This is a genomic window from Niallia sp. M35 (genome assembly GCF_050971705.1).
Taxonomy (GTDB): Bacteria; Bacillota; Bacilli; order Bacillales; family Cytobacillaceae; genus Niallia; species Niallia circulans_A.
Window position 1 is genome coordinate 230686 of the sequence record NZ_JBPCEP010000002.1, and the last position, 165451, is coordinate 396136.

Consider the following 165451-nt stretch of genomic DNA (forward strand, 5'->3'; position numbering starts at 1 on the left):
TGTTACTAGTATCCTCTTGGGGAAGCCGGAAATTTCTATCTGGAGATAAAATTTATGGGACATGTATACAAAAGCCTGTTCTGCCATTAAATGCGGAAATTGAAGCATTATTTGTTCAAGAAGAACAAGAACGTAATGAAAACTTACTTCGTTTGTACAGGCATTGTTATGAGAGTGATTTAATTTTATTTGGTGGTGGCTCTGTTTTTCATTCGACAGATAAAATGACAAGAGATAGCGATTTAATCGATTTAAATAGAGGAAAAGGAGCAGCGGCAATTGGGGTATCCTTTGGACCATTTAGAGATTCGGCTGCTGAAGGTGCATGTAAAAAGCTTATCGAAAAGTTTAATTATATCGGCTGTAGAGATGAGGAAAGCTATGAACTAATTCGTTCTTTTTCCTCCGATGTAAAGGTAGAATTAACATTTGATTTAGCCGTACTTTTACCACTTGTAGCTGGTGAAAATTTTAATGGAATTCACACAAGAAAAGGTTTGGGAATTTCCTTATGTCACTACGAGAGATATATTGGTGGAGATACAAGTATTGAAAAGACGAGACTGAAAAAAATAGTCAATGTTCTAAATGGACTTCACCAGGAGGAAATAGAAGAGTTAGTCTTTATTGATTTTAATGGTCATCCTATTTTTGGAGATCAAGACATACATCGTGAAGTCATCGACCAATTACACACAAAGATTCCTATTAAGCATCTGTCTTATGATAAAGATCCAATGAACACTCTCCGAACTATTGCCTCATTAAAGGGATTGATTGGGATGAGACTGCATAGCTCTGTGTTTGGCTATATTACAAATACACCGACAATCATTCTTTCTTACCATCCTAAATGTGATGGATGGGCCAAGCAAATTCAAGCAGATAAAGAGTATATTATTCCGTCCCATTCCTTTGAAGAGGAGAGCATATGGCATGCTCTTAAACAAATTATAGCTGGACAATATAGGTATCCAAAACTATCGATAAAGGATGCACAATCACTAGCGATGAAAAATTGGGAGGGTGCAAGATGGTCGCTGTCTCAGTAGTTATTCCACTATATAATAAAGTACAATATATTGAACGAACGATTATGTCCATTCTTTCGCAAACATTTCAAGATTTTGAGATTATTATTGTAGATGATGGTTCAACAGATGGCAGTGTTGAAAAAGCGGAAACATGGATAGACGAGCGGATTAAGGTCCTAAAGATGGAACACAAAGGTGCCTCAGCAGCTAGAAACAAGGGAATACTTGCAGCTACAGCTGAATTAATTACATTTATTGATGCAGATGATGAGTGGAAACCAGGTTTTCTTGAGAAAATTATCTATTTAAAAGATAAATATCCTGAATGTGGCGCTTATGCAACAAGCTATGAAATCGTTCTGCCGACGAAAAAGAAAATAATCCCATCCATATATCAAACACCTGAAAAGTGGGAAGGGGTATTTACAAACTATGTTGAAAAAACATTAAAGGATTTACCAATCATTTCTTCTGCAATCGCAGTTCGAAAGCAAGTTTTTGATAAAATAGGTTTATTTAAAGAGGGAGAGCCTCTTGGTGAAGATCAAGATATGTGGTTGCGAATTGGAATGAACTATTCGATTGCTTATATAAATGAAAGCAATGCCATTTATTACCGCGGGTTAGAAAACAGTGTATGCATGGATTTGACCATATTAAATCGCTATCCGATCATTTATTCATTAGAGAATTTGCTTCATAAAGAGGAAATTCCATATATAGATTTGTATTTGTCAAAATTAAAATTAGACTATAGTAAAAGATTACTAGAGGCAAATAAATTAGATTCTGCTTGGCAAGAATTACAGAATACAAAAGCAAGTGTTTATAAATGGCAAAAAATAAAACTTTGGTTATTCTACTATTGGAAAAAAATCAGCAATAAATATAGTTTTACACAAAAAAACATAATAAAAAATGCCCGTAAGCTGTAATCCTAGGAAAGAGTGCCCCATGCTAATACAAGCGGGGGCGAGAAGTTATTTATGGTATTTGCTGAAAAATTGGGAGTTTGGCTGATTTCTCTGAAGTTTTGGCTGATATATTTCAAGCTTGGCTGATTTCCCTGAAGTTTTGGCTGATATATTTCAAGTTTGGCTGATTTCCCTGAAGTTTTGGCTGATATATTTCAAGTTTGGCTGATTTCCCTGAAGTTTTGGCTGATATTATCCAAGTTTGGCTGATTCCACCCTCGCTTTGGCTGAATAAATCCATAGTTTGGCTGAAAAGCCGTTTGCAGAGGCTGAAATCCATCTCGCATTAGCTAATAAATCCAAAGGGGCAGATAAATTCCCCGTTTGACTGATACTATATGATATTTTGGTTTACTTACCGTATTTAATCAACTTGAATTTAAATGTTAGCTTTCTTCACTGCAACTATAACTATCCCAAAATTTTCATTTATGAATAATATAACTTATTTTCTTACTTTCATTTCCCACAAACGAATACATTCCTAAAGAAAAGTAAATGATTAATTTGTAAGAAGGCAACTTTTTTTCTCTAGACCCACTGCTTTCTTTTCTGCTAATATGTTTAAGTTGACTTTTTAAGTGTATTGAAATTTTTGGAAAATAAAAGAGGTTGATGAAATTTGGGATCGAGAGAATTGCTAGCCAAACGAGTAGCTTGGATTAGTGTAATTAGTAATATTATCTTAACAATTGGGAAAATAATAGTGGGTTGGATAGGGAATAGTGATGCGGTTTTTGCCGATGGAATTCACTCAGCTGCAGATGTGTTTGCCTCTGTCCTTGTTTTAGTCGTTATTAAAATTGCGAATAAACCGGCAGATCAGGAACATCCATATGGACATGGGAAGGCAGAAATAATTGTATCTGGTATTGTTGGTATGATTCTTTTATGTGTCTCTATCTACTTGGTATATGAAGTAATAATTGGGTTATTCCATCCCATCACAACACCAAGTATGATTGCAATGTGGGTTGCTGTTATTTCTTATATTTCGAAAGTGCTATTATATCGATATAGTAAAAGGATTGCGAAGGAACAAAGCAGTAAAGCAATTGAAGCAATTGCTTATGATCATAAGGCTGATATTGTGGCATCCATTGCAGCAGCAATAGGCGTTCTGTTCTCTATCCTTGGAGAAAAGTTGAATATACATTTATTTCTTTATGGAGATAAGCTTGCAACGATCATTGTAGCTTATTTGATTTTTAAAATTGCGAAGGAAATGGTAAGTGAAGCTTTTGATATTTTACTGGAGCGGAATATAGATCTGGCAATTTTAGCAGAGTATCATGACATAATTACTTCCTTTGCTGAAGTAAAGCGAATTGACCGACTCCGTGCTAGAGAACATGGTCACTATATATTAGTCGATTTACGTATCTCAATCGATTACGATAAAACCATTAAGGAAGGTCATGATTTATCTAGAAAAATAAAAAAGAAATTAATGGCAAAGCACGATAATATTAATGAAGTGCTAATTCATTTGAATCCATATTTTAAGGACTAGCATTCTTTTGTCCATGCAAAGATACCGCAATTACTTTTTATATAACTAAAAAAGGTCATGAAAAAGTGTTGTTCTTACATGAACGCTTTTTCAATGACCTTTTTCAATAATTCCAGACTTCTTTTAATGAAAATCGAAATAGCTCATTTAATTGTTCGGTTGGATCTTCCGAATTTTTTTGCAACCCTTTTGCGTATGCTTCTAGCTCGTGGATCTCACTTTCTAAGAATGTATTAATGAGATTGATTCGTGGTTCAAGTGATAATTCTTCGCCGGATTTTTTTCTTTCTAATAAAGTACTAATACTTGTAAGAAGGTCACCAGCAGGGATAAGTTCATGTACTAATGTTTCGAACTCCATTGGCGGAACCGTTTGGTATATTTGAGTCCACTTTGCTGCTAAAATTGGTCTTAATACATAAAAATATTTTTTTATTTTAACGGTATCTCCTTGTAGGTATTCTCGAAAATTTCCTTTTGCCATATTTAAATAATGATAGATAATGGAAGCAGGCGAGAATATTTCTTTTTCTAGTTCTTTCATTTGATCGATGGTTGAAAAACGCTGATAATATACCATATTAGAGCGTAACCATTCTAATAACGGAGGATTGGACTTGCGAAAAAGCTTAAGCGTTTTAGTTAGTTCCCAGCCGCTCATATCTAATAAGGGATCAACAGGGATTGATAATGAATCGTGGTTTGGAATCTCGATTACATCTCGGCTGCGATCAATCGATAAGTACCAGTTTGGCTGGTGAATATAAATAAAGCGAACATCATAATCACTATCCTTGGATGGAAAGCCCCATGCCCGACTTCCAGATTCACATGCATAAAGCACCTTTATGTTAAATTCCTTTTCCGTTTGCTCAATCACTTTTCTGATATGGTTTTCCAAAGGCATATACCTCCAATTGATTTTTGCTCATTTTACCAAAAAAATCAGCGATTTACCATATTAATCTGCAAAATGATAACGTTCTCATGTACAATAATAGGGAGTGCTTATTTTGTCTGACTATCCCTTTAGGGAGTAATTGGGGGAAAGAATAACAAGGAGGAGGAAGTAAAATTGAAGAATATACCGATTGCCATCCAAATGTATACGTTAAGAAATGAGTGTGAGGAGGATTTTCGCGGAACCCTCCGTAAAGTGGCGGATCTTGGATTTCAAGGAGTAGAGCTTGCTGGATATGGGGGAATCCCTGTAGCAGAATTAAAGGAATTATTGGATGAACTAAATTTACGAGTAGCAGCATGCCATGTGCCATTAACTGATTTAGAGAGCGATCTTTCCCAGGTTATTCAAGATCAAATAGTATTAGGGAGTAAATTTTTAGTATGTCCCTATCTTTTACCAGACAAAAGAACAGAAGCGGATTATCAATCACTAATTTCTTTCTTGAATATGGCAGGAGCAGAATGTCGAAAAGCAGGGATATCTCTCTGTTATCATAATCATGATTTTGAATTAGATATAATGAGTGATGGAAGAACGGCATTAGCTACGATAATGGAAGATACAGATCCAACATTAGTTTTTGCAGAACCGGATGTATACTGGCTTTCGAAGCGAGACTATGATCCAGCAAAATGGATTGATACATATAAAGACAGAATGAAGCTTATTCATTTAAAGGATATGACAACCGATGAAGAACAATTCTTTGCTGAGGTAGGTACAGGAAGTATTGATTTTCAAGCAATACTTGAAAAAGGAGAGGACATAGATATCCAATGGTGGATCATTGAACAGGATGCAACTAGAAGAACTCCATTGGAAAGCATTGAAATTAGTTTGCGAAATCTAAGGGAAATGTTAGCGGTACGGTAGATATAAACGTAACTAGATAAATCAGTGGGGATTTCCCCACTGATGAAATGTACCTTTTCCTATTCTCTAAGTAAGGGCATGGAACAACAACGAAATGATCCACCAGATTTAATGATTTCGGAAAAATCAACCTCGAGTACTTCATACCCTCTTTTTTGCAATTCTTTATTAACCCCTTCATTCATAGGTAAACTAATTACCTTTTTGTTGCCAATGGATAATACATTTGTACCTAATGTTTCTTGCTCTTTAGCGCTTACGTGAATGAATTCATAACGTTCTCGCAGTAATTTTTCTTTTTCTTTATGAAATTCCCCTGGGAAAATTAATCCCTCTGTAGGAGAAAGAATATTAAAGACACAATCTAGATGGAGATATGTATCCGTAAACGGGACAGCTATGACATCATAAGAAGGCATCAAGGTCTGTAAATGGCGGACCGCTGCTTCATTTGTACGCTGACTGATGCCTACAAAAATTGTTTTCCCATCAATAATCACATCGCCGCCTTCAATAAAATTGCCTTTAATATCTGTATAAGTGATTTCTTTTTTCTTTAAATAATCTATTAAAACTCTTTCTTCTCCATGTCTAGCATCTCGTGCCATTTCTGCCACAAAGATCTGACTTCCTAAAGTGAAGCCGATATCTCTTGTAAAAACCTGTTCATGGTATTTTTCTTCTGATGGAAGAAGCAGTGTTTCCACTCCATTTTTTTGTAGAGTTTCAATAAACATTTCATGCTGCTTTACGGCTAGTTTTTTATCAATATTTTTCTTTGCATGTTTTTTTTGAATATCATTTATAGGGACTTTAATAGCCATATATTCGGGAGAAACTAAGACCACTGTTTTTAATGGATCATATTCATTGGAACAATGTATTTTCATGATAAAACCCTTTCCATTATAGTATAGAAATTAGTTTTTCCTGAATGACTTTTTTTATGAAAGAACTTGTGAAATCATTTTTAGGGGATGAGGTTTATGTGAAGGCAATGAAAGACACAATTGCAAGAATAAGTGGTGGAAGTGGTGTTCATAGAAGGGATATGGGCAAGAAAACCTAGAGGAAGTGGCGTTCATCAGGGAAATGAAAGCGAAGAAAAACCAGTAGAAGTAGCATTCATTCCACTATTATAGTTAAACCAAAGGAAAAAAAGACAGACAAAAGCCAGTGAAGAATGCCTTCACTGGCTTTTGTCATTTAGTCATTAGTTTTCGTCAATATCTTTACGATTTTTCTTAAATAGTTTAGAAAGAATTTCATAAACAATAGGGACGATAACAAGTGTTAACAACGTAGAACTGATTAAACCACCAATAACAGTAATACCAAGGTCTTTAGAGATTAATCCACTACCACCAGAACCAACTGCTAGTGGAATTAATGCACCAATTGTTGCAATAGCTGTCATTAGAATTGGACGAAGACGTGTTGATCCTGCTTCAAGAATCGCTTCACGCATATTCATTCCATCTCGTTCCATATGAATGATTCGGTCTACTAATACAATGGCATTCGTTACTACAATACCAATTAACATTAAGAGCCCCATCATTACCGAAACAGAAATGGTCTGACCTGATAGGTACAATCCGACAAACGAACCGATAACAGCAAATGGTAAACTGAATAGAATCGAAAATGGAGCAACTCCTTCTCGGAATGTAACAACAAGGATAAAGTACACGATCGCAACAGCCGCAATCATAGCAATACCTAATTGTGTGAATGTTTCATTCATATCTGCAGTTACACCCGCAACTCCCATTGTAACGCCTTTTGGTAAGTCGATTTTATCGATTTCTTTATCTACTTCATTTGTTACTTTGGACACATTATCACCAATGATTTTTCCTGATACAGTTGCATAGTACTCGCCTTCACTACGAGAAAGCGTATTTTGGGTAGTTCCTTTTTTTACATCCACAAGTTTTGAAAGTGGCATATTTTGGCCAGTAGCAGTCGGGATTTCTGTATCTAGCATATCGTCGATTGATTTCGGCTGTGCTGATTTTTCTTGTTGGACAATAACATCAAGCTCCTGCCCGTCTTTTTCAATCGTTGTTAACACATCTTTTGAATTGTTAGGGCTTAGTGTTGCAAGTAGCTGACCAGCTGTTAACCCATATTGTAACAATTCTTGCTGATTTACTTTAAATGTATATTCCACATAAGCGTCTTCAGCTGTTGTAGTAACATCTTCTAAACCATCATTCTTTTTTAACATATCTTCCACTTTTTTCACTGACTCATTCAGCTTATCTAAATCTTCACTGTAGAATGTATAGCTAACTTCATTTGTTGACATTCCGGTTGATGAGAAGTCTTGGGATTTCCATTCGCCAGATTGGTCGAGATTTGTAATATATTCCTCAATTTCATCACGAGCTTCAGGGAAATTTTTCATATCTTCATCAAAGATGAGATACATAAGTGCACCGCCAGCTCCAGTGCCCATCATTGCGCTTTGTGCATCAGCTGTATCATTTATCGATAATTGAACGATATCGATATCTTTGCGGTCAAGCATTTTTTCTTCTACTTCTGTAACGTTCTTTAATGTCTCATCCTTTAGTTCACCCGTTTCTGGAGTGTAGGTGATATACATCGTTTTTTCTTCTTCACTTCCTAGGAAGCTAAAGCCGATTAAAGGAGTGAGGGCAACACTTCCAGCTAATAAAATAACAGCGATAACGGAAGTGATGATTTTATGATTAAGTGCTTTTTCGAGAATACCTTTATACCAAGTTGCCAATTTTCCAGCTTCTTTATGATTACTTTCTGTTTTCTCACTATATAATTTTTTCTTAAATAAGAAATGAGAAAGGGCTGGAACGATTGTAATGGCAACAAGTAATGATGCTCCAAGTGCGAAAGCCATTGTTAAGGCGAAAGGACGGAATAATTCTCCAACCATGCCTCCAACAAACATTAATGGAGCAAATACCGCAACTGTTACTAAAGTAGAAGACAGGATTGGTTTAAACATTTCAATCGTTGCTTCTCTAATAAGCGCGCGGCCAGTTAATTTTTCTTCTTTCAGGTGCAAGCGTCGATAAATATTTTCCACGACAACGATGGAGTCATCGATTACCCTTCCAATTGCCACGGTAATAGCACCTAGCGTCATAATATTTAATGTGATATCCATCCAGTTTAATAGTAGCAATGCCATGAAAATAGATACTGGAATGGAAATAATCGAGATAATCGTTGATTTAAAATCACGTAAGAATAGTAAAATGATTAATACAGCAATTAAACAACCAAATACGGCCTTTTCAACCATTGTAAGCACAGATTTTTCAATCGGATCTCCTTGGTCGAGAGAAACATCAATTACTAAGCCATCAATATTTTTTTGCTCATCTTTAATTAAATCTTTTACACTGTTAACAACATCAACAGTGTTTGCTTGTTGACCTTTGACAATTTGGATGGCGATTGCATCTTTACCATTTGTACGAGAAACTGATTCCACTTTCCCAACTACTTTAATTTTGGCAATATCGCTAAGTTTTACAAATGGGGAAGGATTTTGTTGAGATGGAGTGACAGGAATTTGCATATTCTTTAGTTCTTTTTCTGTCATAAATTTCCCATCAATTGCAACTGCTTGTTCGCCTTCTTCAAACTCGTAAAGTCCTAAAGAAACTGCTAAGTTACTCGCTTGAATCATATCTTTAACAGTATCTTCCGTTAAATCTAATTGCGCCATTTTTTCTTTATCATATGTTAAATCTACTTCTTCAATATGCTGACCTGTGATAGTTGCAGAAGCGACACCATTAATCTTTTCGATTTTTGGGAGAATGATATCTTCCACAGTTGAGGTTAATTCGGTAATGTCTTCTTTTGTACTGCTGACACTTAACGCTACAACTGGCATCATGTTCATACTGATTGCTGTAATTGTAGGTTCCTCTGCATCTTTAGGTAAGGTGACATTATCCAGAGCGGATTGTAAAGCTCGTTTTGCTTCATCCATATCCGTCCCATATTCATATTCTAATTGAACATTTGCCATGTTCGAATAAGAATTCGAATAGACAGCTTTAACATCTTCCAGATTTTCTACTACTTTTTCTATCGGTATGGAAACTTCTTCCATGATTTTCTCCGGCGTAGCTCCCGGGTAAACATCCATTACGGTTAAGTATGGAATAGAGATATTTGGTATGGTTTCCATATTCATTTTTGTACCAGAATAGATACCTGATACAGTAATAATAATGGTTAGTAACCAAACCGCAAGCTTGTTACCTAACACAAAATTTACTAAACCTTTCATAATACACCTTCCCTTTATTGACTAATCTAACTCATTTACTTATAATAAATGACTAAGTAGTCATATGTCAATCAATAGTACATAGGAGAGAATGAGATGACAAAAAAACAGCTGATCATGGAAAAATCAATAGAGTTATTTGCAAAGCAAGGATTTGCGGCTACTTCCGTTCAACAAATAACGGAACATTGTGGGATTTCTAAAGGGGCCTTCTATTTATCCTTTAAGTCAAAGGATGAACTAATTATGGCTTTAGTTGATTATTTTATGGAACAGTTCATCGTGAAACTTGACTATGCAGTCAATCACGTAGATGATATTCTTTATCATTTTTATTATGAAATATTATATACATTTAAGGAAAATTCTAGTTTTGCGATGTTATTTATTAAAGAGCAAGCGCTTTCGTTTAATGAAGAATTTATTCGAAAGTTTACTTATTATGATCATTTATTGGAAAAAACAATCGAGCATATGATTGGAGAAGTATATGATTCATCCAAACAAGCAATCAAGTATGATTTAGTGTTTAGTATTAAAGGGTTTCTTAATACTTATACGCATATTGTATTAAACCATAATAAATATATTGATTTTGATTTACACAGGCTTGCAAAATCTCTTGTAGAGAAAACAGACATCCTAGCTTCATATACAGAATCACCATATTTTACAGAAAGTATCTATCAGTTGCTGCATCAGTCCGTTAAGGAAGAAAGTGCGACAAAAGAGGATTTACTGCAACTTATAAAAGGGAAAAGGGAAGAAGTAGATGATCATTATGTGAACGAATCGCTTTCTTTACTGATAGAGCAGTTGGAAGAGAAAACATTGAACCCGGTTTTACTAAAAGGATTGATTGAAAACATTCGACATCATCGTGACTGTATTTGGTTATCCTATTTATTATTTCAATATTTTCAGCTTCATCCGAGTCATCAACAATAGATATATTTTAAAGATGAATTCTTTACAGGATTCATCTTTTTTTTATTTAAATCCTTTCAAAGCAATCAAGGAATCGTATCAAATAAAATATTCTTGATAAAAGTGAAAATATACACTAAAATTGAAATAAATCATTTGTTATGACGAATAAATGAGAGTTTGTAATGATAAAGGAGAAAAAAATGAAAGTATTTCAAGCAATTATAATGACGGTATTTATTGGATTTATCGGTTTTTTTGCAACAATGTTAACCACTTTATTCACAGCGAGTACATTTTATCTATGGTTTTTACCGATTATTACTGTACTTTATATAATAACTGTTTATCTATTAATTTTTGAATGGTGGAAGAAAAAAGCGGTCAAAAAGGCAAGATTAATGATTTTAGCTATTAGTATCTGCGGGATAGCGGGTTATATAATTTATGAACATTACGATAAAAATTTAGAGGTTGTTAGTAGTCAAGATACGGATTTAACAGAATATATGCCATTTTTAGAGGGAACAAAAGCAGTTTCGCTGAAAGAAGAATCACCATTTAAAATTGAAAAAAATCTTCCGCGGTTAGATGGCTCTACCGCTCTTTATCCTGTATATGCAGGATTTGTTCAAGCAGTGTATCCACAAAAGAAGTATCCGTTAGAGGAAAGTGAGGTAGTTTCAAGTCAAACAAGTGAGGCATATAAACGCTTATTAAATCGTGAGGCAGACATCATATTTATGCCAAAGCCTTCAGAGAAACAATATAAAATGGCTGAGAGCCAGGGGGTGAAATTAAAGCTGACGCCAATTGGGAGAGAGGCATTTATCTTTTTTGTTCATGCAAAAAATCCAGTGGAAACACTCAGCATAGAACAAATACAGGATATTTATTCTGGGAAAATAAGAAACTGGAAGGAAGTCGGTGGAAAACATGAAAAAATTAGAGCATTTCAAAGACCAGAAGAAAGTGGCAGTCAATCTGCCTTGCTAAGGGTCATGGATGGAAAACCGTTAATGGACCCTCCCACAAAGGATATTGTCGATGCAATGGAAGGCATAATAAGTGAAACTGCAGACTATCAGAATAAAAGTAATGCAATTGGATTCTCTTTCCGGCATTTTTCAGAAGATATGGTGCGTAATGGAAAAATAAGAAATATTGCTGTTGATGGAATACCTCCTACAGTAGAAACAATTAAAGATGGAAGTTACCCATTCATTAATGAATTTTATGCTATAACGCTGGAGGATAATAGCTCTCCCCAAATAGATGGATTTTTAAAATGGATGGTGTCAGAGCAAGGCCAACAGATTGTTTCGGAAACTGGTTATGTGGCAGTTGAATAGATACTAATATGTGGAAAATCTTTATTTGGGTAACCGGTAGTATTTATTACTGACCGAGTTACCCATTTATATGGTAAACAGCAATGAAAGAATCTTTATTTTGTATTTATAAGTGAAAACTAACTAATTAGAATGATAGATATCAGTAAATAGGGGGGGAATCAGCCAAAGTAGGAAAATATCAGCCAAAACAGCAGGGGAATCAGCCAAAGTAGGAAAATATCAGCCAAAACAGCAGGGGAATCAGCCAAAGTAAGAAAATATCAGCCAAAGCAGCAAGGGAATCAGCCGAAGTAGGAAAATATCAGCCAAAGCAGCAAGGGAATCAGCCAAAGTAGGAAAATATCAGCCAAAGCAGCAAGGAAATCAGCCAAAGTAAGAAAATATCAGCCAAAACAGCAAGGGAATCAGCCAAAGTAAGAAAATATCAGCCAAAGCAGCAAGGGAATCAGCCAAAGTAGGAAAATATCAGCCAAAACAGCAGGGGAATCAGCCAAAGTAGGAAAATATCAGCCAAAACAGCAAGGGAATCAGCCAAACTAGGAAAATATCAGCCAAAACAGCAGGGGAATCAGCCAAAGTAGGAAAATATCAGCCAAAGTAGGAAAATATCAGGCAAAACAGCAGGGGAATCAGCCAAAGCAGGAAAATATCAGCCAAAACAGCAAGGGAATCAGCCAAAGTAAGAGAATATCAGCCAAAACAGCAAGGAAATCAGCCAAAGCAGCAAGGGAATCAGCCAAAGTAAGAAAATATCAGCCAAAACAGCAAGGAAATCAGCCAAAGTAAGAAAATATCAGCCAAAACAGCAAGGGAATCAGCCAAAGTAAGAGAATATCAGCCAAAACAGCAAGGAAATCAGCCAAAGTAAGAAAATATCAGCCAAAACAGCAGGGGAATCAGCCAAACTAGGAAAATATCAGCCAAACGCGTCCAATCCTCATAAAAATGAAAACCAAAAAGCTTCATTAATTTTTTGTCTATTTTATAAAGCTGGATGCCTGTAACTATCTTGCTTGGAATTCTGTTACCGTGAACAATCAAAAGAAATATTGACACTCATAATCTACTATATTTATAATCTCACATATAAAGAAAGCGTTTACTTTTACATCACTAAAAGAAGTAAACGCTTATTTTTTTACAACTAGTTAGGTTTAGCAAAAGACTTAAGTTGCTTAAAACATTTAAAACAGGAGGAACAGGAATGAATCACTGGTTAAGGAAATTACTCATTATTCTAACGATATTTGTTCTTGTGTTCACGACACGAGGCTTCTCATTCAATCAAATGAACGTAAAAGCAGAGAACACAAGTGGAAAAGACATACCTGAAAACACATTAAGAATTCATTATCAAAATGAGGAGAACAAGTATCAGGATCTAGGGTTATGGCTGTGGGAAGATGTAGAATCGCCAACTGCCAATTGGCCACAAGGTGCTGCAGCGTTTGAAGAAGAGAATCAAGATGAGTATGGTACATATATTGATATCCCTTTGAAAGAAGATGCTAGAAAGGTAAGCTTTCTTGTTGTAAACAGAACCAATGGAGAGAAAGAGAGTGGAGATAAGTCAGTTACGATAAACAATCCATCATTAAATGAAATATGGATTAAAGAAGGTTCAGATAGTGTTCATCTATTTGAGCCGGTAGAGCTGGCTGACAATACAGTTAGAATTCATTATCAAAGAGATGACCAAAACTATGATAAGTTAGGGGTGTGGTTATGGGAAGATGTAGAATCACCTACTGTTAATTGGCCAACTGATGCCGTAGCGTTAGAAAAGAATGATCGCTATGGTGCTTATGTTGATATAAAAGTGAAAGAGAATGCTAAAAAAATTGGCTTTCTTATTGTAAACCGTGAAAATGGTGAAAAGATAGCTGGAGACAAAGGATTTGCATTATTGGAAGAATACGATCATTTGTGGATTAAAAATGAAGATGATCAAGTGTATATTTCACCATACTGGGAATCCCCAACTGATTTAGTATCAGGGGAACTATTGTCTGACACAACCATCCAATTAACTTTTTCCAGTACAAAAGGACTTGTGGAAGAGGAAATAGCGCAAGCATTATCTATTGTAGATAAGGACAAAGAAGTAATAGATTTTCGTGCAGTGAAAATTATTAATGAAACCACAGTGGAAATAACAGGTATTTATGATGCGGAAAAGGGGCCTTTTATAATCTCTTATCAAGGAAGATCTGTTACAGCTAAATCTGGGTGGAAAATGTTAGATGAAAATTACTTTTATGAGGGCAATGATTTAGGGGCCACTTATCATAATAAAGATGCAACATTAAAATTATGGGCACCGAAAGCCTCAAAGGTAACCGCTGTTTTTTATGATAAAAATGATGCAGCAAGGAAAATCGGCAGTTTAGATTTAGTACAAGGGGATCAAGGGGTATGGAGGATTGAAGCGAAAGCGAGTGAGCTCGGCATCAACGACACAAGAGGATATTATTATCAATATGAAGTAACCAATGATGGAAAAGTATCTAAAGTTTTAGATCCTTATGCTAAATCAATGGCAGCATTTACTGTTAACACAGAGGGAAAAGTTGGCAGTGATGGCGATACAGTTGGAAAGGCGGCCATTGTTGATTTAAGTCAAACCAACCCAGCTAACTTTAGTGGTGTTAACATCGATGGTTATGAAAAAAGAGAAGATGCGATTATATGGGAAGCTCATATTCGTGACTTTACTTCTGATCCAACCATTGAGACTGATTTAAATGGTCGCTTTGGAACTTATAAAGCATTTATTGATAAACTGGATTATATAAAATCCTTGGGTGTTACACATGTCCAGCTCCTGCCAGTTAATGCTTGGTATTGGGGAGATGAAACGAGAATGGGAGAAAGGGAATTAGCGTATTCGGCAGCAGGAAATGAATATAATTGGGGGTATGATCCTCATAACTATTTCTCACCAGATGGTGCCTATTCTGAAAATCCAAAAGATCCAGAGCTGCGCATTAAAGAATTAAAGGAGCTAATTAATGCGATTCATGCTGCTGGCATGGGAGTGGTTCTAGATGTTGTATATACACATATGTCCAATGCTAGTCTATTAAATGATATTGTTCCAGACTATTATTTTTTCCAAGACAGTAATGGTAAGTTTGTGGGAGGATTTGGAAATAACTTAGCTACAAATCATAAAATGGCGGAAAAGCTAATGATAGATTCAGTGAAATATTGGTTTCGTGAATTTAAAATCGATGGCATGAGATGGGATATGATGGGGGATGCAACCTATGAAGCTGTTCAAAAAGCTTATGATGTAGCGAAAGGCATCAATCCCAATGCATTATTTATTGGAGAAGGGTGGAGGACGTTCTCTGGTCATTTAGCAGACCCATCTTTGGCAGGAAAAGGTGCAGACCAAGATTGGATGGATAAAACCGATGATGTCGGTGTTTTCTCTGATGAAATAAGAAATGAGTTAAAATCGGGTTTTGGTTCAGAAGGAGAGCCGCGCTTTATCACTGGCGGAGCTCGTAATATTCAGACGATATTTAATAATATAAAAGCACAGCCATCCAATACGCCAGCAGATGATCCAGGAGACATGGTGCAATATATTGAAGCACATGATAATCTGCCGCTCTACGATATTATTGCGAAAGCTTTGAAAAAAGATCCAGCCATTCCAGAAAATGATCTAGAAATTCATAAACGCATTCGCCTTGGAAACTCATTGATTCTGACTTCACAAGGCACGGCATTTTTACATGCAGGACAAGAATATGGAAGAACCAAGCAATGGCTAGGAGAGGGAATTCCAGAACAAAAATATGATGCTTTTACAGATGAAAATGGCAATGTGTTTGGTTACTTTGTTCATGATTCCTATGATTCATCTGATGCCATTAATATGTTTGATTGGTCCAAAGCCACCAATGAGGAAGCATATCCAATAAATAATGAAACGGTGGAATATACAAAAGGATTAATTGAATTAAGAAAATCAAGCAATGCTTTTCGACTAGGTGAAAAGAGTTTAGTCGATTCTAATGTAACCATGATTGATGCACAAGAGATTCAGGAAGAAGATGTTATTATTGCCTATAAAAATGAGTCAACAGACAATACAGGCAGCTATTATGTATTTATGAATGGTGATACAAAAGCTAGGGAGCTGACATTAAGTGAAGATTTAACCGAATTTAAAGTAGTAGTGGATAATGATGAAGCAGGTAAAGATTCTGTTGAAGAGAAAAGTGGCTTCACTTTAACAGCAGAAAAAATAACACTTGAGCCACTTACTACTATTGTCATAAAAAATGAAAAAGAGACAGGCGGAAATCCGGATGATGGCGACAAAGAGCCCAATGATCCAGAAAATCCAGTGGATTCAACAGATCCTGAAGTTCCAGAAAAACCAGATAAAGAAGCCCCAGTTAATGCAGATAAGAATCCCATTGATAATAAGGGAGACAAAGGAGATAACGGTGAGAAGGCTGATAATAACGGAAAATCAAAAAATTCCTTGCCAAATACAGCAACTAATAATGGCACATATCTACTGATTGGGATAGTTATTTTAGCAGCAGGTGTTTGTCTTTCTATCATCGTTCGCAGAAAAAAAGCAGATGCAGAATAAATAAATAGATAGCAGAAGTTAGGAGTATAGCTAACTTCTGCTTTTTGTATTTAAAAAAGGGAAAGAAAGCAAAAAAATAATGGACGAAAGGATAAGAACGAAATTTTGTGCGCACCTTATTATTCAGAAGGAATGGTAAAATGAAGAAAATAATAGCAATGGTTACTTTTTTTTGTTTAATAGCACTCCCTACGATGGTATTTGCTGATACATATATCGTTAAAAATGGAGATTCGATGTAGGAAATTGCGGTGAAATATCAAATTGGCTTAACAGAGATTATTGCTGCGAACCCACAGATTTCAAATCCTAGTTTAATTTATCCAAATCAAAAATTGACTATCCCCAATATTGATTCCATTAAAACAGTAGAACGGGAAGTAATCCGACTTTGCAATATAGAACGTCAAAAAATGGACTTCCTGCTTTAACGGAAAACTGGGAATTATCAAGAGTTGCTAGAGATAAATCGATGGATATGGCTCAAAAAAAGTACTTTAGTTATACAAGTCCAACATACGGATCGCCATTTGATATGATGAAAGCATACGGAATTAGTTATAAAGCAGCTGGAGAAAATATTGCCCAAGGTCAAACAAGCGCATAAACAGTAGTTCAAGCGTGGATGAATTCGAGCGGTCATAGAGCAAACATACTAAGTGAAAACTTTACACAAATCGGTGTAGGATATTACCAAAATGGTAACTATTGGACGAAAATGTTTATATCAAAATAATATTTTAGCAAGGGATTACTACTTAAAATTAAGTGATAATCCCTTTATTTGTTGTGATGAGATAATACTTCTAATTTTGGTAGCTAGCTGGCTATTAATGCTTCCTCTTGAAAATCCACACAGTTCTCAGTGAAGCCTTGCCAACCATTTTCATATAGTTATTCGACAACCGCGATAAAGTGGACAATTGCCAAAACATTTAGTGACAAGACGAATCTTTTTGTGAGAAAATATTTTTAAAAAGGAGGCTATGTCCATGTATAGTTTTAATAATGATTATAGTGAAGGAGCACATCCACGAATTTTACAAGCATTGCTAGAATCCAATTTGCAGCAAGAAATAGGATATGGGCAAGATTCCTTTACACACAAAGCAGTTGAAATATTGAAAGAAAAACTGAATTGTGAGGAGGTAGATGTTCATCTTTTAGTTGGCGGAACGCAAACTAATTTAATTGCCATTTCTGCCTTTTTAAGACCACATGAAGCAGCCATTGCCGCTAAGTCTGGACATATTTTTGTTCATGAAACAGGAGCTATCGAAGCCACTGGTCATAAGGTTCTTACAGTTGATACGGAAAATGGCAAGTTAACACCAAGTCTAATTCAAAAGGTACTTGATGAGCATACAGATGAACATATGGTAAAGCCAAAACTCGTATACATATCCAATTCAACTGAAATTGGAACGATTTATTCCAAAAGCGAGCTTAAACAGTTAAGTGAATTTTGCCAGAAGAATCAATTGCTTTTCTATATGGATGGAGCACGTTTAGGGTCAGCACTTTGTGCCAAAGACAATGATCTTACGTTAAGTGATTTACCTCAACTTCTGGATGCTTTTTATATTGGCGGTACCAAAAATGGAGCATTGATGGGGGAAGCGCTTGTGTTAAAGAAAGATTCCTTAAAGGAGGATTTCCGTTATCATATTAAGCAAAAAGGAGCAATGCTGGCAAAAGGCAGAGTGCTAGGAATCCAATTTTATGAGCTATTTAAGGATAATCTTTTCTTCGAATTGGCTGAACACGCTAATAGGCTGGCAGAAAGACTAACAACAGCATTAGCCGAGAAAGGTTATCGTTTTTTAACCCAATCTTCGACTAATCAGGTTTTTCCGATTGTTTCTAACGATAAGATTATAGAATTACAGAAAAATTATCACTTCAACATATGGGGGAAAATTGATAAGGAACATTCTGCGATTCGGCTTGTCACCTCTTGGGCAACAAAAGAAGAGGAAGTGGAGCGGTTTATTAACCATTTAAAATAAGAATAATTAAAATTATCAATGGCATACAGGAATATTTCGGTATGCCATTATGTATTATTTCCTATGAAAGTTCCGTAGAAAAGAATTTGAAGAATTGCTACAGAAAAGCGCTAATAGTTAGACCACTAAAATTTACTAATTATAAGAAAAACAAGAGTCATTTATAATACCCAGCATTTTTTTCTTTACTTATGTTTGTTTGCTCTCTATAATATTTTATAAACCCCTAGGGGTATAATTTTTATCAGAAAAAATACCCGTATAGGTATATAAGGAGGATCTTATATTATGAGGAAGAAAGTAATTATTATTGGTGGTGTGGCAGGTGGCGCAACAGCTGCTGCACGATTAAGAAGGATAAGTGAAGAAGTAGAAATTATCTTGATTGAAAGAGGAGAGCACATTTCTTTTGCTAATTGTGGGCTGCCTTATTATATTGGAGAAACGATTAAAGACAGAAGTAAGTTGCTCGTACAGACAGTGGAAGGAATGTCAAAAAGGTTTTTATTGGATATTAGAGTACAGAGTGAAGCAATATCGATTGATGCGAATAATAAAAAAGTCACGATTAAAAATTTACAAACAGAAGAGATATACGAAGAAACTTATGATAAGCTGTTGCTTTCACCAGGAGCAAGACCAATTATTCCCCCTATAATAGGTATAGAAAACCATCAATCACTATTTACACTAAGAAATATACCAGATACAGATCGCATAAAAGCCTTTGTAGATCAAAACGCACCAGAAAGTGCTGTAATTATAGGGGGCGGATTTATTGGTGTAGAAATGGCAGAAAACTTAGTTGCCCGTGGAATGAAGGTAACGATTGTGGAGAAGGGGAATCAAGTGTTAGGTCCACTTGATGTGGAAATGGCAGGTCCTGTACAAACACATCTTAAGCAAAACGGGATAACACTTATCTTAGGTAATGGAGTAAAACAATTTAAAGGTAATGGAAATATTATAGTACTGGAAGATGGGACGGAAGTGCAAACAGATATAACCATTCTATCTATTGGAGTGAGACCAGAAAATGAGTTAGCCAAACAAGCAGGACTAGAAATTGGAGAAAAAGGTGGTATTGTTGTAAATCACTTATTACAAACTTCTAATCAAGATATTTATGCTGTTGGGGATGCTATTGAAGTTCGTGACTATATCAATAGAAAGAAAACAATGATACCTCTCGCAGGGCCAGCAAATCGCCAAGGGAGAATTGCTGCTAATAATATGATGGGAAAAAAAGAGAAGTATGAAGGATCATTAGGTACTTCAATTGTCAAAGTATTTGACTTAACAGTAGCTACTACAGGGAATAATGAAAAAACACTCCAAAAATGGGAAATTCCTTATGAAGTAGTCCATATTCACCCTAATTCACATGCTGGCTACTATCCTGAAAGTTCTCCAATTACGTTTAAATTGATATTTGATAAAGAATCAGGACAAATATATGGGGCACAAGCAATTGGAAGAGAAGGTGTCGATAAACGGATTGATGTCATTGCAACTGCAATTAAAGGTAATTTAAGTGTAGAAGATCTAACTAATCTAGAACTGTCATATGCACCACCATATTCATCTGCCAAGGATCCTGTAAATATGGCAGGATATGTGGCGTCGAATATTGTAGATGGAGAATTAGAGCAAATCCAATGGCATGAGGTAGATCAGATTGTGCAAGATGGTGGATATTTACTGGATGTAAGAGAAAGTGTAGAGAGAGAGTTTGGATATATAGAAGGTTCACTTAATATGTCATTAGGTGAACTAAGAGAGAGAATGGATGAGTTATCAAAAGATCAACCGATTTATGTAAGCTGTCAAGTTGGTTTAAGAGGATATTTAGCTAGTAGAATATTAAAAAATAACGGATTTAATGTTAAAAACGTTGATGGTGGCTGGAAAACCTATTCCTCAGCTTTTGCGTATACAAAAAAGGTAGAAAGAACGGAAGAAAGCAATCAAACAAATGAAGAAATAAGAGAAGACGAAGGCTTTCAAATTGAAACTGTACTAGATGTTGCCGGATTAACTTGTCCAATGCCAATTGTGAAATTAAAACAAGGGATGGATCAATTAGAGAGTAAGCAAGTGCTAGAGTTGCAAGCGACAGATAGAGGGGTATTAAGTGATTTGCCAGCATGGACAAAAAAGGTAGGACATCAAATTTTAAAAATGGAACAAGTAGGTTCTACTATTAAATTTTGGATTAAGAAAAAATAAAGAAATAGAGAATTCTCTTTAGTTACAATTGCTATACATTCGCCTCAGCTAGTTTGACAGGCTATAATAATGATCAATAAATCATGTATAATGTAGGATAATAGTGACTAACTGAAAATATAGCAAATGGAAGGGGTATTTTCTTGGAATATAATGATCAATTAAAAAATAGAGTTAAGCGAATGGAAGGACAATTAAGAGGAATTCTGAAAATGATGGAAGAGAATAAAGATTGTAAGGAAGTGATTACACAGTTATCAGCTGTTCGTTCAGCAGTAGATCGAACAATGGGTGTTATTGTGAGCACTAACTTAGTTGACTGTGTGGTAGAAGCCCAGGAAAACGGAGAAAAAATGGATGATGTGATTAAGGAAGCAGTAAATCTGTTAGTCAAAAGCAGATAATGAACAAAGATAAAAAGCTCTAGAACCAGTAGAGCTTATAATTTTAGATGATTATATACCCGTAGGGGTAACGGTAATTAAGAGAGGAGATAATATGGCAACGAAAACGACGATTGTGTTATTCAGTGGTGATTATGATAAAGCGATGGCTGCCTATATAATTGCTAATGGGGCAGCTGCTTACGATCATGAAGTTACTATCTTTCATACTTTTTGGGGATTAAATACTTTAAGAAAAGAAGAAAATATAAAAGTAAATAAGGGATTGTTAGAAAAGCTCTTTGGAAAAATGATGCCAAAAGGAGCAGATAGAATGGGGCTATCCAAAATGAATTTTTTAGGATTTGGTCCTAAGATGATTAAACATGTTATCAAACAGCATCAGGCAATGACACTTCCTCAATTAATAGCAATGGCGCAGGAACAGAAGGTAAATCTTGTCGCATGTACGATGACAATGGATTTACTTGGATTAAAAGAAGAAGAGCTGTTAAAAGGGATTGATTATGCTGGTGTTGCTGCCTATTTGGCTGAAGCAGAGGATGGCAATGTGAATTTATTTATCTAAAATTAGTTTTTCGAGGGAAGGGGTAAATGAAATGAAAGAAATAACAACAACGGAATTAAATAGCAAATTGCAGAGTGGAGAGAAAGTCTCGATTATTGATGTTCGGGAACCAGCGGAAGTGGCGACAGGGAAAATTCCTGAAGCGATAAATATTTCTTTGCGTCTTATTGAATTTAGAATGCATGAATTAGATAAACAAAAAGAATATTTTATGGTATGTCAATCGGGAGGAAGAAGTAGTCAGGCTGCTCAAATATTAAATAAAAATGGATATCGTGTAGTAAATGTCATTGGTGGTATGCAAAGCTGGGAAGGAAAAGTTGAATAAGAAGTATAGTTAAAAACAGGAAGCGTAAAGCCTTCCTGTTTTTAAACATTGTTATTGTATCTTTGGAAATTTCACGGGAGTATTTATAGAAAGCTTGTCCTTGTAAGAACGGTAGGCGATCAATACATGATCTTTTGTACTCGCATCCAATTGTAAGATGAAGTCTCCATTTGTTTCTAAATAATAACGAATACCATTCTCTTGTAAGTGACTGAAGTAATAATAATTGCCTAATAAATATTTGCTTTCTGTTTTTGTTTCTTTATTTTCTTTTATATATTTTGCCAGTTCATTAACGGACAGAGAAGTTTCACCCGTTAAGGTGAAAAAACCTTTTCGAACCGAATCAGCAGCCTGAATAATGGAATCTTTCACTTTAGTGACCATCGTATCCAAATAACTATTCATTTTTTCCTCCATACAATTGCTAATTTTCGTGTTACTATCATTTATCTTTAAAAGACTGATTAAATTTTGTTAATTCAGGATCTTTTTTTAATTGCTTGACATGAAATGCTGTTGTTTCAACTTCTGTATCTCTGCTTATTCCTAACTGATCTCCATCAGCGTCCGCCATTACCCCTTCACGTGGACCATCCATATTTGGATCAACATTTACTTGAACTTGATTTCTAGGCATCTTGACACCTCCTAGTGATAGGATGGATAAAAAGAAAGAAAAAAATCCATGATTTAGTGTTTTTAAAACCTTTAGTCTCTAGTAAAAATTAACAAAGCAATAGTTCTATCATTGTCGATTATTAACAATTTTTAAGCGTATAGTTTCCAGAACGTTCACCATACTAATCCTGTTGTTTAAAATCCATTTACAGGGGGAGATTATATTGTTGCAAAACGGACAGCAAGTACACCAAAATCTACAAACAGGTCAAGTTCCACAAGCGATGAATCATGGCGGACATGAAATGTTTGATGTTCATGAAGTACTAGTTGGAGCAATAAATACAATGAATTTGTATAAATTGTTAGGAAACCATATTCAGGATCCAGAATTACGAGATATTCAAAACAGACAATATCAATTTATTCAAGAAGATTACAATTTAACATTAGAGTGTTTTCAAACTGGACAACCTCCTGCAAAGAGAACTGAACCATATATGATGAAAGAAAATAATGATTTCATCTTTGGAATGACCCAGATGCCTCCTGCAAAGCCAATTCAAAATGTGACGGAAATGAGTGATCAGCAAGCTGCAGTTGCAATGCTTAGTGCATTAAAAGCTTCTGCTTCCATGAAAACAATGGCAGCAGCTGAAACAACTAATCCGGTTGTACGTCGAGTTATTGCAGCTTCTATTCCGAACTGTTTGGAAATGGCTTATGAAGTATCTTTATACCAAAACAAGCATCATTATTATCAAGTTCCTCAGCTAGCTGCTCAAGATATGCAAAATATCTTAAACGGATTTGCACCTGCACAAGGAGCTCCAATGATGCAGCAGCAAATGAATATGAATAATAATATGCATTAATTTAAAGGAAGTTATCTCTCTTTGAGATAACTTTCCTCCATAATACTTTGTTAAAATGAGGTTTGTATGATGGGAAAAACGGTAATGATGTTAATTCTTTTAATTCCCTTTCTACCTTCTATGGTGATTGCACAAACAAAGATTCCTATTTTGGTTTACCATTCCATTGAAGAGTTCCATGGACAAGGTTCAAAAGAATTATATGTGACTCCAGCAAATTTTGAAAAGCAAATGATTTATTTGCGAGATCATGGTTTTACTCCGTTAACTTTTGAAAAATGGCAGGATATAAATAAAGTTAGAAAGCCAATTTTTATTACGTTAGACGATGGTTATAAAAATAATGTAAGAGTGTTGGGAATTTTTCGAAAGATGAAAACAGACGATTTTACCCCAACAGCAACGATGTTTGTTATAGCAGATTTTATCGGAAATGCCAATAGGTTATCTAATCAAGAGTTGAAAGAATTAGCTAGTTCAGGTTTTCTATCAATTCAATCCCATACAGCAACACATCCTGATTTGGTGAAAACAACAGACTATAAACATGAGCTAAAAGATTCGAAAGACAAAATCGAAGCAATTACAGGAAAGAAAGTCATTGCCCTTTCTTATCCTTATGGAAATATTGATTCTAAGACAATGGAGGAAGTCAAGAAGCATTATTCTTTTGGGCTAACCACAACACCAGAATTCTATAGTGCAAAGGGAATAAAGGATGAACTCTATCTGTTACCGCGTAAGTATGTTAAGTACTCTACCACATTAGAGGAGTTTGCTGATATAGTCGAGGGGCAGTGAAGGGTTGATTGCTTTGAAAAGTAATCGACTTTTGGCGCTTTTTGTCATTTTATTTCCCGGAAAATGAAAAGACTGACTCTACTCTAACGTTTAAGCTATAGAAAGTCAGTCTTTTTTCTTCACTTCATACCCGTATTTGCTTTCACAATAACCTCGGCGTATTTCTTTTCATCTCGTTTATTGGAGAGGATGGTCCCAATAATTGCACCGAGAAAACCTGCAGGAATGGAAATGATAGCAGGATTTGTTAACGGGAATATAGCCGTTCCAGTTAAAATAGCAGCACCAGGTACAGGATTAAGTACACTTGGGCTGATGGCAACCAACACTAACGCCGTAAGTAGTCCTGTTACTACGCCTGATATAGCGCCGGCTGTATTAAATCTTTTCCAGTAGATTGTAAAAATGATAACTGGTAAATTAGCACTGGCTGCTACACAGAATGCAAGGGATACGAGAAAGGCTACATTCATTTTTTGAGCAAAAAGTGCAAGGATAATGGATAGCAAGGCTACTGCAACCGAAGCATAACGAGCTGCTTTCATTTGCTGTTTTTCGGTAACCTTTCCTTTTTTGATTATTTGACCATATATATCATGGGCAAAGGCTGAGGCACCTGATAATACAAGTCCTGCAACAACTGCTAGAATGGTCGCAAATGCTACCGCCGAGACAAAACTCATTAAAAAGTCACCGCCAAGAGCGTGAGCAAGCAATGGTGCTGCCATATTGCCCGCAGCATTTGCTTCCACAATGTCGCTAGCCCCTACAAAAGCAGCAGCTCCAAAGCCTAAAAAGATGGTTAAGATGTAGAAAATGCCTATAACCCAAGTTGCTGTTACAACAGAGTTTCTAGCAGTTTTCGCATCTTTTACTGTGAAGAAGCGCATTAGTATATGCGGCAGACCAGCAGTTCCTAGAACGAGTGCTGCCATCATAGAAATAGTATCGAGAGAGTTGGTATACTTCACGCCGGGATTAATATAGTTTTCTCCTAATGGTGTAAGTGTTTTGATTTCGTCGAACATCGTAAGAATATTAAAGTTGAATTTTGCAAGAACAAGAAAGGAGATAACAACTGTTCCAAGCATTAAAAGGACAGCTTTTATAATTTGAACCCAGCTTGTAGCAGTCATACCGCCAAATAATACATAAATAGTCATCATGACGCCAACAATTAAAACCGCAAGCCAATAATCGATTCCCAATAATAGCTGGATAAGGGCGCCAGCTCCAACTAATTGAGCAATCATATAAAAAATTACAATGGTAATCGTGCTTAATGCGGCTACACCACGCACTTTTTTCTGATCAAAGCGGGCATTTATCATATCAGCAATTGTATACTTTCCTAAATTTCTTAGTGGTTCTGCAACAATATAAAGAACGACTAAATAAGCAACTAAATATCCAATCGAATAGAAAAATCCATCAAAACCAGTTAACGCGATGGCACCTGCTATTCCGAGGAAGGAGGCGGCTGATAAATAGTCCCCTGCAATCGCTAAGCCATTTTGCCAGCCTGTTAATCCCCCGCCAGCAGTATAAAATTCACTGGTTGTATTGGTTCTTTTAGCTGCCCAATATGTAATGATAAGAGTGATGAGGACGATAATGACAAACAACATTAATGCGATTGGACTCATTTATTGTTAGCCCCTTCCATCTGGTTTTCTTCCACAATGTCAGCAGCTAATTCATCAAATTTCATTGCTTTTCGAACATAAATCATGGATAACACCCAAGTCATGATAAACTGTGCAAATGCATACACCCACGTCCATGTAATCGATCCGATAGCAGGCTTGTTTAAAATAGTTGTGTAAGAAGTCAAAATTGGTAACATAAAATAAAAGAGTAAAAAGAAGACGGTGAGAGGAATTAGAAATTTTTTCTTTTGGGACATTAATTGCTTGAACTTAGAACTATTGGCAATTTGTACGAAATCGTAAGGCGGAGATTGCTTTTTTGCATCTTTGGCCAAATTACTCATTCACTTTCCCCCTTGAAAATAATATATTTTTCAATATAACAATAGTGTAAAAACTTCATAGAAGAATCGCAATGGTTCTTTTTTCTTAAATGTAAGCGTTTTACTTGAGCGGAAGGGCTTATTTTTGTTGAAAACAACTAAATTTATGCGAATAGAAGCTTAAGGGAAAATGGAATTATTTTGATAGTGTTGTGTAGAAGTATTTACTATATTAAAATTTTTTTCTTTGTTTATTAAGTTTGAAGACGGGGTACATCTTAATCGAACAGCAATATGAAAAGTCAAGGAGGAGATAGCGTCATGTTTCGTCATCAAAAAGAATTACAGTTTGAAGTGAAAGTGGACAGACCAGATCCAATGTTAGCACGTCAAATTCAAGAGGTGCTTGGAGGACAATTCGGTGAAATGACCGTAATGATGCAATATCTTTTCCAAGGTTTTAATTGTCGCGGAGAAGAAAAATATAAGGATATGCTCATGGATATAGGAACGGAAGAGATTGGTCACGTTGAAATGCTTTGCTCTCTAATCAGTCAGCTTCTAGATGGTGCATCACCTGAGGATCAGGCTGAAGCAGCGAAAGATCCAGCAGTTGCAGCCATTATGGGTGGAATTAATCCACAACATCTACTTGTAAGTGGATTGGGTGGCATGCCAACTAATTCTAATGGGGTACCATGGAATGGATCGTATATTGTCGCAAGTGGAAATCTTTTAGCAGATATGCGTTCAAATTTACATGCAGAAAGCCAAGGACGCTTACAGGTAGCAAGATTGTATCATATGACAACTGATGAAGGAGTAAGAGCTACATTTAGAAAAATGTTAGCTCGTGATCGTTACCACCAATATCAATGGCTAGCAGCAATCGAGGAATTAGAAGCTAAAAATGGTGTAGTTGTTCCAGCAACCTTCCCTCCGGAAGCAGAAAAAGAATCTCAGCCAGAAGCGTATGAATTCTGGAATTTATCAGAAGGAGATGCTTCTTCAGAAGGTCTCTGGGCAACAGGTAGTGCCCAAGATGGAACAGGAGATTTTGTGTATGTAAAAGAACCAGTTCCAAAGGGGCAAGTTCCTCTCAATCCCATTCCACCTGAATCATTGCATCATGATTTAAATATTAAAAAGTAAAAAATATAGAGGAAAATAGACACAAACTATTCGGTCCAATAATAGTTTGTGTCTATTTTTTTCCTTTTTATTGGCTAGTAATCTTGTTGGAAATAGTGTAGAATAACTTAAAAAAGTTTAAATAATCACAAGAGTTTAAATTTTTCGTGTTTCCATCGGCTTGTTTTCATGTTACATTTAAACAAGTTATGGATTCTAGCGGTGTGAAAGCCACAAGTTAGATTTTTCTATACATAAAAATATATACATATTTCTGAAAAATCTAATATTAAAGAGAGAGAAGAAATTTTACGGAGGTAGGGATTCAAATGACAAAAACGATTATTAAAGCACCATTTAGAGCAGATCACGTAGGAAGTTTACTGCGTCCTCAATCTATTCATGATGCTAGAAAGAAGTTTGCAGATGGAGTTATTTCAGCAGAAGAACTACGTGCAGTAGAAACAGAAGAAATTAAACGTATTGTGGACAAGCAGATTGAGGTTGGTCTTCAAGCCGTTACGGATGGAGAGTTCCGCCGCAGATTTTGGCATACTGATTTCATGGAGCATTTAACAGGAGTAGAAGGCTATGTACCAGACCATGGTTATAAATTTAATGGGGTTGAAACGGAAGCTTACGATGTGCGAGTAACAGGAAAAGTATCTTTTAATCCTGATCATCCTCATTTAAAAGATTTTAAAGAATTCTATGAGATTGTGGGCGATCGTGCCGTTGCAAAAATGACCATTCCAAGTCCAAACCAATTTTTCAATGCGGGTATCCGTAATGAAGAAATCTATCCGGATATTGAAGATTATGCAAATGATATTATCCAAGCTTATCGTGATGCTGTTCAAGCATTCTATGAGGCAGGCTGCCGTTATCTACAATTTGATGATGTATATATTGCAGGACTTTGTGCTCCAAAGCTGCCATTTGCAAAAAGTGAGTTAGAAAGACAAGAATTAATTGACCTAGCTTTACGTGTGGTGAATGGTGTTCTAGAAGGAAAGCCAGAAGATTTAATCGTAACAACACATCTTTGCCGTGGAAACTATCAATCTACTTGGGCGTTTGAAGGTCCATATGATAAAATCGCTCCTAGCTTCTTTGCAAAAGAAAAAGTAGATGGTTTCTTCTTGGAGTATGATGATGAGCGTTCCGGTGGATTCAGGCCACTTGAATTTGTACCAAATGGAGGTCCACAAGTAGTTTTAGGTGTATTCACATCAAAAACTGGTGAATTAGAAGATAAAGAAGCAATCAAAGCACGTGTAGAAGAAGCTTCTAAATACGTTGCCCTTGAACAGCTTTGTATCAGCCCGCAATGTGGATTTGCTTCAACCCATCACGGAAACATCTTATCAGAAGAAGAACAATGGAATAAATTAAAATATATTGTAGATGTAGCGAAAGAGATTTGGGGATAAGATAGGTTATAGGAGGATAAAAGAGGCACATACTCATATTAAATGTGCCTCTTTTTTTAGCAACTTCTATAAAAAGATATAATAAGGTTATGAAGTTTGTTTTAGAAGAGAGGAATAGCAGATGCAATGGAGTAAGTTAAAGACCAAAATGGAAGGTTTTATTAGTGAAAAATTAAAAGATAGAATGCAAATTCATATTACTGCTTATCGAAAATTCCATGATAGCCCAAGAAGGATTTGGATAACTTTTGATAAGAACGATTAAAGCCAATTCCGTATGAGGCGGATTGGTGGAAAATGTATGAATCAGAGGAGCGACAAGAATTGGTAAGAGCTTCTGAAGAGGCAGAACAAAGTCTCTTAACTGCAAATATAATGGATAGTGGGTATGTCTATCAATCCTTTCTTGATTATTGCTCTCTTTCTATAGATCATGCTTTACATTCTGAGAATGAATTTATTAGAGCTTTTGCTATGGTTGATAGGAGGATTGGAAAAAGGAGATTAAGTAATATAGATAGAAAGACACTGAATCATCCATTAATTAGTAAATTTTATCAAATACGATGTCAGGTAGAAAAAATGGCAAAAAGATAACGGATTAGCTACTGTCTAATTGGTTATCTTTTTGCCATCTTCAAACAAGCTTAGAGCCTCACCATAAAAATACTCCCTTTTCCTTTTTCACTCTCCACATAAATTTTCCCGTTACATAGTTCGACGATTCTCTTTACCAGTGCTAATCCTAAACCATTTCCCGATTGGGAATGAGAGGTATCGCCTTGATAAAATTTATCAAAAAGACGTTTTTTTGTTTGGTCATCCATTCCAGGACCATTATCTTGAATCGAAAAACAAACTTCTTCTTTGAACTTAGTGAGATGTATTGTTATGTTTCCGCCTATTTCGGAAAACTTAATAGCGTTATCTAAAAGATTTAGCCAAATTTGCTGAGTTAAATCTTCATTTCCGTGATAAGTAACTTCATCAAGCTCGACATCTATGACTATATCTTTTGCGGACCATTTTGGTTCCATCAATACAATCGTTTTTCGAATTTGCTCATCTAATCGAAATGGAGTTTTTTCGGTAATAATCTCGAGATTTTCATACTTTGATAGGATGAGTACATTTGTAGAGAGTGCAGCTAAGCGCTCAGACTCGGTAATGATTATATCAAGATATTCTTGTCTTTCCTCTTCCGTTAAGTTATTTTCTTTTAGTAATTTTGCGAAACCGCGTAATGAAACAATAGGTGTTTTGAATTCATGAGAAAAATTATTAACAAAATCACTTCGTAATGTTTCAATTCCAGAAAGCTCTTGGGTCATTTTATTAAAGCTATGAGATAATTCTTCTAATTCGCCTATTCCCTTTATGTTAACTTGTACAGAGAAATCCCCGCTGGCTACTTTATGGGTTGCATCAATTACCGTCCGAATAGGATTTAATGCTTTCTTACTGAGAAAGGCTGTTAGGGAAGTCCCAAGTAAAATGCAAAAACCTAAAAAGGCAATGAGCGGGAATACGGGAAGCTGACTATTGTCTGAAATAATCCCTAAATGCTGTAAAGCAAAAGTTATAACAGCAACAACTAGGACTGTTGCCATCATGACGCCAAAAACAAACATGACTAGTGTAATGGCAAGGCTTAAACGTTTTGTGAAAAATTCTCTCATCCTTTTTTCACTGCCTTATAACCAAGTCCTCTGACTGTTAAAATTTCAAACTCTGGAAAATCACGAAGCTTGTCTCTTAATCGGTTAATGTGGACATTGAGTGTACGATCATCCGTTTCAGATTCCATTCCCCAGATTTCATCCATAAGCTGAATTCGAGTGAAAATCATATTTGGATATGATAATAGTTTAAACAATAAGAAAAACTCTTTAGGTGGTAAGGTAATAACATGATTCTCACGAGAAACGGTAAGGGCATCATAGTCGAGTACAGTTTTCCCGATTGTTAAACGATGCTCATTTACAATCTTCGCTCTCCGCAGCAGAGCCTTAATACGTAAAATCATTTCTTCTTCATCTACTGGTTTGGTCATATAATCATCCGTACCAACAAGAAATCCTTTTCGTTTATCTGCTGCCTCCTGCTTGGCGGTAACCATTAAAATAGGGAGGTTCTCCCACGTCTGCCGCAAATGCTGTGTTAATTCGTACCCGTTCATTTTGGGCATCATTAAATCGAGTACAGCTAAATCAACATGCTCTTTTTCCATTATCTGAAGAGCTTCGATCCCATCTTTAGCTGCATAAGTCTGAAATCCATGGTGCTTTAAGACAGCACACATTAATTTTCTAGTATTTGTATCATCTTCTACCACGAGTATTTTAAACATCTAATACCTCCATTCATTTAAGTTATACCTATTTTATTATAAAAATGTAAACTGAAAATTAATTTAGAGAAGTTTATATTCAGTTTACTTTACCACGGTATACTAAGAAACATAAAGAAGAAACCGGATAATCATTAAGTAGACATTTGGATAGGTAGTAGAGAGGAGATCGTTTTAATGGGTTACACCATTTTATTTAGTTATTATGAAATAGTAGGAGAAGAAGCACATTTGATAGATGAATATAAACTTCCAGTTAAAGAGCGAAAAGAGAGCTTAGAAACCTTATTAATAGAGCAGAACTACAAATTTATTGGAAATGTCGATTTATGGGGATTTCGTACTAGCAAATTTATGAATATTGCCGAGATTATTAAAAATTGAAGCAGATAGCCGGAAAGATACATAAATGTCGTCTTTTAATAAGGTCTGCTCATTTATAAAAAAGTTTGATTAAATTCCTGTGTAGATAGGCAAGATATTTCTGATTCGTAAACATGTCATATTCTTGCATAGAACTTTTAAAATCACTTTAGATAATTATGATAAAATAAGCGGAGGAGTTGGAGCTTAATATTGAAGGTATCGTTGAAGTTAACGAGAACCATTTCCAGTACTCTCAAAAAGGTCAACGTAGGATTTCGGAACGCAAACCTCGTAAACGTGGCGGGAAATCCAACCTTTGAGGCATAAGCCACGAACAAGTTTGTGTTCTTATTGCAAGAGACCGTATCAAAGCAACTGTCTCAAAAGTAGCTTGTATGGGGAATGTCGTTAAAATCATAGTGGAGAGTATATTGGCTCTAAACTGACAACTGATAATCTACTCGTTACAAGATGCTTGGAGAGCCTATAAAACCTATGGAAAGGAAAAAGGATTAAAACATTATCGAATTAAATCAAACGATGGATAGACCGTTTTAAATGTGTAGATACAAAGTATCTCGACAACTATCTCGCGTGGTTTTTGTTTGTAGATAACCGTAGTAAGAAAGCATAAAACACAATATTAAAGAATTTCTGTTAACATCATTTGTATTTGAGATGACCGACACTTATGATAGTTTACGCCTATCAAAGTTTAAAGCTTAGATTTTAGGAGGGAGAATATGGACGAAAAGCAAAAGGTTGTTGCAGTTGTAAATAAAAAACAATTAGCTTCAGTTATGAACAACACGAAATGGGAGCAGTTGCAGAAATTTGTAATTGATACATTGCCGTTCACCCCACCTTATCAAGTTAAGTATGTATTAGAAGATGCTCCTTACCCAGAAACTTTTATAGAAGATGTATGGTATTGGGGTGATTGGGAACAGGGGCTGCGTCCGTTCTATTCCATAGAATGGTTGCGAATCAGACCAAGGTATGTAAAAAGTAGAGGTAGACTTATTGAACCTGAAAGATTTGATATAACTGATGAATTCATAGAATTATTACAAAAGCTAAATATTCCGTTTGTTAAAGAAGATAGCATAATTTGTATTTATGGTTATGTTAAAAGTACAGAAACATTCAATTGTTAAGCCCTAAATGAAAAAGAGCGGGGATCCAAAAAAAGGTTCCCCTACTTACTATCCATATTTGTACATTAAAATTTAACAGAGCCTTTGTTTTTAATAAATAAAACTAGCGAGTAAAGCATAATCAATCGGATGCAATTGTTTTTTTATCGATCAAATACAGTTAAAAGAATATAAGAGAATGGCCCATGTTATAGTAGTTGCCTTTTTGCTATTACTGTTTATAGCTTGTTTAAACTTCAAGCTCTGCTCCCAAAACCAGGAGCAGAAACTATTAGACTCACCAGTTCATGAGACATTATACATGCTGGGAAAATTCTTGAGAATTTATCTTTTTTTTACAATAAAGATAAATTTAATCATCAAGTAACGGAAGGAGTATTCTGATGGTTGTTCCCTTCTCAAGCTCAGTTCTTACTTTAATGGAACCGCCATGGAGTTCAATTAGCTTTTTTGTTATCGTCATACCGAGTCCTGTTCCGTTCATTGAGCTGCTTGTATTTGTTCCTCTGTAATAGCGTTCGAACAATCTGTTTAGTGTTTCATTATCCATGCCCACACCATTATCTTTAATCGTAATTACCAGCAAATGATGGTCAAGCTTTCCGATCGTTATTGTGACAGTCGTTTTTGGTGGATTATACTTAATTGCATTTTCAATTAAGTTTTCCATAATGCGTTGGAACCACTTTGGATCTACTGCTGCAATCAGTTCCTTAGGGGAAGGCTGAAATACAAATTCATATTGCTGTCCTGCAGGCCCGTTCACATAGTGGATGACAGTTCGTCTGATTTGTTCATTTATTTCCACTTTTTCCTTGGCGATAGGAAAGCCCTCACTTCTAAGCTGATACGTTAAGGTCAAATCTTCCAGAAGCTGTTTCATGTAGTGCGCCTTTTCCTTGATTGTGCTAGAAAAAGTCCGAACTTCTTCTTCAGTCCATGAATATTGATCTGATTGTAGCATCTCAGCATATCCTCCTATAGAGGCAAGCGGCGTTTTTAAATCATGGGATAGTCCGCTAATCCACTCATCTCGAGCTTTGTTAGCCTTTCTTCTTAATTGTTTATTTTGTTCCAGCGATGTTGTCAATTGGATAAGTGTGGTAATCAATTCCTTATATATTTTATATTTCCGTTGTAGCTTTCCTTTTTTCGTAAGCATCATAGAGTGCTTGTTATGCCCTTCTTCATAATTTTCCTTCCCCAAATCTCCAATCCATTTCATGATGGTAACAAGTGGAGCACCGAATTTATAACCAAACCAAATATTAAGCATAATTAACAATAAAAGAGCAAGCAAAAATAGGAAAAGAATTTTGTTCCCAGTATCTTGCATTATTTCTGTATCGGATTGCAAGCTGTTTGTTTGGTCTGTACCTGTTAGAAGAACCTGACCTGTCTCTCTATTATAGTAGGTGGATACATCCTTTTGTTCGTTCTTAGTAAGCTGAAATAGTTCTTGGAAAGAGTACCTATCCTTTTGATTGTCTGCTTCATAACTGTCCTGAACTACACCATCTTTACTAACCAGCTGAACCCAACCATGTTTATTGGTAATTGTTTTTCCTTGAGTATCGGTAATATTTAGTTGGTTTTTCTGCCAGTTTACTGCAACTTTAATAGTATTTAAAATGGACTTGCTGCCAACTTCTTTTCCATAAAGGACAATGAGGGGCTCAGCAGTATCTTGTTGAATTGACCACATATAGTAATGGTATGAATCATCTTCACTTTCCGAAAGTAGCAGGGCAAAGTCGATTTTTGAGAATGAGGTACCCTTTGGCAGATTATATGTTTTTATGGGATTTCCGTCCTCCGCCAAGATAGCAAGCCAACCATTCTGTTTCCTGACTAAATCCTTTAAATCATTGGATATAGAAATATGACTATTTTTAACTGATATCCAGTCTTCCATATTAGATGAGTCAGCCTGAGTCAAGTCAGAGTATAGTTCGTTTTTCATGACAGTGAAACCAATAATTGCCCAAAATAATAAAAAAATAATGGATACGAGAAAAAAAACAAACAAAAGCTGAAAAAAGAATTGCAGGATGAATCGTTTGGTCATATTCATTTTATTTGTAACCTTCTACAGATAATTTATAGCCGAGCCCTCTCACTGTCACGATATACTGCGGCTGGCTGGGATCTACTTCAATTTTTTCTCTAAGTTTGCGTATATGAACCATAATCGTGTTATCCTCTCCAAGAAAATTCTCGCCCCACACATTTTCATAAAGTTGAGCTTTACTGAAAAGTTGATTAGGATGCTTGCAGAAATATAGTAGTAACTGATACACCTGTGCAGGCATGGAAACTTTAACTCCTCTTACCATGACTTCTCCAGATGAACTATTTACAAATAAGTCACCATATTGATATGTAGTTGATTCCTTTACTGTATTAGCTGTATATCTTCTCAGATGAGCTTTCACTCTCGCTACTACTTCCAATGGATTAAAGGGTTTGGTGATATAATCATCAGCACCTAATGCAAACCCTGAAAGTTTATCAAGGTCAGTGGACCGCGCTGTTAAGAAGAAGATGGTGGCATTTGTCTTTTCTCTAATGAAAGGACAAATATCAAAACCACTTCGATCTGGAAGCATGACATCTAGAAAAATTAAGCCGTAATCGTTAACTGCACATAGTTGTAATGCTTCCTCCGCTGTTTCGGCAGTATCAATTCGCTCAAATCCTTCCTTCTGCAAAATAATCTTTAACATCTGGTGGATAGCCTGTTCATCATCCACTATTAACAATCTTATCTTTTTCATATAATTCGTCTCCCTAATGTCCAAATATAAAGATATCATATCATTTTTTATCCTCATTATTAGAAATTAAGGAAGAATTAAGGTTCTGATTTTAAAGGGTTAAGGTACGATAGGTATAATTCTTATAGATTAAGGAAATGAGGTGTAAAATGAAAAAAGTATTTAGTGCTATAGCAACCGTAGCGGCCGTAATTATGCTTTCAAGACATATTGGAAATGAGTTTGCAGCTCAGAATTATTCTAGCTTAGCAATAATCCTGATGATTGGATTAATTGGTCAAATTCTCTTCCATTTTCGAGAGAAAAAAGTTAGTGATTAAGCAGCCTTTAAGAGAATCAGGATAAAATTTAGGATGAAAGAGAGAGTTTAATATTATGCTTACTATAGGGAAAAGAGAATTTCTCCAATTATTTAAAGGGTTTAAATCAATTTTATTAATTTTAGTATTTTTAGTCACATCCTATTATTCAGCTAAGTTTGCTGATGGTATAGCTGAGGCAATGGAACTGACAGCGCAAGAGGCAGGTGAAGCTCATTTAGTTGGATTATTGTTTTTAGTTATGTTTTTTGGACATTTATTTGTGGCGAGTCTATCTCATGACAGTATAAATAAAGAAATCCGTGAAAGAACCATGCGGTTTTTAGTAACTAAAACAACTAGATTTTCTATTATAGTTGGTAAGTTTTTGGGTATTTGGATGTTTTGGTTTGTTTGTCTGTTTCTGTCATTCTTAATAATTGCTCTAACAACAGAAAAAATAGATGTTCTAGTTTTTGCTCAGACGATGAGCCTACTTACATTGCAGATATCATTCATTCTCTTAATGTCCGTTCTCATCAATAAGCCAGGAGCAACAATGTTCCTTGGAATTCTTGGAGGGATATTGTTACCAATATTAGGAGGTTGGTTTGTGCTTACTTCTAATCCAGCAATTAGTTGGCTAAAATATGTATCACCTTTTTATTATCTGGACTTAAATGAATATAGCTTCTTAGTTCTTCTTGTAGTTGCAACTATCTTAATTTATCTTACTAATTTATTATTCAAGAGGAGGGAATGCTGATGTCAGCTATTAAAGCAGTAAAGATGACAAAGAAGTATAACGGAGTAACAGTAGTTAACGGAATTGATTTAACAATTGAAGAAGGGGAATTATTTGGATTTTTGGGTAGAAATGGCGCAGGAAAATCAACTTTTATCAATATGCTGACAGGGATTGCGAAACCTACTTCAGGTTCATTTTCTTTGTTAGGAGGAAATATAGATCACATAGAGGTTAAAAGAAAAATTGGTGTGCTGCCTGATTATTCAAGTTTCTACGAATCCACTACAGCACTGGAGCATTTGCGGTTCTTCTCTGCACTATCTGGTGAAACTGCACAAAAAAGTGAGTGTCTTGAAGTATTAGAAGCAGTCGGATTAGCTGATCATGCTAATAAAAAATTAGGAAAGTTCTCGTTTGGAATGAAAAAGAAACTTGGTGTCGCTCAAGCCATTATCCATGATCCAGAGCTCTTATTTTTGGATGAACCAACATCAGGGATGGATGCAGAATCAGCAATTCAAATTCAACAGCTGATAAAAAGACTGCATGGAGAAGGCAAGACGATCTTTTTAACTTCTCATAATTTGGATGAGGTCGAGAAATTATGTACCAGAATTGCTATCATGAAAGAAGGTAGGATTGTAAAAATCGGAACAATGAATGAACTCAGAGCATTTTACCGTTCCAACATTATCGTAAATATTAAACATAGTCCAATACCTGTTTCAGAATTATCAAAGTTTCACCAATGGATTAAAGATAAAGGTACGGAAATTCACACAAAAGAGGAATCACTTACTATCACAGTTGAGGAAGAAAATAGAATTTCTGAAATCACAAGAGCCCTAACGGCATGTAATACAAATGTTTACCGAGTCAATGTTGAGGAACCAACTTTAGAAGAGATATTTTTGGACTGACCCCTTAAATTAGGGGTCTTAGACATTTAGACACTTAATGAAGGAGGCATAAGGATAAAAAATGGAGGTAGATATTAAAGTATGATCAGAAATATAATTGGAACTACGTTAATTCTGATAAGTTATTTAGTAATGGGAATAAATTGGTTTTATTTGCTGCCAAGAGGGTTAGAATCCATGCCATATTGGAGTTAGATTGTTTTTATAGGTGCTTTTTTTGGAGGGATTATTAAATATTATAAACCAAATTCTAAAAATAAAAATAAGGAACATAGGAAACTGAGTAAAATCAGTGAATTTTCGGATGATTTAATAGACGTTATAACAGGTCATATTAATAATGAGGATGAAATGGATAAAAATAAGCAGTCCAAGAAATAGACCGGAAAGAGAGATCGGCTATTTCTATAGGACTTACACATATCAGTCATTTTAGCTGATTTAAGTTTTACACCACAAAATTTAAGTTCACGACAATCAAAATAGCAAACAAAACTGGGTTCACATTAACGTAATGGTCATGGAAATATATAGGGTTAAATGAAAGTTATGTCTACATATTCCCTTTTTTCCCGAGGCTATGTTTGGTCTTTGGTATAAGTGAGCTATTATTTAATCGTATTTTTTTTTATTTGAAATGCAGGTGACGCTGCTAGGATGGAAGTTAATTCGATAAGATCATCAATAACCATATCTGCTTGCTTCATTTCGTCATCTTTAGCAAAATCAAAATTACAACCGACAGATAGAAGGTCATTTTCTTTTGCAGCTTTTATATCAGATAAGCGGTCTCCCACAACAGCTGCTTGAGTAATTCCATGCTTCTTAATAATCCTACAAACGAGGTCAGACTTATTCAATGATTCAATGTCCTGAATACTGCATGTTTCTGTCACCCATTTATCCAATTGATAATATTCAACGATCGCTTGCAAGTATGCTGTTAACCCATTACTAGCGATATAAATAGAAATATCATTTTCCTTTAAATAGGAGAAAACTTCTTTGACATTTGGATATAAGGCCCCTTTGCCTTTTTTTATATTTGTCACTAATCGTTCGAGAAAATAAGCATCTATTTTTTCTCTTAAGCTAAGGGAATGATTAGGCAATAATGTTTCCCACACAATCGGCAATGGAACACCCATAATTTCGCGGTATTTATCAATAGGTGTTTCTCCATCCCATTGATGGATCGAGCGCAAGTAATGAAAAGTATCATCTAAAGATATTTCTAAAATTTTGTCTGTTTGAAAGAGTGTACCATCCATATCAAATATTATTGCTTGAGACAACTCACTTTCCCCCTTTTGAAACTTTATGTATTTATGTACAGTTTAACATAAACCTAATAAACCAAAGATTCTTATCAATTCTAATCTGTTTATTTTTCTTCTAGTTCTATTCTACTAAAAAAATCGGCAAATGGATGGAATTACATGATTTTGTTAAAAATAACTTTTAGTAATGATTTCTCTTTTATTATCCATAGATGGAAAAGGTGTAGGTGAGTATGGACAACTATAATAATGACAATACAGCAAGAAGATATAGAGCACATGTAAGTACGCTTGGTACTACACAAATTCACCTGCGAAATCCTTATATCATTGCATGGTGGAGTGCAGCTTTCCCTGGATTTGGTCATCTTTTATTATCCAAATATCTGCGAGGATTCGTTTTATTTATTTGGGAAGTAGTAGTAAATGTAAACAGCAATTTAAATTTGTCGATGATTTATTCCTTTCAGGGAGAGATTGAAAAGGCTAAAGAAATCTTAGATACAAGGTGGTTACTCATTTATATCCCAGTTTATATATTCGCTATTTGGGATAGTTATCGAACGACGGTAGATTTGAATAAAATCTTTGTGTTGGCAGAAAGAGAGGAGCACCGCTTTAATTCATTTAGTATCGGTATCATGGAAATCAATTATCTTGATAAAAGAAATCCTCTCATGGCTATCATCTGGTCCCTATTTATGCCTGGTTTAGGGCAATTATACATTCATAGAGTAATAACTGCATTCTTTGTTATCATTTGGGGCGTTGTGTTTTTTTATTTATCTCATGGACTAGAAGCTTTGTCCCTATTGTTTTTGGGAGAGATTAAACAAGCGACGGATGTGATTAATCCAGAGTGGCTTTTGTTTTTTCCATCTATTTATGGGTTTGCAATATTTGATTCTTATATAAATACGGTAGAAAACAATAAGCTATATGATAAAGAACAACGTTTCTATTTTAGGGAGAAATATCAATCTTCGTCTTTTCAAGTATTAAAAGGGCAAAAGGTGAATTAAAGATGCAATTATTTTCGACATTTGAACACTCAGTTTTTATAGAAATGGCACTCAGCACATTAGAAAAAAAGGGGATAAAAAAAGAAAATATATTTGTTGTTCCACTTGATAATAGAACCGAGCAACGAAAGATTTTTGATGACTTGCATCGATCAGACGGAACTTCTCTTATTGATATAGGTGTTGCATTAGCAACGGCATTATCTGTTGTGTTTGCAAGTATAGGATTTAAGCTTGCATGGGGGCCGATATACTGGGGACTAATTGGTGCGGCAGCTGGCTTTTTACTAGGATTTGTTATTCGTCTTTTTACAGAAATTATAGTAAAAAAGAAGAGAAGATTACTGAAGGGATTCCAATCTGAAATAATTGTTATTGTTGATTGCGAAGAGTCGCAAGGGGAGATGATAGAGAATGTATTATTTAGCCATTATGCTTTAGGGGTAGCGAAGGTAAAAGCAAAACAGTAGAGGAGAATCTATCTATTCTCCTCTACTGTTTTTAATGTTAATTTTTTAAGAAATCTGGCTGAATGAAGCTAGGGTTCGGGTATTTGTAGAATCCTTCTCCTGTACTTCTGCCTAATTTACCATGATCAATATAGTTTGTTTTTAATAAGTGTGAAAGCTTTATATAAGCAGGGTTACCAGTAGCTTCCGCTTTGCCCTTTACGATATTGTAAGCAGTAGTAATACCAATTACATCTAGCATTGCAAATGGTCCAAGCGGCGCTCCTGTACCAATCATCCATGCTTTATCGATCGTTTCAATTTCTGCGACTTCGTTCACAAGTAACATTTCTGCTGATTCTAATAGAGGAACCAATAAAGAGTTTAATACGTAACCTGGTTGTTCCTTTTGAATCGGTAAAGCCACCATTCCGATACTTTTAGCAAAAGCAATCACTGTCTGAAATACTTGTTCCTCGGTTGTTTGATGCTTCATAATTTCTGCTGTGTTGTTCTTCCAAATTTCATTAGCGAAGTGAAGTGCTAGAAATTTTTCTGGACGACCAGTTGCTTCAGCAAATTGGCTTGGCAGAAGGGTAGAAGAGTTCGTTGCAAAAATAGTATGCTTCGGTGCTACTTTTGCTAATTCCTGATAAAAGTCTCGTTTAATTTGGACTACTTCTGGTATTGCTTCAATGACTAAATCTGCTTTCTCTGTTGCTTTTCCTAAATTGGTAGAGTAGAATAGGCGGTTATATACTTCTTGTAGCTCTTCTGGTGTTGCATCTAAATCTCTTTGATAAAATGCCTCTAATTGTTTCATTCTATTTTTAGACTTTTCTAGTACTTCATCATTAATATCATAAACAGCAACTTGAAATCCTTTATATGCCGCTTGAAAAGCAATTTGACTTCCTAATACGCCACTGCCTGCAACGGTGATCTGTTTAATATCCATGTTGTATGCTCCTTTTTTCAACTAATTTGCCCATATGTACCACTTCTTTCAATTCTTCTTTTAAATCTACGCAATTATTAAAATCTTGTCAACTTGAGTATGGTACAAATATATTATTTATTTCCCATTTATTTCTTATAATTCCCTCTTTTTTACTGTAAAATCCATTTTCTTTTCCGATATAAAGGAAAAGGACTTAGTAGGAGGAAAATCCATGCTTTTTAAAAAAGGTGTCAAAGAGAAAGAAAATAAAATTCAGCAACTCATTGACCAAGAAATAAATAAAGTATCAATAGATATTGAAAAAGGGTCAGATTATGAGATGCAGCTAAATGTTATTGGTTTAGAAAGAGAGGATTTAGCGTTATTAAAAAGCATTCAACCAATCGTGGCAAAGCATCTACCAGCTATTAGAACAGAATCATTTCATTTTTCACATGAAGGTATGTCTAAAATTATTGATACTTCCAGGATTGGAATCTCAACAGAAGACAGCATGAAATATTTCTTATCTTTTTTTAATGGGAAAATTGATCGGGAATACGTGCAAAGAAGAGCAATGTTAGCGCAAATGTATGTGAAAATAGGTGTGGAAATTCGCTGGTTTCTTTCTGTCTATCACTTGTTAATGACAGAAATTATGATAAAGGTCAACCAAGAACTACAGTTAAATGAAAAAGAAGCTACTATTTTATTTATGGCCATTTCCAAAATATTCAACCTAGAAAATCAACTAGTTATCGATTCCATGCATAATGCCCAAAAAAATATGATTGCTAAAAAAGAACAAGAAGCGAAAATAGATATTAAGAATTTTGTCGGAGGATTTGTGGAAAACTTGGCTGCTATGACAGAAGAAACGGGCGCTTCTGTTGAGCAAATTGTAGAACAATCTGGTCATATTGCTACAAGTGCTAAAAAAAGTTTAGCTAGTTCTATCGAAATGGAAGAACGATCAGAAAATGGAAAGCTTCAACTAGATAAAGTAATTAAAAATATGCAAGAGCTGAAGGAAGATATTCAACGAATAATGAAAACGATTGATGAGTTAGAAGATAACTCAAAGAAAATCGGTGGAATTGTCAATGTTATTACAGGGATTGCCGATCAAACGAACTTACTTGCACTAAATGCAGCGATTGAAGCAGCACGAGCAGGAGAGCATGGAAAAGGATTTGCGGTTGTCGCTGATGAAGTAAGAAAATTAGCAGAACAAACAAAGGACTCTTCTTCCAGTATTACAGAACTAGTCCAAGGTACTATTGCACATATCGCTAATGTGATTGAGCAAATTAGTACCATTAACAAAGTAGTTGATACAGGTAACCACGAGATTAAATTGACAACAGATGTTTTTGATAACATTTTAGGAAGCAGCAGAGATAATAATAAAATGATCAAAAGTACAGAAAATGATTTACAATTGCTTATTCAATTACTAGAGGAGATTAATCAAGCGGTAGCGAAAATGGCAGTATCTACAGAGGAACTGAATGAAACTGTGGCAGGATTTTGACCTTGACATAAAGAAAGAACGAAAGCAAGCAAAGATGCTTTCGTTCTTATAATAATTCCTTTTTTAACTGAGCAGCCGCAAAAATGGCATTTTTATCCTTCAAAATATCGCCAGGTTTATTGCCATTTCCTAAAATATACCCTCCAAACTCAATCCCCATAAAATCAAAAATATGTTGAAATTGCTGGATCATTGGTATCCCTTTTATAGTGGGATTATCTCCACCAACAGACAGAACATAAGCTTTTTTTCTCGCCATCTTCGCTTTGAAATCAGGATAGCTTGAATCTCTGAGTGAGTGAGACCAGCGATCAATAAAATTTTTCATTAAACCAGACATGCTGTACCAATATATAGGAGTAGAGAAGATTAATATATCATGAGGAAGTATGCGATCTACTATTGAATTGTAGTCATCCTCTCTTTCTTGAAATCCTTCTAAAGTGTGGCGCATGTCCATTATAGGAAGGATAGTATACTCTCTAAGCAGAATAGTATCTACCGGAATACCTTCGATTACTTTCTCAGTCAGGAGAGCTGTATTCCCATTGGGACGAGTTCCTCCATCAATAACAGCAATTTTTTTCATGGATTTACACCCTTTCCTATTCATTTATATTAATCATATATTGGATGGGACGAATAATAAAGATGAATATTTAGATAGGTGTCATCGAGAAAATTGATAGTAGAATGAAGCGATCAAACAGAGTACAACTATATTTAAACGGTAGTGGAATGAGTACGATATTCAGTTGGTGTTAGTCCGGTTACTTTTTTAAAGGATGCACTAAAATAATATTGATTGGAATAACCTACTTTTTCACTGATCTCCATAATTGGTATACTTGTAAAAGACAAGAGTTCTTTTGCCTTATTTATTCTTAGAAATGTAATATATTTAGATATACTGGTATTTTTAATTTTCTTAAAAATAGATCCAACATAGGATGGACTCATATTAATATGATTACTGATCGTATTTAAGTTCAGCGTTAAATCATTATAATGATTCTCGATATATTGTATGATCTGTTCAGCAATCTGGCTATGTTTAGAATGAATAGATTGTTGAATTTTCTCGCTAGTAAGAAGACAAATTTTTTCTAGATTTTCACAAACTTCTTCTACCGTGTTAAATGTATCCAAGATAGAAAAGGTATGCGTTATTTTCTCCACAATTTCCGTATCTTTAATTTCAACTTCGTAAAGAAAACGCAAAATTTTTGACAGAATGGATGCAATGTATGAAAGAATGCCATTTTTATTATAATATACACTAGACCAGTTGTTTTCTATATAGGCTAGAAATTCTTTAATTCCCTGTTTGTCTTTTTTGGAGATTAAATTAATTAGTAATTCTTCATCCTGTCTTGATAGAAAAAGAGGAGGAGAAGCAGCTTGATGTATTTCTTCCGTCGAATATATATTATTGTCTCCAAAAATAAATTTATATTCTGTTGCTTTTTTTGCATTTCGATAGGAATTCGAAATTTCCCAGATAGATTGTACCGTATGACCGATTCCTATTGTAATCGTCAAAAAATCAAACTGTTTCTTTATCGTCTCGAAAGCTTTCATAACATGGGTACTTAATTTATGGGGATATTGCTTTTGACCAATAATAAAAATGATTCGTCCCCCTTGATTTATAGTATAGACATCTTCAGAGGCGAAGTAGTCTTCTACAGCATGAATCAGTTGAAAAGTATAGAGATGATATCGCTCTACTCCGAGGCTGTTCATGTAGTCTATATGTTTACTTATCTCTAAATAAATACAAATGTATCGCTTCTTTGTAAATTGCAAATTTAGGTAACTAGCTTGATTTTGAAGCATGTATTCTGCATAAGTTGGACCAGCATTAATAAGGTTTAAAAAGAATTTCTCTTTCAATATTGGTTGACTATGTTTTAACTGTTCCATCGTTTCTGTTTCTTGTTGAATATTCCGTAGTACTTTTTGAATGACAGTAGTGAGATAATCATAGTCAATTGGCTTTTCGACATAGTCACAAATATTAAGTCTAATTGCTTCCTGTGCATAAACAAAATCATCATAGGAACTGATAAATATAATTTTTATAAAAGGAAATCTTGTTAATATAGATTTTGCCAATTCGATTCCAGTTATTTCTGGCATTTGAATATCGGAAATAACTAAATCTGGCTGGGTTTTTTCTATTTCTTTCAGTGCTTCTATCCCACTAGCATATATCCCACAAACGGTCGCTCCAATGTCTTCCCACTTTATGTTTTTATAAATACCTTCTAAACAAACGGTGTTGTCGTCAATCATTATAATTTTTTTCATTTTATCCTCCTAATTCTTCAAAAAATAATTCTTCCGATATCATTTGGTGGATAGTGAAGGAAACTAGAGTACCCTGTGGATGTAATCTACTTATTTGTATTGTCGGCTTTTCGGATGAATATAAAGATAATCGATAATTTACATTGCTTAGACCAAAATGATTTGTACGAAAAGCGTTATTGTTTAGAACCTGACATAGTGTTTCTATTTTTTCATCCGTAATTCCTCGCCCATTATCTTGGATCGTAAATTGAATAGCATCATTTTTATAGGTAATAGAAATTTGAATGAATAATGGTGTGTTAACATTATTAATTCCATGGTGGATACAATTTTCCAAAATAGGCTGCAGAACAAATTTTGGAATAAGAAAATTTTCAATTCCTTCCTCTTTCTCTATCTTCCAATGAAATTCCATGCTTTTGTTTAATTTTTCTAACTGGAGATAAACTTGAGCAATTTCTAGTTCATCCTTTATTAGGATAAGTTCATCGCCTTTCTTTAAAATCATCCGGTAGAAATGCGCCAATTGGGATATCATTTTATTTGCATCATCTATTCGACCAAGGGTCTGACAAGTTTTAATAGAATCAAGCATGTTATATAGAAAGTGAGGGTTTATTTTAGATTGCTCTAACTGATATTTCATTTTTTCTTCTTGTATTTTGAAATTTAAAATAGCATTAAAATTGGTATTTATCGATTCTGTCATATTGTTAAATGTTATTGCTAATGAATCAAATTCATCTTTAAATTCCTTTTCTTTATCTATAGGCAACTTAACAGAAATAAGATTATTGTTATCAAGAGAGATTGATTTAATCGTTTTAGCTATTGTTCTTATTTTTTTACTTAATTCCTTGGAGATGAATAAACTGCTGACAATGCTAATGATGATAACTAGTATGACCGCTGAAATTAAGATACTTATAAGGACTATAGTATTTTTAACAATATAGCTTGTTGGAACTTCTGTAACAATATACCAGCCAGTTATTTCGTTACGTTTAAAAATATACTGGTTATTCTTGATTTTAAATGGCTCTTCATTCGTAGCTATTTTGTTAAATATCTTTTTTTTCATTTGCTGGCCGATTAGCTTGCTATTATTATGTGCTAAAATAATCCCGTTTTGATCAATTAAATAGCTATTAATAGAAGAGTCAGTAGAACTTTCATCAAGTAATTGATTTACTTCCTGTGCATCTAAATCAAGAAAAATGGCATAATCTATTGTTTTTGTGTCTTTCTTTTGATAGGTGATAAAACAAGTTAAATACCTTTTCTTTTGATAAGACTGGTTTACCACAAAGGGCTCATTAATATTCTCAGATAGAATCCATTCTAGCTTGTTCGTATTAATAGATAGTTGCTGCTCGTTTATTCCACGTTTATGTAACTCACTTGTAGGAAAGAAGGTAATTCCTTCATCACTGAAAAGAAATTGTGGGTTTATATAAATGGTGATATTATCCAACAAGTAAGCTTCTTTTAAGTAAATAATATTATTCCTAACCGTACTATATGATTCTAATTGGTCCGATAACTTTTGTGGTGGTTGAATTACTAACGGGTATAAATAATTCTGAATTAAACTGGAAGCATTTTTCATCTGCTCAAAACGATTAGAAAGAATCACATTTAATTGATTACTTGAATAAGAGATGGAATCAAATATTTTATTTTTTGCAATATTGTAAGACAGAAAATAAGAGAGAACGCTTAAAGAGATTAATGGGATAATGGAAGTAAGAAGAAAACTCCATAAAATCTTCTTTTGAAAACTAGTAAAGTATCTTTGAAAAAGTTTCTTTAAATAGAAGTATAGACGCATACAATATTTCTCCCCCTCCATTCAGAAACCGCTTACTTTTTATCCATAAGTTTATCTAGAAAAGTTTATTAAAGCAATAGATTTAAAAAATATAATCAATCAACAAATATTATATTTTTTAGATGAGAATTTATATTTAAGTGTTTTTTTTTCTTTTATATAATGAGTTCGAATATGTGAAAGCGTTTTATAAAAAGGGAGGTTAAGGGAATGCAGAAATCAAGAAAGTGGTACAGTATTGTTTTATGCTTAATGATTGTAACAGCAATTTTCCTAACTGGCTGTGTCGGAGTAAATAACACAAGTTCTAATGCTGATCAAGCTTCCGGAGGCGAAGGGAAGGCTGAAGGAGAGACTATTACTTTAATGACAAATGATTCAACAAAGGCAGGATGGTCTGTTTATCAGAAGAAAATAGAAGAGGCTACTGGAGTAAAGTTAAATATTATTGTTACACCTACCAACCCAGATGATATGGTAGCCAAAATGACGACTATTCTTTCTTCAGGTGATAATACAATTGATTTAATGCATGTTAATGATGAATTAATTACAGCCTTTTCGAGAGCAGACTATCTAGAGCCCTTAGAGAAAGAGGTTATGACTCCTGAGATCGTAAAGAATTTTTCTGAGCAATATATAAAGGATATACCGACTTATAATGGGAGCATCTTTTCCGTGCCTAGCTACTTAGAAATCTTAGCATTTTGGGTGAATAATGAATTATTGAAAAAAACAGGCATGGAGGCTCCAAAATCAAAAGAAGAATTTCTTGAATACGCAAAAGCGGCAACAAAAGATGGTGTATATGGTTATGGAGGCTCATGGGAAAAAAGTTATGTTTTTAATGAAATTGGTACTTTTGTTAATCTTTTTGGCGGCGATTATTTTGATTGGACCAATCCAAAAACAAAAGAAGCATTGCAGTTTATGTATGATTTAGCACACAAAGAAAAGGTAACCCCGATATCCCAGCTTGCTGATATCTATGACCCTATGAATCAAAAATTTATTGATGGGAAATATGGAATGCTATTTATGTATACAGGTGCAATTCCTACATTTGAAGAAGCTGGGAAATTTAGTCCTGAACAATTAAATATAGAGCCAATGCCAACTTTTGAGACAAACGATGCCTTTATTGCTTCCTGGCATTATGTATTAAATAAATCTTCTGAGAAGAAAGCTGCATCAAAAAAAGTACTGCAATATATTGCTAGCCCTGATGGACAATTAGCATATAGCGAAATGTCTGGGAGACTTCCAGCACGTCTCGATGTAATTAATGATCCTAATTTTACTGCCAAAGGATTAGAGAGTGTCAAAGAATATATCAGCAATAGTACGTTGAGAGGTAGACCTTTAGTTCCTCAGGCTATGGAGTTTGTTAATGGAATTGGAGCGATATTCCAAAAGTTTATTTCTGATGAAATAAGTTTAGATGAGGCAGTAGAACAAGCTCAAAAGGAAATTGCTCGTTTAGCCAAGTAAGTACAATCTTGAAACAAATGAAGAGGATCAAATTTATATAGAATTTTGGTCCTCTTTATGGAAAGGGGCTATAAAATGAAGACTGTTCTTAATAAATCCTTTCAAAACAAGTTAGTTATTGCTTGGATTTTGATACTACCAGTATTAATTATTAGAGGATTTACGATTATTTATCCCATTATAGTTACCTTTATTAATAGTATGTTTGAAATTAATATGTTTAAAGGCGGAGTTGCAACATTTATAGGATTTCAAAACTTTTTTGCTATTTTTAAAGATGATAAGATTATTACTTCATTAGAATTCACATTGATTTTTACCATCATATCCATGATCTTTCATGTAATCTTAGGTATATTCTTAGCCGTTTTATTAAATCAGAAGTTTAAAGGAAGGAAGTTTTTACGAACAATTGTTTTAATACCATGGGCGATGCCTATGGTTGTAACAGGGTTAGCAGCAAGATGGGCATTTAATGATAGCTATGGTTTAGTGAATGATTTAATACGAAGAATCTTTACTACATTTCACTTCGATTGGTTAATTCACCCAGAATCTACAAGAATTGCGGTCATTTTGGTGGACTTATGGAAAGATGTTCCTTTCTTTGCGATTCTCGTTTTGGCGGGACTTCAGTTTATCCCAGAAGAGATTTATGAATCGGCTAAAATGGATGGTTCAAATGTGGTTAGAACATTTTTCTCTATTACGATTCCCCTAATAATGAAGAATTTGTTGACATTATGTATCTTTTTCACCATGTGGCGAATTGTTAGCTATGATATTGTCTATGCCATGACTACTGGAGGACCTGGTGATTCGACGAGTTTACTAGCATATAGAATTGCAGTAGAAGCTTTCACGAACTTAAATATTGGTTATGCCTCTGCTATAGCAGTACTTTTATTTTTGATGATGATTATTATCAGCAGTATAAGTTTATTAGGGATCAAGAAAAATGACTATTAGGAGGTATGTAAAGAATGAATATAAGGTCGACGAAGAGTTTTTATTTTTTTCTTAGATGGGGATTGACCTTTGTTGTAGCAATTATTATCTTGCTGCCTCTTTACTGGATTTTTATTTCATCTATAACGCCAAAGGGTTCTCTATTCCAAACTCCTATTGATTACTTTCCTAAGACCATTACTTTTCAAAACTATCAAGATTTATTTATTCAATTGGGAATTGGGGAAATGGCGATTAATACATTGTTGATTACTGGTTTATCTTTAGTTGCTTCTATTATATTTGGTACGGCAGCTGCATATGGATTTGCCAGATATGATTATTCAAGAGGGGTTAGCTGGGGATATAAATTGCTGCTGTTTTCAGCACTAATCCCACCAGTTATAACTGCGCGACCGCTATACGATTTTATGAAGTCGGTACAATTGGTCGATACCTATTTAGGGTTAACCATTTTATATACGAGTTCCTTGCTCCCGTTCTCTGTTCTAATTCTATATAATTTCGTGAAACAAATTCCTCCGTCTTTGGAAGAAGCTGCTCAAGTAGATGGAGCAAATTTTTTACAAGTATTATTCAAAGTATATTTTCCGCTGATGAAGCCAGCTATAGCTACTGTTAGTATTATTAACTTTATCCAATGTTTAAATGAGTTTTTTACCCCTTTATTTTTTTCTTACAAAATTAAAGTATTAAGTGTGGGGATTACAACGATTCCAAGAACAAGTAATTTTGAAGTTCCATGGGATTTAATAAGTTCTATGGGCTGGTTCATTACTTTACCTATTATTTTATTTGTGATGATTTTTGAAAAGAACATTATGGAAGGAATTATTGCTGGAGGAGTTAAACAATAAAAAAATTGGAGTGATACGATGTTTAATGGACTATCTACCTTACCTATTTTAAATAATGGAAGAACAAGAGCAATTAATGCGGAAAATCCTACAGGTGAAAAAGGAGGTGGAGGGAAGGCAGCAAGTAATCTTGGGCCTTCGCGAAAAGGGGCTCCGTGCTTAAGAGACATTAAATCAGGCGAAGTAAAAGTATTAGCTGAAATAGATGGACCGGGTGTAATTGAACATATTTGGATAACGGTTCCTGCAAAGATAAATGATAAAAATCCGTTTGTATTAAGAGATATTATTATTAGAATGTATTGGGATGATGAAGAGAATCCATCAGTTGAAAGTCCATTGGGAGATTTCTTTTGCTGTGGATTTGGGCAAGGGTGTTTAGTGAATTCCATGCCTATAGCTGTTAATCCAAATAGAGGAATGAATAGTTATTTTTCTATGCCTTTTCATAAAAAAGCACGCATTACGATCGAAAATCAATGCGAAGAAGCAATTCCTGCCTTTTTTTATCAAGTAGACTATTGCTTATATGATACTTTGCCAAAAGAAATAGCTTATTTTCATGCCCAATGGAGAAGACAGAGTATTACTGAAAAAGGACAGGATTATATTATTTTAGATGGTGTGAAAGGAAAAGGGCAGTATGTTGGTACGTATATGGCATTATCTACATTAGAAAGATATTGGTGGGGAGAAGGGGAGGTAAAGGTTTTTCTAGATGGAGACAAGGATTACCCGACTATTTGCGGAACTGGAACAGAGGATTATTTTGGTGGTGCTTGGAGTTTTGCAACATACGATGAGCATGGCAAAATGGATGAAACAACTTATTCTACACCTTTTTTAGGCTTTCCGTTTTATGCGAAACAGGATAATACCGTTGTTAATCCTTACCATAATGATGATGTACCGCCAATGCGTGGATTTTATCGCTGGCATATTATGGATCCTATTCGCTTTGAAGAGGAAATTAAGATAACAGTACAACAAATTGGTGTTAGCCATCGTGGATTGTTTGAGAGACAGGATGATGTTTCTACTGTTGCTTATTGGTATCAGACATTGCCCCATAAGCCATTCCCTGTTTTCCCTTTAAGAGAAGAACGATGGCCACGATAAATATATCATCCCTAAATTAGAATTAATTTGCTCTCCAAGAATGTAAATCCTCTAAACGGTTAAAATAACAAGAACAACTTTTAGGAGGGTTAATAATGGAAGACACAGGTAAATTCGTGGAAAAACTTAAGGATGATCAAAAGAAACAGGAAAAAAATAAAAAGCATGGTAAAGGACATCCAGAGGCTAAATTACCAAATAAGCAGCACTAAAAATACATGCTAAAGAACTGCACCTCATCTTGTTGACAAAAGGAATTTAGGAAATGCAAATGGAATTATTATGCATTGATTGGAGTGGAAGGGGTGAGACTCCTGTGGGATCTGCGAGACAGTCTGAGACCCTGCAGGCCTTTAGGTCGAAGCGGCTCAGCGCGAGCCCCACGGAAAGCGAACCCCTGCAACGGAAATCAATTCTTATTTAAAAGAATGTATATGTATAAACTAAGACAAACTCCTAATTACTGAATTAGGAGTTTGTCGATTTTCTGACTGCATCTTTATTTAGGTTGCAGTTTTTTAGGGTACTATTCTCTTTCTTTTTCAAAAAAATCCTTATTGCTATCACGAATTGATAGCAATTTGCATACTTTAACAAAGGATATAGAGGAGAAAGGAAGAGATGGAATGAAAATTGAAAAAGTCATGACATATTACGGATATGATTTGATGATTAATGAAATTTTACATAAGAAGTGTCTGAAGTGTAAACAGTGGTATAAATTTGATGGGGAGTTAGGTTATTGTAATTCATGTATAAGGGAGCTAGATAAAAAAAGACAGCGTTCTTTTAAACAATAGATTTGTTGGCTTTTACTATTCCGTTCGTAATCAAGTTTCTATTCCGAGCTTCAAAAACATGTCCTATTAAACATCCCACTGCATATAATGGTAGTAAATTTTGCTATTGGTGGGAGGAGTATATGTTATCGTTCATTGAAAAAGCAGTTCTCGGAATGGTTATCCTAAGATTATTATCAGGAAGCATAGAAATTACTGCAGCACTTTTGATGCTGAAGGCAAATGAAATAGAAAAAGCACTTATAATCAATAGCTCATTAGCAATAGTTGGTCCTCTTGTACTTATAGCAACTACCTTTATTGGCTTATGGGGTTTAACAGATAAAATATCCTTTGTTAAAATGATGTGGATTTTATTAGGAGTTGGGCTGATTATATATGGGGTGAAAAGCGAATAATGAATATAAATTGCCTTTTTTCTCCTTGTCAGGTGGTCAAAAGGCAATTTATTTTGCTTTTGTTTTGGAAGAATATCGCAAAAAAACATTAGGACATAATAACTTCCTTCGAAAGAACATTTTCGATTTTCCTAAATAATTTTTGGATTTCCTCGCCTTTAGAAATATTGACATTTATTTCACTCAGGCAATGCTCTTTAATTAAATCTATCTTTTTCTTTTTGTTCTCAGCCCCATCCTCTTCGCTTTCTTTGCCGTTAACATTTTTTAATAGCTGTTCATTTCCATGGTGATTTAATATCCAAAAGGTATAAGTTAAATTTGGTTTTTTTTCCGGATAACTGAAAAATAGGACAAAGTGAATAAAAAAGTCTTTATCAAAATACTGTAATGTGCCTCTAAGATAATTCTCTTCATTCTTACTAGAGGAAAGAGAAGTGCGAAATCCTTTTTTTAATCCAATTTGTTCTATTTCATCCAAGATGTATTCGATAAATAATTTCAATTTTTTTCCTCCGTTGTTCAAGTTTTATAACACTTAGCTAATGTATTTTCTCCCTCGTCAAGTGTTTGTATTCTAGAAATAAACATATTTTGTAAGACGGAATAACTTTTCCATGTACGGATAATCTAACTAAAGATCCCTAAAAATCATAAAATTTAATGGAATACGGATGTATAGTAACGGAGGTATTGTTTGTGGAGAAAAAAAATACAAAAATGACTGCAGTAGCGATTGGTTCTATCCCGCTCATTATGACACTAGGAAATTCCATGTTAATACCAATACTGCCAAAAATGCAAACGGAAATTAATCTTTCTGCTTTTCAAGCTAGTATGACGATAACAGTTTTTTCTGTAGTTGCCGCTTTTTTTATTCCCATTTTAGGTTATTTATCGGACCGCTTTACACGAAAATCTGTTATTATTCCTGCTTTGTTTTTATATGGAGTTGGAGGAATATTAGCTGGATTTGCTGCAGCGAAATTTTCTCATGCTTATACATGGATTTTAGTAGGACGGTCTTTACAAGGGATAGGTGCTGCTGGAACAGCGCCGATAGCAATGGCATTAACGGCCGATTTATATAAAGGAGCGAAAGAAAGTAGGATTTTGGGACTTGTGGAAGCATCCAATGGATTTGGGAAAGTACTTTCTCCTATACTTGGTTCTGCCATTGCCTTAATTGTTTGGTATGGCGTATTTTTTGCTTTTCCAATGGTTGTATTAATTTCTATTATCTTGTCATGGATTTTCATTAGAGAGAAAGAACATAGTAAAAAGCCTCCATCTCCAAGCAAATATATAAAAGGGTTAGTAAGTGTTTTTAAACATGAAGGAAAATGGTTATTTACGGCATACTTAGCAGGGGCAACCTGTTTATTTACTCTCTTCGGTATTCTTTTCTATTTATCAGATACTTTAGAGAATACGCATAAAATTGATGGAATTATCAAGGGGTTAATATTAGCAATTCCCTTATTAATAATGTGTACAACATCCTATATTACAGGAAGTAAAATAGGAAAAAATCAAAAATTAATGAAAAAGTTAATCGTTCTTGGTTTTATTTTTGTCACTGCATCTTATGCGACCTTAAGTTTATTTAAGAGTCTTGTTCCTTTTATAGCAGTCCTTGCAGTCAGCAGTGTTGGAACTGGTTTAATTTTGCCATGTATTAATAGTTTTATTACAGGTGCTGTTGGCCAAGAAAGAAGGGGATTCGTTACCTCCTTATATGGTTCTGTGCGGTTCTTGGGAGTTGCAATCGGACCGCCAATTTTCGGAAGGTTGATGGATTGGTCTCGGATAGGTATGTTTTTATCAATAGCTGGATTTACTTGTCTCGTTGGTCTTCTAGCTTTGTTATTAATTAAAGTAGAGGATAAAAAACAATCGCAGGGAGAAAAAGGGAAGAAAGACAAAAAAGAAGCGGATGCAAAAGAAGTTATTCCTTTTTTAGAGCCTATTGAAGGAAGATAATAAGGATGTTGGGGATTATCCCGACATCCTTATTTTTTCCGCCAGGCAAAGGCAGGGCCAGGTATAGGTAGTCGGATTCTTAAATTATAGAGATAGGCAACAATCTGTGTGGATAACCATTGACAGATGAGGGCTTGTATCACAATTTGCCAATCGATAATATAAGCAGTGATAACAAATATTACCCCATTTATCCAAAATAATGGTCTACCTGGATTAATATTTCTATATTTGGAGATGATTAAAGCAATAACTCCGATTCCGCCATTCGATACACCTTGCCTTAAAAGTATGCCAATTCCCGTACCGAGTACCAAGGATCCCATAAGCATATCTATCCACACATTGGAAAAGGGTGTACTGAAATAGGCTTGGGAAAGATTAACGGCTATTGAAGTGATCGTAATTCCAAATAATGTTCCAACTGCACTGCTGCCGCCTAAGAAATGGAGGGCAAAAAGGAGCATAGAAGAATTGATTATCCAAAGAATAATACTTAGGGGAATGTTGAAAAAATAATGAAAGAGAACAGTTAAACCGCCAGCTCCTCCAGAAGGGATAGAATTTGGAAAAAGGAATATACCCATTGCACATCCTTGTATAATCGCTCCAAGCAAAATGAAGGAGTATTGTCTACATATTCTTCTAAATCGATAAGGTGAATAAGTTACCGGCTTTTTTTTTCTCAAAAAAATCATCCCTCATTTAGTATGCATGTCCACTATAATAACAAGTGTATGCAGAACCATGAAAAGGAATGACTTTTATTAGAGGAATGGGGAGTTTTTCTTCCAAGAGACTGTTCGCTTTAACTGATGGTCAGTTGATGGGGGTATCTTGTTTAAAAAGGAGTATTAGGTTTATTCTGTTGCCATGCTAAAAAGAAAGAAGAAGACCAGACAAAAAAAGTTAGTCTCCTCCAATAACACTTATTAATTTAGCTTTGGAATCGTTTTTAATGCTAAGTTTCGTTCCTCCTCAATCATTCGATGGGACTTTTCGTCGGTTGGATGGAGGATTTTTTTTAATATATCGTTTACTAAAGAGGAAAAAGCAGCATGATTTCGCTGGCGTGACTTTTCTAGAGTAATTGGTATATCTTGAGCAATAATGCCATCCTGAAGAACGATGACTCGATCAGCAAGTGCTACAGCCTCTTCGACATCATGTGTTACTAATAAAGAGGTAAATCCGTGGGTCATTTGAATATTTTCAATCATAGATTGCATTTCAAGACGGGTAAGAGCATCTAATGCTCCAAGGGGTTCATCAAGTAACAGCAACCTTGGTTTATGCATAAGAGACCGAGCTAATGCTACGCGCTGCTTCTGTCCGCCAGAAAGATTTGCTGGCCATTCATCTTTCTTATCTTCTAATCCAACATCACGCAAAACCTGAATAGCTTCCTCTCGGCGAATTCCTTTTACTCCTAATTTCACATTATCTAATACGCATTTCCATGGAAGCAAGCGTCCATCTTGGAACATCATGCATGCTTCCCTATTTAAACTATTTAAAGGTTTTCCGTCAATGAGTATTTCACCTTTAGTTGGTTTTTCTAACCCTGACAGTAAGCGAAGTAATGTACTTTTTCCACAGCCGCTTTTCCCGACAATTGCAAGGAATTCGCCTTGATTTATTTTAAGATTTAGAGATTTTAAGACTTTGGTTTCATTGTAGCTTTTTTCGAGATTTTTAATTTCTAGATATATTTTTTCTTTACTCATCTTCCAATCCTCCTTTACTTTAGGAATGTTTTTGGTAGCTAGGATGCCATTTAAGCCATCGTGTTTCCATAAAACGAGCGATTACATCGGAAAGTTTTCCAAGTAATGCATACAGGAGAATACTTAATACAATTACATCCATCCTCATAAATTCTCTTGCATTCATTGCCATATAACCAATCCCAGAAGTAGAGGATATTGTTTCTGCGACAATTAAAGTAATCCACATAATTCCTAATGAAAATCGTAAACCTACAAGTATGGAAGAAAGAGCGCCTGGAAATATAACGTTTAGGAAAAGTGAAAAGCCATTTAGCCCATACATTTTTCCCATTTCGATTAATCCTTTATCAACGGATTTAATACCATGATAGGTATTAAGGTAGACGGGGAATAAAACCCCTAAAGCTACAAGAAATACTTTTGCTTCTTCTCCAATCCCAAACCAAAGAATGACTAATGGTATTAGAGCTAAATGGGGAATATTTCGTAACATTTGAATAGAGGTGTCAAGTAATAGCTCTGTAAATCGGAATAAGCCGTTTAATAAACCTAATACAAATCCAATCGTACCACCGATCAGAAATCCAATAGACGCTCTCCATAAACTAATCCATACATGATGAGTTAACTCTCCCGTTTGAAAGAGATTTATGGCAGCCAGATAGACATCCGATGGAGCGGGAAGTATTCGTGATGAAATAATCCCTGCCTTAATAATCCATTGCCAGCCGATAAGCAATAAAATAGGAATGCCCCATGGCAATATTTTTTTTATGAAGTAGAGAGATGTTTTCTTCACTTTTCCTCATCCTTTAAATCAATTGTATAAACGTTCTCATTCACCTTTACTTTCTTTGGTATAAGTTGGAGATTATAAAAGGTATCTGCAATTTCTTGCTGTTCTTTTATAATTGAATCACTTATTTCTTCTACTCCATAAACTCTTCTTTCCACAGCCATTCTCATAGAGGCTTCATCAATACCCAAAATAGAGGAAAGCATTTTTGTTAAATCTTCTGGATGCTCATTTGCCCACTGACATGATTTTTGTATCTCTTCCATCACTACTTTAATAATATCCTCGTTTTCTTGAAGAAAGTCAGAGGAAGCTAGAAAGAAATCGCGGTCACTAGTTAGACCTTTTCCATTTACTAATAGTGTTGCATCAGCTTGTAACTGTGTATTTGCGGTAAAAGGATCCCACACAACCCATGCGTCAATTTCCTTTTTTTCAAAAGCAATTCTTGCGTCTCCAGGCGATAAGTAAGCAGGTTCTATGTCACTATAGCTTAAACCAGCTTTTTCTAATGCTTTTACTAATAAATAATGGGAACTACTTCCCTTGGCAAAACCGATTTTTTTCCCTTTCAGGTCTTCTAATGTCTTGATGGAAGAATCATTTTTCACTAAAATGCCAGAGCCTTCAAACTTTGATTTTCCTGCCGCAACATACTGTAAGGCAGAATTAGATGCTTGAGCAAAGATTGGAGGAGAATCACCTGACCGACCAAAATCTATACTTCCGGCATTTAATGCTTCAAGTAAAGCCGGGCCTGCTTGAAATTCATACCATTCTACTTTATATCCAAGTGGTTCTAAACGATCTTCTAATGTACCTAGCTCCTTCAAAATAAGGAGTGGTCCATTTTTTTGATAACCAATACGGAATACCTCATCATGGCTGCTATTCTCACCTGGCGGATTTGGTAATGAACAAGCAGAAAGAAAAATGGTAGATAAAAGCAGCATACATCCTAAGATTAAAGCGACTGTTTTCTTTCTTATTCTTTTTTTCATATAGAAGCATCATCTCCTCATACTTTTATTTTATTTGTCAGCTATGTTAAGGAAGCTTGTAGAAGATGATATTCTCTGCCATCAATCAATAGTTAGACATTAACGTACATATATTTTCTTTCTGTAAAGTTGACTGTTTCATCATCAAACCAACCTATTTTTAACATAGCATTTCCGCTTATACTGTCTGGATTTTAAGTTCTTTATAAACTATGCAAAGAAAATTATTAGGTACCTGTTTAGTTTTTTTAGAAGTCATTTCTTTTTTGTCTTACCAGATAGGGAATTTGGAATGAAGGGAAGGGAGTAGTTAACCATTTATAGGGGGCCTCGGATAAAGGCATTTTAGCATATAGAAAACAGCCTTAGATTACCTAAGGCTGTAAGACCTTACAGATGCAGAAATTGCTGGGACGATAATTATCGATCAGGATCATTGGGATTTAAAATACGGGGACGGCGATTCTTTAAAGGAATTGGTGTTCTAACAAGAATATCTCTCATTGCACGGTAATTGAATGGAATGAAAGGCCATAGATAGGGAACTCCAAATGATTTCATGTTTGCAAGGAAGATAATAAACAGAGCTACGCCAACGATATATCCAGGAACTTTAAAGATAGCGGTAGAAATTAACAGCACAATCCGGACAAGTCTGTTTGCTAAACCAAGCTCATAACTAGGTGTTGCAAAAGTTCCGATCGCAGCAATAGAGAAATACAAAATAACTTCGTTTGAAAACAGCCCCACCTCTACTGCGACTTGTCCAATCATTAAGGCAGCCACAAGCCCTAATGCAGTGGCAAGCGATGTAGGTGTATGAATGGCGGCCATACGCAGCATATCCAGTCCAACTTCTATTAAAAGAAACTGAACAATTAAGGGAACCTGCCCTAATTCATTCGGTCCCAAAAACGATAAAGATCCAGGCAATAGGCTTGGTTCTATACTCACTAAATACCACAAAGGTAATAAGAAAAGGGAAGCAAACACACCTAGGTAACGAACAAAGCGTAAATAGGCACCTACAAGCGGATTGTTCCGATATTCTTCAGCATGCTGCAAATGATGCCAGAAAGTAACAGGTGTGATCATGGCAGACGGTGAGCCATCTACAAAAATACATACATGTCCTTCAAAAAGATGGATGGCCGTTGTATCAGGCCGTTCTGTATAACGTACTTTTGGGAAAGGGTTCCAGTTGTTTCCTGAAATAAATTCCTCAATTGTTTTTTCCGCCATCGGTAATCCATCAGTATCAATATGGGACATCGCTTTCTTTAATTGCTCGACCATATCTGGATCTGCAATGTCACCAATATAACAAATAACAATATCCGTTTTGGAACGACGCCCTACTTGCATAAATTCCATTCGCAGCGTCCGATCTCTGATTCTTCTTCTTGTCAGTGCTGTATTAAACACAATTGTTTCTACAAAGCCATCTCGGGAACCGCGGACAACTCTCTCTGTATCAGGCTCTTGTGGTCCTCTGACAGGATAGGTTCTAGCATCAATCAGCAGGACTTCGTCAATACCGTCGATAAGGAGTGCTGTTGGACCTGAGAGGACATTATCGACAACCTTATTCAAATCATCAACTGTGCTGATTTCTATATAAGGTATATAGGTACTCAATAATTTCTTTAAAACATCTTTTCTTAATTCCTCTTTTTTTACTTTGGCAAGGAACTTCATGAGCAAATGTAATATATCATCTTTTACTAATCCGTCTACAAGAAACATAGCCATTCGGATGCCAGCATATTCGACATCTAAATGGATCATGTCAAAGTTTTGTCCAACACCTAATTCTTCCTTTAGATATCCAACATTCTCATCCAAATGACTGGATACTTTTTTCTTACTTATATTTTCCATATCTCACCTCATACTAAAAACGGTTGGGGAATGATTTTTCTTTTTTATGTACTATATTTCATAATAGACATAGAGAAGGAAAAAAATACCTCTGAAGTAAAAGGCCAATATTCCTTGATTAGAAACCCAAATAAAAAGGAATGAATGGCAAATCCTTCTATCACTATAAGGGTAAATAGGGTTCTTGTAATCTAGAATTATAGGAGCAGAAGGAATATATTGGGTAGGTGGAAGATGCAAAAAAAAATAGTTTATGATAATATGTATGAAAACGGTTAACAGATATATTAAATAATTTATGATTTTTCGGGTGGTAATTATGAAAGTAAAATTAGAAGATGTAGCGGAGTTGGCAGGTGTTTCGCCAACGACGGTTTCACGTGTTTTGAATAATCGAGGATATATAAGTGCAAAAACAAGAGAAAAAGTAGAGCAAGCCATTAAGGATTTAAATTATTATCCTAATGATATAGCACGCTCTCTTTTTAAAAAACGGACCAATTTTATTGGCCTTATTTTGCCAACAATTAATAATCCCTTTTTTAGTGAATTAGCTTTATATATAGAGAATATATGCTCCAATCATGAGTTTAAAGTTATTCTCTGTAATAGTTTAGGACAAGTTGCTAAAGAAACTTCATATGCAGAGATGCTTATTAGGCATCAAGTAGATGGAATTATTGTTTGTTCCTATAATCGTGGAATTGAAATATATAAGAATTCTAACCTACCTATTGTCGCAATTGACCATTACTTATCACCAACAATTCCTGTAATAGGTTCTGACAACTATGAAGGTGGAAAATTGGCTGTTCAACATTTACTTAATCATGGTTGCAAAGCAATTGTTCATATAAATGGACCAAGTGAGTTAGAAACACCAACCCAAAATAGAAGAAAAGCCTATGAAGATCAAGTAGCTAATCCCATTACCTATGAATTGAATAGCGTTTTTGATGAGGAAGCAACTGCGGAAACAATCAAAAGGATATTTATAGAACACCCTGAAACGGATGGGATTTTTGCTAGTGATGATTTAATCGCATCTACTTGTTTGAAAGTAGCGAGTGAACTAGGAATTCAGATTCCTAATCAATTAAAAGTTATAGGATATGATGGCACGCAAAGTGTAAGGAGGCTGTTACCTCAATTAACCACAATTAAACAACCAATTGAGGAAATTGCGCAATCAGCTGTATTAAGATTAATGGATATTATTAATGAAGTAAATAAGGATGAAAGAATGGAAGTTATATTACCTGTTCAATTGCTAAAGAGTGAGACGGCCTAATCTAATAGTTTCCTTTGATAAAATATAATCTAAAAAATTAGATTGTATTTTTTTGAAAATAAGTAAGTCAAGCGGTTGACACATTGAGTGAAAGCGTTTAAAATCAAATATATCAAGCGGTTGACATGAAAAAATATGAAAGCGGTTGATATACATAATTGGAGAAAGGAGATTTAGAAATATGTCAAGCGGTTGACACTAAAATCATTCAACTTTTTTCTAAAGAAGGTGGCGAAATAAAATGTCAGTTTCAGTACCTGAAACGAAAACAACTAATAAGAAGACTTCCCATAAAGTAAAAGGTGAATTTTTACCTGAGCACAAAAAAGAAAATTTTATTCAATATTTCAAAAAGAATTATGCTTTGTATTTATTTTTAGTACCAGCCATCATTTTAACAATTGTATTTAAATATATCCCAATGTATGGGACAATCATCGCTTTTAAGGATTTTAGTCCAATGAAGGGAATTATCGGCAGTGATTGGGTAGGTTTAACACACTTTAAAGATTTTTTAACTTCTCCCAATTTTAAAGAGATTTTTATGAATACGCTTAAATTAAGTTTCTATGGTTTAATATTGGGTTTTCCAGTACCCATTATCTTAGCACTTAGTCTAAACCAAGTACGGCGAGCTGCTATCAAAAAAAATATCCAATTAATATTGTATGCACCAAATTTTATATCAGTTGTTGTCATTACAGGAATGTTATTTATCTTTATGTCACCTACAGGTCCAATAAATTCACTATTATCGGTATTTAACGATAAACCAGTTTCCTTTATGACAGAGCCTGAATATTTTAGATCCATTTATATTTTATCAGGAATATGGCAAGCGGCAGGCTGGTCATCGATTATTTATGTAGCAGCACTTGCGAATGTTGATCCTCAATTACATGATGCGGCAACAATCGATGGAGCAACACTATTGCAGAGGATAAGACATATTGATCTTCCTACTCTAAAACCAATCATGGCAGTGTTGTTTATTCTAGGAGCAGGTGGGATTATGGCGATTGGATTTGAAAAGGCTTACTTAATGCAAACCTCTATGAATCTGCCAACTTCAGAGATTCTGCCGACTTATGTATATAAAGTAGGACTGCAGGCCGGGGATTATGCCTATTCAACAGCAGTAGGTTTGTTTAATTCTGTTATTAACGTAGTTTTATTGGTATTCGTGAATTTTGTAGTGAAGAAGTTAAATGAAGGCGAAGGGTTATATTAATAAAGGGGGGATAATCATTGAAGAACCATTCCAAAACAGATAAAATGCTTCTTTTTAGTAACAAAATAATTTTAATACTACTTGTTTTAATCGTGTTATTACCATTACTTTATATTTTATTGGCTTCTTTTTTAGACCCCAATGTACTGCTTAGTAAAGGATTTTCCTTAAATCCATCTAATTGGAGTTTGGAAGGCTATAAACGGATTTTACAAGATGAATTAATGATAAAAGGATTTATCAATTCAGTCATCTATTCATTAGGTTTTACAATTGTCACAATTGTTATTACGATATTTGCTGCATATCCACTTTCTCTTGATGGATTTAAAGGAAAGAATATAATCATGGTTTTCTTTCTTATTACGATGTTCTTTAATGGCGGGTTGATTCCTACCTATTTAATAGTAAAGGATTTAGGAATGCTTAATACCATTTGGTCGATTATTTTGCCTGGAGCAATTAGTGTCTGGAATATTATCCTAGCACGAACCTTTTTTAAAGGGCTTCCAAAAGAGCTGTTTGAGGCAGCAAAAATTGATGGTGCTTCTGAATTAAAAATATTTCTAAAAATAGTATTGCCTTTGTCTAAACCAATTATTTTTGTAATCGCTTTATATGCCTTTGTTGGGCAATGGAATTCCTACTTTGATGCAATGATTTATTTAGAGGACCAAGAATTACATCCATTGCAGTTAGTGTTACGTTCCATTCTGATTCAAAATCAAGTTCAGCCTGGAATGATTAATGATCAATTAGCAATGGCTGAGTTGAGTAAATTAGCGGAAAAAATAAAATATGCATCTATTGTTATTTCAAGTTTACCACTTCTAATTATGTATCCATTCTTCCAAAAATACTTTGAAAAAGGTGTTATGGTAGGATCTTTAAAATAATTTAAATAAAAGCATATGGAGGGTTCATTTATGGGGAAAATCAATAAGCTTCTTTCCACTTTTATTGTTGCCGGTCTTGTTCTAACAGGTTGCAGTGGTGAAAAGACAAGTAAAAGTGCTTCAACAGAAGATTTAAAATTAACTGATGTTACATTTCCTTTGAAAGAGAAAGCAACACTTCGTTTTATGACACAAAGCTCAGCTTTGGCACCAACCGACCCGAATGAAAAGCTAATCTATCAAAGATTAGAGGAGCAGACAGGTGTTCATATTGATTGGAAAAACTATACGAAAGACCAATTTGTGGAGAAGCGGAATTTAGCGTTGGCAAGTGGGGAGCTGCCAGATGCCATTTTAGATGCTGCTTTCAGTGATTATGATTTATTGAAATATGCAAAGGATGGAACCATCATACCAGTTGAAGATTTAATTGATCAGTATATGCCTAATTTTAAAAAGGTGCTGGAAGAAGCTCCAGAATATAAATCGATGATTACAGCGCCAGATGGACATATATACAGTTTTCCTTGGATTGAAGAGCTTGGCAGTGGAAAGAGCCGCATTCAAGTAGTTGATTGCCTTCCTTGGATAAATGTAGAATGGCTCAATAATTTAGGGCTGGAAATGCCAACAACAACTGAAGAACTGAAAGAGGTACTTCTTGCGTTTAAAACACAAGATCCAAATGGTAATGGAGAAGCAGATGAAATACCATTATCTTTTATTGTGAATCAAGGAGGAGAGGACCCAGCTTTCTTATTTGCTTCCTTTGGTTTAGGAGATAACTGGGATCATACGGTTGTTTCCAATGAAGGAAAAGTTATTTTTACTGCAGCAGAAGAAGGGTATAAAGAAGCGTTAAAATTCTTTAATGAACTAAATGATTTAGGTTTAATTGATGTAGAAGCATATGAACAAGATTGGAATAAATATGTAGCGAAAGGAAAAGATTCAAAATACGGTCTTTACTTTACATGGGATAAAGGAAATATTAGTGGCATGAATGATACCTATGATGTAATGCCTCCATTAGAAGGACCAAGTGGTGAAAAAAATGTGGCGCAAACAAATGGATTTGGTCTTGATAGAGGAAGAATGGTTATCACAAGTGCGAATAAGAATTTAGAGTTAACCGCAAAATGGATTGATCAACTGTATGAACCACTGCAATCTGTTCAAGATAACTGGGGAACATATGGGGATACGAAACAGCAAAATATTTTTGAATTTGATGAGAAAGCTGGTATGTTAAAGCATCTTCCGCTAGAAGGCGCAGCACCAGTTGAAATAAGAGAAAAAACAAATATCGCAGGACCATTGGCTATACTAGATGAGTATTATGGCGTGTACACAACAAAACCAGAAGATGCTGCTTGGCGATTAAATATTTTAGAAAAGAATATGGTTCCTCATATTAAAGCAGAGAACTTTTATCCACCAGTGTTTTTCTCACTAGAAGAGGCAGATGAAAAGGCAAAAATTGAAACAGATCTATTTGCTTATGTGAATAGAAAAAGAGCTGAATGGATGAGTAATGGAAAAATTGAAGAAGAATGGGAAGATTACTTGAAAGAATTAGAGAGACTAGGTCTAAGCACTTGGTTGCAAATTAAGCAGGATGGCTATGACAGAACAGTAAATTAATTGGAGGCATGACATTGAAGATTACTAAACTCGAAAAATACAGACCAGCATTGCATTTTTCCCCTAAAAAAAATTGGATGAATGATCCGAATGGGTTAGTGTTTTTCAAAGGAGAATATCATTTGTTTTATCAGCATAATCCACATGGCAGCACATGGGGGCCAATGCATTGGGGGCATGCAGTCAGCAAAGATTTAATCGTATGGGAGGAATTAGAGATAGCTTTACATCCTGATGAGAATGGAACCATTTTTTCAGGCAGCATAGTTGTGGATTGGAATAATACAACAGGCTTTTTTAACGATGAACCAGGGTTAGTGGCTATTTTTACCCATCACTTGGAGCCAGTTCATGGCAAGGAGGCTGTTCAGACACAGAGTTTGGCATATAGCTTAGATAAGGGCAGATCGTGGATCAAATATGACGGGAATCCTGTACTTGCTCACCCTTCTAAACCCGATTTTAGAGACCCTAAAGTTTTTTGGCATAAAGAGTCCCAAAAGTGGATGATGGCTTTAGCTACAGGGCAAACCATCTCTTTCTATTCCGCTCCAAATTTAAAAGATTGGAAGTTTGAAAGTGAATTTGGAGAGAATTGTGGTTGTCACGAAGGGGTATGGGAATGTCCAGACTTATTTGAGTTACCAATAGACAATTCAAATGATAAAAAATGGGTGCTTATTGTCAGTATTGGCGATAATCCTCAATATGATGAAGGGTCGCGCACGCAGTATTTTGTTGGTTCATTTGATGGAAAGGAATTTATGCCAGAACATGAAGAAATAAAATGGCTGGACTATGGGAAGGACAACTATGCTGGAGTGAGCTTTTCTGATATCCCTGAAGCAGATGGAAGACGAATTTATCTAGGCTGGATGAGTAATTGGCGTTACGCTAATCAAGTTCCCACAGAAGGATGGAGAAGTCAGATGACTCTCCCTAGAGTGCTAGAATTGCGAGAGGAGAAGGAAGAGTATTATCTCGTCCAGCATTTAGTGAGAGAATTAGATACCTATTTTGAAAGAAAAGAAGAAAGAACAGACACAATCATTACAGCCAAAGAAAGCACTGTTTTTGAAGTGGATGATGAATACACAGAGATAATCCTATCCTTAAAGAATATAAATGCAAATAAGTATGGATTAAAGATAGAACATACAGATTTACAGCATACAACCATTACTATTGACGTTAACGAAAATGTACTGAGTCTGTCTCGTGAAAAATCTGGGATAGTTGATTTTTCTGATAACTTCCCTAAATTGCAGCGAGTTTATCTGGAGGATTCTCAATCACTTGATCTACGAATAATTGTAGATTCTGCCTCCTTAGAACTATTTATCAATGGCGGAGAGCAAGCATTAACAAGTTTAATTTTCCCTGATAAAGTAAGCAAACGGGTATGTTTGTTTGCAAAAGATGGGGAAGTGAATCTAGTATATGGAAAGGTATCTGTTCCTTCTAAAAATTGATATATAACCGAAAGCCAGGGGATTGAATGAATCTATCCTCTGGCTATTTTATACGAAATTCAATGGAAAAAAGTTAGAAAAGTGGTGTAGAGATATGAGCGATGTAACAGCGTTAGGAGAAATTTTAATTGATTTTACTCCCCAAGGTGAAAATGAACAAGGGTTTTCTATGTTTGTTGCCAATCCAGGTGGGGCTCCGGGGAATGTTCTAGTGGCTTTATCCTGTTTGGGGCTGAGAACAGAATTTATTGGGTGTATAGGGAAGGATCATTTTGGGGAATTACTCGTTTCCACTTTACAGAATAAAGGAGTGCAAACAAATGGAATTGTTTATTCCCCAATAAAAACGACACTAGCATTTGTGCATATTGATCATCAGGGGGATCGTTCATTTGATTTTTATAGACAGCCTGGTGCAGACATGATGTTATCTAAAGATGATGTGGATTTATCATTAATAGCAGATGCAAAAATATTCCATGTAGGATCAATATCCATGACAAATGAGCCAGCAAGAGAAGCAACTTTATTAGCATTAAATTATGCAAAAGAACAGCAAAAGATTATTTCATTTGATCCAAATCTTCGTCCATTACTATGGCAAAGCTTAGAGGAGGCAAAAGAACAAATCGAAGTAGTCTTGCATTTTGCAGATATAGTCAAAGTTTCGGAAGAAGAATTAGCATTTTTAACGGATACAACAGATATTTTTTCAGGAGCAAAGCAGTTATATAAAGAGTTTCATTTACGGCTGCTTTTTGTAACAGTGGGAGATAAGGGAAGCTATGCATATGGAGAGGATGGCTTAGTATTTGTCCCAGGAGCAGCTGTAAAAGCTATTGATACAACTGGATGCGGAGATGCATTTCTTGCTGGCGTTCTATATGAATTATTAAAGAGGGATCTATTGAATTTTAAAATAAGCGAAGATATATTAAAGCAAATATTGAATTTCGGAAATGCGATGGGAGCATATGTGGCAACAAATAAAGGTGGAATTCCAGCCATGCCTACTCTTCACCAAATCGAAGACTTTATAGTAGTCAATAAAAAGGAAAAAAAATGACGTTAAAAAGGAGGAGAGGGGGGATTTCAAATTGAGAAAAAGAATATTAACGGCTGTTTTGTCTGTTACATGGCTATTAACGGGCTGTAGTATCAACCAAATGGGAAAGGAAGAGAAAAATTTGGATGGCTTGAGACCGGATAACATGGAAGCTGCCACTTCCGATTATTATACAGAATTGTATCGACCCCAATACCATTTTTCAACCCCTTCTGGAAACTTAGCTGACCCTAATGGACTCATCTATTTTGCGGGAGAGTATCATCTGTTTCATCAAAAAAATGGTAATTGGGCACACGCGGTGAGCAAGGATTTATTACATTGGGAACATTTGCCGATTGCATTAGAACATGACCAATTAGGGCAAGCATTATCTGGAAGTGCTGTGGTGGATTGGAATGATTCCACAGGATTTTTTGAAGGGAAAGCCGGGTTAGTTGCCATCTATACAAATACAGAGGGAGGAGAATCCCAAAGCATTGCTTATAGTAAAGATAATGGGAGAACATGGGAAAGATATAAAGGAAACCCGGTTATCCCAAACCCAGGAATAAAGGATTTTCGTGATCCAAAAGTATTTTGGCATGAGAGCACTAAAAAATGGGTAATGGTTGTTTCGACAAATCAAAGTGTGACGTTTTATCGTTCTGATAATTTGATTGACTGGGAGTTTCAGAGTCAATTTGGGGATAAGGAGGGATCTCATGCAGCTGTATGGGAGTGTCCTGATTTATTTGAATTGCCTGTAGATGGTGATGAGAATAAGAAGAAATGGGTATTGCAAGTTAGCGTTGGAGATAATGAAGAAACAAATGGATCAACTGCTCAATATTTTATTGGAGAGTTTGACGGAACAAAATTTATTAATGATAATGCCCCAGAAACTATTTTAACAACAGATTTTGGGCAAGACTTTTATGCGGCTCAATCCTTTTCTGATATCCCGGAAAAAGATGGGCGCCGAATATGGTTAGGCTGGATGGCGAATTGGAGATATCCTTATCAATCGCCGACAGAACCATGGAAGGGATCTATGTCAATTCCACGTGAACTATATTTGAAAACCGTTAAGGATGGAAATATTAAATTATTTCAAGAACCGGTTAGAGAGTTAGAAAGTTTACGTGTCAATCATATTGCTATTGATCCTATGGAGGTAAATGGGGAGCAGGCAATTGCTGACTTTTCGGGTACTACTTATGAATTTGAAGCTGTGCTGGAATGGGAAAACGTAGAGGAATTCGGTATTCGCGTTCGACAATCAGAGGACGAAAATACGGTTATAGGTGTAAATACAAAAGAGAATAAACTATTCTTAGATAGATCTCGTGCTGGGTTAGAAACGATATTGGATCGAAATGGGAATCCATTTCAATTTGGGAATAACCATACAACTACTTACCCTATTGAGGAGAAGCGAATAAAGATTAGAGGATTTGTTGATGAATCTTCTGTTGAGGTGTTTATAAACGATGGGGAATATGTCTTTACGAATTTAATCTATTCCCAGCCTACGAGCAACGGGATAGAGCTATATACAAAAGGTGGAAGCATGAAGGTTGCTTCACTAGAATTTTATCTTTTATATTCAACATGGAGAGAGCGCCCAAAGGAAGAGGAAGTCGAACGTATAGTAGTAAGTTCGGAATATTTAACTCTTAAAGAAGGAGAAATCCAAACTATTAAAGCGATTTTAAAGCCAGATTGGATTAAGAGCAGTTCTCCTTTTAGTTGGGACATCGCTGAACAAGACATAATCGATATAACGGAGTCTACTGACGAAGGAAAAGGTATTTTCGTTAAAGCATTAAAACCAGGCGTAACAAACATACAGGTTAAGCATCCTGAAACGGAACTTACAAAGGAAGTAAAAATAAGGGTAATAAAATAAAAGAGAATGAAAGCATTATACAGTATGTAAAAGCACTTCTCCCAAATAAGGAAAAGTGCTTTTACATATTGTTTCTAAATAGAGGGTACTTAAGAAAAAATGCCATCACTAAATAGGGTAGACTCTACAGTAGATATGGTAAAAGGCAAGCTGACAATTAGTGAAAAAGGATATTCGGTTTTCTGGCTTTGGAAAGAGTGGCAATTCCATTAATCTAAGTGTGTAATCGTCATATTCTTAAAGATTGCTGTCCCGCCATCTGAATACAACGTGATGCCTTGATCAACTGCGTGAGGAAATATTAAATTCGATTGCACAACCTTCCCATCATCTACAAAAACCTCGATACTACTTTTATCAACAAGGATCTTTAAATGTACTTGTTTTTGTTCAGCAGGAAAGGGTGCTGTACTTTCTGAATGTGAATTCTGCTGATCTGGATGTTCGGTAAAAGAACGATCTACATACGAGTAGTTATCTTTTATAAATATTCCTACATTCACATATCGCGTTTGATCAGAAGATTCTCTAAGTCTTAAACCGACATTATCTAACTCTGTCCATGAGATGTCTGTCTCTAGTTGATAAATTTCTCCTGTCATCTCTAGTTGCTTTTGGCCATTTACTTCTATTTCCTTTAGATAATCGTTCGTCTTGGCTAGGTTGTTGTATGCTTCGATTGGTTGGGAAGCTAAATAATAGGAATTTTCCCCATTATTTTTTAATTGAATTTGTCGCACAACAGAATCCATTCCATTAAAGCCTTCTTGTAATGTAGGGGTATTGTCGGCATAATTCCAATTATTCATCCATGCAAAAGCATATCTTTTTTTGTAATCATCACTATTGCTTCCATCCTCAAATGTCACTCCAGCATACCAATCTAAACCATAATCAAGCCATTGGGGTTCTGGATGATCAGCTGTAAAATGCTTTCCATCAAAATGACCAATCCAATAAGCATAAGTATTAGGCTGATTCTTTGTTTTTCCATTTGCGCTCGCACCAAGCACCCATTTGAAGCTCCCATCATTTGTCTGCATATAGTAAAGGTCCGGACATTCCACAATTCCTATATCGTTTGTGAAGAAATCGCTGAGATATGTCCAATCTTTCAGATTAGAGGATTCATAAAAACCAACCTTTGTTCCTTCTGCCATTAACATTATCCATTTACGATACTCTTTTGACCAAATGATTTTGGGATCACGAAAATCATCGGTTCCGGGGTTTTCCATAATAGGTGTATCGCTAGATGAAGTGAATGTATTTCCATTATCGAGGCTATACCACAAGAACTGTTCTTGTTTTTGCTGATTAGCTGACGGCTGAGTGACGATTGCGATAAGTGCTCCATATCCAAATCCGGCAGTATTTTCCTTATCAACAACGACAGAACCTGACCAAGGGTCTCCATTTTGATTCGTGTATTTTGGAATGGCAATTCCTTTATCCTTCCAGTGCACTAAATCTTTTGATATAGCATGTCTCCATTCTGTACCATTACCATCAGGATAATCACCATTGTAAAGATAATAATAATGATAGTAACCATCTAAATAGATTGGTTTTTGCGGGTCGTTTTTCCACTTGTCCGGAGTAGTAAAATGGTATTTGGCACGATAGGATTGACCATCAGAAACAACGGTCTTTTCTTGCTGGTCTACTGTTTCAGTAAAAACCTTAGTGATTTGATGCCAAAATAAGAGGATGCCGACAAGTATAATAAGGCATAAGAGAAATAGGACTTTCTGTGTGTGCTTTGCTGGTTTCTTCAAGTAATATCACCGCGCTTATCCTGTATTTTTTGCTATTGGTAAAAGAGGGTGGGACAAAGCAAAATAAATAATGGATAAAGACGAACAATCTCTAATTTAGTGGTGAATCCAATTCGTTCCATTGCGTTACAGACACTCCATTTCACTCCGTTTTTAAAGAGTATTTCGTTCCAACATTTTTTTCAAAAAGAAACTAAATGGAGCAGACTGAATACACGGAGACTCCTATGGGAGCTGCGAGAAGTCCAAGACCCCGCAGGAACGAGGAGGCTTGGCGCTCGCCCCATGAAAAGCGAAGTGTATTCAGTCTGCGGGTGATTACCACACACCTTTTTTCTTCAATAAATAAAAATCCCAAACAATTATACCAATCCTTTTTAGTATGAATGTATAATTGTTCGGGTTATATTAAATTGAAATACTTTTATCCCAACCTCGTTTTTTTATTTATTTTATAGTGATTTGACCTTGTTCTAAAATGCTATTTTTTACTACAGAAGTTTTATTGCCTTTAATTTTTAATAAAAAGCTTGGAGCAAAAGTGGATTGATGATCTTCAAATAATCCTCTATTTGTCATATAGCTTGTAACAACTACATTGTCACTGTTCTTTTGTGGAATCGCAAAATGAGCGTAGTTCCATGTAACATCATTTGGATCTAGATTTTGATGTAAGACAATACCTGTTTTGTTTAAAGGTTTGTATGGTCCAGTAATAGAATTAGCTACATATCCTAATAGGTAAATATCTTTGTCGTTAATCCCATCAATAGTCATTTTTGATCCTCTAGAACTTGTAAATAGATACCATTTTCCGTCTTTTTCAAAGATATTCGCACGTTCAATTTCATCTGTAACAGTGTTGGAAGCAATTAACGGCTTCATTTCTTTTTTTAGTGTATAGTCATCATTAATCTCAATAATTCCTAATGCGCCATTTGCTAGTGTTGCTAAATTCTTTTTCGGGCTTTGTAATAACTGCTCTTTTTCTGTTCTGAAAAATTTAGTGTTGCCCCCATAATAGATTTTATTAAATAATGATTCTTCTCCTTGATAGCCATAATCTGTTCCTGTATTAGCTTCAAATACAAGATATTTATGTCCATTGTCTTCAACGTAGTGAGGATCTCTTAATGTATGGTTATCTGCATAATTTCCGCCTGAAAAAGCTTGATCAACTGTTTGATATACAGATCCATCTCCACCATCATAGATGGATTTATGATCTTCCACCCCATCAATTTTTAATGTATTTGCATCTAGTTTAGATACATTAACTTGGGCAGTAGTTAATGTTTGTTTTCCAAAAAATCCATGATCAGGATCCCAGCCTTGACGATTTGTATAGAACAAGCGAATTTTGCCATCAGAAGTGAAAGTGGCTGAACCAGACCATTCTTCTGCTTGATTGTTTAAAATAACATCATTGGTAGCGTATTTATCGCTGTCTTTAAATACTCTTCCTGCATTTTTCCATGCATCAATGGAATTATCACCAATTTTTTTATAGAACATGTAAATAAATGTGTCCCATCCTCTATCAGGATCTCCAGCTAATCCAAATACTATTTGATAGCCATTATATTCTGCAACTGTTCCATCTGCATTTTGTAATGGCCATGTATCCCAGACATCTAAATCAATCAAATTACCTTTTTCATCATAGCCCTTTGCTGAAGGGATGTTTTTGATCGTTGATTCATCAAAAGCTGGCACTTTAAATTTAGAATCGTTTTGTTGTTCCGTCATTTTTTCCATATCGAATCGAGTGATATGTGAAATACCATAAGATTCTTTGTGGTCTAACTTTTCTTTTTGTTTTGCAAAAGCTAGTGATCCACTACCTCCCAATAAAATAGCTGCACTCAATGATACGACTGTTGCTTGTTTAGCAAGCTTGTTCAATTTCATGCTTTACCTCCTAGAATGTGTTAGATGAAACAAAAGATAAGGACAGGGCAAAGCTGCTGATTTATAAAAACAAAGCAGCAAATACACCGTGTTTCTAATAAAATTATAGGTTAATCTACTTTCTGCGCATATGGCATAGATTGATAGAAATCTAGTCTTATATTGATATAAGATAAATCGAATATACTAGAGGATGTAATAGAAGAACGGGACCTTCTTCCTTATTTCAGATAGAGAGAATGAATGTCTGCAAAAACACAAAAAATCGCTCCCTGCAAAAGGAAGCGATTAGAAGGCAGGAATTAGTGCGAAGACGAAGCGGTAGCCTTTTCCCATGACTTTTGAAATTCTTGTAGCAATTGATCTCGATTTAGCTGTTTACCTACGTATAATTGCATAGCTAATCCAAATTCTTCTCGTGCACTACCAGGAAAGGAAAACCAATTGGCTCTAAGGGTTTTTCCTGTTTGATAGTAGTTCATAATTTCCATTGCAAGCGGTCCTAAATGGTGTGCCTCTATATGGTCAAAAGCTGGAATGAATTTAAATTGTTCAGTCATAAAGGACTTTCCTTGCTCTGAAAATACCATCCAGTTTAGAAAATTTTTGGCTGCTTTTTTCCTTTCAGCAGATGATTGCTTGTTAACTACCCAATAATTAGAAACGTTAACAACGATTGCGTCAGCTGGTTCCTCGTTAATAGGGATTGGCAGGAATCCAATGTTCATGTTCGGTGATTGCTGATCAATCATTGGCTGAATCCAATTGCCTTGTTGGATCATCGCAGCTTTTCCCGAAGCGAAGAGGTCAACTTCTGTATTATAGTCCGTTGTTAGGGGATTTTGGTTTCCATATTTGATGGTAGTATCAAGTAAAGAAATAATATCTAAGAATTTTTGATTGTTCGTAATTTTTGTGGTTCCCTTGTTTAGTTGGGCAATAAATGCTTCAGGATTATCTTGTTGTGCAAATGCAATATTTAAGAGATGATCACCAAGCTTCCACTCTTCATAGTATCCAGTTGCAAAGGGCGTAATACCGGCTTCTTCTAATGTTTGTGCTGCTGCCTGTAACTCAGATAACGTTCTAGGAAGCGTATGAATTCCTGCTTTATGGAATAAATCTTTGTTATATATGAATCCATATCCTTCTATGTTAAGGGGCATTCCATACACTTTGCCATCCATTGTTACTGGTTTCAAGGTGTCTTTGTATGCATGAGAAATCCATGGTTGATCAGATAGATCTTCTAAATAATCACTCCATATCTTCACATTGTCATACCCTGTATTTGTAAAAATATCAGGACCATTCCCCGCTGCAATTTGAGCTTTCAAATCAGCAAGATCATCAGCAGCACCACCTACAGTGTGAACCTGAATATCTATATTTGGATGTTCGCGTTCATATGCCATCACCATTTCTTCAAATTGGGTAGAAATTTCTACTTTTGGATTTCGGATAGTTAGTGTGATGCGTTCATCGGCTGTTTTTCTTTCGCTTGAGTCTTCTTCTGATTTTGGCTGACAAGCTGAAAGTGCAACAATCAACAATCCTGCAATAAGCCATGTGAATGTCCACTTTTTCATAATTTCACTCCTGCTATTTCACTCTCAATTATTATTGATGGTGGTATCTACTTTGCGTCCAACGTTTTCTGACAGTTTCTGTACTCAAATGGCGTTAAACCAACCATTTTTTTAAATAATTTTGAAAAGTACTTTTCATCTTGATAACCGAGTAATAAAGCAATTGCATAAATGTTTTCATCTTTTTCCCGAAGCAAGAATTTGGCTCTGTCGATTCTAAGCTTCATAATATATTTGGATAAAGGCATCCCTGTTTGCTGTTTGAACTTTCTAGAGATATGCTCGCGACTTAAGAAAAATCGATTAGAAAGTTTTTCTAAACTTAATTCTTCCATATAATAAGTATCCACGTATGAAACAATATCCTGCATTCGCTTGGCATCGTCTATATCATTTAAACGGTGAATCGTCCGGTAATTTTGTTCTTCCACTGCCTTTTGCATCGATTGATAAGACTCATGGATTTTTCCTAACGATAGAAGGGACATTCCATTTACGATGCGGATAGGGATATCGAATTGCTGAATAATCCATTCTTCAACAGACAACCATTGTTGGCTAGTGGTAATTACTAAGCAAAGGCTATGATCATGTTGAAGGGTAAAAGCATTTCCTATTCCTTTTTCGATAAGTTGATCGGCAAGTAATTGGATATATGGCTCAGAATGGTGCATCTGATAAAAAGAAATAAGCGTTAGTTCATACTCAACTGCATCGGGAAGACTAGAAGCAAGCTCTATTAAGTCAAATTCTTCTCCCATACAGGCTTGTGTAGCCAATTGATTCAAGCGCAGTCTTTTGGCGTCTTCTAAAACACCTGCATCTTTATTCTCAGTTATCCATGATTGTACTGCTTCTGATAGAGTATTGTTTAAAGATTCAGCTTCAATCGGTTTTAATAAATAATCAAAGCTGCTGCACTGGATTGCTTTTCGCATATAGGTATAATCGTCAAATCCTGTAATCAGAATAACCTTACCAGAGTAAGAAATGGAATCTAGCCACTCAATTATTTCTATTCCATCCATTTTCGGCATCTTCACATCTGTAAAGATAATTTCCGGTTTTTGTTTTTGGATGATTTTTATCGCTTCTTCTCCATTGCTAGCTTCTAAGATGGTCGTAATTCCGTGTTTTTTCCATTCACCAATATAGCGAATAACATATCGTACATTAATTTCGTCGTCTATAATAAGAACTTTCAAATTGAATGAGCCTCCTCGAAAAGAATGGTTTGCGATGATGAACCATCTATTTAATTTTGCATCGGGATATATAGCTTTACGATAAAGCCATGCCCCTCGTTGGTATCTATCTCTAAACCTGCTTTTGATTCGTAGTTTAGAAGAAGACGGTCATGTATATTTTTTAAACCAATATGCTCGTGAGAAAATTCGCCAGCATAAGGAGCACGATAGATATTACTCCTTAAAGTGTCCAGTTCTTCCGCTGATAAACTTGAGTAGTCATTTTCAACGATTAGATATAAAAAATCCTCTTTAATTTCGCCTGTTATATTTAAGGTAGAATCAAAATAGCCTTGTTCATAGCAATGTTTAAAGTAGTTCTCTACAAGGGGTTGGAGTATCATACTAGGGATTTTTATCCCTTGGATTGCTTCACTTATCTGAATAGAGTAGTTTAGCTTACTGCCAAAACGTTCCCGTTGCAGCGTTAAGTATGCTTTTATATAATCCAGTTCTTCACGAACTAGAACCCACTGATCTGCTCGGATAGAGTATCTCATCATTTTTGATAAGGATGTTACAAGCTGATAGATTTTAGGAGAGTTATTTTGCAGCGCAACTGCTCCAATGGATTGAAGAGCATTAAATAGAAAGTGAGGATTCACTTGAGATTTAAGTGCTCGTAATTGATTTTTTCTATTCTCAATCTCCAATTTGTATTCTCGATCAATATGGAGGTTTATACGCTCCAACATTTCTTTCATATGCTTTTCTAGATGACCAATTTCATCTTCTCGGCTGTCGGTAAAAGGAATATTTAAGTTTCCTCCTTTAATAGAAAGCACCTTTTGGCTGAGCACTTTAATAGGACGTGATATATAGTAGGCAAGGATGCTGATCATTAATAGTCCTAGTACCCCCACCCCTATCCCAACCAATATGTTGGTGTAAGCGGTTTGTCTAGCATCATAAAATAATCTATCACTAGGTGTCACCTTTACGATTTTCCACTGATGAAGTGGTTTTGATAATGTTTTAGATAAGATAATATCATTGCTTTTATCCTGGCTGGCATGAAGGAATTTCTCATCTGCTGTTTTTCCTATTAGGGAATGAACATTTGTATACATTACAATATCATGTTCATTAAGAAGATAAATGGAATCTCCTTTCTCCTGTAATAGACTACTGCAAATCTGTGCATACTTATCTAGATCCATATCAATTGTAATAACCCCAAGAAATTCTTTGGAGAGAGGATCCAGTATTTTATGATGGATAGTCATAACCTCTGTTTTGTCTGATTCAGGTATAATCGCGGCATTATTATAGTTTCCAATCGTATGTGGAGGCTCTATTAAATAACGTGAATTGGAATGAAACAGCTTTTGCATGGAGTCTTGCTTCATAAAATCTTTTTGCGGTTTTCTTGCGCTGATCATCCCATTATAAATAGTGAATGATTCTTTATTCTTATCCAAATAGAAACGAATTTGGCGAATTTCGGAACGCATCAAGAAAAAAGTTTCAATATTTTCTTCCATAGCAATTGGATTAAAATAAATGGAATCTTCATAGCCATTAGTAAAAATCCGAAAAAAGTCTGGATTTCTATATAAAATATAGGGAAGGTCAATCATATCATTAAAATATTGTTCTAGTTCTTTGGATAATTTATCTAATTGTTCTTTGCTGTTTTGTAGTTCATGCTGTTCGACACTATCCTTCGTATATCCATAAATAATTAAAACCGTTAAAAAATAGGGCAGGATAATGAAAGCAAGAAGCATAAAAAATAAACGGCTTTGAATGCTTTTCATATTAAGAGGTTCCTTTCTTTCTATTAATATCATTATCTAGCCTTAAAAATTTAGTCGTATTTAATAAACCATATCTTTAAATCTAAATCTTTTTTTACAAATAAGTCAATATACACAGATGATAAAAAAGCTAGGTGGGATTTTTGGCGTTTTGTCCATTAAAACGCTGAATGGCATCGCTTACTATAGTACGTGGAAACGATAACAAAAAGATCAAAATTGAATCGATGGCACTAGGGACTAAATCTTCATTACGAAATTTAGGTAATTATCATTAAATATTGTCATACTATCTATTATTCCGTTACATTCTAGTCAAAATAAGGAAAATTAAACGGTCATTTATGTTGAGATTGGATAAATAAGGAGAATCTTCCGTTTATATTTTGCGATGCTAATTGCTGGTTTAATGTAAAAAGAGTGTCAGCAGCTAATATGCTAGACACTCTTGATTTGCTATTTACTTTTTAAACTCATTCAATCTTTCATATGTCTCTAAGAGAAACTGGTAAAATAGTGATTCTGTTGGAAGTAGTTTGCGATGACTTGGATAAATAACCCCAACGGTTCTTGTCAGATTAATATCTGAAAGGGGGATGACGCAGGTGGAACGTGGTGTGTTATCCACCAATGTCATTTCTGGCATCAAGGCTACTCCTAACCCAGCAGATACTAATCCTTTCAGTGCATCAATGTCTTTTCCTTCAAATGCAATTTGTGGAGAAAATCCTGCATCATGACATGCTTTAACCACTTGGTCCCTGAATACAAATCCTTCTGGTAAGACACAGAAGGGATCATTTTTTAAATCTTTTAGCTGTAATTCTTTTTGACTGCTCAATGGATGATGAAGAGGAAGAAGGGCAACAATATTTTCTGTAAATAATGTAGCACCGTTAATTTTATCCTCCTTTTCTCGGTTTGGCATTGGCGCAATCATTGCCAAATTAAATTCTCCATTAATAACTCCATCGATAAGATCATAATACAGGGCGTTGCTCATATGAAATTTAGCTTCTGGATATCGAGTACGAAAAGAATAGATGATAGATGGCAGTGTATGAGCAGCCATGCTGATAGGAAAGGCGATTCTAACTGTCCCTTTTTCAGGATCGAGCGACTCCTCCACTTCTCTTTTGGCGTCTTCCATCATACTCCATATTTGTTTCATCCGCTCAAAAAAAACTCTTCCAAGGGGTGTTAATTTTACGCTTCTACCTTCACGGATAAAAAGCTCGACTCCTAATTCTGCTTCTAAATTGAAAATTTGTCTACTTACTGAAGATTGGGCCACATGCAAAGCATCGGCAGCTTCTGTAATATGTTCCCTTTTGGCAGCTTCCAAAAAATACTGTATTTGTCTTATTTCCATGTCTGCACTCTTTTCTATCCATGCGCATAACGCATGAATTCAATCCGAAATTAGTATTGTACCTATTAATTATAAAATTATAAAATAAAAACAACTTTTAGAAAAGAGAATATTCTAACATTAATTTATTATAGGGGCTGAAAAAGGATGAAAGTGCTGGATAAAAAAGAAGAATTTCAAACACAAACGGTGAAAGATTACATAAATCAATTAATAAATCAAGTAAAAGAACGTAATCCTCACGAAAAGGAGTTCCAGCAGGCAGTTAAAGAAGTCCTTGATTCTTTAGTTCCTGTACTTGAAAAAAATCCAACATATGTTAAACATGCTGTATTAGAAAGAATGCTTGAGCCAGATCGACTAATTAGCTTTAAAGTCCCTTGGGTAGACGATAATGGAAATATAAAAGTAAACCGCGGCTATCGTGTTCAATTTAATAATGCGATTGGACCATATAAAGGAGGACTAAGATTTCATTCTTCTGTTAATGCCAGTATTATTAAATTTCTTGGATTTGAGCAAATCTTTAAAAACTCATTAACAGGTCAGCCGATAGGCGGCGGAAAAGGCGGCTCTGATTTTGATCCGAAGGGGAAGTCTGATTTCGAAATAATGCGTTTTTGTCAAAGCTTTATGACTGAACTTAGTAAGCATATCGGTCCGGATATCGATGTGCCCGCTGGAGATATCGGAGTAGGAGCAAGAGAAATTGGCTATATGTTTGGACAATATAAACGATTAAAAGGTGCTTATGAAGCAGGCGTCTTAACCGGAAAAGGGATCGGATATGGTGGAAGCTTAGGTAGAAAAGAAGCAACAGGATACGGCTTAGTGTACTTTGTGGAAGAAATGCTGAAAAGTCAGGGACGAGGTTTTGAAGACAATACGGTAGTAGTTTCTGGTTCGGGAAATGTATCGATTTATGCGATGGAGAAAGCAATACAGTTAGGAGCTAAAGTGGTTGCTTGCAGTGATTCCGGCGGTTATGTGTATGATCCAAATGGAATAAACCTTGATACGGTGAAACAATTAAAAGAAGTGGAAAACAAAAGAATCTATGAATATGTGAATACCCATCCTGATGCTATCTACCAGGAAGGATACACAGGTATTTGGACAATTCCTTGTGATATTGCGTTGCCATGTGCAACACAAAACGAACTGAATAAAGAATCAGCTGAAAAATTAATCGCCAATGGAGTAAAAGCAATAGGTGAAGGGGCAAATATGCCTTCTACTCTTGAAGCAGTCGATACCTTTATCGAGCATAAAGTATTATTTGCACCTGCCAAAGCAGCAAATGCAGGCGGGGTGGCAGTCTCCGCTTTAGAAATGGCACAAAATAGTGCGCGAATAGCTTGGACGCAAGAAGAGGTAGACAAGAAGCTACAAGCGATTATGAAAGATATTTTTAGTAAAAGTATCCAAGCATCAGAGGAGTATGCAGAAAAAGGGAATCTAGTTGCAGGTGCTAATATAGCAGGCTTCATCAAAGTTGCAGATGCTATGATAGAACAAGGAATCATATAAGAAGTTTTCAAATAGAATGATATTTTTATATAGTTTAGAAGAGAGAATCAGTATGTTGCTGGTTCTCTTTTTTATTGTAAAAATTCTACTTGGATAAGGATTTATATAAGAGTTACTATGTTGGCTCGCTGGGAGAGAGGTATATCCACATATACTTATTTAGATATATGAAAATGAAATTGGTTTCATTTTCGTTTGGAAACCTATAAGACCTTAATGAGAACTTTATGAAATAGATTGCTATTATTATTACAACAATCTGAAAGGTTTTACTTGAAAAATTTTTCTTATTGAAAAAATGTGTTAGATTTTCTGACAAGAAGCATAATTTATTTTTTTACTCATGTTACAATTGTCCCAACATTCAGAAAAGGGGATTACAATATGAAAAAATCACATCCTGTACTTGTTATCTTTTTATTCTTTTTAGGTTGGGTATTTATGTATGCAGATCGTAATATTCTATCACCAGTCATGGGAAGTATTGGAGAAGAATGGAACTTAAACCAAACCGAATTAGGATTAATGGCTACTGTGTTTTTTGCTGCCTATGCTTTTATGCAAATCCCTACTGGCTTTTTAGCAGATAAATTTGGGCGAGTAAAGGTGTTAGTAATTGGCTTTATCGTTTTTGGTGTTGGTACATATTTAAGTGGTGCATCTACTACGTTTGCAATGTTTTTAATCATGAGAGCAATTACTGGGTTAGGAGAAGGCACTTATTATGGTTCACAGTATGGTATCTCTTCTACGATAACCCCAAAGAAATATCGCGGCTTAGTCTCAGCTATTATTAATAGTGGCATGGCTTTTGGTATTTCGTTAGGATTTATGTCATCCAGCTATTTTACCTACACATTAAATAAAGGCTGGCAGTTTCCGTTTTATGTTTTTGCCATCCCTACCGTTTTGGTTGCTATTTTAATAGGCATATTTGTTCGTGATAATTCACATAAGGAGAAGAAAGTAGAATCTGAATATGAAAAAGTCGAGATGAAGAAAATTTTCACTAAAAATCATATTTTTGTATATATCTTAATCTTTTGTTCCTTATATGGATTTTTCGGTATGCTAACATGGCTTCCTTATTACTTACAAACAGCAAGAGGTATTGAAGCATCTCAAACGGGGATTATCTCTTCTTTAGTGCCTTGGGCTTCCATTCCAGGTGCCATTCTATTTGGTTTCTTATCTGATCGCATTAAAAGTAAAAAGCCGTTAATTATAACATTGGCATTAGCTGGAGCAATTTGTCAATTTGCTATTCCTTATACAGACAATTATTCCTTGCTGATTGTCGGATTATGTTTATATGGTTTGCTTGGAAAATTAGCGCTGGATCCAGTATTAATTTCGTATATGGCAGATATTACACCGAAGTCGATGTATTCAAGAGTTTATGGGTTCTTTAACTTTAGCGGGATGCTTTCTTCTATATTTGCGCCATATATTACGGGGTATTTCGCTGATAAAACTGGCAGTCTAGAATTCGGATTTTATCTAGCCGGCGGGTTATTAATTATTGGTGCCATATTGTTTATATTTACAAGCTATAAAGGGAAAGAAGACAATAAAGCAGCGATTAATGTTGGACTTAAGGAGGAAATAGTAAGTTGAATAAAGTAATAGTAGGCACAGAATCAATGATTGTAAGTCCACATTATTTGGCTTCACAAGCAGGTGAACAAATTCTCCAAAAGGGAGGCAATGCATTTGATGCTGCTGTTGCTGTGAGTGCTTGCTTAGCTGTAGTATATCCGCATATGACTGGTCTTGGTGGAGATTCTTTTTGGCTGACTTATAAGGAAAAGACAGGGAAAGTGCGTACTTATAATGGAAGTGGGAAGTCAGGAGCGGCTGTTACAAGAGAAATGTTTAAGGGAAAAGAGAGCATTCCTTTTCGAGGAATCGAAAGTGTTCTAACTGTTCCTGGCATGGTGGATAGCTGGGATGCTATCTTAAAAGAATATGGAAGTATGACTCTTGCAGAAGTCTTACAGCCTGCTATTGAATATGCAGAAAAGGGTTTTCCTTTATCTAATGATCAATATGAAAATACGATAAAAAATGAGGAGCTTTTAAGAAGTATAGAAGAAACTGCTGCTGTTTTTCTGCCAGATGGAAAGGTTCCTGAAAAATTTTCTCGGTTTGTGCAAAAGAATTTAGCGAACACGTTAAAACAATTAGGAGCAAAAGGAAGAGATGATTTTTATAAAGGAGAACTGGCCTATAGAATTATTTCAGGTTTGAAGAAAAAAGGAAGCTATTTAACAATAGCAGATTTTGCCGCACATAAAGGGGAATGGAGTGAACCGCTCACTAGTACCTATCGCTCTTATACTATGTATCAGGCTCGTCCCAATTCACAAGGCTTTGTGGGACTCATGATTTTAAATATATTAGAAAATTTCGATTTTTCATCCATTCCGTATGAATCCTATGAATATTATCAGCTAATAATAGAAGCAGTGAAAAGAAGCTTTCAAGATCGGAATGAGCATCTGACAGATCCGACATTTCATAAAATTCCATTAGAGCAGTTATTAAGCAAAAAGTATTCTAAGGAGATGGCGGATTCCATCTCCTTAGAATATACAACAGATTATAGTTCGCGCCCTGTTGGAAGCGATACAGCTCATGCCGCCGTTGTGGATAAAGATGGGAATGCTGTTTCGTTTATTCAAAGCCTATATTTTGAATTTGGTTCTGGTGTGGTTGCGGGAGATACGGGGATTACTATGCAAAATAGAGGCTCATTTTTCTCTCTTGATCCTGATCATGTTAATACATTGGAGCCAAATAAGCGGACATTCCATACTTTGATGCCTGCCATGGCTTTTAAAGAGAACAAACCATATGTGTTGTATGGTACACAAGGCGGGGAAGGGCAGCCGCAGACACAAACTTTGATGATTACGAGAATGCTTGACTATGGACTTGATCCCCAAATAGCAATAAGTGAGCCACGGTTTGTATGGGGGCGTACATGGGGAGAAAAAACCGAAGAGCTAAAAATAGAAAACCGTGTTTCGGCAAATGTTTTGGAAAAGCTGCAAAAGGCTGGTCATATCGTAAACCGAGTAGAAGCATTTGACGGAATTATGGGGCATGCAAATGCTATTTTGATCGATGAACAAGGATTTTTATATGGTGGTGTCGACCCAAGAAGTGATGGAGCTGCCATAGGAAAATAAATAATCAAGAGTTAGGACTAAGAGTGAACTTCTGCTAGAAGTTGGCTCTTTTTTATGGAAAAAAGTTTATATCATTCATTCCAATCTGCCCTCGTCTAGCAAACTTTATTAAATTGGAAAAAATAGGGTTGAAAAACAAACGATATATCCATATAATTTGAGAATAGTACAAATATTAAAGTAAATGAAAAGGGGGAGAATGAAGGGAGCGATGAAAAAATTTGCGAAACTAATTATCTATTATTTACTTGGTGTAATAGCAATACTAGCATTAAGCGTTTTACCCCAATATTTTCAAATGAAAATGTTTTCAGAAGGGGAAAGTTATTTCTCTATATTTGTCTCTTTTTTAAAGGATGAATTTTTCCAACTGGATAAATGGGTATACTTCTTAAATGGGGTGGAAACACCAATTTTTCATGTTCTATTGCCAGCATTCATCTATTCAATGGAGATTCTATTTGGAGCGATTTTGTTAGGATTTGGTATTGCTTTCATTTTAGCTCTTTTTGCTTTTTTTCTTCCAAGATTTCTTCTACAACCGGTTAAAAGAATCCTAGATTTCGCCGAGTCAGTTCCAGATATCATTGTCGCTACACTACTTCAAGCATTTGTTCTCTTTATCTTTAAAACGACAGGTGTGGAAATTTTCCAAGTAGCTACATATTCAGAAAAAGCTTATTTAGGCCCTATTCTTACCCTATCTATTGTACCGGCTGTTTCTTTGTTCAAAATACTTCTTCTCATGATGGAAGAAGAATATTTAAAAATGTACGTTACGTTTGCAAGAAGCAAAGGGATACATGATTTGCCAATCCTATGCAAGCATATTATTCGTAATATTATTCCCGTCTCCTTTCATCACATGAAGATTATTATTTGGGGGTTATTATCTAGTCAATTTGTTATCGAACGATTATTTAATGTTCATGGACTTACTCATTTTCTATTGGCGAGCTTTAAACCAATCACTGTCGCTGTTTCTTTGTTATTAATTTTCACACCATTTTTTATTATTTTTCAAATAGTAGATATGGTAGTAATAAAGGAAGAAGAAAAAATGCGAGAAGTGAAAAGAGAATCCTGGAAACAGGAATGGAGCATGACTAATTTACGATTATCGCTAAAAATAAGATGGATGGATATAAAAGAGAGTTTACAGCAGTTTAATTGGGGAAAGTTTTCGATCATTCGACCAATAAAGTGGTTAGGGAAAATTATTGGATTACATATGAAAAATTGGAAATTTGCATTAGGTAGCTTATTTTTTATTGTAACAATAGGGTATAGCCTTATTTATTCTGCAACCACTAATGATTATATAGAGCAGCAGAAATTACTTTATGCCGAAGATGGAGCCACATTGTTAGCAAAAGCACCATTCGCTCCAACAGAACCTTTTTTCTTTGGATCCGATAAAGTCGGATACAGCATCTTTGATCAAATAGTGGTTGGAGCTAAGTATACATTAATTTTTGGCTTACTTATTGCCTTTTTACGGGTGATAGGTGGACTATTGTTTGGAGTGGTTTACTCTTTTTATTTAAAACACTCCTTTCAGCAAATACTCGCCAAAATGGTGGATTCTATTCACTTTATGCCATTAAGTTTAATTGCCTATATTCTGTTAAAACCAATTTTATTACCTGGAATTGACGGTAGTTTTATGAATTCCTTTACGGAACGAGTTATATCGGAAACAATTATTTTAACGTTGTTAGTTGTTCCATTAACGACTACCTTACTCGGAAAAGAAATCAATCGAGTATTAGAGTATGAGTTTATTGCAAGCGCGAGGGTAATGGGAGGTGGCAAATTTAAAATATTTATTCGCCATATTCTCCCTCATATAGGTCCAAGGCTTACGATTCTATTCGGACAGCAATTCATTCAAGTTATGTTAATCTTTATGCACTTAGGAATGTTTGATTTTTTTCTCGGTGGTACTAAATCTCCGATGGACATGATGTTGGCGGATAACCCTAGATCATCTACTCGTGAATGGTCGGGATTAATAGGCCAGATTGGTAGAGAGGCGATCGGGGCAGGAAGATACTGGTTCTTATATATACTCGTGCCATTTATTATTACTATATTTGCCATGCAGTTGATTGTCCAAGGAGTAAAAGAGGTCCAGCAAGTAAAAGTTGGTGTAATCTTTAAACGTCCAAGCCTTAGTAAGAGAAAAGAGAAAGAAAATCCAAAAGAAATTAACTTAGGTGTCACAAAAGAAAGTTTTGCCCAAATAGGGGGAAAGGGAAATTAAAAGTTTTTATGGTCGGTTTTTGCATGAAAGGGAATGTAATTGCAGGAGGATAACATGGCAAATTTCATTATGCTGCACAAACGGATTGATTATATAAGCAAAGTTGAAATAGAATAGAAAATTGCTGTTTTACTGTTATGCTTTTTTAGGATAAGAGAAGAAATTATTAGGAAGGTAAAAGAAAGGATGCCGTTTTGATCTCGGCATCCTTTCTTTTTATTTCTTTCGATAAAAAACTTTGTTTATCTTTAAGAAAAATCAGGGTAAGTCTTCTGTGTAGTTGCTTGACTCAAATCATGACCATAAAAAATGTGGCTAGGGCATACTTCAGCCATAAGTCTTTTTATTTTTCTAATCGATTCACTGGCTAGTTGTTGATCAAATGTAGCAAATGGAATATCATCTTCGTAGTTTTCTCTCGTATATGCTAAATCAATCGTCAATAAAATAGGGCCAGATTGTTTCGTTGTAACGAGAATTGATTGGTGTCCTGGTGTATGGCCAGGAGTAAAGAGAAGTTGAATCCCTGGCATGAGTTCATAATCACCTTGAATGGCTTTATAATTTAAGTTATCTTGAGTACACTCTGGTGGAGCATAATTTTCGTTTCCAATAGCAACATCCAGCTCTGCTTGTTGAACAAATATAGGTGTTTTAGGAAACAGAGGATTTCCACCTGCATGATCCATATGTAGATGAGATGAAATGATCGCTTGAATGTCATTCGGTTTATAACCAATATTATCTAAAACAGCAAGTATATGATCTTCCTTTCTCATATTTGGTAAAAATAAACCTTCATATGGGGTATCATCAAAGTAACTTGGATTTTCAATAAATGATTCTGGCATTCCTGTGTCAATAATAATTGGGCCCTCCTTTGTTTCTAGGAGATAGGACCATATTTGTAAGGTTAAAAGCTTACCAGGTACTAATTTTTGGTTTAAAGACGAATGATCAAGCGTTAGCTTTCCTGTAGGTAACCAGTAAAGTCTTTCTATCATCTATTTCTCCTCCTTAATTTTCTTAATAGTCAGATTTATTATAGTATGTCATAGATTTCTTTTTTGGACAAAGAAATTTTTATAGTGGAAATTATTTGGGGATTTGAGTTCAATCGAAATCTCAGAATATATATTTTTAAGTAAAGCATTTTGCTGGTATTCATTTGAATGTCTATTCCCCTTTAACTGTCATAATTATTTAATATACAAAAGTTGCCAAAATATAATTATATGTATATACTTATTTTATAATCAACTATACCTTTGATAGTAGAATATGTATAGTTAAATAATTAATGTTAAGTCTATCGAATAAGGAGTGTAGCCAAATGATTCACCAATCTTTGAAAGCGTTCCCTAGTAACTTCCTTTGGGGTGCTGCATCGGCAGCTTATCAAGTAGAAGGTGCATGGAATGAGGATGGCAAGGGAGTATCCATTTGGGATACGTTTGTTAGAATACCGGGAAAAACATTTAAAGGTACAAATGGGGATGTAGCGGTAGATCATTATCATCGTTATAAAGAAGATGTACAGTTAATGGCTGAAATGGGAATGAAGGCATACCGATTTTCGGTTGCTTGGACGCGAATTTTTCCGAATGGAAAAGGAGAGGTAAATCAAGCGGGAATTGATTTTTATAATGATTTAATTGATGAATTAATTAAATATAAAATTGAGCCAGTGCTAACTCTTTATCATTGGGATCTTCCGCAAGCACTGCAAGATGAATATGGTGGGTGGGAATCGCGCCAAATTATTGAGGATTTTACGAATTATAGTATCGAATTATTCAAGCAATTTGGAGATCGAGTGAAATATTGGGTAAGTTTAAATGAACAAAATATTTTCACTGGTTTAGGCTATCGCATGGCTGTACATCCACCTGGAGTAACAGATGAAAAACGATTCTATCAAGTGAACCATCATGCGAATTTAGCAAATGCGAGTGTTATTAAGGCTTTCCGCCAATATGTTCCAAGTGGGAAAATTGGACCAAGCTTTGCTTACTCTCCTGCATATGCTTTAACTTCAAAGCCAGAAGATATTATTGCAGCAGAGAATGCGGAAGAATTAAATAGTCATTGGTGGATGGATATGTATGCATGGGGAAGATATCCAGAAGCTGCATGGAACTATTTAGAAGCAAATGGATTGACTCCAGAGGTTGAAGAGGGAGATTTTGAATTATTACGAGAAGGCACTCCTGATTTCATGGGACTTAACTATTATCAAACAACGACCTTTGAGAAAAATCCTCTAGAAGGTGGAGTAGGCAGTGCTGAAATGAACACTTCTGGTAAAAAAGGAACTTCGCAGGATTCAGGAATTCCTGGAGTGTTTAAAACAGTAGAAAATCCAAACTTAGAAAGAACGGATTGGGATTGGAATATTGATCCACAAGGATTACGGATCGCTCTTCGCAGGATTACAAATAGATACCAGCTTCCTATTCTTATTAGTGAAAATGGCTTAGGTGCTTTTGATAAACTAGAAGAAGGCGATATTATCAATGATGATTACCGTATTGATTTTATTCGATCCCATATAAATGCGATGCAAGAAGCTATTACGGATGGTGTAGATCTGCTAGGATATTGTGTGTGGTCATTTACAGATCTGTTAAGCTGGCTGAATGGCTTCCAAAAACGATATGGTTTTGTCTATATCAATCAGCATGAAGAGGGAACACATGACCTTCGTCGAATCAAGAAGAAGAGCTTTTATTGGTATAAAGAAGTAATTGAATCAAATGGTGAGAATCGCTAGGAAGGAATGAACCTGCATATATTTGCAGGTTTGTCCTTCTTTTTTTAGTTTAAATTTACTTTGTACTTTTCTGCTAGACATAAAAATGACAAAAGATGTTCATGGAATCGTCAAATTTACCCTCCGTTTTTGCCCATAAAAGAATATATAATGAAACTGCAAAAGATGTATTTTAATTATTTCTTTTGAACACTATGTTGAAAAAATCCATACTCCAATAGAGTTTATCTTCAAGAAGGAAAATTTAGGGATATGACTATTCTCATTAGCATAGTGATAAGAGGACATACGAAAATTATTTACGAATTGTTTATTATGGATTTTTATGTGATTTATTTCACAAACAAATCACCTTACTAGATAAGTCTTGGAGGGACGAAAAATGAAAAAGAGATTAGTGATGATTGGAAATGGAATGGCAGGAGTTCGGACGATTGAAGAAATATTGAAGAGAAATGCTGACCTTTTTGACATAACGATTATTGGGGATGAGCCATATCCAAACTATAATCGGATTATGCTTTCAAATGTTTTGCAAGGAAAAACAACTGTAAATGATATTAATATTAATGACTGGAATTGGTATCAAGAGAATCATATTCATCTTTTAACAGGCGAAAAAGCAATAAAGATTGATCGAGAAGAGAAAGCGGTCCTTACGGATAAAGGAAAAGCGATAGAATATGATGAACTTATCCTTGCAACAGGATCTAGTGCCTTTATTTTACCGATACCTGGAAGTGATTTAGAAGGTGTAATTGGATTCAGAACCATTGACGATACGGAAAAAATGCTGGAAACAGCAAAGACTTATAAAAAAGCGGTTGTTATCGGCGGAGGATTACTAGGATTAGAAGCTGCAAGAGGATTAATAGATCGTGGAATGGAAGTTCATGTTGTTCACTTATTGCCAACTTTAATGGAGCAGCAATTAGATGCAGCAGCAGCAAATCTTCTTAGAAAAGATTTAGAAGCACAAGGTATGAAGTTCTTAATGGAAAAACAGACAGCAGAGATATATGGAGATAAACGAGTTCAAGGATTGAAATTTACAGATGGAACAACAGTTGATTGTGATCTTGTCGTAATGGCTGTTGGTATTAGACCAAATGTAGCAATTGCCCGTGAGGCAGGATTAGAAGTAAATCGCGCGATCATTGTGAATGATCATATGGTTACATCTGATCCATCCATCTTTGCAGTAGGGGAATGTGCAGAGCATAATGGAATTGCCTATGGATTAGTTGCTCCTCTATATGAACAAGGAATGGCTCTTGCCGATTATATAACAGGCAAAGAAGGAAAAGGATATCAAGGATCAATTCTTTCTACTCAATTGAAAGTAGCAGGGTGTGACTTATTTTCAGGAGGGAAAATCCATGAGGATGAAAATACGGAAGCAATTATTGTTCATGACCAATTTGCAAAAGTATATAAAAAGATTTTAGTAACAGACAACAAAATTGTTGGAATTGTCTTATACGGAGATGCTTCCGATGGAACTCGGCTATTTAATATGTTGAAGAAACAAGCAGATATTAGTGAGTATACAAGTTCCTCTGTATTAAGCAAGAGCGGGGAGGACGCAGAAGAAGATTTAGTAGCAAGCATGAGTGCAGATGACACTGTATGTGGATGTAATGGGGTAACAAAAGGTACTATCGTTCATTCTATCCTAGAGCAGGGATTAACTACTTTTGAAGAAGTAAAAGGATGTACAAAGGCAGGAGCATCTTGTGGTAAATGTAAACCACTAGTTGAAGGGATTTTAGCGCATACACTTGGTGACAGCTTTGATGCATCCATTCAAAAAACAGGGATGTGCAGCTGTACAACACTTACTCGTGATGAAGTAGTAGCACAAATAAAAGAAATGCAGCTTAAATCTCCAAAAGAAGTTAGAATGGTGCTTGGTTTTGCAAGTGAAGAAGGCTGTTCAAAATGCCGCCCAGCGTTAAACTATTATATGCGTATGCTGTTCCCAGAAGAGTACGAGGACGATAAGGCATCAAGATTTGTTAATGAGAAAATGGAAGGGAATATTCAAAAAGATGGGACATTCTCCATCATTCCTCGTATGTATGGCGGAACAACTACTGCAGAGGATTTAGTGAAAATCGGAGAGGTAGCGAAAAAATACAATGTGCCATTAGTGAAAATTACCGGGGCAAGCCGGATTGGATTATATGGTGTGAAGAAAGAAGATGTCCCACATGTTTGGGAAGAGCTAGGAATGCGTTCTGGTTATGCTTATTCTAAATCTCTTCGTAACGTAAAATCATGTGTTGGGTCAAGATTTTGCCGCTTCGGCACCCAAGATTCATTGGGACTTGGCATTAAGTTAGAACAAGAACTAGAAATGGTCGACACTCCGCATAAAATGAAAATGGGAGTAACAGGATGTCCAAGAAACTGTGCAGAAGTATTGACAAAAGACTTTGGTGTTATTTGCGTAGAAAATGGCTATCAGTTGTATATTGGTGGAAATGGCGGAACAGAAGTACGTGAATGCGATAGCTTAACAACAGTTCAAACAGAAGAAGAAGTAATTACAATGGCCAAGGCATTTGTTCAATATTATCGTGAAAATGCGAACTATGGAGAAAGAACGGCTCCATGGGTGGAACGTATGGGGATTGAAACAGTGAAAGAAACACTACTAAATGCTAGAAATATGAAACAGTTTGTAAGCAGATTTGAGCGTGCAAAAACAACATACGAAGAAGCTTGGTCTACTGTTTTAAACGACCAAATGAAGAGAGAAATGTATGAAGTGATAAAAGGCTAATAGCTATAGAACAAAAATGGAGGGAATACATGATGACGGCAACTTTAGAATGGAATAAGATTATGAAACTAGCTGATTTACCTAAACAAATTGGTAAAGAGGTTCATTTAAAAGGAAAATCAATTGCTTTATTTCATCTTTCTAATGGAGAGGTTAGAGCTATTGCGAATAACTGTCCCCATCAAAATGGTCCATTGGCAGAAGGAATTGTATCAGGCGAATTTGTTTTCTGTCCATTGCATGATTGGAAAATTTCTTTAGTCACAGGCGAAGTTCAAAAACCGGATAATGGCTGTGTAGAGGTTTATGAAACACAAATAAAAGATGACTATATTTATATAATGGTGTAAGAGATGGATACGAACAAGGGGTATGTAGCATTTGTGGGAGCAGGGCCTGGGGATATTGGTTTAATTACAACTAAGGGGAGAGAATGTTTAAAAAAAGCAGATGTTGTCTTGTATGATCGACTTGCCAATCCACGCTTATTGCGTTTTACAAGCAGAGATTGTGTGTTTATCTATTGTGGAAAGCTGCCCAATAATCATATTATGAGACAAGAAAAGATTAACGAAACTTTAGTAGCAGAAGCTTTAAAAGGAAAGTATGTTGTGCGGTTAAAAGGAGGAGATCCTTCTGTTTTTGGAAGAGTCGGGGAAGAAGCAGAAGCAATAGCAGCATATGATATTCCTTTTGAAATAGTACCCGGAGTGACGTCAAGCATTGCAGCAAGTGCTTATGCCGGCATTCCGGTAACACATCGAGATTATAGTACTAGCTTTACGATACGAACAGGGCATGCTTGTAAGAAAAATGAAGCGGTCATTCATCATAAGCCTAAGCAAGAAGCGATAGGAGATACACTTGCTTATTATATGGGGGTGAAAGGCTTACCGGGAATTTGTGAAAGCTTAATAGCTCAAGGTAAGTCTAGTGACACGAAAGTGGCTGTTATTGAGTGGGCCACTCTAGGAAAACAACGAGTAGTCGAAGGGACCTTAGAAACAATAGTAGAAAGGGTAAAGGAAGCAAAGCTTGGAAACCCAGCATTAACAATAATTGGTGATGTTGTCCAGTTAAGATCGTCTATTGCATGGTTCGAGAAAAAATCCTTTTATCAAAAGAAGCTATTGATTGCAAAAAGCTCATCAGAAGAAAGTGTACTAGAAAGATATTTTTCTAAACATGGTGCAGAGGCTTATGCCTTCCCCACTATCAAATCTAACGCGCACTCCTATACAGAGGAGGAGCTACAATTGATAGTAAATGCAGAAAGACTGATTTTTGCTTCTGTAGAAGGAGTAGAGCTTGTGTTTACTCAGCTATTTAAAGCAAATTATGATGTGCGGGATCTTCCTCGACAAATAGAACATCTGTCTGATAAAACACGCAAGGAATTAGAAAAAAGGGGCATACACAGTCTAAAGGCATCGTATGACAAAAGAAGTGCTATTTTAATAGGAAATGAACAAGCAATCGAGAAACAAGCCTTCTCCGATAATTTACTAGCACTTCCTAGCCATATGATTGAAATAGATGAACGTTTTCAAGAAGTAAATGAACGCTTGTTGACAGAAGACCAATGGGAAACGGTTATTTTTCCAAATAAACGGTCTGTTGATTTATTTTTACAAGAATGGCGTAAATTTAGCACACAGAATCCAATGGAACTGTCATTTGCGGCAATCGGCCAATCGGTGCAGGAGTATGTTGTTAAGCAGGGATTTAATCATATAGATGAACAGGTACAGCAAGTATTAGATAATCAGGAATGGAAGTGTGAGAGCTGATGGATGCAGTTGTGTATATTGGCCATGGCAGCCGCATAATCGAAGGTAATAAACAATTCATCGCATTTATTGAAGCAGTAAAAAAAGAAATAAATATCCCTGTTCAAGAAATTGCTTTTTTAGAACTAACGTCACCTTCTATTGAGGAAACGATGGAAAAAGTAATTTGGGCTGGAGCAAGGGATATTCTCGTCGTACCTGTTCTATTGTTTGCAGCAGCTCATTTTAAAAGAGATATACCAGAAGAATTACTGGCAGTGAAAGAAAGGTTTCCAGATGTACGATTTTCTGTTTCTAAACCATTTGATGTCCATCCAAAAATGCTGAACTTAGTTATGAAAAGAATCAATGAACAAGGATGGGATTATGATGGGGGAATTCTAATAGTCGGGAGAGGCAGCAGTGATCCCGAACCAATTGGAAAGCTGAAGGAAATAAGTGAGCATATACAACAAAAATTAGCTTGCTCTGTATATCCTGCATTTTTAACAGCAGGGAAGCCAGAGTTTGAGGAGGAACTACAAAAGCTTCAATTAGCATATAACAAGATTTATATTGTCCCGTATTTACTTTTTACAGGAAGGTTAATAAAAAGAATCGAAAGCACGATAGAAAGCAGCGACAAAGAAGTGATTCTTTGTCAGCCGTTAAAATACGACCAGTTGATGAAGGAAGTTTTGCTAGAAAGAATGGAAGAGCAATTCATGAGCCTTACAATATAAAATAAAAAGGTAGAGGAGTGTCGTTATGAAAGAGGTTATTACTGCATTTAGTAATACGGCATTAATGAAAAGCAATGCTTTAACTGCAAGTAAAAAGAAGTATTTAGTTGGTTCGATGCTTGCGGGTTTTTTTGTTGGATTAGGAATTATTCTTATTTTTACTATTGGCGGCTTACTTGGTGCGACCGGATTTGCAGGTACCAAAATTGTCATGGGAGTCTCCTTTGGGATTGCATTGAGTTTAGTTATTATGGCAGGGGCTGACTTATTTACCGGTAATAATATGGTAATGACAATAGGCATGCTGGAGAAGAAAGTCACATGGAAGGATACTGGGAAAGTATGGGGATACAGTTATATCGGTAACTTTATCGGTTCTATTCTCGTAGCATTATTATTTAGCTATTCTGGTTTGGCAGTTGGAGGGGTAGCGGATTTTATAACAAACGGAGCGGCAGCGAAAATGAATGCTCCTTTTATGGAATTATTGATTCGAGGGATTCTCTGTAATATTCTCGTTTGTTTAGCTGTTTGGTGTTCCGTAAAATTAAAGGATGAAACAGCGAAATTAATTATGATCTTTTGGTGTCTGTTTGCCTTTATTACATCAGGGTTTGAACATAGTGTCGCCAATATGACCTTATTGTCTATTGCACTTATCATTCCTCATCCTGAAACTGTATCGATCGGCGGACTAATTGCTAATTTACTGCCAGTTACAATTGGAAATATTATCGGTGGAGCTGTTTTTGTAGGAGCTGCCTATTGGTATCATATTTCGGAGAAGACACAAGCAGTGGTTAAATCTTTTAAAAAAGAGGCTTAAATTTACTTGTTTATGTGAAAAATATCACAAAAAGCTATCTGATAAGAAGATAGCTTTTTTTATTGCTTATTTTACTTATAGGAGGGAATAGTTGTCGCATACAATTAGAGGCAACTGAATATAAAGGGATTTTACCATATTCTTAACGGCACTGATGGAGCCTCGTTTGATTATAAATCTTTTAATACTTTTTCCATCTTCTTTAGTTTACGATAAATTACGGACCGGTCAATCCCTAACTTTTTTGCTGCTTCTGTGCTATTATTATTGCATATTTCTATCATTTGTTGAATATATCGTCCTTCTGTAATAGCAGTGTAATCTTTTAGTTGAGATAATTTGCTCATATTGCTTTTAATAAAGTAATCAAGAGTAAACCAATCCGTTACTTGTTCTTCCTTTTCTCTCATCACAGTTTGTTCTGTTAAAACCAATCGTTCAATATAGTTTCTTAGTTCTCTTGCATTTCCTGGCCACTCTTGATGAAGCATGTATTCAAATTCCTCTGCTTTAAAGCGATAATTAGTACCATAATTATCATTAATATTCTGCAAAAAGTAAGAGAGTAATCCAACTAAATCTGGCTTTCGATGCCGAAGTGGGGGAATATAAATAGGAATGACATTAATTCGATAGTACAAGTCCTCTCTAAATTTATTCTGTTGCACAAGGCCCCATAAATCACAATTAGTAGCAGTAATTACCCTACAGTTGATAGGGATTTGCTTTGTTCCACCAATGCGGCGCAGTTCGTTTTCCTCTAGTACTCTTAATAGTTTTGCTTGCATTTCTAAAGGTATTTCGGAAATTTCATCTAAAAATAAATAGCCATTATTTGCTTCCTCTATCATCCCTTTTTTTTCGTCAAATACACCAGCTAGCACACCTTTTTCATATCCAAATAGCTCATATTCAAATAAAGAATGCGGAATAGCTGCACAATTAATTGTAATAAATGGCCCATCTGCTCGGTCGCTATGTTGATGAATATATTTTGCGATGACTTCTTTTCCAGTACCAGATTCGCCATAGATAAGTATTTTACTATTGTAATGAGAAATCTTTCTACATACTTTCATTATTTGCTTCATAGCTAAACTTTCTACTACTAATTTTTGCTGTTCTCTTTTTTTCTCTTGTTCTTCCATTTTATTAACGGAATCAACTTCAATGAAGGTTTGCTGATTTTCTATTTTGATATTATTGGAAGTGGTTACAACTAATTGCACTTCACCACTTTTATATAAGAGGGGTGTTGCAGTGGATCTAATATTAAACCCTCTATTGGTTTTAATTGTTTTGCATACTTTTTGTTTTGTTTGAATGGCCTCCATTGTAATGGAATGTTTATAATATCCTGCTTTAACTAAGTCCTGTACATTTAGCTGCAATAGCTCTTCTAGTGACATTCCTAATGTTAGAGCAGTAAATTCATTAGAAATTAAAATGTTTCCTGAACCGTCCGTAACAAATAAACTGGAGGGTGAATCAATAAATGGTTGCATTGTTTTTTCAGTCATCAATGATTTCCATCCCCTTTGTATAAAAACTACTTACACCTTCTAATTATAAGGGGCTACATAGTATGTGCTCATTCTAATTATGTCTATTTTAAGGAAAAAAATAGATAGATGAGCAGGAAGGGTTCTTTGAAAATGGAACAAATTAGCAGAATGGAAACAGCCAAATAGTGCTCCGTTCTTGACTGTTTCCCGGTCATTTAATTATTAACGGTTTCTTTAGCGGAGAAAGATAGGTTTGTTAGCTTTCTTTGTACTTCCTCTGCTTCTATGAACAGTGTTGTAATCATTTCTTCTACTGTAGTAAGTTCATTACATAAGCCACAAATTTGACCAGCCATAACAGATCCTCTATCAATATCGCCCTCAAAAACTGCTTTTCTTAACGAGCCTAATGACAATTTTTCTAATTCATCTCTTGAGGCATGCTGCTGTTCTAGTTTTAGGTATTCATCAATCATACTGTTTTTAATACTTCTAACAGGTCCGCCTAAACTTCTGCCTGTTACTGTTGTACTCGTATCTATTGCATCAAGCACTGCTTTTTTTACATTTTCATGAACAGGACATTCATAAGTAGCTAAGAAACGTGTACCGATCTGTATGCCTTGTGCTCCCAATGCAAACGCAGCCACAATTCCTCTTCCGTCAGCGATACCTCCTGCTCCAATAACGGGAATAGAAACAGCGCTTACTACTTGAGGTAATAAAGCCATAGTGGTAGTCTCTCCAACATGACCTCCAGCTTCGGTACCTTCAGCTACAATAGCGTCTGCTCCTAATGCTTCCATTTTTTTTGCGATTTTCACAGAAGGAACAACCGGGATAACTTTTATGCCATTCTCTTTAAAAAGCGACATGTAAGGGGCTGGTGTCCCAGCTCCTGTTGTGACAATTTTTACTCCTTCTTCAATAATAACATCGATTAATTCAGGAATATTATTCATCATCAACATCAAATTTACAGCAAATGGGTTGGTGGTAATTTCTTTTGTTTTTCGAATTTCTTCCCGTAAAGCGTCTGCGGATAGACCACCAGAAGCAATAATTCCTAATCCGCCTGCGTTTGAGACGGCTCCAGCTAATGGTGCAAAAGCAATTTGTGCCATTCCCCCTTGAAAAATTGGATATTTAATATCTAATAATTTTGTAATACTCATTTTTTTCTCCTCCCAAGGTTGTTATATTTATACTATTTTAGTAGAACTTGTAATTGTTTTAGGCTGTTTATTCTCCATTGATTTATATATAAATGTTAATATCAATCCAACTAATGAAATGATTAATGCAATATAAAATGCGTTTGTAAAATCTCCATTATTTAATTCTGCAACAGTATTGGCGATTCTTGGCCCAAAAAAAGCTGCTGCAGAATAGCCAATAAAGGTAACCCCATAATTAACCCCATAAAATTTCATTCCAAATTTTTCGCCGACAATGGAAGGGAAAATCCCCATTGTGCCGCCAAAGCATAATCCGATTCCGATAATAGCAACAGCAAAACCAATTACTGATGTTGATAATGCAATGGTTAAAAGCATGGAGGAGATGACAATATAAATTAACATTAAACAGATAGTACGTCCTAATTTATCAGAGATTGCTCCCCAAAAAATACGTCCAAAACAGTTGCTAAGTGAGTATAAGCTCACGAAAAGGGCGGCACTAGCAGCAGATAGCCCAAACATACTTTGAGCAATAACTGATGCATTGGAGGTTACCATCATTCCTGATAATGCTCCAATCATGAACATACTAGCAATAATATAAAAAATAGGTTTTTTAATCATTTCTCTCCAATTTATTTGAACACTGGCTTTTTTATTTTCGTTTTTATTCCCAGGAATTGTCCATCCATCAGGTAAATAATTATTAGGACAAACTTGAAAGAAGAAGCTGCAGGCCATGATTATTATTAAGAAAGAGATTCCAATGGTTATTAATGCAAATTGAACATCGTAGGTTGTAATGAGGGCATTAGCTATAGGTGCGATAATAATTGTTCCTCCTCCATAACCAGCTGTTACAATCCCTGTTCCTAAACCTCTTTTGTCTGGAAATAGCTTGACTGTGTTTCCAATCGTTGCCGAGTAAACAATTCCTTGACCAATACCAGCCAATAAACCGTAAGTAATATATAGTACCCATGGAGTTGTTGCAAGTCCGGAAAAAACAAATCCAAACCCAAACATTAAGCCTCCGATAATAATGGCTTTTTTAGCCCCGCCTTTGTCTACAAGTTTTCCACCAATGATCATAGGAATAGGAGAAATAGCTGCATTGATGGTGAAAGCAATCATAATAGTAGACATACTAGCATGGAATTTTTCTGTTAATGGTAATGCGAATACACTGAAAGCATAGACGGCACCAACACATATATTGATTAAAGTGGATGCAGTTAAAACACTCCACCTGTTGATATTAGTATGCATAGCTAATCCTCCTATATAGTCCTAACTAGCTGTTTTTGATTTAAAATGGAATGTAATTCCCCCCAATGTTCTAAGAACATTTCCTTATCCATTTCTTTTAAATCTGGAGAAATGACAGGAGTAAATTCCATTTGATGGAGGATATTTCTTTCTAAATCCACTCCTGGAGCAATTTCAATTAACGTCACTTTTCCATCTATTAACTCGAAAACAGCTCGTTCTGTCACATATAAGACAGGTTGATTAGTCTGTGCAGCATACCAACCGCTAAAAGTTACTTGTTGTACTTTCTTTATGAATTTTTTCACCTTGCCTTCTTGAAGAATTTTTAGTTTTCCATCATTAATTGCAATTATTAATCCAGCTGCAGTAAATGTTCCAGCAAAGACAAGTTTTTTTGCTGATTGTGAAATATTGATAAAACCTCCACAGCCTGCTACTCTAGTACCAAATTTACTTACGTTGACATTACCAAATTCATCTGTTTGAGCTAATCCAAGTACAGAAAGGTCAATACCTCCTCCATCATAGAAATCAAATTGAGCATCATGGTCAAGAATTGCTTCAGAATTGTAGGCATGGCCAAAGTCTTTAAGACCAGCTGGAATGCCTCCAATTGAGCCCGCTTCCGTTGTTAATGTCAGTAGTTCACTTACACCTTCTTCGGCTGCAATAGTAGAAACGCAGACAGGAATGCCAACTCCAAGGTTTAAGATAGAGTTTGGCGTTAATTCTTTGGCAGAACGTCTCGCGATGATCTTTCTCTCATCTAATGGAATAGACTCGATATTTTTAACTGGAACTTTAATGTGGCCAGAAAATGCTGGGTTATAGTAAGTATTTTCGGTTTGAAAGTGATTTTCTGGTTTGGATACAACGATATAATCTACTAAAATACCAGGAACTTTAATATCTTTTGGATTTAATGTACCATTTTTGGCGATGGATTCTACTTGAGCAATAACAATCCCCCCAGAGTTGCGGACTGCTTGTGCTATCGGTAATACCTCCATATGAAGTCCTTCTTTTTCTAAGGTAAGATTGCCATTTTCATCAGCTACTGTTCCTCTAATTAAGCCAACTTGTATGGGAAATGCTTTGTAGTACAGCCATTCTTCTCCTTCTAAATCAATTACTTTTACGATTTCTTTTTTTGTTGAAAGAGACATTTTCCCACCTTCTAAACGTGGATCAACAAATGTTCCTAAGCCAACTTTGGTAATAACCCCAGGGCGTTTAGCGGCAATTTCACGATATAATTGTGTAATGACACCTTGAGGCAAATTATATGCTTCACATTTGTCTTCCTCAATTAATTTGGCAAGTCCTGGAGAAGCAGAGGCAATTCCGCCAATCCATCTCTTTATTAGTCCCTGATAGGCTAGATGACTCATCCCTTTATCTTTACGGTTTCCTACAGCACTAGCATGAATTACCGTTAAATCTCTTGGATGACCATTTTGGAGAAAGGCTTCTTCTATTGCAATTCCCATTTCTTCTGCCCAGCATGATAATCCAAACCCGCTGGCTGCGATTGTATCATTATCCTTTATCAATAGAGCTGCATGTTTAGATGAAATTACTTTAGACATGTTAAACACTCCCTTGTGATTTAATTCACATAATCAGCTGAATTTATTTGTGAATATTTTCACTAAGATAATATAACGTTGGATGAAATGAGTCAATAAAGGGAAGGAAAGCGAAAAAGAGAAGAAAAAAGTGTAGCATTTTTGCCGTTTATTTTCCATGATTATGGAGCTAGCTGGATAGAAAAAGGGAATGATAACAAAGTAGAGGGAGGGGGAAGTAGCAAGGTGTGCTGATTTCATCGTCAAGAGAAGTGTTGTCTATAAGCAACAATAGGAGAACTAAAGGATTAGGAAATAAAAGTAATGGGAGTTTCCTAGGTTGTTTTCCAGCATGAGGTTTATGAAATTAGAGAGTTTTATATAAATAAAAAAATTATAAAAAAAGATAAAAATGAAAATGAGCAATAATGCTACACTTAAAGGTACGTATATCGTGCTCCTTTATGAACAAAATAAAACAATAAATAGATAAAATCACATTTTAAAGGATGTGCAAAAAATAGTTACAAGTGAAGTGCTTCAACCTATTCAACAATATAGTAAACCATTTAAGAATATAGAAGATTTACGAGATTTAATTAAAGCTGCAAGTAAAGCAAAATATGTATTATTAGGAGAAGCTACCCATGGATAACAAAAATGGAGGCTAACGATTTAGTGTTAACCTCCATTTCGTATGAATGATTATAGTTTAGCACCTAGCTGAACTTTATTGTTCCATTCTTAAAAGAAGTTGTCATTTGATAAGAACCTTTAGGGAAAATAAATGTCCAAGGCATACTTGTATGGGCTGGGATAACAAAATCCGGAAGGGTGAAAGTTCTTTCAGCAATGATATCTCCGTTAATAGAATAAGCCAATTTAGTATCATGGAATGACAGTGGACTATCTGTGAAATTATGAACCAATACAGACACAAGCAATGCCTCTTTATGATTAATTGCTTCACGGATCGGAGAGAAAAGGATGTTTAAACTTGTTAAATCCTTAGTTTCTCGGAAGATTTTTTCTATATTTATTCGATCCTGAGGTGCTAATTGTTTATCCCAGGAAGCTTCAAATAGTAATTGCTGCATATGCACAAAACCACCTTTTGAAGTGAGTGTAACATAAGTGAATAAAAGAATCTATTAATGCTGACTTACACACTAATTATTTTTTCTAGACAGTAAATTTAAGATGAAATCTAAACCGAAAGCAACTAGCAATCCTGACCAAAAAATGATGGTTGTGCTAAAAGGCTCCTTCTGGAAAAACAGGGAACTAGTATAGTTGACAAATAACAATAATAAATAGACGTAGAACCCGGCTATTGTCCCTTTTCGCCAATTAGCTTCTTCACTGTTAGACATTTTTCTGAAAAACATTTCTTATACACCTACTTTAATTTTCTGGGTTACCATTATTTTACCATGAAGATTAACTAGTTTTTAGATTAATAGTCATTATCTATTTTTTGTAAACGAAATTAAGTCTAAACAGAACAAATGTTTTGGTGTAGAATAGTAATGTTGCAAAATTATTAAATGTTAGAGGGGTAATCAACTTGAATGGAACATCACATGCTGTAATTGGATCAGCGACTGGATTTATTGTTGCTCATACGGTGCAATCCACACCATCGGAGACACTCTTGTTTGTTTCTATAGGAGCAGTGTCTGGATTAATTCCCGATCTTGATATTGATGGAAAACTTAGAGGGAAAATTACTTTGCCTCATCAAATGATTCAGCTATCTGCCCAAGTCATCGGAATAATGATGATTCTATATAGCTTCTTTGATAGAACAGCGTTAGAGAGGTGGATGGGTGTCGGAATCGGTATACTGATTTTATTTATCGCATCTTTGATTAAACAAAAACATATGCTTACAATCACGGGTATTGCTGTACTCATGGGGGGGATATCTTTAGAAGAGCGCTGGATTATTCTGCTAGGAATTTATATCATGATTGCATCTTTTACTTCCCATCGAAGTTATACACACTCCATCTTAGGCGTGATCTTTTTTGGAATTATTGCAGCTGATTTAGAGACTTCGCTCGGTATTAATGGATTGTTTTACACTTGTATAGGCGGATACATAAGTCATCTACTAGCTGATTTGAAAATACTGCCAGTTAATAAGCGCGGTGTTAAACTGTTCTTACCTTTATCATCAAAGGAATTTTAATTAGTTGATAGTTATCTATCTTTATACATAACTAGAAGTTAGATAGGAAGAATCCCCCATTCAGGCGTGAGGAGGATTCTTTCTATTGGAAGCATAAATCATCAACATTGTCTAATCAGGTATAATCGAAGTTTTCGCAGGATTAGGTTATAATATGGAAAAAAAAGAGGGGCGTTAAGAATGGGATATGGTTTTCGCAAGAGTTTTAAAATAGCTCCTGGTGTCCGTGTAAATGTGGGCAAAAAAAGTGTAGGAATAAGCGCTGGTGTAAAAGGACTAAGATACAGTGTGAACTCACGAACAGGCAGTAGAGTAACAGCAAGTATTCCGGGGACAGGATTATCCTATAGTACCTCAGGATCAGGAAGTAGAAGTAGAAAATCGCCTGCCTATCAAAAACAAACTGATATAAATAGAAGACAACGAGAGATAGCAAAGCTAAATGAATTAGAGCAAGCAAAGCTTGCGGTGGAGGCATATGAAAATACGATCGAGCGTATCCATAGCATTCATATAGAAGCAGATGATTCTATTAATTGGATTAAAGTGAGAGGTTCAGAGCCACCTTATCAACTTCCAAGTGGAGAAATGGGAGAAAAGGAAAAAGCGGCATTACAGAAGCTGCAAAATTATAAACCAAGCCTTTTTTCTAAACTCTTCAATCGAGAAGCTGCGGAACAGAAGCTGCGAGAAGAAGTGATAGCAGCAAGCGAACAGGATAAACAAGAATATCTTGCCTGGGAGCGAGACGTACAGGTTGCTACAAAGGTGTTAGAAGGGGATATAGATACATATTTTCAAGTTATCGCGGAATTTGCTCCATTAGATGACTTAACGGAATTTGGAAGCGGGTTTGAATTTGGCTGCGAGGACCCGAAAGTAATGGAAATTGAATTTGAAGTAAATACAGAGGATGTTGTTCCGAAAGAACACTTATCTTTAACGAAAACAGGGAAACTTTCTAAAAAACAAATGCCGAAGGGAAGGTACTTTGATATTCAACAAGATTACGTATGCAGCTGTGTAATCCGAATTGCCCGTGATATGTTTGCTTTATTACCCTTACATACGGTCTATATCCATGCAGTCGATAATCGTTTAAATACCGCAACCGGATATGTAGAGAAAATCACCATTCTATCTGTCAAATTAGAAAAAGGCAAACTAAATAGATTAAATTTTGCTAATATCGACTGCTCCGATGCTTTAGAAGCTTTCAAACACAAAATGCATTTCAAAAAGACTAAAGGCTTTGAACCAGTCACTCGATTAGCGATAAATTAAGAGAATCAGAGGAGACAATTCTAATGAGGTCAATTTTAATGCAAGGAACTCAGAAGAACGTTTCCTTGATACCCTTGCATTTTTTTATTAATGAGTTTATTATATAAATCGTAATGATTACGATTTATAAGAAAATAATAACGGGAGTGGAAAAATGAAAAAAATACCAGTTACAGTGTTAAGTGGCTATTTAGGGGCAGGGAAGACGACTTTACTGAATCATATATTACATAATCGAGATGGGTTGAAGGTTGCAGTAATTGTAAATGATATGAGTGAAGTGAATATTGATAGTGAATTAGTGCAAACGGTAGGCGGATTTTCCCGAACAGAAGAAAAGCTTGTGGAAATGTCGAATGGCTGCATTTGCTGTACATTGCGTGAAGATTTGCTTGTTGAAGTAGAAAGGCTGGCGATAGAAGGGGATGTTGATTATATTTTAATTGAATCCTCGGGTATTAGTGAGCCTATCCCGGTTGCCCAGACTTTTTCTTATATTGACAAAGAGATGGGGATTGACCTAACAAAGTTTTGCAAGCTGGATACAATGGTAACGGTCGTAGATGCAAATCGCTTTTGGCAGGATTATGAGTCAGGAGACTCTCTGCTCGATCGAAAAGAGGCAGTTGGAGAAGAGGATGACAGAAATGTCGCTGATTTATTAATCGATCAAATTGAATTTTGCGATGTTCTCATCTTGAATAAATGTGATTTAGTAAAAGCGGAGGATTTGGACAAATTAGAGAAGGTAATTAGAACATTACAGCCAGTTGCTAGAATTATTCGCACAGTGAACTGCGCGATCGATCCGCACGAAATACTAGATACGAATCTATTTGACTTTGACCGGGCTAGTGAATCGGCAGGCTGGCTCAGAGAGTTAAATTTGGGTCCGAGCATGCATACTCCAGAAACAGAGGAATATGGAATTAGCTCGTTTGTTTATTCTAGTAAAAAGCCATTTCATTCAGAACGTTTCAATGATTGGTGCCATTCTATGCCACTCTCTATTGTACGGGCGAAAGGGATAGCATGGTGTGCGACGAGGAATGACTTAGCATTATTATTATCGCAGGCAGGTCCTTCCGTAAGTATTGAGCCAATTTCTTACTGGGTTGCAGCACTTCCAGAAGTTAGGCAAGAGGAAATTTTGAAGGTCAATCCTAGTTTGCGCGGAAATTGGGACCCTCAATTTGGAGACAGACATACAAAACTTGTATTAATCGGAATGGATTTAAATGTAGAGCTTATAAAAAAGGAACTGGATGAATGTTTATTAACAGAAGAAGAGTTTCTTGGAGAGTGGCAGCAGTTGAGAGATCCATTTTATTGGCAGCTATCAGCAAGATGATTTCGCAGAAGCAGAAAACTTGCAAATCGTAATCATTTCGTTTTAATATATAAGAAGAGTATAAAGTAAATAATTTTTGATTAGGTAAATCGTAATGATGACGATTTGTGGAAAAGGAGGAAAAACAGCTTGGCAAAAAAATCAAAGGTAGTAAAAGAAAGAAAAAGAAGAGAAATAGTAGAGAAATACGCTGAAATTCGCAGAGAGTTGAAGGAGAGGGGCGATTTTGAAGCATTAAGAAAACTGCCGAGAGATTCCTCACCTACTAGGTTAAAAAATAGATGTGAAGTTACAGGAAGGCCGAGAGGTTATTTAAGAAAATTCAAAATGTCTAGGATTGCATTTAGAGAGTATGCGCATAAAGGACAAATACCTGGTGTGAAAAAATCTAGCTGGTAATAAGAAAAATTGGAGGAATGATTAGTATGAAAAAAGGAATACATCCAAATTATCAAGAAGTTGTTTTTATGGATGTTAATAGCGGATTCCAATTTTTATCTGGATCCACTAAACAATCAAAAGAAGAAATTGTTTGGAAAGATGGAAAAACCTACCCGCTTCTAAAAGTAGAAATCAGTTCTGATACACATCCTTTTTATACTGGACGTCAAAAATTCTCCGATCGTGGTGGTAGAGTGGAACGCTTTTATGAAAAATATAAACAAAAAAAGTCATAATAAAAGAGGTGTGTTTTTCGTTTTCTTTTCTAATGAAATGTTTTAACTCCCTTGCGAATGTGAATAATTTAAGTAGAACGTGCAATTGAAAAGGAGGATAAAAATATGAACAGCCAATTAGAGAGAATGAAAACGAAAAAAGGGTTCATTGCTGCATTAGACCAAAGTGGTGGCAGTACGCCAAAAGCGCTGCTTCATTACGGAGTGCCAGAAAGTGCTTATACGAATGACGAGGAAATGTTTGATTTGGTACACAAAATGCGGACAAGGATTATTACTTCCCCAGCATTTAATTCTGAATATATTCTTGGAGCAATCTTATTTGAACAAACGATGGATAGCAAGATTGAAGGTATGTATACGGCGGATTATTTAGCACAGAAAAAAGACATCCTTCCCTTTTTAAAAATTGATAAAGGATTAGCAGATCAAGCAAATGGAGTTCAGCTAATGAAGCCAATCCCAGATTTGGATGAAATTTTGCGACGTGCCAATGAACGTAATATTTTTGGAACAAAAATGCGTTCTGTTATTAAGGAAGCTAATCGAGATGGAATTAAAGAAGTTGTGGAACAACAATTTGAAATAGGAAAACAAATAATAGCAGCAGGCTTAGTACCAATTATCGAACCGGAAGTAGATATTTATAGTCAGGATAGAGAACAGTCTGAGGCTATTTTGAAAGAAGAATTGTTAAAGCATCTCGATGAGCTAAACGAAAATGAAAATGTCATGTTAAAGCTATCGATTCCTGCTATTGCGAATACTTATAAAGAATTAACCACCCATCCACGAGTAGTTCGAGTAGTTGCTCTTTCCGGAGGATATAGCAGAGAAGAAGCAAATCAAAAATTAAAAGAAAATGACAATATAATCGCAAGCTTCTCTAGAGCTCTAAGCGAAGAACTAAACGTCAATCAATCAGAAGAAGAATTCAATCAAAGCTTAAAAGAAGCCGTAACCTCTATTTACGAAGCTTCCACCGTCAAGAAATAAGCGAGAAATTTTTAATTGTAATGCCTTTTTAATAAAGAAAAACCGAAGATGAGAAAAAGAAATTTTAAATGGTAAGGCTCTGATGCTGTTTATCAGAGCCTTTATATGATTAATCAAGAATTCTTTTTTCTCCGTCTATCGCTTGGATAGGTTGTATATTCTGCGTGAACTCCAGTGTTCCCATATATTCGCTTTGTTCATTTCTTACAGCAAAGTACCGTATATATACATATTTATCTTTGAATTTAATCCAAAAGTCTTCACTATCTTTTTTTCCTGATTTAAAGTCATTTAATAACTTTTCTACTACATGCACGCTTTTAGGTGGATGACAGTTTTGGACAGTGCGTCCAATGACAGCTTTTGTTCGGGCAAAAATTCTTTCTTTTCCATGAGAAAAATAACGCACCACATCATCTTTATCTATAAAGGTAATATCCACTGGCAAATGATTCAGCATCAGCTCAAGCTGTTTGACAGATAAAATTCCAGTTTCAAAATGAATCAATCCACTTTCGATCTTATCTAAAGCAGAGCTCTCTTGCATAGATACTCGCTTTGGAATCCACTTTTCGACCGGTTTGATCAAACAATAGCCAATTTCCTCGCTTTCCGCTGCAATTTTTATCCATTCATCTTCGGTTAATGTGCTTAGGGCCATTGGAAAGAGAATATTCTCTTCTTTAAAAATCATTTCAGTAGCTTCTTGAATGATAAAGTAAATATTATTCAGAATGTCTTGTTTTTCCCCATGATAGTCTTCCAATTGTTGCTTGGCTAATTTGATAGCTGCACGAATTCGATCATCTACTCCCCACATTACCTGGGTTGGTCCATATATACCGTATTTTTCAAGAAAGGGGAATAGTAAATTTTCTTTGCGGCTATAGTGTTTATCGATTTCTACTAATAATTGTATATCTTCTGAAAGTTTTTGGATATTGTCTGGAGAATCTTCTTTTTCAAATCGTTCATAATGAAGCTGAAGCTTGAAATTCACCAACAAATCAATTTCCTTATTTTCCAGTTTAAAAGTATGGATGGGATGTCCTGCTTCTTCTTCTGCTTTTTGTGAAGTGGAGGCATGAATATCATCAATAGATCCTTTGAATACTGCTGTGTGCACAGAACATAATCGTTGTACCTCTTCAACTGGGATACCTTCCTCTTCCATTAATGCTTGTTCAAGCTGTGATATTTCCGATACCGATATATTACCAACTGCTTTTTCAAATTGAGCTTTTACTTCTTCCACGGACCTGCCAGCATGTAAATCTTTAATAATTTCTTTTAAAAGCTGCTGGCGCTCAGATGCATCTTTTTTTAATTCTGTTCGATTGTTAATTAATTCACTCATATGTGTCCCTTCTCTCTTCTATAATTGTAAATCCATGATCTATGCAAGTTTGCTTTACTGTGTTCATTGATATTTTTCTCATGCGACACCCTTTTGGAATCGTCATTATTCGTCCGGCAGTTTGCATCATCCGAGGATCTGTAATCTTTTTAAAGCCAAGATCTTTTAAAACGCTGACTAATTCTGGATAAGTAGTGGTTAGTTCCAAGATGGTTAGATTTAAATCTAATACTTTAGCCAATCGATAACACCTCTTTTGCTGATAATAATTCTCAATGGAAGTATAACAAAATAACCAAAACAAAAATGTGATGGAAATCACACTTTAAAAATAAGGGATAAACAATAGTACACTTACAGGAGCCATTTTATTTAGGTTCATGATTTGTTTCAGTTGCCAACAAAATAAGAACTCAATGATCGTTGAAGAAGAAAGCGCTACAAACTACAATTTAATTAAAGGTGATCACCTTAAAAAATAAAGACATGGAGGATGTATAGCTTAAAAGAGAGTTAATACAAAAAGGCTGAAAATGAAAAAAGGAAGCTGCTTTAAAGGAGGTAGTGATATTGTTAAGCAATATCTTAGAAGAAGAATTTATCCAATTAAATGTGAGGGTGGATAATTGGGAGGAAGCAATTAGAAAAGGTACACTACCTCTCGTAATGAAAAACAAAATAACAAAAGAATATGTCAATAAAATAATCGAAATTGCTAAAACAATAGGACCATATATTGTCATTACTAAGCATGTAGCTTTACCACATGCTCCTGCAGAATTTGGGGCAAAGGAAACAGCAATTGGGATTACTACTTTAGAATATCCTGTTAGGTTTGGAAATGAAGCAAATGATCCTGTTAAGTACTTGTTCTGCTTAAGTGCTACAGATAGTAATAGTCATTTGGAAGCATTGGCAGAATTGGTAAAACTCTTGGAAAATGAGGAGTTTTTTCAGCTGTTAGATACAAGCAGTAGTCCGAAAGAGATATTTTCATATATTAGTAAAATTTAAAAGGGAGAGATTTCTATGTATAAAGCATTAGTAGCGTGTCGAGCAGGTGTAGGTTCAAGTTTGATGCTAAAGATAAAGGTAAATGAGGTTGTGAAAGAAAATAAACTGCCTATCCAAGTCGAACACTCCTCATTGGATGGAGTGGCTGGGTTTGATGGCGAAATATTAATCACACTTGTCGATGTTGCACAGGAATTGAGTAATAAAGGAATAAAGCAGCATATTATTGGTATTGCAAATATTGTAGATAAAAAAGAAATTCTTGAAAAATTAAATGCATTTTTACAGCAAACGGAAATTTGAATAGAAGGAGCTGTTAGTAAATGATGCAATTCATAATTAGTTTATTTAGTAATCCTGCAATTATTCTAGCGTTAGTTGCATTGATTGGATTGCTGGCACAAAAAAAGGCAATGACAGAAGTAATGACTGGCACCTTTAAAACACTGATTGGGTTTTTGATCTTTGGAATAGGTGCTAGTACGATGACAGCTGCATTGAAAAACTTTAATGTCTTATTCCAAGATGGCTTTGATTTAACTGGAGTTGTCGCATCTCCAGAAGCCGCAACAGCCCTTGCACAATCTGAGTATGGGTTTGTTGTATCCTGCACATTGATTTTAGGGTTTGTAATGAATCTAGTTTTTGCAAGAATAACTCCTATGAAGAATATTTTTTTTACAGGAGGGCATAGTTTATTCTTTGCATGTGTACTGTCGCTCATTATTAAATCGTATGGGTATTCAAATACTATTTCAATCCTTGTTGGCGGGGTTATTTTAGGTTTTTGTTCAGCCGCTTTACCGCAATTATGTCAGCCTTTTATGCGGAAAATTACAGGCAGCAATGCTACTGCTATAGGGCATTTTAATATGTTAGGCTATGCTTTATCAGGCAGTATTGGAATGTTATTCAGCAAACATCAAGAGAAAAGCACGGAATCAATTAAATTTCCTGCTTGGTTATCCTTTTTTAGAGATTTTCTGATGGGAATGGCTGTTATCATGTTGATTCTTTTCTATGTCTCTGCTCTAAAGGCGGGAAAAGATGTTACACAAGAATTAGCTGGTACAACCCACTGGCTAGTCTTCCCTTTAATCCAAGCATTTATGTTTACAGCAGGGATGTCGATTTTAATGACAGGAGTACGTATGTTTTTGGCCGAAATTACAGCAGCTTTTGTGTCTATCTCGGAGAAATTTATCCCAAATTCGCGTCCGGCTCTAGATGTTCCAACTGTCTTCCCATTTGCGCCAACAGCAGTAATTGTTGGTTTCCTGTCTGCGTATGTAGCTGGACTTTTGGCAGTATTTATTATGGTGTTTTTTGATTTCCCAGTTGTTATTATACCTGCTGCTCATATTGCTTTCTTCTCAGGAGGAACGGCTGCGGTTTTTGGTAACTCAACAGGGGGCTGGAGAGGAGCAGTTGCAGGATCATTTGTTGTTGGCTTATTACTAGCCCTCTTACCAACAGTTCTTTATCCGGTATTTGCTGGTATGAACATTGAAGGGTCAACTTTTCCAAATATTGACTACAATATTACTGGTATGCTTCTCAATAAATTCTTAAGCTTTTTCCACTAAGTTTTAGTTAAGTTATGGGGAAAAAGAAATCAAGAGGAAAGGAAAAGAAGAAATGAGTGAGGCGAAGAACTATTTAGAAGCGATACAAGAAGAGATGAATCAATTAATCAATCATATTTCCATAGCTAATCTAGAAGAAGCAAAGTCCTGTATTATTAATGCTGGAAAAAAAGGAAAACGATTACATCTCACTGGTATTGGAAAACCTAGCTATGTTGCCCGTTATAGTGCATCTTTATTATCCTCTACCGGAACTCCAGCCTACTTTTTAGATGGAACAGAAGCAATTCATGGCTCGTCGGGTCAAGTAGTGGAAGGAGATGTCGTAATTGCCATTTCCAATAGTGGAGAGACAGAGGAATTAAAAAAGACGATTCACACTTTAAGAGAAAATGGGGCAATTATCATTTCCCTTACAGGGAATCTGCAGTCCTCGATTGCTCGGCAAAGCGACTTTGCAATTTTTGCAGGTGTATCAAAGGAGGGGGATGGTCTTAATAAGCCTCCTAGAGCTTCTGTTGTTGCTGAACTGCTTGTACTGCAAACCTTATCAGTATTACTTCAAAATGAGATAGGCTTGGATGCACAAACTTATGTAAAGTGGCATCCAGGTGGAACCCTTGGACAATCCATTAAATAATAGGGAATTTTAAAAGGCTATAGAGGAAGAAACTTTTTCTATAGCCAGCAAAATAAATACTTTAACAGAGGTGAAGATAATGAGGCCTAGTGGAATCATCACGGCAATGGTTACTCCTTTCGATCAGGAGCAAAAGATAGATATACAAGCAACACGTAATCTAGTAAATCGCTTAATCCGTTCAAAGGTGGCTGGATTATTTATTTTAGGTACGAATGGAGAATTTCATGTTTTATCAAGAGAGGAAAAAGTCGAATTTGCCTCACTTGTCATTAATGAAACAAATAAACGCGTTCCCATTTTTGTAGGAACTGGGGGGAATAACACAGCAGAAGTCATTTCTCTATCAAAAGAAATGGAGAAGCTGGGAGCAGATGCACTTTCTGTCATTACGCCATATTTTCTGTCGTTAACAGAAGATGAATTATATCATCATTATAAAAAAATTGCTGAATCGGTAAGTACTCCAATATTACTTTATAATATTCCGAAAAATACTGGTATTCACTTAAGCCCGCCATTAGTAGCACGACTGGCTAAGGTGGATAATATAGTAGGAATTAAAGATAGCAGCGGGGACATTGAAAATATTAAAAACTATATTAGCGTGACAAAAGAAGAGGCTTTTTCTGTTTTATCTGGGTCTGATTCTTTAATTTTAAAAGCTTTAGATGAAGGAGCGACAGGAGCAATTGCCGCAACTTCGAACTTATTAACATATATAGATGTTTCTATTTATAACCATTGGCAAAAGGGAGAAAGACAGGAAGCGGAAGAAGCACAGCAAAGTTTAGAGGAGCTGCGTCGAGTATTAAAACTCGGTTCCACCCCTTCTATCTTAAAAAAGGCAATGGAGCTTGCGCAGATTCCAGTTGGGCCAGCTAGGTATCCAATCTTAGAACCAAAAAGTGATGTAATCGAAGAAATTAACTCGGTAATAGCAGCATATCTACAAAAATATCATCAATTATCGTATGAAGGGGCTGCTATTCATGTACAAAAATAACATTCTTAATAGAATCGAAAATACAGCAATTATGGCAATTGTAAGGGTAGAAACATTAGAACGTGCCTATGAAATTGCAGATGGATGCTTAGCTGGAGGAGTAGATGTATTAGAAATTAGCTACACATTACCAAATGCGGGGGAAATTATAAAGGGGTTAAATGAGAAATATGGTGCTCGTTTACTAGTAGGGGCTGGTACAGTCTTAGATACAGAAACAGCAAGATTAGCGATATTAGCTGGAGCGAAATTTATCATTGCACCAAATTACAAAGAAGAAGTTAGTAGAATATGCAATCGATACCAAGTACCTTATGCTCCAGGCTGTACAACCATTTCGGAGATGGTGGATGCGATGGAATCAGGTGCTTCCATGATTAAAGCATTCCCGATTTCTAATTATTACGGATCCCATCTTGGAACAGTTTTTAAAACACCGATTCCTTATATGCCTATAATGGCTTCTGGAGGTGTAACGATTGATAATATCATAGAGTGGTTTGAAAATGGAATTGACTGTGTAGGAATCGGTAGTTTGTTAACAAAAGGAACATCATCACAAATTGAACAAAATGCTAGAGAACTTGTAGAAAAATTAAGGGAATATCGAAACAAGAAGTGAAACATAGAGAATAAAGCAAGAGAAATAGTTAATGAGAAATAAGGCAGCAATCATTAGTCTATTTCTCTTCTATTATTAAATGTATCAATAAATGGAGTGAAGTCATTTGCTAGATGAACGATCATACCTCATTATCCAAAAAATTATGGAACGCCCATTTATAGAAAAGCAAAACTTACAAGAACAAACGAAATTAACGCAAAGACAAATTGATTATAGCCTAGAGAAAATAAATAGCTGGTTAGCATCCCATCATAAAAAACCAATCGAAATAAATAGCTACAACCAAATTTCTGTTGACTATGAAACGAGGGAATTATTAATAAATGAGGTATCAAATACTATTCCAGTTGATGAGTATGTGTTAAGTAGTGAGGAACGGATACAATATATGTTTCTTTATCTTTTCATAAACATAGAGTATCTGTCGATAAACCATTTCATTGATGCTTTAAAGGTTGGCAAAACAACAATAATGGGAGATTTAAAAGCTTTAGCTGCAAAATTACAGCATAGGGGAATTTCTTTGGGATACAATCGGAAACAGGGATATCATTTGGTAGGAACCGAGAGCGAGATACGCTATTTAGGATTAAAGTTAATAGTAAAAGAATTAAATACAAATAATAACACCAAATTATTTGGCTATTTTTTACGAGAAAATCATCTTGAAAGCTACGAGCAAATGAAGCAAATTGTATTATTTTATTCGAATAAACATAAGATTCATTTTATCGAGAACAGGTTAACAGAATTTATTTATTCCTTTTTATTTTTAAAGACAAGATTAAAAACGAAGGAATCTGTTAACTTCATCTATGAATGGAAATCGGTTAAATCTACAAAAGAATATCAGTTTGCAGAAGAGCTATTATCATTTTATCATTTGCAGAAGGAAGATAATATTTGCTACTTAACAGCCTGGGTACTAGGTCTAACATTAGGGGAGGCCGATGAATATCGCGAAGATTTTCCACTTATTATGGACTTGGTTGAACATATCCGCATGCGTTTTGAATCTTTTTCCGGCATTCGCTTTGAACATCCAAGAGAAGTATCTAAGCAAATTTTCCGGCATTTCCGATCTGCCTATTATAGATTGCTTTTTCATTTGCCAATCGTTAATCCACTGTATGAGAAGATTATAGAGGAATACAATCATCTATTTACTATCGTGAATGAAACGATGAAGCCGCTTAGCGTGCTATTTAAACATCCTATTCCCGCCGAAGAAGTAGCCTATTTGACGATTCATTTTGCATCCTTATCCAGGAATGAAAAAGAGGGAAAGGTAAATAAAAAAGTAGGTGTGATTGTTTGTCCAAATGGAGTGGGGAGTTCCTCTATTACGCATACCGTTTTAAAGTCTATTTTTCCCGAGTTCACTTTTTTAGCTCCTATCGAAACACAACAGCTGGATAAAATAGACGTTGATTATGATTTGTTATTTTCTACCGTACCAGATATTCGCTTGTTTTATACGAAAAAACCTGTTTTTATTGTAAGTCCTGTTATGGATATAGCAGAAAAATCTCGGTTAATAAGAGATGTTTATACAGAGCTGGGGAATTCCTTTTTTAAATTGCCCAGTGTAGAATTAATTACGCAAATTGTGGAGAAGTATGCTGTAGTGAAAGAAAAAGAGCAAATGAAGCGAGAATTATACGAGTACTTTGCAGTAAATGAAAAAGTAGAGCTAAAAAAAGAGCAGGGACCAAATTTAAGTGAAATTATCTCCCCAAATCTTATTCAATTACATGTATTGGCAAAGAATTGGCAAGATGCCATTTCTTTATCTGCCTTACCATTATTACAAGAAAGAAGAATAACAGAAAATTATATTCAAAAAATGATCGAAAATGCTAGGAAAGATGGTCCTTATATGGTCATCATGCCAAATGTCGCGCTTCCCCATGCAAGACCAGCAGATGGCGTAAATCAATTATCCATAAGTATAGCTGTATTGAATGAGCCAGTATACTTTGATAAACATACTAATAAACCGGTTCAATTTGTCTTCTGTTTGGCAGCGATTAATCAGGAATTTCATTTGAATGCACTTTCACAGTTAGTACAATTGCTGGAAAAAGAGGAATTTTATCATATCTTAAAAACAAGTAATACTTCTGAAGAGGTTTTTGATTATATATGCTACCAGGAAGAAAATAATATAAAGCTAGTGCCATAATAAGGGATGAGTGCTAGTAAAACAAGGAAGGCAAGGCACCGATGAAGAGAAGGTGCCCTGCCTTATTGAATTTCTGAATGGAACATAAGTACATAGTAGAACGGTATGCCGGATTCTGATTGGGTGATGTGCTCTTATGGCAACAACGATTTCGATGTTGTTTTCTTGGGCATATGAGATTTATCAAGACTTAACCAAAAGTTGATAGTGGAATAGTTAAATACAGTTGATATGAATAACTAATAATTGAGTGTTTTGGGAAATGTATTTGAAAAACTAAAAAATTATATTAATGGAGAATGTGTAGAAAGCAAAACGATTACATATAAAGATGTATATTACCCAGCTACTAAAGACATTATCAAACAAGCTCTACGAAGTCGCACTATCTGCGAACTCATGCACTCGTGGATTTGTTTGCCTATATCGATGTTATACTAACAATGTTTTATCGAGATAAATTCACCTACTATTTATCCATCTTTTTGAGAGTCTAAAGATTTTGAAAATTCAATTACTTCTCTTCAAAATAGTTATTTTGTAAGGAATAACCAATAAAATTAAATATAATTTTGTAATTTTAAAAGGTGACTATCATAAGAATAGAGAATAAATAAGAGTAAAATTTTCAGTAAAGATATTAGTTGGGGATGGTGGCAAGTTTATTTTCAAGTGAATTGAAAACGCTTTAAATAGGAGGGTTAAGGATGACGGAAAAAATAATCGCACTCTATCGTTTAATGGATAAGGTGGAAACTTATGAAGATTTTAGTTACCACTCTCATGATAGGTATGAAATATACTACTTTCATGGGGGAGAATGTAAATATTTAATTGGTGATCGTATTTATCGTTTACAGGAGGATGACTTAATTATTATGAATGGCCTAACATTACATCGAGCCTATCCTGAGCCTGGGGCTTATTATGAGCGCAGTGTGATTGAATTTTCTTCCGAATGGCTGCGGCCACTTTTAAACAATTTAAATGTCCCGGAATTGCTATCGCCCTTTAATCAATTGAGCAATACTTTATTTCATATAAAAGATAAAGAACAGTCTGCTGAAGTAAAAGCCTTAATAAAGAAATTGGCAGAGAAAGTGAAAAGATCCAAGGAAGAAAACGCAGTCGACGATCGCTTCCAAGTGGGAGAGTTAACATCGATGCTGATGCAGCTTTTATTTAAGGTTTATGAGTTAAGTAAGCAGCAGCTTGAACATAATATTCATGCTGAATCTGATAAAAATCTTCATGTCAAAAAAATGATTGAATGGATTGATACGCATTTCTGTGAACCAATCACGTTAGATGATATTGCCCATCATTTAAATATTAGCAAGTATTATATGTCGAGAATTTTTAAAGATGTAACAGGATATACAATTATGCAATATATCATGAGCTGTCGAATAAACCGCGCCAAATATTTACTGGAGATCCATCCAGACAAATCGATTCTTGAAGTATCTCTTGAATCAGGATTTGAAGATTCCTCTCATTTCAGTCGTTTTTTTCGAAAACAAATGAAACTAACTCCTACAGAATACCGTAATAGCAAAGCAATTCGTATGAAAAACACGAATTAAGCTAAATTCTCCCACAATGTCTCTACAGCAACGATTTTTAAATATGATTATTTAAAAGAGCAATAAAAAACAATTTCTTCATCAGATTACACAATTCTATCCACGTTAAAAATAGATAACTTTCATACAATGGAATCAGAAGGGAACATAAACACGTAACCTCGATAAAAGTAATAGTATTGTTTATAGAAATGAGCATGCGAGATATAGTTAGTATCTCGTGATTATTTCTACAAAATTGAAAGCGTTGTCATATTGTGGTAAAAGTAAAATCGATCCATTAAGGAAAGGAGATTTTATGGAAAACAATCATGTTACGGCTACGGAAACCAGTATGTACATGGAGGCTGCGAAGAAGAAAAAGAAAAGAAGAACGACACAATGGACATGGTATATTTTCTTAATTCCTAGTTTTTTAGGGATTTTGCTGTTTATGGTTTATCCAGTTATCGAATCATTTAGATTAAGTTTTTTTAAATCAAATGGGACAATAGAAAGCTTTACTGGTTTAGATAATTTCCGCACAGTCTTAACATCAGGACCATTTTGGAATGCTGTATGGAACACTTTTTTTATCGGAATATTTCAAGTCCTAATCACCATTCCCTTAGGCTTCATTTTTGCTACCTTAATTAACTCTGTTGGAAAGGGAAAGAATTTCTTTAAAGTCATCTACTTCTTGCCCAATGTTACTTCAATTGTTGCTGCGGCCATGATCTTTCAATTTGTTTTACATCCAGAAATGGGAATTGTTAATTTTGCGTTAGACTCTATAGGACTGCCGACTCCAGGGTGGTTTTCTGAACCTAGTACTTCTAAATGGGGCGTTATACTGCTAGCTGTTTGGCATTGGATTGGCTTTGTTATCATTATATGTCTTGCTAATCTTCAAGCAATTCCATCAGAAATGTATGAAGCCGCAAAAATTGATGGAGCAAGTGGGGTGCAGCAGTGGCTATTCATTACGATTCCTAATATGACGGGGACATTTGCATTCTTATTAATAACGGGCTGGATTGGAGCGCTGCAACGTTTTAATGAGGTGTATGTAATCGGTGGACCAAATGGAAGCCCTGCTCGTTCCATTCAAACAATGGGAGCCTTTATTTACGAGCGTGGGTTTACCGGTTTTGAATTCGGGATCGCCTCAGCTGCCACATATATTATGTTCATTATTATTTTAATTTTTACGTTTATCAACTTAAAAATATCGAAAATGAAAATCTAATTTAATGGGGAGGGAGACGATGAAAAATACAATCTCCATGAAAAAGCTGGAAAGAATGACAGCCATTATAAAGTATATTGTTCTGTTCGTGTTTGGCATTGTTTTGATGGCGCCATTTGTTTGGATGATCAGCGTAGGGTTTGATCGAACAGCTAATATTGTTATGCCTTTTCCACCGAGGCTAATACCAGAAGCTATTTCATCCTTCAATTATGGGATCGTTTTTGAGAATGGAAGACTTATCCAGGCATATGTTAATTCCGCTATTGTAACTGTAAGTTCTGTCTTTTTAAGTGTATCTGCTTCTTTATTAGCGGGGTATGCATTCTCGAAAGGGAAATTCAAAGGAAAAAGAGTCTTGTTTATCATTGTCCTTTGTACATTAATGATCCCAATGGAACCACGGTTAATCCCTTTATATACTTTTTTTAATCAACTTGGCTTATTAAATACTTTTTGGCCCTTAATTCTTCCGTCTGTTATTAGTGGAATGCTTATTTTTCTATGTAAACAGTTTTTCGATCAACTGCCAGATACATTAAGGGAAGCGGCACAAATTGACGGGGCGGGAGAATTTAAAATTTTCTTTCGTGTCTACTTGCCGCTGGCAGGTCCGATAGCAGCAACAATGGTCATTTTATCGTTCATTTGGAGCTGGAATGATTTTATGTGGCCATTAGTTGTTATTAATGATTTGAATTTGCAGACGATTCCGCTTTATTTAGCGAGTTTCTCGCTGGAAAATGGGTCTAGTCTCGGCGGGTTAACGATGGCTCTAGCAACAGTAAGTGTATTACCAATTGTCATTGTGTATTTATTTTTACAAAAATATATTATCCAGAGTATTGCCTTAAGTGGTGTCAAAGGGGAATAGAAGATTCAAAAAAATGGGGGTTGGAAAATGAAAAAGAGGTTATTTTCTAAGACGGCAGCATTTGCTTTGGCATGGATGATGGTAATAAGTGCTGTGCTTGCTGGGTGTAGTTCTAAATCAGGAGGTTCCTCAGGCTCCGATAAGGATGGAGAATGGGCGGGACAGCAAATAACTGTTATGATGATTGGTGATTTTGCGATGGAAGACAAGACAGATCCGATTACGGGTGATTCAGTCAAAGGGGTAAAAGTGCTGAAAGAAGAATTTGAAAAGCAACATCCTGGTGCTACTGTGAAATTTGTTCTGATGCCTTGGGAAGGATACACGGAGAAAACCCAAGCAATGATTACGTCGGGGGAAGCAGATGTGTATCAAATGCCAGGTGTTGCTGATTTTGCTCCACAAGGTGTGTTAGAACCATTGCAGCCATGGATTGATAAAGATCCAGAATTTGATTTAGATATTTTTATCGATAATCAAGTAGAAGGTTGGAAAGCTTTAGGTCCAGATAGTAAGGAGTTAGATATTTTCGGGCTTCCATTTTTAGGAGATGCACGTTTTATCAGCTATGATAAACAGTTATTTGATGAATGGGGAGTAGAATATTTGTCTGAGTATCCAACAATGGAGGAAGTCGCGGAAAAGGCGAAACAAATGACTGGGAAAAATCCGAAAACAGGGGAGCAAAACTATGGGATTTGGTTCCGGGGTGACTGGTCATCAGCCTTCACTTTAGTCGATCTGGCGGAAGGACAAAACGGACAGTGGGGAACTGGATTTGCCTGGGATGAGGTTGAATTTACTTTTAATTCAAAAGAAATGCTGAATGGCTTAAATTGGCTACTAGATATGCAAAATTATGCTCCTAAGGGCATTGTGAGTAACCAAGGCAATGAAAAATGGTTAACAAAAGAAAATAATATTGCGATTATGCTAAACCAGGGACCTGGCGATACGGTAAAATCAGTCTATGCCCAAGGACTTGGCGATCGAATTGCCATTTCGCAAGAGTTCAAGAATGATGATGGGCAAGGCGGATTATTTGCAGGAAGTCCAATCACCATTGCCAAAGACAGCAAGAACAAAGAATTAGCTTGGGAGTGGCTTAAATTTGCCACAAGTGATTTTGTTCAAAAATATGTCTATGAAGAACTTGGTTTAGTACCATCTGTGAAATCAGCAACAGAATGGGATAGTGTGAAAGATCAACCTTTGATGCTCCCTGTGTTTGAAGCAATGTCTACTCCAATGACACCAAGATATCCTTGGGGCTCTTCACAGCCACGCTATATTCTAACATCTGAAATTGAAGCCGCTTTAACAGGAAAAAGAAGTGCAGAAGATGCGCTGGAAAAAGCGCAAAAGGAAAGTAAGGAGTGGGTCAAGAACCGCTAGAAGATAGACGCTAATTAGCAGGAATGAGGCAGATGGGATACTAGAAACTAAAAAAAGAAAAAAAGTGTATCCAGTCTGCCTGTTTTTTATAAAAGGAGGAGCATGTCTAATGTTAAAAATAGCTGTGATTGGTCTCGGCGATATATCAAGTATTCACCTCTCTGCTATTCAAGCAAACCCAACAGCTGAGTTAGTAGCAGTAAGTGATATCGATGAAACACGAAGGGAGAGTGTGCAGGGGATAAATTTTTATACAGATTACCAAGAAATGCTGGAGAAGGAAACGTTAGATTGTGTACATATTTGTTTACCACATTATCTTCATTATCCAGTGACAAAAGCTTGTGTGGAAAAAGGTGTTCATGTCTTGCAAGAAAAGCCACTGGCTATACACACAGAAGAAGGTCTTGAACTACTAAAACTAGAAGAGGACAACAAACAAGTGAAAATCGCTATTTGTTTTCAAAATCGCTTGAATGAAACGGTTGAAAAACTGCGGCAGATTATCGCAGAAAATAAGTATGGAAAAATTGTAGGGATCAAAGGGATCGTCACTTGGGCAAGGTCAAAATCCTATTATGACAATAAGCCGTGGCGCGGGAAATTAGACTTAGCAGGTGGGGGAGTCATGATTAATCAAGCGATTCACACTTTAGATTTAATGCAGCTTTTGGGAGGGGAAATAGCGACAATAAGAGGAACTGTTGACCAGCTTCTTGATTATGACATTGAAACAGAAGATACGGCAGCAGCCAGAATAATTTTCAAAAATGGGATTAACGGGTTCTTTTTTGCTACAAACGCGAATGGAAATAACTCAAGTGTGGAGCTTCAAATCGTCTGCGAAAATCAAAAGTTGACCATTAAGGACAATATGTTAACGATTCTAGATAAAAATGGCAAAAAGATAGTGATAGAAGAAGATACTATGCTTTATGGCTCTAAGTTCTATTATGGAGCAAGTCATAAAAAACTGATCGATGGCTTTTATGCTTCTATTTTAGAGAATAGACAGGACTATATACATGTCAAAGATGCCCTGCCTTCCTTACAAATGATTGATGCGATCATCCAATCATCCAAGCTGAGGAGGGAAATCAGAATTGATGAAGTCCTTGTTTCCAATCGAAGTTTAGGAGATATGTAGTTTTTAGGAGATTATATTTACTTAAGAATGATACCTTCTTTATTTTTGTGCACGATTGAGCAAATCGTCTGCGTTAAGACATTGAAAAAGCAATAGGGGTAAAATAATTGCCAATAATGAACAAGATTAGCTGATGCGTTTCTCATTTTAGCGATTAAGATAGAGGTATCGACTTTTTATTTTACAAAAAAAGGAGCGAGTTCGATGCATAATCAGTTTGCTGCCCAATTGTTTACAGTAAGAGAAGAATTAAAGAGAGGAATTACCCCTGTATTTAAAGAGTTAAAAGAGATGGGGTGGGACGGGGTTCAGCTATCTGCATTACCTGCTGGCTATGATCCGCATGAAGTAGCAAAGGCCTTACAGGAAAATAATCTAGGCACAGCTGGAATACATATCCCGCTTGATCGGTTAGAAAACGATTTAGACCAAGTAGTGGAGGAAGTAAAGCTATATAACACAAAAGACATTGTTTGCCCATTTTTACCAGAGGATGTAAGAAATCAAGACGGGTATGAGCGGGTAAAGGCGCTTTTGCATGAAGTGGCGGAAAAGGCACCAGAATTTCGCATCAGCTATCATAATCATGCCTTTGAATTTGATACAGACATGGATGGGAAATCAGCGCTGGAATATTTATTGGAGCCTACTTCCGATAATAAGATCTTTGCAGAAATTGATGTTTTTTGGGTGAAAAAGGCTGGAAAAGATCCGCTGCAATTTCTTAAACCCTATGCAAATAGAATGCCAATCATTCATTTAAAAGATATGACAAATGATGAAAGACAAACTTTTGCAGAGGTTGGTACAGGGCTGATCGACTTTCCCCCTATTTTAAATTGGTGTAAAAAAGCTGGAGTCGAGTGGTATGCAGTCGAACAAGATATTTGTCCAGGAGATCCGCTGGATAGTCTCCGAATAAGTTTAGAAAATCTTAAACGTTTAACAAGACTTTTGCAGTAAAGCTTTAGAAATGAAAAAGCGAGGTTAGGAAGGAGACGGAGAAGATTGGCTAAAGTCAAAATAGGCATTATCGGTATTGGTAATATGGGAAGTTCGCACGCCATGTATTTAAATAATGGTGAAATTGCGGGAGCGGAATTAGTTGCTGTATGTGACAGCAATCCAGAAAGATTGAAATGGGCAAAGGAAACATTAGGAGAGCATATTCAGCAATTCAATCAGGTTGACCGCTTTTTTGAATATGCGGATATGGATGGAGTTATTATTGCAACGCCTCATTATGATCATCCGCCATTGGCAATTCAATCACTAGAACAAGGGTTTCATGTTTTAGTTGAAAAGCCTGTAGGTGTATATACAAAAAAAGTAAGGGAATTAAACGAGGCTGCAAGCAAAAGCGATAAGGTATTTGGGATTATGTTTAATCAGCGAACCAATCCCTTATATCAAAAGCTGAGAGAGCTTGTGCAAAGTGGCGAAGTGGGAGAAATTAAACGAACAAACTGGATTATCACCGATTGGTATCGTTCACAAAGTTATTATGATTCAGGTGGCTGGAGAGCGACATGGGCTGGAGAAGGAGGCGGAGTTCTTCTAAATCAAGATCCGCATCAGCTGGATTTATGGCAATGGACAAGTGGATTAATGCCTAAACGAGTCCGCGCATTTTGTGGATTTGGGAAGTTTCATGATATTGAAGTAGAAGATGATGTGACTGCATATGTGGAATATGAGAATGGAGCAACAGGCGTCTTTGTTACATCTACAGGTGATTCTCCTGGAACGAATCGCTATGAAATATCGGGTGATCGCGGAAAAATAGTGATAGAGGATGGAAAGTTAACCTTCTGGCGACTAAGACAATCGGAAAGAGAATTCAATAAAGAATATAAAGGGGGATTCGGCGAACCGGAATGCTGGAAAATTGATATTCCTATTAAAGGAGAAGCTACACAGCATAAGGGGATCACAGCAAATTGGGTAAATGCTATCCGCAATGGGACAGAGCTGCTTGGACCTGGTGTAGAAGGCATAAAGGGATTGGAAATCTCGAATGCCATGCATTTATCGGCATGGATCGATGATTGGGTTGAACTCCCTATTAACGAAGATCTTTTTTATGCTAAATTACAAGAAAGAATAAAGACATCTACTTTTAAAAAGAACAAGCATGTATCGATTACATTAGATGTGAAAGGTTCTCATTAAAGACAGGGGCAGATTAGTCTGTCCTTTTTTTTAAGAATAAGAAAAATGTGGGAGGTACAGAAGATGAAATTAGCTTTTACTACTCTTGGATGTCCTCATTGGAATTTAGAAACAATTATCCAACATGCAGTGGAAAATGGCTATTCAGGCGTTGATTTTCGTGGGCTGCTAGGAGAACTTGATCTATATAAGCTTCGTGAATTTTCAGCAAATGTAAAAGAAACGGTACGTCTCTTTAAGGAAGCTTCTTTAGAAATTCCGTGTTTTTCCAGTTCAGTCAAATTGGTAACTCAATCGCAAGAAGAATATGAGAAGTATGTAGAGGAATTAAGAGAGTACGCATTGCTCTGTAAGGAATTCAACACTCCATATATTCGTGTATTTGGTGGGGCAATCGGAAAGTGGAAGAGAGAAGAAGCAATGGAAATCGCTGAGAAAAATATCCATGATTATTTGGCGATTGTAGAGGATATCAATGTCAAACTTCTCCTAGAAACACATGATGATTGGACAGATAGCAGATATGTGAAAGAGCTGGTTCAGCGAGTTTCCTCTGACTATTTGCAAGTATTATGGGATATCCATCATCCCTTTCGAACAATTGGCGAAAAGCCTGATGTTACTTGGGAGAATCTTGGGGAATGGGTTGCCTACACCCATTGGAAGGATTCTTATCTAAAAAAGGAAGCAGAAAGAGGCTATCAGCTTTGTTTTTTAGGAGATGGGGATATACCATTACAAGACATATACACTTTATTAAAAAGGAACGGGTATGATGGCTACTATACATTAGAATGGGAAAAAAAGTGGTGTCCTGAATTGGAGGAGCCGGAAATAGCCTTTAAGCAGTTTAGTAAGTATATGAAAAATATTCTTGTGTAGGGGGGAAATCCTATGAGGTTCGGATGCTGCGCTGCTATTGATCAGGCAGAGGCATTGGATAAAGCGGGGTATGATTTTATCGAATGTACGGTTGTTTCCTTAATGCCAGAAGAAAAGGAAGAGGTATTTAAAACAATATTAGAAAAATATCAAGCTTCACCTTTACCTATTGAAGCTTTTAATATTCTTTTGCCAAGTGACTTAAAAATAGTGGGCGATAAGGTAGATAATCAGCGAGTGAAAGATTATTTAAAATCTGCATTAGAACGTGTTTGCCGAATAGGTGCGGACACAATTGTATTCGGTAGTGGTGGTGCAAGAAGTTTTCCGAAAGGACTGTCGAAAGAAAAGGGCAGAGAACAAATGGCAGCCTTTTTATCGACAGTATCGGATATGGCGGACCAATTAAGCTTAACGATTGTAATAGAACCGCTCAACAAAAAAGAATCGAATATTATTAATAGTATTTCAGAAGCTGCTGCATGGTCAAAGGAATTTAATCAAAAATCTTTAAAAATATTGGCTGATTTCTATCATATGGAAGAAGAAAAGGAACCACTTACGAATCTCTATGAATATAAAGATTTTATCCAACATATCCATGTTGCTGATACGAATAGGCTGGCTCCTGGTACAGGAATGTATCCCTATCCTGAGTTTGTGCGAAACATTCATAAAGCAAACTATGATGGCAGAATTTCCATTGAATGTAATTGGAGGAATTTTGCAGAAGAAATTGGACCAGCACTTGATTTCTTAAAAAAGCAGTTTTCTTGTCATTAAATGAGTCTTTAAATTTTTTAGTACCTTCTTATTTTTAGTTACAGATAAAAATGGTTTGTAACAATCCTTCCTAAAATTTCCTAAAATTAGATGTTATTTGCTAACTAACTCGATTGGTTAATACTTCCACCATGTTGTAAATCCCTTTTTTAGTAAGCTATCAACCTAGCAATCTTTCGTTTACCACTTTTTGGACGATGAATCGAAATATTACATCTGCTAGCCTAATAGAAGACATCAGAAACAACGACTACTAGGAGGTAAGAGATTTGAAAAAATTAATAGTAGCCGCTGGATTAGTGCTATCTATTTCAGCATTTATGTTAATCGATAAAGCAGATGCAGCAACGAATCGAACGATTCAATCTGGGGATACTTATTGGAAAGTGGCCAAGGGCTTTGGGATTCCAATCGGTGATTTAATGAAGGCAAATAATAGCAAAGCCTTAATTACAGGTCAAAATATTATTCTACCAAATGCCACTGTTTCACCAGCCGATAAAGATTTAATGGCGAGATTAGTTCGCGCTGAGGCTGTTGGTGAACCATATGCAGGAAAAGTTGCAGTAGCAGTGGTTGTTTTGAATAGAGTAAAAAGTAATCAATTTCCGAATACTATTCGTGATGTCATCTATGAAAAATCGAATGGATATTATGCTTTTACCCCTGTTCAAAATGGGGAAATTAATAAGGCAGCTGATACGGAGTCAAAAAAAGCCGTTAATGAAGCGATCGCATTAGATGGAAAAGGAAATGGTTCTCTGTATATCTTTAATCCAAAAACAGCTACAAGTGACTGGGTTTTCTCACGAGAAGCAACGGTTACTATTGGAAACCATCGTTTTGCTAGATAAATAGTAGATATTTCCTTTTAAAAAACAAAATAACTAAAAGAGCTATCTAAAATCCAAACTCTCGGTTTTTAGACTAGCTCTTTTTTAATTCTAAATTTCTTTATGGTTGATGTATATTAGCTCTTTTTAAGTATTAGTATTTCATTTATACTAAATTATTGTTTTATTGGTTAATGGTACCAGATTCTTTAACTCTACTACCATATCCTGTATTATCCGATTTGTTAATATTGATAGTATAGCTACCTTTACTAACTTTTCCAAATGATTTTGTATAACTGTACCCATCAGCTGGCATACTTACAGAATAGTTTGTTAGCAAACTTTTATATAAACTTACTCTATAATTTGATTTATTTGACTGCACATTACCAGCTGAATTATATGTATTAGCTTTGGCTGTTGTTTTTGTAGTTTTGTTAGATAATGAATATTTTTTAGTTCCTTCAAGACTATAACCGACATGAAAGGAATATGAACTACTGTACGCGCTTGCTACTGCTGGGAAAGATAAAACTAGTATTAAAGCTCCTGTTAAAACTAATTTACTTTTTTTCTTTTCCATTGTAAATTCCTCCAATTAATAATAGTTATTCTATAAATATAGTAAAGAATAAAATTGTGAATTTTAAGATGAGAATTGGTTTTTTTTGCCAATTCATTAGATTTATTGTAGTATATTTATAGAAAATATTGGAGGTGAACTTTATGGTGGAAATTTTAAAAGTAGTTAATATGACAAAGAAATATTCAGATGATAGGGAAATTATCAAAATAAAGAATTTTACTGTAGAAAAGGGAACCATTCATGTCATCGAAGGAAAAAGTGGTTCTGGGAAATCGACTTTTTTAAGTATTATAGGTGGATTGGAATTTCCCACAAATGGAAAGGTTTATTATAATAATGAATCATTTTATGATTTGCCTGAGCAAAGACAAGCTGAAATAAGGGGGCATAAATTTGGCTTTGTATTTCAATCCTTTCATTTAATACCAGAATTGACCGTTCGAGAGAATATTGAACTTCCATTGAAACTATCAAAAAAAAGGGAGAAACAATTGAAATATAGTATTGATGAGCTTTCGCAAGAATTAGGAATTCACTTTTATTTAAACAAGCTTCCAACTTTTCTATCAGGTGGGGAGCAGCAAAGAGTGGCTATTGCCAGGGCTTTAATAACTGAACCAGATATATTATTTGCGGATGAACCAACAGGTAATTTAGATCAAATTACAACTAAAAGTATTACTAGCTTATTAACTAAATTTAATAAGGAAAGAGAACTTTCTTTAATTATAGTCACACATGAGAAGAATTTAATTCAAGTTCCTCACTTTTTATATTCCATGAAAAACGGTGTATTAGAGGAGATGAGTTAAGTGTTTACGTTAGGATTTAAATTTCTATGTTCTAGAAGAAAGTGGACTATATTGATAGTCCTTGCATTGTGTCTCATTATTTCTTCTGTTCTCTCTATATTTACAGCATCTGAGGCTATTAGAGCTGCCCTAATGGAAAAATCTTATTTGCAATACGGGAAAAATAGTGGAGTTCTGGTTGGTATTGAAAAGTCTAAATCTGAAATAAATAAGGAAGTAAAAAATATAGGCGAATTCCAATTGATTGATTGGATTCCTTTAGAGAATTCCAATTCCGCTACAATTGGATGGATGGATAAGGGAGCTGTAGACTTATCGAAAATTAAAGTAATGGAGGGACGTTTGCCAATTGGAAAAAATGAAGTAGCCATTGAATCCGCATACTTAAAATTATTTAATAGTAGCTGGGCTATTGGAGACATGATAACACTAGATGGTGAAGAAAAGCAATGGAAAGTAAAAATTGTTGGGATTATTTCCAATTATTCCTCGAAAAGGTATATACCTTTTCAATTTCAAAAAGAATTAGCTTTCCCCAATATTTTTATTAGCGAGCAATATAAAGACAAGTCTAGTAAAAGGAATTATCTAATTAACTATGAAGACGGCAAAAACACTACTCTCAAAAAAACAGAAAATTTACTAGCTGAGTATGATGATAAGGGTTTTGTAAATGAAAAGCTATTTTTGGAAGGCCTAAGAGATTATGATACTATTCGTAATATTTCAATCTTTTATCAAACGGTTATTCTTTTCATTTCGATATTTTCTATAAGCAGTTTATTTGCTTATTTTAATAAATCGCAACGGAGAAAAATTGGGGTATTAAAGGCACTTGGAATAAAAAGAATGCAGCTGTATTTTTTTTACTTTTCTCAAACATTTATTCTTTTCTTTTCTGGTTTGATTTTAGCAGTCCCCCTAAATTATGTTTTTAAATTCCTAATAATAAATAAGAGTTTTAAAGAAGGTATAAGTACATATCAAAATCAGACTTATACTTTTAGTATATGTTGGATTCTCTTTCTTTTTTTCATGGTTTTATTTCTATCTTTTTGGGAGATATTTCGTTCTAGAAATCTATCTATAAAAATGTTAATTAATGGAGTAGAAAAAATACCGATTGTGAATATACTAATTAATAAAAATATAAAAAGATTTGAGATAAAACAGTTAACAAGACAATTATTTTTGTTTCCTAAACAATTTATTTTAACTGTAGCAATGATAAGTTTGTCTATACTTATTTTATTGTTTTCTGTCATTTTTCAAAAAGAGACGGAAGGTATATGGGATATAGATGAATATTATTATTTAAATTCCCAGGAGGTTTACGGATTTGACACGCAAGATAATCTGCCTATCCTTTTAAGGAAGGGGTTAACTTTTTCAGAACAACAAGTTACGAATCTAAAGATTCTGCCTGGTGTTCAATATGTTGAGAAGAATCCTTTTATGGTAGATGTAATTCCATTAATCACATCACAGCAAAAAACAAAAGATATTACTCAATGGTTGGATAATCAGGGAGAAATAATCACTTATAATCAAAAATGGATTGTGCCAAATGTTAAATATGAAATTATTGATAAAGAGGAATTTTCACACCTTTTCCCAGAGGATGATTATAAAGCATTTCGAGGCAAAATCATGATCTTTGTTCCTAATAAGGATGGTAGAAAAGATGCAAATTTAAATAATCTGAAAGGAGAAACAATCGAATTCATTAAACAGGAAAAGCATGAAGGGAAATTGCAGAAAATAAAAGAACAGTTCGAAGTATATAGTGTTAACAATGAAACATATGTAAAACAAATTAATAACAAAAACAAAATAAGTTATGATGGTTTTACTATTATTTTTGATAAAGATACAATGCAGAATTCTAAACTCTTCAACGGTTATATGGAACTCGGAATATTTCTTGATACTAATATTACAGAAAATGAATTAAAGAAGATTGATGATTATGTTAATCAGATGATTGCTACTGTACCTGGTAGTTTGTTACAGAACATACCAGAATTTATCCAAAATGATACAAAGATAACTTCGTTGTTAGGTTTCCTTGCAAAATTTTCTTTCATAATTACTTTTCTTCTTACAGTTACTAGTATGTTTATAATCGTATTTAGTAAATACCAACTCCAAAAAAAGGAGTGGGGGATTTATCTGTCTTTAGGAATGTCAAAAAGAAAATTATATTATTTTCTGACATCAGAAATGGTGGTTTATTGTTTAATTGCTGCTTTAATGAGTTTTATTATTATATTTTTGTATTTAATGGGCGCAGTTTTAACCTTAACCTTTCCTCTCTCTTACTATTTATATTATTATCTTCTCGTTATTATATATATGTCGCTTCTATTAATAGTTGGAAGTTTTATTATTTATAAAATAGTCATAAATCAAACAGTGTATAATATGTTAAGGGAAGTAGAATAAGTAAATTTTTAGTTGCTTTTAATCAGTCCATACAATTATAAACAAAAATCTAGTCGTATATGATAATAAGAGAATGTAGACAGAATCTGTATTTTAGTGAAAAGAGGGAGGAAGAGTGAATAAGAGTTTATGGGCTGGATTTATTATAGGGATTGTAGTGACCATTGGCATCGGATTAGCAATTATCTTTATTGGGGATTATTCTGTTCAAAAGGAAACGAAAACAGGATCTCAATCAATTACAGAGGAGGGGAATAGTAAAGAGGAAAAGTCTAGCAAAATAGACGGAAATAACGAGAGTGAAGGAATATCCTACAGTATCGAACCATATGCTTTGCTATTAAAAAAGGAGGATGGATCTATAGAATCATTTAATCATGATAGTGCATCAAGCGAAATGAAGCCTGTTGATTATTCACCTACTCGAAAAAAAGTTTTGTTAACTCCACAATATGGGTGGGAGGCAGGTGGGGCGCTCTATGTTTATTCGAAAGAAGATGGATTAAAAGAAATAATCAATGTGAACGCTACCTCTGGTGAACAAGAATATCCAAGTGGAGCTGTTTGGCTAGATGAGCGATATATACTTTATATGAATAGTAATTTGTATGGAACGATTCCTAGTGGAGAATTAAAAATCTATGATACGGAAACTAAACGGCAGCTGCCACTTGACCTATTTAAAGGTGATGCGGCAACGCACCTTGCTCGATTAACTAGTATGGGAAAAACGTATATAGTTATTGGAGGAATACAGTTCACAGATGATATGTTAAATGATACGAAAGCATATGTGGAGCAGCATGATTTAGAAGAAATTCTTAAATTGGTAGAAAATGATAGATAGTTTGAATTGAAAGACCACAAAGGGGTTATAGAAAATCTATAACCCCAACATATCAACCTTATAAACTAATCAATAAGCCCTTCTTCTTTCAAAAATTCGACCGCAACATCTTCATATTGCTCTTTATCAATATCTACTTTTGCATTTAATTCTTGCATTTTTTCATTATCAATTTTTCCGACAAGCATGCTTAATACTTCTTCTAATTCTGGATATTTCTCTAATGTTTCCGCTCTAATTACTGGTGTTGCATAGTATGGTGGGAAGAAGTTCTGATCATCTTCTAGAACTTGTAAATCAAATGCTGGGATACGGCCGTCTGTTGAAAAGGCGTCAATAACATCGACATCACCGTTTTTAATCGCACTGTACATAATACCAGAGTCCATTGCTTGCGTATTTTTAAATTGTATTCCATAGGTATCGATAAGACCTGGATAGCCATCTTCTCTTTCTAAGAATTCCGGTTCAGATCCTAAGGTTAGGTCCGGTGCGATCTTTTTTAAGTCTGAAATAGTCTTTATTTGGTACTTTTCCGCATCTTCTTTGCGCATGGTTAATGTGTATGTGTTGTTAAATCCAAATGGCTCTAGCCAAACTAAATTATAGTCTTCTTTAAATCTTTTTTTCACTATTTCATAGGCTTCGTCAGGATCACTAACCATATCTTCCTTTAAGATACTTAATAATCCAGTACCTGTATATTCCATATACATATCATAATTTCCGGTATTAACCCCCTCAAAGGCTGGGGCGGTTCCGCCAAGAAAAGATTCATAATTTACTTTTAAGTCTGTGTGCTCTTCAATGAGATGCCCCATGATGTACACCATAATTTCTTGTTCTGTGAAATTTTTTCCAGTAATAGTGATGCTATCCTTTCCGCTTTTTCCATTGCTGAAATTGGCAATCACAGTCGAAAGTGGAAGGAGTACGATTAAACCTGCAACAATCCAGATTCGTATTTTGCTTTTTTTCACTTTTTTATTTTGAAGACCTTGAGGGGTCACATCTGTTTCTAATAGTTTTAATAAGTAATCAAATATAATCGCCAAAAGGGCAGATGGGATGGCTCCAGCAAGGATAAGGCCAGTATTATAGGTTTGTAAACCACGGAAGATCAAATCTCCCAGTCCGCCTGCGCCGATTAATCCAGCGATTGTTGCCACCCCGATTATTAATACTGTTGCAGTCCGAATTCCTCCCATAATAACGCTTAAGGATAGTGGCAATTCAACCATCCATAACACTTGGCGATTGGTCATACCCATCCCTACGCCAGCTTCGATTGCAGATTTTTCTACTCCAACAATTCCTAGATATGTATTGCGCAAAATAGGTAATAGACCATAAACAGTTAAAGCAATAATGGCTGGAAGTTTCCCAGTACCGATGAAGGGTACTAGAAATACTAGTAATGCCAAACTTGGTATGGTTTGAAATACGCCGGCTACTCCAATGATGGAGTCTGCGATTTTCCTGTGGCGAGTTAAATAGATTCCTAGTGGAACGGAAATCACGATTGCAATGGCGATAGAAATAAGAGAAAGATACATATGCTCTAAAATTAAATTCCATATTGTCGGCCAACGGTTGATGAAGACATCTATTGTGTCTGTGATTATATTAGGAATGGCTCATCCCTCCTTTTTATTCTCCAATTTGGTCAGCAATATATTCCACAAGACCTGCACGGTTGACAATACCAATAATTTTAGAATGCTGGTCAATTACTGGAATAAAGCCATATTGGGATTCACTAACAAGTTGAAAAGCTTTTTCCGTTGTTTCTTCAAGATGAAGCATTTTTATATTCGTATCCATGATATCTTTCAAGGTTAATTCTTCTTCTCTATATCGTTTTTGTACCTCCCACACATTCGCTATCCCGAGAAAGGTATTAGATTTGTCGACGACCACTAGACTATCCACACGCTTTCTTCTCATTAATTTCAATGATTCTGCAAGACCGCGAGACTCACCGGCTGTTACAGGAGGAACCATTAATTTTGCTAATTTAGGTAAAGAAATATTTTCTTGCAAACGATCTTCTCCAATAAAATTGCGGACAAACTCATTTGCTGGGTGACGTAATATATTTTCTGGCCGATCTAATTGCACAATTTCTCCGTCTTGCATAATACAAATTCGATCCGCTATTTTAAGGGCTTCATCCATATCATGTGTAACAAAGACAATTGTTTTTTTGATATCCTGCTGCAAGCGGACTAATTCATCTTGCAATTGTTCGCGGCTGAGAGGATCCAAGGCACTAAACGGTTCATCCATCAAAATTATTTTCGGCTCTGCCGCAAGTGCTCTAATAACCCCGATTCTTTGCTGCTGTCCACCGCTTAATTCAGAAGGGTAACGATCACCAAATGTATCAGGATCTAACCCGACCATTTTCATTAAATCATTAATTTTGTCTACATATTGTTCTTTTTTCCATTTTTGGAGTCTAGGAACGAGCGATACGTTTTCTTTAATCGTCATATGGGGTAATAAACCTATTTGCTGAATGACGTAGCCAATAGTTCTGCGGAGTTTTACAGGATCCTCTGTGGAAATATCCTTTCCTTCGATTGTAATGGAACCACTAGATGGTTCTATAAGTCGATTGATCATTCTCATCGTAGTTGTCTTGCCAGAACCACTTGGACCAATTAGAACAAGTAATTCTCCTTCCTTTACCTCGAATGTAATATTCTTCAGCGCTTTAAATCCATCTTGAAACGTTTTGGTTACTTCTTTAAAATGAATCAATTTCTACGAACACCTCCAGACCTTTCTTTAAAACTAATTACCCGTTTTTGCTAACTAACTAACCGCCTTTTTTAAACTATTTATGAAAGACATTTACTATTATATCATTATTTTTAGAAAGATAAGACCAAAAAGGAATATTTAAGGGAATTATAATTAGAATTTTCAATGAAATGATAAAGGAGAATAATAATGTAATTATAATTTGGTGAATCCTAGAACGAATTATCTGACTAGCTATTTGTTAGCAAATATGTATTTATAAGAAATATTTAATATGGACAGGGGTTATCCTAACACAAGTAAATAACTATTGGATAAGCCCTAATTCTATTCTCTATAAAAAATTAACCGTATTTTTTCTAAATTGTTTAGGAGTAATTCCGGTATACTTTTTAAATACTTTCGTGAAATAGCTTTGATCGGTAAAATGTAAAAGGGCATGAATATCAGATAAGGAATGTTCTGCAAAAGTCATCAGTTTTTTTGCTTCCTCAATTTTCATTTGCTGTATGTATTCACTAATAGGAATTCCCACTTCTTTTTTAAATAAATTGGATAGGTATTTGGGGCTGATAGATAAATGCTCTGCAATGGACTGTAAGGTTAATGGTTCATAGATATGCTTGTAAATATAGTTTCTGCATTGAAAAATCGGTCGCGAATAATTTTCCCTATTTGTTTTAGCTACTTTATCTGCAAATTCATACAAGATATTTTCTGTGAAGAAATGAATGTCCTTTAAATCTTGTAATTCCTCTAAGTCTTGAATGTAGCGGTCTCCTAAAGAATAGGCGATTTCAGGATGAAGACCGCCTGTAATGGCCGCACGGGTTGCAAGGGTAATGGTTGCAATAGTTAAATTTTTTTGATTTCTTACTTCATTTTTTTTAGAAAGCATTCCAAAATGAAAGGAAGTATTTTCTTTAAAGGCTTTCCAATATGCAAGCAGATTTTCCTTTTGTCCATCTATAATAAATTGATAGAGTTTTTTCTCAGCGATAGGATCATGGTGAAAGGAGGAATTTTGGTGTGTTTCTAATATGTATTTATTTGCAGTCTTGTCATCGGTTAAATGATTGGGCGATTGCATTTTTGGAATGATAATGTCTTTGTCATAAATCTTGTTATTGTATAAAAAATAGATAAGTTTGCAGATTTGTCCTAATTTCGCATTGCTTATGACGGGAAGAGAATAATAATAGTCGCTTAAGGCTTCTTCCAAACCTTTTTTCCGATAGGCAGTTATCAAGTTATCTATCAGCAGTCTACTTGGTCGTTTAGATAAAACGGGGCCTAAAATAATGGTACCTAAGTTGGTAATTGGAATGATGGATACGTTTTCAAAAAAAGGTGTACCTATTATGGCGGGAGACAGAGAATTCTTTCCATTTCTAGGAATGACCTGTCTGTAAAAGGATTGTTTAGAAGGATAAAGAGGATTAATTAGTTCGTTCGCTGTTTTTTCTGCCATTATAGTTCCTTCATTATTAAGTAAAGTAATAGAGATACTTAATATATCTGTCATTAAATTACATATATACTCCAAATTCTTCATATTTAGACGATTTCCCACTAGATTCTCCTCCATTAAATTGAATGTTGTCAAAATTTAGAGAGTGATAAGGTAGTTGAAATACCAAAATAATAGAAATTATACCATAACCATCTTTGATAACAGTATATACTTGGACTACTCAGGTAAGCGCTTTCTATTCATTTTGTTTCTTTTTAGATTTATAGAAAGCAGAAAAAATCTCTTTTAAAAGGAGTGGAACTTTATGAGGAAAATCTATGGTTTTGTTTTATTATTTCTATTTATGATTGTGTTAGGGGCATGCAGCAATAGCTCCTCAACGAGTACAGAAGATCTAACCATTCCAGATAATCCAGAGGATATAAAAGGGGATGTCACCGTCTGGGCCTGGGCATTAGAAGCAAATTATTTAGAAAAGGATGTACTTCCTGCTTTTAATAAGAAATATCCTAATGTAAACGTGAAGGTTGAGCATATTGGTGTTGATCAAGTATACCAAAAGGTTAGTGCGGGTCTTTCATCAGGGGGAAGCGGATTACCAGATGTAGTACAGGTAGAAAATAATCGTATTCATTCATTTACAGATGATTTTCCTGATGCATTTACGAATTTAAGTTCACTTGGCTTTGATAAACATGAAAATGAATTTTCTAAGTCGAAAATAGATGGGTTAAAGGATAAGGATGGAAATATTATTGCAGCACCAAGAGATTTAGGACCAGTGGGTGTTATCTATCGGACAGATATTTTTGAGGAGGCAGGAGTTGACCCAGCGACTATCAAAACATGGGATGACTATATCAAAGCGGGGAAAAAGGTTGTTGAACATACGGGGAAGGCATTTCTAGGAACAGATGGAGATGGTTTGCTTAGAATTATGCTGCAGCAGCAAGGAAGCTATTATTTTACAGAGGATGATAAATTAGATCTTACTTCAGACGCAGCCAAAAAGGCCATTGATATTTTGCAAAAAATGAAGGATGCAGAATTAATTATCTACACAAATAACTGGGATGGGCAAGTAGCAGCAATGAAAAATGGAGAGGTCGCAACACAGCCTGGTGCTGTCTGGTGGAGTGGAACGATGATTGAACAAATGCCTGAGCTGTCAGGTAAATGGGGCATGTTCCAACTGCCTGCTTTTGAAGAAGGGGGAGGGAGAGCTTCTAATGATGGAGGATCTGCCTTAGCGATTCCAAGTAAATCGGATAATAAAGTAGCAGCATATGTGTTTGCTGAATTTGCATCAACAGATGTAGAATCACAAATTAAGGCACTTACGAATAGAGGATTATTCCCAGCGTTATTAGCAGCATATGAAGAGCCGGTTTTCAGTGAAGAACAAGAATATTTTAATAATCAAACATTCTTTAAAGATTTTGCTGATACAGTAACAGATATTCCCTCTGTTAATCACAGTAGTGCAGAGCTAGAACTCAGATCCATTATGACAAGTCAAATGGAAGCGTTTTTACTTGAGAATAAACCAGCAGCACAAATATTGGAGGATGGAAAGAAACAAGCTGAGCAGCAAACTGGATTGGAATCGAGCAAATAAAAACCATTTTTGCTAAAGGATTAGAGGTTGACTTTGAGAATAGCATTTGAACCTATTTTTGAATGCAGCCTCTAAAAAAGGAGGGAGAGAAGGATGTCGGATAATAAAATGCTAGAAACAGGAACAAATTCATTAACTATAAAAAAGAAAAAACAATTTATCACGCCTAAGACCGTTCCTTATCTATTTGTTGGTCCAGCCTTGCTATTGTTTATTGCTTTTACGGTTTATCCTATAATTGCTTCTTTTCTATTAAGCTTTCAAACAAAGGTGGCAGGTGTTTATACTTTCTCTGGGCTTGCGAACTATACACGGCTTTTCAGTGATCCACTCTTTTACAAAGCGCTTGGCAATACATTTATTATTTTGCTAGTGCAGGTTCCGATTATGTTATTCCTAGCCGTCTTATTAGCGAGTGTATTGAATTCTAGTTTATTAAGAATGAAAGGTTTTTACCGGGTCGCTTTTTTTACTCCTGCTGTTACTTCATTAGTCGCAGCTTCCATCATTTTTGTATTGCTGTTAAATACAGACTACGGTTTAATCAATTATTTATTCACTTCAATCGGTCTTGAGAAGGTCCATTGGCTGACAGATCCTTTCTGGGCGAAGGTCTCCCTTATTCTTGTAACAACTTGGAGATGGACTGGCTATAACATGGTTATCTTATTAGCTGGCTTGCAAAACATCCCGAATAGTTTGTATGAAGCAGCTAGTATAGATGGTGCCAGTACAATCAAGAAATTCTTTTATATCACGATTCCACAGCTTAAGCCCGTTCTGTTATTTACTTTTGTAATGTCAACAATTGGCTCCTTTCAATTATTTGATGAGCCGTACAACTTAACAAATGGCGGTCCAAATAATGCGACCATAACGATTACTTACTATCTTTATAATCAGGGCTTCAGTTTCTTTAATTTTGGTTATGCATCGGCCATTGCTTATGTAATTGTGCTCTTTATCGCGGTTCTATCATGGATTCAATTTAAGGTGGTGAGAAATGACTGATGGCAAAACAGAAACGCATTCAAAAAATATTTATGCATCTATTTTTACTTATTGGTGTGGTCATTTCGATTGGTCCATTTTATTGGATGCTTGTAGGGGCAACAAATCCTTCAGGCGATGTGCTGGCCTTTCCTCCAAAATTGATCCCTGGTGATTATTTGCTGGAGAACCTACGAAATTTAAGCAATTCTATCGATATTGTCAAAGCGGTAACTAATTCATCAATCATTGCGATTGTTTTTGTCATAGTAAGTTTATTCATTTGTTCCGCAGCAGGCTATGCTTTTGCGAAGTTTAAATTTAAGGGCAGCAATCTGATTTTTGCATCCTTTTTATTGGCGATGATGATTCCGTATCAGGCTACGATTATTCCACTATTTCAAATCTTTGGATCGTTAGACTGGATCAATACGTATCAAGCGATTATATTGCCGCAAATATGCTATCCCTTTGCTATCTTTTTAATTAGGCAAAATATGCAGGGAATACCAGATTCCTTAATAGAAGCAGCAAGAATAGATGGAGCTGGAGAATTCTTTATCTTTTTCAAAATTGCTTTGCCAACAATGAAGCCTGCTTTAGCGGCTGTTGGGATTTTCCTTTTTACCCATCAATGGAATAATTTTATGTGGCCATTAATAGTGATGACAACACAGGAAAATTATACTTTGCCAGTGGCTTTGTCCACTTTAGCTGGTCTTAATTCTATTGATTATGGACAATTGATGTTAGGGACAGCTATTTCGGTAATCCCAGTAATGGCCGTCTTTCTTATCCTGCAAAAGCATTTTATTTCCGGTATTTTAGGTGGTTCGATAAAAGAATAAAGAATATAGATAGGAGTGCAAATAATGACGAAAAAATGGACGGAGGAAAAATTAACACTAGGTGTTTGCTATTATCCAGAACACTGGTCAGAGGAGCTGTGGGAAGATGATTTTCAAAGAATGAAGGAGTTAGGATTTACCTATGTTCGCATGGGAGAATTTGCCTGGACGATATTGGAGCCAGAAGAAGGGGTATATTCTTTTGCTTTATTTGATCGAGCGATTGAAAAAGCCCATAAATTCGGCCTGAAGATAGTGCTCGGAACCCCAACAGCTACACCGCCAGCATGGCTGACCCATAAATATCCTGATGTATTGAATGTATCCCAAACAGGCATACCGTTCCAGCATGGCGCTCGAAGACATTATAACTATAATTCGGAAAACTATCGAAGACTAAGTTCCGCTATCGTGACAGAAATGGCAAAACATTATAGCCATAATCCAGGCGTTGTCGGCTGGCAGATTGATAATGAATTAAATTGTGAAATAGATGTTTTTTATTCGGACGCCGATCATCTAGCTTTTAGAAAATGGGCAATGGAAAAATATCAAACGTTAGATCAATTAAATGAGGCATGGGGAACTGTTTTTTGGAATCAGACATATACCAGCTGGGATCAAGTTTATTTAACTCGCACAACGGTTCCCAATTCTCCCAACCCTCATCATATGTTAGATGAAAAGCGGTTCATTTCTGATAGTGCTATTTCTTATGCAAAAATGCAAGCAGACATTATTCGGAAATATACAAGCAATCAGTGGGTTACCACAAATGGGATGTTTAAGCATCTCGATAATCATAAGCTGACAAATGAAGTGCTAGACTTCTATGCTTATGATTCTTATCCTAACTTCGGCAGAGTATTAGAAGATAAGAGCGATAAGCCTTTGCGAGACCGGAAATGGAGCTGGAACTTAAGTGTAGTCCGCAGCATTTCCCCTAATTTTGCTATTTTTGAACAGCAGTCCGGTCCCGGCGGATGGGTGACACGACTAGAACAGCCGTCGCCTAATCCAGGACAGCTTCGCCTATGGACCTATCAATCGATTGCACATGGTGCAGATTTAGTTATGTATTTCCGCTGGCGAACATCAACAAAAGGAACAGAAATTTACTGGCATGGCATTAATGACTATCATAATCTGCCTAACCGCCGTATAAAAGAAGTAGAGCAAGTAAGCAAGGAGATTCAACTAATCGGAGAGAAGATAGCAGGAGCGACTTACCAGGCAGAGATAGCAATCGTCACTAATTATGATAATGAGTGGGATGCGGAATTTGATAAGTGGTCAGGACCTTTTGCTTCCCTTAGCAAAGAGGCATGGTTTAAGGTGCTGCAGTACAATCATATACCTGTAGATGCCTCTAATCTAAATAGTAACTCTAATCTAGATGAGTTGAAAAAATATAAAGTACTGGTGTATCCTCATGCAGCGATTGTATCAGAACAAACAGCGAATTTGCTGAAAAAGTATGTAAAGCAAGGTGGTAAATTGATACTAGGCTGTCGCACTGGATATAAGGATGAAACAGGTCAAGTCTATATGAAGGCATTCCCAGGTTATCTAGCAGACCTTACGGGAATAACGGTAGAGGATTTTACAAGGGAAGCACCGTTTGAAACTACTCCAATCGTAATCTACAAAGAAAAAACAGAGATTAAGACTAGAGGATTTTATGAGACTTTAAAAATCGAATCAAAAGATACGAAAGTAATAGGGAGGTTTTCTGACTGCTATTTTGAAGGAAAGCCCGGCCTGGTTAAGCACCAATATGGAGAGGGAGCTTGTTATTATTTTGGAGGCGTTTTTACTATCGAGCTTGTTGAAAATTTACTTGAAGAAATACAAATAAATAATAATAACAAATTTGATTTACCTGAAAGTGTAGAGTTGTCCATACGCAAGAAAGAAGGGAAGGAATTTGTTTTCTTATTAAATTATTCCTATGAGACGCAGGAACTGGAAGTCAAGGAGGGAATGACCAATATTTTAACAGGAGAGAAGGTACATCAGAAGATACAATTGAAGGGTTATGATGTACTTGTGTTAGAGTAGAATATCAGAGGGATAAAGAGGCTTAAGGAAGGACGTTGTAAATAAAGCAACGTCCTTTTAAATTTACTAATATCTGCAAAATAAAAATTATTATTTTCATATTGTATGATTGTCCTTTATACTAGGGAAGTATGTTAAAAATAGAGTAGCTAGATCCCTCAAAGAAATGATTCTTTTCAAATAAATTAGCTAGTGAATTTTTGTAAGGAGGAAATGTCGTTTGACCACTATTGAAAAAGAAACAATGATTGTTGATATTAAGAATGTTGATGAAAAAGGTGCTGGACAAGCAGTTGTTTGGCGCGAAAATGAATTAGGCAACAAAAAGAAGCTAAAACTAACAATCCCGCAAACTTTACCAGGTGAAAAGGTAAAGGTAACAGTTGATCAGCCGCATAGAAGACATCGAAAAGCGATGCCAGAAGAAATCATAGATGCACATGCGGAAAGAATTGGACCAGCTTGTCCACATTTTGAAAAATGCGGCGGATGTGTATGGCAGCATTGGGATTATAATGGGCAATTACAACAAAAAACCAATCATGTAAAACGGGTGATTGAAGAACAAGGATTTGATCCTAGCTTAGTAAAAGATACAATCGGCATGGATGAGCCTTGGAGATACCGCAATAAAATGGAATTTACCTTTGCTGCGGATGGTTCTCTTGGTCTACATGAGCAAGGGAATTTTAGAAAAATTATTTCCTTAGAAACTTGCCTGATCGCTGGAAAAGAAATGGTGGAAGCGGCACTTGAAATAGCCAATTGGGTAAAGGAACATGCATTAAAAGGTTATAATAAAGATACACATGAAGGACTTCTTCGTCATTTAATGGTGAGACAGTCTTTTGCTACAGGGGAAATGATGTTGGCGCTATTTGCGACAGAAGCTCCAGACGGTTCTTTGAAAGATGCAGTGGATACAGTAGTTGCTCGTATTACCGAAAAGTTCCCACAAGTTAAAAGCTTTATGTGGTTAGAGAATACCGATTGGGCAGATCGTACGCAATCAGAAAAAAGTCATACATTAGCTGGGAGAGATTTCATTTACGATGAAATGGATGGATATCGATTCCGCGTCTGGTTTGATACTTTCTTCCAAACGAATCCGACGCAAGCACAAAAATTAGTCGATTTAGCTGTAGAAATGGCGGAACCAAAGAAATCAGAGAATATGATTGATCTATTCTGTGGTGTCGGTACATTTTCTCTTCCATTCGCGAGCAGGGTTGGCAAGCTTGTCGGGATTGAAATTGTCGAAAGTTCGATTGAATCAGCAAAACGAAATGCAGGAGATAATGGTATTGATAATACTACTTTCCTAGCACAAGATGCCCGAACTGGATTAGCACAAGTATTAGAAACATTTGGCAGACCTGAGTTATTGCTGCTAGATCCTCCTCGCTCTGGTGCAGGTGGAAAGGTAATGAGACGTATCGGACGTTCTCAACCAGAAAGAATTGTATATGTATCATGTAATCCAGATACCTTTGCTACTGATATTAAGCAACTGGAGCCATTTGGATATACATTGAAAGTGGTTCAGCCAGTCGACTTATTCCCGCATACCGTTCACGTTGAATGCTGTGCATTATTAGTAAGAAATAATTAATATTTGATAAGCTGATTTCAGATTTATTCTGCTATCAGCTTTTTTTGTTATAGAAAGAAAATGGAGTTGTATTAGTATTGTAGAATCTCCACTTTTAAAAAAATTATCCCCTATGCAGGGAAAATATGAGCGATTGGAGAAAGAGGAATTGTAAATATCTGGTTATTTCTCCCAAATATCCCGGCGAATCTTACAGTTCTTCCAACAATTATGCAATGAGTTTTGCTTGCAAACCTGTTAGCCTTGTAAATGGGCCTGTTAAAACAGGAGGTATACAAAAAATGAAACAGTTATTATTTATTGCAATTATATTCACTTTTATTAGTGGTTCTTATATATATATACCATCTATTGCAAATGCAGAAACAATTAGTAAGGAAGAAACAACAACTGTAGCAACAAGAAAATTTGCTGTTGATAAAAAGGAAAATGTAAAAGCTTCTGATGAATCAGCAGACATAACGAATAATGAAAAAAAATTACTGGCCCGTCTTGTTCATGCAGAAGCGAAGGGTGAGCCGTTTGCCGGTAAAGTAGCAGTAGCTGATGTAGTACTAAATCGTCTAGATGATAAGCAGTTTCCTGATACAGTAGAGTCTGTCATCTATGAGAAAAATGCTTTTCAGCCTGTTCAGAACGGTTCCATCGATAAAGCAGCGGATAAAGAGTCCATGGAAGCAGTAGAAGAAGCATTAAATAATGGAAAAGAGAATAAAGAGCTTCTTTATTTCTATAATCCAGATACAGCAACAAGTGATTGGATTTTTACAAGACAAGTGATTAAGCATATAGGAAATCATGCATTTTCTATTTAAGAAGCATTAATTAGTTAATTATTTTGCCCTTATTTCATATATTAGTAGTAGTTGAGGAGATTTTCGAATAGAATTTCTCCATTTTTTTATTCTTTATTATTTATTGCTAATACGGGAAAAAGGAAAATATTTGAAACTTTTTCAATGTACTGTTCGTATAGTTTTTATTGAGGAGGCGATGTGTTGAAGAAAAGTAATCATCGTATAATCATAATCGCATTATTTCCTTTTCTTCTTATATTATTAGCTGGATGTACCGAGAAAACAGTTAAAGATACAGATCCATACATACAACCAGTAGAAGCTGTTTTACAAAATGCCTTAAATGGACCCAAGGATGAATTAATAGAAATATGGAACAAGCAAAAGGAAAGCAAAGCAAATGGAGAAGAAAAGCAGGCTGCTCTAGGAGAATATGAAGAAGCAGTCTTTAAAGATTATTTTTCTAATCAAAAATCCTATAATGATTTCATTACAAGATATGGGACGATCTTAATGATGGAGTCGTATAAAAAGGATTATAGTCTTAAGGTTAAAAATATTGAATTCGAAAGAACTGATTCGAAAGGAAAGATTTATAACTTTTCTATATCATTAGCATATCATAAAAAGGGCATGGATGAGCCAAAAGTAAAACAAGTAACTGGGCAAGCGAATGTAAATGCTGATTATAAAATTGAAAGAATGTTTATCCGTGTAAATGATTTATGGGGATCAATTGATAAGAGAAAGTAAAAGCTGCTATGTTAACGAAGAAGTGGATAAAGATAGCGTTTGAAAAAGAGATGTAATTATTCGCGTGCAGTTCAGAATGCCGAAGCTCCACGGAAAGTAACACCCGATTCAAAGTGATTAATAAATATACTTTACTTAAAACTTCTATTTCAAAAAACGGGAGTTTGTCTACAGTCTGAAGAGACAGGCAAAAATGCCTGTCTCTTATTTCATTGTAATTCCATATCGCATTTTTTCCGATAATTCTTTTCCCGTTGTTTTCAATAGCTGTAAATAGTCATTAAGGAGATCATCACTTACGGAAGAAACTAATGTTGAGATACTAAGCGCTGCTAGTATTTGTCCATGTTGATTTAAAATTGGTACCGCGATACAGCGGACACCTAGTTCATTTTCTTGATTATCCACAGCATACTCGTTATAACGCACTTTTTCTAATTCCATAAGGAAATCTTCTTTCTTGGTGATAGTCCGGTTTGTTGCTTGTGTAAACAGATAGTTATCTAGTAGTGAATGAATTATATCTGGAGGTTGATACGATAACAATAATTTTCCGATTGCTGTACAATGGAGGGGAATTCTTCTCCCAATCCGAGAGTACCGTATAACAGAATTAGCCCCTTCTTCCTTGTCAATGTATACACCTGCATTCCCATCAAGAATACCTAGATGGCATGTTTGGCCCGTCTTTAGTGCTAACTCAACGAGATATTTATTAGCTATTTGCCTGATGTTTAAAGTATTGATAACTAAATTCCCTCTTTCAACGAGCTTTAAGCCTAATCGATATTTTCCATTTTCTGAATTTTGATCAATATAGCGAGATTGCTGCAAAGTCTTTAATAAAGAATGTACTGTACTTTTATGAAGCCCCATTTGTTCGCTGATTTCCGTAATCTTTAATTCTACGGTGTGATCGTTAAATAAATCTAATATTTGAAGTGCACGTTCCACAGATTGAATGATTGGCATAATATCTTCTCCATTTTTGTTTTATAATATTTAACTATTTCCTAGGATAACAAACATTATAGTGTACTTTTACATTAATACAGCCATTTCAAAATAGCAATCTATATTTGCAAATTAGAAAATATTCAAAATCAACAAAATGTAAGTGTTTACTTTTAGAAGCTGTATGTTATAATCAATTCACACAGACTAAATAATAGCATTGAGTTTTATAATGTAAAACTAAAAGGAGAGATAAGAAGAAATGACCGAGCTGAATCGCTTTAGAGGTATTATTCCGCCAGTGTCAAGCATTCTTGATAAAGATGGTAATCTGAAAGAAGGCGAAATGGCGTTATTAATTGATAAACTAATTGAGGAAAAAGTAAATGGCTTATTCTTTTTAGGTACTGGTGGAGAATTTTCGCAAATGTTTGTAAAGGAGAGAAAGAGGATTGCTGAATTTGCTGTTAAGTATGTTGCAAAAAGAGTTCCTGTCTTAATTGGAATTGGCAGCACGAATACAAGGGAGGCAATTCTGCTTGGTCAGCATGCGGAACAAATAGGCGCAGATGGAATTGTTGCTATTAATCCCTATTATTGGAATTTAACCAAAGAGAATTTATATACTTACTTTAGTGACATAGCAAAGTCTGTTAAGCTGCCAGTTTTACTCTATAATTTTCCAACTCTTACAGGGCAGGATTTAACACCTGATTTCGTGATAGAGCTTGTTCTAAATCATCAAAATATAGTTGGTATTAAAGAAACGATTGATTCGATCGGACATATTCGTGAAATGAATGATAAGGTAAAAATGATTAACCCTGATTTTTCTGTTTTTTGTGGGTTTGATGACCATTTATTTAATACGCTACTGCTTGGAGGAGATGGCGCAATATCAGCTAGTGCAAATTTTGCACCACAACTATCAGTTGGTCTGTATAACTCCTTCTTAGCAGGAGATATAGAAAAAGCAGTTTCTTTGCAGAAACAATTAGCTATATTGCCACAACTATATAAAATAGATAGTCCGTTTGTAAATGTAGTGAAGGAAGCAACGAAATTATGTGGTTTGAATATTACAACAGAGGTGTTGCCTCCTGCTAAAGTCCTTAATGAAGAGAAGAAGCAGCAAGTTAAGGAAATTTTAAAACAGGCAAATTTATTATAAGAGAAGAAGATATATTCCTTTTTTTGAAATGATTATTTGTTTACTAAACAAACAGATATTGGAGGGTGATAGGATGACATTACCATTTATATTTGAAAACGAGAATAAATCTCTTTATGAAGTAAAAACGAATGCAAAGGGGCCAACTGGAACGCTACCACTTACTGCACAAATGCTGGAGGATTCGCCGAGCGGGGATTTATTCGGACTTAGCCAAAATGTAGGGATGGGATGGAAACCGAAAGATTTATTAGGAACAGAAGTCCTGATTCTAGGTACAAAAGGTGGTATAAGAGATCATAATGGTGAGCCAATCGCGCTAGGGTACCACACAGGACATTGGGAAGTTGATATCCTCATGGCAGAGGCAGCAGAAGAAATTCGAAACCATAAAGGTGTTCCCTTTGCGGGTTTTGTTAGTGATCCTTGTGACGGTCGTTCGCAAGGAACATTAGGAATGTTTGATTCTTTTCCTTATCGAAATGATGCTGCAATTGTTTATCGGCGTTTAATTCGTTCATTGCCTACTAGAGAAGCAGTAATAGGCGTTGCAACATGTGATAAAGGATTACCTGCCATGATGATTGCGCTTAGTTCTATGCATGATTTGCCAACTATTATTGTGCCTGGTGGTGTTACGCTGCCTCCAGCAATTGGGGAGGATGCAGGGAAAATCCAAACAATTGGCGCACGATTTGCCAATAAAGAGATTAGTTTGAAGGAAGCGGCAGAGCTTGGCTGCGTGGCATGTGCTACACCAGGAGGAGGCTGTCAATTCCTTGGTACTGCTGCAACATCGCAAGTAATTGCGGAAGCACTAGGCATAGCAGTCACTCATTCAGCACTTGCTCCTTCTGGACAAAAGATTTGGGCAGAAATGGCAAGGCAGTCAGCAAGAGCTGTTTTAGAAATGGAAAAGAATCAAATTAAAACAAAGGACATTATTACAGATAAAGCTATCGAGAATGCAATGGTTCTTCATGCGGCTTTTGGTGGTTCAACCAATCTTTTATTACATATTCCAGCTCTTGCACATGCTGCCAAATGTAAAATACCCACAGTAGATGATTGGGCAAGAATAAATCGCAAAACTCCACGTCTAGTAAGTGTTTTACCTAACGGACCAGATCATCATCCAACAGTTCGTGTTTTTCTTGCTGGTGGTGTACCAGAAGTAATGCTTCATTTACGAAAATTAGGGCTTTTACATGAAGATGTCCTAACTGTTACTGGTCATACTTTAGGAGAGAACTTAGATTGGTGGGAAAAATCCGAAAGAAGAACGCAATTAAGGAAACGTTTATTAGAAGCAGATGGTGTCAACCCTGAGCAAGTAATTATGGATCCTGCTACAGCAAAAGCAAGAGGGCTTACTTCCACGATCACCTTTCCAAAAGGGAATATTGCACCAGAAGGATCTGTTATTAAATCAACTTCAATTGATCGCACTGTAGTAGGAGAAGATGGAATCTATAGACATACAGGAACAGCGAAGGTATTTACATCGGAGAAAGCGGCTATTACTGCAATAAAAACTGGGGGAATAAAAGCAGGAGATGTAATGGTTGTAATGGGAGGAGGTCCATCTGGAACCGGAATGGAAGAAACCTATCAATTAACGTCTGCTTTGAAATATTTACCTTTTGGCAAATATGTATCCTTAATTACGGACGCACGTTTTTCAGGTGTCTCAACTGGAGCCTGCATCGGTCATATCGGTCCGGAAGCATTGAGCGATGGACCGATTGGAAGGCTGCGAAATGGAGATTTAATCGATATTATGGTTGATTGTGAAAACTTGATAGGAACAGTTGATTTTATTGGCACAGAAGATCAGCGATTGTCAAAAGAAGAGGCAACATCCGTTTTAAAAGCAAGAGAAGCGCATCCAGACCTTAAACCAGATCCTAATTTGCCAGATGATACAAGGCTTTGGGCGGCACTGCAAGCGGTTAGTGGCGGGACATGGAGAGGCAGTGTGTATGATGTTGACCGAATTATTGAAGTATTGGAAGCAGGGAAGAAGGCGTTAGCGAAAGAAGAAGGTTCTTTCATAAGATAGTGACACAGTATCTTAGTAGAAGATAGCTCTGATTGTCGTTGTAAGTTTGAATTAATTGTAAGCGTAAACAAAGTTATGGATGGAGGATTAAGATGTCGACCAATTTACAAAGGGAAGAGGTTACTCCGGCACAAAGTGCACCAGCTGGTGAAAAGATAAGTTTAATGGAAAGATTAGGGTATGGTTCGGGTGACTTAGCTAGTAATTTTATCTGGCAAGCAATGAGCATTTTTATTGTGTATTATTTTACAGATATCATTGGCATTGCAGCAGGGATTATAGGATCCATCATGTTGTTTTCCCGGATTTTTGATGGGATAACAGATATATTGATGGGTTACGTCATAGATAAGACGAAATCAAAGCATGGTAAGGCAAGACCTTGGCTATTATGGCTTGCGATTCCTTTTGCAATCTCAGCTGTATTACTGTTTACCGTTCCGGATGTAAGCACTGTTTGGCAAGTTGTTTATATTACAATTACCTATAATTTAGTTTGTTTGGTCTATACTGGCTTAAATGTACCGTATGGAACCTTAAACTCCTTAATTACACAAAATCAATACCAAAGATCTATTTTAAATGTATTTCGTATGAGTTTTGCGTTAATAGGATCACTTATAGTTAGTAATTTGACCCTTCCACTTGCAAATATCTTTGGAGGAGGCCAATTTGGATGGATTGTAACTTTCCTTATCTTTGGATCGATTGGTAGTAGTCTTTTCTACTTTTGTTTCAAATCAACCACTGAAAGAGTTAAGCCTGCTAGCAAGGAACAACAGCAAAATCCCGTAAAGCTAAAAGATAGTATAAGAACGCTTGGGAAAAATAAGTATTGGGCACTTGTGACGACATTTATCTTTATGACCTATATTTTTAATGCCTTAAATTCTGGAGCAGTCATTTATTTTGCTCAGTATATTTTAGATGACACCCTTCTAGTTGGACTTGTAACAACAGCTTATACAGTATTTATCCTTTTAGGAATGGTAATTGTAGCACCAATTACGAAAAGGTTTGGTAAAAGGAATGCCATTATTGTTGGGGAAGTAATTACGTTAATCGGTTATCTAATTATGTTAATTGACATCACTAATATAGCATTAATTGTAGCCGGTACGATAATTCGAGGGATCGGTAAGGCGCCGATTAATGGAAGTATGTTTGCGATGCTAGGTGACACGATCGAGTATGGGGAGTGGAAAACAGGTATTCGAAATGAAGGTATGGTATATAGCGGCGGAAGCATGGGTATCAAAATCGGTAGTGGATTAGGCACTGCTATTATAGGATGGGTATTATTCATTGGTGGATATGTTGGCGGCGGAGGCACGCAATCGAGTGCAGCATTGCTTTCTATTCAATCCTTGTTTATTTACATTCCAATGGCAATTACTGTTTTCTTAATTATCCTCATGCTATTCTATCGTTTAGATAAAATCTATCCTCGTATTATTAGTGATCTAAAAGCTAGAAGCGCAAACTAATTTCTAACAATTTATGTTATAGCAATAGTTGAAGCTATTGGGAATGTACTAGTTTTGTAGATTCCTTTCCTAAATTACCTTAGAATTTACCAATGTTAAGAAAAGGGGTTATGAAATGAGTAAAATAATCAATCCAGTCTTGCCAGGCTATCATCCTGATCCTTCTATTTTACGAGTTGGAGATGACTATTATATAGCGGTCTCTACTTTTGAATGGTTTCCAGGCATACAAATATATCATTCTAAAGACATGATTAATTGGAGATTGCTAACATATCCATTAACAAGAGAATCTCAATTAAATATGATTGGAAATGTCAATTCAGGAGGGGTTTGGGCGCCCTGTTTAAGTTATTCAGAAGGGATGTTTTTTTTAATCTATACAGATGTAAAAAGTAGAATGGGAGCTTTTAAGGATACACATAACTATTTAGTGACAGCTGAAAATATAGAAGGGCCTTGGTCTGAGCCGATTTATCTTAATAGTAGTGGATTTGATCCTTCCTTGTTTCATGATGAGGATGGGAGAAAATGGTTAGTCAATATGATTTGGGATTTTCGTAAAGGAACTAATTCTTTTGCAGGAATCGCCCTGCAAGAATATTCTGTAGAAGAAAAAAGGCTAGTGGGACCGGTACAAAATATTTTTAAGGGCTCAGAGATAGGGTTAACAGAGGCACCTCATATATATAAGCGGAATGGCTATTATTATTTAGTAACAGCAGAAGGAGGAACTTGGTATACCCATGCGGTTACAGTAGCAAGGTCAACTTCTTTATTTGGTCCATATGAAATAGATCCAACCAATCCAATCTTGACATCAGATGAGAGCAAAAAAGACCAGCTGCAAAAGGCGGGTCATGGAAGCTTGGTGGAAACTCAAAATGGTGAGTGGTATATGGCACATTTATGTGGAAGACCGGTTGTCGATAAAAAATGTATATTAGGGAGAGAAACTGCTATCCAAAAATGCTATTGGACAGAAGATGATTGGCTGCGTGTTGAAGGAGGACCAAATCCATCAACTATTGTAGAGGGACCGGACTTACAATTACATCCATTTGAACAAGAGAGCAACTTTGATGATTTCCAAGGTCATTCCTTAAAAAAATACTGGAACTCATTAAGAAGAATATTCATGGAGGATTGGATTTCACTAACAGAACGACCAGGTTATTTGACATTAAAGGGTGGAGAATCGATGAGCTCCCTTCATCATCAAAGCCTGTTAGCACGCAGACTAGAGAGTTTCACGGTGGAAGTAGAAACAGCAGTTGAATATACACCCGAAAACTTTCAACAAATGGCGGGATTAATTTTTTATTATGATACAGATGATTATGTGTACCTCCGAATTACAACACATGAAACGTTAGGAAAATGTATCGGAATCATTGAATCCAAGCATGGAGTTTATGATGAATTACTCGATCAAGATATACCTTTAAAATCTAAAGGGGAGGTTAAGGTAAAAGCACAAGTTGATCAGCAATGGCTACAATTTGCTTATGCAGAAGAAGATGAATGGAAGAATATTGGCAGTAAAATCGATATTAGTCATTTATCAGACGATGATGCAGATTATATACGCTTCACTGGGACCTTTGTTGGGATATGTACACAAGATTTAAGCGGGCAAAAGAAACCAAGTTATTTTTCATACTTTAAGTATGATGAGTTGTAAAACAGAATATCACAAGATGGGGCTGAGACAAAACTAAAAAGGCTATTCTTAAAGCTGAATAATCATTTGTTGAATTAGACGAATGATAAAAAGAATCTATTTTTGTTTCTCGCCCCATTTTATAAGATTAGTGAAATGGAGCGGAAGACACTCGACTCCTGCGGGAAATAGAGGAAAGGCTGAGACCCCGCAGCGCAGTGAGGAGGCTCAGCTTCCTCCCCGCGGAAAGCGAGTGACTGGAGCGCAATGGAACGAACTTGTTTTTTAGCTATAAAAAGGATAAATCAGCGAAAAGAAAAACCCAAACTATTACGATGTTTTATTGTATTATAGTTTGGCTTTTTCTTTATGTAAAATTCTTTTGTCCCACCCTCATCTTGATGTGATAGGAAAAGGTATAATTAATTATTTTTCCCCATAGATAGTGATATTTATGAACTTAGTTCACAACTTTGCCATAACTTTGTGAACTAAATGTGAAATACATCACAATATACTTTTCGATAGTGGAAATAGTGTTATTATATAAGTGTAGTAAGAAACAAACAAGATCTTGTAGAAGTAAATGTGAATCAATGAACAAACTAATAATTAATCATTTTAAGGAGATGGAGAAAATGTTAGATTTATTAAGAAATAATAAAGTAGTCGCAGGAATATTAGCTTTCATCCGAATTTATCTTGGTTATCAATTTATCCATGCAGGATATGAAAAATTAACAAGTGGTGCCTTTGACGCAAGTGGATTTTTACAAGGGGCGATCGCAAGCAGCACAGGTGAACACCCAGCGGTACAAGGATGGTGGGCAACATTTCTAGAACATGTAGCACTGCCGAATGCAGATATATTCACTTTCTTAGTTCAATGGGGAGAATTATTAGTAGGAATTGCATTAATTCTCGGTTTATTCACAAGCTTTGCAACTTTAATGGGAATGGTCATGAACTTCGCATTCTTGTTTAGTGGAACAGTAAGCACAAACGGACAAATGATCTTACTAGCCATTTTCGTAATCGTGGCAGGGGCTAACGCTGGTAAATTTGGTCTTGACCGCTATGCAATGCCATATATCAAAAATCAAATAAATAATAGAAAAAATAAACATAAAAAAGAAGCAGCCGTTGCTTAAGAAGTTTAAAAAAGGGAAGCCAGTTACAATTAGTAGCTGGCTTCTTTTACATATGCAGTTCTTTTTTCTTCTTCTTGTTTAAAATAAGCTTTTGCTTCTTCGATAAAATAATGGACGATTGGAGAAACCCATCTGCTTTTATGGTAAAAAAGAAAGGAAGCGACTTGCCCATGTTTCTTATCTAAACGCCGTGCAGATAATCGTCCATCCTTTAATTCATTTTGAATGGTAATTTCCGGCACAAGCGCAAGTCCCAACCCACATTGTACACATTGCTTAATTGCCTCAATGCTCCAAAACTCATGAAAAGAAGTTGGTGTAATATTTTCTTCCGCTATAAATTTATCAAAAATGGTCCGATAGGGGCAGTTGCTTTCCGAATAAAGAATAGAATTAGGCTGCATATGACTAGGGGAAGAAATGATACTCATATTTTCGTCTAACATTTTAATGGTTTCTAAGGACGGATTCTTCTTGAATTCTAGATTAAGAAGTAAGGCGATATCTAAATCGCCAATCTCTACTAAATGCTGCAGTTCCTCACATGTCCCCATTCGAACAGATAAATGAACATCCGGAAATTTCTCTTTATATGCCTGAATGATAGTAGGAAGACGGTAAACAGTTAATGATTCTGAAGCCCCAATCGTTATTTTTCCTTTTTTCATACTTGAAGATTGATGTAGTTCTTTTGCTCCCTTATGCAGGCGCAGCATTTCATTTGCATAAGGAAGAAATGATTTGCCCAGCTCTGTTAACGCAATGGATTTGCCGAGACGATCAAAAAGTGGGCCTTCTAGTTCCATCTCTAATGCTTGTATATGGGAAGTAATCGAGGATTGTGCATAGCCAAGCTGAGTAGCCGCCTTAGCAAAACCACCAGCTTCCACAATGGCTTTAAACGTTTGTAAATGGCGTATTTCCATATAGTATCCTCCTGTTATCGGTATAATCGATATTATTTATCGTATATATCTATTTTACTGAATGATAAAAGGCAAATACAATAGGAAAGGAGAAATAATTAAAAAACATCAGGAATGGGGAAAAAAGAATGAATCAAAGAAAAATTGGTTCCTTGACTTTAAGTGGGTTAATTATTGGACCACTCCTAGGATCAGGAATTATTTTATTGCCAACTATTATTTATGAAAATATCGGAAACTATGCGATCTTTGCATGGTTCATTATGTCCATCATTGGCATATGTTTTGCTTATGTCTGCGGAGAGTTAATGATACAGTTTCCAGGGGAAGAAGGGCTTGGTAATGCCATGGAAAAGGCATTTGGAGCAAAAATAAAAAATCTTTCATCTGTTTTTCTTATGATTGCTGCTTTGATGGGACCAGTTGCAGTGATGATGACAGCAGCTGAATATATTCAAACTTGGCTATTTCCAGGCAAGATCAAAGTAGAATGGATTGCGTTTATTTTACTCATCATGAACGGGTTGATACTGTTATTTCGTCTTAATTTTCTTGGGAAATTGTCTTTTATCATCTCCACATTTGCCGTATTGATATTAGTCAGTGGAAGTGTATTTTCTTTAATAAACCATCCTTCTGATACTTGGGATTTTCCTGTATTTCATTTTTCTTCCTTTGGTTATAGTCTCTTATTGCTTTTTTGGACAATAGTCGGCTGGGAGATTGTTGGGAATTATTCTAGTGAGGTGAAAAATCCAAAAACAACCATTCGGAGAGCGATCTTTTTTAGTGCGGCTGTCATTTTGGTTGTTAATTTAGTCCTTTCTGCTGCTGTTCAGTGGACAACATATACAGGCACGTTTACTATTCGTTTAACGGGGATTATGTATCCATTATTTGGACAGCTGTCTATTGGCTTATTGGCAATCGTCGCAACAGGACTTTGTATAACAACACATTTAATGGTTGTTGGTGGAGTAGCAAGACTAATAGCATCGTTATCAAAACCTATTTCCTCTCTCCATTTTCTAACTAAAAAGTTCTCTAATGGAGCACCATATAAAGCAATTGGTTTGCTTGTATTTATCCATCTTTTGTTTGCCTTTTTAGTCTTATTAAAATTAGTGACAGTAGAACAACTTGTTAGCCTTGCAAATGCCTTTTTCATTGCTAATGCTCTAATTGGTCTTTGTGCAGCAATTAAGTTATTGAAAAAACCATTGTTAAAAGGAATGGCTATAATGTTAAGTATCTTGTTTGCCATATTGCTTTTACGGTCATCCATTGTTGCATTAGTCATTATCCTTGTTTTAACTGGATTATTTAGCGGATGGCACAAGAGAGAACTAACCGGCAAGAAAAGAGTGATGTACGATAAAAAAATGACCAAAATGTAGGCAAGATAAGATAAAATGGCTTATATAGTGAGTGATCGTATGCTATTCATTAAATTTAAGCCAAGGAGAAAAAGAAATTGATTGGAACATTATTTAACTGTTTTATGATTTTAGCAGGGTGCATGATAGGCAGTTTTTTGAAAAAGGGAATTAAAGAGGAGTATCAGGATATTTTAATGCAGGCAATGGGACTTGCTGCAACTGCACTGGGAATCCATTCCATTGTTCAATACATGCCAGACAGTAAATATCCTGTTCTGTTTATAGTCAGTCTAGCTATTGGTGGTTTGATTGGCGAAAGGTTAGATATTGAAAATGCTTTTAAACGAGTTGTAGGCAAATTCTCAAAGGGAAATTTGGCAGAGGGATTATCGACTGCGATTTTACTTTTTTGTGCAGGGACTTTATCCATTTTAGGACCAATTGAGAGTGCGTTAAGGGGGAATCATACCTATCTATTTACAAATGCTATTTTAGATGGCGTAACATCGATTGTTCTAGCATCGACCTTTGGATTAGGAATTGCTGTTTCAGCTCTCGTTTTATTTGTGTGGCAAGGCTTTTTTTACGTAACAGCAGGCTTGCTGGCAAACTTTTTAACGCCAGATTTATTAGCAGAAATATCGATTATTGGTGGAATTCTTATCCTAAGTTCAGGACTTAGCATACTAGGAGTTAAAAATTTCAAGACATTAAATCTATTGCCGGCTCTGTTCATACCAGCAATTTGGTTTATAATTCTAAAGCTCTTTTAAACAAGGAACTTATGTCTAATCACTTTTGATTAAAAGTTTTTAATAAGGGTAATATACTTTTAAAACAGTTCAAGAGGTGATTACGATGGATAATACAATGAAACAAGAAGAACTTGAAACGTTAAGAGATCTGATTAAAGATGTCGATACAGCCATGTTGACAACTATTTCAGAAGAAGGGCTAGTCTCCCGTCCAATGAAAACGCAAGAAGTAGAGTTTGATGGTGATTTATGGTTTATAACAAAGAAAGACACCGATAAGTATGAAGAAATTTTACATGAAAATGAAGTGAATATCTCTTATGCAGGTAAATCCTATGTCTCGATAAGAGGTAGAGCGGAAATTGTAGAGGACATCGCCAAGAAAAAAGAATTATGGAGTAAGGCCTACGAAAAAATCATGAAAACGTCTTACGACGATCCGAATGTTGTTTTGATTAAAATAAAGGCAGAAGCAGCAGAATATTGGGATACTAGCTTTACAAAAAACATTGTCTATTTTTATAAAAGACTAGCAGGCAAAGAAGCGGAAAACACAGACATTAACGAAACAATTGAATTATAAGAATTCAAAAAAGCTCAGAGAACTTCTGAGCTTTTTTTATGTGGAGAAAATTAGGGGCCTGTTCTGATGAGAGGTAAATAGAAATCAAGAGTATCTCCAAAGAGTTAATTAGGAGAGAAAATTAAAAAAATATGAAGAGTGTAAAGCGAACTTGAAGTTTGTCAAAGGACTATTAGGTGTTTGTTAATGATTGGTAAATTTGGCTATTTCGTTAAATTTATATGGTTAAATAGGGATGTAATTCAATTGGGGAGGGGTTTGTTAGTGATTGCAGTAGAATTGAAGGACATTTCAAAATCATACGATAGACAAAAATCGGTAATTGATCAGATAAGTCTTTCCATAGAAGAAGGGGAATTTTTTGTGCTAGTTGGTCCATCAGGATCTGGGAAAAGTACATTATTACGAATGATTGCGGGTCTTGAAGAAATTTCTGGGGGCGTCTTGAAGATGAATAATAAGATTGTCAATCACCTGCCTCCAAAGGAACGCAATTTATCTATGGTCTTTCAAAATTATGCCTTATACCCACACTTAACGGTTGAACAAAATATTCTCTTTGGTTTACGTGCCAAAAAAATAGACAAGTTAGAACAGCAAAAAAGACTACAGGAAACAGCTGAGATGATGGGATTAACGGATCTATTAAAACGTAAGCCGAAGGAATTATCTGGCGGTCAAAGGCAGCGGGTAGCTCTTGCTAGATCTGTTGTCAGTGAAGCGCCAATTTGTTTAATGGATGAGCCACTTTCAAATTTAGATGCAAAGCTCCGCGCCCACATGAGAATAGAAATCCGCCGTTTACAAAAGAAGCTCGGCTTAACGATGATTTATGTAACCCATGATCAAGTAGAAGCAATGACAATGGGGGATCGAATCATGGTTTTAAATGATGGGAAAATCCAACAGGTAGGCGAACCGATTACTTTATATAATCAACCAGCCAATTTGTTTGTTGCATCTTTTATTGGTTCTCCGAAGATTAATTTAAGTAAAGGGAATTTAATTGATTATAAATTAGTGTTGGAGAGTGGTTTGCAAATTAGCATGGATAAAGAAGAAATTCTACCACTATTATCCTATCCAAATTTAACGATGGGGATAAGAGCGGAACATATTTTGCCAGCAGCTCCAGAAGAGAAGACGCACACTTTAGAGGTACTCAATGTAGAGCAGCTAGGAAATGAAACACTGTTAACCTTTGAAGTGGGTAATGAGCTTTGGACGGCTAAATGGTTAGGGCAATGGCGGATTCAGGCAGGAGATCATGTACCAGTTCAGTTGTCCTCTAAAAATATTTGCTTTTTTGATCCTGAATCAGGAGCATTGATTAGACCAGCAATTGCAGTCAAAGAACAAGAGGTTGTTGGACTATGAGTGAGGTTGTATATCGGCAGGAAGTGGAACCTTCCATTGATTTTATAAAAGAAAAAAAGAAGCAACATTTACAGTATTGGCTGAAAGGAATGCTATTTCTATTACCTTCTATTCTCTTATTTAGTGTTTTCTTATTTTATCCATTAGGAAGAACTATCTTTTTAAGTTTTTTCTTAACGGATAATCGAGGTGACCCAACAGTCTTTGTAGGGCTGGAAAATTACTTGGAAATTTTCAAATCTGCTATTTTCCTGCAAAGTTTAAAGTCAACCTTGTTTTTTGCTTTATACACAGTTCCAGGAACGATTATCGTCAGCTTATTTCTAGCGATTCTTGCCAATGAAAAGTTACGTGGAATTGGTGTTTTCCGAACCGTGTTTTCCTCTTCCATGGGGATTTCAGTTGCGGCAGCATCTGTATTTTGGATGTTCTTATTTCATCCGACAATTGGGTGGCTGAACCGTATTATAACAACATTTGGAATAGAGCCAATTGGCTGGCTGACCGATCCTAATTGGGCACTTTTTTCTGTATCTGTTTCTACCATTTGGATGAATGTCGGATTTACCTTCTTAATTTTATTAGGAGGACTTCAATCGATTGATTCTTATCTCTATGAAAGTGCTGATATAGACGGAGCCGGCTACTTTTATAAATTAAGACGGATTACGATTCCGATGCTTTCTCCCACTTTATTTTTTGTCCTGACTGTAACATTAATAAATGCCTTTCAAACATTCGGTCAAGTAGATATGTTAACAAGAGGTGGACCGCAAAACGAAACGAATTTAATCGTTTATTCTATCTACCAAGAGGCATTTATGAATTACCAGTATGGAACAGCAAGTGCACAAGCAATTATTCTTTTTGTCATCATTTTGGTTCTCACCATTATTCAATTTAAGCTTGGGGAAAGGAAGGTCCATTATCAGTGACATTGCCAATTCATAAAAAAACTATCTTTTACATTCTCTTAATCGTTTCGGCACTGCTCATTTTTTCGCCAGCTATAATCGCTTTTCTAATGAGCTTTATGTCTTCACAGGATATTATGACGGGAAAAATAATTCCAACCGGATTAACATTGGACAATTATATAAAAGTGTTTGAACGCTTTCCTTTAATGCAATATTTATTAAATAGTTTCATCGTTTCCCTTGTTATCATGCTCGGACAATTAATACTTGCTAGTTTAGCTGCTTATGCATTTGTTTTTTTAGAGTTTAAAGGGAGAGATTTAATCTTCTTTATCTTTATTGCAACCATGATGGTGCCATTTGAAGCATCTATCATCCCAAACTTTCAAACGATAAGAAATCTAAACTGGCTGGATCATTATAATGGTTTAACCATTCCGTTTTTTGCAACAGCCTTTGGTACGTTTCTCTTACGGCAAAATTTTAAACAAATTCCCAAAGAACTTAAGGAAGCAAGTGAAATTGCGGGAATTGGGGATCTTAAATTTTATTTAACGGTTGTTCTGCCAATGGCGAAAACAAGTTTGATTACACTAGGCGTGTATGGGTTTGTTACATCTTGGAATATGTATCTCTGGCCCCTACTGGCGACAACAAATGATAGTGTACGTACTGTTCAAATAGGGTTAAGGCAGCTTCAATCACAGGAACAGTTAAATGAATGGGGCGTTATTATGGCAGGAGCAATAATTGTTGTTCTGCCAACATTAATCCTATTATTTTTAGGGCAGAAAAAGCTTCAGAAGGGATTAACGGAAGGAGCTTTAAAATAATTTTTTCACGGTATTTAACTAACTGATATTTGGGGAGTGAAAGGAAAATGAAGAAAACAAAGCAGTTATTCAGTATATTCATGCTATCAATCGTTTTATTTATGGTAGGCTGCAGCAATAATGCAGAATCATCTACTAGTGGTGAAAAACAGGTGGGGCCAACTACCGTTACATTCTGGCATTCTATGGGCGGAGCAGCTCAAGAAGCATTGAATAGTATTGTAGAGGAATATAACAGTTCACAGGATAAGGTGAAAATCAAGGCAGAATATCAAGGTACATATGATGAAGCATTAACAAAATTCCATACAGTTGCAGGGACAGAAAGTGCGCCAACGATGATGCAGGTTTTTGAAATCGGCACAAAATCGATGATCAATAGTGGTTTTGTGGAACCGATTCAGACACTCATTGATGAAGATGGTTATGATATGAGCGGTTTAGAAGAAAATATCACAAACTACTATAAAATTAATGATACTTTTTATTCGATGCCATTTAACTCTTCTACACCAGTTATGTATTACAACAAGGATGCTTTTAAAGCAGCAGGTTTAGATCCCGAGAAAGCTCCCGCAACATTTGAGGAAGTAGAAGAAGCTGGAAAAGCGATAGCAAAAGCAAATCCAAAAATGAAAGGATTTGCCCTCCAAGCGTATGGTTGGTTATATGAGCAATTATTAGCTAACCAAGGAGCATTATTAATGAATAATGAGAATGGACGAACAGACACACCAACAGAAATTGGCTTTACGGATGAACAAGGAAAGTCGGTTTTTCAATGGGTTAAACGAATGATTGATGACAAAACCTTTGCTAACTATGGCACGAATGGTGACAACATGGTAGCTGGATTCCTTGCAGGAGATGTAGCAATGTTTATGCAATCGTCTGCTAGCGCAAGAGACGTCATTGATAATGCGTCTTTTGATGTAGGTGTGGCTTTTATTCCCCATCCAGAAGCTGTAGAAAGACAAGGTGTAGTTATAGGTGGAGCAAGTCTGTGGATGATGAAAGATAAGAGTGAGGAGGAGAAAAAAGCAGCCTGGGAATTTATGAAGTACTTACAAACAAAAGAAGTTCAGGCAAAATGGCATGTTGGCACAGGATATTTTGCAATTAATCCAGATGCTTATAGTGAACAAGTTGTAACAGAAGCATATGAGAAAATGCCACAATTGAAAGTTACAGTGGAGCAATTGCAATCTACTAAGTCTTCTTATGCTACACAAGGTGCTTTAATGGATATGATTCCAGAAGGACGTCGCATTAGCGAAACAGCACTTGAGACAGTTTATAACGGTGGCGATATCGAGGAGACGTATAGCAATATGGTAAAACAATTTAATGAAGCAATTGAAAAGGCGAATCGGGCTAGAAAATAATAGATCGTTTAGGAAACAGATTAATTTTATACTAGTTAGTCTGTTTCTTTGCCATTAACAAAGGAGAGAGGAAGCATGAATCAAACCAAAGTATACGGACATAGAGGCGCAAAAGGCCGATTTCCTGAAAATACGCTTCTTAGTTTTCAACAAGCGATACTACAAGGAGTAGATGGAATTGAATTAGATATCCACCTGACAAAGGATGGGGAAGTAGTTGTTATTCATGATGAATTTTTAAATCGCACAACCGACGGAACTGGGGTTGTAAAATCCTATACACTAGAAGAGCTTAAACAATTTAGTGCGGGAAGTAAATTTTCCTCCCTTCCTGATTATGAAGAAAGCTGGATCGCAGAAAAAGTGCCTACATTAAAAGAGGTATTACAGTTGCTTGCTCCATACGATATCGAATTAAATATTGAACTTAAAACTTATACATTTGCATATGAAGGAATTGAAGAAAAGGCTCTAGCACTTGTGAACGAATTTGGAAATGGGCGGAAGGTTGTTTATTCTTCTTTTCATTTGCCGACTTTATTAAGAATAAAAGGACTGGATCCATCTGCTTCGATTGCGTGGTTATTAAATCAAGTCATTTCCAACCCTCTCGATTATATAAAAAGCTTGGAATTAGAGGCTTTGCATCTCCATAAAGAAATGGTGATTGATAACTTAAAAGATTGGCAGGAATTAAGAAAGCATGTAAGAGTATGGACTGTAAATAAAAAGGAAGAGTTAACTAATCTTATCGAAGCCGAAGTAGAATCTATTATTACTGATTATCCAGAAGTGGCCATAGCGATTAGACAAGAAAGGGCTGTTTCTGTTGAGTAAATTTTTAAATAGAAGCATCCTTTTGCTGATTTTAATTGTCTTCCTTTCTGCCTGCGGAAATAATCAGTCAGTACAAACGATGGTCAGTCCATCTGTGACAGAACACGAAGAAACTCCAAGGGTGATCGCACATAGAGGGGCAAATGAATGGTACAACGAGAGTACCATTACTGCCTATCAAATAGCAGCTCAATCTGGTGTGGATTCATTAGAAATGGATTTAAGAATGACAAAGGATGGCGAGTTAGTTGCCATGCATGATGACACAATCGATCGGACTACAAATGGCACAGGGAAGGTTTCTGATTACACATTAGAAGAACTAAGAGCGTTTCAAACAATCGAATCGGATACTAGGAAAGAGATAAAGGAAAAAATCCCCACATTAAAGGAAATAATCGAAACTTTTCAAGATACACAAAAGTACTATATTGAGACAAGGCTGGTTGATGGAAAACTAGCAATGGAGGAAAAGCTAATTAACCTATTAAAGGAGTATGGGCTTTTAGACAAAAATTTGGTGACGATTCAATCCTTTTCAGAGGAGAGTTTATTGAAAATCAAAGAAATGGCACCAGATACTGAATTAGCGCTTCTTTTTCGCAAAGGCTCTTTTTCCCTAGAAAAAGCTAGTACGGTTGATTTTCCTATCATCGGCATAGAGTCTACAGATATTACAAAAGAGGTGGTAGACGAATTACATAAAAAGGAAAAAGAGGTACATGTCTATTTTACGAATAAGAAAACGCAAAAAGTGGAACAAGAACGAGTTCACGAATTTGGAGTGGATGGCTATTTCACCGACTTTATTCATTTTACGAAAGAGATTTTAGCAATATAAACAGGGAAAATGGGGGTGAAGAATTAATTCACGCCCATTTTCCCTGTTTATATTGCATAGTTAGCTTAAACAAATGTTTTTATATGTTTCGTTACACAGAGTTTTAAATATAGAGTCAGGCAGCGGTAAATAGCAGTCATAAGCAATTTTTGCATGTTCTCGTGCTTTATCGATATTATTAAGTTCCTTATAACAAAGAGCAATAAATATATCTTTGGTATAATAAATAGCTTGGTCAACAGGATGGTTAATATGTTTAGGTATATAAATTGTTCTTAAAATGTCGAGTGCTTCTTTATATACTTTTACATAGTACATCGCTTTTCCCTTTTGAAGCATATTCCAATTATCACCGCTTCCTTTTTGAGTGTTTTCGTCAAAAGTTAAATATTGATCAATGATAGGCATTGCTTGATGGTATTCTCCCTTTACATGCAGTAAGTATTCCACATAAATTACATCACAGAGTTCTTCAAAAATTTTATCTTCTACAAATTCACCATATTGCTTTAGTTTTTTTAAGTAGTAATGAAATTTTTCTTCATCTCCCACTAGCAAGGCAACCACTGTAGCAAGCTTATAGATATCGTCTATTTTGTAGTAGAGTTTTTCTTTTCTCGAGTATTCCAATGCGCTTTCCACTGCTTCTGAAGTTGCTTTTATGTCTCCGATTGCTGAATATAAGGCAGCGATATGATAATCCATAGTGACTTTAGTCATAGGATCTATCTTTATATGAGTTGTTTCAATATGATGTCGTTCTTCCAAATAACATTGTAAAGCGTCTTGATAGCGGTGTTCCAAATAAAAGTTTATTCCTCTGAAGAATGCAATGTTTGCCCGATTAGCAGTAAGATTAAGCGAATCATAAATTAATGCTGCTTTATCACAATATAATGCCCATTCCTTTTTATTCAGACAAAATAGACTGCGGCTATAAATTTCCAATAAGCGAGCTGATTCATAGCTTTCATTCAAATTAGAGATATAGGGCTCAATTAAGGCGGTCAGTTTGGAGCATTGTTCTATGGTTTCCTCAGAGTGTTTAAAATAAATACGAAATTCTTCATGTATCTTTTCTGCTTCCTCTAATACTTTTCTTAATTCAACAATACTTACCTTTTCTAATAACTCTGATATATCAACGCCTAGTCTTCCCGCAATATATTCCAAACTCTCCATAGAAGGGCGCGCTTTATTATTCTCAATTTGACTAAGCATGCCTTTGGTTAATCTATCGCCAGCTAATGCCTCAAGGGTCATTTTTTTTTGTTTTCGTAATGTGCGAATGCGTTCGCCTAACATAATCGTACAACTCCTTCTTTCGATAGTTTAATTATATTAAACTTTTCCTTGAAAGGAAAGTTTTGGTGTGATATGATTTGTTTAATTTAATTAAACTTTTAAAGGAAGGACGATGTTTTGGTGAAAGAATATTCGTTAGAAAAGAGGGCCACCTACCATTTATGGACATTCGTCAGTAGTAAATTAATTGCCACAGCTGGGTCACAAATTTATACATTTGCAATTAGTTTATATATTTTGCATTTAACTGGCTCGTCGATGAGTTTTGCCGTAAATATGTTATGCAATATTTTGCCGCGGACAGTTGTAGCACCTTTTGCTGGGTCTATTATTGATAGGTATCCTCGTAAACATATTGCGATTACAGCGCAGACAGCCTCTACCGTATCTATTGGTGGATTGCTGCTTTATAGTGTAACGATGGGATTATCTCTACCTGCTATTTATACAACATCTTGTATTTTATCTATAACCTCGATGTTTGCGAGCAATGCTTTTACTTCTTCTTTAACAGGATTAGTGGATGAAAGCCGCATTCAAAAAGCGTCTTCCATGAATCAAATTGCTGTTTCTATTGCGCAAATTGCCAGTCCTGCTATCGGTGGAATATTATTCGGTCTTGTCTCCATGTCTGTTTTTTTAACTATTTTTCTGATTGCCTCGTTGATTGCTGTTGTACTTGATTCCACAATGAATTTTACATTGTTTGAAAAGGAAAAAGAAAAGGCAGAACAACAGGAAACGGTTTGGAGGAGTTTGAAGGCAGGATTAGTTTATGTTAAGAATCAACCGCTATTAGTAGCTATGATTAGTATTAGTCTTATCGTCAATTTTATTTTTACTGCTTTTAATATTGGTTTTCCTTATGTAGTGAATACAAAACTCCATATGCCATCTGTCCAATTTGGAATGGTGGAAGGTGCTTTTGCGGTTGGTACTTTATTGCTTTCTATTTATCTTTCATTAGGAAAGGAATTTAAACAACCCTTCCAAGTAAGTAAATTGGGAATTATAGCGCTAGGAATATTAATGGCAGCTGCAGCTATTCCAATCTTCATTCCGATGTCGGCAGCCTCTATATTTATCTTTTACTTAATGCTAATGTTTTTATTTGGATCTGTTAATATACTGGTTAATATCCCAATAATGGTATTAATGCAAAAGAAGATTGCGAATGAATATAAAGGAAGGGTTTTTACTATATTAGAGACATTTGCAATGGGAATGATGCCGGTAGGAACACTTATCTTTGGTGTGTTATATGATTATGTTCCTGCGCAATGGATTCTCTTAATAGCTGGTGCCTTATTGATTATATCTGTATTCATCCTTGCAAGGCCATCTGTGATGGAAAAGGCAGCAGAATCAGGGGATACAGTTCCGGTAACCAAACATAGAGCAACTTCTGTATAATAATGAAGCAAATTTCTACAGTTTCCGTACTCAAAATATCTGGGATGAACCATGGTTTTCCGGAGCAGATAAAAAAGCTGCATCTAAAAATCAAAATCTTTATTCTAAAGAGACTGGGACATAAGTATTTCAATTAAATTTAATCCCGAACAATTATACGTACACACTAAAAAAAATTCGTATAATTGTTTGGTTTTTTTATTTATTTTAAGAAAGAAGTTTTGTGGTAATCGCACGCAGACTGAATACACTGCGCTTTCCATGGGGCGAGCGCCAAGCCTCCTCGTCACTACGTTCCTGCGGGGTCTTGGACTTTCTCGCAGCTCCCATAGGAGTCTCCGTGTATTCAGTCTGCTCCGTTTTATTTTCTTTTGAAAAAAATGCTGGAACTAAATAATCTTTAAAAACGGAGTGAAATGGAGCGGAGGACACTCAACTCCTGCGGGAAGTAGAGCAAAGCCTAAGACCCCACAGGCTTG

The 165451-nt window shown here is 35.6% G+C and carries 143 protein-coding genes and 4 pseudogenes (1 of these 147 cut by a window edge); 103 read left to right on the plus strand and 44 right to left on the minus strand.

Annotated elements, in window-relative coordinates; genetic code table 11:
* Positions 1 to 1052: the 3' portion of a polysaccharide pyruvyl transferase family protein gene (locus NiCM35_RS03175; protein WP_095332107.1), read on the plus strand. The gene continues 58 nt to the left of window position 1, outside the view; the window shows 1052 of its 1110 coding nt (coding positions 59-1110); its start codon lies off the left edge, out of view; its stop codon occupies positions 1050 to 1052.
* The gene (locus NiCM35_RS03180; RefSeq protein ID WP_123257284.1) at positions 1034 to 1969 is read left to right on the plus strand and encodes a glycosyltransferase family 2 protein; all 936 of its coding nucleotides are present in this window, start codon (positions 1034 to 1036) and stop codon (positions 1967 to 1969) included. Before NiCM35_RS03175 ends, NiCM35_RS03180 begins: the two co-directional genes overlap by 19 nt.
* Positions 1970 to 2163: 194 nt before the next feature.
* Here the strand turns inward: NiCM35_RS03180 and NiCM35_RS03185 are convergent, their stop codons facing one another.
* Positions 2164 to 2295, minus strand: a complete 132-nt coding sequence (locus NiCM35_RS03185) for a hypothetical protein (protein WP_433778593.1) — start codon at positions 2293 to 2295, stop codon at positions 2164 to 2166.
* Between the two features lie 335 nt (positions 2296 to 2630).
* Here NiCM35_RS03185 and NiCM35_RS03190 point away from each other — a divergent pair, with 335 nt between their 5' ends.
* Entirely contained in the window at positions 2631 to 3521 is an 891-nt protein-coding gene (locus NiCM35_RS03190) for a cation diffusion facilitator family transporter (RefSeq protein ID WP_433778595.1), read from the plus strand.
* 103 nt (positions 3522 to 3624) lie between these two features.
* Here the strand turns inward: NiCM35_RS03190 and NiCM35_RS03195 are convergent, their stop codons facing one another.
* Positions 3625 to 4422, minus strand: a complete 798-nt coding sequence (locus NiCM35_RS03195; protein ID WP_095332111.1) for a nucleotidyltransferase domain-containing protein — start codon at positions 4420 to 4422, stop codon at positions 3625 to 3627.
* Between the two features lie 174 nt (positions 4423 to 4596).
* Here NiCM35_RS03195 and NiCM35_RS03200 point away from each other — a divergent pair, with 174 nt between their 5' ends.
* Positions 4597 to 5358: a sugar phosphate isomerase/epimerase family protein gene (locus NiCM35_RS03200; protein ID WP_123257286.1), complete on the plus strand. Its 762-nt coding sequence runs from the start codon at positions 4597 to 4599 to the stop codon at positions 5356 to 5358.
* A gap of 59 nt (positions 5359 to 5417) precedes the next feature.
* On the opposite strand, the gene NiCM35_RS03205 is transcribed toward NiCM35_RS03200, so the two are convergent.
* Positions 5418 to 6248 carry a dimethylarginine dimethylaminohydrolase family protein gene (locus tag NiCM35_RS03205; protein ID WP_123257287.1) on the minus strand — a complete coding sequence of 277 codons (831 nt, stop codon included), beginning with the start codon at positions 6246 to 6248 and terminating at the stop codon, positions 5418 to 5420.
* A gap of 56 nt (positions 6249 to 6304) precedes the next feature.
* Here NiCM35_RS03205 and NiCM35_RS03210 point away from each other — a divergent pair, with 56 nt between their 5' ends.
* Positions 6305 to 6427, plus strand: coding sequence for a hypothetical protein (locus tag NiCM35_RS03210; RefSeq protein WP_268877130.1), 123 nt, complete (start codon positions 6305 to 6307; stop codon positions 6425 to 6427).
* A gap of 144 nt (positions 6428 to 6571) precedes the next feature.
* Here the strand turns inward: NiCM35_RS03210 and NiCM35_RS03215 are convergent, their stop codons facing one another.
* A complete protein-coding gene (locus tag NiCM35_RS03215; protein WP_123257288.1) occupies positions 6572 to 9655 on the minus strand; it encodes an efflux RND transporter permease subunit in 3084 nt (1027 codons plus the stop codon).
* Positions 9656 to 9751: 96 nt separating this feature from the next.
* Between NiCM35_RS03215 and NiCM35_RS03220 the strand changes: the two genes are divergently transcribed.
* The 9 genes and pseudogenes from NiCM35_RS03220 (at position 9752) to NiCM35_RS03260 (ending at position 22093) form a co-directional block, all read left to right on the plus strand.
* Positions 9752 to 10603, plus strand: a complete 852-nt coding sequence (locus NiCM35_RS03220; protein WP_123257289.1) for a TetR/AcrR family transcriptional regulator — start codon at positions 9752 to 9754, stop codon at positions 10601 to 10603.
* Between the two features lie 182 nt (positions 10604 to 10785).
* Positions 10786 to 11934, plus strand: coding sequence for a PstS family phosphate ABC transporter substrate-binding protein (locus tag NiCM35_RS03225; protein WP_172860312.1), 1149 nt, complete (start codon positions 10786 to 10788; stop codon positions 11932 to 11934).
* Between the two features lie 1207 nt (positions 11935 to 13141).
* Positions 13142 to 16555, plus strand: coding sequence for a pullulanase (locus NiCM35_RS03230; RefSeq protein ID WP_433778600.1), 3414 nt, complete (start codon positions 13142 to 13144; stop codon positions 16553 to 16555).
* Positions 16556 to 16695: 140 nt separating this feature from the next.
* Positions 16696 to 17291: pseudogene (locus NiCM35_RS03235) on the plus strand (CAP domain-containing protein).
* A 256-nt stretch (positions 17292 to 17547) separates the two neighbouring features.
* Positions 17548 to 18564, plus strand: a complete 1017-nt coding sequence (locus NiCM35_RS03240; RefSeq protein WP_123259738.1) for a threonine aldolase family protein — start codon at positions 17548 to 17550, stop codon at positions 18562 to 18564.
* Positions 18565 to 18852: 288 nt separating this feature from the next.
* On the plus strand, positions 18853 to 20793 hold the full coding sequence (locus NiCM35_RS03245) for a CoA-disulfide reductase (RefSeq protein ID WP_172860158.1): 1941 nt from the start codon (positions 18853 to 18855) through the stop codon (positions 20791 to 20793).
* A gap of 143 nt (positions 20794 to 20936) precedes the next feature.
* Positions 20937 to 21197, plus strand: a complete 261-nt coding sequence (locus NiCM35_RS03250) for a metal-sensitive transcriptional regulator (RefSeq protein ID WP_123257294.1) — start codon at positions 20937 to 20939, stop codon at positions 21195 to 21197.
* Positions 21198 to 21291: 94 nt separating this feature from the next.
* A complete protein-coding gene (locus NiCM35_RS03255) occupies positions 21292 to 21765 on the plus strand; it encodes a DsrE/DsrF/DrsH-like family protein (protein WP_172860157.1) in 474 nt (157 codons plus the stop codon).
* A 31-nt stretch (positions 21766 to 21796) separates the two neighbouring features.
* On the plus strand, positions 21797 to 22093 hold the full coding sequence (locus NiCM35_RS03260; RefSeq protein ID WP_123257296.1) for a rhodanese-like domain-containing protein: 297 nt from the start codon (positions 21797 to 21799) through the stop codon (positions 22091 to 22093).
* Between the two features lie 51 nt (positions 22094 to 22144).
* On the opposite strand, the gene NiCM35_RS03265 is transcribed toward NiCM35_RS03260, so the two are convergent.
* Together NiCM35_RS03265 and NiCM35_RS03270 are read right to left on the minus strand one after the other, a co-directional pair.
* On the minus strand, positions 22145 to 22501 hold the full coding sequence (locus NiCM35_RS03265) for a hypothetical protein (protein WP_123259735.1): 357 nt from the start codon (positions 22499 to 22501) through the stop codon (positions 22145 to 22147).
* A 37-nt stretch (positions 22502 to 22538) separates the two neighbouring features.
* Entirely contained in the window at positions 22539 to 22733 is a 195-nt protein-coding gene (locus NiCM35_RS03270) for a hypothetical protein (RefSeq protein WP_123257298.1), read from the minus strand.
* Between the two features lie 265 nt (positions 22734 to 22998).
* Here NiCM35_RS03270 and NiCM35_RS03275 point away from each other — a divergent pair, with 265 nt between their 5' ends.
* Positions 22999 to 23589 (plus strand): spore coat protein, encoded by a 591-nt coding sequence (locus NiCM35_RS03275; protein WP_172859685.1) that lies wholly within the window; start codon positions 22999 to 23001, stop codon positions 23587 to 23589.
* Positions 23590 to 23658: 69 nt separating this feature from the next.
* On the plus strand, positions 23659 to 24390 hold the full coding sequence (locus NiCM35_RS03280; RefSeq protein ID WP_171510299.1) for a polysaccharide deacetylase family protein: 732 nt from the start codon (positions 23659 to 23661) through the stop codon (positions 24388 to 24390).
* Positions 24391 to 24509: 119 nt separating this feature from the next.
* On the opposite strand, the gene NiCM35_RS03285 is transcribed toward NiCM35_RS03280, so the two are convergent.
* Together NiCM35_RS03285 and NiCM35_RS03290 are read right to left on the minus strand one after the other, a co-directional pair.
* Positions 24510 to 26036: a solute symporter family protein gene (locus tag NiCM35_RS03285; protein ID WP_171509465.1), complete on the minus strand. Its 1527-nt coding sequence runs from the start codon at positions 26034 to 26036 to the stop codon at positions 24510 to 24512.
* Positions 26033 to 26383: a DUF485 domain-containing protein gene (locus NiCM35_RS03290; RefSeq protein WP_095332143.1), complete on the minus strand. Its 351-nt coding sequence runs from the start codon at positions 26381 to 26383 to the stop codon at positions 26033 to 26035. The genes NiCM35_RS03285 and NiCM35_RS03290 overlap by 4 nt, the downstream gene beginning before the upstream one ends.
* 300 nt (positions 26384 to 26683) lie before the next feature.
* Here NiCM35_RS03290 and NiCM35_RS03295 point away from each other — a divergent pair, with 300 nt between their 5' ends.
* The 4 genes from NiCM35_RS03295 to NiCM35_RS03310 all read left to right on the plus strand — a co-directional run bounded on the left by NiCM35_RS03295 (position 26684) and on the right by NiCM35_RS03310 (position 29523).
* Positions 26684 to 27514: a manganese catalase gene (locus tag NiCM35_RS03295; RefSeq protein WP_095332145.1), complete on the plus strand. Its 831-nt coding sequence runs from the start codon at positions 26684 to 26686 to the stop codon at positions 27512 to 27514.
* Between the two features lie 308 nt (positions 27515 to 27822).
* Positions 27823 to 28926 (plus strand): 5-methyltetrahydropteroyltriglutamate--homocysteine S-methyltransferase, encoded by a 1104-nt coding sequence (locus tag NiCM35_RS03300; RefSeq protein WP_123257301.1) that lies wholly within the window; start codon positions 27823 to 27825, stop codon positions 28924 to 28926.
* A 121-nt stretch (positions 28927 to 29047) separates the two neighbouring features.
* Positions 29048 to 29191, plus strand: coding sequence for an SF0329 family protein (locus NiCM35_RS03305; protein ID WP_249928265.1), 144 nt, complete (start codon positions 29048 to 29050; stop codon positions 29189 to 29191).
* A gap of 32 nt (positions 29192 to 29223) precedes the next feature.
* Positions 29224 to 29523 (plus strand): SF0329 family protein, encoded by a 300-nt coding sequence (locus tag NiCM35_RS03310; protein WP_249928266.1) that lies wholly within the window; start codon positions 29224 to 29226, stop codon positions 29521 to 29523.
* 50 nt (positions 29524 to 29573) lie between these two features.
* Here the strand turns inward: NiCM35_RS03310 and NiCM35_RS03315 are convergent, their stop codons facing one another.
* Positions 29574 to 30605, minus strand: a complete 1032-nt coding sequence (locus NiCM35_RS03315; protein ID WP_095332151.1) for a HAMP domain-containing sensor histidine kinase — start codon at positions 30603 to 30605, stop codon at positions 29574 to 29576.
* The gene (locus NiCM35_RS03320; RefSeq protein WP_095332153.1) at positions 30602 to 31276 is read right to left on the minus strand and encodes a response regulator transcription factor; all 675 of its coding nucleotides are present in this window, start codon (positions 31274 to 31276) and stop codon (positions 30602 to 30604) included. The genes NiCM35_RS03315 and NiCM35_RS03320 overlap by 4 nt, the downstream gene beginning before the upstream one ends.
* 177 nt (positions 31277 to 31453) lie before the next feature.
* Here NiCM35_RS03320 and NiCM35_RS03325 point away from each other — a divergent pair, with 177 nt between their 5' ends.
* From NiCM35_RS03325 to NiCM35_RS03335, 3 genes and pseudogenes are all read left to right on the plus strand, one after another.
* Positions 31454 to 31660: a hypothetical protein gene (locus tag NiCM35_RS03325; RefSeq protein WP_123257303.1), complete on the plus strand. Its 207-nt coding sequence runs from the start codon at positions 31454 to 31456 to the stop codon at positions 31658 to 31660.
* A gap of 194 nt (positions 31661 to 31854) precedes the next feature.
* A pseudogene (locus NiCM35_RS03330) lies at positions 31855 to 32368 on the plus strand (IS1595 family transposase); the annotation flags it as partial.
* 17 nt (positions 32369 to 32385) lie between these two features.
* A complete protein-coding gene (locus NiCM35_RS03335) occupies positions 32386 to 32799 on the plus strand; it encodes a DUF6678 family protein (protein ID WP_095332157.1) in 414 nt (137 codons plus the stop codon).
* A gap of 352 nt (positions 32800 to 33151) precedes the next feature.
* Here NiCM35_RS03335 and NiCM35_RS03340 read toward each other — a convergent pair whose 3' ends face one another.
* Positions 33152 to 34873 (minus strand): sensor histidine kinase, encoded by a 1722-nt coding sequence (locus NiCM35_RS03340; protein ID WP_095332159.1) that lies wholly within the window; start codon positions 34871 to 34873, stop codon positions 33152 to 33154.
* 1 nt (position 34874) lies between these two features.
* Positions 34875 to 35576, minus strand: a complete 702-nt coding sequence (locus NiCM35_RS03345) for a response regulator transcription factor (protein ID WP_095332161.1) — start codon at positions 35574 to 35576, stop codon at positions 34875 to 34877.
* A gap of 149 nt (positions 35577 to 35725) precedes the next feature.
* On the opposite strand from NiCM35_RS03345, the gene NiCM35_RS03350 reads away from it, so the two are divergent.
* The 3 genes from NiCM35_RS03350 to NiCM35_RS03360 are packed head-to-tail and all read left to right on the plus strand — an operon-like array spanning position 35726 to position 37543.
* Complete coding sequence (locus NiCM35_RS03350) at positions 35726 to 35896, plus strand: hypothetical protein (protein ID WP_164463596.1); 171 nt, start codon at positions 35726 to 35728, stop codon at positions 35894 to 35896.
* Positions 35897 to 35951: 55 nt separating this feature from the next.
* Entirely contained in the window at positions 35952 to 36641 is a 690-nt protein-coding gene (locus NiCM35_RS03355) for an ABC transporter permease (RefSeq protein WP_433778609.1), read from the plus strand.
* Entirely contained in the window at positions 36641 to 37543 is a 903-nt protein-coding gene (locus NiCM35_RS03360) for an ABC transporter ATP-binding protein (RefSeq protein WP_095332165.1), read from the plus strand. Before NiCM35_RS03355 ends, NiCM35_RS03360 begins: the two co-directional genes overlap by 1 nt.
* Before the next feature lie 608 nt (positions 37544 to 38151).
* Here the strand turns inward: NiCM35_RS03360 and NiCM35_RS03365 are convergent.
* Positions 38152 to 38853: pseudogene (locus NiCM35_RS03365) on the minus strand (HAD family hydrolase); the annotation flags it as partial.
* Between the two features lie 203 nt (positions 38854 to 39056).
* Here NiCM35_RS03365 and NiCM35_RS03370 point away from each other — a divergent pair.
* Together NiCM35_RS03370 and NiCM35_RS03375 are read left to right on the plus strand one after the other, a co-directional pair.
* Positions 39057 to 39845, plus strand: coding sequence for a hypothetical protein (locus NiCM35_RS03370; RefSeq protein WP_095332167.1), 789 nt, complete (start codon positions 39057 to 39059; stop codon positions 39843 to 39845).
* A gap of 2 nt (positions 39846 to 39847) precedes the next feature.
* Positions 39848 to 40315 (plus strand): hypothetical protein, encoded by a 468-nt coding sequence (locus NiCM35_RS03375; RefSeq protein WP_095332169.1) that lies wholly within the window; start codon positions 39848 to 39850, stop codon positions 40313 to 40315.
* Between the two features lie 37 nt (positions 40316 to 40352).
* On the opposite strand, the gene NiCM35_RS03380 is transcribed toward NiCM35_RS03375, so the two are convergent.
* Entirely contained in the window at positions 40353 to 41252 is a 900-nt protein-coding gene (locus tag NiCM35_RS03380; protein WP_172860122.1) for a 3-hydroxyacyl-CoA dehydrogenase, read from the minus strand.
* 214 nt (positions 41253 to 41466) lie between these two features.
* Between NiCM35_RS03380 and NiCM35_RS03385 the strand changes: the two genes are divergently transcribed.
* Complete coding sequence (locus NiCM35_RS03385) at positions 41467 to 42768, plus strand: globin-coupled sensor protein (protein WP_095332173.1); 1302 nt, start codon at positions 41467 to 41469, stop codon at positions 42766 to 42768.
* A 46-nt stretch (positions 42769 to 42814) separates the two neighbouring features.
* Here the strand turns inward: NiCM35_RS03385 and NiCM35_RS03390 are convergent, their stop codons facing one another.
* From NiCM35_RS03390 to NiCM35_RS03400, 3 genes are all read right to left on the minus strand, one after another.
* Positions 42815 to 43357: a flavodoxin family protein gene (locus tag NiCM35_RS03390; RefSeq protein ID WP_123259732.1), complete on the minus strand. Its 543-nt coding sequence runs from the start codon at positions 43355 to 43357 to the stop codon at positions 42815 to 42817.
* A gap of 134 nt (positions 43358 to 43491) precedes the next feature.
* Positions 43492 to 45081 carry a response regulator gene (locus NiCM35_RS03395; RefSeq protein WP_433778612.1) on the minus strand — a complete coding sequence of 530 codons (1590 nt, stop codon included), beginning with the start codon at positions 45079 to 45081 and terminating at the stop codon, positions 43492 to 43494.
* A 1-nt stretch (position 45082) separates the two neighbouring features.
* Complete coding sequence (locus NiCM35_RS03400) at positions 45083 to 46915, minus strand: sensor histidine kinase (RefSeq protein ID WP_433778614.1); 1833 nt, start codon at positions 46913 to 46915, stop codon at positions 45083 to 45085.
* 210 nt (positions 46916 to 47125) lie between these two features.
* Between NiCM35_RS03400 and NiCM35_RS03405 the strand changes: the two genes are divergently transcribed.
* From NiCM35_RS03405 to NiCM35_RS03430, 6 genes are all read left to right on the plus strand, one after another.
* A complete protein-coding gene (locus NiCM35_RS03405) occupies positions 47126 to 48406 on the plus strand; it encodes a sugar ABC transporter substrate-binding protein (protein ID WP_095332181.1) in 1281 nt (426 codons plus the stop codon).
* 75 nt (positions 48407 to 48481) lie between these two features.
* Positions 48482 to 49375 (plus strand): carbohydrate ABC transporter permease, encoded by an 894-nt coding sequence (locus NiCM35_RS03410; protein ID WP_204259854.1) that lies wholly within the window; start codon positions 48482 to 48484, stop codon positions 49373 to 49375.
* Between the two features lie 14 nt (positions 49376 to 49389).
* On the plus strand, positions 49390 to 50232 hold the full coding sequence (locus NiCM35_RS03415) for a carbohydrate ABC transporter permease (protein WP_095332185.1): 843 nt from the start codon (positions 49390 to 49392) through the stop codon (positions 50230 to 50232).
* Between the two features lie 18 nt (positions 50233 to 50250).
* Positions 50251 to 51351 carry a glycoside hydrolase family 172 protein gene (locus NiCM35_RS03420; RefSeq protein ID WP_095332187.1) on the plus strand — a complete coding sequence of 367 codons (1101 nt, stop codon included), beginning with the start codon at positions 50251 to 50253 and terminating at the stop codon, positions 51349 to 51351.
* Between the two features lie 95 nt (positions 51352 to 51446).
* Positions 51447 to 51563: a DUF4023 family protein gene (locus tag NiCM35_RS03425; RefSeq protein ID WP_082138277.1), complete on the plus strand. Its 117-nt coding sequence runs from the start codon at positions 51447 to 51449 to the stop codon at positions 51561 to 51563.
* Between the two features lie 710 nt (positions 51564 to 52273).
* Entirely contained in the window at positions 52274 to 52549 is a 276-nt protein-coding gene (locus tag NiCM35_RS03430) for a YqhV family protein (RefSeq protein WP_095332193.1), read from the plus strand.
* 88 nt (positions 52550 to 52637) lie between these two features.
* Here NiCM35_RS03430 and NiCM35_RS03435 read toward each other — a convergent pair whose 3' ends face one another.
* Positions 52638 to 53054 carry a hypothetical protein gene (locus tag NiCM35_RS03435; RefSeq protein ID WP_123259731.1) on the minus strand — a complete coding sequence of 139 codons (417 nt, stop codon included), beginning with the start codon at positions 53052 to 53054 and terminating at the stop codon, positions 52638 to 52640.
* A 158-nt stretch (positions 53055 to 53212) separates the two neighbouring features.
* Here NiCM35_RS03435 and NiCM35_RS03440 point away from each other — a divergent pair, with 158 nt between their 5' ends.
* A complete protein-coding gene (locus NiCM35_RS03440) occupies positions 53213 to 54532 on the plus strand; it encodes an MFS transporter (RefSeq protein ID WP_433778619.1) in 1320 nt (439 codons plus the stop codon).
* Between the two features lie 29 nt (positions 54533 to 54561).
* On the opposite strand, the gene NiCM35_RS03445 is transcribed toward NiCM35_RS03440, so the two are convergent.
* The 5 genes from NiCM35_RS03445 to NiCM35_RS03465 all read right to left on the minus strand — a co-directional run bounded on the left by NiCM35_RS03445 (position 54562) and on the right by NiCM35_RS03465 (position 59940).
* The gene (locus tag NiCM35_RS03445; RefSeq protein WP_235850315.1) at positions 54562 to 55221 is read right to left on the minus strand and encodes a YitT family protein; all 660 of its coding nucleotides are present in this window, start codon (positions 55219 to 55221) and stop codon (positions 54562 to 54564) included.
* Between the two features lie 243 nt (positions 55222 to 55464).
* Entirely contained in the window at positions 55465 to 56259 is a 795-nt protein-coding gene (locus NiCM35_RS03450; RefSeq protein ID WP_095332201.1) for an ATP-binding cassette domain-containing protein, read from the minus strand.
* A gap of 19 nt (positions 56260 to 56278) precedes the next feature.
* On the minus strand, positions 56279 to 57061 hold the full coding sequence (gene ssuC / locus NiCM35_RS03455; RefSeq protein ID WP_095332203.1) for an aliphatic sulfonate ABC transporter permease SsuC: 783 nt from the start codon (positions 57059 to 57061) through the stop codon (positions 56279 to 56281).
* Positions 57058 to 58059, minus strand: coding sequence for a sulfonate ABC transporter substrate-binding protein (locus tag NiCM35_RS03460; RefSeq protein ID WP_095332205.1), 1002 nt, complete (start codon positions 58057 to 58059; stop codon positions 57058 to 57060). The genes ssuC and NiCM35_RS03460 overlap by 4 nt, the downstream gene beginning before the upstream one ends.
* Before the next feature lie 420 nt (positions 58060 to 58479).
* Entirely contained in the window at positions 58480 to 59940 is a 1461-nt protein-coding gene (locus tag NiCM35_RS03465; RefSeq protein ID WP_095332207.1) for a spore germination protein, read from the minus strand.
* A gap of 319 nt (positions 59941 to 60259) precedes the next feature.
* Between NiCM35_RS03465 and NiCM35_RS03470 the strand changes: the two genes are divergently transcribed.
* The 7 genes from NiCM35_RS03470 to NiCM35_RS03500 all read left to right on the plus strand — a co-directional run bounded on the left by NiCM35_RS03470 (position 60260) and on the right by NiCM35_RS03500 (position 69431).
* Positions 60260 to 61231, plus strand: coding sequence for a LacI family DNA-binding transcriptional regulator (locus tag NiCM35_RS03470; RefSeq protein WP_163186736.1), 972 nt, complete (start codon positions 60260 to 60262; stop codon positions 61229 to 61231).
* A gap of 241 nt (positions 61232 to 61472) precedes the next feature.
* Positions 61473 to 62462, plus strand: a complete 990-nt coding sequence (locus NiCM35_RS03475) for an ABC transporter permease (RefSeq protein ID WP_433778622.1) — start codon at positions 61473 to 61475, stop codon at positions 62460 to 62462.
* A gap of 44 nt (positions 62463 to 62506) precedes the next feature.
* Positions 62507 to 63358: a carbohydrate ABC transporter permease gene (locus NiCM35_RS03480; protein WP_095332219.1), complete on the plus strand. Its 852-nt coding sequence runs from the start codon at positions 62507 to 62509 to the stop codon at positions 63356 to 63358.
* 30 nt (positions 63359 to 63388) lie between these two features.
* Entirely contained in the window at positions 63389 to 65002 is a 1614-nt protein-coding gene (locus NiCM35_RS03485; protein WP_095332213.1) for an ABC transporter substrate-binding protein, read from the plus strand.
* A gap of 14 nt (positions 65003 to 65016) precedes the next feature.
* A complete protein-coding gene (locus tag NiCM35_RS03490) occupies positions 65017 to 66474 on the plus strand; it encodes a glycoside hydrolase family 32 protein (protein WP_095332215.1) in 1458 nt (485 codons plus the stop codon).
* 94 nt (positions 66475 to 66568) lie between these two features.
* Positions 66569 to 67540, plus strand: coding sequence for a carbohydrate kinase family protein (locus NiCM35_RS03495; protein WP_206426411.1), 972 nt, complete (start codon positions 66569 to 66571; stop codon positions 67538 to 67540).
* A 31-nt stretch (positions 67541 to 67571) separates the two neighbouring features.
* Positions 67572 to 69431 carry a glycoside hydrolase family 32 protein gene (locus tag NiCM35_RS03500; RefSeq protein WP_433778625.1) on the plus strand — a complete coding sequence of 620 codons (1860 nt, stop codon included), beginning with the start codon at positions 67572 to 67574 and terminating at the stop codon, positions 69429 to 69431.
* Positions 69432 to 69640: 209 nt separating this feature from the next.
* Here NiCM35_RS03500 and NiCM35_RS03505 read toward each other — a convergent pair whose 3' ends face one another.
* The 6 genes from NiCM35_RS03505 to gltC all read right to left on the minus strand — a co-directional run bounded on the left by NiCM35_RS03505 (position 69641) and on the right by gltC (position 79088).
* Positions 69641 to 71209, minus strand: a complete 1569-nt coding sequence (locus tag NiCM35_RS03505) for a glycoside hydrolase family 32 protein (RefSeq protein WP_217279858.1) — start codon at positions 71207 to 71209, stop codon at positions 69641 to 69643.
* A 447-nt stretch (positions 71210 to 71656) separates the two neighbouring features.
* The gene (locus NiCM35_RS03510; protein WP_095332225.1) at positions 71657 to 73120 is read right to left on the minus strand and encodes a glycoside hydrolase family 68 protein; all 1464 of its coding nucleotides are present in this window, start codon (positions 73118 to 73120) and stop codon (positions 71657 to 71659) included.
* Positions 73121 to 73422: 302 nt separating this feature from the next.
* The gene (locus tag NiCM35_RS03515; RefSeq protein WP_433778628.1) at positions 73423 to 74709 is read right to left on the minus strand and encodes an ABC transporter substrate-binding protein; all 1287 of its coding nucleotides are present in this window, start codon (positions 74707 to 74709) and stop codon (positions 73423 to 73425) included.
* Between the two features lie 47 nt (positions 74710 to 74756).
* The gene (locus NiCM35_RS03520) at positions 74757 to 75914 is read right to left on the minus strand and encodes a response regulator (protein ID WP_095332229.1); all 1158 of its coding nucleotides are present in this window, start codon (positions 75912 to 75914) and stop codon (positions 74757 to 74759) included.
* 50 nt (positions 75915 to 75964) lie between these two features.
* Positions 75965 to 77716, minus strand: coding sequence for a cache domain-containing sensor histidine kinase (locus NiCM35_RS03525; RefSeq protein ID WP_095332231.1), 1752 nt, complete (start codon positions 77714 to 77716; stop codon positions 75965 to 75967).
* Positions 77717 to 78176: 460 nt separating this feature from the next.
* A complete protein-coding gene (gltC, locus tag NiCM35_RS03530; RefSeq protein ID WP_095332233.1) occupies positions 78177 to 79088 on the minus strand; it encodes a glutamate biosynthesis transcriptional regulator GltC in 912 nt (303 codons plus the stop codon).
* 147 nt (positions 79089 to 79235) lie between these two features.
* Between gltC and gdhA the strand changes: the two genes are divergently transcribed.
* From gdhA to NiCM35_RS03550, 4 genes are all read left to right on the plus strand, one after another.
* A complete protein-coding gene (gene gdhA, locus NiCM35_RS03535) occupies positions 79236 to 80618 on the plus strand; it encodes an NADP-specific glutamate dehydrogenase (RefSeq protein ID WP_095332235.1) in 1383 nt (460 codons plus the stop codon).
* Between the two features lie 384 nt (positions 80619 to 81002).
* Entirely contained in the window at positions 81003 to 82235 is a 1233-nt protein-coding gene (locus NiCM35_RS03540; RefSeq protein WP_433778631.1) for an MFS transporter, read from the plus strand.
* Positions 82232 to 83812 (plus strand): gamma-glutamyltransferase, encoded by a 1581-nt coding sequence (gene ggt, locus NiCM35_RS03545; RefSeq protein WP_095332239.1) that lies wholly within the window; start codon positions 82232 to 82234, stop codon positions 83810 to 83812. Before NiCM35_RS03540 ends, ggt begins: the two co-directional genes overlap by 4 nt.
* A 211-nt stretch (positions 83813 to 84023) precedes the next feature.
* Positions 84024 to 86078, plus strand: coding sequence for an ABC transporter permease subunit (locus NiCM35_RS03550; RefSeq protein ID WP_163186728.1), 2055 nt, complete (start codon positions 84024 to 84026; stop codon positions 86076 to 86078).
* A gap of 248 nt (positions 86079 to 86326) precedes the next feature.
* Here the strand turns inward: NiCM35_RS03550 and aiiA are convergent, their stop codons facing one another.
* Entirely contained in the window at positions 86327 to 87082 is a 756-nt protein-coding gene (aiiA, locus tag NiCM35_RS03555) for a quorum-quenching N-acyl homoserine lactonase AiiA (RefSeq protein ID WP_095332241.1), read from the minus strand.
* 329 nt (positions 87083 to 87411) lie between these two features.
* Here aiiA and NiCM35_RS03560 point away from each other — a divergent pair, with 329 nt between their 5' ends.
* The 6 genes from NiCM35_RS03560 (at position 87412) to NiCM35_RS03585 (ending at position 94977) form a co-directional block, all read left to right on the plus strand.
* Positions 87412 to 88851: a glycoside hydrolase family 1 protein gene (locus tag NiCM35_RS03560; RefSeq protein ID WP_095332243.1), complete on the plus strand. Its 1440-nt coding sequence runs from the start codon at positions 87412 to 87414 to the stop codon at positions 88849 to 88851.
* Positions 88852 to 89233: 382 nt separating this feature from the next.
* Positions 89234 to 91639: a nitrite reductase large subunit NirB gene (gene nirB, locus NiCM35_RS03565; protein WP_095332245.1), complete on the plus strand. Its 2406-nt coding sequence runs from the start codon at positions 89234 to 89236 to the stop codon at positions 91637 to 91639.
* Between the two features lie 32 nt (positions 91640 to 91671).
* Positions 91672 to 91989 carry a nitrite reductase small subunit NirD gene (gene nirD, locus NiCM35_RS03570; protein ID WP_095332329.1) on the plus strand — a complete coding sequence of 106 codons (318 nt, stop codon included), beginning with the start codon at positions 91672 to 91674 and terminating at the stop codon, positions 91987 to 91989.
* 3 nt (positions 91990 to 91992) lie between these two features.
* A complete protein-coding gene (gene cobA / locus NiCM35_RS03575; RefSeq protein ID WP_171509473.1) occupies positions 91993 to 93429 on the plus strand; it encodes a uroporphyrinogen-III C-methyltransferase in 1437 nt (478 codons plus the stop codon).
* Positions 93429 to 94151, plus strand: coding sequence for a sirohydrochlorin chelatase (locus NiCM35_RS03580; RefSeq protein WP_095332249.1), 723 nt, complete (start codon positions 93429 to 93431; stop codon positions 94149 to 94151). Before cobA ends, NiCM35_RS03580 begins: the two co-directional genes overlap by 1 nt.
* 25 nt (positions 94152 to 94176) lie before the next feature.
* Positions 94177 to 94977, plus strand: a complete 801-nt coding sequence (locus NiCM35_RS03585; protein ID WP_095332251.1) for a formate/nitrite transporter family protein — start codon at positions 94177 to 94179, stop codon at positions 94975 to 94977.
* A gap of 170 nt (positions 94978 to 95147) precedes the next feature.
* Here NiCM35_RS03585 and NiCM35_RS03590 read toward each other — a convergent pair whose 3' ends face one another.
* From NiCM35_RS03590 to NiCM35_RS03605, 4 genes are all read right to left on the minus strand, one after another.
* Positions 95148 to 96497: a sigma-54 interaction domain-containing protein gene (locus NiCM35_RS03590; RefSeq protein ID WP_095332253.1), complete on the minus strand. Its 1350-nt coding sequence runs from the start codon at positions 96495 to 96497 to the stop codon at positions 95148 to 95150.
* Between the two features lie 200 nt (positions 96498 to 96697).
* Complete coding sequence (locus NiCM35_RS03595; RefSeq protein WP_163186716.1) at positions 96698 to 97657, minus strand: DUF561 domain-containing protein; 960 nt, start codon at positions 97655 to 97657, stop codon at positions 96698 to 96700.
* Between the two features lie 27 nt (positions 97658 to 97684).
* A complete protein-coding gene (locus NiCM35_RS03600; protein WP_095332257.1) occupies positions 97685 to 98932 on the minus strand; it encodes an L-lactate MFS transporter in 1248 nt (415 codons plus the stop codon).
* Positions 98933 to 98943: 11 nt separating this feature from the next.
* The gene (locus NiCM35_RS03605) at positions 98944 to 100524 is read right to left on the minus strand and encodes an acyl CoA:acetate/3-ketoacid CoA transferase (RefSeq protein ID WP_433778637.1); all 1581 of its coding nucleotides are present in this window, start codon (positions 100522 to 100524) and stop codon (positions 98944 to 98946) included.
* 490 nt (positions 100525 to 101014) lie between these two features.
* Between NiCM35_RS03605 and NiCM35_RS03610 the strand changes: the two genes are divergently transcribed.
* Positions 101015 to 101158 (plus strand): hypothetical protein, encoded by a 144-nt coding sequence (locus NiCM35_RS03610; protein WP_164463598.1) that lies wholly within the window; start codon positions 101015 to 101017, stop codon positions 101156 to 101158.
* A gap of 64 nt (positions 101159 to 101222) precedes the next feature.
* Here NiCM35_RS03610 and NiCM35_RS03615 read toward each other — a convergent pair whose 3' ends face one another.
* Positions 101223 to 101600 (minus strand): SLAP domain-containing protein, encoded by a 378-nt coding sequence (locus NiCM35_RS03615; protein ID WP_095332261.1) that lies wholly within the window; start codon positions 101598 to 101600, stop codon positions 101223 to 101225.
* Between the two features lie 470 nt (positions 101601 to 102070).
* Here NiCM35_RS03615 and NiCM35_RS03620 point away from each other — a divergent pair, with 470 nt between their 5' ends.
* From NiCM35_RS03620 to NiCM35_RS03645, 6 genes are all read left to right on the plus strand, one after another.
* Positions 102071 to 102697 (plus strand): metal-dependent hydrolase, encoded by a 627-nt coding sequence (locus tag NiCM35_RS03620; protein ID WP_095332265.1) that lies wholly within the window; start codon positions 102071 to 102073, stop codon positions 102695 to 102697.
* Positions 102698 to 102877: 180 nt separating this feature from the next.
* Positions 102878 to 103981: a DUF4236 domain-containing protein gene (locus NiCM35_RS03625; protein ID WP_433778640.1), complete on the plus strand. Its 1104-nt coding sequence runs from the start codon at positions 102878 to 102880 to the stop codon at positions 103979 to 103981.
* A gap of 154 nt (positions 103982 to 104135) precedes the next feature.
* Positions 104136 to 105332, plus strand: a complete 1197-nt coding sequence (locus tag NiCM35_RS03630) for a GTP-binding protein (protein ID WP_433778642.1) — start codon at positions 104136 to 104138, stop codon at positions 105330 to 105332.
* Between the two features lie 129 nt (positions 105333 to 105461).
* The gene (gene rpsN, locus NiCM35_RS03635; protein ID WP_095332269.1) at positions 105462 to 105731 is read left to right on the plus strand and encodes a 30S ribosomal protein S14; all 270 of its coding nucleotides are present in this window, start codon (positions 105462 to 105464) and stop codon (positions 105729 to 105731) included.
* 26 nt (positions 105732 to 105757) lie between these two features.
* The gene (locus NiCM35_RS03640) at positions 105758 to 106009 is read left to right on the plus strand and encodes a type B 50S ribosomal protein L31 (protein ID WP_047941460.1); all 252 of its coding nucleotides are present in this window, start codon (positions 105758 to 105760) and stop codon (positions 106007 to 106009) included.
* Between the two features lie 105 nt (positions 106010 to 106114).
* Positions 106115 to 107005 carry a fructose bisphosphate aldolase gene (locus NiCM35_RS03645; RefSeq protein ID WP_433778645.1) on the plus strand — a complete coding sequence of 297 codons (891 nt, stop codon included), beginning with the start codon at positions 106115 to 106117 and terminating at the stop codon, positions 107003 to 107005.
* A gap of 109 nt (positions 107006 to 107114) precedes the next feature.
* Here the strand turns inward: NiCM35_RS03645 and NiCM35_RS03650 are convergent, their stop codons facing one another.
* Entirely contained in the window at positions 107115 to 108362 is a 1248-nt protein-coding gene (locus NiCM35_RS03650) for a DUF438 domain-containing protein (protein ID WP_433778646.1), read from the minus strand.
* Positions 108355 to 108603, minus strand: coding sequence for a DUF1858 domain-containing protein (locus NiCM35_RS03655; protein WP_123259708.1), 249 nt, complete (start codon positions 108601 to 108603; stop codon positions 108355 to 108357). The genes NiCM35_RS03650 and NiCM35_RS03655 overlap by 8 nt, the downstream gene beginning before the upstream one ends.
* A gap of 323 nt (positions 108604 to 108926) precedes the next feature.
* Between NiCM35_RS03655 and NiCM35_RS03660 the strand changes: the two genes are divergently transcribed.
* The 18 genes and pseudogenes from NiCM35_RS03660 to NiCM35_RS03745 all read left to right on the plus strand — a co-directional run bounded on the left by NiCM35_RS03660 (position 108927) and on the right by NiCM35_RS03745 (position 126339).
* On the plus strand, positions 108927 to 109376 hold the full coding sequence (locus NiCM35_RS03660) for a PTS sugar transporter subunit IIA (RefSeq protein WP_249928268.1): 450 nt from the start codon (positions 108927 to 108929) through the stop codon (positions 109374 to 109376).
* Between the two features lie 15 nt (positions 109377 to 109391).
* Entirely contained in the window at positions 109392 to 109679 is a 288-nt protein-coding gene (locus tag NiCM35_RS03665; RefSeq protein ID WP_095332275.1) for a PTS sugar transporter subunit IIB, read from the plus strand.
* A 20-nt stretch (positions 109680 to 109699) separates the two neighbouring features.
* The gene (gene ulaA / locus NiCM35_RS03670; protein ID WP_235844517.1) at positions 109700 to 110962 is read left to right on the plus strand and encodes a PTS ascorbate transporter subunit IIC; all 1263 of its coding nucleotides are present in this window, start codon (positions 109700 to 109702) and stop codon (positions 110960 to 110962) included.
* Between the two features lie 52 nt (positions 110963 to 111014).
* Entirely contained in the window at positions 111015 to 111602 is a 588-nt protein-coding gene (locus tag NiCM35_RS03675; protein WP_095332277.1) for an SIS domain-containing protein, read from the plus strand.
* Between the two features lie 79 nt (positions 111603 to 111681).
* On the plus strand, positions 111682 to 112608 hold the full coding sequence (gene dapA, locus NiCM35_RS03680) for a 4-hydroxy-tetrahydrodipicolinate synthase (RefSeq protein ID WP_433778650.1): 927 nt from the start codon (positions 111682 to 111684) through the stop codon (positions 112606 to 112608).
* The gene (locus tag NiCM35_RS03685) at positions 112595 to 113230 is read left to right on the plus strand and encodes a beta/alpha barrel domain-containing protein (protein ID WP_163186701.1); all 636 of its coding nucleotides are present in this window, start codon (positions 112595 to 112597) and stop codon (positions 113228 to 113230) included. Before dapA ends, NiCM35_RS03685 begins: the two co-directional genes overlap by 14 nt.
* Positions 113231 to 113336: 106 nt before the next feature.
* Complete coding sequence (locus tag NiCM35_RS03690) at positions 113337 to 115418, plus strand: BglG family transcription antiterminator (RefSeq protein ID WP_433778652.1); 2082 nt, start codon at positions 113337 to 113339, stop codon at positions 115416 to 115418.
* Between the two features lie 255 nt (positions 115419 to 115673).
* A pseudogene (locus tag NiCM35_RS03695) lies at positions 115674 to 115787 on the plus strand (hypothetical protein); the annotation flags it as partial.
* Positions 115788 to 116125: 338 nt separating this feature from the next.
* Complete coding sequence (locus NiCM35_RS03700) at positions 116126 to 117004, plus strand: AraC family transcriptional regulator (RefSeq protein WP_433778653.1); 879 nt, start codon at positions 116126 to 116128, stop codon at positions 117002 to 117004.
* A gap of 298 nt (positions 117005 to 117302) precedes the next feature.
* A complete protein-coding gene (locus tag NiCM35_RS03705; protein WP_433778655.1) occupies positions 117303 to 118232 on the plus strand; it encodes a carbohydrate ABC transporter permease in 930 nt (309 codons plus the stop codon).
* Between the two features lie 19 nt (positions 118233 to 118251).
* On the plus strand, positions 118252 to 119106 hold the full coding sequence (locus NiCM35_RS03710; RefSeq protein WP_095332285.1) for a carbohydrate ABC transporter permease: 855 nt from the start codon (positions 118252 to 118254) through the stop codon (positions 119104 to 119106).
* 27 nt (positions 119107 to 119133) lie between these two features.
* On the plus strand, positions 119134 to 120501 hold the full coding sequence (locus NiCM35_RS03715) for an extracellular solute-binding protein (RefSeq protein ID WP_433778657.1): 1368 nt from the start codon (positions 119134 to 119136) through the stop codon (positions 120499 to 120501).
* 109 nt (positions 120502 to 120610) lie between these two features.
* Positions 120611 to 121648, plus strand: coding sequence for a Gfo/Idh/MocA family protein (locus NiCM35_RS03720; protein ID WP_433778659.1), 1038 nt, complete (start codon positions 120611 to 120613; stop codon positions 121646 to 121648).
* A gap of 204 nt (positions 121649 to 121852) precedes the next feature.
* Entirely contained in the window at positions 121853 to 122611 is a 759-nt protein-coding gene (locus NiCM35_RS03725) for a sugar phosphate isomerase/epimerase family protein (RefSeq protein WP_433778661.1), read from the plus strand.
* Between the two features lie 45 nt (positions 122612 to 122656).
* On the plus strand, positions 122657 to 123820 hold the full coding sequence (locus NiCM35_RS03730; protein WP_433778663.1) for a Gfo/Idh/MocA family protein: 1164 nt from the start codon (positions 122657 to 122659) through the stop codon (positions 123818 to 123820).
* A gap of 63 nt (positions 123821 to 123883) precedes the next feature.
* Complete coding sequence (locus NiCM35_RS03735; protein ID WP_123257342.1) at positions 123884 to 124702, plus strand: sugar phosphate isomerase/epimerase family protein; 819 nt, start codon at positions 123884 to 123886, stop codon at positions 124700 to 124702.
* 12 nt (positions 124703 to 124714) lie between these two features.
* Positions 124715 to 125485: a sugar phosphate isomerase/epimerase family protein gene (locus NiCM35_RS03740; protein WP_433778665.1), complete on the plus strand. Its 771-nt coding sequence runs from the start codon at positions 124715 to 124717 to the stop codon at positions 125483 to 125485.
* A gap of 320 nt (positions 125486 to 125805) precedes the next feature.
* Positions 125806 to 126339 carry a cell wall hydrolase gene (locus NiCM35_RS03745; RefSeq protein WP_433778696.1) on the plus strand — a complete coding sequence of 178 codons (534 nt, stop codon included), beginning with the start codon at positions 125806 to 125808 and terminating at the stop codon, positions 126337 to 126339.
* A 163-nt stretch (positions 126340 to 126502) separates the two neighbouring features.
* Here NiCM35_RS03745 and NiCM35_RS03750 read toward each other — a convergent pair whose 3' ends face one another.
* Complete coding sequence (locus NiCM35_RS03750; protein WP_433778667.1) at positions 126503 to 126904, minus strand: hypothetical protein; 402 nt, start codon at positions 126902 to 126904, stop codon at positions 126503 to 126505.
* A 143-nt stretch (positions 126905 to 127047) separates the two neighbouring features.
* Here NiCM35_RS03750 and NiCM35_RS03755 point away from each other — a divergent pair, with 143 nt between their 5' ends.
* From NiCM35_RS03755 to NiCM35_RS03765, 3 genes are all read left to right on the plus strand, one after another.
* A complete protein-coding gene (locus NiCM35_RS03755; protein WP_433778669.1) occupies positions 127048 to 127719 on the plus strand; it encodes an ABC transporter ATP-binding protein in 672 nt (223 codons plus the stop codon).
* The gene (locus NiCM35_RS03760) at positions 127720 to 130164 is read left to right on the plus strand and encodes an ABC transporter permease (RefSeq protein WP_433778671.1); all 2445 of its coding nucleotides are present in this window, start codon (positions 127720 to 127722) and stop codon (positions 130162 to 130164) included.
* A gap of 115 nt (positions 130165 to 130279) precedes the next feature.
* Positions 130280 to 131011, plus strand: coding sequence for a hypothetical protein (locus NiCM35_RS03765; protein WP_433778673.1), 732 nt, complete (start codon positions 130280 to 130282; stop codon positions 131009 to 131011).
* Positions 131012 to 131076: 65 nt separating this feature from the next.
* Here NiCM35_RS03765 and NiCM35_RS03770 read toward each other — a convergent pair whose 3' ends face one another.
* From NiCM35_RS03770 to NiCM35_RS03780, 3 genes are all read right to left on the minus strand, one after another.
* Positions 131077 to 132567: a glycine betaine ABC transporter substrate-binding protein gene (locus NiCM35_RS03770; RefSeq protein ID WP_123259697.1), complete on the minus strand. Its 1491-nt coding sequence runs from the start codon at positions 132565 to 132567 to the stop codon at positions 131077 to 131079.
* A 94-nt stretch (positions 132568 to 132661) separates the two neighbouring features.
* Positions 132662 to 133777, minus strand: coding sequence for an ABC transporter ATP-binding protein (locus tag NiCM35_RS03775; protein ID WP_433778675.1), 1116 nt, complete (start codon positions 133775 to 133777; stop codon positions 132662 to 132664).
* 337 nt (positions 133778 to 134114) lie between these two features.
* Positions 134115 to 135353, minus strand: coding sequence for a helix-turn-helix domain-containing protein (locus tag NiCM35_RS03780; protein WP_433778677.1), 1239 nt, complete (start codon positions 135351 to 135353; stop codon positions 134115 to 134117).
* 205 nt (positions 135354 to 135558) lie between these two features.
* Here NiCM35_RS03780 and NiCM35_RS03785 point away from each other — a divergent pair, with 205 nt between their 5' ends.
* From NiCM35_RS03785 to NiCM35_RS03815, 7 genes are all read left to right on the plus strand, one after another.
* Positions 135559 to 136872, plus strand: coding sequence for an ABC transporter substrate-binding protein (locus NiCM35_RS03785; RefSeq protein WP_249878878.1), 1314 nt, complete (start codon positions 135559 to 135561; stop codon positions 136870 to 136872).
* Between the two features lie 93 nt (positions 136873 to 136965).
* Positions 136966 to 137883, plus strand: coding sequence for a carbohydrate ABC transporter permease (locus NiCM35_RS03790; RefSeq protein WP_082138282.1), 918 nt, complete (start codon positions 136966 to 136968; stop codon positions 137881 to 137883).
* Positions 137883 to 138710, plus strand: a complete 828-nt coding sequence (locus NiCM35_RS03795; RefSeq protein ID WP_370999851.1) for a carbohydrate ABC transporter permease — start codon at positions 137883 to 137885, stop codon at positions 138708 to 138710. The genes NiCM35_RS03790 and NiCM35_RS03795 overlap by 1 nt, the downstream gene beginning before the upstream one ends.
* 24 nt (positions 138711 to 138734) lie before the next feature.
* A complete protein-coding gene (locus NiCM35_RS03800) occupies positions 138735 to 140771 on the plus strand; it encodes a beta-galactosidase (RefSeq protein ID WP_433778679.1) in 2037 nt (678 codons plus the stop codon).
* 244 nt (positions 140772 to 141015) lie between these two features.
* Positions 141016 to 142383: a 23S rRNA (uracil(1939)-C(5))-methyltransferase RlmD gene (gene rlmD / locus NiCM35_RS03805; protein ID WP_370999917.1), complete on the plus strand. Its 1368-nt coding sequence runs from the start codon at positions 141016 to 141018 to the stop codon at positions 142381 to 142383.
* Between the two features lie 281 nt (positions 142384 to 142664).
* The gene (locus NiCM35_RS03810) at positions 142665 to 143198 is read left to right on the plus strand and encodes a cell wall hydrolase (RefSeq protein ID WP_249878875.1); all 534 of its coding nucleotides are present in this window, start codon (positions 142665 to 142667) and stop codon (positions 143196 to 143198) included.
* Positions 143199 to 143381: 183 nt separating this feature from the next.
* Complete coding sequence (locus tag NiCM35_RS03815; RefSeq protein ID WP_095332315.1) at positions 143382 to 143933, plus strand: hypothetical protein; 552 nt, start codon at positions 143382 to 143384, stop codon at positions 143931 to 143933.
* Positions 143934 to 144137: 204 nt separating this feature from the next.
* On the opposite strand, the gene NiCM35_RS03820 is transcribed toward NiCM35_RS03815, so the two are convergent.
* On the minus strand, positions 144138 to 144905 hold the full coding sequence (locus tag NiCM35_RS03820; RefSeq protein WP_095332317.1) for an IclR family transcriptional regulator: 768 nt from the start codon (positions 144903 to 144905) through the stop codon (positions 144138 to 144140).
* Between the two features lie 244 nt (positions 144906 to 145149).
* Here NiCM35_RS03820 and NiCM35_RS03825 point away from each other — a divergent pair, with 244 nt between their 5' ends.
* From NiCM35_RS03825 to NiCM35_RS03845, 5 genes are all read left to right on the plus strand, one after another.
* The gene (locus NiCM35_RS03825) at positions 145150 to 146058 is read left to right on the plus strand and encodes a dihydrodipicolinate synthase family protein (protein ID WP_433778682.1); all 909 of its coding nucleotides are present in this window, start codon (positions 145150 to 145152) and stop codon (positions 146056 to 146058) included.
* A 73-nt stretch (positions 146059 to 146131) separates the two neighbouring features.
* On the plus strand, positions 146132 to 148120 hold the full coding sequence (locus NiCM35_RS03830; RefSeq protein WP_095332321.1) for a YjhG/YagF family D-xylonate dehydratase: 1989 nt from the start codon (positions 146132 to 146134) through the stop codon (positions 148118 to 148120).
* A 92-nt stretch (positions 148121 to 148212) separates the two neighbouring features.
* Positions 148213 to 149607 carry an MFS transporter gene (locus tag NiCM35_RS03835; protein WP_370999845.1) on the plus strand — a complete coding sequence of 465 codons (1395 nt, stop codon included), beginning with the start codon at positions 148213 to 148215 and terminating at the stop codon, positions 149605 to 149607.
* A 115-nt stretch (positions 149608 to 149722) separates the two neighbouring features.
* On the plus strand, positions 149723 to 151291 hold the full coding sequence (locus tag NiCM35_RS03840) for a glycoside hydrolase family 43 protein (RefSeq protein ID WP_433778683.1): 1569 nt from the start codon (positions 149723 to 149725) through the stop codon (positions 151289 to 151291).
* A 617-nt stretch (positions 151292 to 151908) separates the two neighbouring features.
* Positions 151909 to 152421: a DoxX family protein gene (locus NiCM35_RS03845; RefSeq protein ID WP_095334082.1), complete on the plus strand. Its 513-nt coding sequence runs from the start codon at positions 151909 to 151911 to the stop codon at positions 152419 to 152421.
* A gap of 29 nt (positions 152422 to 152450) precedes the next feature.
* On the opposite strand, the gene NiCM35_RS03850 is transcribed toward NiCM35_RS03845, so the two are convergent.
* Positions 152451 to 153347: a LysR family transcriptional regulator gene (locus NiCM35_RS03850; RefSeq protein ID WP_095334080.1), complete on the minus strand. Its 897-nt coding sequence runs from the start codon at positions 153345 to 153347 to the stop codon at positions 152451 to 152453.
* A gap of 128 nt (positions 153348 to 153475) precedes the next feature.
* Between NiCM35_RS03850 and NiCM35_RS03855 the strand changes: the two genes are divergently transcribed.
* From NiCM35_RS03855 to NiCM35_RS03895, 9 genes are all read left to right on the plus strand, one after another.
* Entirely contained in the window at positions 153476 to 154744 is a 1269-nt protein-coding gene (locus NiCM35_RS03855; RefSeq protein WP_433778685.1) for an APC family permease, read from the plus strand.
* Between the two features lie 77 nt (positions 154745 to 154821).
* The gene (locus tag NiCM35_RS03860; RefSeq protein ID WP_123257351.1) at positions 154822 to 155499 is read left to right on the plus strand and encodes a DUF554 domain-containing protein; all 678 of its coding nucleotides are present in this window, start codon (positions 154822 to 154824) and stop codon (positions 155497 to 155499) included.
* 85 nt (positions 155500 to 155584) lie between these two features.
* Positions 155585 to 156064, plus strand: a complete 480-nt coding sequence (locus tag NiCM35_RS03865; RefSeq protein WP_095334074.1) for a pyridoxamine 5'-phosphate oxidase family protein — start codon at positions 155585 to 155587, stop codon at positions 156062 to 156064.
* Positions 156065 to 156328: 264 nt separating this feature from the next.
* Positions 156329 to 157441, plus strand: a complete 1113-nt coding sequence (locus NiCM35_RS03870) for an ABC transporter ATP-binding protein (protein ID WP_433778686.1) — start codon at positions 156329 to 156331, stop codon at positions 157439 to 157441.
* Entirely contained in the window at positions 157438 to 158376 is a 939-nt protein-coding gene (locus NiCM35_RS03875; RefSeq protein ID WP_095334072.1) for a carbohydrate ABC transporter permease, read from the plus strand. The genes NiCM35_RS03870 and NiCM35_RS03875 overlap by 4 nt, the downstream gene beginning before the upstream one ends.
* Positions 158373 to 159191 (plus strand): carbohydrate ABC transporter permease, encoded by an 819-nt coding sequence (locus NiCM35_RS03880; protein ID WP_095334070.1) that lies wholly within the window; start codon positions 158373 to 158375, stop codon positions 159189 to 159191. Before NiCM35_RS03875 ends, NiCM35_RS03880 begins: the two co-directional genes overlap by 4 nt.
* Positions 159192 to 159238: 47 nt before the next feature.
* On the plus strand, positions 159239 to 160576 hold the full coding sequence (locus tag NiCM35_RS03885) for an ABC transporter substrate-binding protein (protein ID WP_123257352.1): 1338 nt from the start codon (positions 159239 to 159241) through the stop codon (positions 160574 to 160576).
* 75 nt (positions 160577 to 160651) lie between these two features.
* Positions 160652 to 161413 (plus strand): glycerophosphodiester phosphodiesterase, encoded by a 762-nt coding sequence (locus NiCM35_RS03890; RefSeq protein WP_433778689.1) that lies wholly within the window; start codon positions 160652 to 160654, stop codon positions 161411 to 161413.
* Positions 161406 to 162254 (plus strand): glycerophosphodiester phosphodiesterase, encoded by an 849-nt coding sequence (locus NiCM35_RS03895; protein WP_433778690.1) that lies wholly within the window; start codon positions 161406 to 161408, stop codon positions 162252 to 162254. The genes NiCM35_RS03890 and NiCM35_RS03895 overlap by 8 nt, the downstream gene beginning before the upstream one ends.
* Before the next feature lie 60 nt (positions 162255 to 162314).
* On the opposite strand, the gene NiCM35_RS03900 is transcribed toward NiCM35_RS03895, so the two are convergent.
* A complete protein-coding gene (locus NiCM35_RS03900; protein ID WP_095334062.1) occupies positions 162315 to 163559 on the minus strand; it encodes a helix-turn-helix domain-containing protein in 1245 nt (414 codons plus the stop codon).
* 120 nt (positions 163560 to 163679) lie between these two features.
* Here NiCM35_RS03900 and NiCM35_RS03905 point away from each other — a divergent pair, with 120 nt between their 5' ends.
* The gene (locus tag NiCM35_RS03905) at positions 163680 to 164972 is read left to right on the plus strand and encodes an MFS transporter (RefSeq protein ID WP_249879517.1); all 1293 of its coding nucleotides are present in this window, start codon (positions 163680 to 163682) and stop codon (positions 164970 to 164972) included.
* The last annotated feature ends 479 nt before the right edge of the window (positions 164973 to 165451 follow it).

Coding starts and splice junctions, on each gene's coding strand:
- NiCM35_RS03180 (WP_123257284.1), top strand. CDS start 1,034: ATGGTCGCTGTCTCAGTAGTTATTCCACTATATAATAAAGTACAATAT.
- NiCM35_RS03185 (WP_433778593.1), bottom strand. CDS start 2,295: ATGCGAGATGGATTTCAGCCTCTGCAAACGGCTTTTCAGCCAAACTAT.
- NiCM35_RS03205 (WP_123257287.1), bottom strand. CDS start 6,248: ATGAAAATACATTGTTCCAATGAATATGATCCATTAAAAACAGTGGTC.
- NiCM35_RS03210 (WP_268877130.1), top strand. CDS start 6,305: ATGAAAGAACTTGTGAAATCATTTTTAGGGGATGAGGTTTATGTGAAG.
- NiCM35_RS03215 (WP_123257288.1), bottom strand. CDS start 9,655: ATGAAAGGTTTAGTAAATTTTGTGTTAGGTAACAAGCTTGCGGTTTGG.
- NiCM35_RS03220 (WP_123257289.1), top strand. CDS start 9,752: ATGACAAAAAAACAGCTGATCATGGAAAAATCAATAGAGTTATTTGCA.
- NiCM35_RS03225 (WP_172860312.1), top strand. CDS start 10,786: ATGAAAGTATTTCAAGCAATTATAATGACGGTATTTATTGGATTTATC.
- NiCM35_RS03230 (WP_433778600.1), top strand. CDS start 13,142: ATGAATCACTGGTTAAGGAAATTACTCATTATTCTAACGATATTTGTT.
- NiCM35_RS03240 (WP_123259738.1), top strand. CDS start 17,548: ATGTATAGTTTTAATAATGATTATAGTGAAGGAGCACATCCACGAATT.
- NiCM35_RS03245 (WP_172860158.1), top strand. CDS start 18,853: ATGAGGAAGAAAGTAATTATTATTGGTGGTGTGGCAGGTGGCGCAACA.
- NiCM35_RS03255 (WP_172860157.1), top strand. CDS start 21,292: ATGGCAACGAAAACGACGATTGTGTTATTCAGTGGTGATTATGATAAA.
- NiCM35_RS03260 (WP_123257296.1), top strand. CDS start 21,797: ATGAAAGAAATAACAACAACGGAATTAAATAGCAAATTGCAGAGTGGA.
- NiCM35_RS03265 (WP_123259735.1), bottom strand. CDS start 22,501: ATGAATAGTTATTTGGATACGATGGTCACTAAAGTGAAAGATTCCATT.
- NiCM35_RS03270 (WP_123257298.1), bottom strand. CDS start 22,733: ATGCCTAGAAATCAAGTTCAAGTAAATGTTGATCCAAATATGGATGGT.
- NiCM35_RS03275 (WP_172859685.1), top strand. CDS start 22,999: ATGAATCATGGCGGACATGAAATGTTTGATGTTCATGAAGTACTAGTT.
- NiCM35_RS03280 (WP_171510299.1), top strand. CDS start 23,659: ATGGGAAAAACGGTAATGATGTTAATTCTTTTAATTCCCTTTCTACCT.
- NiCM35_RS03285 (WP_171509465.1), bottom strand. CDS start 26,036: ATGAGTCCAATCGCATTAATGTTGTTTGTCATTATCGTCCTCATCACT.
- NiCM35_RS03290 (WP_095332143.1), bottom strand. CDS start 26,383: ATGAGTAATTTGGCCAAAGATGCAAAAAAGCAATCTCCGCCTTACGAT.
- NiCM35_RS03295 (WP_095332145.1), top strand. CDS start 26,684: ATGTTTCGTCATCAAAAAGAATTACAGTTTGAAGTGAAAGTGGACAGA.
- NiCM35_RS03300 (WP_123257301.1), top strand. CDS start 27,823: ATGACAAAAACGATTATTAAAGCACCATTTAGAGCAGATCACGTAGGA.
- NiCM35_RS03305 (WP_249928265.1), top strand. CDS start 29,048: ATGCAATGGAGTAAGTTAAAGACCAAAATGGAAGGTTTTATTAGTGAA.
- NiCM35_RS03310 (WP_249928266.1), top strand. CDS start 29,224: ATGTATGAATCAGAGGAGCGACAAGAATTGGTAAGAGCTTCTGAAGAG.
- NiCM35_RS03315 (WP_095332151.1), bottom strand. CDS start 30,605: ATGAGAGAATTTTTCACAAAACGTTTAAGCCTTGCCATTACACTAGTC.
- NiCM35_RS03320 (WP_095332153.1), bottom strand. CDS start 31,276: ATGTTTAAAATACTCGTGGTAGAAGATGATACAAATACTAGAAAATTA.
- NiCM35_RS03325 (WP_123257303.1), top strand. CDS start 31,454: ATGGGTTACACCATTTTATTTAGTTATTATGAAATAGTAGGAGAAGAA.
- NiCM35_RS03335 (WP_095332157.1), top strand. CDS start 32,386: ATGGACGAAAAGCAAAAGGTTGTTGCAGTTGTAAATAAAAAACAATTA.
- NiCM35_RS03340 (WP_095332159.1), bottom strand. CDS start 34,873: ATGAATATGACCAAACGATTCATCCTGCAATTCTTTTTTCAGCTTTTG.
- NiCM35_RS03345 (WP_095332161.1), bottom strand. CDS start 35,576: ATGAAAAAGATAAGATTGTTAATAGTGGATGATGAACAGGCTATCCAC.
- NiCM35_RS03350 (WP_164463596.1), top strand. CDS start 35,726: ATGAAAAAAGTATTTAGTGCTATAGCAACCGTAGCGGCCGTAATTATG.
- NiCM35_RS03355 (WP_433778609.1), top strand. CDS start 35,952: ATGCTTACTATAGGGAAAAGAGAATTTCTCCAATTATTTAAAGGGTTT.
- NiCM35_RS03360 (WP_095332165.1), top strand. CDS start 36,641: ATGTCAGCTATTAAAGCAGTAAAGATGACAAAGAAGTATAACGGAGTA.
- NiCM35_RS03370 (WP_095332167.1), top strand. CDS start 39,057: ATGGACAACTATAATAATGACAATACAGCAAGAAGATATAGAGCACAT.
- NiCM35_RS03375 (WP_095332169.1), top strand. CDS start 39,848: ATGCAATTATTTTCGACATTTGAACACTCAGTTTTTATAGAAATGGCA.
- NiCM35_RS03380 (WP_172860122.1), bottom strand. CDS start 41,252: ATGGATATTAAACAGATCACCGTTGCAGGCAGTGGCGTATTAGGAAGT.
- NiCM35_RS03385 (WP_095332173.1), top strand. CDS start 41,467: ATGCTTTTTAAAAAAGGTGTCAAAGAGAAAGAAAATAAAATTCAGCAA.
- NiCM35_RS03390 (WP_123259732.1), bottom strand. CDS start 43,357: ATGAAAAAAATTGCTGTTATTGATGGAGGAACTCGTCCCAATGGGAAT.
- NiCM35_RS03395 (WP_433778612.1), bottom strand. CDS start 45,081: ATGAAAAAAATTATAATGATTGACGACAACACCGTTTGTTTAGAAGGT.
- NiCM35_RS03400 (WP_433778614.1), bottom strand. CDS start 46,915: ATGCGTCTATACTTCTATTTAAAGAAACTTTTTCAAAGATACTTTACT.
- NiCM35_RS03405 (WP_095332181.1), top strand. CDS start 47,126: ATGCAGAAATCAAGAAAGTGGTACAGTATTGTTTTATGCTTAATGATT.
- NiCM35_RS03410 (WP_204259854.1), top strand. CDS start 48,482: ATGAAGACTGTTCTTAATAAATCCTTTCAAAACAAGTTAGTTATTGCT.
- NiCM35_RS03415 (WP_095332185.1), top strand. CDS start 49,390: ATGAATATAAGGTCGACGAAGAGTTTTTATTTTTTTCTTAGATGGGGA.
- NiCM35_RS03420 (WP_095332187.1), top strand. CDS start 50,251: ATGTTTAATGGACTATCTACCTTACCTATTTTAAATAATGGAAGAACA.
- NiCM35_RS03425 (WP_082138277.1), top strand. CDS start 51,447: ATGGAAGACACAGGTAAATTCGTGGAAAAACTTAAGGATGATCAAAAG.
- NiCM35_RS03430 (WP_095332193.1), top strand. CDS start 52,274: ATGTTATCGTTCATTGAAAAAGCAGTTCTCGGAATGGTTATCCTAAGA.
- NiCM35_RS03440 (WP_433778619.1), top strand. CDS start 53,213: ATGGAATACGGATGTATAGTAACGGAGGTATTGTTTGTGGAGAAAAAA.
- NiCM35_RS03450 (WP_095332201.1), bottom strand. CDS start 56,259: ATGAGTAAAGAAAAAATATATCTAGAAATTAAAAATCTCGAAAAAAGC.
- NiCM35_RS03460 (WP_095332205.1), bottom strand. CDS start 58,059: ATGAAAAAAAGAATAAGAAAGAAAACAGTCGCTTTAATCTTAGGATGT.
- NiCM35_RS03465 (WP_095332207.1), bottom strand. CDS start 59,940: ATGGAAAATATAAGTAAGAAAAAAGTATCCAGTCATTTGGATGAGAAT.
- NiCM35_RS03470 (WP_163186736.1), top strand. CDS start 60,260: ATGAAAGTAAAATTAGAAGATGTAGCGGAGTTGGCAGGTGTTTCGCCA.
- NiCM35_RS03475 (WP_433778622.1), top strand. CDS start 61,473: ATGTCAGTTTCAGTACCTGAAACGAAAACAACTAATAAGAAGACTTCC.
- NiCM35_RS03480 (WP_095332219.1), top strand. CDS start 62,507: ATGCTTCTTTTTAGTAACAAAATAATTTTAATACTACTTGTTTTAATC.
- NiCM35_RS03485 (WP_095332213.1), top strand. CDS start 63,389: ATGGGGAAAATCAATAAGCTTCTTTCCACTTTTATTGTTGCCGGTCTT.
- NiCM35_RS03495 (WP_206426411.1), top strand. CDS start 66,569: ATGAGCGATGTAACAGCGTTAGGAGAAATTTTAATTGATTTTACTCCC.
- NiCM35_RS03510 (WP_095332225.1), bottom strand. CDS start 73,120: ATGAAATTGAACAAGCTTGCTAAACAAGCAACAGTCGTATCATTGAGT.
- NiCM35_RS03515 (WP_433778628.1), bottom strand. CDS start 74,709: ATGAAAAAGTGGACATTCACATGGCTTATTGCAGGATTGTTGATTGTT.
- NiCM35_RS03525 (WP_095332231.1), bottom strand. CDS start 77,716: ATGAAAAGCATTCAAAGCCGTTTATTTTTTATGCTTCTTGCTTTCATT.
- gltC (WP_095332233.1), bottom strand. CDS start 79,088: ATGGAAATAAGACAAATACAGTATTTTTTGGAAGCTGCCAAAAGGGAA.
- gdhA (WP_095332235.1), top strand. CDS start 79,236: ATGAAAGTGCTGGATAAAAAAGAAGAATTTCAAACACAAACGGTGAAA.
- NiCM35_RS03540 (WP_433778631.1), top strand. CDS start 81,003: ATGAAAAAATCACATCCTGTACTTGTTATCTTTTTATTCTTTTTAGGT.
- NiCM35_RS03550 (WP_163186728.1), top strand. CDS start 84,024: ATGAAAAAATTTGCGAAACTAATTATCTATTATTTACTTGGTGTAATA.
- aiiA (WP_095332241.1), bottom strand. CDS start 87,082: ATGATAGAAAGACTTTACTGGTTACCTACAGGAAAGCTAACGCTTGAT.
- NiCM35_RS03560 (WP_095332243.1), top strand. CDS start 87,412: ATGATTCACCAATCTTTGAAAGCGTTCCCTAGTAACTTCCTTTGGGGT.
- nirB (WP_095332245.1), top strand. CDS start 89,234: ATGAAAAAGAGATTAGTGATGATTGGAAATGGAATGGCAGGAGTTCGG.
- nirD (WP_095332329.1), top strand. CDS start 91,672: ATGACGGCAACTTTAGAATGGAATAAGATTATGAAACTAGCTGATTTA.
- cobA (WP_171509473.1), top strand. CDS start 91,993: ATGGATACGAACAAGGGGTATGTAGCATTTGTGGGAGCAGGGCCTGGG.
- NiCM35_RS03580 (WP_095332249.1), top strand. CDS start 93,429: ATGGATGCAGTTGTGTATATTGGCCATGGCAGCCGCATAATCGAAGGT.
- NiCM35_RS03585 (WP_095332251.1), top strand. CDS start 94,177: ATGAAAGAGGTTATTACTGCATTTAGTAATACGGCATTAATGAAAAGC.
- NiCM35_RS03590 (WP_095332253.1), bottom strand. CDS start 96,497: ATGACTGAAAAAACAATGCAACCATTTATTGATTCACCCTCCAGTTTA.
- NiCM35_RS03595 (WP_163186716.1), bottom strand. CDS start 97,657: ATGAGTATTACAAAATTATTAGATATTAAATATCCAATTTTTCAAGGG.
- NiCM35_RS03600 (WP_095332257.1), bottom strand. CDS start 98,932: ATGCATACTAATATCAACAGGTGGAGTGTTTTAACTGCATCCACTTTA.
- NiCM35_RS03605 (WP_433778637.1), bottom strand. CDS start 100,524: ATGTCTAAAGTAATTTCATCTAAACATGCAGCTCTATTGATAAAGGAT.
- NiCM35_RS03615 (WP_095332261.1), bottom strand. CDS start 101,600: ATGCAGCAATTACTATTTGAAGCTTCCTGGGATAAACAATTAGCACCT.
- NiCM35_RS03625 (WP_433778640.1), top strand. CDS start 102,878: ATGGGATATGGTTTTCGCAAGAGTTTTAAAATAGCTCCTGGTGTCCGT.
- NiCM35_RS03630 (WP_433778642.1), top strand. CDS start 104,136: ATGAAAAAAATACCAGTTACAGTGTTAAGTGGCTATTTAGGGGCAGGG.
- NiCM35_RS03640 (WP_047941460.1), top strand. CDS start 105,758: ATGAAAAAAGGAATACATCCAAATTATCAAGAAGTTGTTTTTATGGAT.
- NiCM35_RS03645 (WP_433778645.1), top strand. CDS start 106,115: ATGAACAGCCAATTAGAGAGAATGAAAACGAAAAAAGGGTTCATTGCT.
- NiCM35_RS03650 (WP_433778646.1), bottom strand. CDS start 108,362: ATGAGTGAATTAATTAACAATCGAACAGAATTAAAAAAAGATGCATCT.
- NiCM35_RS03665 (WP_095332275.1), top strand. CDS start 109,392: ATGTATAAAGCATTAGTAGCGTGTCGAGCAGGTGTAGGTTCAAGTTTG.
- ulaA (WP_235844517.1), top strand. CDS start 109,700: ATGATGCAATTCATAATTAGTTTATTTAGTAATCCTGCAATTATTCTA.
- NiCM35_RS03675 (WP_095332277.1), top strand. CDS start 111,015: ATGAGTGAGGCGAAGAACTATTTAGAAGCGATACAAGAAGAGATGAAT.
- dapA (WP_433778650.1), top strand. CDS start 111,682: ATGAGGCCTAGTGGAATCATCACGGCAATGGTTACTCCTTTCGATCAG.
- NiCM35_RS03685 (WP_163186701.1), top strand. CDS start 112,595: ATGTACAAAAATAACATTCTTAATAGAATCGAAAATACAGCAATTATG.
- NiCM35_RS03700 (WP_433778653.1), top strand. CDS start 116,126: ATGACGGAAAAAATAATCGCACTCTATCGTTTAATGGATAAGGTGGAA.
- NiCM35_RS03705 (WP_433778655.1), top strand. CDS start 117,303: ATGGAAAACAATCATGTTACGGCTACGGAAACCAGTATGTACATGGAG.
- NiCM35_RS03710 (WP_095332285.1), top strand. CDS start 118,252: ATGAAAAATACAATCTCCATGAAAAAGCTGGAAAGAATGACAGCCATT.
- NiCM35_RS03715 (WP_433778657.1), top strand. CDS start 119,134: ATGAAAAAGAGGTTATTTTCTAAGACGGCAGCATTTGCTTTGGCATGG.
- NiCM35_RS03720 (WP_433778659.1), top strand. CDS start 120,611: ATGTTAAAAATAGCTGTGATTGGTCTCGGCGATATATCAAGTATTCAC.
- NiCM35_RS03725 (WP_433778661.1), top strand. CDS start 121,853: ATGCATAATCAGTTTGCTGCCCAATTGTTTACAGTAAGAGAAGAATTA.
- NiCM35_RS03735 (WP_123257342.1), top strand. CDS start 123,884: ATGAAATTAGCTTTTACTACTCTTGGATGTCCTCATTGGAATTTAGAA.
- NiCM35_RS03740 (WP_433778665.1), top strand. CDS start 124,715: ATGAGGTTCGGATGCTGCGCTGCTATTGATCAGGCAGAGGCATTGGAT.
- NiCM35_RS03745 (WP_433778696.1), top strand. CDS start 125,806: ATGTTAATCGATAAAGCAGATGCAGCAACGAATCGAACGATTCAATCT.
- NiCM35_RS03750 (WP_433778667.1), bottom strand. CDS start 126,904: ATGGAAAAGAAAAAAAGTAAATTAGTTTTAACAGGAGCTTTAATACTA.
- NiCM35_RS03755 (WP_433778669.1), top strand. CDS start 127,048: ATGGTGGAAATTTTAAAAGTAGTTAATATGACAAAGAAATATTCAGAT.
- NiCM35_RS03770 (WP_123259697.1), bottom strand. CDS start 132,567: ATGTATCTTTCTCTTATTTCTATCGCCATTGCAATCGTGATTTCCGTT.
- NiCM35_RS03785 (WP_249878878.1), top strand. CDS start 135,559: ATGAGGAAAATCTATGGTTTTGTTTTATTATTTCTATTTATGATTGTG.
- NiCM35_RS03790 (WP_082138282.1), top strand. CDS start 136,966: ATGTCGGATAATAAAATGCTAGAAACAGGAACAAATTCATTAACTATA.
- NiCM35_RS03795 (WP_370999851.1), top strand. CDS start 137,883: ATGGCAAAACAGAAACGCATTCAAAAAATATTTATGCATCTATTTTTA.
- NiCM35_RS03800 (WP_433778679.1), top strand. CDS start 138,735: ATGACGAAAAAATGGACGGAGGAAAAATTAACACTAGGTGTTTGCTAT.
- rlmD (WP_370999917.1), top strand. CDS start 141,016: ATGATTGTTGATATTAAGAATGTTGATGAAAAAGGTGCTGGACAAGCA.
- NiCM35_RS03810 (WP_249878875.1), top strand. CDS start 142,665: ATGAAACAGTTATTATTTATTGCAATTATATTCACTTTTATTAGTGGT.
- NiCM35_RS03820 (WP_095332317.1), bottom strand. CDS start 144,905: ATGCCAATCATTCAATCTGTGGAACGTGCACTTCAAATATTAGATTTA.
- NiCM35_RS03825 (WP_433778682.1), top strand. CDS start 145,150: ATGACCGAGCTGAATCGCTTTAGAGGTATTATTCCGCCAGTGTCAAGC.
- NiCM35_RS03830 (WP_095332321.1), top strand. CDS start 146,132: ATGACATTACCATTTATATTTGAAAACGAGAATAAATCTCTTTATGAA.
- NiCM35_RS03835 (WP_370999845.1), top strand. CDS start 148,213: ATGTCGACCAATTTACAAAGGGAAGAGGTTACTCCGGCACAAAGTGCA.
- NiCM35_RS03840 (WP_433778683.1), top strand. CDS start 149,723: ATGAGTAAAATAATCAATCCAGTCTTGCCAGGCTATCATCCTGATCCT.
- NiCM35_RS03845 (WP_095334082.1), top strand. CDS start 151,909: ATGTTAGATTTATTAAGAAATAATAAAGTAGTCGCAGGAATATTAGCT.
- NiCM35_RS03850 (WP_095334080.1), bottom strand. CDS start 153,347: ATGGAAATACGCCATTTACAAACGTTTAAAGCCATTGTGGAAGCTGGT.
- NiCM35_RS03855 (WP_433778685.1), top strand. CDS start 153,476: ATGAATCAAAGAAAAATTGGTTCCTTGACTTTAAGTGGGTTAATTATT.
- NiCM35_RS03865 (WP_095334074.1), top strand. CDS start 155,585: ATGGATAATACAATGAAACAAGAAGAACTTGAAACGTTAAGAGATCTG.
- NiCM35_RS03875 (WP_095334072.1), top strand. CDS start 157,438: ATGAGTGAGGTTGTATATCGGCAGGAAGTGGAACCTTCCATTGATTTT.
- NiCM35_RS03885 (WP_123257352.1), top strand. CDS start 159,239: ATGAAGAAAACAAAGCAGTTATTCAGTATATTCATGCTATCAATCGTT.
- NiCM35_RS03890 (WP_433778689.1), top strand. CDS start 160,652: ATGAATCAAACCAAAGTATACGGACATAGAGGCGCAAAAGGCCGATTT.
- NiCM35_RS03900 (WP_095334062.1), bottom strand. CDS start 163,559: ATGTTAGGCGAACGCATTCGCACATTACGAAAACAAAAAAAAATGACC.